Raw genomic sequence first — 230686 nt, forward strand, 5'->3', positions numbered from 1 at the left:
GACCAGTCCTCGATCCGGGCGATCGCGGGCGACGCCGGGGTCGATCCGGCGCTCGTGCACCACTACTTCGGCACCAAGGAAAAGCTCTTCCTGGCCGCCATGAACGCGCCGATCAACCCGGGCGAGCTGATCCCGCAGGCGCTGTCGGGGCCGCGCGAGCAGGCCGGCGAGCGGCTCGTCCGGATGGCGCTGACCGTGTGGGACTCGCCGGCCGGAAGCGCGGCGGTCGCGATGTTCCGGTCGGCGATGAGCAACGAGTGGACGGCCCGGCTGCTGCGCGAGTTCGTGGTCACCCAGATCCTCCGCCGGGCGGTCGCGTCGCTGGTCCTCGACCCCGCGGAGGCGCCGCTGCGGACGTCGCTGGTGGCGACCCAGATCGCCGGCATGATGATCGGCCGTTACGTGCTGCGGATCGAGCCGATGGCGAGCGCCGACCGGGAGGTCCTGGTGGCCGCGATCGCGCCGAACGTGCAGCGCTTCCTCGACGACCCGATGCCCGAGGTGTTCAGCTCGTACAACGGTGGCAGAGCACCGGGTGCAGCAGGTGCGCCAGATCCTGCCGGTCGGTGACCGGGCGCGGGAAGGCGAGCCGGGCCAGCTTGTCGTCGAGGCGGACCAGGAAGCCGTACCGGTCCATCCGGACGACCCGCGGCTCGCTCGCGGGCTGGACGGCCGGGCCGAGCTGGCGGCGCACGTAGGCGCTCATCTCGGCGAGGTGGTGCTCGGCCAGGTCGGCGATCAGGTCGAACTCGATCTGGCGCAGCGGGTCGGGGGTGGCGGCCGCGAAGTCGTCGGGGTCGATTTCCACGAGCTTGTCGTTGCGCTCGTAGCGGACCTCGGCCACGTCCAGCCGGTGCAGCACCTTGGACTCGCCCACGTCGAGCAGGTCGCCGGAGGCGTCGATCTCGGCGTAGTCGAGCGCGGCCCGCCGGGCCTCGTCGCCGTCGAGGCGGGTGACCCAGCCGGAGACCCAGACCCGGCCGAGCGCGGGTGAGCCGGCGACCGGCGGCACATCGGTGATGTCGAGCACCATCGCCGTGTCGCCGGTGCCGGGCTGCGACCGGAGCCCGGCCGCGACGGCGCCGCCGGCGGGAGAAAGCAGCAGCACCCGGCCCTGGGCGTCGATCACGTGGCGGACCGGGAGCGGGCCGGGTCGGCAGGCGATGTGTGCCACCGCGGGGAGGTGACCGGCGGCCAGCGTGCGCGCGACCTCGGCATGGGTGGGCTGCATGGGAAGTACCTCCGCGGGCCAGTTAGGCTTACCTTAGTAAGGGCAGGCTAACCTATAAATCGGCCTCAAGCGCAACTGACTCCCGGAGACTTCATGAACAACTCCCGGCCCAAGGCCAAGCTGTCCCGTGCCCTCGGCATCCCGCTGACCCCCAAGTGCGTGAAGTACTTCGAGAAGCGGCCGTTCCCGCCGGGCGTGCACGGGCGCGGCCGGCGCAAGGCCTCGGACTACCAGGTGCGGCTGCTGGAGAAGCAGCGGCTGCGCCATCAGTACAACATCAGCGAGGCCCAGATGCGCCGGGCGTACGACGACGCGCACCGGGCCGAGGGCAAGACCGGCGAGACCATGGTTTCGCTGCTCGAGCGCCGCCTCGACGCCACCGTGGTGCGCGCCGGCCTGGCCCGCACCATCTATCAGGCCCGTCAGCTCGTGGTGCACGGGCACTTCACGGTGGACGGCAAGAAGGTGGACCGGCCGAGCTACCGGCTCAGGCCGGGCCAGGTCGTCGAGGTCCGCGAGTCGAGCCGGCCGAAGCCGCCGTTCCAGATCGCCGCGACCGGCGCCCACCTCGACGGCCCCACCGCGCCCTACCTGTCGACTGCGCTGGAGGAGCTACGCACCACGGTCCTGCGCGTCCCCGAGCGCAAAGAGATCCCGGTGCTCTGCGACGAGCAGCTGGTGGTGGAGTTCTACGCGCGCTAACTAGATCGGGTCTGCTCCAGCCACGACGCGTAGAGCTTGGCGTAGATGGAGTCTTCTTCCTGGACGAGGACGGAGTGCGGGCCGCGTTGCACGACGCGGCCCGCGTCCACGACTATCACCTCGTCGGCGGCCTGGGCGGTGGACAGGCGGTGGGCGATCGCCACCGTGGTGCGGCCGCGGGTCACCAGGTCGAGGGCGTGCTGCAGGCGCACCTCGGTCGCCGGGTCGACGGCGCTGGTCGCCTCGTCGAGCACCAGCAGGTCGGGGTCGGCGACGTAGGCGCGCACCAGCGCCACCAGCTGGCGCTCCCCCACGCTGAGCGCCTCGCCGCGCTCGCCCACCGGGGTCTCGAGCCCGGCCGGCAACCCGGCCACCCAGTCGGCGAGGCCCAGTTCCTCGACCGCGACCTCCAGCTGCGCGTCGGTGAGCGACGGCTCGGCGAAGCGGATGTTCTCGGCGATCGTGGCGTCGAAGAGGAACCCGTCCTGCGGCACCATCACCACCCGCGACCGCAGCGACGAGAACTTCACGCTCGTCAGCGGCGTGTCCGACAGCAGCACCTCGCCCTCGGCCGGATCCATCAGCCGGGTGAGCAGCTTGGCGAACGTGGTCTTGCCGCTGCCGGTCTCGCCCACCACCGCGTACTTCCGGCGCGCCTCCAGCGTGAGATCCACATCGGCCAGCACGACCGGGCCGCCCGGGTAACGGAAGGAGACATCGCAGAATCGCACCGACAGCGGGCCGGGCGGCAGGTCAACGCCCTCATCGTCGGGGTCGGCAACGTCCGGATCAAGATCAAGGACATCGAGTACGCGGCGCCAGCCGGCCACCGCGTTCTGGGCCTCGTTCAGCATGTCGGTCGCGATCTGCACCGGCTGGATGAACAGCGTCACCAGGAACAGGAACGCGGTCAGCGCGCCCACGCTGAGGTCGCCGTCGACGCCGAGCAGCGTGCCCACCACCACGACCCCGGCCAGCGCCAGGCCGGCGCCGAGCTCGCCCGAGGAGAAGCTGGTGACGCTGGTGCGCAGCGCCTTCTGCTGGGCGGCCCGCAGGCTCTCGATCGAGGTGTCCAGGCGCTGCTCGGTGCGGCCGGCCACGCCGTACGCCCGGATGACCATCGCGCCCACCACGCTCTCGGCGATCGCGCCGAGCAGCACGCCGGTGCGCTCGCGGACCGCGCCGTAGACCGCGGCCAGCCGCTTCTGGAAGAGGCGGATCACGGCGACGGCCGGGCCGAACGCCAGCAGCACGACGATGGTGAGCTGCCACGAGTAGAAGAACATGACCAGCGTGGACACCAGCAGCTGGCCGGAGGAGAGCAGCAGCTGCACGCCGCCGAACTGCAGGAAGATCGAGATCTGATCGACGTCGCTGGTCACCCGGGAGACCATCGAGCCGCGCCGCTCGGACTGCTGGTGCAGCATCGACAGGTCGTGGATGTGCCGGAACGTGCGCGAGCGCAGGGCGCCGAGCGCGGTCTCGCTGACGGTGAACAGGCGGCGGGTCATCAGATACCCGGCGATGGTGGAGATCACCAGGGCCACCACGGTGAACGCGACGACCTCGGCGACGTACCCGAGGTCGGGACCGCCGGCGCCGCGGATGCCGTGGTCGATGCCCTGCTGCACGGCGATCGGGACGGCGACGCGGCCGGACATCTGCACGATGGCCAGCGCGATGGTGCCGGCCAGGCCGGGACGCAGCTCGGGCGAGAGGGCGAGGCCGCGCTTGACGGTGGCGAACGTTCCTTCGGCGGTGGTCATGCGTCGACCCGCTCCTGCTCGGCCTCGTCGTGCGCGGCCTTCTCGTGCGCGGCCTTCTCGTGCTCGGCCTTCTCGTACGCCGTCACCAGGTCGGCGTATCCCGGGTTGGCGGCCAGCAGCTCGGTGTGCGTGCCGGTGGCGACGACCTTGCCCTGCTCCAGGTAGACGACCTCGTCGGCGAGCGCGATCGTGGCGCGGCGATAGGCCACTACCAGGATCGAGGCGCCCGCGTCCCGTTCCCGCAGCGAGCCGAGGATCGCCGCCTCGACCCGGGGGTCGACGGCGCTGGTGGCGTCGTCGAGGACCAGCAGACGGGGACGGCCGGCCAGCGCGCGGGCCAGCGTGATGCGCTGGCGCTGACCGCCGGACAGCGAGGTGCCGCGCTCGCCGACCGGGGTGTCGAGGCCCTCCGGGAGCTTGGCGATGAAGCCGTCGGCCTGGGCGAGGCGCAGGGCCCGCCAGGCATCGTCGTCGGTGACGCCCGCGCGCTCGAGGGTGACGTTGCCGCGGACGGTGTCATCAAAGACAAAAGGGATTTGGGGTACGAGGGCGGCGGTGCTCGCCAGCGAGGCCTCGGTGAGTTCCCTGATCTCCCGGTCGTCCAGCGCGATCGTGCCGTCGGCCGGATCGACCAGGCGGACCGCGAGGGAGGCGATGGTCGACTTGCCGGAGCCGGTCGGACCGACCAGGGCCACTGTCTTGCCGGCCGGGACGGTGAAGGAGACCTCGTTGAGGACGAGCGGGCCGTCGCCGTACCGGAAATCGACGCGCTCGAAGCGCAAGCTGGCCGGCTGGCCGGATTTTTCCAGGTTTTCCGGGCCATAGCGCAGATCGCCGGTCGCGGTCAGGACCGATTGCACGCGCTCCCAGCCGGCCACTGAGCGGGGCAGCTCGGCCACCACCCAGCCGATCGCCCGGACCGGGAACGCCAGCACGGTGAACAGGAACGCCACCGTGACCAACTCACCCACGCTGATCGCGCCGGTCTCGAGCCGCCACGCGCCGAGCAGCAGCACGGCCAGGGTGCCGACGCTGGGCAGGCTGTCCATCACCGGGTCGAACAGGCCGCGCAGCCGGCCCACCGAGATCAGCGCGTCGCGCAGCTCGGTCACGAAGACCCCGAACCGGCGGGACTCGTCCTCCTCGCGGCCCATCGTCTTGACCACCAGCGCGCCGTCGAAGCTCTCGTGCGCCACGGCGCTCACCTTGGCCCGCATCTGCTGGGCGCGGATCTGCCGGGGCGACATGTAGCGGGAGTAGACGACGTTCAGCCCGAACAGGGCCGGGAACAGCGCGACGCCGACCATCGCGAGCACCCAGTCGGTGACGAACAGGGAGATCACCGCGGCGAGCACCATGACGATCGTGCCGACCGCGAACGGCAGCGGCGCGATCGGCACGAACGCGGCCTCGACGTCGGAGTTCGCGTTGGACAGCAGGGTGCCGGTGGCGTGGGTCTGGTGCCAGGAGGGCGGCAGCGACAGGTAGCGCCGGGTCACCGCGCGGCGGTAACGCGCCTGGAGGCGGAACTGCATGAACCCGGCGCCGAGGCGGCGGCCGAAGATGCTGGCCACCCGCAGGACGCTGATCCCGAGGAAGACCGCCGCGATCAGCGCCAGCGTGCCGCCCGAGGCGTGGTGGCCGGCGAAGGCCGGCACCACGACGTGCCCGACGACCGCGCCGACGACGTACGAGTTCGCGATGATCAGCAACCCGAAGAGGCTGCTGCCGACGACCCCGATGGTGAACAGGCGCGGCTCGTCCCGAATCGCTTGCCCGAGCACCCGCAGTCCCCGTCCCAGCACGTCCCGGCTGGCCCTGCTGCCGCTCAATGTCCCGCCCGACCTGTAAGCCTTCGCCGGTAACACCGGCCTTACCAACCATCCTGCCGTCGTTTGCGGCGGTGACAATGTGTCCACCATCACGTCGGCACGCGCCGGGCCCCGGGCGAGCGTCCACGGGCCCTCGATTGGGCCAATCCACTGGCCACGGATTGGCCCAGACGTCGAGCCAATCCGGGCCGTAGGTTCACGGTATGAAGCTCAACGTGGCACAGGGCACCGCGCTCAGCATAGGCGCCGTCCTCGGTACCGGCGTGATCTCGATGCCGGCCCTGGCCGCCGGCGTCGCCGGCCCGTCCTCGCTGGTCGCCTGGGCCGCCCTGATCCTGCTCTCCGCCCCGCTGGCCTGGACGTTCGCGGCGCTCGGCGCGCGGCACCCGGACGGCGGCGGCGTCTCCACGTACGTCCGGCTCGCATTCGGGCCCCGCGCCGCGGCGGCCGTCGGGTGGTGTTTCTACTTCGCCGTGCCGCTCGGCGCGCCGGCCGCGGCCGCGTTCGCCGGCAACTACGTGGCGGACGTCGTCGGCGGCGGACGGCGCACGGTGCTGCTCACGTTCCTCGGGATCGTCGGCCTGGTCTTCGTGATGAACTGGTTCGGCCTGCGCGTCTCGGGCCGGGTGCAGCTCTGGCTGACCGGGGCGCTCGCCATCCTGCTGCTGGTCACCGTGGCGACGGCGCTGCCGCACGCCCGCTGGGCCAACCTGCAGCCGTTCGCGCCGCACGGCTGGGCCGGCATCGGCGCCGCCGCCGCGGTGCTGGTCTGGGGCTTCGCGGGATGGGAGGCGGTCTCCTCGCTGTCGCCGGACTACCGCAATCCCCGGCGCGACGTGCCCCGGGCCACCGCCATCGCGGTCGCCGTCGTGGGCGTGCTCTACCTCGCGGTCGCCGCGACCAGCGTGCTGGTGCTCGGGCCGGGCCTCGGCGACAGCCCGGCGCCCCTGGCCGACCTGCTGGCGGTCGGGGTCGGCGGGCCGGTCCGGGCGGTCACGGCGGTCGTGGCGGTGCTGCTCACCATCGGGGCGGTGAACGCGTACCTGGCCGGGGCGTCCCGGCTCGGGGCGGCGCTGGCCCGCGACGGCGCGCTGCCGGCCAAGGTGTTCGGCACCCAGCGCCGGTCGCTGACGTTCGTGCTGGTCGCGAGCCTCGGCGCGGTGACCCTGCCGGTCGCGTTGCAGACCTCGATGCTGCTGGTCACCGGCTGCTTCACGCTGGTGTACGTGCTCGGGACGGCCGCGGCGCTGCGGCTGCTCCCGCCCGGAGCGTCCCGGCGGTGGGCGGGGGTGGCGTTCGTGGCGGTGCTCGGGCTGCTCCTGCTGACCGGGCCGCCGGCTCTGCTCAGCCTCGTGGTGGCGGCCGGCGCGGTGGCCTATCAGGCATGGCGGGCCAGGAGCTCGGCGAAGAGCGCCATTCCCTCGTCGATCAGCTCGGGGTCGACCGCGCCGAAGCCGAACACGAAGCCGGCCTGCGAGGTGGCGTAGCCGGTCAGGTCCTCGATGGCCAGGCCCTGGCGCCGGGCCGCGCCGACCACCGGCGGCGTCCGGCCGGCGGTGAGCAGGGCGGTGACGTGCAATCCCGCCGCCGACGGAAGGACCACCAGCTCGGGAATCCTCGACAAACCGGCGCAGATCGCGGCGTGGCGGCGGGCGTATTCCTTCCCCATCCGGCGCACGTGGCGGGCCAGCAGGCCGTCGTCGATGAACCGGGCCAGGGCGGCCTGCAGTGGCGGGGAGCCGTAGCCGTCGCTGAGCTGGCGCGCGGCGGCGACGGCGTCCCGCAGGCCCGGCGGCACGGCGAGGAAACCGCTCCGCAGCGCGGGGAGCATGCTCTTCGAGAAGGTTCCGGCGTAGAGCACGCGCCCGGCCTCGTCCAGGCTGAACAGCGGCTCGAGCGGCCGCGCCGAGAAGCGGAACTCGCTGTCGTAGTCGTCCTCGACGATCGCCGCCGGCCGGCGCCGGGCCCAGTCGAGCAACTCGCGCCGGCGCCCCAGCCCCATCGGCCGCCCGAGCGGGAACTGATGCGACGGCGTCGTGTAGACCAGCCGGCATCCGGCGGGCAGCGCCGCCACGACCAGGCCGTGCTCGTCGACCGGCACGCCCACCACGCGGCACCCCTGTGCCTCGAACAGCCGGCGGGCCGGCGGATACCCCGGCTCCTCCACGGCCACCACGTCCCCGGCCCGCAGCAGCACCTTTCCCACCAGGTCGAGCGCCTGCTGAGTGCCGTTCGTGACCACGATGTCGTCCGCCCCGACCCGCAGCGAGCGGGAGTACCCGAGGTAGCGGGCGATCGCCGCCCGCAGCGCCGGATGCCCGGCCGGCGACGCGTATGTTCCGGGGTTGTTCGCGCCCACCCGCATCTCGGCCGCGACCAGCCGCCGCCAGGCGTCGAACGGGAACAGCCGGGCGTCCGGGATCCCGGTGCGGAAGTCGTATCGCGGCGCCGGCCCGTCCCCGCTGGTCGGCGTCGGCTCGAACGCCCAGCCCTTGCGGGGCCGCAGCGGATCCGCGGCCGTCTTGCGCGACGGCGCCCGCGGCGCGATCGCGGCCACGAACGTGCCCGATCCGACCCGCGCCGACAGATAGCCCTCGGCGACCAGCCGCTCGTACGCCGTCGCCACGCTGCCCCGGGAGACGCCGAGATCCGCCGCCAGCACCCGGGTCGGCGGCAGCCGGTGCCCCGCCGGGAGCCGCCCGTCGACAACAGCCTCGCGCAGCGCGCGGTACACGGCCACGGTCTTCTCGCCCGTCCGGCCCGCCTCGATGACCAGGTCCACCGCCCCATTCTGTACAGAACCGTTGCGTAAATCGCGAGCAGTCAATAGCTTGCGCTAAGTGATCGGGCTGCCACTGAGAGGTGTGGTGTGAGCACCCTCTGGCGCAACCGGGAGTTCAACCTCCTCTGGACCAGCCAGTCGCTCTCCGACCTCGGCGGCGCGATCGCCCAGCTCGCCCTGCCCCTGCTCGTCCTCGAGCTGACCGGATCGCCGGTGCGAGCCGGCGTCGTCGGCACCATCGCGCTGGTCGTGGCGCACGCCACCCGCCTGCCCGCGGGCCTGCTCGCCGATCGGGTCGACCGCCGCCGGGCCATGCTCGCCTGCGACGTGGTCCGGCTGCTCGCCTTCCTCGCCCTCGCCGCGGCGGTCGCCGCCGGGCGCGCCACGCTCACCGTGATCATCGTGGTCGCGGTGCTCGACGCCGCCTGCGGCGCGCTGTTCAACACGACCGAGCACGCCGCATTGCGTAGCATCGTCCCCACCGCGCAACTGCCGGACGCGGTGGCCCGCAACGAGGTCCGCACCTACAGCGCGTCGCTGGCCGGCCCACCGCTCGGCGGCCTGCTCTTCGGCGTCACCCACGCGCTGCCGTTCCTCGGCAACGCGCTGTCCTACCTGATCTCGTTCGCCGGCGTGGCGCTGATCCGCCGACCACTCCAGGCCGAACGGGACGAGCCGTCGGCCGGCCACGCCGCCGCCCTGGCCGAGGGACTGCGGTTCGTCTTCGGCAACCCGTTCCTGCGGGCCGTCATGATCATCCTGGCGCCGCTGAACTTCGCGCTGAGCGGCGTCACCTTCACCATCATCGTGGCGCTGCAGCGCCACGGCGTGGAGCCGGGCGTGATCGGGCTGACCTCGACCATCGTCGGCGTGGGCGGGCTGGCCGGGGCGATCGCGGCGCCCCTTCTCCAGCGGTGGCTGCCGCTGCCCCGGCTGATCCGCTTCATCTGCTGGGCGGCCGCGGCCGTCCTGACGTGCAGCGCCTGGCTGACGACCAGCGTCGCCGCGGCGGTGCCGGTGGCCATGGCGGTCTTCCTCGGCCCGTCCTGCAACGCCGCACTGTTCGGCTATCAGGCGGCCATCACGCCGGACCGCCTGCAGGGCCGGGTGCTGAGCGTCATCCTGCTGGCGGCGATGTCGGCGGCGGCGACCGCGCCGGTGCTTTCCGGGGTGTTCGTGACCCTGTGGGGCCCGGGCCGGACGATCCTCGCCTTCGCCGTGACGGTGACGGTGGCGGCATTGACCGCGACGCTGGCCTCGGGAATCCGCACCGTGCGGATCGGCCCGTCCGCCCGCCTTTCCACCGAGCGAGGGGGGTCCGCGTCGTGACGAAGCGGCCGCGCCCGGTTCGTCGATAGACTTGTCCCAGGGGCTGGTACTAGCCCTGCGGCCGCACTTTCAATACCCTGCGGTAACAAACGCGTTACCCCGTCTCCCCCGGTCGATGTACATATAAGGCGGCACCGATGGCTCTCGAGGTTCCCTACCGGTCGATTCCCGACATGTTCTACAAGCGCGTGGCGGCGACTCCGAACGGCCAGGCGTTCGCGACGCCCAACGCCGACGACACCGCCATGGTCTGGCAGACCTGGTCCCAGGTGAGCGAGCGGGCCACCGCGATCGCCGCCGGCCTGCGCTCGCTGGGCGTGGCGACCGAGGACAGGGTGGCGATCCTGTCCGGCACGCGGTACGAGTGGGTCCTCGCCGACCTGGGCATCAACTGCGCCGGCGCGGCCACCACGACCGTCTACCCCACCACCGAGCCCGAGGACGCGAGCTACATCGTGTCCGACTCCGGATCGAAGGTGCTGATCGCCGAGAACCCCCAGCAGGCGCTCAAGATCTCGGGCGCCGAGACCAGCGTCACCCACGTGGTGCTGCTCGACGGCCAGGCCGACGCCGGGGCCACCCCGCCGCAGCTCACGCTGGCCGAGCTCGAGCAGCGCGGCGCCGCGGCCCTGCGCGACAACCCCAAGCTGATCGAGGAGGTCGTCGCGAGCCTCGTCCCCGACCACCTGGCCACGCTGATCTACACCTCCGGCACCACCGGTCGCCCCAAGGGCGTGCAGCTGCTGCATCGCGGCTGGACCTGGGAGGGCGTCGCCCAGGAGGACCTCGGCCTGTTCGAGTCGACGGACCTTCAGTACCTGTGGCTGCCGCTGTCGCACTCGTTCGGCAAGACGCTGCTCTGCGGCATCATCCACGTCGGCGTGCCGACGTACATCGACGGCCGGGTCGACAAGCTGGTCGAGATGCTGGCCGTGGTCCAGCCGACCCTGATGTGCGCGGCCCCGCGCATCTTCGAGAAGGTCTACAACAAGACCGTCACCACCGCGCTCGATGCCGGCGGCGCCAAGGCCAAGATCTTCGGCTGGGCGGTCGCCACCGGCAAGCAGAAGGTCGCGCTCGAGCAGGCCCGCAAGCCGCTGCCGGCCGGCCTCAAGCTCAAGTACGCGCTCGCCGAGAAGCTGGTCTTCTCGAAGCTGCAGACCCGGCTCGGCGGCCGGCTGCGGGTGCTGGTCAGCGGCTCGGCGCCGCTGAGCCGCGACATCGCCGAGTTCTTCGCGGCCGCGAACCTTCCGATCATGGAGGGGTACGGCATGACGGAGACCAGCGCGGGCAACTTCGTGAACCGGGCCGGCCAGCTCAAGATCGGCACGGTCGGGCAGGCGCTCGGCGACCTCGAGTGCAAGATCGACTCCGACGGCGAGGTGCTGCTGCGCGGCGCGCCGGTCATGCGGGGCTATCACAACCTGCCCCAGGAGACCGAGGAGGCGTTCACCGAGGACGGCTGGCTGCGCACCGGCGACATCGGCGAGCTCGACGACGAGGGCTACCTCAAGATCACCGATCGCAAGAAGGACCTGGTGAAGACGTCCGGCGGCAAGTACATCGCGCCGTCGGCGATCGAGGGCATGTTCAAGGCGGTGTGTCCGTACACGTCACAGGCGGTCATCGTCGGCCAGGCCCGCAACTACGTGACCATGCTGATCTCGCTCGACGAGGAGGCGATCCTGGGCTGGGCCAAGGGCGGGCCGCTCGACGGCAAGGCGTACGCGGAGATCGTCGCCGCCACCGAGACCGAACAGCTCATCGACGGGTACGTGAAGGAGCTGAACCTCAAGCTCAACCGCTGGGAGACGGTGAAGAAGTTCGCCATCCTCCCGCGCGACCTGAGCATCGAGGCCGGCGAGGTCACGCCGTCCATGAAGATCAAGCGGCGGAACGTGGAGACCAACTTCGCCACCCAGATCGACCAGATGTACGCGGGCTCCCTGGCCCAGATCTGATCCGACTCAGGAGAACTCGATCTCGAGGGCGGCCAGCGTGGCCTGGTCGGCGATCTGCTCGATCCCGGTCACGCGGCCGTCCTCGTCGTCGACAGTGAAGGCGAAGGCCACCTTCGGCTCGCCCTGCAGCGCCCAGACCAGGCCGGGCAGGCCGTCGATGAAGGCGTGCCGCAGGGCCTTGGCCCGCCCGCTGAAGACGCCGGCGACGGCCTCCGGACCCTCGGCGAGGGCGGTCGTGCCCATCGCCACCGCCGCCTCGTCGGCCCGCAGCGTCACCGAGGGGTCGAGCAGGTTGAGCAGGGCGGTGAAGTCGCCCCCGCGGGAGGCCGCGAGGAACGCATCCACGATCTCGCGCTTCCGGGCCATCTGCCCGGAGTCCTCCGGTTCGGACCCCTGCACCCGGCGGCGCGCCCGGCTGGCCAGCTGACGGGCCGAGGCCGGCGAGCACCCGACGATCTCGGCGATCTGCGGGAAGTCGACCGCGAACATGTCGTGCAGCACGAAGGCGAGCCGCTCGCGGGGGCTCAGCGTGTCGAGCACCAGCAGCAGCGCCGGCCCGAGCGCGTCGGCCATCACCGCCTCCTGCTCGGGGTCGGCGCCCTCGGCCGCCACCACCGGGAGCTCGGCCGGATCCTCCCGGCGGGCCTGGCGCGAGCGCAGCATGTCGAGGCAGACCCGGGAGACGACCGTCGTCAGCCAGCCGGTCAGGTTGCCGACCTCGCTGGTGTCCGAGCGGCTCAGGCGTACCCAGGCCTCCTGGACCGCGTCGTCGGCCTCGTGGGCCGAGCCCAGGATCCGCTGCGCCACCTGCCGCAGGTGCGGCCGGTCCGCCTCGAACCGGGCCGCCAGAATCTCGAGTTCGCTCATCGTCACACTCTCCGCTCGGCGTCCGTCATAGCCTTTGACGGACCGCTCGGGTCCGCTGTGACAGAGGGAGGATCCCATGGCCATTCGCACGATCACCGTCCCGGTCAAGGACCTGGAGGCCGCGACCGCGCTCTACAGCAAGCTGCTCGGCACCGAGCCCTACATGTCCTCGCCCTACTATGTCGGCTTCCGCCCCGAGGGCTCCCCCGAAGTGGGTCTCAACCCGCACGGCGACCTCGCCACCGGGCCGATCACGTACTACCACGTGGACGACATCAAGGCGACCGTCGCGTCGCTGACCGCGGCGGGCGCGACCGTCGAGCAGGAGCCGAAGGACGTCGGGGGCGGCGGGCTCACCGCGCACCTGCGCGACGGCGACGGCAACGTCATCGGCCTGTTCCAGGGCGCCGATGAGTGACCCGCGGCCGTTCGCCGAGCGCAAGGCCGACGTCCTGGCCCGGCTGGCCGCGCCGGTCGCCGACTGCTGGGTGGCGACCGCGGGCGGGGACGAGCCCTACCTGGTGCCGCTGACGCTGGCCTGGGTCGAGGAACGGATCATCCTGGCCACGGACCGGCGCTCGCCCACCGCGCGCAACATCGCCGCGAGTGGGCGGGCCCGGGTCGGGCTGGGCCCCACCCGCGACGTCGTGCTGATCGAGGCGGTCCTCGACGAGACCATCCCGGTCACCGAGTCCGGCGCGGTGGGCGAGACCTACGCGAAGCGGAACGACTGGGATCCGCGAACCGCCGGCGACTCGTACGTGTTCCTCGCGTTGAAGCCGGTGAAGATCCAGGCGTGGCGCGAGGTGAACGAGCTCCCCGGCCGCCTGCTGATGCGCGACGGCGCCTGGGTCACGCGATGACCGCGGGCGCACGCCACGTCGGCCGCGCTCCCCGGTCGAGGTCGTAGCGCACCGACGCGATCCGCTTCACCGCCTCGGTGAGCGTCTCCTCGTCGAGGGCGAACGGCAGCCGCAGGAAACGCTCGAGCGTGCCGTCGAGGCCGAAGCGGGGTCCCGGAGCGAGCCGGACCCCCACGTCCTCGGCGGCGCGGGAGAGCGCGCTGGAGATCGGCCCGTCCAGCTCGGCCCAGAGCATCACCCCGCCGGCCGGCACCGTGACGGTCCACTCGGGCAGGTGATCGCGGAGCGCGCCGAGCAGGGCGTCGCGCCGGCCGCGCAGCTGGGCCCGGCGGGCGGCGACGATCTGCGGGGCCTGGGCCAGCAGCCGGACGGCCACCAACTGCTCCAGCACCGGGCTGGCCATGTCGACGCCGACCCGGATCGCGGCCAGGCGCTGCACGAGCGGCGCCGACGCCCGCACCCAGCCGATCCGCAGGCCGCCCCAGTAGGCCTTGCTCATGCCGCCGATCGACACCACCCGGGAGTGCCGGTCGAAGACGGCCACCGGCGGCGGCATCTCGGCGCCGTCGAGCGAGAGATCCACGAAGGACTCGTCCACGATCAGCTCGGTTCCCGCCGTGTGCGCCGTCGCGACCAGGCGCTCCCGCAGCGCTGCGTCCATCAGATGGCCGGTCGGATTCTGAAATTCCGGGATCACGTACGCGACCCGCGGCCGGCCCTGCCGCAGCGCCCCGAGCAGCAGCTCGCCGTCCCAGCCGGTGGCCGCGTCGAGGCCGTGGGTGCTGATCCGGGCGCGGCGAGCCGAGAGCGCGGCGAGCGCGTTGGGATAGGTCGGCGACTCGACCAGTACCGGCGCGCCGGCCGGCACCGAGAGCCGCAGCACCAGGTCGAGTGCCTGCTGGGTGCCGGCGGTGATGAGGATCTGCTCCGCCGAGGTGGCCACCCCCCGCGCGGTGTAGTCGTCCGCGACCGCCTCGCGCAGCTCGACCAGCCCGGTCGGGTGATACCCGGCGCTGCCCAGGTATCGCGGCAGGTCGTCGGCGGCGGCGCGGGCCGCGCCGATCAGCTCGTCCGGGGCCGGCGAGGCGGCCACGCCGAGGTCGATGACGTCGCCGTCGTCGCCGGCCGCCCACAGGCCCGAGGTCGCCACCCGGTGGCCCTGCGGCAGGGTGGTCCAGCTGCCGGCGCCACGCCGGCTGGTGAGGTGGGCGGTCTCGCGGAGCGCCCGGTACGCCGCGCTGACCGTGGTGCGGCTGATCCCGAGGGCCTCGGCCAGTTCCCGCTCGGCGGGAAGCCGGACGCCGAGCGGCAGCCGGCCGTCGGAGAGCAACCCCCGGACGGCGGCGGCGAGGGCGGCGTAATCGGGCCGGCGATGGCGGCCCGGCAGCGCATGCCACTGACCGAGCAGGCGAGCCAGTTGGGCCCCTCGAACCGAGCTCGTCACAGCCACCTCCCGCGAATTGGCTCTACGTCATCGTCGAATTGGCCTTCAGAGTGGCACCCATGGCTATGCTGCGCAACGGAGACCGTCGTCTCATCCAGCTTTTCACAGGGCTGGCCCTGTACGGCGTCAGCATGGCGTTCATGGTCCAGTCCGACCTGGGTCTCAACCCCTGGGACGTGCTGCATCAGGGCCTGTCCGAGGTGACCGGGATCAGCTTCGGCTGGGTGGTGATCCTGCTCGGCATCCCGATCCTGTTGCTGTGGATCCCGCTGCGCCAGCGCCCCGGATTCGGCACGATCGCCAACCTCGTGGTGATCGGTTTCGTGGTCGACGGCGCCCTGGCCGTGCTGCCGCCGGGCGAGGGCATTCCCGCCCGGGCGGGTTACCTGATCGGCGGCATCCTGATCAACGGCCTGGCCACCGGCCTCTACATCGGCGCCCGGATGGGTCCCGGCCCGCGCGACGGCCTCATGACCGGGATCGTGCAGCGGTTCCCGCGGCTGTCGATCCGCCTCGTTCGCACCACTATCGAGCTGTCCGTCCTCGGCATCGGGTTCCTCCTGGGTGGCACCGTTGGTGTGGGAACGGTCGTTTATGCGCTCGCGATCGGACCGCTCGTCCACTTCTTCCTCCCGCTCTGCACGGTCCCCGAAACGCGCAACTTGCAGATGTCTCCTGTGGACTGACACAGGTTGGTGATCATCCGGCCACAATTGCTTCCCGGTGCGGCCCGCGACACGGCATCATTGCCGCATGGGGGCTGGCGGCTGGCAGTGGAACGACGCTTGGATCTTCGTGTCCGCGGTCATCGCCGAGCGCCTCGAGCGCGACCGGGCCGCCCACGCCGCCCTGCCGATCACCGGGGCGAGCCTCGCCGACGTGCTGGCCGCGGCCGACTTCCTGCATCACGCCGTGCCGTCGAGGCAAGAGCTCCAAGATTCGGTACGCCGGCTGGCGGGCGCCGGCCTGATCGTGGTCGAGGACGACCTCGTCGAGGTGGCGCCGGCCGGTGAGCAGCTCTGGCGCACCCGCCCGTTCAGCGGGCTGTCCTCCGCCGTGATGACGCTCCAGGCCCAACTGAACAGGGCCAGCACCCCCGGCGACTCCGGCTGGGTGCTCGACGAGCGGACCTACAACGCCGCCGTTCGCGAGTACGCCCTCCGCCTCGCCGACGGCCGCTGACGCTCCCCGGCCCGACGGCCGTGCCGACGCCCGGCCGATGTCGCGCCGGGCTCAGCGGACCGGGTTGCCGGCCGCTCGCAGGCTCTCCTTCACCTCGCCGATGCTGAGGTCTCCGAAGTGGAAGACGCTGGCCGCGAGCACCGCGTCGGCCCCGGCGGCCACGGCCGGCGGAAAGTGCTCGACCGCACCCGCTCCCCCGCTCGCGATGACCGGGATGTCGACCACGGCCCGCACCGCCCGGATCAGGTCGATGTCGAAGCCCGCCTTCGTCCCGTCCGCGTCCATCGAGTTGAGCAGGATCTCGCCCGCGCCCAGCGACGCCACCGTCCGGGCCCACTCGATCGCGTCGAGGCCCGCGCTGCGCCGCCCGCCGTGCGTGGTGACCTCCCACCCGCTCGGCTGGCCGGCCGACCGGCGCACGTCGAGCGAGAGCACCAGCACCTGGTTGCCGAACCGCTCGGCGATCTCGCTGATCAGCTCGGGCCGCGCGATGGCCGCCGTGTTGACCCCGACCTTGTCGGCGCCCGCTCGCAGCAGCACGTCCACGTCCTCGACCGACCGCACCCCGCCACCCACGGTGAGCGGGATGAACACGCTCTCGGCCGTGCGCCGCACCACGTCGAGCATCGTCCCGCGGTCGTCGGAGGAGGCGGTCACGTCGAGGAACGTCAGCTCGTCGGCCCCGGCGGCGTCGTAGGCGGCCGCCAGCTCGACCGGGTCGCCCGCGTCCCGCAGGTCGACGAAGTTGACCCCCTTGACCACGCGTCCCGCGTCGACGTCGAGACAGGGAATAACGCGCACCGCCACCGTCATGCGTCAAGCGTAGTTGCCGCCACGGCAGGGGCCCCGATCAGGATGCCGCCGGCCGGCCGGGCGCCGCCGGGCCAGGCCGATCAGGATGCCGCCGATCACCAGGACGCCGCCGATCACGTCGACGGCGTGGATCGGCTCGCCGCGGGCCAGGAACACCATGAAGCGCAGCGTGTCGGGCGGCGCGGCCTTGCGGGTGACGATGTTGGACAGCGCCCACGCCGCGGCGGCGCCGATGATCAGCAGGAACGCGCCGAGGTCGGCGCGCAAGGTCACGAGGTCTCACACCGTCGAGCCTGCGGCTTGCCTACGATTAAGCACCATCGAATAGTGCTACAGCGACAATGTAGGTTGGCTACATGATTGACCTGGGTCGGCTGCGGGCCCTGCACGCCGTGGCCAGCTACAAGACCGTTCTGGCCGCCGGCGAGGCGCTGCACTGCACGCCCTCGGCGGTGTCCCAGCAGCTCGCCAAGCTGGAGCGCGAGACCGGCGCCACACTGGTCGAGAAGGACGGGCGCGGCCTGCGGCTCACCGAGGCCGGCCGGGTCCTGGCCGAGCACGCCGAGCGGGTCCTGGCTGCGGTCGACGAGGCCGAGTCGGCGCTGGCCGCGCACCGCGACACGGTGACCGGCCGGCTCACCGTGGCGGCGTTCGCGACCGCCTGCCGGGCGCTGCTGCCGTGGGCGCTGCACCGGCTGGCCGCCGATCACCCGCAGCTCGCCACCGGGCTGGTCGAGGCGAATCCGCACGAGGGGCTCGAGGCGCTGCACCGCGGGCACGTCGACCTGGCGGTGCTCGACGACTGGCCCGAGGTGGCGCTGCGCTATCCGGCCGGCGTCACGCACGTCGAGCTGGGGTGGGACGTGGCCGATCTGATCGTGCCGAGCGGCCACCGGCTGACCGGGACGACGACGCTCGCCAAGTGCCGCGACGAGCGGTGGATCTCGGCGAAGGCCGGCGACATCTGCCACGAGTGGCTGCTCCGGGTGCAGCCGGGCGTGCAGCCCGACTTCCACGTCGGCGAGTTCGAGACCCAGCTGACCCTGATCGCGGCCGGGCTCGGGGTGGCGATCATCCCGCGGCTGGCCCGCCCGGCGGTCCTGCCGGCCGGCGTCCGGATCGTCCGCCTCAGCCCCGAGCCGAAAAGACGCGTCGTGGTCGCCTGGCGCGACGCCGCCGCGGCCCGCCCGGCGATCAAGGCCGCCGAGCGGGCGCTGCGGGAGTCCTGGCGTCAGGCCAGCGCGGCGAGGGCCTCGCGCACGGTGAACGCGCCGGCGTAAAGGGCCTTGCCGGCGATCACCCCTTCCACCCCGATCGGCTCGAGCGTGGCCAGCGCCCGCAGGTCGTCCAGCGTGGACACGCCGCCGCTGGCGATGATCGGCTTGTCGGTGGCCGCGCACACGTCGCGCAGCAGCTCCAGGTTCGGGCCCTTCATCATCCCGTCCTTGGTGATGTCGGTGACGACGTAGCGGGACGCGCCCGCCTTGTCGAGCCGGGCCAGCACCTCGTACAGGTCGCCGCCGTCGCGGGTCCACCCGCGTGCCGACAGCGTCCGCCCGCGCACGTCGAGCCCGATGGCGACCCGGTCGCCGTACTCGCCGCACACCCGGTCGCACCACTCGGGGTCCTCGAGCGCGGCGGTGCCGATGTTGACCCGGGCCGCGCCGGTCGCGAGGGCCCGAGTCAGCGACGCGTCGTCGCGGATGCCGCCGGAGAGCTCGACCTTCACGTCGAGCCGGCGCACCACGTCGGCGAGCAGCCCGGCGTTGGAGCCGCGCCCGAAGGCGGCGTCGAGGTCGACCAGATGCACCCACTCGGCCCCGTCGTTCTGCCAAGCGAGCGCGGCCTCCAGCGGATCGCCGTAGGAGGTCTCCGAACCGGCGGCGCCCTGCACGAGGCGGACGGCCTGGCCGTCGGCGACGTCGACGGCGGGCAACAGAGCGAGGGTCACGATCTCTCCTTCTAGGCTTTCTTACCCAGGATCACTACGACGAGGGCCGGCAGGGCCATGACGATCACGATGGTGAGCACGATGCGCAGCGCCAGGTCGGGCACGAACAGCCAGACCGCGGCCGCGGCGAGCACCGGCACCAGCACGATGCCGAACCGCTCGCCACGACTGCGCCGATAGATCCGCCCGGGCCGGCCGATCCGCGGGGTCAGCCGCCGGGCCAGGGCACGGCGACGCTGCCGGCGGGCCTGTTTGCGGGCGCGGGCCTCGCGTTCCCGCTCCTGCACGGCGAGCCGCTCGGCGCGCCTTCTCGCACGCTCCTTGGACACCGGCCGCTACAGCCCGGCGACCCAGTTGCGCAGCAGCGCGTAGCCCGCGTCCGCCGACTTCTCCGGGTGGAACTGCGCGACCGACAGGCAGCCGAGCTCGACCGCCGCCGCGAAGGGCTCGTCGTGGGTCGCGGTGGTCACCTTGGCGCCGGCCCGCTGCAACGCTTCAAGATCCGAGGCCGCGTACGAGTGGACGAAGTAGAACCGCGTCCCGGGCGGGACCCCCTGGAACAGGTCGGACGTCTCGGGAACGTCGACCGTGTTCCAGCCCATGTGCGGGATGCGCTCGGCGGTGAGCTTGGTGACCACGCCGGGGAGCAGGCCGAGCCCCTTGGTCTCCACGCCGTGCTCGACGCCGGAGTCGAAGAAGATCTGCATCCCCACGCAGACACCGAGCACCGGCTTGCCGTTGCGCACGCGCTCGGCGATCATCGGGCCGGCGCCCAGCTCCTCGATCCCGGCCATGCACGCCGCGTAGGCCCCCACGCCCGGCACGACCAGCCCGTCGGCGGCGGCCGCCGCGCCGAGATCGCTGGTCACCGTCACGTCCACGCCGGTGCGGGCCACCGCCCGCTCGGCCGATCGCAGATTGCCCGACCCGTAGTCGAGCACCACCACCGACGTCATCAGTCGCCCCCGGGCAGCAGCCAGGCGACCCCGCCGGCGGTCGCGAGCACGGAGAGCAGCGCGACCAGGCCCACGCTGAACTTGGAGGCGCCCGACCGCACCAGCTGGATCACGCCCCCGGCCAGGAAGCCGGCCACGATGAACAGCACGATCGCCATCAGAGGACACCCTTGGTGGAGGGCAGCGCGCCGGCGTTGCGCGGGTCGATCTCGACCGCCTCGCGCAGCGCCCGCGAGAACGCCTTGAACTGCGCCTCCACCACGTGGTGCGCGTCCGGCTTGCCGCCGTCGCGGGCCGCGCGGAGCACGCTCACGTGCAGGGTCACCTTGGCGGCGAAGCCGAACGACTCGAAGATGTGCCGCGTCATGCTGGTCGGGTAGACCGGGCCGATGTACGGCGCCAGCTCGGGCTCGTCGTGCACCACATAGGGCCGGCCGGACAGGTCGACGGCCGCCCGGCAGAGCACCTCGTCCATCGGGATCGTGGCCGACCCGTACCGCCGGATGCCCGCCTTGTCGCCCAGCGCCCGCGCGAACGCCTCGCCGAGCGCGATGGCGGTGTCCTCCATGGTGTGGTGCGCGTCGATCTCGAGGTCACCCTCGGTGCGCACGGTCAGGTCGAACCCGCCGTGCTTGGCGAGCTGGTTGAGCATGTGGTCGTAGAACCCGACCCCGGTGCTCAGGTCGCCCTGGCCGGTGCCGTCGAGATCGATCTCGACGAGGACCTTGGTCTCCTTGGTGACGCGCTCCACGCGCGCGGTGCGGCTCATCGCAGGGCCTCCGATGTCACTGCCTCGAGGAAGGCGTCGGTCTCCGAGGGGGTGCCGGCGGTCACCCGCAGCCAGCCCGGCAGGCCGACGTCGCGGATCAATACACCCCGGTCGAGCAGTCGCTGCCAAGCGGTTTTCTGATCGCCGCTCGCCTCGCCTGGTGACACAGCGAACAGCACGAAGTTGGCGTCGCTGTCGGCCACCCGGAAGCCGCGCGACCGCAGCGTGACCACGATGCGATCACGCTGCTCCTTGATCGCCTCGACCGTCGCCAGCAGGACGTCACGGTGGGCCAGCGCGGCGCGCGCGGCCGCCTGCGTCAAAGAGCTCAGGTGGTACGGCAGCCGCACCAGCTGGACGGCCTCCACGACCGCCGGGTGCGCCGCGAAATACCCGAGCCGGCCCCCGGCGAACCCGAACGCCTTGCTCATCGTCCGGGTCACCACCAGGCGGGGGTGGCCGGCGATCAGGCCGAGCGCGCTCGGCGTGCCCGCCCGCGCGAACTCCGCGTACGCCTCGTCGACGACCACCATGCCGCGCGCGCTCGCCAGCACCGCGGTGATCACCTCGGGGTCCAGCGCCGTGCCGGTCGGGTTGTTGGGCGAGCAGAGGAAAACGAGGTCGGGGTCGTGTCGCGCGAGCTGCTCGCGGGCCGCCGCCGGGGTGAGCCCGAAATCGGGGTCACGCAGCGCGCCGATCCACCGGGTGCCGGTGCCCTGGGCCAACAGCGGATGCATCGAGTACGACGGCCCGAAGCCCAGCGCCGTGCGACCCGGCCCGGCGAACGTCTGCAGCAACTGCTGCTGCACCTCGTTGGACCCGTTGGCGGCCCAGAGGTGGGCGGTGGTCAGGCCGTGCCCGAGGTAGTCGGCCAGGTCGGTGCGCAGCGCCACCGCGTCCCGGTCGGGGTAGCGGTTGAGGTCACGCAGCTCGGCCTGCAGCGCCTTGCCGATCGCCTCGGTCACCTCGTCGGGCAGCGGATAGGAATTCTCGTTGGTGTTCAGCCGCACCGCGACGTCGAGCTGCGGCGCCCCATACGGCGACTGCCCCCGCAAATCCTCCCGGATCGGCAGGTCATCGACCGTCAGCTCGTCGGTCACTGGGTGAACCTCCCGTCCAACCGCCCCGCCCGCCGCCCGTGATCGGACTGAAGGCGAACTTTCACCGCGTCGCCGTGCGCCGGCAGGTCCTCGGCGTTGGCCAGGGCCACCACGTGGCCGGCGACGTCGCGCAGCGCGGGCTCGTCGTACTCGACGACGTGAATGCCGCGCAGGAACGACTGCACCGACAGGCCGGACGAGTGCCGCGCGCAGCCCGCCGTGGGCAGCACGTGGTTGGAGCCGGCCGCGTAGTCACCCAGCGACACCGGCGACCAGGCGCCCACGAAGATCGCGCCGGCGTTGCGGACCCGCATGGCCCACTGCCGCGCGTCGCGCGTCTGGATTTCCAGATGCTCCGCCGCGTACGCGTCGACCACCCGCAACCCCTGCTCGAGGTCGTCGACCAGCACCACGCCGGACTGCTCGCCGGTGAGCGCGGTCAGCACCCGTTGCTCGTGCTTGGTCGATGCCACCTGCCGGGTCAGCTCGGCCTCGACCGCCGCCGCCAGCGCCTCGGAGTCGGTGACCAGCACGCTCGCCGCCATCGGGTCGTGCTCGGCCTGGCTGATCAGGTCGGCCGCCACGTGCCGCGGATCGGCCGTCTCGTCGGCCAGGATCGCGATCTCCGTCGGACCGGCCTCGGCGTCGATGCCGACAACCCCCTGCAGCAGCCGCTTGGCCGCCGTCACCCAGATGTTGCCCGGACCCGTGATGACGTCCACCGGCTCGCACCGGTCCTCGGCATCCACCCCGTCGGAGCCGTAGCCCAGCATCGCGATCGCCTGGGCGCCGCCGACGCCGTAGACCTCGTCGACGCCGAGCAGCGCGCACGCCGCCAGCACCCGCGCGTCGGGCAGTCCGCCGTTCTCCTTCTGCGGCGGGCTCGCCACGACCAGGCCCTCGACGCCCGCCTCCTGCGCGGGCACCACGTTCATCACCACGGTCGACGGATAAACGGCCAGGCCGCCCGGCACATACAGGCCGACCCGGCTCACCGGCACCCACCGCTCGGTGACCGTGCCGCCGTCCACCACCCGGGTGGTCACGTCGGACCGGCGCTGGTCGGCGTGCACCTTGCGGGCCCGCTTGATCGACTCGAGCAGCGCGGCCCGGACCTCGGGGTCGAGGCTCTCGGCCGCCGCCGCGATCGCCGCGCGCGGCACCCGCAACCGCTCGATCTCGACGCCATCGAACCTGGTCGTGGCCTCCTTGATCGCGCCGAAGCCATGCTGATGGACCGCCTCGACAGTGGGTCGAATCCGCTCGACGGCAGCGGAGACGTCGAGCCGGGCACGGGGCAGCAGTCCGCGCGGGTCCCTCTGGGACCCGCGCAGGTCAGTCCGATTCAGCACGCGCCAATTCTAGGCGGCGAACCGGTGATCTCCTCGTCGGCCACAGCCCGGCCCAGGCCTTGGGACGGTGATCACTTCCACCCGCGTCCGCCGCGCGCTCCCGGACGGGTTGACCATGGAGGGGGTGCCGATAGGCTGAGCTGGTGAGTGAGCGGCTACCGGTGTTCCCCCTGGGTACGGTGCTGTTTCCCGGGCTCGTGCTGCCCCTGCACATCTTCGAGGAGCGCTACCGGTCGCTGGTGCGTGAGCTCGTGGCCAGCCCCGAGGACGGCCCGCACGAGTTCGGCGTGGTCACCCTGCGCCGCGGCGTCGAGGCGCCGTCCCCCGAGGCCGAGGACGGCCCGGTCCCCGAGCCGCCGCCGGTCCGGCTCGACGACCTCTATCCGGTCGGCTGCACCGCCGAGTTGCGCCAGGTCACCGAGCTGCCCGACGGCCGCTTCGACATCATGACCGTCGGCCGCCGCCGCTTCACCCTGGTCGACGTCCGCCAGGGCGAGGAGCCCTACCTGACGGCGAAGGTCGAGTGGCTACCCGACGAGTCGCCCGACGAGACCGCGGCCCAGCTCGCGCCCAGGGCGCTGGCGGCCTTCCGTACGTACCTGGACCTGCTGCGTCCCGACTCCGAGGTCATCGACACCGTCCCCGGCGACCCGACGGTCCTGTCCCACCTGATCGCCGCCACGGCCCAGCTGACCACCGACGAGCGTCAGCTCCTCCTGGCCGCCCCCGACACGGCGACCCGGCTGCGGGCCGAGCTCAAGCTGCTCAACCGCGAGGCCGGCCTGCTGGCCCGGGTCCGCGCCGTCCCGGTCCCGCTCTCCGACCTGGCCCGCCCCGCCAGCCCCAACTGACCAAGCACCCGCCGCACCCTGACGCTGGGTGCCCTGTCGCCCGCGCCGTCTCGCCCGCACCGTCTCGCCCGCACCGTCTCGCCCGCACGCTCGCTCGCGGCCGCACCCAACGCCTGCACGCCCCGCGCCCGGCGACTTGCACCCCGCGCCCCGATGAGTTGCCGTTCGCGGCTGACAGCGGCTAATCAAGATCGCGGCTAGCCCGCCGAGCGAGGCCGCTCAGGCAGGCGCAACAATTCACCGTTGATGACTTCCCGCTCGTTCCGCGCGGCGGATCATCAAGATCGCGCGCGCGTCAAGAGCGCGGCCGCTCCGGCGCGGCCCCCCGGGCGGGCAGCTTGTCGCGATCGACAACGGCTCGTCCCGCGGGGACGCGGCCGGTCAAGCGCGCGGCGGCTCCGGTGCGGCGTGGGGATGGGCCGACGCGTGCTCGGACGGCCCCGGACCGGGCCGCCCGCGCCCAGCCGACGAATCGCCGGATACCTCCGCGCCGGGATGGCCGGACCCCTCCGCTGCGGGGTGCCCGAAGGCCGGGGGCGCGTGGCCGGGCACGGCCGGCGGGTGGCCGGGCGGCTCTGCCGCGGTGGTGCCGGGCCAAGGTGGTGGCGTGCCGTGGTGGGCGGCCGCGTTGGGACCGTAGCCGGGCTTGGCGCCGGGCTCGTCGAGGTCGGGGTCGTTGGACCAGCCGGCCAGCAGGGTGAGCACGATCGCGGCCGCGAACGCCGGCACCAGCATCGGGCCGATGGAGTGCACCTCGGGCGGCGCCAGGTACGTCGCTCCGCGGACCGCGGTCTCGCGCCACTGCTCGTACCCGCTCCGGCCGATCATCTCGCCGACCCAGGGCGCCACCAGATAGCCCGCGCCGAGCGTGCCGGCCACGACGCCGAGCAGCAGGTACGGCCCGCGGTCACGACGCAGCACCAGCCACGCGATCACCGCGACGAGCAGGCCGAAGCCGAGCCCGAGCAGCGTGTACCAGCCGTCGGCCGCGATGTACTCCTCCGGGGACGGGTCGTTAACCACGATCTCCTTCCCGGTGGCGACGACCGGGACGTGGGGCGCGATCCACGCCCACAGCAGGCCCAGCGGCCCGCCCAGCACCAAGATGGCGACCGCGCTCAGCACCGCCACCGACGCGGTCCGCTTCCACGGCCGGCGGGGCGCCGCGGCGATCCCCCACCACTTCGCCGCGAAGCCGGCCCCCGGCCCGGTGGGATGCGCGAGCTCATAGCCGCCGGCGGGGCTGTAGGCGCCGGGGTCCGCCGTCGGATCGGGTGACGGCGGGCCGGGCGGCTGCGCCGGCTCCGGGCTCCGGGCCGGCTCCTGACTCGGGTTCACCCTACGATCCTGCCAGCTTCGCTCGCGAAACGTCGTGCTCGCCCCGGCTCACCCGAACCCACCTGGCGAAACTCAGGCGACCGCGGACGGGCCGAGGATCGTCTTGAGGTCGGCGCGCAGGGCCGGCGTCGGCGCCACCCGGACGGCGCCGAGCCGCAGCACCGTGGTGCGGCTGCCGTTCTGCAGGTGGACGTGGACCTCGGAGTCGCCGGGGTGGCTGGTGAGGATCTCCTTGAGCTCGGAGACCAGCGGCGGCGTGCACCGGGTGATCGGCATCGTGAGCGTGACCGGCTTGCTGTCGGGGTTGTGGCTGATGTCCGGCAGGCTCATGTCCATCGCCATGATGCGCGGGGTGTCGTCGCGCCGGTCGACCCGGCCCTTGACGACCACGATCGCGTCCTCGGCGATGTACTGGCCGATCACCTCGTACGTGTTCGGGAAGAACAGCGTCTCGACCCCGCCGGCCAGGTCTTCGAGGGTCGCCGACGCCCACGCCCGGCCCTGCTTGGTGATCCGCCGCTGCACGCCGGTGAGGATGCCCGCGAGCGTGACCACCTGGCCGTCGGGGACCGATCCCTCCTCGTTGAGCGCCGCGATGGTCGTGTCGGCCGCGTTGGCGAGCAGCTGCTCGAGACCCGCGAGCGGATGGTCGGAGACGTACAGGCCGAGCATCTCGCGCTCGAAGGCCAGCTTGTCGCGCTTGTCCCACTCGCTGTCGCCGATCGTCGGCATCGCTACCGTGGCCGCGCTGCCCCCGCCTTGGGTGTCGCCGAACGCGCCGAAGAGATCGAACTGACCGGCCGCCTCGTTGCGCTTCACATCCGCGTACGCGTCGATGGCCTCCGCGTGCACGGCCAGCAGGCCCTTGCGGGTGTGCCCCATCGAGTCGAACGCCCCGGCCTTGATCAGGGATTCGATCGTCTTCTTGTTGCAGGCGACCGCGTCCACCTTGGACAGGAAGTCGTAGAAGTCCTGGTATTCGCCCTTTTCCTGGCGGCACCGGGCGATCGCCTCGACCACGTTGTGACCGACGTTGCGGACCGCGGCGAGGCCGAACCGGATGTCCTTACCGACCGGGGTGAACGGCCCGGCGGACTGGTTGACGTCGGGCGGCAGGACCTGGATGCCCATGCGCCGGCACTCGGCCAGATACATCGCCATCTTGTCCTTGTCGTCGCCGACGCTGGTGAGTAGACCGCCCATGTACTCGGCCGGATAGTGCGCCTTGAGGTACGCCGTCCAGTAGGACACCAGTCCGTACGCCGCCGAGTGCGCCTTGTTGAACGCGTACCCGGCGAACGGGACCAGCACGTCCCACACCGCCTGGATCGCCTCGTCGGAGTAGCCGCGCTCGCGGCAGCCGTCCCGGAACGGGATGAACTCCTTGTCGAGGATCTCCTTCTTCTTTTTGCCCATGGCGCGCCGGAGCAGGTCGGCCTGACCCAGGCTGTAGCCGGCCAGGATCTGCGCGGCCCGCTGCACCTGCTCCTGGTAGACGATCAGGCCGTAGGTCGGCTCGAGGATCTCGCGCAACGGCTCCTCGAGCTGCGGGTGGATCGGGGTGATCTCCTGGAGCTTGTTTTTCCGCAGGGCGTAGTTGGTGTGCGACTCGACGCCCATCGGGCCGGGCCGATACAGCGCCAGCACCGCGGAGATGTCCTCGAAGTTGTCGGGCTTCATCAGCCGCAGCAGCGACCGCATCGGCCCGCCGTCCAGCTGGAACACGCCCAGGGTGTCGCCGCGCGCGAGCAGTTCGTATGCCGCCGGGTCGTCCAGCGGCACCTGCAGCAGGTCGAGGTCGAGGTCGTGGTTGAGCTTGATGTTCTTGACCGCGTCGTCGAGGATCGTCAGGTTGCGCAGGCCCAGGAAGTCCATCTTGAGCAGGCCGAGCGTCTCGCACGTCGGATAGTCGAACTGCGTGATGATCACGCCGTCGGAGGCCCGGCGCATCAGCGGGATGTGGTCGATGATCGGCTCGGCCGACATGATCACGCCGGCCGCGTGCACGCCGGTCTGCCGGATCAGGCCCTCGATGCCCCGCGCGGTGTCGATCACCTTTTTGACGTCGGGGTCCTGCTCGTACATCGTGCGGATCTCGCCCGCCTCGCTGTACCGCTTGTGTTCCCGGTCGAAGATGCCGGACAGCGGGATGCCCTTGCCCATCACGTCCGGCGGCATCGCCTTGGTGATCCGGTCGCCGACCGCGAACGGGAAGCCGAGCACCCGGGCCGCGTCCTTGATCGCGGCCTTGGCCTTGATCGTGCCGAAGGTGGCGATCTGCGCGACCTTGTCCTCGCCCCACCGGTCGGTCACGTACTTGATCACCTCGCCGCGCCGGCGCTCGTCGAAGTCGATGTCGACGTCGGGCATCGAGATGCGCTCAGGGTTGAGGAACCGCTCGAAGATCAGGCCGTGCGGCAGCGGATCGAGGTCGGTGATGCCCATCGCGTACGCCACCAGCGAGCCGGCCGCCGAGCCACGACCCGGGCCGACCGCGATGCCGTTGCGCTTGGACCACTGGATGAAGTCGGCCACCACCAGGAAGTACGACGGGAAGCCCATCTGGATGATGACGCCCAGCTCGTATTCCGCCTGCTTGAGGTGCGTCTCGGGAATACCGTCCGGGAAGCGCCGCCGCAGGCCCTCGAACGCCACCTCGCGGAAGTATTCCTCCTCGGTGCGGCCCTCGGGGATCGGGAACCGGGGCATCAAATTCTTGAAGGTGAACATGCCGTCGGTGTCGACCTTCTCCGCCACCAGCAGCGTGGTGCGGCAACCCTCCTGCCAGGCCTCGGAGGAGTCGACGGCGCGCATCTGGTCGGCCGACTTGACGAAGTAGCCGTTGCCGTCGAAGCGGAACCGGTTGGGGTCGGCGACGTTGCTGCCGGTCTGCACGCAGAGCAGCACGTCGTGGGCCTCGGCCTGCGCTTCGTACGTGTAATGCGAGTCGTTGGTGACCAGCGGCCGGATGCCGAGCTTCTTGCCGATCTCGAGCAGGCCGTCGCGGACCCTCTTCTCGATCGAGAGGCCGTGATCCATGATCTCGAGGAAGTAGTTGTCCTTGCCCAGGGCCTCCTGATACATCGCCGCGGACTTGAGCGCCTCGTCGAACTGGCCGAGCCGCAGCCGGGTCTGCACCGCGCCGGACGGGCAGCCGGTGGTGCCCATGATGCCCTCGGCGTGCTCGGCGATGATGTCGAAGTCCATCCGCGGGTACTTGCCGAGCTGGCCCTCCATCGACGCCCGCGAGTTGAGCCGGAAGAGGTTTTTCAGGCCGACCGCGTTGCGCGCCCACATCGTCATGTGGGTGTAGGCGCCGTTACCCGAGACGTCGTCGCCCTTCTGCTCGGGGCGGCCCCACTTGATGCGGGCCTTGTCGAGGCGGGACTCGGGCGCCACATACGCCTCGACGCCGATGACCGGGGTGATCCCGGCGGCCGTGGCCTGGGTGTAGAAGTCATACGCCCCGTGCATGTTGCCGTGGTCGGTGATCGCCGCGCCGGGCATGCCCAGCCGGGACGCCTCGGCGAGCAGTTCCTTGACTCGGGCGGCCCCATCGAGCATCGAATACTCGGTGTGCACGTGGAGATGCACGAACGAGTCAGACACCCCAGGACCCCCTTGAGTTGTAGTGACCCCGCGACTCTAGTCCGCCGGTACGACAGATTCGAGCGTCACTCGGCGAAGGGTTCGATCATCATGGCGGCGGCCCGGAGCCACGCCTGCTTGGTCTCCGCCTGGAGGTCCTGGTACTCGATCGACGATCCCACCTCGAGCGACGGGTCATAGGGCACGATCGCCACGCCCCGGGTGCGGGTGGCGAAGTGCTTGGCGAAGTCGTTGAGCATCGGCAGCGGCCCCGGCGACGGGCACGAGATCAACGTCACGGCGCTGGAGACCAGGTCGCCCATGCCGCTCTCGTCGAGCACGTCGAGCATCCAGTCGGCGGTGAACGCGGCGTCCTCGCGCGGCACCGTGGTGATCACCAGCTGGTCGGCCTGGCGCATCACGGTCTGCCAGTTCACGCTCTCGACGTTGTTGCCGGTGTCGACGCAGATCACGTCGTGGGTGCGGCGCAGCAGGTCCATCACCCGGCGCACGGTGCCCTGGTCGAGCCGCTGGGCGAACCGCGGATTCTCCTCGCCGGCGAGCACGTCGTAGGAGCCGTCGGCGGCGTGCCGCAGGTAGCTGTCGAGCTCGGAGAGCAGCCCGTCGCCGTGCAGCGCCTCGATCTGCATGAGGTCGGCCAGCAGGTGCTTGATGGTGCGGGCGTGCCGGGCGCTGCCGGCCCGCAGGCCGAGCGTGCCGCGCAGTTCGTTGTCGTCCCAGGCCAGCACGCCACGGCCGCGGACGCTGCCGATGGTGGCGGCGGCCAGCACGGTCGCGGTGGTCTTGTGCACGCCGCCCTTGGGGTTGGCGAAGGCCAGCACGCGCGGCTTGCCGAGCTTGCGCCGCAGCACCGCCATGGCCCGCTCGAGCTCGTTGTCGGGCTGGGTCTGCCGCCACTCGATCCGGGCGCCGGCCGGCGAGGTGGGCGCGGGTGCCGGAGCGGGAGCCGGGGCAGGGGCCGGGGCGGGCGCCGGAGCCGGCGGGCGCACCGGCGCGGCGGACGCGCGGATCTGGGGGTAGTCGCGCTGCGGAGGCGGCGGGGCCACCGGCGCCGAGCGCGCCGGCGAGGGACTGAAATAACTGTGCGGCTGCTCGACCGGCGGCGCGGACGCGGGAGCCGGGGCGGCCGGCGGCGCGGCGGCGGCCGCGGCGCGCACCTGGTGCCGCGGGTCGAGCGGATTGATCGGCGGCCGCGGCGGCACCGGGCGCGGCTGCTCGTACGCCGGCTGCTCATAGGAGGGCGGCTCATACGACGGCGCATGCTGAGACGCACGGGAATCCAGCGGATTGTAGGGCCGTCGCGGCAACGGCTGCCCGAACTGCTGCTGCTGGGGCGGCGGCGGTGCCTCGCGCTCCGGCTCGGGCTGCTCGTCGGCGGCACGGCCGTGCCGGGCCCGGTCGAGCAGCGCCCGCCAACGCGGGGCTGGTTCCGCAGGCCGGCCCCAGCCGGTCTCGGTCCCATCCACGGCTCGTCCTCCCTGCCCAAACTCCCGGTGATGCCCACGGTGCCTCGTTGCCCATGACAGGCTACGGAGCGAACCCTATTCGGGCCACTGCCCGACCGACCATCCCCGGTCATTCTCCTTGATCGAACTTCGGCGCCACGGTCGTGATCGAGTGGCCATCCGTACGTTTCGCGGACGAGAGAACTAACGCGCGGAAGGGCCTCGAGGTGCTGCAGCAGCACTCGCCTCTATTGCGGACGGCGCCGCGGTAGAAGGATCGGTCAGGGCAACGGAACTCGCCGGTGAGTCCGACGTCACAGGGAGCCCGGACGAAGACAGTATCGGCGCGGGTGTCCGCGAGGCAATGGCTGAACCGGCGTTTGGCACAGGAATCGGAGATCCGCTCGGTTCCGCCGGGATCGTCCCGTCCTGTTCGGGCAGCAGCGGCCGGAACTCCGCGTGATCCAGCTGTCGCACCTCGGGCGCGGGATCGACCGCTCGCACGCCCGGCCTCTCCGCGACCGCTTGCAACCCGGCCGGGGCGGCGCGGATCACGGCCGCGAAGACACAGGCACACCCCGACCGGTACGCGTCGGCCTCGGCCCCCGCCTGAGCGGCCGCCGACTCGTACGCCCGGCGGGCCCGCGCCACGTTCGCGTCGTCCCCGATGAGCCGCCGCCCGAGCTGGAGGTACTCCGCCTTCTCCTGGTCGCGCTGCAGCGCCGCGTCGAGCATGCCGGACATGACGTCGGCGGGCAGCCGGAGGACCGGGATCCGCACCACCTGGGTGTGCTTCCCGGCCAGCGGCACCCGGGCGTAGACCTCGCCCACCGCCGCGGCCTCGAACAGGGCGGGCAGCGCGCCCGGCGTCACGTACTTGTCCAGGCTGACCAGCGCCCAGGTGTCGCCGGCCGCGGGCGCCGACGGGCCGGTCAGCGCCGACAGCTCCGCGCGCGAGTTGCGCAGGTATCCCGGCACCGACTGGCCCTGGACGACACCGACGCGCACCAGATCGCCGAGGGGCGAATCCGGTGGCGGGTCGTCACGCTGGCTGACCCAGAGCGCCGCGAGCAGCAGGGCGAAGGCCGACACGACGGCGAGTCCGATCGCTGCCCGCAGCAGCACGGCGCCGACCACCGGTCCCCGCACACCATCCGCGGGTCCCATGTGACAAAGCTCCCGAGGTCAGCTCGCGTCCTGAAGGACGTCGAGCGCGTACTTCAGGTCGTCAGGGTAATCGCTGATGAACCGAACCTCATCGTGCGTTCGGGGGTGGAGGAACCCCAATTCTCGGGCGTGCAGCCACTGCCGGCTCAGCTTCAACCGGGCCGCGAGCGTCGGGTCGGCGCCGTAGGTGAGGTCGCCGACGCACGGGTGACGCAGCGCCGAGAAGTGCACCCGGATCTGGTGGGTGCGGCCGGTCTCGAGCTTCACGTCGACCAGGCTGGCGGCGCGGAACGCCTCGATCGTGTCGTAGTGGGTGACGCTCGGCTTGCCGGTGTTCATCACCGCGTACCGGTAGTCGGCGGTCGGGTGCCGGTCGATCGGCGCGTCGATGGTGCCGCGCAGCGGGTCGAGGTGGCCCTGGACCACCGCGTGGTACCGCTTGTCGACCTCGCGCTCCTTGAACGCCCGCTTGAGCACGCTGTAGGCCAGCTCGCTCTTGGCCACCACCATGAGCCCGGTGGTGCCGACGTCGAGCCGGTGCACGACGCCCTGCCGCTCGGCCGCGCCGCTGGTCGCGACGTTCTGCCCCATCGCGGCCAGGCCGCCGACCACGGTCGGCCCGGTCCAGCCGGGGCTCGGGTGCGCGGCCACGCCGACCGGCTTGTCCACCACCACGATGTCGTCGTCGCTGTAGACGATGGTCAGCCCGGTGACGTGCTCGGCCACGACGGTGGGCGCGGACGCCGGCGCGGGCAGCGTGACCTCGAGCCAGGAGCCGGCGCTGACCTTGTCGGACTTGGGCCGCGGATAGCCGTCGACCAGCGCGTCACCGGCCTCGACCAGGCTCGCCGCGGCCGTGCGGGAGAGCCCGAACAACCGGGAGACGGCCTGGTCGAGCCGCATGCCGTCCAGCCCGTCGGGCACCGGCAGGGAGCGCTGGGTCACCGTGCTGTTCCACTGGGCGTGGACTCGTGGCCCTCGGTCGATTGGTCACGCGAGGCGGTCAACTCGCGCTCGGTGCGCTCGCTCACGCCACCTCCGGCTTTTTCCGTACGACCTGACGACCGTCCCGTTGCCGCCCGGTCAGCTCGAGGAGCACGGCCAGCACCACGCCCACGGTCAGGCAGCTGTCGGCGATGTTGAACACCGCGAACTTCTCCCCGTACGGCGCGAAGGCGCTGATCATGTCGACCACGTGGCCGCGGAACGGGCCGGGCGCGCGGAACAGCCGGTCGGCGAGGTTGCCGAACGCGCCGCCGAGCACCAGCCCCAGCGAGATCGCCCACGGGATCGAGCGCAGCCGGGTCGCCATGTAGGCGATCCAGCCGATGACGACCAAGGTGATCACCGGGAACACCCAGGTGTGGTCGCTGCCCAGGCTGAACGCCGCCCCGCTGTTGCGCAGCAGGGACAGATAGATCAAACCCCCGAGGATGCGTACGGGCTCGCCCTCGGTCAGATGCTCGGTGCTCAGCCACTTGACCCACTGGTCGAGCGCCACCGCGACGACGGCGGTGATCCCGAGCACCACGATGGCCCGGCCACTGAACCGCGGCCGGGTGCCCGGCTCCGGCGTCACCTCGGCCGATGTTGCCTCGTCGGCGTTCAGCGTCGTTCCTCCAGCTGCTTGCAGGACACACAGAGGGTAGCGGAGGGGAACGCCGCCAGTCGCTCGACCGGGATCGGGTTGCCGCACCGCTCGCACCAACCGTAGTTGCCCTCGCCGAGCCGGTCGATGGCGCGTTCCACCTGTGTGATCCGGTCCCGCAGATTGTTCGCGAGAGTGATCTCCTGCTCACGTTCGAACGTCTTGGTGCCGGTATCGGCCTGGTCGTCGCCGGCCGAATCGGCCAGCCGGTCGCGCTGCAGCTCGGTGAGCTCGCTGAGCGAGTTGTCGTACTCGCGCTGCAGCTCGTCGCGGCGCTCGACCAGCGCCGCGCGGATCTTCTCGGTCTCGGCCGCGGTGCGCGTCCGCTTCGTCGCGGCCTTGGCGGTCGTGGTCGTGCCGGTGTCGGTTGACTTGGCCATGGTCGCTCCCTCAGCCGCACCCCCCGGCGCGGCGATCAGCGGTCTTCGGACCCGGGGCAGGGTCCCCTTTGTCGTGCCGGCCGCGGCCCCCCGACCGCGACGGTGGTGCCGGGACCCGTAGATCGTGCCCCACCTGCACAAATGGCGCGGCTGAACCGACCGCCGCGCACTCCGGAGGGTGGCAAGGATACGGAACGTATCCGGCAGCGACAACAAGTGCTTCCGATCTTGTGGGAGTAAAGGTCATAAATCCCCCAGTCGGATACCTTACCGCTCGGCTCACCGGCCGGCCGGTTCCTCGCGGCCCTCCTCGCCGAACCAGCGGGCCAGCCGGCCCCGGCGGCTCACCGCGCGCAGCCGCCGCTCGGCGATGTCCCGCACGGCCGCCGTCGCCACGATGAGCAGGGCGTCGCCCGTACGCAAGCGGGTGTCCGGACCCGGCACGAAGCCGGCGCCGTCCCGCACGACCAGGGTGACCGACGCGCCGGCCGGCAGCCGCAGCTCGTCGATGTGCACGCCGGCCAGCCGGGAGCCGGGCGCCACGTCCAGCTGCAGCAGGTCCGCGGCGATGTTCTCGAGCGGCGCGGTCTCCACGTGGATCTCGGCCGGCTCGTGCGGCGCCGTGACCCGCAGCAGGCGCGACGCCGGCCCGAGCGTGCCGGTCTGCAGCAACGTGAAGATGATGACGAGCACGAAGACCGCGTCGAAGAGGCCGTCCGCGCCCGGCGTCCCCGCCGAGAGGGGAATGGTGGCCAGCACGATCGGCACCGCGCCGCGCAGCCCGGCCCAGGACAGGAACGCCGTGCCCCGCCAGCCCACCCGGAAGGTCCGCGGATCTCCGCGCCGCCCGAAGGACCAGGCGCCGGTGAGGGCATAGCGGCCGGGCCGGCGCGGGACGCGGAACGGGCGGGCCAGCACGGCCGACACGATCACCGACAGCGGCCGGGCGAGCAGCACCAGGGCCGCCCCGACGACGACCGCGGGCACCAGCGCGCCGCCCAGCCGGCCCGGCGAGGCGAGCAGTCCGAGCAGCACGAACAGGCCGATCTGCGCGACCCAGGCGAGGCCGTCGGCGAACCCGAGGATGGCCCGGCGATGCGGCAGCCGGCCGTTGCCGAGCATCACCCCGGCCACGTAGACGGCGAGGAAGCCGGAGGCGTGGGCCACCGCGCCGGCCGAGTAGGCGAAGACGGTGAGGGCGACCGCCGCGATCGGGTAGAGCCCGGCCGAGGGCAGGGCCGCGCGCCGCAGCGTCCACCGGCCGGCCGCGCCCACCGCCAGCCCGATCGCGGCGCCGGCGGCCAGCTCGTAGACGACGATCAGGGCCTCGTACCACCAGGGGTGCATGGCCACCCCGGTGGCGCTCAGCAGCACGACCAGCAGGACCGCCGGCGCGTCGTTGAGGCCGGACTCGGCCTCCAGGGTGGCCACGAGCCGCGACGGCAGCCGCATGCGGCGCAGGGTCGCGAAGACCGCGGCGGCGTCGGTCGAGGACAGCACGGCGCCGTACAACAGCGCCAATCGCCAATTCAGACCCAAGATCAGGTGTGCGCACACGCCGACCACCGCGATGCTCACCACCACGCCGACCGTCGCCAGCAACGCGCTGAGCCCCAGCACCGGCCGCAGCGTGCTCCACCGCGCGGTGAGGCCGCCCTCGGCGATGATCACGATGAGGGCGCAGAAGCCGAGCGTCCGGGTCAGCTCGGCGTCGTCGAAGCGGATGCCGAGGCCGCCCTCGCCGAGGACCATGCCGAGCGCCAGGTAGACGAGCAGGCTGGGTAGCCCCAGCCGGGTGGACAGGCGCACCGCCGCCACCGCCACCAGCAGCACCGCGGCCGCGATGAGCAGCGCGACGTCGAGATGCCCGGTCACGGAACAGAGCTAACTGGCTTCGCTTCGCTCCGCGGGCGATTGCCTGGTAACCGGTGAGATGGCAGGCGGCTTTCCGCCACCCGCAAACCCCGCGGGCGTCGGAAGACCACGTGCCATCTCACCGGCGGCAATCGCGATCACGGAGGGCAGTCAGCCTGGTGCGGACCTCTTCGCCGGCGGGGACGGTGAAGACCTTGTCGCGGCTGGTCTGTCCGAAGCGGAGCTCGACCTCGGCCGCGCGCAGCCCGAGCGAGTCGGCGAGCGCCCGCCGCACCGCCTCGGTGGCCTTCCCGTCGACCGCCGGCGCGCTCACCGCGACGATCAGCGCCGGCCCGTGCGGCCCGTCGTAGCGGCCGCCGACCCGGTTTCGCCCGGCGCCCGGCCGCACCCGGACGACGACGGAGAGACCTTCGGATTCGGGAGGGCGACGCGTGACCATGCCCCATTGTGCAGATCCGGCCGGCTCCCCTCCGCTCCGCGGCGGTTGTTTGTGATCAGACCCGTTCGGGGATCGGCTGCGCTCATGCCCGGTTGCGGCTGCACTCCTGCCCGGTTGCGGCCCCGCGTGGCCGGCGGTGAGGCGGCCCGTTCAGGATCAGCGCCGGGCGGCGGCGGCGACGAGGCGGTCGACCGGGCGGCACAGGCCGCACGGGCTGAAGCCGAGCTCGACCGCCTCGTTCACCGGGATCGGCTCGGTGAGGCGGCCGACCAGGTGCGGGCACTCCGGCAGGTGGTAACGCGGCCGGCCGTCGACCACCAGCACCTCGGTGTCGAGCCGGGCCACCCGCACGGCGTCGGTCGGGCTCACCTTCTGCGGCAGCGGCTCATCGGCCGGATCGTCGTCGTCGGCCTCGTCGAGCTCGAACGCGGCGTCGTGCTCGGCCACCGCGGACGCCTCGGCATGGGCGGCCGTCCCGCCGGCACCCGGCGCGCCGGCGGCGTGCGCGGCACCGCCCTGCCCAGCAGCGTGCGGGGCGCCCTGCCCGGCGGCTTGAGCGGCACCGCCCGGCCCAGCAGCGTGCGCGGCAGCGCCCAGCCCGCCGGCGGCCTCGGTGGGGGCACCCGGCCCGCCACCGGATGGAGCGGCATCGGCATGGGCGGCACCGGCGTCGGGCCGGCGCCAGCGGTGCTCGTCGGGGTGCTCGCTGCGTGCTGCCTGGATCGCCTCGGCGGCGAGGTCGCGGTCGGGCTCGGCGGCCGGCTCGTCGCGGCGCGCGCCCGAGGCGCCGGTCATGCCGGCGACGGCGTCGCGACGTCCGGCGTCGTAGGCCTCGTCGACGTAAGCGGGATCGGCATAGGCCTGATCCGGGTAGGCCTGATCCGTGTAGGCCTGATCCGGGTAGGCCTGATCGGCATAGCTTCGGTCGGCCGCCGGCGACGGCTCCTCGAGATCCAGGTCGTCGTAGGCGATCGGGTCGAGCCGGACAGTATCCCGCTTGTCCGACAAATCGGACTGGGCCGATTCGGCGGTGAAGGTCGCGTCTTGCGAGGCAAAATCCTCGGTGATGCGGTCCGCCGGCGCGGGCTCCGCGGCGTACTCGGGCGCGGCGGGGCCGGGCGCCGGCCTCTCGGCCGTCCGCTCGCCCGCGGCGCGGCGGGCGGCGCCGGACTGGCGCGCGCCGATCACCAGGGCGACCGCGGCCAGCAGGCTGGCCACGATCGAGCTGATCAGCAGGTTGCTCGATCCGCCGGTGAGACCCAGCACGAGCAGCGTCACCGCGACGAGGATGAGCAGCAGGCTAGCAACGATCATGGCTCATCCTCGTCGGGTTCCGGGGGGCGATTTACCCAGGGGAACGTGGTTACGGTCAGCGCCCGGACTCGATGGCGCCGGTGCGGGTGCCGCCGTACGAGCCGGCGAGGCCGGCCGCGGCGAGACCGCCGGAACCACCGACCGCGCGGCTCGAGTCGGCACGCGACAGCTCGGCGTCGAGGCCCTGGCCCCGGCCGTCGAGGTCGCGCAGCTGGCTCTCGAGGTACGCCTTCAACCGAGTGCGGTACTCGCGCTCGAACTGCTTGAGTTCCTCGATGTGCTTCTGCAGCGCGGAGCGCTTGGCGTCCAGGCCGCCCATGGCCTCCTGGTGCCGCTGACGCGCGTCCCGCTCGAGGGCGTCGGCCTTGGCGCGGGCCTCGCGGGTGACCTCCTCCGCCTTAGACCGGGCGTCGGAGAGAAGCTTGTCGGCCTCGCGGCGGGCGTCGGCGACGTGGTCGTCGGCGGTGCGCTGGGCCATCATCAGCACCCGGAGGGCCTGCTGCTCGCCGTCGCCACCACCGGCGCCGCTGGGCGCGCCAACCGGGCCGCCCTGCGCCCGCACCTGCTCCAGCTCGGCCTGCATCTGACGCGCGGCCTGCTCGGCCTGCGCCTTGTCCCGCTGCACGCGGTCGAGCTGCGCTTTCACATCGTTGAGCTCCGCCGCGAGGCGGGGGTCGGCACCCGAGACGGCTGGCGCGCCACCCCGGCCACCGCGCTCCACCTGAGCGCGCAGCTCGTTGTTCTCCTCGATCAGACGGGCGAGCTCACGCTCGACCTCGTCAAGGAAGGCGTCAACCTCCTCCTCGTCATACCCCCGCTTGCCGATCGGGGGCTTCTTGAAGGCGACGTTATGCACGTCGGCCGGGGTCAGCGGCATCGAAACTCCTCGGGTCAGTCGCGGCCGCGGTTGGGGCTGCTGTCTAGCTGTGCGTCTGTCTAGCTGTACGTCAGGATCAGATTTCTCAGCACGAACTCCATGAGCACGAACAGGATAACCAGCAGCACGATGAAAGCCAGGTCCAAGCTCACGTTACCAATGCGCAGCGGTGGGATCACACGCCTCAACGCCTTGAGAGGGGGATCAGTGACGGTCCACACCGACTCGAGTGCCGCCGACGCGCCTCGGCCGGGCTGCCACCGGCGTCCGTACTGGAGCACGGCGGACAGGATGAACCTGGCCAGCATCATCAGGAAGAAGACGTAGACGATGAGGTAGAGGATCTGGAAAAGGATCGACAGCACGTCTGAGGGTCCCTCGTTAGGGTCAACTCTGGTTGAAGAACCCACCCTCAGCGATCTTGGCCTTGTCCTCCGCGGTGACCTGGACATTTGCCGGCGAGAGCAGGAAAACCCGGTTGGTCACGCGCTCGATCGTACCCCTAAGGCCGAACGCCAGCCCGGCGGCGAAGTCGACGAGGCGCCGGGCGTCGCCCTCATCCATCTCGGTGAGATTGATGATGACCGGCACGCCGTCGCGGAAATGCTCGCCGATGGTGCGGGCCTCGCGGTACGTCGTCGGGTGCAGCGTCGTGATCTGGTAGCGCTGCTCCTCCTCGACCGGGCGCGGCTGCGGCTGCGGGGTGTGCACCTGCTGCGGCGCCAGGGCGAGGTTGTCGCGAGTGGCGTAGCTCGACGAGGTGGTGGGCTCGCTGAGCGTCGTCGACCGGGTGATGGAGCGTACGCGTGCCCGATCGCCGTTTTCCACCCGATCGTGGTCCTCGAGGTCGGCGCGGGACAGCCGCTCGGAGATCCGGGACCGGTCGGTACGGGCCCGCGGGACGGCCCGCTCCTCCTCGACGTCGTCGTCCTCGTCGCCGAAGTCCTCGGCGTACCGGTCGGACGAGTATCGGTCGCGATCGCGATCGCGGTTGCGGTGGTAGGAGGGCTCGCGGTACTCGCGGTCGTCGTACCGCTCGTCATCCTCCTCGACGAGGCCCAGCCAGACGCCCGCCTTCCGAAGCGCGCTCATGCCCCCACCTCACTCCGCACCCCGGCGTCAGTGCCGACCCGACCAGCCATGTCCCCCACCTTTGTCCGCTGAGCGGCCCGCGCCCCCTGGCGTACCGCATTCCCCCCTTGCACGGGCCCGAGTCCGAACCGGACGAGCGACCCGCGGTGAATGAGGACGATCCGGGGCCGGCTCGGTCCACCGCCCGGATGATCCTCACAGTGCTGTTCCCCGCGAAGCGATAAACAACACCTATGTAGTTTGCTGCCCGCCGCAAGGCTACCGCAGCGGGTTTCGCATTCCGAGCAAAGAACTGCCGATCCGGACGTGTGTCGCGCCGTGCCGGACCGCCGCCTCGAGGTCCGCGCTCATGCCCGCCGAGATCGCGGTCGCCGCCGGATGCGCCGCGACCAGACGCTCGTGCAGGGCGGCGAGCTGCTCGAACGCGCGGTCCGGCGGCCAGCCCAGCGGCGCGACCGCCATCAGCCCGCCCAGCCGCAGCGCCGGCGAGGCCGCCACCGCGTCGGATATCCGCCAGAGATCGTCGCCGGCCGCGCCCCCGCGCGACGGGTCGCCGTCGATGCTCACCTGCACGAGCGCCTCGAGCGGTTCCGCACGGTCGGCACAGGCCCGTTCGAGCGCCGCGACCAGGCGCAGCGAGTCGACCGACTCGACCACGTCCGCGTACCCGGCCACCGACTTGGCCTTGTTGCGCTGCAGCTGCCCGATGAAGTGCCAGCGGAGCTTCGCACCCGCGGCGCGCGCCTCGGCCGCCTTGGCGGCCGCCTCCTGGTCGCGGTTCTCCCCCACGTCGGTGACCCCGAGCCCGGCGAGCAGCACGACGTCGCTCGCCGGGTAGGTCTTGGTCACCGCGACCAGGGTGACGTCCTCCGCCGGCCGTCCCGCGCTCGCACAGGCGCGGGCGATCCGCTCCCGGACCCCGGCCAGCGAGGCGGCGAGCTGTTCCGGACGACCGGCGGTACCGGTCACGAGCCGTTCTTGAGGAAGTCCGGCACGTCCACATCGTCGAAGAGCACCCGGCGGGGCGTCTGCGCGGGCGCGGCCGGCGGCGTGGTGACCGCGGGCGCCGAAGTGGCGGCCGGCGTGACGGCCGGCTGGACCGGCGGCGCCTTGCGGGCCGGCTCGGCCGGCTTGTACGACGGCGCGCCGCCGTCGAACCCGGCCGCGATCACGGTCACCCGCACCTCGTCGCCGAGCGCGTCGTCGATGACCGCGCCGAAGATGATGTTCGCGTCCGGGTGGGCCGCGTCGGTGACCAGCTGCGCCGCGTCGTTGATCTCGAAGAGGCCCAGGTCGGAGCCGCCGGCGATGGACAGCAGCACGCCGCGCGCGCCGTCCATGCTCTGCTCGAGCAGCGGGCTGGAGATCGCCCGCTCGGCCGCCTCGACGGCCCGGTTGTCGCCGCGCGCGCTGCCGATGCCCATGAGCGCGCTGCCCGCGTTGCTCATGACGCTCTTGACGTCCGCGAAGTCCAGGTTGATCAGACCCGGCGTGGTGATCAGGTCGGTGATGCCCTGCACGCCGGAGAGCAGCACCTGGTCGGCCTGGCGGAACGCGTCCATCATGCTGATGCCGCGGTCGCCGAGCGCGAGCAGCCGGTCGTTCGGGATGACGATCAGCGTGTCGCACTGGTTGCGCAGCTCGTCGATGCCCGCCTCGGCCTGCACCTGGCGGCGCTTGCCCTCGAACGAGAACGGCCGGGTGACCACGCCGATGGTGAGCGCGCCGAGCTTGCGGGCGATGTTCGCCACCACGGGCGCGCCGCCGGTGCCGGTGCCGCCGCCCTCGCCGCACGTCACGAAGACCATGTCGGCGCCCTTGAGCACCTCCTCGATCTCGTCGCGGTGGTCCTCGGCGGCGTTCTTGCCGACCTCGGGCTGCGCGCCGGCGCCGAGGCCCCGGGTGAGCTCGCGGCCGACGTCGAGCTTGACGTCGGCGTCGCTCATCAGCAGCGCCTGCGCGTCGGTGTTGATCGCGATGAACTCGACTCCCTTGAGCCCCACCTCGATCATGCGGTTGACGGCGTTGACGCCGCCGCCACCGATCCCCACCACCTTGATGACCGCCAGGTAGTTGTGTGGAGGTGTCATCGGGCTCAGCCTTCCCTTCGGGGTTGGCGGATGTCGTGGGCCCCGTGCGGTCCGGCCAGGATCCGCGAGTCGACCATCCGCTGCCGTACAAGGGAGGGCGAGGTAACCCTCACCCTCTACTAGAGGCTTAGGGTTATGTCAACCATTCAGCCTCTGGAGGCAACGTAAGCGGACGGCAGGCATCAACCAAGGACCGGCGCGGCGTGTCGAGACCCGCTTACGTGGCCAATATCCGACGCGGCCGTAACCTCTCGCAAAATACGCCGTTCGCGCCGCTATGTCCGGCTTTTAGCGTATCGTCACGACCGTCGGCGCGCTGACATCGATCTCCGTCGAGGCCTTCTTGAGCAGGACCGTCGCGACCTGGCTCTTGGTGTCGCTCTGGGTGTCGTCGCCCCAGATCACGGTGCGGTCCTTGGTCAGCTCGAGCTTGATCTGCGCCGGCGCGGCCACCGAGATGGCGACCAGCTGCTCGCGCAGCTCGGGGCTGAGCGCGCCCAGCACGCTCAGCGCCGACCTGGTGTTCACGTCGGACGGCCCGGGCGCCGCGGTGCGCACCAGCGGCAGCCCGCCGGGCTTACGGGCCACCTCGCGGTACGGGACGCCGGTGGCGTCGATCAGGGTCAGCTTGCCGGGCGTGGTCGGCACGGCCGCGACCGGCGTGCGCTCCACCACCTCGACGACGAGCGTGGACGGCCAGCCGCGCCGCACGGTCACCCGGTCGACCGCGGGGATGGCGCGCACCCGGGCGCGCACCGCCTCCAGATCGACCCGGGCGAGCGGCTCCTTGCCGGGCACCGCCGCGGCCTCCTCGACCTGCAGCGGGGTGACCAGCTGGACGCCGACGACCTTGATGTCGCGCACCGCGAGCACGGACGTGCCGTAGACCACCCAGACGAGCGCGCCGGCCACGGCCACGACCCCGGCCGCGACCGCCCAGGGCAGGGCGGCTCGCATCCGGCGCCGGCGGGCGCGCGCCATGAACCGCCGGGCCGAGGACGGCACCGCGTCGGTGTTCGCCCGGACCAGCCGCCAGTTGCGCCCGCCTGCGCTCATCTGGTTATGCCCCGTTCTCTCCCGCGAGGGCGGCCAGCAGCTCGTCGCCCATCAGCGAGATCGGCGGCGCGCCCATGGTGACCACCACGTCGCCCGGCAGGCTGCGCCGCACCACCTCGGCCGGCACGTCCTCCCAGTCGGGCACGAAGACCTTCCGCTCGGCGGGCAGGCCGATCGCGGCGGTCAGCGCCACCCCGCCCTCGCCCGGCCCGCGGACCTCGCCCGGCCCGAAGACCTCCATCACGATCACCTGGTCGGCGATCGCCAGCGCCTCGGCCAGCTCGGCCTGCAGGTCGCGGGTGCGGTACACCCGGTACGGCTGGAAGACCACCAGCAGCCGCCCGTCGCCGGCCACCTCGCGAAGGGTCAGCAGCGCCGCCTTCACCGAGGTCGGGTGGTACGCGTACTCGTCGTAGACCCGCACGCCGGCCGCGATGCCCTTGCGCTCGAACCGGCGGCGGACGCCCGGGAACGACGCCAGCGCCTCGGTGATCTTGTCGAGCGGCAGGCCCAGGCGCAGGGCGGTGAGCACCGCGGCCGCGCTGTTGAGGCCCATGTGCCGGCCGGGCAGGGCCAGCTTGATCTCGCCGAGGTCGCGCCCCTCGAACGACGCGCGGTAGCGCACGCCGCTCACCGTCGAGACGACCTCGCTGATCCGCAGGTCGGCGGCCTCGCTCTCGCCGTACGTGAGAACGCTCTTGCCCTGGGCGCGAAGCGCCGCGATCAGATCCTGCGTGCCCGGATCGTCGGCGCACGTCACCACGAACCCGTCGGCGTCGGTGAGCTCGGCGAACTCGAGGAACCCCGCCTTGAGGCCGTCCAGGTCGCCCCAGTTGTTGAGGTGGTCCGGCTCGATGTTCGTGATGATCGCGACGTGTGGCCGGTAGATCAGGAACGATTTGTCGCTCTCGTCGGCCTCGGCCACGAAGTGCGGGCCGGTGCCGTGGTGGCCGTTGGAGCCCGCCTCGGAGATCTCCCCGCCGATCACGAACGACGGGTCCTGGCCGGCGTGCTGGAGGATCACCGTCATGATCGAGGTGGTGGTGGTCTTGCCGTGGGTGCCGGCCACCGCGATCGTGCGCCGGTTGGTCATCGCGGCGGCGAGCGCCTCGGAGCGGTGCATGATCCGCAGACCGCGGCGGCGCGCCTCGGCCAGCTCGAGGTGGTCGTACGGAATCGCGCTCGAATACACCACGGTGTCGACGCCGTCGAGGTTGTCCTCGACGTGCGCCATGTGGATGGTGCCGCCCAGCGCGCGCAGCGCCGCCAGCGCCGGCCACTCGCGCAGCTCGCTGCCCGACACCGGCACGCCCCGGGTGAGCAGCAGCCGGGCCAGGCCGGCCATGCCGACCCCGCCGATCCCGATCAGGTGCACGCTGCCCAGGTCCTCGGCGGTCAACTCGCCGGCCGGGGTGAGCTCGGAAGAAGAGATCATCGCGTCTTCGCCACCGCTTCCAACACAAACTCCAGGAGGGCCTCGTCACCGTCGCGGCGTCCGTACCGCGACGCGGCCGCGCCCATCATCGCGAGCCGCTGCCGGTCGCGTGCCAACGGGATGATGTGCTGCTCGATCCACTCGGGGGTGAGCTCGCTGTTGTCGACCAGGACGCCGCCGCCGGCCTCGACCACCGGCAGGGCGTTGCGCTTCTGCTCCTGGTTGCTGTGCGGGTACGGCACGTAGACCGCGGGCACGCCGAGCGCGGTCGTCTCGGCCACCGTGATCGCGCCGCCCCGGCAGAGCATGAGGTCGGCCGCCGCGTACCCGAGCTGCATGTCGGACAGGTACGGCAGCACGACGTACGGCACCGGGAGGTCGTGCGGCACCTCGAACGGGTCGTTGCGCCCGCCCTGCACGTGCAGCACCTGGATGCCGGAGTGGGCGAGCCGCTTGGCCGCCGCCGCCACCGCGAGGTTGATCGTGCGCGCGCCCGAGGAGCCGCCCGAGACGAACAGCACCGGCAGGTCGGGGCGCAGGCCGAACTGGTAGAGCGCCTGCGGGCGCAGCGCGGCCCGGTCGAGGTGGGTCAGCGTGGTGCGCAGCGGCACGCCGACCACCCGGGCGTCGCGCAGCGACTCGGCCTGCTGCGGCTGGCTGGGGAAGCCGACCGCCACGTTCTTGGTGAACTTCATGCCCATCCGGTTGGCCACGCCGGGCGGCACGTTCACCTCGTGGATCACGATCGGCAGCTCCCGGCGCCAGGCGGCCAGGTAGGCCGGCACCGAGACGTAACCGCCGAAGCCGACCACCACGTCCGCCTGCACCTCGTCGAGGATCTTGCCGGCCGCGTGCGCCGACTTGTACATCCGGTCCGGGGTGCGCAGCAGGTTCAGGTTGATCGAGCGCGGCAGCTGGAACGCCGGGATGATCCGCAGGTCGTACCCGGTCGGCGGGATCAGCTCGTTCTCCATGCCCTTGGGGCTGCCCAGGGCAGTGATGCGCACGTGCGGGAAGTGCCTTTTCACCGCGTCGGCGAAGGCGAGCAGCGGATAGATGTGCCCACCGGTGCCTCCTCCGGCGAGCACGACCGACTGCAGCGACATCACCGTCTCCTTCCGGCCCCCGCGGTGGGGGCGGGCACCCGGCCGGCGCCCGGCTGCCGTTGCGGGGGAAGCGGCGGCAGCGGGGCCCAGAGTAGCCGCACCCATCTCGCGGGCGGACGGGCGTTCAGGGCCTTGGCCGCGTCCGGCTCGGCGCGGGCGAACGAGGCGAGCATGCCGATCGCGGCCAGCGTCACGACCAGGGCGCTGCCGCCCGAGGAGATGAACGGCAGCGGGAGGCCGGTGATCGGCAGCATCCCGGTGACGCCGCCGATGTTGATCACCGCCTGGGAGACCAGCCAGGTGGTGATGGCGGTGGCGGCCAGCCGGCGGAACGGGTCGGCCGAGCGCCGGGCGATCCGGAAGCCGGTGTACGCGAGCACGGCGAACAGCGCCAGGACCACCCCGCACCCGACCACGCCCAGCTCCTCGGCCACCACGCCGAAGATGAAGTCGTTGGAGGCCTCCGGCAGCCAGTTCCACTTCAGCACGCCCTTGCCCAGCCCGACGCCGAACCAGCCGCCCTCGAAGATCGCCGAGCGGGCCTGGATGAGCTGGTAGCAGGCGTCGTTGAGGTTGCAGTTCTCGATCGGCTGGAGGAAGTTCGTGAGCCGGGCCAGGCGGTAGTTCTCGTCGTCGGCCGAGCCCGAGCCGGCGCCGCCGGAGGCCGCCGCGATCAGCAGGCCGATGCCGGCCAGGCCGAGCACGCCGAGCGCCGCGAAGACCCGCAGCCGCACGCCGGCCGCCCAGAGCAGGCCGACGATCAGCGCGAGCAGCACCAGCATGGTGCCCAGGTCGTTGTAGCCGACCAGGACGAACAGCAGGCCGACCATGGGGAACAGCGGGCGGGACAGCTCCCGCCAGTGGCCCAGCGCGGCGCCCTTGCGGGCGATCACGTCGGCGCCCCACAGCACCATGCCGAGCTTGGCGAGCTCGGCCGGCTGCAGGCCGATCGGGCCGAGGTAGAGCCAGAGCAGGTGGGCGTGCAGCGGGCCCAGCGTCACCGTGTCGGTCTGGTCCGGCTCGAGCACGCCGACCGAGGCCAGCGCGCCGAGCAGGTCGAGCACCGCCAGCAGCACGATGGCCAGGCCGAGGACGTACTTGCCGAGGTCGCGCAGGGTGCCGGCGGGCAGGCGCTGGCAGACCCAGAACATCACGAGGCCGAGCAGGGCGTAGACGGTCTGGTTGGCGATGGCCGAGAAGGCGTTCCCGTCCTCCGCGTACGCCTTCACGCTGGTCGCCGAGAAGACCATCGTCAGGCCGATGAGCAGCAGCAGGCCGGAGCTGGCGATCAGCAGGTAGTACGAGGAGAGGGGCCGGGCGAGCAGCCCGTGCACGGCCGGCAGGAGCTGGCGGCTGAGCGACGGCTTCGGTGTCCGGTTGTCCGCCATGGACACATCATCATGCGGGCGACACGCCAGCCCGCTTCATCCGGCTGGCGTGTCGCGAGAGACTTCTATCCCATCACGGCCAGGAAGTCGGAATAGAACAGGCCGAGGCCGATCGCCACGCAGATGCCGGCCACGATCCAGAACCGGACCACGATGTTGACCTCGCTCCACCCGGCCAGCTCGAAGTGGTGCTGCAGCGGCGACATCCGGAACACCCGTTTGCCGGTCGTCTTGAACGAGATGATCTGGATGACCACGGACATCGTGACGATCACGAAGAGGCCGCCGATGATGATCGACAGCAGCGTGGTGCGGGTGGCGACGGCCAGGCCGCCGATCAGGCCGCCCAGCCCGAGCGCGCCGGTGTCGCCCATGAAGATCCGGGCCGGGGAGGTGTTCCACCACAGGAAGCCCACGCAGGCCGCCGCGGCCGCCGCCGCGATCATCGCGATCTCCAGCGGGTCGCGCACCTGGTAGCAGTAGTCGTTGACCCGGGCGTAGTCGGTGTCGCCGCACCAGTGCCGGTACTGCCAGAAACCGATCAGCGCGTACGCCCCGAGCACCAGGATGGAGGCGCCGGTGGCCAGGCCGTCGAGGCCGTCGGTCAGGTTCACGCCGTTCGACATCGCCATGATCACGAACACGAAGACGATGACCGAGCCGACCTTGCCGACGTCGAGCCAGCTGATGTCGCGGATGAACGAGATGTGCTCGCTGGCCACGGTCTGGCCGTTGGTGCTGGCCACGTAGAGCGCCGCGATGCCGAACCCGGCGCCGACGATGAGCTGGCCGAGCAGCTTGCCCTTGGCGGACAGGCCGTCGGAGTTGCGCCGGCGCACCTTGAGGAAGTCGTCGAGGAAGCCGACCACGCCGCAGAACACGAACAGCCCGAGCAGCACCAGGGCCGTCATGGTCGGGCCCTCCTGCGCGATCTGCCGCTCGGGCAGCGTGGTCAGGGCGACGTGCCCCGCCACGTACGCGAAAACGGTGGCCACGATGAAGGCGACGCCGCCCATCGTGGGCGTGCCCTTCTTGCCCTGGTGGCTGGCCGGGCCGATGGAGCGGATCGGCTGCCCGGCCTTGAGCGCGGTGAAGACGCGGATGGCCACCGGCGTGCCGAACAGCGAGATGATGAACGCGACCGCGGCCGCGACTATGACTGCCCTCACGGGCGACCCTCCTCGGGACGCAGTCCATCGACCACGTCCCACGTGCGGTACCTGGACCCCTTCACGAGCACGACGTCGCCGGCCCGCAGATCCCCCCGGACGATCTCGAGCGCGGCGGCCTGATCCGCCGCGAAGATCGCCTCGCCGGTCCACCCCTGGACCGTTCGTGCCCCGTCCAGGATCGGACGGGCGTTCTCCGCGACCGCCACGAGCCGGTCGATCTGCAGCTCCGCCGCGAGCCGGCCGGCCTCTTCATGGCCGGAGCGCTCGTGCTCGCCCAGCTCGGCCATGTAGCCGAGCACCGCGACGCGGCGGTCCCCGGTCATCGCCGCGAGGGCGCGCAGGGCGGCCGCGGTCGACGACGGGTTCGCGTTGTACGAGTCGTCGATCACCGTGACGCCGTCCGGGCGGACGAAGACATCCATCCGCCGGCTCGACACGATGCCGATCTCCCCCAGCGCGGCGACGACGTCCTCGAACGGCATCCCCAGCGACAGCGCCACCCCCGCCGCCGCCAGCGTGTTGGCCACTTGGTGGCGTCCCGCCACCCGCAGCCGGACGTTCCCGGATTTATCGTCAAAATGCATCTGGTAGGAGGCTCGTCCGGCGGCGTCGAGTGCCACGTCCGTCGCACGGACATCGGCCTCGGCCGCTTCCCCGGTGCGCACGATGCGCGCGGCGGTCCTCGGCGCCATCCCGGCCACCAGCGGATCGTCGGCGTTGAGCACCGCGACCCCGGTGGCCGGCAGCGCCTCGACCAGCTCGCCCTTGGCCCGCGCCGTCCCCTCGACCGACCCGAACTCGCCGAGGTGCGCGGCTCCGATGTTGAGCACCACGCCCACCTCGGGCCGGGCGATCTCGCAGAGGTAGCGGATGTGCCCGATCCCCCGGGCGCCCATCTCGAGCACCAGGAACCGGGTCTGCTCGGTCGCCCGCAGCACCGTGTACGGGAAGCCCAGCTCGTTGTTGAGCGACCCGGCCGGCGCGATGGTCTCGCCCTGCCGCGCCAGCAGTTGCCCGATGTAGTCCTTCGTCGTCGTCTTTCCGGACGAGCCGGTCAGCCCGACGATGGTGAGCCGCGGCAGCCGCTCGACCACCGCCCGCGCCAGCGCGGCCAGCGCGGCCAGGGGCTCCTCGACGACCACGCCGGGCTGCCCGGTGTCCCGGGTGCTGAGCACGGCCGCCGCGCCGGCCGTCACGGCGCCCGCGGCGTACGCGTGGCCGTCGACCTTCTCGCCCTCGAATGCGACGAACAGCCCGCCCGGCCCGATCTTGCGAGAGTCGTACTCGACGCCGCCGGTCACGGCCACCGACGGCGCGGCATTGACGAGCCGCCCCCCGGTGACCTTGGCGATCTCGTCCAGAGTCATGCGGATCAAGAGCCACTCCCCAGCGCCGCGGCCAGCTCGACCCGGTCGTCGAACGGCAGCATCTGCCCGTCGACCTCCTGGCCCCGCTCGTGCCCCTTGCCGAGCAACGCGATCACGTCGCCCGAGCCGGCGAGCCGGACCGCCTCGTCGATGGCGGCACGCCGGCCGGCCACCTCGATGATCTTGGTGGCCGCAGCTCCGGCGACTGATAGTCCAGGCTTGGGTAGCGACACAGCTCCGCCGACTGATAGTCCAGGCTTGGGTAGCGACACAGCTTCTTCGGCTCCGGCCCGGACGGCCGCGCGGATCGCCGCCGGGTCCTCGGTGCGCGGGTTGTCGTCGGTGACGATCACCAGGTCGGCGCCGCGCGCCGCGGCCGCGCCCATCAGCGGCCGCTTGCCCTTGTCGCGATCGCCACCCGCCCCGATCAGGCAGATCACCCGCCCGCCGCGACCGGCCGCCAGCTCCCGCAGGGCGGCCAGCGCCGCCACGATCGCGTCCGGCTTGTGCGCGTAGTCGACCACGCCGAGCACCTCGCCCGGCGCGTCCACCCGCTCGAGCCGGCCCGGCACCCCCGGGCACGCCGCGATCCCGCGCGCCGCGACGTGCGCGTCCACCCCCACGGCCACCAGCGAGGCGAGCGCGAGCAACGCGTTCGCCACGTTGTGCCGACCGGGCAGCGATACGCCCGCCTCGACGGCGATCCCGCCCGGCCCGTGCGCCACGAACTGCTGCCCGAACGCCGCGGGCCGCACGTCGGAGGCCCACCAGGTGGCGTCCCGGGAGCCGGCCGCCGAGTACGACACCGTGGCCGGCCTGAACAGCGGCCGCAGCGCGGGGTCGTCGTGGTTGAGCACCTCGACCCGGCTGCGCCCGTCGAACAGCTTGGCCTTGGCCGCGAAATAGTCGTCGACGCCGGAGTGGAAGTCGAGGTGGTCGAGGCCGAAGTTGGTGTAGCCGCCGACCGCGAAGCCGATCCCGTTGACCCGGCCGATGGCGAGCGCGTGGCTGGACACCTCCATCACCACCGCGCCGACCTCGCGCTCGGCCGCGGCGGCCAGGATCGCCTGGAGGTCGGTCGCCTCGGGCGTGGTGCGCACGCTGGCCACCACCAGGTCGCCGAGCCGGGTCTCGACCGTGCCGATCAGCCCGGTCACCAGGCCGGCGGCGCGCAGCCCCGACTCCACCAGGTACGCCGTCGAGGTCTTGCCCGCCGTGCCGGTGATGCCGATCATGGTGAGCCGCGCGGACGGGTCGCCGTAGATCGCCGCGGCGGCCGCGCCGAGCACGGCCCGCGGGTCGTCGGCGACCAGGACCGGGAGCCCGGCCTGCCGGGCCGGCTCGGCGCCGGCGGCGTCGGTCAGCACGGCCACCGCCCCGGCCGCGGCGGCCGCCCGGATGAACTCGGCGCCGTGCCGGTTGGCCCCGGCGAGGGCGGCGTACAGGTCGCCGGGACGCACCTCGCGACTGCTGTGCGTGATGCCGGTGACCTGGACGTCCGCGCCGGTCAGCGAGGCCGGCAGCAGGGCCGCCAGGCGCTCCAGCCGCGTCGGCGCGACGGACTCGGGACGGGGAATGCCGGACACGGCGTCAGACCCTACCCGGTGCCCGCATACGAGACGAAAACGCCACGGCTCACGGATGGATGCGGAACTTGGGCGCCGGGGTGCTGGACGGCGGCACCCGGTAGTGGAGCAGCGCGAACGACATCATGTCGCGGAACGCCGGCGCCGCCACGTCGCCGCCGGTGCCGTGCGGCACCTCGGCCGAGACCGCGATGACGAACCGCGGGTTCTCCGCCGGCGCCATGCCGATGAACGACCCGTAGTTGCTGCTCGTGTACTTGCCGTCGACGAGCCGCTTGCCGGTGCCGGTCTTGCCCGCCACCCGGTAGCCGTTGACCCGGGCCTGCGTGCCGGTCGCGTCGTCCTCGTCGACGACCGCCTCCATCATCGTCCGCAACTGCCTGGCCACCTCCGGCCGGAGCACCCGGTGCGTCTCGGGCGCCGCGGCCGGCGTGGTCTTGCCGTCCTTGCCCGAGATGATGCTCTTGACGAGGTGCGGCTGGACGTACATGCCGTCGTTGGCGATCGCCGCGTATCCCGCCGCCATCTGCACCAGCGTCGCGTCGACGCTCATCCCGATCGGCACCGAGCCGGACGCCGACCCGCTCCACTCGTCGGGCGCGAGGATCTTGCCGGGCACCTCGCCCGCCACGCCCTCGTTGGTCGACTTGCCGAGGCCGAACTTCTGCTGGTACTCGTACACCTTCTGCTTGCCCAGCCGGTCGGCGATCAGGATGGTGCCGACGTTGGACGACAGGGCCAGGATGCCGGGAATCGTCATCTTGGTCCCCTTGGGCTGCAGGTGGCTGTCCTGGAAGACATATCCGCCCCGCTTCAGCGCCGGCCCGACGGTTATCGCCGAGTCGGGCGTGATCGCGCCTTCCTCCAGGGCCGCTCCGATCATGAACGCCTTGTGGATCGAGCCCGGGTCGGCGACGATGCCGCTCGGCACGTCGTCGCGGGTCGACGGCGGCACGTCCAGCGGTTTCGCGGCGTTGTACCCGGGGTAGCTGGCCTGCGCGAGCACCTCGCCGGTCCGGATGTCGATCACGATGGCGCCGCCGATCGACGCCTTCCACTTCTGCAGCTGGTCGCTGAGGATCTGCTGCACCCGGTACTGCAGGTCGCCGTCGATGGTCAGCTCGATCGAGTTGCCCGGCTGCGGCTCGGTGTAGCTCTGGTAGCCGCCCGGGATCGGCGCGTCCAGGTCGCCCTTGCCGATCTCGAACTCCTGCTTGCCCGGGGTGCCGCGCAGCAGCGAGTCGTAGCGCGCCTCCATGCCCTCGAGGCCGGCGTTGTCGGCGCTGGTGAAGCCGATCAGGTTGGACGCCAGGTCGGCGCCCGGCACGTCGCGGCGCTCGTCGTGGCCCACCACGATGCCGCTGAGCTGCTTCATCGCCGCGATCCGGTTGCCGATGGCGATGTCCACGCCCTGGGCCAGGAACTCGAAGCGGGACTGCCGCCCGTCCGCCCGGGTGTGCTTGGTCATCTTGGGGATCAGCTTGGACTGCGCGACGCCGAGCAGCGGGGCCAGGATGGCCGCGGTCTGCGACGGGTTCTTGACCAGCACCGGGTCGGCCGCCACGTAGCGCGCCTCCACGCTGTGCGCGAGCACGGTCCCGTCCCGGTCCAGGATGCTGCCCCGCGGGGCGGGCAGGGTGATCGCGCTGATCCGGTCCTCGCGCAGCTTGATGAGCCGGGCCGCGTCCGCGGGCGACGAGGCGACCTGCAGCACGACCAGCCGCACGCCGATCATGACGAACAGGGAGAGCGCCAGCACGGTGCCGAGCCGCAGCCGCCGGGCCGGGTTGGCCAGCTTCGGCGGCTCGGGCGCGATCGCCCGCACAGCGCGGCTCTTGGCCGCCGGGCTCCGGGTCGCCGTCGGCGACCCCTTGGCGAGGGTCCGGCCAGGAGGCTTTCCGGCTGCTTCTTTTCGCGTACGGGTGGGGAAGGGCGGCCTGGCGTCGCGGGCCGGCTTCGCCCCCGACCGCGCCGGCTCGCGCACCCGGACGCCACGTCCCGCGGAGCGCTCCCGGCGTCGGCGAAGTTCGTCGCCGTCGTCGTCCCGGTCGGCCTCCGGGCGGCGACTGCGCGGCGGCTCGCGCCGCGGGTCGCGCTGCGCGGCCCGCCCGGGCTTCCCGGTCTTGCCAGCCCCGGTCTTGCCAGCCCCGGTCTTGCCCGCGTCGGTCTTCCCTTTACCGGCCCCGGTCCGCCCGGCGGGGCCGTCGGCCGGCGGCTCGGTGTCGGCCGGTCGCCGCCCACGCTGCGGGCGGCCGCCGTCGAGCACCTGGAGCGCGGGCCGGAACGGGTCGGTGGTGCGGCCGGCTCGCGGCGAGCGGGTGCGCTGGTCGCGCTCGGCCATGGTGCGGCCGCGCGGGGTGTAGGCCCGCGCGTCACCGATCCCGCCGAAGCCGCGGCCCCGGCCGGTGTCGCGGGTCTCGTCGCCTTCGGCCGGAAGGTCGCGAGACGTACCGCGCCGGGGCGACTCGCCCCGGCGCGGTGTGTCGTCGTTGCGCGGCGACATGGTTACTGCCCGGCGCCAGTGCCGCTGGTCGTGCCGGTGCCGGTGCCGGTGCCGCCGGTCGCGCCGCTGGTCGCGCCGGTGCCGGTGCCGCTGGTCGTGCCGGTGGTCATCTGGCTCCCGTCCGCGGTGGTGCCGTTGTCCGCCGTGCCCGCGTCGCCGGCCGTGGCGGCGTCCTGGGCCGTCACGGACGCCTTGCCCTTGGCCGGCGTCGGCACCCCGATGATCTTGCCGTCGGGCAGCGTGAACAGGGCCGGGTGATCCTCCTTGACCAGGCCGAGACGGCGGGCCGCGGCGTCCAGGTTGCCGATGCTGGAGACCGCCACCAGCTGGTTGTCGAGGTCCTGCTCGGTGTTGTCCAGCGCGGTGTTCTGCTTCTTCAGGTCGTCGATCCGGAACGAGTTCTCGTTGGTCTTGGTGTTGATCAGCAGGATGCCGAGCACCCCGACGATCACCAGCCCGATGACCGACGCCACGAACGGCGCCCGCGGCGCGCTGACCGGCGCCGGCGGCGCGACCCGCAGCCGCGGCGCGCCCACCCCGCCGGTGTTCCGCGCCGGCGGCGTGACCCGCAGCGGCTCCGCCTGGGCCGTCTCGAGCGAGGCCACCTCGAGCGGGGTCGCCTCGGGCCGGGTCGCGCCGAGATCGATGACCGCCTCCGGCTTGAGCGCGGCGGTGCCGTCGACCGGAGCGTCCAGCACCGGACGCCGGCCACCGGCCCGCGCGTTCCGTTTGCGGGCGGCCTCCGACCGGCCCTTGCCGATCATGGGCTCCGGCCGGCGGCCCTTGCCGTGCGCCAGGTCCGCACCCGAGCGGCGGTCGGCGCGGCCGTCATCCGGCGCGCGGCGCTCCGCGCGTACCGGATCACCGTCCCGAAGCCGCGCCCGCGGCACGCCCGTCTCCCGGCTCGCACGCCGCGTCTGGTCGGAATCCCGCCCGATCCCGGACCGGCGCGTGTCGGAATCGTCGCCGCCGATGTGGCGCGCCCCCCGGGCGTCACTTCGCCGGCCATCCGCGTTGCGGCCCCCCAGCCGCGGCGAGTTGGCGCGCTCGCTCATTTCTTACCCTCCCCCTCGTCGCGTTCCCCCGGGCGTAACCGCCCTCGTCCCCCGTGCGTTGACATGCGGGGCCGCTCGCGACCCGATGCCTGGTCGTTCCGGCCGAGGCGCTCCACCGCGCGCAGCTTCACCGAAGCCGCTCGCGGGTTCGCCGCGACCTCCTCGTCGGTCGGCGGCTCCGACCCCCTGGTCAGCAGCCGCACGGTCGGACCGGTCCCGGGCAGCTCGACCGGCAGGTCGATCGGGCCCGTGCTGCGCGACCTCGCGGTGAGCTCGCGCTTGACGATCCGGTCCTCCAACGATTGGTAGCTCATCACCACAAGCCGGCCCTTTGGCGCGAGAGCGTCCAAAGCCGCCGGAAGCGCCGACTCGAGTGCGGTGAGCTCCCCATTTACCTCAATACGTAACGCCTGAAACGTTCTTTTTGCGGGATTTCCACCCGTTCGTCGCGCGGCGGCCGGGATCGCGTCCTTGACCAGCTCCGCCAGCCGGGCCGTCGACGTGATCCGCCCGTTCGCCCGCTCCCGCACGATCGCCGACACGATCCGCGGTGCGAACTTCTCCTCGCCGTACTGCCGCAGGATCCGCACCAGCTCGCCCGGCTCGTACTCGTTGACGACCTGCTCGGCGGTGATCCCCGCCGTCTGGTCCATCCGCATGTCGAGCGGGGCGTCCTGCGCGTACGCGAAACCGCGGTCCGCCTCGTCCAGCTGCAACGACGAGACACCCAGATCGAACAGGCCACTGTGGAACCGCTCGTACCCGAGATCGGCGAGCACCTGCGGGAGCTCGTCGTAGACCGCGTGCACCAGATGGGTCCGGGCGCGGAACCGGGCCAGCCGTTGCCGTGCGTGGGTGAGGGCCTCGGTGTCGCGGTCGAGTCCGATCAGGACGACCTCGGGGAAGCGCTCGAGAACCGCCTCGGCATGCCCGCCCAGCCCGAGCGTGAAGTCGACGTGGATCGCGCCCGGCATGTCGAGCGCGGGAGTGAGCAGCTCGAGACAACGCTCGAGCAGCACGGGCACATGCGTGCCCCGTGGCTCCCCCATGTCGACCCCCTTGCCCACCCGGCCGTTCCCAAGTCAACCGCCCGGTCCGGACGTCGTCCGTACCGCCAGATCCCCATCCGCTCGTGTCCCCGGTCTCGGACCGGCTTCGCCCGTTGCCGGCGGGCTGGGCCGATCCGTTCCGGTGCCTTGTCTCGGCTGCGCCTTGCGGGCTCGGCCCCTTCGGGCCGTGCCTCGCGGGCTGTGCCGTTCGGCTGGACACGCGCCTGGCGCCGGGGAAGAGGCGCCAGGAGCGGGAGCGGCTGGAGATCTCGCAGTACGGCGGCAGTGACGTCCGGAGCCGTGATCGGCCCGGCAGGGTGCCACGCCCTAGAGTCCGCCGGGCAGCACCCCCTCCTCGATGTCGGCGAACTCGTCTTCGCTCGCCGCGAGGTAGTCGTCCCAGGACTGCTTGTCCCAGATCTCGACGCGGGTGCTCGCCCCGATCACCACGAGATCGCGATCCAGCGCCGCGTATTCCCGCAGGTGTCCCGGGATGGTCACCCGTCCTTGCTTGTCGGGCACCTCGTCGTGCGCGCTGGCGAAGAACACCCGGCTGTACGCCCGGGCGGCCTTGTTGGTCACCGGCGCCTCCCGAAGCTGGCCCGCGATGCGCTGGAACTCCGGCATCGGGAACACGTACAAGCAGCGCTCCTGCCCCTTGGTGATCACGACACCTCCCGCCAGCTCATCTCGGAACTTGGCTGGAAGGATCAGCCGCCCCTTGTCATCGAGGCGCGGGGTATGGGTGCCGAGGAACATCGGCCGTCCACCCCCTGCCCCAGCGGTTCGCGGTCCGCTTGTCAACTCGGGCCGGCAGGCCTCCCAGGTCTAGCTCCCCCCTCAGCCCTGCCAATGCGCTCCACTCTACTCCACTTCCCTCCACCCGCAAGCCGATTGAGCACGGAGCCGAGACAGCTTCACGGACATAGCCGCAGCTCAGCACCGTGCGCTAGCCGTGGAGGGCCACACCCATGATCAACCCGGTCGCGTTCCCGACACCCCCGCCACCCCCGGCACATACCGCCGCAAAATGTCCCAAATCTCCCATCATCACGCCCTGTCAACCTTCCGAGTGGAGGAAAGTGGCGGCCCCTGGTGGAGCAACGTGGAGCCCTCAACCCCGCTCCCCCGCCTCGCCTCCTCCGCCCCGCTTCCCGCGCACCGCGTCCCGCGCACCGCCTCCCCGCACCGCCTCCCCCGCGCCGCCTCCCCGCACCGCCTCCCCCGCACCGCCTCCCCCGCGCCGCCTCCCCGCACCGCCTCCCGCACACCGCCGTCCCCGCACCGCCGCCGCGCCTCCCCGCACCGCCGCCGCGCCTCCCCGCCCCCCCGCCGCACCTCCCGCCCCTGCTGCGGCGGCACCCGGCGTCGCGATCTTGATAACTTGCCGCTTGCTCCGCACGGGAACTCATCAGCCCGGCGCTGCCCGTCGCCCCGACGTCGCGATCTTGATTAATCGGCGTGCGCCGCCCGCGCTAGCTCATCAGGACCCGGAGCGGCTGTTATCCACATGTCGGCCGCCGTCCACAGGAGTCGAGCGCGCCGGCCGCCGGCTGCGAGAGGGTCTCGGGATGCGAGCTCTCCCGGGTCCGGGCGCCGGCGACTTCGACTGGCTGACCTTCCGTCAGGCCGGCGTGATCACGACGGACCAGGCCGAACAGTTCCACACGCCCGGCATCGTCCGGGGCCGCGTGCGGCAAGGCCGATGGCGGCGCCTGTGCCGCGGCATCCTCCTCACCGAGAACGGCAGGCTCCACCGCGATCAGCAACTCTGGGTGGCCGTCCTGGTGTCCGGCCGAGATGCGCACCTGGCCGGCTGGACCGCGGCCACGGAAGGCGGCGTCCAGGGCGTCCGGGCCGATCCGATCAAGGTGCTCGTTCCGGCCGACCGTTGCCGCAGCATCCGACTGCCCCGGCTGCCTGAGGACATGCCGGCTGTGCAGACCCACCGGACGACCGTCTTCCCGCAACGCCATCGCCAGATCGGTTCCCCACCGCGCACCACCGTCGCGCGAGCGGTGATCGACGGCGCCGCCTGGGCTCCGAACGACAACGAGGCCCGGGAGTTGATCGTGCGATCCTGCCAGCAGGGCCGCACCACGGTCGCCAGTCTCCATGAGGTTCTCCGCCGCTTTCCCATGCTCCGACGCCGGCGACTGATCCTTCAGACGATTGCCGACGCCGAGGGCGGTGCGGCCGCGCTTTCCGAGATCGATCTCGTACGGCTGTGCCGGCGACACGGCCTGCCATTGCCCGACCTTCAGCGGATCCGCACCGACGCCACCGGCCGCCGGCGCTATGTCGATGCGCATTGGGCGAGTTCGCATCTTCTGGTCGAGATCGACGGCGGCCACCACATGGACGCGCAGTACTGGGCGGCCGACATGCTCCGCCAGAACCAGATCTGGATCGCCGGCGACCGCATCCTCCGCTTCCCGGCCTGGCTCGTCCGCTCCGACCCGGCGGCGGTGGCCGCTCAGCTCCGCGAGGCGCTGATCGCCGCCGGCCATCCCACGCTGGTAGGCAGCCAGGCGCAAACCACCGAGCGGTGGTGATTTTGCGCATGCCAGGCACGCCAACTCATCAAGATCGACGCTGAGCGACGGGTGCGCAACCTAGCAGCGATGAGTTGCTGCGCGCGACGCGCGGCAACTCATCAAGATCGCAGCGCAGAGAAGCGCAGCGCAGAAGGGGAGAGCGCAGCGCAAGGGAGAGCACAACGCAGCGGGGGGAGCGCAGCGCAGCGGGGAAGCGGGCAGCGCCGAGAAGCGCAGCGCCGACGGGGAAAGCGCGGCGCAGGAGGGGGAAACGCGGCGCAGGAGGGGGAAACGCGGCGCAGGAGGGGAAAGCGCAGCGCGAGGGAAAGCGCAGCGCAGAGGGAGCGCAGCGCACGGGAGAGCGCAGCGTGGAGGAGCGCAGCGCGAGGGGAAGCGCGGCGGGTGAAGCGGGATCGTGAGCGGAAGCGGGCTCAGGCGGGGGCGGCGGCGCGCCGGGCGGCACGCTTCCAGCGCCAGACAATCGTGGTGGTGAGGGTGAAGCCGACCAGGGCCGGCGCCAGGCTCAGCGGGTTCAGGCCGTGGGGGTTGGCCACCGCGGCGCCGATGACGGCGTAGCTGACCGCGGACGGGATGGAGGCCAGGAAGGTGCCGAAGAGGTACCGCTTGCGGCAGACACTCGTGGTGCCGTACGCGTAACCGATCAGACCGAAGGGAGCCAGCGGCAGGAACCGGACCAGCAGCACGGCGGCGAGGCCACGCCGGTTGAGCCAGCCGTCGAGGCGGGCGAGCCGGCCGTCGGCCCGGCCGCGCAGAGCGCCCCGGCCGGCCCAGCGGCCCGCGTAGTAGGTGGCGGTGGCGGCGATCACGGCGGCGGCCAGGGCGGTGACCGCGCCGGTGGCGGCGCCGAGGAGGGCGCCGCACGCGATGGTGATGGCGGTACGCGGGACGAGCACGGAGAGCAGGAGGCCGCCCACGACCGCGATGGCGAGCGGGGCGACGTGGCCGAGGGCCAGGATCGCGTCGCCGATCTCGCGAAGCGGAAGGGTGGCCGCGGCGGCGGCGAGGCCGCCGACGACGATGCCCAGGACACCGAACCGGACCAGGCGGCGCTTCCATCCCATCGAGGACGGCGTTGGCAACGCCGGCAGCGAGGGGGTGGCCAGGGCCAGGGAAGGTGCGATCAGGGTGTCAGTCATGCAGTCGTACCGCCCAAACTGGTTGTCCGTGTGCTGGTCATGCGCCCGCCGCGGCGAGTCTCTCGGCGCGGAGCCGTTCGGTCCAGGTGTCGTCGACCGGCGAAAGACTATCCGCGCCGATGGCCCAGCGCAGTAGCAGATCGGCTATAGCTGGGTTGCGAGCGAGTGCGGGCCCATGGGAGTACGTGCCCAGGATCTTGCCGTGCCATGCGCCCTCGGTCTGTCCGTCGTTGCCGATGCCGGCGGTGACCCGCGCCAGCGGCTGTGCGCCGGGGCCGAGGTGGGTGCGGCCGCCGTGGTTCTCGAAGCCGGTGAGCGGCGGCAGGCCGAGCCGGGGGTCGATGTCGCCGCGGATCTCGCCGACCGCCCGGGTCTCGCCGCGGTCGGAGTGCAGGTCGAGCAGCCCCAGCCCGGGGCATTTCGCGCCCTTCGCGAAGAACGAGTGGCCGAACAGCTGGTAACCGGCGCAGATCGCGAGCACGGCGGCGCCCTGGTTGACCGCCCGGTGCAGGCCGCCGTCGTTGATCAGGCGCTGCGCGGCCAGGGCCTGCGGCCCGTCCTCGCCGCCGCCGATCAGGTAGATGTCGGCGGTGGACGGCATGGGCTGGTCGGAGCGGACCTCGTACGTCTCGACCGGGATGCCCCGCATCGCGGCGCGCCGGGCCAGGATCAGCAGGTTGCCGCGGTCGCCGTACGTCGAGAGCAGGTCCGGATAGATCCAGACAATTCGCAAGATGCTCTCAGTCACGATTTTCCTTCTGTTTTCCGCCGCGGGCCAGCTCAGTTGACACGGTCCAACTCCGCTCGAATGTCCTGGAACGCCGTGTAGTTGGCGATCACTTCGAGGCGGCCGGGCGGTACTGCCTGGATCGCCTCGTCAAAACTCTTAACGTGCCGGAACGGCACACCGTTCACCTCGAGGCGAACCGCCAGGTCATAGGCCCGGTCACCGGTGATCAGCACCGGCCGGTCCCGCAACGGCGCGAAGTTCACGTCGTAGAGCCACGAGGTGTCGAGACCGTCGGGGTCCCGGGCGTTGACGGAGAGCAGGGTGGGTGCCTGCTCCGCCATGTCGAACGCCTCGAGCCAGCTTGCCGGGTTCTTCGCCAGCAGCAAACGGACGTTTCGTCCGTCCCGCTCGACCTGGGCGTAGCGGCCGGCCACCGAGGCGACCGTCGCGAGGTGCGGCAGGGCCTCGATCGGGCGGACCCCGAACTCGGCCGCGACCGCGAGGGCGGTGGCGGCGTTACCCAGGTTGACCTGCCCGGGGAGCTGGAGCTTGACGAGGTGCCAGTCGCCGCGCGGGTCGACCACGCCGTCGTCCTCGACGCGCCAGTGCGGTTGCGGGCGGCGCAGCGGGCAGCCGACGCACCACCAGTCGCCGCCGTTGCGCTCGATCGGGTGGCCGCTCTGCGGGCAGACGAACGAGTCGTCGAGCCAGCGCTGACCGGCGCTGAACCAGGTGACCTGCTGGCCGCTGCCCTCGGCTGCCCAGACGACCATCGGGTCGTCGGCGTTGGCGACCACGCGGACCTCGGGGTGGCCGGCGAGGGCGTCGCGCCACAGCTGCGCCATCATCGCCACCTCCTTGGCCCGGTCGAGCTGGTCGCGGGAGAGGTTGAGAAGGGCGACCACGCGCGGCCTGGTGGCGTCGATGACCCGGGCCAGGTAGTGCTCGTCGACCTCGAGGACCGCGAACGGGGTGACGCCGGCCTTGGCGAGCGCCGACGTGTGCCCGGTGGGCATGTTGGCGCCGAACGAGTTGGTGGCGACCCGGCCGATGTGCGAGACCGCGGCCGCGGCGAGCCGGGTCGTGGTGGTCTTGCCGTTGGTGCCCGAGATGAGGGCGACCGCGCGGCCCGAGGCGAGATGAGCCAGCAGGTCGGGGTCGATCTTGAGGCCGAGCCATCCGCCGATGACCGAGCCGTCGCCGCGTCCCGCGGCCCTGGAGAGCGCCGCCGCGGTCTTGGACACGCTGGTCGCAACCTTGGCCCGCAGGGGCATCTTGCCGTCCGTCACGGGAGCGAGGGTACCCGACCCGTTGGTTACATCCGGTTGCTGGCGGCCGGGAGTCTACTGAATGCCCTCTGGCCTGCGGACAAAGGGTTACAAGCACTTTTTGTGTGTCGTGTTTCACCCGTAACCTTCCACCGTTCGTGAGCGGCTCATGACGATGCGCGATGGCATTTGTCTCCGGGAGCTAACAAACTGGACAGTAACCCCTGTGCCAAACACGCTGCGTGATCAGACCAAGACCGACGATCAAGCGAGATTTCAGGTAGCAAGGTTGGGCCGGTCCGCCGTGGACCGGCTCGCGACGACCAGGCTCACGCCGAGCCCTGCCCCGGGCCGGGAGTCGCGACCACGCAGCACGCACGACCACAAAGGCATACGGGGGCAGGGACGGGGGACCCACAGCTTCTCGAGAGAGACAGCCGGTCCGCTCCGCCGCCACCCGCTCCGGTGGCGGGCAACGGGGCAACCTCGGGGTGAAGTCGGCCACCACGGCGACCGGGCATCCTTCCCGCCCGAACCCGACAGCTAACCTCGCAGGCGTGCCGGAGGGATTCCCTTACCGTGCACGAACAAAGTTCGAGCCGGCGTCGGCGGCTGTCCGTCGGCACCGGAACCGCCGCGCTGTCCCTGGGCCTCTGCCTCTGCGCGGGCCAGCTGATCTCGACGCCGGCGGCGAGTGCCGCCACCCCCGTCGTGACCGCTGCCCAGGCGGCGGCCGCCAAGCCCACTCCGCGAGTCGGCACCACGATCAGCTCGCGGACGATCAACAAGGGCCAGAAGATCCGGGTCACCGCCCGGTACTACAACCCCAAGACCGGCGCGGCGATCAAGCTCGGCTGGGTCAAGCTGCAGGGCTATCGCGGTGGCAAGTGGGTCGACCAGACCGCCACCAAGATCAACACTGCCGGTGCGGCCAACCTGTACTGGAAGCCGGCGTCAAGTGTCAGCGTCCGCGCCGTCTACATCGGCAACGGCGCGTACAACACCCACGTCGGGAAGTCGATCCGCGTCACGGTCCGGCAGAACAAGGGCGCGCGGATCCTGGCCGAGGCCAAGAAGCACACGGGCGCGCTGTACCTGTACGGCGCGGCGGGGCCGAAGCGGTTCGACTGCTCCGGTTTCACCAAGTACGTCTACAAGAAGGCGGCAGGCAAGTCGCTGCCGCACAAGGCCAACTCGCAGCAGAAGTACGGCAAGGCCGTCAGCAAGGGCAGCAAGAAGGTCGGTGACCTGATCATCTTCCGCTCGGGCTCGTACGGCTACCACGCGGGTATCTACGCCGGAAGCGGGTACATGTACGACTCCCCGCACACCGGCGCGCGGGTCGGCAAGCACAAGATGTACGGCAGCAACTACGTCGTACGCCGAATCGCCTGACGCACCAAGCGGAAAGGGCGCCCCGCGGTTCGCGGGGCGCCCCTTTCGTCCTCGACGTCACACCACGACGCTGACCAGACGTCCCGGCACGACGATGACCTTCCTGGGCTCGCGCCCGGCCAGCACCTCGCCGACCTCGGCCAGCGCGGCCGACCGGACGTCGGCCTCGCCGGTCTCCGGGGCGACCGAGATCCGGCCGCGCACCTTGCCGTTCACCTGCACCGGGTACGTGATCGACTCCGCCTTCAGCTGCGCCGGGTCCGCCACCGGGAAGTCGGCGTAGGCCAGCGTGTCCGGGTGGCCCAGCTTGCGCCACAGCTCCTCGGCCAGGTGCGGCGCGAACGGCGACACCATCAGCACCAGCGGCTCGACCGCCTCCCGCGAGACCACCGGCAGCGGGGTCAGCGCGTTGGTCAGCTCGATCAGCTTGGCGATCGCGGTGTTGAACCGCAGCTCGTCCATGTCCTCCCGGACACCGGCGATGGTCCGGTGCAGATGCTTGCGCACCGCCGGTTCCAGCGGCTGGTCGGTGACGCGTACGGCGCCGGTCTCCTCATCCACGACCAGGCGCCAGACCCGCTGCAGGAACCGCTGCGACCCGACCACGGCCCGGGTCTCCCACGGCCGCGAGACATCCAGCGGGCCCATCGCCATCTCGTACACCCGGAACGTGTCGGCGCCGTACTGCTCGCACATCTCGTCGGGCGTGACGACGTTCTTCAGCGACTTGCCCATCTTCCCGTACTCGCGGAAGACCTCGTTGCCGTCGTAGAAGTACTTGCCGTCGCGCTCGACCACCTCCTCGGCCGGCACGATCACGCCGCGCGCGTCCCGGTACGCGTACGCCTGGATGTAGCCCTGGTTGAACAGCTTCCGGAACGGCTCGAACGACGAGACGTGGCCCAGGTCGTACAGGACCTTGTGCCAGAAGCGGGAGTACAGCAGGTGCAGCACCGCGTGCTCGACGCCGCCGACATACAGGTCGACACCGCCGGAGTCGCCGTCGCGCTGCGGGCCCATCCAGTACGCCTCGTTGTCCGGGTCCACCAGCGCCTTGTCGTTGCGCGGGTCCAGGTAGCGCAGCTCGTACCAGCAGGAGCCGGCCCACTGCGGCATCGTGTTGGTCTCGCGGGTGTACTTCTTCGGACCGTCGCCCAGGTCCAGCTCGACCTCGACCCAGTCCTTCTTGCGCGACAGCGGCGTCTCGGGCTCGCTGTCGGCGTCGTCCGGGGCGAAGGTGCGCGGCGAGAAGTCGTCGACGTCGGGCAGCACGACCGGCAGCATCGAGTCGGGCAGCGCGACCGGCAGCCCGGACTCGTCGTACACGATCGGGAACGGCTCGCCCCAGTACCGCTGGCGGCTGAACAGCCAGTCGCGCAGGCGGTAGGTGGTGGCACCGCGGCCATGCCCGTGCTGCTCCAGCCACGCGATCATCGCGGCCTTGGCCTCGGCGACGCCCTTGCCGTCCAGCCAGTCGCTGTTGATGGCCGGGCCCTCCCCGGTGAAGGCGCCCACAAAATCATCAGGAGCTTTCACCGTACGGATGATCGGCAGTTCGAAGTTCTCGGCGAACTCCCAGTCGCGCTCGTCCTGGCCGGGCACCGCCATGATCGCCCCGGTGCCGTAGCCGGCCAGCACGTAGTCGGCGACGAAGACCGGGATCCGCTGCTGGTTGACCGGGTTCGTGGCGTACGCGCCGGTGAAGACGCCGGTCTTCTCCTTGGACTCGGTCCGCTCCTGGTCGGTCTTGGCCGCGGCTTCCGCCCGGTACGCGGCGATCGCCTCGCCGGGCGTGTCGAATCCGCCGGTCCACTTCCGATTCGTCCCGTCCGGCCACTCGGCGGGCGTGATCTTGTTGACCAGCTCGTGCTCGGGGGCCAGCACCATGTAGGTGGCGCCGAACAGCGTGTCGGGCCGGGTGGTGAACACGGTGATCTGGTCGGATCCGACCGGGAAGTCGACGTGCGCGCCGCGGGACCGGCCGATCCAGTTGCGCTGCATCAGCTTGACCGGCTCCGGCCAGTCCAGGGTGTCCAGGTCCTCGATCAGGCGGTCCCCGTACGCGGTGATCCGCATCATCCACTGCCGCAGGCTGCGCTGGAAGACCGGGAAGTTGCCGCGCTCGCTGCGTCCGTCCGGCGTGACCTCCTCGTTGGCCAGCACGGTGCCCAGGCCCGGGCACCAGTTGACCGGGGCCTCGCTGATGTAGGCCAGGCGGTGGCCGTCGACCAGCTTGCGCCGCTCGATCGGGGACAGCTCGGCCCACGGCTTGCCGGGCGTGGGCCGGGTGCCCGCCTCGAACTCGGCGATCAGCGCGGCGATCGGCCGGGCCTTGCGGATCTTCTCGTCGTACCAGGAGTTGAAGACCTGCAGGAAGATCCACTGCGTCCACCGGTAGTACTCCGGGTCGGTGGTCGCGAACGAGCGCCGGTCGTCGTACGCCAGCCCCAGCCGCCGCAGCTGAACCTTGTACCGCTCGACGTTGGCCGCCGTGGTGATCGCCGGGTGGGTGCCGGTCTGCACCGCGTACTGCTCGGCGGGCAGGCCGAACGCGTCGAAGCCCATCGGGTGCAGCACGTTGAAGCCGGCCATCCGCTTGTAGCGGGTGTAGCTGTCGGTGCCGATGTACCCGAGCGGGTGACCCACGTGCAGTCCCGCGCCCGAGGGGTACGGGAACATGTCCTGGACGTGCAGCTTGGGCGCGCCGGCCCGGGGGTGCGCCGGATCGGCCAGGTCACCGGCCGGGTTGGGGGCGTAGAACGTCCCGTGCTCGGCCCACCAGGCCTGCCAGCGCGGCTCGATCTCGTTGGCCAGCGCGGCCGTGTACCGGAACCGCGGGGTCTCTGACTCGCTCATGGTCGGCATCTCGCTTCTGCGGTTTTACGTTCTGTTTTCCGCTGCGGGTTGGCTCAGCAGTTGGGCACAAAAAAGCCCCTCACGCAGGAGGGGTTCGCCGTGCTGTGCCCGTCGTCAGCGGCTGCAGCACGGCCGGCTAAGGAGCAGGAACTGCCGGGCCATGCGTGCATGATACCGGTCGCCGCCCGAGGACGGCGACCGGTATCCGTGCTGACTGGCTCCGCTTCGCTGCGCTAGGCGGCCGAGCCGTAGACGGCGAGCTCGGTGGCGTCGAGGAACAGGCAACCGCTGACCGTCGGCGGCTGGCCGGCCGGGCAGAGGCCCGCGTCCTGACCTTGCGAGGTCAGCATCGTGAACCGGACGTACCCGATGCCGTCGCCCGTGCCCGCGGCCAGCGCGACCGGGGTCGGGGTGGTGGTGAACGCCGGGAACGAGCCGCTCGCGCCGAGCACCCAGGTGGTGCCGTCGACCGAGGTCTCGACCCGGTAGCCGCCGGTGCCCGCGCTGATGTCGTCACCACAGGTGGCGGACGGGTTGATCACCAGTTCGGAGACGTCCACCGCGCCGGAGAGCCGGATCGTGATGGTCTGCCCGCCGACGTCGGAACCCCAGCCGGAGATCTGCGACTGGTCGATCATCGCGCCCGGGCCACAGCCGTACGGCGTGTAGTCGGGACCGGTGAAGCTGACCACCGCGCCGCCGCCGGACGAGGCGGCCCAGTCCTTGCGGACCGACCAGTTCTCGACCTTGGTGCCCGAGTTGATCGACAGCGTCTTCACCACCATGTCGTAGCCGCCGCCCCGGGCGTACACCTTGGCGTAGGTCCCCGGGATGATCCCGGAGATCTGGTAGGAGCCGTCCGCGGCCGTGGTGGCCCGGTAGTCGCCGGCGAAGCCGGAGGCGTGCCCGCCGAACGCGACGGTCAGCCCGCTCACCGCGCCGCCGGTGTCCTGGTCGGTGACCTTGCCGGTCAGCGTGCCCCGCGGGGTGTTCGCCGACGGCGGCATCGAGAAGTCCTCGACCGGCTGGGCGTCGTCGCCGTCGATCGCCGCGGCGAAGTAACCCATGCCGCGGCCGGCGAAGACCTTCCAGATCTTCTTCTGGTCCTTGCCCTTGCCGACCACGAGGTCCGCGGCCAGGATCGAGTTGCGCATGTCCAGGAAGGACGGGTTGCCCGGGGAGAGCTCCATGGCCCGGGTCACCAGCGCCTGCGCCTTCTTGCTGCCGACCGCGCCGCGCAGGTCCCAGAGGGTCTGCGCCCAGATCTCACCGTCCGCGTGCACCTCGGGGCCGCGGGACGAGATCTTGCCGTAGTCGCCGTAGGTGTAGCCGCCGGAGCCGGCCCGGGAGGTGCCGGGGCAGACGGTGGCGGAAGCGCCCACGGTGCAGTCGAGGGCCTCGGACCGGATCGTGCCGCCGGCCTGCCAGTACTTGCCGACCAGCACCTCGCCGGGCTTGGCGGTGTCCTTCTCCAGGCCCTTGGCGACCAGGTAGTCCCAGCCGTACCAGTCGCCCCACGCCTCACCCATGGCGCCGCCCTGGACGTCGCTGAGCGTGGAGTTGCCGGCGGCGTCCACCACCAGGCGGTTGGACAGGCCGTGGGTGTACTCGTGGAACACCACGTCCGCCTCGTCGCCGGTGTTGCCCGCGATCGACCCCGGGCCGGGGCTGAGCAGGTACATCTGCATCGTCGGCGGGATGCCGTCGGGCGGGGTGTTCATGTTGGCGTTGTCGATGTGGTCGTCGTCGGGCAGGCCGTCCGCGGTGTTCGCGCCGTCCATGGCCTGGCCCTGCACCGCGTCGCCGTCGCGCGCCTCGAAGTTGCCCGCGGCGCGGGTGAAACCGATCGGCGCGGCCTCGAGGTGGTCGTGCCAGGTGCCGAGCAGGGTGTACAGCTGAACCGCGTTCTGCTTGCGGTTCACCTGCCAGGAGTTCGGCGTCGCCGGATCCCACGAGCACGGGTAGGCCGCCGAGCAGAGCCCGCCCACCTCGTCGTTGAAATCGACGAACGGGTACGACCACTTGTGCAGGCCGGACGGGCCGACCTCCTCGGCGGCGTCGGCGCGGTTGTTGTCGTTGACGTCCGAGTAGACGTGCGCGACGTTGCCGGACAGCATCCGCGCGTTGTTCGGCAGCCACTTGGTGATGTCGACCTTGTGCTGCTTGCCGCCGCGCGGGGCGCCCGGGTAGTTCTCCCAGACGTCGGCGGTGTCGCTGGCGATCGTGCTGTGCCGGTAGAGCACCTCGCCGGTGGCCGCGTCGATCACGTGCACGTAGCCCTCGTCCACGACGACCGTCTGCCAGGCCAGGCGCGGGCCCGAGGCGGTCTGGAACCAGACCTGCTTGGCGGTGCCCTTGTCGCTGAACGTCGTGGTGCCCGCCGCGCTCTTGGTGACGGTCGCGGCGGACGTACCGAAGACGTCCTTCACGGCGGCGGCGCGCGCGCCGGCCGCGGTGAGCTTCGCGGCGCCGGCGGCCGACGGCAGCGACGGAAGGGGCGCGCCGTCCACCTGGATCAGGCGGCCGTCCTTGGCGACGTGCGCCTTCAGCCCGTTGCCGAACACCGGCACCCCGTCGGCCACCTGTACCCAGCTCAGGTGGTGGGTGCCCGCGATGTCGACGTAGTCCTGGCGCAGTTCGAGGCTGTCCAGGTCGGCCCGGCTCAGCCCGAAGACGTCGGGGTGGGCGGCGATGTAGTCGAGCGCGATCCTGGCCGGCTTCTTGCGGCTCGGGCCGGTCAGGAAGCCGTCGAGCTTCGCCACCCGGCGCGGGGTGCCGGTGGCGCGGTCGATGTCGATGATGCCCTGCACGCCCAGCTGGTTGCGCAACGACTGCACCGCGGTGGCACTGGGCGCGGCGACCAGCGCCCGGCTCAGGGCCGCGGTCGGCTGCGCCGCGGCTTTTGCGGTGATGTTCTGGCGACTGTCGTAATCGGCACGACGCTTCTGGTGGAGGTCGTCGGCGCCGGTCGCGCCTCTCGCCGGGTCCGGTGCGGCCTGCGCGGCGGCCGGCAGCAAGCCGGCCAGCAACACCACGCCGGCGGCCGCCGTCCCCACCCGCCGGGTCACGGACGGTACGGATAACGGATTCAATTCAGCCCCTCTCGGCCGGGCTCGGTGCAGCCCGGCCGGGAGTGAGCGCCCATGCCGGCCGCACCCCACTTGTGTGGCCCGTCGATGGCTGACTCTGGTGGAAGATCGGAAAATATAACTAGAGCGATGTCCGATTCTTTACCTATCCGATATCGGGGTCCCGTTGACGGTCTCCGAAAAGCGCCACTGGCCGGACTCGGCGGTTTGGTGTGATCGGGCTAACCTGTGGGGACGGGCGGCACGCCGCCCTATTTCGCGGCGCCGATGTGGCGGGAACGACTTTGGGAGGAAGCCCCGTGACAACCCCGACCTGGGACGAGCCCGGTGGACCGATGGCCGGCGAGGACTTCCGCACCGCGACGCAGGCCATCATGGCCAACATCGAGCAGGTCATCGAGGGCAAGAGCGCGACCGTCCGGCTGGCGCTGGCCGTCCTGCTGGCCGAGGGCCACCTGTTGATCGAGGACGTGCCGGGCGTCGGCAAGACCAAGCTGGCCAAGGCGCTGGCCCGGTCCATCGACTGTTCGGTACGGCGCATCCAGTTCACGCCCGACCTGCTGCCCAGCGACGTGACCGGCGTCAGCGTCTACAACCAGGAGACCCGCGACTTCGAGTTCAAGCCGGGCGCGGTCTTCGCCAACCTGGTGGTCGGCGACGAGATCAACCGCGCGTCGCCCAAGACGCAGTCCGCCCTGCTCGAGTGCATGGAGGAGCGGCAGGTCACCGTCGACGGCACGACCTACGAGCTGCAGGCGCCGTTCATGGTCATCGCCACCCAGAACCCGATCGAGATGGAGGGCACCTATCCCCTCCCCGAGGCGCAGCGCGACCGGTTCACCGCCCGCATCGCGATGGGCTACCCCGACCCCCGGGCCGAGCTCGCCATGCTCAACGGCCACGGCGCCCACGATCCGCTGAACGACCTGCGGGCCGTCACCGACGCCGCGACGGTCCGCCGGCTGATCGCCACGGCCCGCGGCGTGCACGCCGCCGAGGCCGTCCAGCAGTACGCGATCGCCCTGGTCACCGCGACCCGTGAGGCCCCCGAGGTCCGCCTCGGCGCCTCTCCGCGGTCCACCCTGCAGCTGGTGCGCACCGCCAAGGCCGTGGCCGCGCTCGAGGGCCGCGACTACGTGCTCCCCGACGACCTGCAGGCCCTCGCGGTGCCGGTGCTGGCGCACCGCATCATCCCGACCGCCGACGCGCAGCTCAACCGCCGTACGACGGACGCCATCGTGGCCGAGATCGTGCACCGGCTGCCGCTGCCGCACGAGCGCAACCGCTCGCCGTACGACACCCGGCCCTCGACCGGCAGCGCCCAGTACGAGCCGCGGGGGCGCTGACCATGCGAGAGGCCTTGCGGGGACTCACCACGCGCGGCCGATCCTTCCTGGCCGCCGCGGCCGCGGCCGGCATCTCGGCGATCGTCCTGGGCGAGCGCGACCTGCTGCGGGTGGCCGTGCTGCTCGCGGCGCTGCCGCTGCTCGCCGCCGCGTACGTCGGGCGCAGCCGCTACAAGCTGGCCTGCACCCGGTCCCTGGAGCCCGGCCGGGCCCCGGTCGGCTCGACCGCGCGGGTCATCCTGCGCCTGCAGAACATGTCCCGCCTGCCCACCGGCACCCTGCTGCTGGAGGACAAGCTTCCGTACGCGCTGGGCAGCCGGCCCCGCGTGGTGCTCGAGCGGCTCGGCTCGCACCAGGCCAGCTCGGTCGCGTACACGGTGCGCGCCGACGTCCGCGGCCGGTATCCGATCGGCCCGCTGGTGATCCGGCTGACCGACCCGTTCGGCCTGTGCGAGCTCACCCGCTCGTTCCCGAGCGTCGACCGGCTCACCGTCATCCCGCAGGTGATCGCGCTGCCCGCGGTGCGCATCGGCGGCGAGTACGCGGGCACCGGCGACAGCCGCGCCCGGTCGGTGGCCGTGCACGGCGAGGACGACGCCGCCACCCGAGAGTATCGCCGCGGCGACGACCTGCGCCGGGTGCACTGGCGCTCGACCGCCCGCACCGGCGAGCTGATGGTCCGGCGCGAGGAGCAGCCCTGGGAGAGCCGGGCCACCGTGGTGCTCGACACCCGGGTGTACGCCCACCGCGGCGAGGGGCCGACGGCCAGCTTCGAGTGGGCCGTCTCGGCCACCGCCAGCATCGCCACGCACCTGCGCCAGGCCGGCTACAAGCTGCGCCTGGTCACCGGCTCGGGCATCGACATCGACGCGGCGGAGGGCGGCGAGGGCCTCATCCTCGACACGCTCGCCGACGTCCAGCTCGCCCAGAACGGCGACGTCTCGATCCTCGTCGAGCAGGTCCGCCGCCGCTCCGACGGCGGCCTCGTGGTCGGCATCTTCGGCTCGCTCACGGTGGCCGAGGCCGAGCTGCTCACCGGCCTGCGCGGCAACGGCGCCACCTGCATCGGCTTCGCCATCGACAGCTCCACCTGGGTGTCGATGACGCCCGGCGAACGGCAGGCGGCCGACCGCGAGCACGCGGCCGCGGCGCTCGCGCTGGTGCACGCCGGCTGGCGCTCGGTGCCGGTCGCGCACGGCGCCACGCTGCCCAACCTGTGGCCGGCCGCGGCCCGCGGCTCCAGCGGCTTCGCCTGGCGGGCCGCGATGGCCGAGACCGTCGGAGGGGTGATCCGATGACCGGCAGGCGACGCCTCGGAATGGTCGCGGCGGGCGCCACGCTGCTCGCCGCCGCGCCGATCACGTCGATCTTCGACACCTGGACCTGGCTGGTCCGCTGCATCCTGGCCGTCGGGCTGATCGCCGGCGCCGCCCTGCTCGCCCGCACGGTGCGGTTCCCGACCTGGGCCCAGGCGCTGAGCATGGTCGTGGTGCTGCTGGTGTCGCTGACCTGGATGTTCCCGAGCGGCCACGAACTGCTCATCCCGACGCCGGCCACCTTCGGCCACTTCGCCGACCTGTTCACCCAGGCCGGGCAGGACACCAGATCGTACGGCGTGCCCGTGCCCGACCGGGACGGGCTGCTCTTCGTCACGGTGCTCGGCATCGGCTCGGTCGCGATCGCGGTCGACCTGCTCACCGTCGTGGCACGGCGCCCGGCGCTGGCCGGTCTCCCGATGCTGGCGATCTACTCGGTGCCCGTCGCGGTCTATGTGGACAGTGTCCCGGTCGTCCCGTTCATCATCGGGGCGGCCGGCTTCCTCTGGCTCCTGGTTTCGGACAACATCGATCGCGTACGCCGTTTCGGCCGCCGGTTCACCGGTGACGGCCGGGACGTCGACGTGTGGGAGCCGTCGCCGCTCGCCGCGGCCGGACGGCGCCTCGGCGTGGTCGGCGTGGTCGCGGCCGTGCTGCTGCCGCTGCTCGTCCCGACCGTCACCGGCGGTCTGCTCTCCCAGATCACGCAGAGCGGCAACGGAATTGGCACCGGCGGGGCCGGCACCGGCACGGGCGGGCGGATCAGCCTGTTCGCCTCGCTCAACGGCCGCCTCACCCAGGGCGACACAGTGCCGGTCATCAAGCTGACGACGAACGAGCGGCAGCCGTACTACCTGCGCTTCGGCGTCGCCGACCAGCTCACCAACCAGGGCTTCGGCAACCGCTCGCCGGTCGGCAACCCGGTCAACCGCGGCATGCCCGACCCGCGTGGCAGCACCGCCGGCGGCGAGTTCCAGCAGTACCACGCGCGGATCGAGATCAGCGACGACCTCCAGCAGAGCATGCTGCCGATCTACTCGAACACGATCCGCACCGCCGACCTCGGCGGGGGCTGGTCCTTCGACCCCAACCAGCAGGTGATCTTCTCCAACCGGCAGACGACCAAGGGGAAGAAGTACGACATCGACTACGTGCGGGCGAACTACAGCGAGGCCGAGCTGCGCCGGGCCGAGCCGCTGAACAAGGACAACCCGCTTCGCACGCAGTACACGAACACTCCGCCCGACGCCGAGGTCGACACCCTGGTGGCCGGTCTGATCAAGGGCAAGACGACCGAGTACGACAAGATGCGCGCGCTCTACGACTACTTCTCCAAGGAGAACAAGTTCACCTACAGCCTGTCGACCGAGCCGGCCGGCAGCAGCACCCAGATCGCCGCGTTCCTGAAGAACAAGGTCGGCTACTGCCAGCAGTACGCGGCGGCGCTGGCCTGGATGGCCCGGGTGGCCGGGATCCCGGCACGGGTCGCGTTCGGCTTCACCCTGGGGGCCCAGCAGGGCAACTCGTGGATCATCACGAACCGCAACGCGCACGCGTGGACCGAGGTCTACTTCCAGGACTTCGGCTGGCTCCCGTTCGACGCGACCCCCGCGTCGAGCGTCGCCGGCTCGACCCGCTCGGAGTGGGCGCCCGACCCGGATTCGACGAGCCCCGAGGCCACCACCCCGGCCGGCGCGAACGCCGGAGGCCCGGAGTCGTCGGTCGCTCCCGGTAACCCCGACCGGCTCGACCGCGGCTTGGACGACCCGACCGGCGCGGGCACGTTCGACACGACCACGCCCACGTCGTACACGGCACTGTGGATCGCCGCGGCAGCGGCGCTGCTGCTCGCCCTGCTGCTGGTGCCGGCGCTGCGGCGCAAGCTGCTCCGTCGCCGGCGGCACGCCGCGACGGCTCCGAAGGCGCCCAAGGTCCTGTCGGCGTCGGGCGCCGGACCGCCGGGCGACTACGACATCGTGGTGACACCCGAGGCGGTACGCGCCCGCGAGGACGCGCACGCCGCCTGGGACGAGCTCCTCGACACCATGATCGACTTCCGGATCCCGGTCGACCCGACCGAGACCCCGCGGGTCACCGCCCAACGCCTGATCAAGGACGCGATCCTGCTCGAGGAGCCGGCCACCGCCGCGACGCTGCTGGGCTCGGCCGAGGAGCGCGCCCGGTACGCCCGCAGGCCGCTGCAGGGCGGCGAGCTGACCGTGGCCTTGGGCCGGGTGCGCAAGGGCCTGGCCCGCTCGGCGACCCGCCGCACCCGCATCACCGCGGCCCTGTTCCCGCCGTCGGTGCTGCTCCGCTGGCGCCTGGCGACCGCCGAGGGCTCCGCCCGCACGGTCGCCGCCGGCGCCCGCTTGCGGGATTCCCTGGCGCGCTTCAGCCCACGCCGCCTGCTGACCAGCAGGAGTCGATGACGCCGCCGAGCGTCACAAGGGCCGCGGATGCCGATGGCGTCCGCGGCCCTTCGCATGGGTTGGCCGGAAAGGGCCCTTCCCGCCCATTTCGTGAACCGCATATCGACCGCCACCGAACATCCGAAAATGTCATAGGCGGCGTCTAGTGTCCTTCGCGTGACGATGGTTATCGAGTTCGCCCGTTTCACCGTCCGCGAGGGCTCCTAGGCGCAAATGATCGCCGACCGTCCCGCGATGCTCGCCGCCCTGCGCGCACGTTTCCCGGCCTGTTTGGCGGCCTATCTGACAAAGGAGGACGACGGCGCCTGGCTCGACATCATCCTGTGGCGCTCCCGGGCCGACGCCGAGCAGTCCGCCCGCGAAATCCTCACCATCCCCGAGTGCGCGGCCTGGCTGTCCCACATCGCCACCGCCGGCGGCCTGCGCCACGCCGAGGTCCTCGACGCCTGGCCGGCGCCATGACCTAACTCGAAAATCGACCGTACCGGGACGTGCGGCAGCATCCCGCGTCGCGGAGCGGCGTGGGATGGGTCTTGATGGCAGCGGTGAGTTATGCGGCGAGGTCGAGGGTGACGCGGTAGCCGAGGGCTTCGAGCTGGCGGATGTGGTTGCGTTTGCGGCGTTCGGTGTCGGTGCGGCTGAGGTAGAAACCGGCGCCGAGATCGTGGAAGCCGGTCTCGGGATCGGACAGCAGGTGCCAGATGATCGTCAGGACCGACCGGCCGACCGCGACGATCGCGCGTTTAGCACCGCGTCGTCGCGCGATGCGCCGGTAGCGTTCACCGAGGAACGTGTCAGTGCGGGCGGCGGACACCGCGATCTGCCCGAGTACGCGGGCCAGGTAACGGTTGCCGTGCCCGCTGGACCCGTTGCCTTTGCGACGGCCGGCGGACTCCTTGACGCCGGGCGCGAACTTGGCCCAGCCGGCCAGATGCGCCGGGGTCGGGAACCGGGTCATGTCCACGCCGATCTCGGCGATGATCGTCGCGGCGGCGGCCGGGCCGATCCCGGGGATCTCAAGCAGCCGGGCCGCCGCCACCACGAAAGGGGCAAGTTGCGCCTCGATCCGGGCGTCGACCTCACGGATGTCGGCCTCGATCGCCTCCACCCGGGCGATCATCTTGCCCAGCAGGAACGCATGATGATCGGAGAACCGGCCGGTCAGGGATTCCTGCAACGCGGGGATCTTGCGGCGCAGACTGGATCGGGCCAGTTCGGCGAGGGCGTGGGGGTCGCGCTGCCCGCCGATCAGCGCGTTCATCATCGCTCGCCCGGAGGCGCCGAACAGGTCGCTGACCACGACTGACAACTTGATCTGTGCGTCCTCGAGGAGCTTCTCTGCGCGTTGGCGTTCCGCGCCGGCCTCGGCGATCAGGTCGACCCGGTAGCGGGTCAGGTCGCGCAGCATCCGGATCGGTGCGGGTGGCACGAAACTGGGCCGGATCATCTGCCGTTCGGCGACCTTGCACAACCACACCGCGTCCAGCTTGTCGGTCTTCGGCCGCCCGGGTAGATGCTTGACGTCACGCGCGTTGACCAGCCACACCTCGAAGCCATGCGCTTCCAGCAGGTAGAACACCGGCTTCCAGTAGTCGCTGGTCGCTTCCATCACGACCCGGGTCACGCCCAGCACGGCAAGGCGGTCAGCCAGGGTGATCAGGGAACGCGTCATCGTGGCGTAGGTACGTACCTCTTGCAGACGCCGACCGGGTTTCGTCTCGTCCGGTACTCGTGCGCAGCACACCAACGATGCCTTGCCGATGTCGAGCCCGGCAACATGCGTGATGATCTCGTCTTCGTCCTGAGCCTGCTCCAGCACCAACACCCTCCCGACCAGCACGAATACATGGGGAAGATCGCCCGCGGCAGCCACAGGATGGGTGAATCTAACTCGCGTGCTCGCAGCAACAGTGAAGGGCCCATAAACGCGGCTGCCCGCGTCCGACTAACCCACGACCTCGTACGGATCAAGGAGACACGACGTCAGCGGGCGACCAGCACCGATTTTCAGCCCGGAACGGGCCGCCACGCCAGAGGCGACAGTGACTAACCCCACATCCGCCAACCAGGCGCGCCGCCCAGCCGAGGTGCGCTGCCAGCCGAGGTGCGCTGCCAGCCGGGCCGCGCCGCCCAGGGTCACGATCAGCGAGGCGTGGCGGAAGGAATGGGGCTTCATGCCCGGGAGACATCGAAAGCGCGGCACGACATGCCGGCCGAGCTACGCACACGACCGTGCCGGCCGGGCTACGCACATGGCCAGAGGCCGGGGCACGCTCCGAGTAAGCCAGGCTCCGGGCACGGCGGCGCATCGAGGGGAGCGACAGCGCATCGAGAAACGGCGATGGCGGCCGTGGGCCGCCATCTGCCGGTCGCTGAGCCTGGCCTGGGCGGTGCGCCCGGGCCGAGCAGCCAGCGGGATCAGGTTGTGCGCGCTCGCCGGCGAGCGCGCCGGGTCAGCGGTGTCCCTCCGGACGCTGACGCCAACGGTCCTCCAGCCGATCGATGAAGCCCGCCTTGCGCGTCTGGCGCGTGCGACGGCTCGCGGTGCCGCCGACCGCGTGGAGATCGGCCGGGGCGTTGCCCTTGCGACGGGACTGCATCGCGAAAGCGGCCGAGCCGAGCATCACCACGAAACCGGCAACGCCGAGCGGCGTGTTGCTGCTCACCGTGCCGAAGACGACGAGGGCAAGACCAACAAGGATCACGAAGGCGGCGACGAGGAGCCGGCGCCGTGCGTGGAAACGCGGGTCGCTGGCCCGCACAGCCGAGGCGAACTTGGGGTCCTCGGCAAGCGACCGCTCGATCTGATCGAACAGCCGCTGCTCGTGCTCCGAGAGCGGCACGGCATTCCTCCCCGGGCGCATATCCCAATCCCGAAGCGGGGTCGGGGTGAAACAAAGGTAGGTGGCGCGGGACAGCCGTCGGCTGCCTTACCGAGCAAGTCTACGAGGGGGTTGGCGGCTCGGAAAGCGGGACGACCGTCCGCTGCGGGTGATTTTCGGTCCGCCGAAGATCACTTCGTCCCAAAAGACTGGCTGGGCGGACGCTCGCACGCCCGAACCGGGCCGCGACAGCGTCGGCAGCGGCCTCCGCCTCGCGCCAACCGCGCTCGGGCTCACCGAGGCTGAGCTGCCGCGATGTGGTGGCCGCGGGGGTGAGGCCCTCGACCCGCACGCCGATCAGGCGGATCTGCTCGCTCGGCCCGAGCGCCTCGAACAGGGCCCACGAGATCTCGAAGATCTCGCGTGCCACATCGGTGCTCGCGGGCACCGTACGCGATCGATTGACCGTGCGGAAGTCGGCCAGCCGGACCTTGATCGCCACCGTGCGCCCCACCTGGCCGGCCGCGCGCAGCCGGGCGCCGGTTTTCTCGGAGAGCGCGAGAAGGCTGCGCCGCAGCACCTCACGGTCGGCGACGTCGACGTCGAAGGTCATCTCGGCGCCGATCGACTTCTCCTCGCGCTCGGGGCTGACCTTGCGCGGGTCGCGGCCCCAGGACAGCTCGTGCAGGTGAGCCGCGGCGGCCTCGCCGACGGCCCGCCGCAACATCCCGTACGGCGCGTTCGCCAGCTCGCCCACGGTCGTCAGCCCGAGCCGGCGCAGCGTCTCGGCGGCCCGCTCCCCCACGCCCCAGAGCGCCTCGACCGGCAGCGGATGCAGGAAATCGAGCACGAGGCCGGCGGGCACCACGACCATGCCGTCGGGTTTGGCCCGGGTCGAGCCGAGCTTGGCCACGAATTTCGTCGGCGCCACCCCCACCGAGCAGGTCAGCCGCTGCTCGGCGAACATGCGCTCGCGGATCTGCCGCGCGATCTCGGCCGGCCGCCCGAGCAGCCGCTGCGCGCCCGCGACGTCGAGGAACGCCTCGTCGGAGGAGAGCGGCTCGACCAGCGGGGTCACGTCCCGGAAGATCGCCATGACCGCCTCGGACGCCTGCGAGATCGCCGGGCCGTCGACCGGCAGGAAGATCGCCTGCGGGCAGAGCGCCCGGGCCCGCGCCGTCGGCATGGCGCTGCGCACCCCGAACCGCCGCGCCTCATAGCTGGCCGAGCTCACCACGCCGCGCGGACCTATCCCGCCCACGACCACGGGCTTTCCGCGCAGGGACGGCTGGGCGCGAATCGCGACGGAGGCGAAGAACGCATCCATGTCGACATGCAGGATGGTGCAACCCGCGTCATCGGCGTCCGGCCCGAAACGCGGGTCGCGCCCTCGCGGCACTGCCTGGCTGCGTCCCACGTCAGCGACCCTAGCCCGACCCTCTGACACTTTTCCGCGCCCGGCGCAGCAGGAGCGACAGACGCGACAAAACAGGCAGATGTCAGCGAGCGATCAAGAGCGGCACCGTCATCTCGGCCGCGGTCACCGAGCCGTGATACGCGATCAGCCGCCCCACCGTCGGCGGCTCCCACCCACCGGCCAGCGCGACCACCCGATCCAGGCAGATGACCACGATCTCGCCGATGCGGTCGAGGTGGGCGGGCGCCACCGGACCGAACAGGCCACGCGCAACCGCCTCCTCGCGGGGCAGCACCCACGCCTGCGGCCCGAAGACCCCGCGCCAGGCCGCGAGAACGTCGTCGCGGGCGCCGGGAGCGGTGTAGAGGTAGCGAACGCGCGGTTCCCCGGCCACCCCCACCACCCCGTCCGACAAGTCGGAATTCTCGGCCAGGTCGAAACGGCCGGCGGCGGGGACGTTCAGCTGGCCATGATCGGCCACGACCAGCAGCGCCGACCGCGGCGGCAGGCCGTGCACCAGGCGGTCCAGCAGGTCGTTCACCCCGGCGGCCGCCTCCCGCCAGCGGTCCGAGTCGACCCCGTCGCCGTGCCCGTGATGATCGAGGTCCGGATGGTAGCCGTAGACGATCCCCGGCCCGGCCGCCAGCGCCGCCAGCATCCCGGTGGCCAGCTCGCCGATGGTCGAGGCGCCGACATAGGTCGCGCCCCGGGTCGACGAGACGCTGAGCCCGCTTCCCTCGAATTCGGGACGATTCACCACGGTGACGCCCAGCCCGGCCGCCGCCGCGGCCTCGAACCGCGTGGCCACCGGCTGCCACAGCCGCGGGTCCGGATCGTCTTTCCAGTGGATGTGGTTGAGGACCCGCCCGTCCGGCCGGCGCGTCGTGAAGCCCAGCACCCCGTGGGCGCCCGGCACCGCGCCCGTGCCCACGGTGACCAGGCTGACCGGCGTCGTCGAGGGAAAACCCGCGGTCAAGCTGCGGCTTCCGGCCGCGAGATCTTTCAAGATCGGCGCGTACGGCTCCGCCACCGGCACCTGGTAGGCGCCGAGCCCGTCCACGAGCAGCACCGCCACCCGGTCGACCCCGTCCAGCGACGGCCCCAGCCCCAGCACGTCCGCCGAGCCCGGCACCCCGAGCACCGCGCACACGCTGGGCAGCAGGTCGGCCAGGCTGCCGCTGCCGTAGGCCGGCATCACCGGCACCAGCGCGTCGGTGCGCAGGTGATCGGCCGGGACCTCGGTGATCACGGCCGCCGCGCAAACAGATGCAGCTGGGAAGCGATGTCCCGGAACGGCGGCTTGGCGGACAGCTCCAGCTCGAGCTCGAGCAACGCCTGCGGGTCCTCCTCGACGACCGCCGCCGGCAGGAGATCGGCCAGGACGCGTACGCCATGGGTCTCCTCCACCTCGAGACCCGCCGACCGCAACAGATCCGCGGCGCTCGCCACGTCATAGCGCCGGCGCAGCGTGTCGCGCGCGCCCGCGCGCCCCTCCGGATCGCTGACCAGCGCGGACGCCGAACGCAGGTGCCCGTTGACCGCCCGCCCGAGGATCGCCGCGGCCCGGCTCGCCACCAGCACGCTGACCGCGCCTCCCGGCCGCAACGCCGCCGCGACCGCCGCCACCACGTCGGACGGCTGGTCGACCACCTCGAGCACCGCGTGGCAGAGGATCAGGTCGACGCTGGCCGGCTCGATCAGCCCCGCCAGCGCGTCGCCGTCGCCCTGCACCGCCCGCACCCGATCGGCCACGCCCGCGTCGGCGGCCCGCCGGGTGAGCGCGGCGAGTGCGTCCGGGCTCGCGTCGACCACGGTGACGGTGTGTCCCGACTGCGCGAGCGGCACAGCGAACCCACCGGTGCCGCCGCCCACGTCCACGACCGTGAGCTGCCGCCCGGCGTGCCGGTCGAGCTCACGCCGGAGCACGGCCCACACGGCCGCCGTGCGCGCGCTGACAATCGGCCGCCCAGTTCGCGTCGATGCGGTGTCCACGCGGCCAGCGTATCGGCCCACCACACCGATCAGTCGACGCGGCATCCGGACGTGCAGGACTTATATGTCCTCCAGGCGCGCCAGGAGCTCTTCGGCGAGAGACTTGAAATCCTGGTAACACCGCTGCACGAGCGCTTGGGTGCTGCCTAGCGCTCCGTCGGCGGATCGCAGATCGAACATCGGTTTGCGGGCATCGTGGGCCAGCGGCATCAGGCTCTGGTAGTTGCGCAAGGTCGCGATCTCGTACCTGTCGCCGATGTCGACTTCGTCCTGGTCGAGGACGGCCGTGGCGAACACCGTGGGAATTCGCTCCAGCCAGCGCCGATAAGCTTGAACGGGCCGGTCCAAGCGCATCGTCGGCTGCATGATGACGTATCCCAGCGGCGTCATCCTTCCCTCGGGGGCGGAAATTGCCGACGGCATTTTCGGCAGCACCGTTTCGCGCCAGACCGACCGCCACTCCCGAAGCGTCGGGCCCAGGTTCTTCAGGCCGCGGAGCGAGAAGAGATCGGCCGCCAATGGCATCAGCACCGCGTCGGCCGCCAGAAGGGCTGCCCGGTTGATCGCGCCCAGATTGGGACCAACGTCGATGAGGATGATTTCGGCACCGACTTCCTCGGCGGCTTGCCGGATGATCCGGTGGAACGCTGTCGTCACCCGCAGCGCGGCCTGATCTTTGCCGGTGTACCCGCGCGGCCAAGCATCGGAGAGCCGGTCCTCGAATCTGCTGAGATCCAGATCGCCGGGAAAGAGGGAAAGGTCCGGAGCGATCGATATAGGGGACACCTTCTCGATGTCGCCGACGCCGTCCATGATGGGCTGGATCGCCGTCACCACCGTCCCCGGGGCTCCGTGCGCGGGCGTCCAGAGGCGCGACTGATAGGGGCCGCCCCACGCCGGAGTTGCGGTTTCCTTCCACAGCACACCGAGAGCGTCTTCGTCCAGGAACGCGGCGGTCAGGTTGGACTGGGGATCGAGGTCGACCGCGAGGACGCTGTGCCCCAGCCGCTGCAGCATGTGCGCAAGGTGATAGGTCAGGGTCGTCTTGCCCACTCCGCCTTTGTTGTTGAACATCGCGACAGAGATCATGACGTACTCCTGATCAGTACCGTCCACGACGAGTCGTCAATGATGAACTCCGGGCTCGGATTGCCGTTGCGAATCAGCGAGCTCCTGATCCGACCGATTCCCCGGCCGAACTGGTTGACATATCCGAGTGACTTCATCGCTGCAGCCAACGACGGGTTCCGGTAGTCGTTCACACGGTCGAAGTTGTCCGCCCGTACCTGGCCATAAGGGCCGCCTGGATTCGTCACCTCGATCCTGTCGTCGAACCAGGCGATCCGCACAGGCGCGTTCGACGACTCGTAGTTCCGGTGCATGATGGCATTCATGCAAACCTCACGCAGCGCGTCGAACGGATAGTTCGGACGCTGCTCCTCACGGAATCCATCCACCGCGACCAGCCGGGTCCGAAGGTGACCTTTGAGGACGATCTCCAGACGTTCAGCAGTGGTAATGATGTTCGCCCCGATGTCCTGGTCGTCGAGAATCGCACCGCCGACGTCGCAGCCCTCGTACCGGATGAACTGGACGTGCGCTCCGGACAGCACCGTCGTCGGGTCAATTCCCAGCAGAAGCACTCCGAGTACGGTCGGCGTGCCGTCCAGGTCTGCCAGCCTGAGTGAGGCCAGTTGTTGTTCGATCGGACGGTGGTTCTCGTCCAGCACCGTTTGGTCCACGGCTTGGCGCAGATACTCGGATCGGAAGAGGTCGAGGTCCAGGTCCTGCAATCCGCCGGCTGGAAGCGATCGGACATCGAACGGGGTCTCGAACGATCGCCGCCGCTCGGACAGGACACGCTCGTCGTCGCGGTTGGCCCGCCGCGTGGACGGTCCCGGCCGAACGTAGACGACGTTGTCGAATCGGACCGGTGGCGTCCGCGAAGCATTGACCCGCACGCGGATGACATCATGCCCTTGATATTTCTCTGCCGTGACGACCATCGAGGGCCGGTCCAGAATCAAGCCCTGGTCGCGGTATTCGGTGATCTTGAGCAACGCAGAATCGGAAACGTCCACACCGCCAACCGGCTGACCTTTGTCATCAACCCCGATGATCAGGTCGCCACCACCCGCGTTCGCCAGGTCGTTGGCCAGCGCGCAGATGGCTTTACGGATGGCGTTACGGTCGGTCACCTCACGCTTGAACTCCAGGGTGGCGGATTCCCGGGTTCCCAGATTCAGCGCAAGGTCAGTGCTCATGAGGCGATTCTTCCCCATCCCCCGCACTCGCCGGTCATCCGCCGGCGTGGCGCGCCCATCGAAGTTCGCCCGGGGCTCAGAACCGGACAAGCACCCCGAGCGCCCGCCGCATCTCGCAACTGTTCCCGTATTCATGCCGCCAGTCGACCCGTGTGCCGTGCCAGTTGCCGGTGACCTCGGCGATGATCGGCGCGTAGATGAGGAAGCAGGCGTGGTGGGCGGGCTCGATCGCGAGCGGATCGCCACCGGCGGCCGCCAGCATGGCGCAAGCCGCGGCGGCCTTCGGATGGGTTCCGCCGGGCGGGTCGCACTCGAGCCGGACCGACGTCGCGGCGCCGCCGGCCGCCTTGTAATTCACCGTGAGCGTCGCGCCGGGCTTCAGCCGGCCGCCGCGGGTGTAACCGGGATCGGGCGTGGCGGCCGCTGCCGGGTTCGCAGTGAGGAGCACGGTCGCTGCTGCGACGAGACTCATCATCGTACGGATCATCGCCTCTTCCGATCTGAAGGAGCAAAACGGATAAATCCGAAGAATAGCCCTACCGGAAGTCGCGGGAAGCCGGGGTGACCGGTGGGGTCGCCGCCTCCAGTCGATCCGCCACCAGGTTGAGCACGCCCTCCGCCTTCTCCAGCCGCCCTCGCACGATCAACGCCGAGCTGGTCTTCGCCACCCGTCGGTATCGCTGCCACAGCCCCGGCGAGCAGGTCACATTCAGCATGCCGGTCTCGTCCTCGAGGTTCACGAACGTCACCCCGCCCGCGGTCGCCGGCCGCTGCCGGTGGGTGACGATCCCGCCGACCCGGATGCGGGTGCCCGCCTCGACCCGGCCGAGCTGCGAGATCCGCAGCGCGCCCACTCGGTCGAGCTCGCCCCGGATGAACTGCGCCGGGTGCGCCTCGGGCGAGAGCCCGGTCGCCCACACGTCCGCGACCAGCTTGTCCACCTCGCTCATCCCGGGCAGCATCGGCGCGTCGGCCCCGCTCACCGTGCCCGGCAACTTGTCCGGCTTGTCCTGCGCGGCCGCACCCGCCGCCCAGAGCGCCTCCCGGCGCGAGAGCCCGAACCCCGCGAAGGCGTCGGCCGTGGCGAGCGCCTCCAGGTGGGTGGTGGTGCATCCGGTACGCCGGGCCAGGTCGGTCATGCTGCGATACGGACCATGGGCGCGGCGCTCGTCCTCGATCGCCTGGGCGAGCTCCTCCCCCACCGTACGGATGCTAGAAAGCCCTTGCCGGACGGCCGGCCCGCCCAATCCCCACGCGTGCGGCGGCTCCCCGGGCAGGGCCACCGGCCTGGTCTCGGGTGTCCGCTCCAGGGTGGCCGCCGCGTCGCTGAGGTTGATGTCCGGGCGCCGCACCTCGACGCCGTGCCGCCGCGCGTCGTCGACCAGCGTCTGCGGCGAGTAGAAGCCCATCGGCTGCGCGTTGAGCAGCGCCGCGCAGAACGCCGCGGGGTGGTAGCGCTTGAGCCAGGCGCTGACATACACCAGGTACGCGAAGCTGATCGCGTGGCTCTCGGGGAAGCCGTAGTTCGCGAACGCGCACAGCTTGACGTACAGGTCGTCGGCCAGCTCGCCGGAGATGCCGTTGGCGGCCATGCCCTGGTAGAGCCGCTCGCGCATCTCCTCCATCCGGCGCACCGAGCGCTTCGAGCCCATGGCCCGGCGCAGCTTGTCGGCCTCCAGCGGGCTGAAGCCGGCCGAGTCCATGGCGAGCTGCATCAGCTGCTCCTGGAAGAGCGGCACGCCCAGCGTCTTCTCCAGCGCCCGGGCCATCGTCGGATGCGGCATCGTCCACTTCTCGATGCCGTTCTTGCGCCGGATGTAGGGGTGCACCGAGCCGCCCTGGATCGGCCCGGGCCGGATCAGCGCCACCTCGACCACCAGGTCATAGAAGACCTGCGGCTTGAGCCGGGGCAGGGTCGCCATCTGCGCGCGGCTCTCCACCTGGAACACCCCGACCGAGTCGGCCTGGCACAGCATCTCGTAGACCTCGGGGTCCGACGGCCGGATGTTCGAGAAGTCGAGCTTGCTGTCGATCATGTCGAACGCGTAGTGCAGCGCCGACAGCATGCCCAGGCCCAGCAGGTCGAACTTGACCAGGTTGATCGCGGCGCAGTCGTCCTTGTCCCACTGCAGCACGGTGCGGCCCGGCATCCGCCCCCACTCGACCGGGCACACCTCGCTCACCGGCCGGTCGCAGATCACCATCCCTCCGGAGTGGATGCCGAGGTGCCGCGGGAAGGTCTGCAACTCGTTGGCGAACGACACGACCTGTTCCGGGATGTCGTCGACGTCCACGGTCGCGACGTCACCCCAGCGGTCGATCTGCTTGCTCCACGCATCCTGCTGACCGGGTGAAAAACCAAAGGCTTTGGCGATATCGCGTACGGCGGAGCGCGGCCGGTACGAGATCACGTTGGCGACCTGCGCGGTGTGCCGGCGACCATGCTTCTCGTACACGTGCTGGATGACCTCCTCGCGGCGGTCGGACTCGATGTCGACGTCGATGTCGGGCGGGCCGTCCCGCTCGGGGGCCAGGAACCGCTCGAAGACCAGGTCGTACTCGAAGGCGTCCACATTGGTGATGCCGAGCGCGTAGCAGACGATGGAGTTCGCGGCCGAGCCCCGGCCCTGGCAGTAGATGTCGTTGTCCTTGCAGAACTTGACGATGTCGTAGACGACGAGGAAGTACCCCGGGAAGTCCAGCTCCTCGATCATCGCGAGCTCGTACTCGAGCTTGGCGTAGACCTCGGGCACCTCCTCGGGCAGGCCGTACCGCTGCAGGGCGCCACGCATCGCCAGCTCGCGCAGCCAGCCCATCTCGGTGTAGCCCGGCTCGGGGATCGGGAAGGCCGGCAGCTGCGGCGCCACCAGCTGCAGGTCGAAGGCGAGCGCGAGGCCCAGCTCGGCGGCGCGCTCGACGGCGCCGGGATAGGCGGCGAACCGGCGGGCCATCTCGGCGCCGCTGCGCAGGTGGGCGGTGCCGGCCGCGGGCAGCCAGCCGTCCAGCTCGTCGAGGCTGCGCCGGGCCCGCACGGCGGCGACCGCGGTGGCGAGCTTCCTCCGGGCCGGGATGGCGTAGTGGACGTTGTTGGTGGCGACCGTCTGCAGCTTTCTCCGTCGCGCCAGCTCGTACAGCACGTCGTTGCGATCGCCGTCATAGGGGTCGCCGTGGTCGGTCAGCTCGACCACGACGTGCTCCCGGCCGAAGAGCGCGACCAGCCGGTCGAGCTCCCGGTCGGCCTCCTCGATCCCGCCGGTGGCGAGCGCCCGCGGCACCGGTCCCTTGCGGCAGCCGGTCAGCACCATGACGCGGTCCCGCAGGTGTCCGGCGATCTTTTCCAGGCCGCCGTACTCGGGCTTGCCTTTCTCGCCGCCGGCCAGCTGACCCTCGCCGATCAGGCTGCCCAGCGCGGCGTACCCGGCCGCGTCCTTGGCCAGCACCAGCAGATGCCGCCCCTCGGGATCGGGCTCGCCGTTCTGCGGCTTGGTCAGCCCCAGCGACAGCTCGGCGCCGAAGATCGTGGGAAGGTCGAGATCGCGGGCCGCCTCGGAGAACCGGACCACGCCGTAGAAGCCGTCGTGGTCGGTGACGGCCAGGCCCGTGAGGCCCAGGCGGGCGGCCTCCTCGGCCAGCTCCTCCGGATGGCTCGCGCCGTCGAGGAAGCTGAAGTTGGTGTGACAGTGCAGCTCCGCGTACGGAATGGTCTTTTCCTGGTTTTTGACCAGCGGCGGCGCGTGATAGGGCTGGCGCTTCCGGCTCCAGACCGGCGAATCGCCGCCGTCGGCGTCGATGGCGAGCGGATCCACCGCGTACGGCTTCTGCCGGTCCTCGCCGATCTGGCGAATGCCCTCGCCCTGGGGCGGCTTGACCGGACGCCCGGTCAGCGCGGCCTCCAGCTCCGACCACGGCTTCTTAGGATTGTCGAAGCCCATCGCTACCGCCGCCGCTCAGTCATAGATGGCCTCCACCGCCCAGTGGCCGCCGGCCAGGGAGAGCAGGAGGGCACGGCCGTCCTCCAGGACCACCTGGAAGCGGGCCCGGCGGCGGCTCTCCTCGCCGGCCCACCAGCGCTCGTCGATCGGCCACGGTCCGGCCCAGCCGGTGATCGTGATCGGATCGCCGCGCTCGACGATCAGGGCGGCGGGATCGCCGGTCAGATCGAGGCGGGCGCTGACGCCGACCGGCGTGCCGGTGTCGTCGAGGACCACCGCCGCCGGGGGCTGCAGGGGTACCACGGCGGGCGCGGGCTTGGGCAGTCGGCCCGGCCACGGCGGCAGCGCCACCAGCGGGGGAACGCGGCGCCCCCCACCCTTGCGGCGCCCGGCCGGCACGCCCACCACCGTCACGCCGCCTGCCGGCCCGCCCGACGTCTTCGCTCCCCACCCGGCCGCTGTTTCCGCCCTCCGCCCGGCCGGCGTTTCATTCGGTGGCGCTTCATTCGGGGGCGGCTCATTCGGGGGCGGCTCATTCGGTGCGGGGCCGACCACTCGGAGCCTGGCCTTCACGGGCTCGGGCTGCTCCTCCGGCGCCGGCGGGCCGGCGGCGCGGGCCGCCCGGCGGGACTCCAGGTGGATCACCTCGGCTCCTTCCGTCGGCGTTCGCGATTCGGTCGGCGTTCGCGATTCAGTGTCCTCTGTGGGCTGCTCGTCCGGGGGTTCCTCTGCCGTCGGCAGAATCAGTTGCAGCGAGAGCGCCGGGGCCTCCGAGCGGGCCAGCAGGGGGGCGGTGCCGATCTCCGGGACCGGCTCGACGTGCGGGGCCGCCGGGCGAGCTGGCTCGCGCTCGTCGCCCCACGGGACCAGGCGGATCTGGTCGTCGGCCGAGCGGCCGCCCCCGAGGACCGGCGTGACCAGCGCCTCCGGGCCGAGCAGGCCCTGCACCCGGCTGAAGGCGCGGTGTGCCCGCTCGCGGTCGGCGCCGGCGTCGCCCCAGAGGCCCGGCTGAAGTCCGAGGTGGACGAGTACGCCGTCGGGGATGAGCCGCAGCCGCACCAGGCCCGCGGTGGGCCGGGTGGCCGTCCCGCGCCGGGCGCCGGTGAGCCAGCCGTCCAGCTGCCAGCGGACCCGCTCGGCGATCGCCGCCGCGGTCAGCGTGCCGTCGTGCCGCCACACCCGGTGCAGCTCCTGCCCGTCCGCGGTGACCGCCTCGATGCCCAGCCGGGTGCAGGCCAGGCCGTGCGCCGCGAGCCTCTCGTGGAGGCGCTCGGCCAGCACCTTGCCCGCGAACGCCGCCACGTCCACCCGCGCGAGCGGCTCGTCGTAGGTGTCGGCGACATCCAGGTCGGGCGGCGGCTGCCGCACCGCGAGCGGCCGATGATCGCGTCCCGAGGCGAGCCGATGCGCCAGCGCCCCGTCGAACCCGAACCGGCTCAGCACGTCCGCGGCCGGCAACCCCGCGAAATCGCCCAGCGTCTTGACTCCCAGCCGTTTGAGCAGGTCGGCCAGCTCGGGTCGCTCCAGCGCGTCGATCGGCATCCCCGCGAGGAAGGCCGCGGTCTCGCCCGGCGCCACTACCCGCCCGTCCCGCGCCGCCAGTCCCGCCGCGAACACTCCGTCGGCGATTCCCACCTGGCTCTCCACCGCGCAGGCCTCGGCGATCTGCTCCACGATCCGCTCGGCCGCCGCCTCTTCGCCTCCGAAGTACCGGGCGGGCCCGCGCGCCGCGAGCGCACAGGACCCCGGCCGGATCACCTCCACCCCCACCGCCGCCTCCTCGACGGCGGCGACGACGGGCTCGAACGCCCGGGCATCCCGCCCCGGGTCGTGCTCGACCACAACCAGCCGGGGACACCGGCTCTGCGCCTCCCGGCGGCGCAGACCTTGCCGTACGCCCTCCCGCCGCGCCGCCTCCGAGCAGGCAACCACCCTGTTCTCCCGCAGCACGACAACCGGCCCGCTCGCGTCCACTCCGTCCACGATCTCGGCCGCCACCACGGCCCAGTCCGGGCACCAGACAAGAAGCGTCCGCACCTCACCACCCACGTCACACCGCCGCCAGCCGGTGCTGATGACTTACCGTCCGCCGCGCACGCCAACTCATCAAGATCTCCGCCGATGCGGCGGGAGCGGGCGAGGTAGCACCGGCGGCGGGGGAAAGCGTGGGCGGGGCGGAGCCGGCGACGGGCGGGAGCGTGGGCGGGCGGACCGTGACGCCCGGCATCCACATGGTCAGCTCCTTGGGACGGGCGGCGGCGCCGCGGCCCCGGGCCAGGACGGTCACCTCGCGGCGGCGCAGGCGGCCGCGGCCGGCGCCCAGGCCTTCCCAGCGGCCCGCGGTCACCTGGAGGGTGACGTCGGCGCCGTCCCAGTGGCCGAACGGGACCAGCACGCAGCCGCGCTGACGGGCCCGCGCCACCAGGCGGCCGGCGATCGCCGGGGCGATGGCGCCGGGGACGGCGGCGACCACCACGTCGACGCCGTCGATCAGGGCGGCCACCACGGTGGCCCACTCGGGTCCGGGGTTGGGCACCAGCGCCAGCCGGCCCAGGGCGATGCCGCTCTCGGCGGCGGCCACGGCGCCCAGCGCGGGCACCCCGACGACCGCGCACCACGATCCGGTGCGCGAGGCCTCGGACAGCAACGCGAGCAGCAACGACGTCCCGCCACTGGCCGGCTGCGAACGCCCGGTGGCGACCGCGATGGTGCTGCCTCGCCGCAGCCCGCGCCCGGGCAGCAGCCCGCTCAGCTCGGGCGCCACCGGAAGCATCCGATGCACACCCGGCTCGGCGGTCTCCCCTGCCGTCCGAACCAGTTCCGCAAGGGCGGCCGCACCGCTGATCATGCGTCCCGCCATCGTTGCCTCGCTCCGTGTTGCCGTGCTTGCCAAAATCCCCCGAAACCGGACGAAACGAACCGGGGCGAACCGCGCGCCACCCGCCATGCCGTTCCCGGCGGCCCAACCCAGGGCGAATGGGTCGCCGGCAGACGGGGGTTCATCGCCGTCACGCCGGGAGAGGCCTCACCGGGAGGGGGCGCGGAGGCCGATATCAGGCTCAGGTCGACAAAGCGCCAGGTGGTGAATGGCGCCAGACGAAGGCCCGGGACTGCGTCGAAAGGTCAGGCGGCCAGCGGAGGTTGGTAGGCCACGCCCAGAGAGGACTCGACCACCGCCACGAACTGCTCGGCCGCCCGCAGGAGGTCGTCGGCCTCCCGGGAGGTCACGACGCGCGGGATGCCGGCCTCGGCCGCGGCTCGCTTGGTGGCGCCCAGGGCGAAATAGCTCGCCCAGTCGCCGAACTCGGGGGCCACCAGGACCAGCAGGGACCAGACGCTCGTCACCCGGCTGCGGCGGGTGGGCGCGGCCGGGCGGGCCCGCGCGGCCAGCACAGCGGCGGCGGCTCGCAGGGCGGCCAGGTGGGCCGCCGCGTAACGCAGGCCGTCGGGGCGGGTCAGTGCCGCCTCGGCGAGGCCCTGCCGGGCGATGGCCAGCAGTTGGGCGGGAGTGCGGTGCGGCAGCATGTGCGCCGGGACCGTGGGCGCCTCCGCCTGGACGGCCGCTGTCGGCGCGTGTGCCAAGCCGGGAGCCCGTAGGAGGGCCGGCGCCGTGTTGCTCGCCATAGGTCGTGTCTCCTCGCGTGTGTCGCATCCGACGTGCTGTGGTGCCGACCGGCCGTGATGCCGAACCGATCGCCGTGTCGAACCGATCGCTGCGGAGGAAGGCGCAGCGCCCGTGTGGGCGAGCCGGCCGGGCGTGAAGCTTCCCCACACCACACCCGGCCGGACCTTGCCGGCGGGTCCGTCGCCCACCACCCGGGGGTCGGGGGGCGGCGGGCGACGGTCCTGCCTTGTCTGAGAGCGCCGGACCCGCGAATGCCCGGAGCCTCTCGTGCGGCACTTCGCGGGTGCCGCACCCGGGAGCCACGCCGCGAAACATCGCTCCCGGAGTCAGGACGAACCCCGAAGCTCCGAAGGGAGGCTTCGAACATCCGTTCTAACTATCCGAGAGACTAGCACGCCTGTACGACAAAATCCGCTCGTGGGCGCGACCCGGCTACGACAAAACCTTTTCGAAGTTGAGCTCGTTGTACTCCGCGTCGCCATAGGGCGGGATCTCGCGGTATCCGCTGCTCCGATACAGCGCCGCGGCCTCGGGCAACGCCCGGCTGGTGCCGAGACGCAGCGTGCGATACCCCTGCGCGCCGGCCCGGCTCTCCAGCGCCGAGAGTAGCCGCCGCCCCAGCCCGAACCCCCGGCAGTCCGGATCGATCCAGACGTGGCGGATCTCGGCCACCCCCGGGGAGAGCACCTGCCAGATCCCGCACCCGACCGCCGCCGACGGCTCCTCCGCGGCCACCAGGAACTCGCCGCCCGTGGTGGCCAGCTCGCCCGGCCGCAGCAGCGCGCTCGACGAATATCCCGACACGAAGCGGGCGTCGAGCTCGGCCGCATACCGCGCGAGGCACCACCGGGCCAGCGCGGATGAATCCGCGATCTCGGAGATCGACACGGAGGCCAGCCGCAGCAGCCCCCGCACCTGCTCCTGAGCGGCGACCAGCCGATCCCGCTGAGCCGGCGTGAGCTGCCCGAGCAGGGAACCCACGCTCTCCCGGGCCCGGGCATCCAGCTCCGCCCGCGCCGCCATCCCGGCCGGCGTCAGCGAGGCGACCCGCACCCGCCCGTCGCCGGGATGCGGCCGCACCTCGACCAGCCCCTGCCCCTCGAGCGATCGCAGCAGCCGGCTCAGGAAGCCCGAGTCGAGCCCGAGCGACGACCGCAGGGCGCGCAGATCGGCGCCCTCCCCGATCTCGAACAGCAGCCGCGACTCGCTCCACGGCCGGTCCAGCCCGAGGTAGTGGTCACCCAGCACGCCGAGACGGCGCGTGTAGTAGCGGTTGAAGTCGCGTACGAGCTCGATCTGGTCCACGCCTCATAATCTCTGACTCAGGTCAGATATTTCTAGTGACAGGATGACGGCAACTCGAAAATGAAGGGATCCGGAGATGGATCGGACCGTCGTGATCACGGGCGCGAGCTCCGGCGTCGGCCTCGCCGCCGCCGAGCAGCTGGCCGCCGAGGGCGACGAAGTCGTGGTGGTCGGTCGCAACCCCGAGCGCCTCGCCGCCGCCGTGCGGCGGGTGGAAAACGCCGCGAAGGGCCCCAAGCCCGGCCAGTTCCGCGCCGACTTCGAGTCCTTCGACGACGTACGCCGGCTGGCCGATCACCTGCTCACCACGTACCCGAAGATCGACGTCCTGGCGAACAACGCCGGCGGCATCGTCGGCGGCTATCGCCGGACCCCGGACGGCTACGAGGCCACCATCCAGGGCAACCACCTCGCCCCCTTCCTGCTGACCCACCTGCTGCGGGAGCGGCTCGCCGGCAAGCGCGTGGTGAACACCGCCTCGGAGGCGCACCGCGAGGGCGCGCCCGACCCGGAGGACTTCGTCGGCGATCCCGGCAAGTACCGGGCCTACCGCACCTACGGCGCGTCCAAGTCGGCCAACATCCTGTTCGCCGCGGAGGCGCACCGCCGCTGGCCCGAGATCCTCAGCGTCTCGTTCCACCCCGGGGTCGTGCGCACCAACTTCGGCACCGGCCGGGCGATGCGGCTGTTCTACAAGTACGCCCCGGGCCTGGTCCCGCCGGAGAAGGCGGGCGCCCTGCTGGGCTGGCTGGCCACCGCCCCGGCCGAGGAACTGGTCGGCGGCGCGTACTACGTCGGCCACCGGACGAAGGAGCCCCGGCCGCACGCCGCCGACGCGGCACTGGCGAGCCGGCTCTGGGACGCGAGCGCCAAAGCTGTCGGACTGCAGGAGTAGAAAGGCAGCATGAGATACCGGACCCTCGGCGCCAGCGGCTTGCGCGTGTCCGAGCTGATCCTCGGGGCCATGACCTTCGGCGAGCAGGGCGGCGTGGGCGCGCCGATCGAGGAGTGCCGCAAGATCGTCGATGCGTATGCGGAGGCCGGCGGCAACACGATCGACACCGCGATCAACTATCGCGGCGGGCAGAGCGAGGAGATCCTCGGCGAGCTGCTCCAGGGCCGCCGCGAGTCGTTCGTGCTGTCCACCAAGTACACGGCCAGCCGCGACCCCGGCGACGCGAACGCCGGCGGCAACGCCCGCAAGAACCTGCGGCACTCGCTGGAGACCAGCCTGCGCCGGCTGCGCACCGACTATCTCGACCTCTACTGGGTGCATGTCTGGGACAAATCCACCCCGATCGACGAGACGATGCGGGCGCTCGACGAGGCCGTACGATCGGGAAAGTCCTTTATATCGGCATCTCGGACGCGCCGGCCTGGGTGGTCGCGCGCGGCCAGACGCTCGCGGAGTGGCACGGGTGGAACCCGCTGACCGCTCTCCAGGTTCCCTACAACGTGCTCGACCGCGACATCGAGCGCGAGCTGCTCCCGATGGCCGAGTCCCTCGGCCTCGGCGTGACCGCGTGGAGCCCGCTCGCCGGTGGCATCCTGTCCGGAAAATACAGTAGAAATCCGACCGGGCGGACACGCCTCGACCCGGCCAAGATCGACGACCGCCAGCAGCGGGCCGCCGACGAGGTGCAGGCGGTGGCCGACGAGATCGGCGCCACCCCCTCCCAGGTGGCCATCGCCTGGACCGTCGCCAGATCGAAGGCGATCGTCCCGATCATCGGCGCCCGGTCCCTCGATCAGCTCACCGACAACCTCGGCGCCAAGGACGTCACCCTGACGACCGAGCAGGTGGACCGGCTGACCGGCGCGACCGGCTTCGAGCGCGGCTTCCCGCACGACTTCATCGACGGGATAGCCCCGTGGGTGTTCGGCAAAGCCCTGATCACAGAATGACCTGATCACAGAATGAGTGGTATGGAACAGCATCCCAACGTGGTCGCCGTCCGCGAGGCCCTGGAAGCGGCCGGCGCGCGCACCTCCGAGGTCGTCGTGCTCGACGACGCCGTGCACACCGCGGTGGCCGCGGCCGAGGCGCTGGGCGTCGAGGTCGGCCAGATCGCCAACTCGCTGATCTTCGACGCCGAGGGCGAGCCGCTGCTCGTGCTGACCTCCGGCGCGCATCGGGTCGACACGACCAAGGTCGCGGCCGGGCTGGGCATCGCCAAGTTGCGCCGGGCCTCCCCCGAGTTCGTGCGCGAGCACACCGGCCAGGCGATCGGCGGGGTCGCGCCGCTGGGCCACCCCAAGCCGGTGCGCACGCTGGTCGACGTCGACCTGGCGAAACACGACGTGATCTGGGCGGCGGGCGGGGTGCCGCGCGCGGTCTTCCCGATCACCTACGCCGAGCTCGTCCGGGTCACCGACGGCACGCCCGCCGAGGTGGCCTGAGGCCGCATGCCGGTCACGCTGCACGTCTGGCGGGTGCCCCGCCACCGCATCCCCGCGGCCATGCTGCAACTCGCCCTGGCGCGGCGGCATCGCGGCCGCTTTGTCAAATTTCTGGGTACGAGCAACGGCTTCCAGCCCCAAGATGCCGACTTGACGCGATACGCGGCGGTGACCGTCGCCGACGAGCCGGTCGAGTACCCCGCCTGGGATCGCCTCGCGGACGAACGAGCCGTCGTCGATCTCGAGCCGCTCAGCAGCCGGGGAAGCTGGTCGGGCCGCCGGCCGTTCGGGGCGCCGGCCAAGCGGGCGGACGGCACGACGCTGGTCCTCACCCGCGCCCGCCTGCGCCCCACCAGGGCACTGACCTTCTGGCGAGCGATACCGCCGGTGGTCCGCGAGCTCGGCACGGCGCCGGGGCTGCTGGCCAGCTTCGGCATCGGCGAGGCGCCGATCGGCTGGCAGGGCACGGTGAGCGTGTGGCGTGATGCGGCGGACCTGACGCGGTTCGCGTACCGTCAGCCGGAGCACCGTGCGGTGATCGCACGCACCCCCACCGATCGGTGGTACGCCGAGGAGTTGTTCGCCCGGTTCGCCGTCCGCGGGATCACGGGCGACCGGTCGGTGCTGGGGTGGCTGGAGGAGGGGCAGACTTAGGTATGAGGCTCGTTGCGTGGCAGCCGGACGACCTGCTGCGGCGGCTGGACGACGTGGTCGCCGTCTACGGCGAGGCGATGGGCTACCGCCAGGAGCTGCTGCAGACCCGCCGGGGCTACATCGGCGCCCACGTCCGGCGGCCCGGCTTCCGCGCGGTCGCCACCCTCACCACCGACGGACGGCTCGCCGGCTTCGGGTACGGCTACACCTCCGGCCCCGGCCAGTGGTGGCACGACCAGGTACGCTCGACGCTCGACGAGCCCGCCCGGCAGCACTGGCTCGGCGACTGCTTCGAGGTGGTCGAGCTGCACGTCCGGCCGGCCGCCCAGGGCCACGGCATCGGGGCGCGCCAGCTGCGGGCGCTGCTGGCGATGGCCGACGGCAAGACGGTGCTGCTGTCGACCCCGGAGGCCGACGAGCAGAAGTCGCGGGCGTGGCGGCTCTACCGCCGCTTCGACTTCGTCGACGTGCTGCGCGACTTCTACTTCCCGGGCGACGAGCGGGCGTTCGCGATCCTCGGCCGCGAGCTGCCGGTGGCCGACCGCCCCGCCGAGGACGCACCGGGCATCGTCGGCATTTGAGAAAGCATCCGTTCTGGGCGCTGCTCGCCGCCCTGATCCTGACCCAGATCTGCTATCCCCTCGCGGGCGGCGGCACTCGGGCGGCATTGACCGTTTCGACCGTCCTGATCGGATACGTCTTCTCGGTCACCCACGCCGCGGCAACCCGCGGTCCCCGCGCCGCGCTCGCCCTCGTCGGCACGGCCACCCTGGGCGGATTCGCGGTGGAGGCGATCGGCGTGGCCACCGGCTTCCCGTTCGGCACCTACGACTATTCCGGCGAACTCGGCCCCAAACTCCTCGACGTCCCGCTGATCATCCCGCTGGCCTGGACCTGGATGGCCTGGCCGGCCTGGCTGGCCGCGATCCGCCTGGCACGATCCGCGCCGATGCGGGTGGCCATCGCCGCGTTCGGCCTCGCCACGTGGGACGTCTTCCTCGATCCACAGATGGTCGCCGAGGGCTATTGGCGCTGGCAGGACCCCACTCCCGCGCTCCCCGGCGTCGACGGCGTTCCGCTCGGCAACTACCTGGGCTGGCTGGGCTTCGCGCTGCTGCTGATGTCCAGTCTTTCTGCCGTTGGCGGAAGACATATCAAAACCCCAGGTCACGCGGATGCGCCGATCATCGCGCTCTGGTTCTGGACGTACGCTTCCTCCGTGCTTGCCCACGCGGTGTTCCTGAGCCTCCCCGCCTCCGCGGTCTGGGGGGCCGTCCTGATGGGCATCGTCGTGCTTCCGCTCGCCGTCCAGCAGGTGAAACGCCGATGATCTGGCTCATCCTGCTGCCCTTGGCGGCGCTCACCGCGCTCACCGTGCACACCGCGATCAACGCCGCTCTGCTCCGGCGCCTCGGCCCCGGGGAGCCCGCCGAGGTCACCGAACGGGTCGCCGTCCTGCTGCCCCTGCGCAACGAGGCCGATCGCGTCACCCCCTGTCTCGAGGCGCTGCTGGCCCAGCGAAAAGTTCGCCACCTGACCATCCACGTCCTCGACGACGGCTCCACCGACGGCACGGCCGAGCTGGTCCGATCCCTCGCCGGCGACAAGGTCGAGCTGATCGCCGGCGCCCCGCTTCCCGAGGGCTGGCTGGGCAAACCGCACGCCTGTCACCAGCTGGCCGAGGCGGCGGCGGAGGCCGACATTCTGTCCTTCGTGGACGCCGACGTGATCCTCGGGCCGCATGCGCTCGCCCGGGCCGCGACCATGCTGCGCGAGACCGGAACGACCTTGCTTTCGCCGTACCCCAAAATCACCGGAACCGGCCGCCTGCTGCAACCGATGCTCCAATGGTCTTGGCTCACCTTCCTGCCCCTGCGCCTGATGGAGCGCTCCGCGCGCCCGTCGCTGGCCGCGGCCGGCGGCCAATGGCTGGTCGCCGACCGGGCCGGCTATGCGAGATCGGGCGGCCATGCCGCGGTGCGCACCGAGATCCTCGAGGACATCGCGCTCGCCCGGCAGATCAAGCGCACCGGCGGCCGCATCGCCCTCGCCGACGCGTCGCGGCACGCGACCTGCCACATGTACTCGTCGTGGCGCGGCCTCACGGCCGGATACACCAAGTCGCTCTGGGCATCTTTCGGCTCCGGTCCGGCGGCGGCTCTCGTCGTGGTCCTTCTTCTTTTTCTGTACGTGTTGCCGGCCGCGGCCGCGCCGATTCTGGCCGTCACCGGGTTCTCGCGTGCGTCGTTGGTCGCGCTCTGCGCGTATGTCCTGGCCGTGACCGGCCGCGCCATCACCGCGTACGCGACCGGCGGACGCGCCTGGCCCGACGCCCTGGCCCACCCGGTTTCGGTGATCCTGTTCGGCTGGCTGACCGCTCGCAGCTTCGCCCTGCGCCGTCGCGGCGCCCTCACCTGGCGGGGCCGGTCGCTGTGAGCCGCATCGTGGTGATCGGCGCGGGCGTCGGCGGCCTGGCCGCCGCGATCGGCCTGGCCGAGGCCGGCCACGACGTCGAGGTCCACGAGCGCGCCGGCGCCCCCGGCGGCAAGCTGGGCAGCTACCAGCGGGACGGCTTCCGCTTCGACACCGGCCCGAGCCTGCTGACGCTCCCCCAGGTCTTCGCCGACCTCGGCCTCGGCCTGCCGCTGCGGCCGCTCGATCCGGTGGTCCGCCACTTCTTCCCCGACGGCACGGTCCTCGACTCCTCGTCCACGCACGAGACCTTCCTCGATCGCATCGCCACCGGGCTCGGTCCCGAGGCCGCCGACGACTGGCATCGCTTCTGGCGCCGGGCCGAGCGCATCTGGCGGGCCTCCTGGCGTTCCGTCCTGCGCCACCCGGTCACCCCAGCCACCCTGGCCGCGCTCTCCTGGCGCCTGCCCGACCTGGCCGCGATCGCCCCCGGCCGCACCCTGCGCGACCTGGGGTGGCGTTACCTCCGCGACCCCCGCCTGCGCATGCTGCTCGACCGTTACGCCACCTACACCGGCGCCGACCCCCGGCGCGCGCCCGCCGCCCTGGCCGCGATCCCCTACGCCGAGCTGGCCTTCGGCGGCTGGTATCTGCCGGGCGGCCTGACCACCCTGGCCGACGCGATGGTCGCCCGCTGCGCGGCCCTCGGCGTCCGCCTGATCCTCAACTCGGAGGTGACCGCCGTCGAGCCCTTTGGCGTCCGCGCCGCCGACACCAACGGTCCCGCCGGCGTCCGCACCGCCGAGACCTTCGTGCCCGCCGACGTCATCGTGTCCGATGTGGATGCGCTGACCCTCTATCGCGATCTGCTGCCGACCCCGGGCCGCCTGCCGTCGCTGACCGATCGCAGCCTCGCCGGTTTCGTGCTGCTCCTGGCCGTCCGCGGCGAAACCCCGAAGCTCGCCCACCACAACGTCTTCTTCCCGAGCTACTACGACGCCGAGTTCGACGCGATCTTCGGCTCCCCGGCCCGCCGCGCCCGCCCCGCCGACGACCCCACCGTCTTCGTCACCCGGGCCGACGACCCCGCGGTGCACCCGCCCGGCACCGAGGCCTGGTTCGTCCTGGTCAACGCCCCGCGCCACGGCACGTCCTGGTCGGCGACCGACTGGCGGCGTCCCGGCCTCGCCGACGCCTACGCCGACCACGTCCTCGAGCTGCTGGCCCGCCGTGGCCTCGACGTCCGCGACCGCCTGCTCTTCCGCGAGACCCGCACCCCCGCCGACCTGGCCGTCGCGACCGGCGCCCCGGGCGGCGCCATCTACGGCACCACCGGCGGCCTGCTGCGCCCGGCCAACCGCGGGCCGCTCGGCAACCTCTTCCTGGTCGGCGGGTCCGTCCATCCCGGCGGCGGGCTCCCGATGGTCACGCTTTCCGCCCGGATAGCGGTGGACCAGATCGGCCCGGCCTGATCGATACTTGTGGCTCCGACGGCAGGGGGTGGCAGTGGACGCGGCGAGCAGCGTCGTCAGATTCGTGCAGGGCGACGACCTGCACACCAACCGGCCCGATCCCGGCTATCGAATCGTCCCGCTCGACCTGCCCGCCGCAGCGGCCCCGCAGAGCTTCCGCGGCCGGCCGAGCCGGTTGCTCGCCGACGCGCACCGGTTCATCGCCTTCCACGGCCGCGCCGAGGAGCTCGATCGTCTTCGCGCCTGGCGGGACGGGCGCGAGCAGTTCGGCGTGATGCTCGTGCACGGCGCCGGCGGCCAGGGCAAAACGCGGCTGGCCCGCGAGCTCGCCGGCCGGTCCGCGGCCTCGGGCTGGACGCTGCTCACCCCCCGCTCCGGCCCGGCCCTCGGCCCGGCCCGCCTCCCCGCCGACGGCCGCAACCGGCTGGTGGTCGTGGACCACGCCGAGCGCATGCCGGCCCCGCTGATCAGGTCGGTGCTCGCGGACGCCCGCCTGCACGACCGCCGCACCCGGATCCTGCTGCTGGCCCGCCCGGCCGGCGGCTGGTGGCAGCGGATCGGCCGGCACGTGCGCGACCGGTTCGCCGTCGAGCCGGCCACGCTGGCCCTCAATCCCCTGCCGGCCGGCTCGGGCCAGCGCGAGCGGCTCTTCGAGGCGGCCCGGGACGGCTTCGCGAAAGCCCTGGAGATCCCCGAGGCGCTGACCGTCGCGCCGCCCGGGGACTGGTCGCCCGCCGCCACCGCGCTGGAGATCCAGATGCGGGCGCTGGCCGAGGTGTACGGCGCCGAGCGCCGCGATCACGTGCCCGCCGAACCCGGCGCGATCTCGGCCTACCTGCTCGGGCGCGAGCTCGAGCACTGGGCCGGGCCGCCGACGGCTGGGGCGCAGACGGCTGAGGAGCAGACGGCTGGGCCGCAAACGGCTGGGGAGACGGCCGGGCCGCAGACGGCCGGGCGGCACAGCAACGCCCGCACGGTCTATCTCGCCTGTCTGGCCGGCCCGCTGTCGCACGGCGAGGCGACGGCGCTGGTCGCCGCGACCGGCCTCGCCGCGACCGCCGCCGAGGCCGGCAGCCTGCTCGACGCGCACCGGGCAAGCTACCCCGCCGGCGAGGCCGGCTTCCTCGCGCCGATCCAGCCCGATCGCCTGGCGGAGGACTACATCGCGTTGTGGGCGACCGGCCTGCACGGTTTCGACGCCGACCGGTGGACCGCGAACAAGCTGCCCGTCGTGCTCTCCGCGCTGGCGCCGCACCGGGTGTCCTCGTTTCTCGCCACCGCGGTCGCCGTGGCGCAGCGGTGGGCCGCGTTCGGCCACGATCACCTCGGCGTGCTGCTGCGAAGCCATCCCGAGGCAGTGCTCGCGGCGGGCGGGCCGCTGCTCGACGCCCTGGCCCGGCTGACCGGCCTGGACGCGGCCACGCTGACGGCGCTGGAGGCGGTGATGCCGCTCGAGGGGCCACCGGACGTGATGGCACCGCTGGCGACCCTGACCCTGCGCCTGTACCGCCGGCTCCGCGAGACGGGCGCGCCGGAGACGGCGTACGCGCCGCTCGGATATCGCCTGGCGCGCCGCCTCGTCGAGGCCGGGGCCGCCCGCCGCGCGCTCGAGCCGATCGACACGGCGATCGGCTTCTGGCAGCTCCGGCCCCGATATCCGGCGTTCTCCCTGGCCCGGGCGTACGGCTGCCGGGCCGAGGCCCTGGCCGGCCTGGACCGGCACGCCGAGGCCGTCGCGGACGCGCGGACCTCGCTGCGGCACTGGGAGGCGGCGGGCAGCGCCAGCGGCCTCGCCGCCCAGCTCGAGTCGCTCGCCGGCCTGCTCGGCCAGGCCGGCGACCCGGGCGCGGCCGCCGCCCACCAGGCCGAGGCGACCGCCCTCTGGGAGGCGCTCGCCGAGCAGGACGCCGACGTGCAGGTACGCCTCGCCCGATCGCTGTCGGCCGAGGCGCGCTACCGCCGGGCGACCGGCGAGCACGAGGCGTCGGCCACCGCCGCCCGCAAGGCCGCCGTCGCCTGGCAGCGCATCGACCGGGCCATCCCGGACGGCCGTCATCGGCCGGATCTCCTCGACGCCTGGAGCGCGCTGACGGCGGCCCGCGCCGCGCCCGCGCCGCTGCGTCTCAAGGCTGCCGGGGGCGCGGCCCTCGGTCTCGGCCGGCTGGCGGCGCGGGACATCACGGTGCTGCCCCGAGCCGCCCAGGCGATGGCGATCTGGGCGATCCTGCTCACCCGGGCCGGCCGGCGCGACGAGGCGATGGACCGCGCGGAGGAGGCCTGCCGGATGTCGGTCTGGCTGGTCGAGCGGTACGAGGAGCGCTATGTGTCGCTGCACGCCGCCGTCCGGCTCGCCCGGGCGCGCGCGGACGGGAGCCGGTCCGTGGTGGACGGCGCCGAGCGCTTCTACCGGGTCACCCGGGCGAAACACGGGACGACGGCCGAGGACGAGCTGGTCACGGCCCTGCTGCGCGAGGAGCCGACGGGCTGATCGGCCCGGGCGGCTCGGATGCGGCGGTTCAGGCGGGCGCGGCCGTTCAGGCGGGCGCGGCCGTTCAGGCGGGCGCGGCGTGCGCGGCGAGGAAGGCCTTGGCCATGGCCGAGGACAGGTCGGCCGGGTTCTTCGCGGCGATCGCCTTGCCGTCGGTGGCCTTGGCGATGTCGTTGAGCGTCGCCATGTCGGCGTCCGGGCCGAAGCCGACGCCGATCACCGGGACCGGGCTCGTCCCGCCCTGGACCTTGCCGAGCTTGGCCAGGAACGTCTTCTTCGGCATCGCATACGACGACTCGGCGTCGGCGCCGTCGCTCAGGACGATCAGCAGCGTGATCGTGTTGGGCTTGACCTTGGGCCGCATGACGGCCTGGGCGTCCAGGATGGTCTGGAACAGCGGGGTGCCGGCGTTGTTGGGCGCCTTGTAGCCGCCCATGGCCCCGGCCAGCGCCTGCCGGCGGGTGGCCGTGCCGACCTTGTCGTTGATCGGGCCGAACGGCACGACCTCGGTGTGCGGCGGGCTCTTCGGATTCGGGGTGTTGAAGAACCACATCCCCACGCTGGTCTCGTCGCCGAGGACCTGGGTCGCGGCCAGGCCGGACTCGCGCAGCAGCGCCGCCTTGGTCGTGGGCCGGCCGGACTTGTCGGTGGCCGGCTTGTTCATCGAGCCCGAGGCGTCGATCAGCAGCAGCACCTGGAACGCCAGGGTGCGGTACTGCGCCCACTGCACGGCCGGCGCCAGCAGCTTGTCGGAGCGCTCGGGCACCGCGACGGTGTGCTGCATCGCGTACGTCCGGAAACCCGCCTCGGTCAGCTGCGGCTTGCCGATCGCCGCCCGCAGCTTCGCGGCGAGGTCGGCGTGTTTGGTCGAGGTGGAGACCGCGTACGGGTAGTCGGCCTCGATCAGCCCGTCGGCGGGGAACGAGCCGCTCAGCGGGATCCCGTTGCCGGCGCGCTGATAGGTGGTCAGTTGCTGCTCGGTGATCGGGAAGACGCCGATCTCCTGGGCGGCCGCGTTCGCGTCCGTCTGCGCGGCCACCTTGCGCAGCAGCTCGGCCGGGTCGGCGGAGGCGTCCTTGAGCCGGCTGCGCAGGGTGAGCGCGCGCAGCTGGGCGATGCCGGCGTCGGGCGTGCTGCTCGCCATGGCGGTCTGGATGGCGTAGACGGCCAGCATGCCGACGCTCGAGTGCAGCGGGTCGGGCATGGTCACCGCGGGGATCTGGTGTCCGGCGACGCCGGCCAGCAGCTGCATCCAGGAGGTCCGGTCGCCGTGCGCGTAGCGACCGGCGATGGTGGTGGGCCCGGCCAGGACGATCGGGCTACGGGCGATCGGGTCACCGTCCACGCGGTACGCCTCGACGCCGCCCACCAGAGAGATCCGCAGCCACGCGCTGGAGGAGGGAATCCAGACGTCGGGCTGGTCGGGGGCGGTGGCCGTGACGGCCGGTTCCTGGGCGGTGACACCGATCGCCCCACAGTCCGCACCGTTGTTCACGGTGCGCGCCGCGTCCCGGACCACGGGGGCGATCTCCGGGGCGGCGACGACGTGCAGGAGCGTGTCGGGGCACGGTCCCGCGGGGCGGGCGAGCTGTTCGCCGGGCTTCTGCGAGTACAGCCACCAGGCCGTGCCGCCGGCCACGACGACGAGCACGACCACGATCATCGCGGCCAGGAGAAATCGGACGGCCGGGCTGGCGGGCTGTTCGGGGTCCGGCTCAAGGTCCGACACTGCCCACCGATCCTTCCCGTCCGATTACTCCTGGTCGATTTCGAACGAGGCCGAATAGTAGCCAGGCGCGCGCCGAAAGCAATAGGGAATCTGACGAAATTCCGGCGGATAAAAATATCGGCCGCCAATACGGAGAGTGAGCCCGAAAAACGGGCTGCGAGCAGGTAAAACGCCGTGAACTGCAGCCTCTTCGGTCAAGATCGAAATGTCGCGACCGCGTGCCGTGATGTCAGTCGAAAAAAGTCATTTCTAGAGCGGTCGCACGCCGTACGGCAGATCCCCCGCCGCGACGTGCCCGAGCAACGTCGTACGCAAGGCCTCCGCGGCATGGGGAAGCACGGACCGCTTGCGATGCGCCAGGGCGATGGTCCGTCTCATCCCGGGCGGCGCCAGCGGCGTCGCCCGCAGCATCGGCCGGTTGGCCAGCACCATGCTCGGCACCAGCGCCGCCCCCAGCCCGGCCTCCACGAAGGCGAGCACCGCGTCCATCTCGCCGCCCTCGACGGCGAACTTCGGGGTGAAGCCGGCCTGACGGCAGGCCTCGAGGGTGACGCCGCGGATGTCGTAACCGGCCCGGAACATGACCAGCGGGATGTGCTCGAGCTCGGAAAGGGCGATCTGGTCGGACGGCGTGGGCGGCGGCCGGTCGAAGGCCGAGGCCACCACGAGGCTCTCGCGCAGGACCGGCACGCTGGCGAGCGCGGGGTCGACGCCCTGGTCGGGCTGGACGATCAGGGCCAGGTCGAGGGTGTGCGCCAGCAGGTTCTCGATGAGATCCTGGGAGCTGCCCTCGTCGACGTACAGCTGGATGTCGGGATGTTCGGCGCGGAAGGTGCGCAGCACCTCGGGGACCAGGGACGAGCAGAGGCTGGGGGTGGCGCCGAGCCGCACGTCGCCCCGGCGCAGGCCGACGATGTCCTGGACGGCCTCGCGGGCGGCGTCGGCGTCGGCGACCATGCGCTGGGCCATCGGCAGCAGCGTCTCGCCCGCGACGGTGAGTGTCACGGCGCCCCGGATGCGTTCGAGGAGCGGCGCGCCGAGGCTCTGCTCGAGGGTGTGAATTTGTTTACTGAGCGTCGGCTGCGAGACGCCCAGATTGTCCGCTGCTTGGGTGAAATGTCGAGTTTCCACCACGGCCAGAAAGTAGCGAAGCTGTTGCAGCTGCATGTCCATAGCCTATCGCTATGGATACCTACCCGATCATGCATTAGACGAATCGCATAGGGCCTAAATACCGTTCTTCTCGTGGCGGTAGACACGAGAGTCCCCAAGGCGGCGCCGGCACCGGCGAAGAAGCGGGCGTCGTCGGTGGCGCTGAAGATCTTCATGGCGGTGACCGGCATCCTGCTGGTCCTGTTCCTGTACCTGCACATGATCGGCAACCTGAAGATCTTCTTCGGCGCGACGACCTTCGACCACTACGCGCACTGGCTGCGCACGATCGGCACACCGTTGCTGCCGAACGAGTGGTACCTCTGGATCCAGCGCGCCGGCCTCACGATCGCCGTCGTCGGGCACATCTGGGCCGCGACGGTCCTGGCCCGCCGGGCCCGCAAGGCCCGCCCGGTCAAGTACGCCCACCGGCCGAAGGTGCAGGGCAGCTATGCCGCGCGCACGATGCGCTGGGGCGGCGTGATCATCCTGCTCTTCGTGATCTACCACATCCTGGACCTCACGACGCTCACCGTGAACCCGAACGCCGAGGCCGGGAAGCCGTACGCGAACGTGGTCGCCGACTTCGCGCCGGGCCGCTGGTACGTGACGCTCTTCTACACGCTGGCGATCGTGGCCGTCGGGTTCCACCTGCGGCACGGCCTGTTCAGCGCGGTCCGCACGCTCGGCCAGCAGACTCCGCGCGGCGAGGTGATCGCCCGTACGACCGCTCTGGTCCTGTCTTTGATCTTGGTTGTCGGTTACCTGTCGGTGCCGTTCGCGGTCCTGACCGGATTGGTGGATTGATCCCATGACATCGCACGAGTACTGGCACGACGGCGACCCGATCGCCGACACCGCCGCCCCGGACGGCCCGATCGAGACCCGCTGGGAACGCCGCAAGTTCTCCGTCAAGCTGGTCAACCCGGCCAACCGCCGCAAGCTGACGGTGATCGTGGTCGGCACCGGCCTGGCCGGCGGCTCGGCCGCGGCCACGCTGGCCGAGGCCGGGTACCACGTCAAGTCGTACTGCTATCAGGACAGCCCGCGGCGGGCGCACTCGATCGCCGCGCAGGGCGGCATCAACGCCGCCAAGAACTACCGCAACGACGGCGACTCGATCTACCGGCTGTTCTACGAGACCGTGAAGGGCGGCGACTTCCGCGCCCGCGAGTCGAACGTCTACCGGCTCGCCACGGTGTCGGTGAACATCATCGACCAGGCGGTGGCGCAGGGCGTCCCGTTCGCCCGCGAGTACGGCGGCCTGCTCGACAACCGCTCGTTCGGCGGCACCCAGGTGTCGCGCACCTTCTACGCCCGCGGCCAGACGGGTCAGCAGCTGCTGCTGGGCGCCTACCAGGCGATGGAGCGGCAGATCGGCCTCGGCAACATCGAGATGAACGCCCGGCACGAGATGCTGGAGCTGATCGTGGTCGACGGCAGGGCCCGCGGCATCGTCGTGCGGGACATGGTCACCGGCGAGATCACCACCGAGATGGCCGACGCGGTCGTGCTCGCCTCCGGCGGTTACGGCAACGTCTTCTTCCTCTCCACCAACGCCAAGGGCTGCAACGTCACCGCGTCGTGGCGGGCGCACCGCAAGGGCGCGCTGTTCGGCAACCCCTGCTACACGCAGATCCACCCGACCTGCATCCCGGAGTCCGGCACGCACCAGTCGAAGCTCACCCTGATGAGCGAGTCGCTGCGCAACGACGGCCGGGTCTGGGTCCCGCTGGCCCGGGACGACAAGCGCGCTCCCGGCGACATCCCCGAGGACGAGCGGGACTACTACCTCGAGCGGATCTACCCCTCGTTCGGCAACCTCGTGCCCCGGGACATCGCCTCCCGGGCCGCCAAGAACGTCTGCGACGAGGGTCGCGGCGTCGGCCCCGGCGGCCTCGGCGTGTACCTGGACTTCGCGGACGCGATCAGCCGGCTGGGCCGCAAGGCGGTCGAGGCCAAGTACGGCAACCTCTTCGAGATGTACCAGCGGATCACCGGCGAGGACCCGTACGAGGTGCCGATGCGGATCTATCCCGCGGTGCACTACACGATGGGCGGGCTCTGGGTCGACTACGACCTGCAGTCGACGATCCCGGGCCTGTTCGTGGTGGGCGAGGCCAACTTCTCCGACCACGGCGCCAACCGGCTCGGCGCGTCCGCGCTGATGCAGGGCCTGGGCGACGGCTACTTCGTGCTGCCGACGACGCTGGGCAACTACCTGGCGTCCGGCCCCTTCGAGAAGATCGCTGCCGACCACGAAGCCGTCGTCTCCGCGAAAGCCGCTGTCGAGGACCGCATCGCGAAGCTGCTGTCGGTCGACGGGGACCGCACCGTCGACTCGTTCCACCGCGAGCTCGGCCACATCATGTGGGAGTACTGCGGGATGGAGCGCACCGAGGAGGGCCTGACCAAGGCGATCGGCCTGATCCGGTCGCTGCGCGAGGAGTTCTGGCAGCGGGTCAAGGTGCCCGGCACCGGCGAGCAGCTCAACCAGAACCTGGAGAAGGCCGGCCGGGTCGCCGACTTCTTCGAGCTGGCCGAGCTGATGTGCATCGACGCTCTGCACCGCCGGGAGTCGTGCGGCGGCCACTTCCGCGCCGAGTCGCAGACCCCCGACGGCGAGGCGCTGCGCCACGACGACGAGTTCAGCTACGTCGCGGCCTGGGAGTACGCCGGCGCCGCCGCCGATGGGAAGCCCACCCTGCACAAGGAACAGCTCGAATTCGAGTACGTCCACCCGAGCACCCGCAGCTACAAGTAGTGAGGGTTGTTCACGACGGTGGAGACGCCGCCGGCGGCCTCACTCTCACTGCAACTCACGGAAGGTCGTGAATAACCCTCAATGGACATCCAGGTACGCGTCTGGCGCCAGTCTTCTTCGAAAGACAAAGGTCGCATGGTGACGTACGACGTGAAGGACATCTCTCCGGACGCCTCCTTCCTGGAGATGCTCGACGTCCTGAACGAGAAGCTGATCCTCGACGGGGACGACCCGATCGCGTTCGACCACGACTGCCGCGAGGGCATCTGCGGCATGTGCAGCATGGTCATCGACGGCGTGGCGCACGGCCCCGAGCGGGCCACCACGACATGCCAGCTGCACATGCGCCACTTCTCCGACGGCGACGTGATCGACGTCGAGCCGTGGCGGGCGGCGGCCTTCCCGGTCATCAAGGACCTGGTCGTCGACCGCTCGGCGTTCGACCAGATCATCCAGGCCGGCGGCTACATCACCGCCCCGACCGGCGCGGCCCCCGAGGCGCACGCCACCCCGGTGCCCAAGAAGGACGCCGACCTGGCGTTCGAGGCGGCGACCTGCATCGGCTGCGGGGCGTGCGTGGCGGCCTGCCCGAACGGCTCGGCGATGCTGTTCACCGCGGCGAAGGTGGCCCACCTCGGGCTGCTGCCGCAGGGCCAGCCCGAGCGCGACACCCGCGTCATCGACATGCTCCAGGCGCACGACGACGCCGGCTTCGGCGGCTGCACCAACGCCGGCGAGTGCACCACGGTCTGCCCCAAGGGCATCCCGCTGACGCTGATCGGCCGGCTCAACAGCGACTACCGCAAGGCGCTGCGCAACAAGTCTTGAACGGCGGGGCGGCCGGATGACTCCGGGCCGGGCACAACGGCGTGCCCGGCACGGCATCAACCGTTGATCCCCCCGTACACAAAGCTGGTCAATGTCTCTATCGCCACGTCGTCGGGAATCTTGTCGATCCAGGTCGCGGCGAACGTGGACACCAGCAGGCTGAAGATCGACGCGAGCAGGCCGGGGTCGCCGGACGGGGCGGCCTTGGCCATGTGCCGCGACAGGTGCACGATGTCGGGCCTGGTCATCTCCTGCTGCACCTGATCGAACTGCGGGTCGACGATCGCCGCCTGGCGCAACGCCTCGATCACCGTGCGATGCCGGCGGTAGACCGCCCAGTACTGCTCGATGTGGAAGCGGATCGCCGACCGGTCGGAGAAGTCGTCCGAGTGGCCGGCCAGCAGCGCGCCCGCGTCGCCCTCGGCCAGCAGGTCGGCCAGCAGCGCCTCGAGCAGCTGCTCCTTGCCGGCGAAGTGCTGATAGAACGAGCCGGTCGCGCGCCCGGCCTCGGCCGTGATGTCAGTGATCTTGGTGTTGAGGTAACCCACCCGCGCGAAGACCCGGATCGCCGCCGCCTTGAGCTCCGCCTCGGTCTGCGCCGCGCGCTGCTTGCGCACACCGGTTTCCGCCATTGACGCAGGATATCAACGCACCGTATGGTGAATCCATGTTCAGTGAATCTGAGTTCATAATGATCGTCGGCGCCGGCCCGACCGGCCTCACCCTCGCCCGCGAGCTGCAGCGCCACGGCGTCCCCTTCCGCATCGTGGAGAAATCGGCCGCGCCGTTCACCGGCTCCCGCGGCAAGGGCATCCAGCCGCGCACCCAGGAGGTGCTCGACGACCTCGGCCTGATCGGCGCGTTCCGTGCGACCGGCAGCGACTACCCCGAGTTGCTGATCCACCTGCCCGACGGCTCCGCGATGCGCCGCCGCATGGATCCGGTGGTCGAGCCGACCCCGCAGGCGCCGTATCCGAACATCCTGATGGTCCCCCAGTGGCAGACCTGCGCCCTTCTCGCCGAGGGTGTGCCGGTCGAGCTCGGGGTCGGCCTCACCGGCCTCGCTCAGCTCGACGAGGGCGTCCGGGTCACGCTCGACACCGGCGAGGTCGTGGTGGCGCGCTATGTCGTCGGCGCCGACGGCGGCCAGAGCACGGTTCGCAAGCTGCTCGGTGTGCCGTTCGAGGGGTCGACCCACGAGACCGAGCGCCTCATGATCGCCGACGTGCGCATCGACGGCCTCGACCGGGCGAACTGGCATGTCTGGCCCTCGGAAAACTCTTTCCGGCTCGGTCTGTGCCCGCTGCCCGGCACCGACGATTTCCAGCTCACCGCGCCGCCGTCCGATTTGCCTATTCCCGAGCTCGTGTCGTCGGTGGACCCGGCGCTCCGCGTGACCCACGTCGGGTGGACGTCCCACTTCCGGGCGAACATCCGGATGGTCTCGCGCTACCGGGTGGGTGACGTCTTCCTCGCCGGTGACGCGGCGCATGTGCACTCACCGGCCGGCGGTCAGGGCCTCAACACCGGCATCCAGGACGCCTACAACCTGGGATGGAAACTGTCCACCGGAATCGACGCGCTGCTCGACACCTACGAGGCGGAGCGCCTGCCGGTCGCGGCCGACGTCCTCGGCATCTCGACGCGCCTTCACCGCCGGCACGTCGACGGCGATGAGGACGCGATGACCCGGGACGATCCGGCGCTGCGCCAGTTGTCGCTGAACTACCGCGGCGGTCCTCTGGCCTGCGAGCATCGGCCCGAACCGGGCGCGGTGCGGGCGGGCGACCGGGCGCCCGGCGCGCCCTGCGGCGACGCCACCATCTTCGATCTGCTGCGAGGTCCGCACGCCACGCTGCTTGCCTTCGACTGGGCCGGCGACCTGCCGGCCGCCACCGACCGGCTGGCGGTCCATCGCGTCGTGGATCCGGCGGCTCTTGACGCGTACGGGGTAAGCACGCCGACCCTCATGCTGGTGCGACCGGACAACTACGTAGGGTGCGCCACCACGGATATGGCGGACATTTCGGCCTACTGCAAGGAGCTCGGTTTATAGCCCAAGGGTCGAGTGTGGATGTCCCCAAGATCTGATCAACTTGATCGGCGCCGCCGAATCGGTACCATCACCTGGCGCCGCATTCGTCAGACCCCGGGGACAGTCCGTGACAGAGAAGCGCTTTGCGGTAGTCGTCGGTGTCGACGACTCGGGCATCGGCGCGTCCCTGCCCGCTTTGCGGTACGCGGTCCGCGACGCCGAGGCGATCCGTGACCTGCTGTGCGACCCCGAGATCGGCACGTACGACCCGGCCGACGTCGAGATGTTCACGGGCCCGCGGACCAGCGCCGCCGAGATCAAGACCGCGCTGCGCCGCATCGCTCTGGACTCCGACCCGACCGACTCGCTGCTGGTCTACTTCGCCGGTCACACGCTGACCCCGGCGTGGAGCCTCGGCACCGACGTCTACCTGGTCACTCCCGACCTCGACGAGGCGGCGCTCGGCTACGACCCCGACGCCGGGCTGCGCATGTCGTACCTGCAGCAGGACGTGTTCGAGCTGTTCGCCGGCACGGCCACGCTGATCCTCGACTGCTGCCGCGCCGGAAGCCTGATGGCGGCCCCCGGCCGTCCGGTCGACCTGATCGGCGTCACCGGTCGCGACGACGCCCGGTACTGCGCGCTCGCCACCTGCGCCCGGGACGGCGCGACCCGCGAGGACCCAGCGCACGGGCACGGCGTGCTCACCCACCACGTGCTCGACGCGCTGCACGGCGCGGCGGCCGACGCCGACGGGCGGGTGACGTTCTCGGCGCTGAGCAGCTACGTGCTGGCCAAGGGCCTCGAGCCGCTGCCGTCGGCGGTCGTGCAGTCCTGGGGCGCGACGGCGGCGCTCACCGTCTTCGGTCCCGGCTCGACGCCCCTGGTGATCGACCCCGATCCGGTCGTCGGCGCGCCGCAGCCCCGTCCGGTCATCACGCTCGAGCCGATCCCCGCGCCCGCCTCGGCCGAGTTCGCCCCCGCGATACTCGACCCTGCGGCGCCCGGCTCCGCGGCGCGCGACTACGGCTCCTTGGCGCCCGAATCCGACACGTCGGCGCCCGAATCCGATTCCTTGGCGTCCGACTCCGGGTCCTTGCCGTCCGGCTCCTCCGCCCCGTCGGTGCCCGCGCCGGCGGGCTCGGCGACGGTCGAGACCATGCCGCTGGAGAACCCGATCGACCGGCACGCCGCCGCGATCGCCGGGCTCATCGACCGCCTGTCCCGCGCCGCCCGCGAGCCCCGCCTCTCCGGCGCCATCCTGCGGGCCGACCGCGTGCACTACCTCAAGGCGGCGACCGGCGCCGAGTCGGTCGCGCTGCTGGAGTACACGCCCACCGGCATCACCACGATCGACGCCACCGCGCGTTTCGACCAGAACAGCGTGCAGACGCTGCTACACTTCGCCGACGACCCGGTGCGCCCGCCGAGCCTCGAGTGGTTCGGGCGCATCTCGCGCGACGCGACCCGTACGGTGCTGTGCGTGCCGGTCAGCCGCAGCGACGACACGGTCCTGATGCTGGCCGTGGTCGACCCGCCGCCCGCCCTGGTCGCGATCGGCCAGCCGATGGCCAAGGTGATCGAGACCATCTGGCGCACCGACTTCGCGGCGTCGCCGGCCGAGGCCGAGATCCAGGTGCTGACCGCGCTGCGCGAGACGTTCGGGCGCCTGCCGAACCCGCTGTACGAACGCTGCTTCCGCCTCTACCACGAGGTGCTCGAGTCGTTCCGCATCGTGTTCCAGCCGGTCATCACGATCGGGCCCGCCGTCGCGAACGTGAGCGTGCACAGCTACGAGGCCCTGGCCCGGCGCTCGCTCGACGAGTCCCGGGCGCCGTTCGCGATGCTGCAGATCGCCCGCACCTGGGGCGACCGCTTCGTGGTCGAGCGCGACAAGGTCATCCTGCGGTCGGCGCTGCGGGCGTACGCGGTGGCCCATGCCGAAGGGCCCTGGGACGAGCCGAAGCCGGTGTCGGTCAACGTCTCGGTGCGGGCGCTGCTGGACGACACGTACGTCGAAACCCTGCGCGAGGCGATCGCCGAGGCGTCGCTGCGGGCCGCCGCGGTGACGCTGGAGATCTCCGAGCAGGACCCGATCGAGCCCCGCGACGGCGAGCAGTGGCCCGACGAGCCGCACGCGTACTTCCACAAGCGACTCGCGGCAATCGCCCGGGACGTCGGGGTCGCCTTCGCCGTGGACGACTTCGGCACCGGCTACGCCTCGCTGTCCCGGATGTCCGAGCTGCCGCTGACCCAGATCAAGGTGGACCGCGCGATCCTGCATCACCCGCAGGCGCTGCAGGAGCTGTCGCTGGTGGTGTCGGTCGCCCGCGACACCAGCCACGGCCAGCGCGTAGTCATCGTCGAGGGCGTGGACGACGAGTCCCCGCTCACCCTCCGCCAGATCTTCGAGCGCCGCATCAAGCACGTCCAGGGCTACATCACCCGGGAGCCGGCCGGCCCGCGCCTGCGCCGGCTGCGGCACGAGGCCCGCAAGGAGATCGCCGCCCTGGTCCGCGGCGACGACGGCAACCGCCCGTCCCGCCTGGCCGCCGAGGACGGCGAATTCCGCCTGCGCCGAGGCGCCTGACCGGCCGAAGCCTGCGCCGGCCCACCAACGGCGAGATATTGTCAATGTTTCGTTGACAACTGATAGGCTCAGAGCATGGCCGACCTCACCGCGCTACGCGAGATCCCCGCGGCGCGGGCGCGGCTCGACGCCGCCGAGTTGGAGCTCATCGACCAGGCCCGCCGCGACGGCGCGACCTGGGCAGACATCGCCTCCGCGCTGGGCCTCGGCAGCCGCCAGGCCGCCGAGCAGCGCCGCCTGCGCCTGGCATCCGCCGTGCACCCGGTCCGACCCGATGTCCCCTACGGCCCCGAGATCGCCGCCCTGCGCGCGGCCGCCGTCGATCTGTATCGGCGAGTCGGCGCCGATCGCCGCTGGGACACCCGGTTCCGGCGCGCGCCCCTCGTGCGCCAGACCCTCTCCTTCGCCGCCGACGCCCCGCTCTCCGGCCTGTATTCGCTGGTCGCCGACGTGATGGCCGACCTCGCCGAGGCCGGCCTCCACGGGGCCGGCCTCTCCCGCGCCGACCTGTCCGAGGCCCGCGTCACCCTGCCCCGCCCCACCCGGTCCTGCGTCGAACGGCTCGCCGCCGCGCTGGAGGCCGCCACGCCCCGTTGACAGATCATCGCTCAACTCTCGAAGATATGAGCCTTACCGACTCAACTCTCGGGAGGTCGACGCCGTGCGCCGCAACGCGACCCTGTTCGTCCTGATCTCGCTGCTGTCCGGCTTCGGCAGCACCGCCATGACCCTCTCGGCCGGCATCTGGGTGCTCGACCTGACCGGCTCGGTGAGCCTGGCCGCCCTGACCGGCCTGTGCATCTACGCACCCACCCTGGCGGCGCCCTGGCTCGGCGCGCTGGTCGACCGCCTCCCCCGGCGCCCGTTGCTGATCTGGGTGGATGTCGTCCTGGGCGCCCTGCTCCTGACCTTGCTGACGGTCTCGTCCGCCGGCGACGCCTGGCTGATCTACGCGACCCTGCTGGCCCGCGGCCTGAGCTATGTGCTCCTCGATGCCGGCGAGACCGCGATCCTCCCCGCCGCCCTGCCGACCGACCGGCTGGGCGACGTGAACGGCTGGCGCTCGAGCGCCCAGGAGGGCATGAAACTGCTGGCCCCGCTGGCCGGAGCCGGCCTGTACGCCTGGCGCGGCCCGGTCCCGGTGGTGCTGATCTGCGCCACGATGCCGCTGCTGACCGCCGCCTGCTACGCCCTGCTCACGCTCCGCCCGGCCACCCCAGCCCAATCCACCCCAGCCCAATCCACCCCAGCCCGATCCACCCCAGCCCGATCCACCACCGCGTCGGACCGTCGCCGACCCGAGCGGGGTGAGATCCGCGCCGGCCTCGCCGCTCTCTTCGGCAACCCGGCCGTCCGCACCCCCGTCCTGGTGGCCGCCGCCGCGATCGGATCGTCGGGCCTGGCCAACGCCGCGGTCATCGGCCAGGTGGTGCACGGACTGCACCTTCCCGCCACCCGCCTGGGCTTCCTCTCCACCGCGCAGGGCGCCGGCTCCATCCTCAGTGGCCTGCTGGTGGGCCGCGTGCTGGCCCGCCTCTCCCCGCTCCCGGTGGCCGCCCTGGGCGCCGCCGTCTTCGCCGTCGGCTGCGTCAGCTCGTCGATCCCGTGGTGGCCCGCGATGATCGCCGGCAGCGCCCTGGCCGGCCTGGGCCTGGTGTGGTCGCTGATCGCCGGCGTCACCGCGGTCCAGACCCGCACCCCCGACCACCTGCTGGGCCGGGTGGCCGCCACGTCCAACACCGTCATGTTCGGCCCGGTCGCCCTGGCCATCCCGCTGGGCTCGGCCGCCGTCCACTTCGGCCCCACCCCGTTGTTCCTGGTCACCGCCCTCTTGACCCTCACGGCGGCCGCGGCCGCCATCCGCGGCTACGGCGCCCGTCAGGACGCCGAACTACAAGCGGGCTGACCCCGCACCGACCCGCCGGCCTCCAAGGCCGCCGACACCCCGGGCGCACCCGGCGCCGTCGGGCCCCCGGCCGTCGAAACGCCCCCAACCGGCGGCCGTCGCAGCAAGACCACCGCCACCAGCAGCGCCACCACCACAAACCCCGCCGCCACCAGAAACGCCCGCGCGTACCCGTCCCGCAGCGCCTCCACCGCCGACACCCCCGCCTCCGCACGCCCCGACGTCCGAGCGGCCGCCACCGCCGCCAGCACCGACAACCCCAGCGCCCCGCCGGCCTGCTGCGCCGTGTTGCCGAACCCCGACACCATCCCGGTGTCCGCGGGCGCCGCCCCCGCCATGGCCAGCATGATCATCGCCGGCACGGTGATGCCCACGCCCAGCCCCATCACCAGCAGCGGCGGCAGCAGATCCACCACATAGGACACCGTGACCGGCACCCGGGACAGCAGCAACAGCCCGGCCAGCAGCAGCGAGAGCCCGACGATCAGCACCGCCCGGGGCCCGAACCGCCCGCGGCGCCACCAACAGCGACACCAGCCCGATCACGATCGGCGTGGGCAGGAAGGCCAGCCCGGTCCCCAGCGCGTCGTAGCCCATCACCCGCTGCACGAACAGCGCGTTCAGGAACTGGAACCCCATTCCGGTCGCGAACACCAGCAGCACCGCCGCGTTGGCGGTGAGCAGCCATCGCCGGAAGAGCACCCGCAACTCGATCAGCGGCCGCCGGGCCAGGCGCTGCCGCACCAGGAACCCGAGGATCAACAGCACCGCGACGGTCGCGCTCAGCGCGGCGGGCACGGTCGCGTCCGGCGATCCGGTACGGACGATGGCGTAGACCCCGAGCGACAGCCCCGCGGTGATCAGCAACGCCCCGGGCAGGTCGAGCCCGCCGGCCAGCCCCGGCCCGGCCTCGCGGGGCAGCAGCCGCCGCCCGAACACCCACACGGCCACCCCGATCGGCACGTTGACCAGGAAGATCGCCGGCCAGCCGACCGCATCGGTGAGCACCCCGCCGACCACGAACCCGACCGCGGCCCCGCCGGCCTGGGTGAAGCTGTAGATGCCCATGGCCCGCGCCTGCTCGGCCGGCCCGGGGAAGAGTCGCACGATCATGCCGATCACCACGGCGGCGGCCAGCGCGCCCCCGGCGCCCTGCACGAACCGGCCGGCCACCAGCAGACCGGCGCTGCCGGCGAACCCGCACAGCAGGCTGGCGACCGTGAACAGCCCCAGCCCGGCCAGGAACACCCGCCACGCGCCGACGAGGTCGCCGAGGCGCCCGGCCAGCAGGAGGAGGCCGGCGAACGCGACCAGATAGGCGTTGACGACCCAGGCGACCCCGGCGGCGGAGAAGCCGAGATCGCGCTGAATGTCGGGAACGGCGACGGCGACGATCGTGCTGTCCAGAACGATCATCAGCGACATGGCGCAGAGCACGGCGAGTGCGGCCGCGCGTCGGCTCACGGTAAGGCTCATGAGCCAGACCGTAACAGATAATCCGCTAGCGGACTATCTGTTTGTCACCTACCTCTCGCCCGCCGGATCGGCTGCGGACCCGGGTCGCGGGTGACCCCGGCCAGGGCGCCGAGCGCCTCGACGAACGCGGCCCGCGACTCGCCGGGTAGCCCGCCGAGCGCCGACGCGTGCACCCGGTCGACGATGCGCTGGCCCTCCTCGGCCGCGAGCCGGCCCTTCTCGGTGACGGCGATGATCCGCGCGCGGCGATCGGTGGCGGACGGGCGCCGCTCGGCCAGGCCGCGCCGCTCGAGCTCGTCAACCGTGCTGACCATGGTGGTCTTGTCGAGGTCGGCGAGCGCCGCCAGCTGGATCTGGGTGCGCTCCTCCTCGAGCGCGTGCACCAGCACGCACTGCATGCGCGGCGTCAGGCCGACATCGGCGAGAGCCGCGCTCAGCCGGTTGGAGAGCACGTGGCCGGCCATGTTGAGCAGGCCGGTAATGTCGCGCTCGGTGCGCTCGGGTGCTGCCATGTCCGTCATCCTAGCCCCGGATTATCCGTAACGGGATTATCCAGTTGATGGACGACCGGCGGACCCGCCCCCGTGCCCGGCCCACCGGTCGTCGTCTGGATGCGGCCTCCGGAAGGGCCATTTATCCGGCAAGATCCGCCCAGGTCGGCGCGAACGGCCGGACCCGCAGCGGCATCCGCGCCTCGCCCGGCGTCCGGTCGCCCTTGCGGTTGTTGCACCGGCCGCACGCGGCCACGGTGTTGGCCCACTCGTTGCGGCCGCCGCGCGAGCGCGGCAGCACGTGGTCGATCGTGGAGGCCGCGCCGCCGCAGTACGCGCACGCCCGCCGATCGCGCGTCAGCACGCCCGCCCGCGACCAGGCCGGCCCGCGGCTGTGCCGCCAGCGCGTGACCACGTAGCTGACCAGCCGCACGACGGTCGGCATCGGGAAGACGCCGATCTGCCGGTCGGGCTCGGCCTCGTGCACCACAGCCACCTCGCGGAACAGCATCCGGATGGCGTGCCGGAGGCTGACCCGGTGCAGCGGTCCGAAATCGGCGTTCAGCACCAGCACCGCGCTCATCATGGCCACCTCCCCCATGGATCAACTAGAGTTTGCGCCGTCACCCACCGCGACGAGAAGGGTGGGCTGTGTCACGCACCACGGTAGAAGCGCGGTCCACCTCGGACAACCGATTAACGATCACCACCGGCGGCCTCAGCGGGGCGCAGAGAAGGGCGCAGCTCAGGACGCCAGTTCGCGACGAATGGCGACCGCCAGCTGCACCCCGCCCACCACCGCGAGCACGAGCCACAAACCGGCGGCCACCGTGATCACCAGGCCGGCGACCACGCTCAGCAACAGCCCGAAGATGGCGACCAGCACCCGGGTCGGCCGCTCGGCGACGGTCACCGCCCCGATCTCGGTCATCCCGGCCGCCGTGGCACGCGCCCGCGCGTACTCGTGCAGCCAGCTCGCCGCGCCCGCCGCCACCACCAGCCAGCCCGGCGCCCCGGCCAGCCAGAAGGCCAGCAGCCAGGCCGCCTCCCCGACCCGGTCGGCCACCGAGTCGTAGACGTAGCCGAGCCGGCTCGCCCGCCCGGTCACCACCGCCACCGCGCCGTCGAGCCCGTCGGCCAGCGCCGACATCAGCACCAGCACCCCGGCGAGCACCAGGCCCGGGCGCCCCACGAGCACCGCAAGCGGCACACACCAGCAGAGAATCAACCCCGCGGTGGTCACGGCCGTCGGCCCGACACGCTTGCCGCCGAGCCAGGAGCCCATCCGGTACGCGAGGAGCACCCATCCCCGCACCAGCGGCGACGCCCCGCTCGGATCGAACCCGCCGTGCAGCCGCGCCCACGCCACGCAGTACTGCTCCCAGGTCACGGCGACCCCCGGCTCACGAGGCGCCGAACGTCAGGCGGCCGCGGCGGCGACCTCGGACGGCGCCAGGAGCTGCCACACCTCGCGCGTGGCCGTCGAGCGGTTGAGCGTGATGAAGTGGATGCCCGGAACACCCTCGTCGACCAGCTTGGCGCACATCTCGGCGCACATCTCGACGCCCAGCGCCCGCACCGCGGCCTCGTCCTCGGCGACCCGCTCGAACCGCGCGAGCAGGTGCGGCGGGAACGGCGCCCCGGACAGCTGGCTCGACCGCTCGATCGTCGCCATCCGGGTCACCGGCATCACGCCGGGCACGATGGGCGTCTCGCCACCGGCCGCGGCCACCCGGTCGCGCAACCGGAGGTACTCGTCGGCGTCGAAGAACATCTGGGTGATGGCGAAATCGGCGCCGGCACGGCATTTGCGGACGAAATTCTCGGTGTCGCTCTCGATGTCGGCCGACCGCGGGTGCTTGTACGGGAACGCGGCGACACCCACCGAGAAGTCGCCGGACTCCTTGACCAGGCGCACCAGCTCTTCGGCGTAGAGGACGCCCTCGGGGTGCCGCACCCACTCGCCCATCGGGTCGCCCGGCGGGTCGCCGCGCACGGCCAGCACGTTGCGGATGCCGGCGCCGGCCAGGCGGCCGATCACGTTGCGCAGCTCGGCGACCGAGTGGTTGACCGCGGTCAGGTGGGCCATCGGCAGCAGCGTAGTCTCGCCGGCGACGCGCTCGGTGACCGCGACCGTCGTGTCCCGCGTGGTGCCGCCCGCGCCGTACGTGATCGACACGAAGCTGGGTCGCAGCGGCTCGAGCTCGCGGATGGCCCGCCAGAGCAACCTCTCGCCCTCGGGTGTCTTGGGCGGAAAGAACTCGAACGAGAACGTCGGCGCGGCCTCCCGGATCAGCTCACCGATCGCCGGTGTGCCGGGCAGGCGCGAAGGAAGTCCGAGAGCCACGCGGACGACTCTACCGGCAGCGACCGCCATCCCGTCAGCTAGCGTCTGGGACGTGACTTCCCCCGTTGAGCTGGCCGGGCTGCGCCCCCGGGTCGACAAGGCCCTGGCCGCGTTCCTGGCCGAGCAGCGCACCCGCCTCACCGGCATCGACCCGGCGCTCGCGGAGGTCTCCGACGCGCTCGAGGACTTCGTGCTCGGCGGCGGCAAGCGGCTGCGCCCGGCGTTCGCGTACTGGGGGTATCGAGGGGCGTTCGGCGCCGACTCCGACGCCGTGGTGGCCGCGCTGTCGGCGCTCGAGCTGGTGCAGGCCAGCGCGCTGATCCACGACGACCTGATGGACCGGTCCGACACCCGGCGCGGCGAGCCGTCGGTGCACCGGCGGTTCGAGCACCGGCACCGGGAGGCGTCCTGGCGCGGGGCGCCGTCCGCCTTCGGCGACAGCGCGGCCGTCCTGCTCGGCGATCTGGCCCTGGTCTGGTCGGACGAGCTGCTGCACGTCTCGGGGCTGGGCCCGGCCGAGCTGGCCCGCGCGCGCCCGGTTTTCGACGAGATGCGCACCGAGCTGACGGTCGGGCAGTATCTGGACGTGCTGACCCAGGCGACCGCGGACACGTCGCTGGAGCGGGCCGGCAAGGTGGCCCGGTTCAAGTCGGCGAAGTACACGGTCGAGCGCCCGCTGCTGCTGGGTGCGGCGATCGCGGGCGCGCCGGCCGAGCTGGCGGCGTCCTACACCGCGTTCGGGCTGCCGCTGGGCGAGGCGTTCCAGCTGCGCGACGACATCCTCGGCGTCTTCGGCGACCCGGCGCAGACCGGCAAACCGGCCGGCGACGACCTGCGCGAGGGCAAGCGGACGTACCTGATCGCCGCCGCGTTCGGCGCTCTCTCCCCCGCCGACCGGGCGGAGCTCGACGCCGGGCTCGGCCGGGCCGATCTCGACGTGGAGCGGCTGCGGTCGCTGGTCCGCGACTGCGGCGCGCTGACGGCGACCGAGCGGCGGATCGACGAGCTGATGTCGGCCGCACTGGCCGCGCTGGAGGCGGCCCCGATCGACGAGGACGCGCGCACGGTGCTGCACGCCCTGGCCGACGCGGCCACCCGGCGGTCAGTTTGAGCGGCGCCCCCACCACACCCACAGGTCGAGGGTGAGCAGCACCATCGCGAAACCGAAGACCAGATCTTCGACCGGGGCGTAGACCAGGCGCCACCCGATGATCGCGTCCGGGTCGTACATGACGATGTTCCGGCCGGTCAAGATACCGTTGGATAAAAGCTGAAAAAACACGACAATCGGGTACGTCGCCCAGAAGACCACCCGCTTCAGCAGCCCGACGCGGAACACGAAGAGGTCGAGCACCGCCGCCACGACAACTCCGAGCGCGGCCGCCGCCGTGTAAGTCACGCGTCCGGCTTTCGCAGGACCTTGCGGACCGCCTCGTAGCCGAGGATCGCGCAGACCGGCACCACCAGGAAGAACAGCACCTCGTCGAGCGGCAGGCCGCCGGGGAACACCACGCCGGTCATCTGGGACGCGTCGAAGTGCCAGTGCCCGGCGGCGATGGCGGCCAGGTCCCACAGCACGAACACCACCATCACCGGCAGGACGGTCAGCAGCAGGCGCCGCCAACGACGGAGCACGCCGACCTTCAGCACCGGCTCCAGCCACAGGGCCGCGAACAGGCAGCCGGCGAGCACCGACACGTACGCCAAATGGCGCATCAGAAACCGAGCGCCTGCGCCCGCCGCTTCACCTCGCGCGCGCGATGGCCGCCCAGGCCGAGCGCGGCGCTGCCGTCGAGATCCGGGTCCGGCTCGTAGAGCCACCGGAGGGCCTCTTCGTCGTTATACCCGGCGTCGCGCAGCAAGGTCAGCACGCCCGGGAGGTGTTTGAGCACGGTGCTGTTGGCCAGCAGCTCGGCCGGGATCTGCCGGATCCCGTCGTGCTTGACCGCGAGCAACTGCCCCTCGCGGATCATCTGGTGCACCTTGCTGATCGACACGCCGAGCCTCTCGGCGGCATCCGGCAGGTTGACCCAGGCGGCCGGCCCGGCGGTTACGGAATCGCTCACTCCTACAGCGTGCCAGATCGGAGAACGAACGCGATGAGCCTGTTGCGGAGAGTCCGTGCCGAGGTGTCCGGCGCCCTGCGGTCGGTGCGCTACGACATGGGCCGGCGGCCGGTCGAGCCGCCGGCCGGCGGACCGGACGTGACGTCAACGGGGATGAACACCTTCGGCGGGCCGCTGCGCCTCGACGACGATCCGTCGATGCCGTCGACGGGGCCGGCGACGCATCGCCGACCGCGGGCGCCACGACAGGCGGCGGCGGTGAGCGCGCTGGCGGCGCTGACCGTGCTGGGCGCGGCCGGCGTCTACCTGGCCGTGGTGAACGGGCTGGGCTCGCTGCTGACCGAGACGCCGGCGTCGGCCGACACCTTCCCGCCGCGGCCGGCCGTGACCTCGCCGTACACCCCGAACGCGGGAATCGGCGGAGGGCCGGCGGCGGCCGCACGCCGGCCTGCGCTCGCGCCGACCGCCGCGGCCGGCGCGACGATTGCCCCCGCTCCGCCGGCTCCGGGCGGACCAGCGCCGGTGGCGGTCCCGGACGATCCCGGAAACGCGAGTCCGATTCGGACCGTAAGCCCGACAGACCCGGAATGCCCCTGCGGCTTCCCGCCGGTGCCGACGCCGACCGCCCCGAGCGCCACGTCACCGTCGCCGTCGCTCTCGGGCCGGCCCAGCGACTCGCCGCAGCCGAGCGACTCGGCCGGGCCATCGCCGAGCGAGACCTCCGCCACACCGAGCGATTCGGCCGAGCCCCGCCATACCCGGCAAGCCCGGCATCGCCGACGACACGGCTAAATCATTCTTTGTCCGGGCAGACGGCCAGCTCAGGGCCGGGGTCGCGCCGCCGGGCGTACCCGTTTGGACTCAGCTATGACATCCTGGTCTGCCCGCACGCGAAAGACACATACACTTCACGCCGATGGACACCACAGTCGCCGACACGTTGATCGGCACGACGATTGACGGCCGCTACCGGATCACCGGTCGCGTGGCCCGTGGTGGCATGGCGACCGTCTACACGGCCACCGACCAGCGACTCGAGCGCACCGTGGCATTGAAGATCATTCATCCCTCGCAGGCGACGAACGTCCACTTCGTGGACCGGTTCACCGACGAGGCCAAGACGATCGCCCGGCTCACCCACCCCAACGTCGTGGCCGTGTACGACCAGGGCCGCCACCTCGGCCTGCCCTACCTGGTGATGGAGTACGTGCAGGGCAGCACCCTGCGCGACCTGCTCACCCAGCGCCGCCGGCTCAACCCGGTCGAGGCCTGCGCGATCGGAGAGCAGATGCTCTCGGCCATCGCCGCCGCCCACCGGGCCGGCCTGGTGCACCGCGACGTCAAGCCGGAGAACGTGCTGGTCGCCGAGGCGCCCAGCGGCGGCAAGGCCAACCTGGTCGACGCGGTCGTCAAGGTCGCCGACTTCGGCCTGGCCCGCGCGGTCGAGGCGAGCAGCGTCGACGAGTCCGGCCAGCTGATGGCCACGGTGGCGTACGTCGCGCCCGAGCTGGTCACCGACGGCCACGCCGACGCCCGCACCGACGTCTACTCGGCCGGCATCGTGCTCTACGAGATGCTCACCGGCCGGGTTCCGTTCGACGGCGACGACCCGGTCGCGGTGGCCTGGCAGCACGTCGACAACGACGTCCCGCCCCCGTCGCAGACCGTCAAGGGCTCACCCCAGGCGCTCGACGCCCTGGTGGCCCGCGCCACCCGCCGCGACCCGGGCGCCCGCCCGACCGACGCCGGCGCGATGCTGGCCGAGGTGCAGACGGTCCGCGACCAGCTGGGGGCGGCGAGCGTCGAGACCGCGCTGCTGCGCCAGGTGCCGGGCTCCCGGCATGCCGCCGCCGACGCGACCGCCATGGTCCCCGCGGTCTCGGCCGCCGTCGCCGACCGGCCGAGCTGGGCCCGGCTGCCCGAGCAGAGCCGCAACGCCCAGACCTACCGCCGCGGCGATCCCGAGCTGCGCTCGTCCACCGGGCCCGACCGCCGGCGCATCCTGCTCTCGGCGGCGGTCGCCGTGATGGTGCTGGTCGTCATCGGCAGCACCTGGTGGGTGACCCTGGGCCGCTACACCGACGCCCCGTCCATGGTCAACATGACCAAGGACCAGGCCGAGCTGTACGCGCGGCAGCACAACTTCGAGCTGTTCTACGCCGACGGCGCGTACAGCGAGAACGTCCCCAAGGACACGGTGGTCAGCCAGAGCCCCGCCGCACAGGAAAAGATCGTCAAGGGCGGCACCATCACGCTCACCCTGTCGCTCGGCAAGGAGCGCTTCGAGGTGCCCGACCTGACCGGTCTCGAGCTGGCCGCGGCCAAGACCGAGCTGGCCCAGGCCAACCTGAAATACAAGGAGGGCACCGGGCAGTACAGCGACACGGTGCCCGAGGGCGCCGTGCTGTCCACCAACCCGGCCAAGGGCACCGAGCTCAAGCGCGGCGACACCGTCACCGTCGTCACCAGCAAGGGCCGCGCCCCGATCTCCGTGCCCAACCTGGTGGGCAAGAACGTCAACGTCGCCCGCAACGAACTGCAGCAGCTCGGGCTGACCGCGGTCGAGCGCTACAAGGACAGCGACAAGCCGGCCGACGAGGTCATCGCGCAGTCGCCCAAGGCGGGGACCGGCGCGGCCAACGACGCCGAGGTCACCCTCGACGTCAGCAAGGGCCCGCCGCTGATCACCATCCCCGACGTCAACAACCAGCAGTGCCAGCAGGCGCAGGGCACGCTGCAGCAGCAGGGTCTGCAGGTGCAGATCACCGGCTTCAACCCGCAGGGCTTCGTCCGCGGGATGAACCCGCCGGCCAACACCCAGGTGCCGCCGCAGTCCCAGGTGATCCTGCAATGCTTCTAGACCGCCGCGTCGGGTCGCACACCAAGACGTCGGGCGGGCTGGCCAAGGCCGCCCTCCCGTACGTCGACGCCGCCGGGTCCGAGACGCTGCAGGTGTACGTCTCCAACTCGCGCGGCTGGGCGCTGCCGCCCGGCGACCCCCAGCAGGACGCCCTGTTCCGGGAGGGGATCGGCGAGCGCGGCCTGCCCGCGTACATCCACGCGTCGCTGCTGGTCAATCTCGGCTCGCCGACCGAGCTCACGGTCGAGCGCTCGATCGCGACCCTGGCCCACTCGCTCGAGCGCGGCCGGGCGATCGGCGCCACCGCCGTGGTCTTCCACGCCGGGAGCTCGGTCGACGCCGAGCACGAGGCCAAGGCGATGCATCAGCTGCACGAGGCGCTGCTGCCGCTGCTCGACGACGCCGCGGCCCGGGGCCTGCCCAAGCTGCTGGTCGAGCCGAGCGCGGGCGGCGGGCGCAGCCTGGCGTCCAAGGTGCAGGATCTCGGTCCGTACCTGGCGGCCGTCGAGCACCACCCGTGGCTGGGCGTCTGCTTCGACACCTGCCACGCCTGGGCGGCCGGTCACGACCTGGCCACTCCCGGCGGCATGACCGCGACCCTGGACGCGCTGATCGAGACCGTCGGCCCGGACCGCCTCATGCTGATCCACGCCAACGACTCGAAGGACGACTGCGGCTCCACCCGCGACCGCCACGAGACGATCGGCCAGGGTCGCATCGGCACGGCCGCGTTCGCCGAGCTGATGACCCACCCCACCACCGCCGGCATCCCGGTGATCGTCGAGACTCCGACGGTCGAGCACGAGGGCCACGCCGCCGACATCGCCCTCCTCAAATCGCTTCGCTGACCATCAAGATCAAGATCCTTTTCGGTACGATTTCGCGCCAAGTCCCCGCCGAGCCGCCCGGCATCGTCGTGGTCACCCTCCGCGCGCGGCCGCCGGGCTGTCCCGCTCGGCACACCGGCCTTACGGCCGTTCATGACGCATGGCGCAGGCAGCCGCCACCCGCTCACGTCCCCCGCCGCTCGCTCACGCCCCCGCCGCTCGCTCACGCCCTCGCCATCCGCCCACGCCCCCGCTGACCGCTCACGCGGCTGCTCGCTCACGTCGGGGCGGTCAGCAAGTGCGCGAGGCGCTCGGCCGGCTCGTCGGGAGCGACCGCGGGCAGCCGCAGCAGCTCTACCCGGTGCACCAGCCGCGGGGTGCCGACCGGCACGCCGGTCAGGCCCGGGTGCGCCGACACCAGCGGCAGCGGCAGCACCGCCAAGCCGTGGCCGCCGGCGACCAGGCCGGCCAGGACGGCCGCGTCGGTGCCGTCGTAGCGCACGCCCGCGCGCAGGCCATCGACCGGCAGCCGGGCGAACGGCGCGACGTCAGGGGCGTCGATCCAGTAAGCGTCGGCCAGGTCGGCCAGGTCGACCGCGCGGCGGCGGGCCAGCGGGTGCGCCGACGGCACGGCCACCACGGCGGGGCTCTCCCCCACGCCGACCGACCGCGGGCCGCCGGCGCCGGGCTCGGGCAGGCGCAGCGGGTCGCTCGGCGCCGTGAAGCCGTCGACCAGGCCGAGGTCGACCTCGCCGGTCGCGACCGCCTCGACGATGCGGTCGCGGGCGGCGACGCGGACCCTGGTGCGCAGCCGCGCCGACTCGGCCCGGATCGTGGCGAGCGCGGCGGCGACCGGCACCGCCCAGGCGAGCGGGGTGAGGCCGAGGACGAGGCGGCCGGGCGGGGCGACGGCGCGGGTCACGTCGGCGCGGGCGGCCTCGAGGCGTACGAGAAGAAGCTCCGCATGTCGCCGCAACCTCTCGCCGGCCGGAGTCAGAGCCACCGGGCGCCGGGTGAACAGCGGGGTGCCCAGATCGGCCTCGAGGGCGGCGACGTGCTGCGAGACCGCGGACTGCGTGTATTGGAGGCGCTGGGCGGCCGCGGAGAACGAGCCGGTCTCGGCGACCGCCAGGAACGTGCGCAGCAGGTGCGGATCCACATCAGGGATGCTAATGCCGCCCGTACGCATCATCGTTGGACGTGATCCGGGGACGGGCCCCAGCATGGGGGCATGATATCGATTGCTCTTGTGGGAGATCGCTCCCCCGCCGTGCGCGCGCATTCGCGCGTCCCCGCCATCCTCGACGCCCTCCGCGAGGAACAGCAGATCGACCTGGACGCCTACTGGGTCCCGACGCCCGATGCCACCGATCCGGCGGCGCTGGCGCGCTTCGGCGGGATCTGGCTGGTGCCGGGGAGCCCGTATCGCAGCGAGGAGGGCGCGATCACCGCCGTCCGCACCGCCCGCACCGAGGGAATCCCCTTCCTCGGCACCTGCGGCGGCTTCCAGCACGCGATGCTCGAGTTCGCGCGCGACGTCTGCGGGTTCGCCGAGGCCCGCCACGCGGAGAACTCCGCCGGCGCCGGCGCCCTGATCACGGAGTTGTCCTGCTCGCTCGTCGGGCACGAGGGCGCGATCAACCTGACGCCCGGCTCCCGCATCGAGCGGCTGCTGGGCACCGCGCGCACGGTGGAGCGGTACCACTGCGCCTACGGCGTCTCGCCGGCCTACATCGACCTGCTGGCCGCGCACGGCATGCTGTTCTCTGGGCACGACGACAGCGGCGACGTGCGGGTGGCCGAACTGCCGGAGCATCCGTTCTTCCTGGCCACGCTCTTCCAGCCGGAGCTGCACCCGGACGGCGTCCACCCGGTGATCCGCGGCTTCGCTCAGGCGGTGCTCAGCGCTCGCGAGGCTCAGCCGGCTTCTCGATAGCCGGACGGCCGGCGTCGCGATAGTCGGACGGGCCGGCTTCGCGATAGTCGGACGGCCCGGTGAAGAACCCGACGACCGTCGCCGCCGGGATGTCGAAGCCCAGCGTGAGGAAGCGACCGGGGCTGACCTCGGCGCTGGAGGGATTGGCCTGGTCGCGGTTCCCCGAGTCGTAGAGAAGGACGTCGGGATAGCCATCCCAATCCCCGGCCGGAGCACCCACGAGACGACCGGCGGTCACGCGGCGTTCGGCGAAACGGCGCGAGATGTCACCGTACGTCACCAGCACGGTCCCGTCGCTCAGCGCCAGCGCGTGGTGGGACGAGGCGGGCAGGTCGGTGCGCTTCGGCCCGCTCCAGGTGCGGCCGCCGTCGGTGGAGCGAGACAGGTAGGCGCGCTCCACATCCGTACGGATCAATGACACCACCTCGCCGCCGGGCAGCACCGTGAGCGTCGGCTCCTGGAAGTTGACCCCGTCGGCCGCCGCGATCTCGACCTCGTCCTCGGCCGGCCAGGTGCGTCCGCCGTCGACGCTGCGCATGACGCCCGCCCGCCACCACTTCTCGTCGGCGCGGTGCCCGTAGACCGGATACAGCAGGTCGCCCCCGGGCAGCTCGGCCACCGCGCCGTGCGACGCATGCCAGGCCCGGATGCCGCCGCCGCTCATGCCCATCCCCGCCGAAGCGGGCTCGCTCCAGGTGCGCCCGCCGTCCGTGCTGCGCCGCACGAACGTGCCGTGCGTGGTGTGCCGCGGCTTGCTGCTCCAGTCGATGACGAAGTAGCTGAGCAGGATGGTCCCGTCGGCGAGCCGGGCCAGCTTGGGATCGCGGTCGTCGAAGGGCCCGTCGACCGCGACCCACGGCGTCCCCCAGGTCCGGCCGCCGTCCTCGCTGCCGACCAGGCTGATCCGGCCCTCCGGGCTGAGGTGCCCGGTGCCCTCCCGGAAGGCGGCGAGCAGCCGGCCGTCGCCGAGGCTCACGACGTCGGGAAAGTGCGCAACCAGCCCGTCCCCGGCCCGGGCCACCACAAATGAGTCCGGCACCCGGCCGACGCTACCCGCTCGCGGTGTGTCCTGCCGCGCACGCTCCCGCGCGTCCGGCCAGCCCAGGCGAACCTTGTCCACCGGTCCGTATTTCCGCCGGATGCCGCCCGGTGGTCCGGCCGGAAGTAGATGCTGGAAATGCTTCGGCGCTCGCCGAAACCCGTTTGCACCAGCGGAGCACTCACGCCGGCCGCCGCGCCGCCGAGCTGTCTGCTGAAACCTCAGACAAGAACGGTGGCCAAGGATGACGTTGCGGCGGGTGCTGACCGACCGGCGGGTCGGCACGAAAATCATGATCGCGGTGGGCATCGTGTCGGCCTTCGGCGTCGGCGACGGCCTGTTCGCGCTGAGCAGCCTGAGCGCGACGAACGACGAGGTCAAGGTCGGCTACGTGCACCAGCAGGAGCTCGAGGCCATCGCCGACCTGCGGGCCGCGGTCAACCGGGTCTGGCTGAGCATCGACGACTACCAGCTCTCCGGCGACGCCGCCGAGCGCGCCGCCGACCGGGCCGCGGTCACCGACTACCGGTCCAAGGTCGACGGCTATGCCGAGGCGTACCGGGCGTTCCCGATCGGCGCCGAGGCCACCGCGGCGATCGACGAGTTCGAGACCCACTGGGCCGCCTACGACAAGGTGCTCGAGACCGAGGCGCTGCCGGCGATCGCCGGCGGCGCCGGCAAGATCGACGATGCCGCCCTCACCGCGCCGATGAACGCCGTCCGCGACGACCTCACGTCGCTGACCGGCATCACCGTCCGGGCCGGCGCCGACCAGGAGACCTCCGCCGAGAACCGCTACCAGCACACCAAGTGGCTGGTGAGCGGGCTGCTCGTGGTCGCGCTGCTGCTCGGCCTCGCGCTCGCGGCCGGCGTCGCCCGGCTCATCGTGCGGCCGCTGTCGCGCTGTGTCGCCGCGCTGCGCCGGATCGGCGACGGCGACCTGACCGCCCGGGTCGAGGTGACCGGCGCCGACGAGGTGGGCCAGATGGCCGCCGCGCTCAACGCGACCGCCGACGCGATGGCCGGCATGGTCGGCCGCATCCACACCAGCTCCGACCTGCTGGCCGAGGCGTCCGACGAGCTTTCGGCGGTGTCGGCGCAGCTGTCCGCGTCGGCCGAGGAGACCGCGGTCCAGGTCAGCTCGGTGTCCGAGTCGGCCGAGCGGGTCTCCGACGGCGTACGGGCGGTCGCGGCCGGCACCGACGAGATGGGCGTCTCGATCCGGGAGATCTCGAACAACGCCAACGAGGCGGCCACCGTCGCCGCCGACGCGGCCCGCGCCGCCGAGTCGAGCAACGCCAGCGTGGCCCGGCTCGGCGACGCGTCGACGCAGATCGGCACGGTCGTCCAGCTGATCACGTCGATCGCCGAGCAGACCAACCTGCTGGCGCTGAACGCCACGATCGAGGCGGCCCGGGCGGGCGAGGCCGGCAAGGGCTTCGCCGTGGTCGCCTCCGAGGTCAAGGACCTGGCCATGGAGACGGCCCGGGCCACCCAGCAGATCACCGATCAGGTCGGCGCGATCCAGGCGGAGAGCGGCGTGGCGGTGCACGCGATCCGGGAGATCGGCCGGGTCATCGCGACGATCAACGACTACACCACGACGATCGCGGCGGCCGTCGAGGAGCAGACCGCCACGACCGGCGAGATCTCGCGCAGCGTGGGTCAGGCGGCTGAGGGGTCGTCCACCATCGCGGAGACGATCGCCGGCGTCGCCGACGCGGCCCGCCACGTCACCGCCGGCGCGACGGAGACCCAGCAGACCGCGGGCGAGCTGGCCCGCACGGCGGCCGAGCTGCAGGCGACGGTGGCTACCTACCGCCTCTGAGGATCTCGCTCAGCACCTTGATCGTCCGGTCCAGACCGTCGTCGTCGACGTCCAGGTGGAAGATGATCCGGGCCAGGTGCGGCAGCATCGCCGAGATGTGGACGTCCCGCTTCGCGGCCTCCGCGACCAGGCTCGGCGCGTCGATCGACATTTCGCTGAGGTCGAGCAGGACCAGATTGGTCGGCACCCTGTCCGGATTTACCACCTTAAATTCGGACAGGGCCTCGGCCAGCCGCCTCGCCCGGGCATGGTCGTCGGCCAGCCGGGCGACGTGGTGGGTCAGGGCGTAGTCGCCGGCCGCGGCGAGGATGCCCACCTGCCGCATGCCGCCGCCCATCCGCTTGCGGATCACCCGGGCCCGCGCGATCCGCTCGGCGCTCCCGACGACCAGCGAGCCGACCGGCGCGCCCAGGCCCTTCGACAGGCAGACCGACAGCGTGTCGAAGAGCGCGCCGTACTCGTTCAGGGGCACGCCGTCGGCGACATGCGCATGCCAGATCCGCGCGCCGTCGCAGTGCAGGGAGATGTCCGCGTTGTCGGCCAGGTCGCGCAGCTCCCGGAGCGTCGCCAGCGGGATCACGGTTCCGCCGCCGAGGTTGTGCGTCTGCTCGACGGCGATGGCGCTGGTCGGCAGCGACGGATAGCCCCGCGGCCGGATCATGGCGGCGATCTGCCCGACGTCGAGGGACGCCCCGACCGCCGGCCAGGTGCGGGTCGAGATGCCGCCGATCGCGGCGGCGGCGCCCAATTCGTAGGTGACGACATGCGCGTCGGCGCCGGCCAGCAACTCGCCGGCCGGGGGGACGACCAGCTGCAACGCGATCTGGTTGGCCATCGACCCGGACGGCGCGAAGAGCGCCGCCTCGTGCCCGAACATCGCCGCGACCCGGGCCTCGAGCGCGTTCACGGTCGGGTCGTCGCCGAAGACGTCGTCGCCGACCGGGGCGGAAGCCATCGCCTCCCGCATCGCGGTCGACGGCCGGGTCACGGTGTCGGATCGAAGATCAACCACGGAGCATCTCCGCCACCAGGAAGGCGAGCTCGAGGCTCTGCTGGGTGTTCAGCCGCGGGTCGCAGGCCGTTTCGTACCGGCCCGGCAGGTCGAGGTCTTCGATGCCCTGGGCACCGCCCAGGCACTCGGTGACGTCCTCGCCGGTCAGTTCGATGTGGATGCCGCCGGGGTGGGTGCCCAGGCCGCGGTGCACCTCGAAGTAGCCCAGCACCTCGTCGACGATGCGGTCGAAGTGACGGGTCTTGTAGCCGTTGGACGACTCGTGGGTGTTGCCGTGCATCGGGTCGCACTGCCAGACGACCTTGGCGCCGGCCGCGGTCACCTTTTCCACGATCGGGGGCAGCGCGTCGCGGACCTTGCCGTTGCCCATCCGGCTGATCAGCGTGAGGCGGCCGGGGACGTTGCCGGGGTTCAGCTTCTCGCACAGCTCGATCGCGGTCTCGGGCGCGGTGCCGGGGCCGAGCTTGACGCCGATCGGGTTGGCTATCCGGCTGATGAAGTCGATGTGCGCGTGGTCGAGCTGCCGGGTGCGCTCGCCCACCCAGAGGAAGTGGCCGCTGAGACCGTACGCCTTGCCGTCGCTCACCCGGGTCAGCGCCCGGTCGTACTCGAGCGCCAGCGCCTCGTGCGAGCAGTACAGGCTGACCGTGCGCAGCGCCTCGTTGTCGGTCATGCCGCAGGCCCGGATGAAGTCGAGCGCCCGGTCGATCTCGCGCGCGATCGCCTCGTAGCGCTCGCCGGCCGGCGAGGCGCGGACGAAGTCCTTGTTCCAGTCGTGCAGGCCGTGCAGGTCGGCCAGGCCCCCGGCGAGATAGGCACGCAGCATGTTCATCGCGGCCGCCGAGTTCGCGTACGCCCGGATCATGCGCTGCGGGTCGGCCACCCGCGCCTCCGCGGCGGCCTCCAGCGAGTTGATCAGATCGCCGCGGTAGGCCGGCAGGCCCAGCGAGTCGGTCGCCGACGAGCGCGGCTTGGTGTACTGCCCGGCGACCCGCGCGACCTTCACCACCGGCATCGACGCGCCGTACGTCAGCACGACCGCCATCTGCAGCAGCGTGCGGGCGTTGGCCAGCAGGTGGCTCTCGGTGTTGTTGTCGAACGTCTCGGCGCAGTCGCCGCCCTGCAGCAGGAACGCGCGGCCCTCGCACACATCGGCGAGCTTGACGCGCAGCTGATCGACCTCGTACGGCGCGACGATCGACGGGACGTTGTCGAGAACCTTGCAGACCGAGGCCACCTCGCCCATGTCCGCCCACGGCGGCATCTGCACGCGCGGCAGGGACCGCCACCGGTCGAGGCCGAGCGCCTCGTCCTCGGCGGAGTCGGTGGACGGGCGGGACGTCTGGAAGGCCGGGTTGCCGACCCCCGGGTAGCTCAGCTGATGCCACTCTCGGCGCATGGGGAAAGCCTACGAGTGCGGGGCACCGGGCCTGCGCCCGGTGCCCCGCTTCTCACCTGAGGAGATGAGTAACGTGGGATGCCTTACAGGTTGTTCTTGATCGCGGTGATCAGCTCACCGTTGCTGGTGTCACCGGAGAACTCCCAGAAGAAGGCGCCGGCGAGACCCTGGTTCTTCACGTACGTCATCTTCCCGGCGATCGTCGACGGGGTGTCGTAGCCCCACCAGTTGCTGCCGCACTTGGCGTACGCGGTGCCGCCGGCCGTTCCGGTGGCCGGGCAGCTGTTCTTGAGGACCTTGTAGTCCTCGATGCCGGCCTCGTAGGTGCCGGGCGCCGCGCCGCTCGCGCTGCCGCCCGGTCCGGCCTGGGTGACCCCGGTCCAGCCCCGGCCGTAGAAGCCGATGCCGAGCAGCATCTTGCTGGCCGGCACGCCCTTGCTCTTGAGCTTCTGGATCGCCGCGTCCGAGTAGAAGCCGGCGGTCGGGATGCCCGCGTACGAGGTCAGCGGCGAGTGCGGGGCGGTCGGGCCCTGCGGGCTGAACGCGCCGTAGTAGTCGTACGTCATCGGGAAGACCAGGTTGAGCTTCTGGATGCCCGAGGCGTAGTCGGCCACGTCGAGCTTGCCGCCGTTGGAGCCGTCGGCCGAGATCGCCGAGGTGATCAGGAAGCTGGAGCCGAACTTGTTGCGCAGCGCGCTGATCACGTTGTTGTACGCGGCCGGGCCGGACGAGTCGCAGGACAGGCCGCAGGCGTTCGGGTACTCCCAGTCGATGTCGATGCCGTCGAAGACGTCCGACCAGCGGGAGTCCTTGACCAGGTTGTAGCAGGAGTTGGCGAACGCGGCCGGGTTCGCGGCGGCCTGGGTGAAGCCGCCCGACCATGTCCAGCCGCCGAACGACCAGATCACCTTGATGTTCGGGTAGAGCCTCTTGAGCTTGCGCAGCTGGTTGAACGAGCCACGCAGCGCGCCCGCGTCCCAGGTGTCGGCGACGCCGTCCACGCTGTTGGCGGTGGTGTACGCCATGTCGTAGTCGGCGTACGAGTCACCGATCGAGCACTGGCCGCCGGAGGTGTTGCCGAAGGCGTACAGGATGTGCGTCAGCTTGGCCGCCGAGCCGGACGTGACCAGGTTCTTCACGAAGTACTGGCGGGCGTAGACGCCCCACTCGGCGAAGTAGCCGACGACGTTCTTGCCGCTGGGTCCGGAAGTCGGCGACGTGGTGGGCGGCGTCGTCGGCTTCGTGGTGGGGGGTGTGGTCGGGGCGGTGGTCGGGGGTGTCGTGGGGGGCGTAGTGGTTCCGCCACAGGCGCCGCCGTCGATCCAGACGTCCCACTGCCCGCTGTGCGTGGCGGGCGACTCGTTCTGAGTCCACCACTTGGCGGTGTAGTTGTGGCCGTTCTGGGAGGCGACGTTGTCCTTGACGTACACGGCGGTTGAGGACCACGCGGGGGCACAGGCCACCGCGGCTGACGCCTGGGTCACCGGCACCAGCGCGGTGGACGCCACCACGAAGGCCCCGGCCCAGAGAGCGCGGCGGAGGGATTTCTGCACTTGGTCTCCTCGTGAACAGTTAGGAAAGTTTCCAAAAAGTTCGTAGAAGAGACGGTAGTCACAGCCATTCACAATCGTCAAGATGTCGAGCTGGGATTAAGCGTCGGTCTCAACTTCGCGGGAGCGATAAGTACGGGGTGCACATGAACGGACACTGCGCGTAGTCTCTCCGTCATGACCATCCGCGACGCCATCCCCGGTGGCCCATGAGCATTCACGTCATCGGCGTCGACGCGTACGCGCTCGGCTGGGTCGGAGTGGAACTGCGTGACGGGGCGTTCGGCCGGGCGGTGCTCGCCGCTTCGCTCTACGAGATAGTCACCAGCAGCTCCGGCGCCGCCGTGATCGGCGTGGACATCCCGCTCGGCATGCTCCCCGACCGCTGGCGCGCGGCCGACACCCTCGCCGCCGACCAGCTCGGGCCCCGGCGCGGCAGCATCTTCCGGGTGCCGCCGCGCGCGGTCTGGATGGAGGCCGACTTCGCGGCGGCCAACCGGCTCTGCCGGGAGCTGACCGGCGCCGGCCTCAGCCGCCAGTCGTGGGCCCTGCGGCCCAAGCTGCTCGAGGCCAACGCGATCTGGGAAAGGCATCCCGGCCTGCTCTTCGAGGCGCATCCGGAGGTCTCGTTCCGCACGATGGCGGGCGAGCCCCTCCAGCACGCCAAGAAGACATGGTCCGGGCAGACCCGCCGGCGCGAGCTGCTGGCCCGCAACGGCATCGTGCTGCCCGACCAGATCGGACCGGCCGGTCAGGCCCCGCCCGACGACATCCTGGACGCCGCCGCCGTGGCCTGGTCGGCGCACCGGATGGCCACCGGCACGGCGCTGAGCCACCCCTCGCCGCCCGAGGAGTGCAACGGCTCGAAGATCGCCATCTGGTACTGACGGTCAGACCGGCAGGTGACCGGGCACGTAGTCGCCGCCCGGCTGGCGGGTCATGACGTTCATCCGGTTGAACGCGTTGATCAGCGCGATCTGGCAGACCAGCGCCATCAGCTGGTCGTCGTCGTAGTGCTTGGACGCGTTCGCCCACGCGTCGTCGGGAACGCCGCCGCCGTCGGCCAGGCGGGAGCCCAGCTCGGCGAGCTCCAGCGCCGCCTTCTCCGCCTCGGTGTAGACGGTCGCCTCCCGCCAGCCGGCCACCAGGTTGATCCGCAGCGGGGTCTCCCCCGCTCGCATGGCGTCCTTGGTGTGCATGTCGAGGCAGCCCGCGCAGCCGTTGATCTGGCTGGCACGGATGTTCACCAGCTCCAGCGTCGCCGCCGGGATCCCGGCCTCGGCCACGACCCGGGCGGCCGCGACGATGGGCTTGACGAACTTCGGGCCGATCCGGGTGCCGAAGGGGTTGATCCGGGCTTCCATGGCAAAGCCTCCTCGTCGATGTGGACTCTCACTCCTTCGACGAGGGCGGCGGCGCGGAGGTAACACCGGTCAGCCGCTTCGGGTCGCTCACCGACAGGATCTCGACGATCCGGCCGTCCACCACGGTGCAGGCCATCACGCCGAGCAGCCGCCCGGTCGAGCCCCACGTGATGATTCCGGGCTCGCCGTTGACCATCGCCGGGCGCAGCGTCACCGCCGCGCGGGCGCCGCGCTGGGCCTGAGCGGCGATCTCGGCCGCGCCGACCCGCACGACCAGGCCGCGACCGCCGTACGAACGCCACGTCACCTCCGGATCGAGCAACCGCAGCAGGCCCTCGAAATCGCCGGCCCGGGCCGCCGCGATGAACGCGTCGACCACCGCACGCTGCCGGTGCCGTTCCGCATCGGGGCGGCGTGTCCCCTGCACCTTGCGCCGGGCCCGGCTGGCCAGCATCTTGCTCGCGTCCGCCGACCGGCCGAGGATCTCGCCGATCTCGTCGAACGGCACCGCGAACATGTCGTGCAGCACGAACGCCAGCCGCTCGGCCGGGCCCAGATTGTCGAGCACCACGAGCAGCGCCAGCCCGACCGAGTCGGCGAGCACCGCGTCGTCCTCGGGCGACGCGTCGTCCTCGACCACCACGATCTCCGACAGCCCGTCGTCGTAGGACGCCTCGGGCCGCGCCCGGCGGGCCCGCAGCACGTCGAGGCAGACCCGCCCGACCACGGTCGTCAGCCAGCCGGCGAGGTTGTCGATGGCCGCCGCGTCCTGGCGGGCCAGCCGCAGCCACGCCTCCTGCACCGCGTCCTCGGCGTCCGCCCGCGAGCCCAGCATCCGCTGCGCCACCGCGACCAGCCGGCCGCGTTGCGCCTCGAAGGCCTCCGCCAGTGCTTCGCTCATGGTGTTACCTTCCCCGAGCCGTTCCCGTCATCGAGATGACGGCGGCGGACCCGCCGAGGTAACAGCTCAGGACTTCGGCGCCGTCATCTGGGCGGCGATCTCGGCGGCGCGGTCGCGGGCGGCCGCGAGGGCGTCGAGCATGGCCGCGCGTACGCCGTGGTTCTCCAGCTCCCGGATCGCGCTGATCGTCGTGCCGGCCGGGGAGGTCACCGCCTCGCGGAGCTGGACCGGGTGCTCGCCGGAGTCGCGCAGCATCACGGCCGAGCCGATCGCGGTCTGCACGATCAGCTCGTGCGCGACCGGGCGGGGCAGGCCGAGCAGGACGCCGGCGTCGATCATCGCCTCGACCAGCAGATAGAAGTAGGCCGGGCCGGAGCCGGAGAGCGCGGTCACCGCGTCCTGCTGGTACTCGGGCACCCGCACGGTCCGGCCGATCGGCCGGAAGACCTCCTCGACGACGGCCAGGTGCTCGTCGGTCGCGTACGGACCCGCGGAGATCGCCGTCATCGCCTCGTCGACCCGGGCCGGCGTGTTGGTCATCACCCGCACGATCGGGATGCCGCCGGGCAGCCGCTCGGCGAAGAAGCTCGTCGGCAGGCCGGCGCAGAGCGAGACGACCAGCTTGCCCGGCGGGACCTCGGCGCCCCACTCGTCGAGCAGCTTGCCCGCGTCCTGCGGCTTCACCGCGATCAGCAGCACGTCGGCCTCGGCGACCGCAGCCGGGTTGGGCACCGTGCGGATGCCATAGCGCTCGGCCAGCTCGGCCGCCCGCTCCGCGCGCCGGGTCGTCACCAGCAATCGCTCGGCCGGCCAGCCGGCGCGCAGCAGTCCGGAGAGGACCACCTCGCCAAGCTTGCCCGCGCCGATCACCGCGACACTCTGCTTGGTCATCTCGTCCTCTCGTGCAAGGAAGCCCGCCTTCTTGTACGAAGAACAGCCAGCCGCGATCGCCCCGCCGATGAGGAGACGGGCGATTCTCCGTCGCCGCGGGGTTTGCGGCGCCGGAGAATCGGTCGGCTCCTCATCGGCCCCGAAGGGGCGATCGCCCGCGGAGCGAAGCGGAGCCAGCCAGCTCAGCTCAGCTTCCGAAGAAGACCTCGGCCTCCTCGTAGCGGGAGAGCGGGACGGTCTTGAGCTCGCCGGTGCCCTCGATCAGCGGCACCCGGACGATGTCGGTGCCCCGCAGCGCCATCATCTTACCGAAGTCGCCCTCGTGGACGGCGTCGATCGCCTGCAGGCCGAAGCGGGTCGCGAGCACCCGGTCGAACGCGGTCGGGGTGCCACCGCGCTGGATGTGACCGAGGACGACCGTGCGGGCCTCCTTGCCGGTCCGCTCCTCGAGCTGCTCGGCCAGCCACTGGCCGATGCCGCCGAGGCGGACGTGGCCGAAGGAGTCGAGCTCCTGGCTGGCCAGCTGCATCTGGCCCTCGAGCGGCTGCGCGCCCTCGGCGACCACGACGATCGGCGCGTACTCGACCTGGAAGCGCTTGGTCACGTAAGTGGCGACCTGCTCCACGTCGAAGTTGCGCTCGGGCAGCAGGATCACGTTCGCCCCGCCGGCCAGGCCGGCGTGCAGCGCGATCCAGCCGGCGTGCCGGCCCATGACCTCGACGACCAGCGTGCGGTGGTGCGACTCGGCGGTGGTGTGCAGCCGGTCGATCGCCTCCATCGCGATGTTGACCGCGGTGTCGAAGCCGAAGGTGTAGTCGGTGGCGTTCAGGTCGTTGTCGATCGTCTTGGGCACGCCGACCACGTTGACGCCGAGGTCGCTGAGCTTGGTGGCCACGCCCAGGGTGTCCTCGCCGCCGATCGCCACCAGCGCGTCGACGCCCTGCTCGGCCAGGTTGGCCTTGATCTTCTCGACGCCGCCCTCGATCTTGAAGGGGTTGGTGCGCGAGGAGCCCAGGATGGTGCCGCCGCGCGGCAGGATGCCGCGGACCTCCGCGATGCCGAGCGGCTTCGTCAGGCCCTCGAGCGGGCCCTTCCAGCCGTCGCGGAATCCGACGAACTCGTGACCGTACGCGGCGACGCCCTTGCGGACCACCGCCCGGATCACCGCGTTGAGACCGGGGCAGTCGCCGCCGCCGGTGAGCACGCCGATGCGCATGATTGCTCGTCCTCCCTGATCGGGTTGCGAGAAGCAGATAGCCCGTCTTGCCCCAGGGAGCGTCTCTCGGCAGCGTTGCCGGCCCGGGGCGGGCCGCAAGCGCACTCTAGCGGCCCGCGAAAACTCGGGCGAAAGCGCCCCGAGTCCCAGCCTAGACCTTCATCGCGTGCCAGCGCGCGAGGTTGTGCTTGGCATCGACCAGGGCGTCGTGCCGACCGGACATGGTGGGCAGCGGTGGCCGGCCGCGGTCGTCCCAGAGCTGGCGCAGGTCCTTGGTGAACCGGGGAATCTCGCGGGGCAGCGCCGGCATCGCACCCCACAGCTGGGCCAGCGCGACGTGGTCGTACGCGGCGAACCAGGCCCACAGTTCCATCTGCTCGTCCCGGCCGCGCAGCGGCTCCATGAGGAACGCGTACAGGTCGTCGCGGATGCGCTCGCGGGAGCGCCAGGCCTTGTCGGACGGGGACGGGAGCTTGTCGAGGACGTTGCGGCGCACCCAGGGAATCGCCTTGGTGTCGTCGAACTCGGTGCTGACCGCGTAGAACTCGCGGCCGAACTCGTCGACGACGCCGATCGAGACCAGGTCGACCGTCCGGCCGTCCTCGATGAACTCGCAGTCGTAGAAGTAGCGATACGTCCCCATCCGACCTCCCCGCCACCGCCCCTGACCGGACTGAAGACTCTCCTTGCCCATCCTGACGCATGGTCAGCTTGCCGCCGTCTCCAGGGCCTCCCTCGCCCGTTCGAGCGTCGTGCGGTCACCCCGGCGGGCGGCCCGGTCGGCGCGCACCGCCCAGCGCAGCCGCTGCAGCACCGGCAGGGCGACCTCGAGCTCGTCGCGTCCCACCGGGCCGGCCGCCAGGTAGCCGTCGAGGAACTCGGTGGCGTGCGCCGTGCCGCCCGCGTACCCGATTGCCGCCGCCACGTCGTAGACCAGCGGCCCGACGCCGCCGGCGCCGCAGTCGAGCAGTCCGGCGCGCCCGGTGCCGGCATCGACGACGAAGCTCGAGGGGGCCGGGTCGCCGTGCAGCACGCCGTAGGTGAGCCGGTCGGTGACGGTGAGCCGGGTGGCCGCGCCGAGCGCGTCGGCGACGGCGCCGCGGAGCCAGGGCTCCGCGGTCAGATGCGGCGCGTGCGGGTCGAGCGGCTGCCACGGGCGCAGGCCGGGGTGGTCGAAGTGCTGAAGAGCCTTGTGTACGACGCCCAGACGGTCGCCCCACCACTGCTGGTCGACGGGATCGCGCCCCTCCAGCGGGCGGCCGGGCACGCGGCGCAGCAGCGACAGCGCGCCGGCCGGAGTCTCCGCGGTGAGGCCGCCGCCGAGGGTGCGCACCGGCTCGCCCGCCTCGATGTCGCGCAGCCGCAGGTGCTCGGCCGCGATGAGCCCGGCCTCCACCGGCTGCCGGGCGCCCGGCTCGGCGAGGCGGCACACGTACCGCTCGGCGCCGGCGGTGATCTCCCAGCCGTGCGAGATCACCTCCGCGGGGAGGGCGATGATCTCGCCGGGGGTCAGATGCCACTGGTCCCGCAGGGTCGATCGCACGAGGTCGTCATCCGGCACCGCGGGAGTATCGCGGGGCGGCCCGAAGATCCGACGGACAGGATGGGCGATCGTGGTCCGCACCCGCCGATCACGCCTTGCTATCGAGAGGTTTACAGATAGCGACGCGCGCGACATGATCGTACGGTGCCTGCACGGCACGCCCGCTCGTAAATGGCGCGGGGGCAGTGGTTCGTGCTATTAGTGATCGTTCGCGTCGAGGGGCCGGCGCCGGCCGGGTTCGTCGACGCGGTCCCCACCTGGGGGAGGGATAGACGCCGTGGACCATCGCATGCCGGATTCCGGTGACGCGCTGACCGGCGTGGAGATGTTCGCTGGCCTGGAGCCGGACGTCCGGCAACGGGTCATCGCCACCGCGGTTCCACGCACCTATCGCAAGGGTCAGATCATCTTCGTCGAGCACGACCCCGGCGAGTCCCTGATCATCCTGAAGCGCGGCGCCGTCGCGATCTTCCGCACCGCGCCCACGGGGGAGCGCGCGGTGCTGACGGTCGTGCGCCCGCCGGACGTGCTCGGCGAGGTGTCCCTTCTGGACGCCGCCACCCGCAGCGCGTCGGCCGAGGCGATCGAGGACTGCCAGGCGCTCACCCTGTCGCGGGCCGCGTTCATCGACCTCGTGCACTCCAACCCGCGCATCCTGGACGCGGTGATGCGCTCGGTCGGCGCGCTGATCCGCCGGCTGACCGAGCAGAACACCGATCACGTCTTCCTCGACCTGCCGGGCCGCGTCGCCAAGACGCTGGTGCGGCTGGCCGGCGAGAGCCAGGCGCCGATGATCACGATCGAGCTCAACCAGAGCCAGCTCGCCGAGATGGCCGGCGGCTCGCGGCAGAGCGTCAATCAGGCGATCGGCAGCTTCGCCAGTCGCGGCTGGCTGCGCACCGAGGGCCGCCGCATCGTGGTCACCGATCTGCAGGCGTTGAGGCGTCGCGCCGGAATGGCTGTTGCCTGATGGCCTCGCTCCGCTCGGCGGGCACTGCGCCCGGCATTTCGATGCTCGTTTTGAGCTTGCTGGCGTAGACGTCGACGTAGGGGCGGCCGGAAAGCACCATCAGCTCGTACATGATCTCGTCGGTGATGGCGCGCTCGACGAACCGGTCGCCGCGCGCCGCGTCGTAGCGGGAGAAGTCGAGCGGGGCGCCGAACGCCATGCGTACCCGTCGGATCTTGGGAATGAGAGTGCCGGTCGGCTGGATCTCGTCGGTGTTCAGGAGCGCGACCGGCACCACCCGCGCGCCGCTTTCCAGCGCGAGCCGGGCCACCCCGGTCTTGCCCCGGTAGAGGCGGCCGTCCGGTGACCGTGTCCCCTCGGGATAGATGCCCGCGACGCCACCCTCGCGCAGCACCCTCAGCAGGGTGTCCAGGGCCGCCTGGGCGGCCTGGCCACCCGAACGGTCCACCGGGATGGTCCCGGTGCCCAGGAAGAACTGCCGCATCAGCTTTCCTTTGATCCCCTTGCCGGTGAAGTACTCCGCCTTCGCGACGAACGTCACCCTGCGCTTCACCATCAGGGGTGTGAAGATCGAGTCGGAGAAGGAAAGGTGGTTGCAGGCCAGGATCACCGGACCGTCCGCGGGCACATTGCCCAGGCCACGCACGTCCGGCCGGAAGACGAGCCGGAGCAGCGGGCCGAGAAGCACATACTTCAGGAGCCAATAGAACACGAGTGTCCTTTCCCGGGCAGACGGCGTGGCCGTCGCAGAGGGAAGCCTAAAGCCTTTGGTCCGATTCCGGCGCTACCGCCGGGACGGTTGGATGGGGAGCGGGACGGCGCGCCACAACGCACTCCCGCAACCGGTGCTCGGCGTGTCACCATTCAAGGCACGGTCGGCGAGGGAGTGTGCAGGGTGACAGCGGGTGGCGCCCGCCGCGGGCGGCGGGACAACGGGCTCGACGCGGCCGACTACGCGGTGGCCGGCGACGTCGATCCGCGCGTCGGCGAGCGTCTGCTCGACGTGCTCCAGGCCGCGGGGATCGCGGCCTATCTTCAGCCCACGGCCGATCTCAATCCGATCCTGCGGGCCACCACGCTGCCGTCCCGCCCGACCGACCGGCTCTACGTCGACCGCACCTACCTGGACGACGCGAAGGCCCACCTGCTGCGGGAGACCGGCGGCCAGTCGCCGTTCCCGGTCGCCCCGCCGCCGGCCGATCCGACCGCCGAGCCCGACATCGAGGCCGAGTGGGCCAAGATCGTGGCGGGCTTCCACACCACCGTCGACCCGACCGCCGCGCCCTGGCCGTCCGCCGAGGAGCTGCCGCCGGCCCCGGAGCCGCCGCCCGCTCCCTCGCCGGCCGAGACGGGCGCGGCCGAGACCGGGCCGGTCGAGAGTGGGCCGGCCGAGAGTGGACCGGCCGAGATCGGGCCGGTCCGGCACAACCGCCGCCGCACCGACCGGCCGGCCGAGCCGACCCTGATCGACGGGCTCGACACCTTCGGCGCCGACCTCGAGGACGATGACGACGAGCGCTACGTCCCGCCGCCGCCCCCGCCCCTGCCGCGCATCTCGAAGTACGCGGTGATGGGCATCCTCGGCGTGGTGCTGGGCTTCGTGCTGTTCCTCTTCCCCGGCATGCTGCCGATCGCCCGCGACTACGTGACGCTGATCGGCTTCGCGGCGATCGTCTCCGGCGCGGTGATGCTGGTCTGGCGGCTGCGCTCGGGCGACGACGACGAGGACGACTTCGACGACGGGGCCGTCGTCTGAGTTGGATTGACCACCGTCTGTGTAGCTCTTGGGCATCGTCCGGTAACCTTCGGTGATGCGCCAGAGCTCCTTGGTCGTGGTCGCCAACCGTCTCCCGCTCGACGACAACGCCGCCCCCGATGGCGCTTGCGAATGGCGACGCAGCCCCGGCGGGCTCGCCAGCGCACTGCACGCCATCCTCGAGCAGACCCCGGCCACCTGGGTCGGCTGGGGTGGCGGGATCGGCCCGGCGCCCACCCTGCCCGACATCGGCACGCTGCGGCTGCGCCCGGTGTCGCTCACCGAGGACGAGCTGCGCGGCTACTACGAGGGTTTCGCCAACTCGACGCTGTGGCCGCTCTACCACGACGCCGTCGAGCAGCCCGTCTTCGACCGCGGCTGGTGGGAGACGTACCGCGAGGTCAACCGCCGCTTCGCCGAGGCCGCCGCCGAGGTGGCCGAGCCCGGCGCCGCGGTCTGGGTGCAGGACTACCACCTCCAGCTCGTCCCGCACCTGCTGCGCGAGCTGCGGCCGGACGTGCTGATCGGCTTCTTCATGCACGTGCCGTTCCCGCCGCCCGAGCTGTTCATGCAGCTCCCCCGCCGGGTCGAGCTGGTGCGCGGGATGCTCGGCGCCGACCTGGTCGGGTTCCAGCGCGAGCAGGCGGCGCACAACCTGGCCCAGCTGGCGACCAAGCTGCTGGGCGCGGCCGGGGCCGACGAGAAGATCCTGGTCGAGGGCCGGGTGGTGCGCACCGGCGCGTTCCCGGTCTCGATCGACGTGGCCGAGATGGAGTCGCTGTCCGCCCGGCCGTACGTGCACAACCAGGCCCGCCAGCTGCGGCACGACCTCGGCGCGCACAAGAAGGTGCTGCTGAGCGTCGACCGGCTCGACTACACCAAGGGCATCGAGCACCGGCTGACCGCGTACAGCGAGCTGCTGCGCGACGGCCGGGTCAAGGTGCGCGACGCGGTGATGGTGCAGGTGGCGGTGCCCAGCCGGGAGCGGGTGGAGAGCTACCGCGGGTTGCGCGACCGCATCGAGCGCGAGGTCGGACGCATCAACGGCGAGTACGGCCGGGTCGGCGAGCCGGCGATCCACTACCTCAACCAGCCGTTCGACCGGGCCGACCTGGCGGCGCTCTACCAGACCGCCGACGTCATGGTGGTGACGCCGCTGCGCGACGGGATGAACCTGGTGGCCAAGGAGTTCGTGGCGGCCCGCCGGGACGGCGCGGGGGCGCTGGTGCTCAGCGAGTTCGCCGGCGCGGCGGCCGAGCTCGGCGACGCGTTCCTGGTCAACCCGCACGACGTGGATGGGCTCAAGGAGACGCTGCTGCAGGCGCTGGCCGCCGAGCCGGCCGACCTGGCGCGGCGGATGGCGGCGATGCGGGCGCACATCACCGCGCACGACATCCACGCCTGGGCCCGGGCGTATCTGACCGCCCTGGACCAGACCGGGCAGCTGGCCGAGCACCTGCCGCGACAGCGCCGGACGCTAGCGCGCCGATAGCTCCTTGGTGAGCCAGTCGAGGATCGCGTCGATCGGCTCGGCCCAGCCGGCGTCGAGCATCATGTCGTGGCCCATGCCCGGGAAGAGCAGCGGCGCTCCGCCGTAGGCCGCCGCCGTCGCGTCGAGCGCCTTGCGGGACACCACGCGATCGTCCGGCGACCCGACGACGAGGATCGGCGGCTCCCCCACCGCTCTGCCGGGACTTACCGTGGCGAAGGGGCGCGCGGGTTCGATGCGGGTCAGATAGCCCTCGGCCTCCTCGGCCGGGAGCGCGGAGCTGAACAGCTGCCGTCGACTGAGCCGAAGGCGGCCGCCGAAGACAGCCGGAATCGTACCGATCGGATTGGTCTTGAAGGCCGTGCCGATGACGCCCCACTTGGCCAGGGCGGGCGCCACCAGCACCGCGGCCCGCGCCGGATAGCGACCCAGCGCCCGCGCCACCACCGCGGCGCCGGAGCCGTGGCCGATCAGCACCGCCTGACGCGGCAGCGACGCCGCCGTCTGCCGCACGTCGTGCACGTGGGCGCGCAGGTCACCGCCCTCGCGCGGGGTCAGCGCGTGGGCCGGGAAGCCCCGGTTGGCCGCGTGACCCAGCCAGCGCTCGGCGAACGCCCACGCGCCCTGGCCGGGGCCGGGCACGAACAGCAGCGGCGGCTGCTCGGTGTCCCCCTCGACCAGGCGGGACACGACCTCGCGCTCGGCCGGGGTCACCGGCGACGTCCAGTCCGCCCAGCGGAGAATCTCGTCGCTCACTTGGCCGGCTCCATCTCGCGCAGCAAACCCCCGACGGCCTTCAGGTAGTCGAGGTGGTCGACCTCGAACCAGTGCCGGCGGCTCGGCACCACCTGGCGCTTGGACCAGCTGCGGATCGGGCGGGCCGACTCCTTCTGCTGCACCGCCGCCGCGCGTACCGGATCGTCATGGCGCAGGCGCAGCCAGCGCGCCACCGCGACGCTCTGCCAGTGGGCCAGCGGCAGCAGCCCGGCGTCCGGCTGGAGCAGGCCGACCACAGCGAGCGTCGGATGCTTGCGGGCGAACGCGTGCAGGTGCAGATCGGGACGGCCGTCCGGCCCGCTGTCGAGGAGCTCGGGCGCGAGGAACTCGAAGCGCGGGACGTAGCCGGTCGCCATGATCACGAGCTCGGGGTCGATCCGGCGGCCGTCGGCCAGCTCCACCTTGCCGTCGGCGAAGCGGGCCACATCCGGGACCGGCTTGATCCGGCCGTGCCCCAGGAAGTACGGCAGCTGCGAGTTGACCACCGGGTGGCTCTCGTACGGCCGGTGGTCGGGCGCCGGCAGCCCGAAGCGGGTCAGGTCGCCGGTCGTCAGGGCCAGCGTGCGGCGGTAGAGCCACTGGCGCAGGCGCAGCGGCGTTCGGAACCGCAGCAATCGGTCGTTGATCTGGTCGGCGGGCCGGCCCACGACGTACTTGGGGGCGTACCAGTAGCCGCGCCGGGTCGAGTGCCAGACCGTGCCGGCCTGCTGAGCGGCCTCGACCGCGATGTCGCAGCCGGTGTTACCGCCGCCGATCACCAGCACCTTGCGGCCACGCAGCTGGGCCGGGTCCTTGTACTGCGCCGAGTGGATCACCTGGCCGCGGAACTCGCCCGGGATCTCGGGCCGGGCCGGCGACCAGTTGTGCCCGTTCGCGACGACCACCGCGGCGTAGCGCTGCACGCGGGACGAGCCGCCGCCGGTCGACCGGGTGGTCACGTCCCAGCGGCCGTCGCCGGCCGGCGCCGCCGAGACGACCTCGGTGCCGAACCAGATGTGCTCGCCCAGGCCGAAGTGCTTGGCGTAGCGCTCCAGATAGGACAGCACCTGGCTGTGGTGCGGGTAGTCGGGCCAGCTGTCCGGCATCGGGAAGTCCGGGAACTCGGTCAGCGGGCGGGACGAGATCAGGTGGGTGCTCGCGTACACCGGGCTGCGGTCGTGCCGCCAGTTCCACGCGCCGCCGACCGACGTCTCCCTCTCGTAGCAGTCGACGGCGAAGCCGTGCTCACGCAGGTTTTTGACGGCGGCGAGGCCGCTGGCGCCGGCCCCGATGACGCACACCGCGTCCCGACGGTCGGCGATGTCCGGAGTGTCGTGCACGCGGCGATCCTGCCAGACGGCCGGGCCCGGCGGAAGCGCGCATTTCAGGGCAGCCGCAAGTCGGCCAGCACCGGCAGATGATCACTCGCCCGCCGGGCCAGGTCGGACTCCACCACCTCATACTTCTCGATGGTGATGTCGGGGGTGACGAACAGGCCGTCGATGAGCCGGGCGGGCAGCGTCGCCGGAAACGTGAAGTGCCCCGCCGCGGAGGACAGCAGGCCATCCTCGACCGTCCGCCACGCTCCCCCGCCCGGTCCCTCGTTCAGGTCGGCGGCGGCGATCACCGGGCCCTCGATGCCGTCGAGGGCCTGCTTCCACAGGGCGGCCTGCGCCGGGCGCTCGGCCGGGTCGGTGGCCAGGTGCGAGCCCGAGACGGTGAACCGGCCGCCACGCACCGAGCCGCGCACGAACGCCGCGCCGCGCAGATGCCGCCCCGGCGTCAGCGGAAACCGCATGCACCACGTCTCGTGCACCTTGACCCGCATGCTGACCAGCACGAGGTTGCCCAGGGCGGGCAGCCCGCCGGCCGCCACCACCAGGCCGGCGTCGTCGGCGAGCGCCGCGCACTTGTGCCGCCACCGGAACCGCCGCGGCGACTCCTGCACGACCAGCACGTCCGGGTCCGCCTCGCGGATCAGCGAGATCAGGGCCGCCCGGTCGTCCCTGAGGCCGTGGACGTTGTAGCTCATCACCCGCAGCGGCACCCCGGACACGGTTCTCCCTCTCTCGCCCTCAGATCCGCGTGGCCAGGTCGGCGGCGCCGACCACCCCGGCGGTGTTGCCCATCTGGGCGGCCACCAGGTCGGCGACCGGGAACCGGCCGCGCTGCGCGAGCTGGTCGCGGTAGGTGGTGCGGGTGGGCGTCATCAGCAGGTCGCCGGCGTCGACCACACCGCCGCCGACCACGAGGACCTGCGGGTCGAGGGCCTGCGCCAGGTCGGCCATCGCCACGCCGAGCCAGTAGCCGATCTGCGCGAACGCGTCCCGGGCCACGCCGTCGCCGGCCCGCGCCGCCTCGGTGATCTGCCGCCCGGTGATCGCCAGCGGATCGCCGCCGGCCAGCTCGAGCAGCCGCGCGGCCCGCTCCGGCTCCTGCCGCGCGCCGGCCCGGGCGAACCGGACCAGGGCGTTGCCGCTGGCGTACTGCTCCAGGCAGCCGAGCCGGCCGCAGCCGCACGGGTGGCCGTCCGGCACCGACTGGATGTGGCCGAGCTCGCCGGCGATGCCGTTCGCCCCGCGCCACAGCTTGCCGCCGAGCACGATGCCGCCGCCGATCCCGGTGCCCACGGTGATCATCACCATCGAGTCGTCGGCGTGCTTGGCGACCCCGAACCGGAACTCGGCCCAGGCCGCGACGTTCGCGTCGTTCTCGAGCACGGTGGGCAGCCCGACGGCCTTGCTCACGTAGTCGCGCAGCGGCTCGTCCCGCCAGGCGAGGTTGGGCGCGAACAGCACGGTCGCCCCCGGCGCGTCGATCCATGCGGCCGCGCCGATGCCGATCGCGGTGGCCTGCGGAAACTGCCTGGCCAGCTCGGCCGCCACCTCGACGATCGTGTCCCGGGTGCCGGCCGGGTCCTCGGCCGGGGTGTCACGACGGTTGGACGCCAGCACCGTGCCGTGCTCGTCGACCACCCCTCCGGCCACCTTGGTGCCGCCGACGTCGACTCCGATGGTCAGCGTCACGCTGTCTCCTCTGTTTACCGCTCACACCGCGTCGTCGCCGGGGGCCGCGTCGCCCGCCTCGTCGCCGCGTTCCGCGGGCGCCTCGGCGCCCGGCACATCATGATCCACCGTCGTGGGTCGCGCCACGTCGCCAACACCCGCTTCGGCGGTGGCCGCGGCCCATACATCAAACCTTCGAGGGGTACGCCCGGAGCCCCCGCCCCCGGCCTCGGTGTCCCGGATCTCCGTGGCCTTCGCCGCCTTCGCCTGCGCGGCCGACTCGGCCACCCGCTCGGCCGCCTCCGCCGCGGCCGCACGCGCCTCCTCGGCCGCCTTGCGCAGGGCTTCCTGAGCGGCCACCCGCTTCTCCTCGGCCGCCTTGCGCGCGGCCTCCCGAGCGGCCACCCGCTCCTGTTCGGCCTCGGCCGCGGAGGCCGCCGAAGCCGCCGCCCACGGGTCGAGACCCGCCGCAGCCGCCTCGTCGGGACTCATCGGCGCTGTCTTGGCCGGCTGGGCACTGGCGGGCTCTTGACTGGCTCGCTCGGCATCGGCGGGCTCTTCACTGGCTCGCTCGACATCGGCGGGCTCTTCACTGGCTCGCTCGACATCGGCGGGCTCGGGACCGGAGGGCTGGGCGACTCGGGTGGCGGCCGACCAAGCCTCGTCCGGGCTCGGCGGCGCGGGCTGGGCCGGCCTGGCGGGGCGCTTCCGGCCGTCACCGGCGATCGACGAAAGCCCGCGCATCAGGCTCGCCACTCCCGAGGCCACATCCCCGGCGCCGGTGGCCAGGCGCACCGCTGTCTGGGGGCTCGGGTCGCGCACGGCCGCGATCGCCCGGCAGATCGGGCAGACGCAGCACTCGGCGCTGCCCGTGGCCCATTTGTGGCCACCCTGGGCGGCACCTTGGACGCCGCCGCCCCCGCCGGCACCCTGCGCGCCGCCCGCGGGCTGCCCGGGGTCCCGACCGACACTCGCCAGGCGATCGACCGCTCCGGCGACCGTTTTGGCCAGGCCGCTCAAACCGTTAGCGAGCGCGTCGCGCGTACCGGAAGAATCGCTTGCGGCGGCACCGCCCGCCGCCATCGCGATCAGCGTGGCGACCAGCCGCTCGGCCTCCTCGCGCGCCGACTCTGGCATCGCACCCACCCGCTCAGCTCGCCGGAAGGCTCTCGACGCGGCGCTTGAGCTGTTTCAGCGCCGTGTCCATGATGATTTTCTCCGCTTTGCGGCGGAACATGCCGAGCATCCCGATCGAGAGCTCGACCTCGAGCGAATAGGTCACCGTGGTGGTGCCGTCGCCGGCGTCGGCCAGGTCGTACGAGCCCTGCTGCGACTTCTGGGTCTTGGACGGCTCGACCAGGTGCCACTCGATGCGGGTCAGGTCGTCGGCGTAGGCATACTCGAGGGTGTAGTCGTCGGCCATCACGCCGGCGTCGATCACGAAGCGCACGCGGGCCGCATAACCGTCCTCGTACTCCTCGAGGACCTCGATCTGCTCGATCGCGTCGACCCACTCGGGGTAACGCGGGAAGTCGCAGATCACCGCGGCCACGCGGTCGACGGGCGCATGAACCTGGATCGACTGCGTCGAGGTATCCGCCATGCACGGAGGCTACCCCGTCGCCGCGACGATCCCGACGACCGGGCCGAGCCGCATCTTGCAGCGGCGACTACCATCCGTCAGGTGCCGGTGCTTGCCAGTGTCTCCTCGCGCGTCCAGCCGCTCGCGGTGGCCGCGCGCCTCATCATGCTGGTGCTGGTCGCGGCGCTCACGCTGATCGCCACCCAGGACCTGGCGCAGCTGCGCTGGATCGCCCTGTTGGTGGTGGCCGCCCTGCCCGCGTTCCTCGCGCCCGAGCATCGCGTCCTCGCGCCGCTCGGCCGCTTCGCCGAGGTGGTGGTCGTCGGGCTCGCGGCCGGCTCGGTCGCGGCCGCGGCCGACCAGTCCGGCACTGTGGACGCCGGCTTCGGCGCCGAGGCGGTGCTGCCCTATCTGGCGGTCCCGCTGCTCTCCGCGGCGCTGCGCCGGCGGCCCACCGAGGGCGCCGCGCTGCTCGGCGTCGCGGCCGTCTCGATGGTGGCCGGCGGCGTGTGGCTCGGCGAGGTCAGCCCGATCTCCCAGCCGGGCTTCCTGGCGGCGTGCGGCCAGTGGCTGGTGCTCGGCGCCATCGTCACGTTCGCCGCCGACACGATGCGCCAGCTGATGCAGCCGCCCGAGCCGACCCCCCAGCCGTACGCGGAGGCCACCCGCCTGCTCACCCAGCTCCGCAGCGTGGCCCGCTCGCTGCCCGGCGCCACCCTCGACCCGGGCGGCATCTCCGAGCACCTGCTCGAGGAGCTGCGCCTGGTCGCGCCGGGCGACCGGGCGGCGGTGCTGTCGACCAGCGGCGGCGGCCGGCTCGTGGTGCTCGCCCAGACCGGCGCCGACCGGGTCGACTGGGAGACGACGCTGGACGCCGACTCGGCCATCGCCGACGCCTGGGCCACCCAGCAGCCGCAGGTGGCCAACCGCTCGCAGGGCCGGTCCAGCCGCCGCGGCGAGGTCTCCTCGCTCGTCGTCCCGCTGGTCGCCGGGGTGCGCACGATCGGCCTCGTCATCCTCGAGACGGACGTCCCGAACGCGTACCCTTCATCTGTGGTCTTCGATATAACGGGCGTGACCGAGCCGGCCGCCATCCGGCTCGAGGCCGCCCTGCTCTTCGACGACGTCCGCTCGCTCGCCACCAACGAGGAGCGCCAGCGCCTGGCCCGCGAGATCCACGACGGCGTCGCCCAGGAGCTGGTGATGGTGGGCTACGGCATCGACAACGCCCAGGCGACCCTGCCCGAGGGCGCCGAGGAGACCGCCGAGGAGCTGCGCACCCTGCGCAACGAGGTCACCCGGGTCATCACCGAGCTGCGGCTCAGCCTGTTCGAGCTGCGCTCCGAGGTGGACCGCAACGGCGGCCTGGCCGCCGCGATCGCCGAGTACGCCCGCACCCTGGGCACCTCGGCGGGCCTGCGCGTCCACTTCACCTTCGACGAGTCCACCGCCCGGCTGCCCGCCGCGACCGAGGCCGAGCTGCTGCGCATCGCCCAGGAGGCGATCACCAACGCACGCAAGCACGCCGGCGCCTCCAACCTGTGGGTCACCTGCACCGTGGACCCGCCGTACGCGGAGATCGAGGTCTCCGACGACGGCAAGGGCTTCGCCGACGACCGCCCGGACGGTCGTTACGGCCTGACCATCATGGCCGAGCGCGCGGAACGGATCCGCGGCCGGCTGAAAATCACGCCGCGACACCCCAGCGGGACAACCGTGGCCGTAGTGCTCGGTTCGCCGGGTAAGCGCGATAGCGTGCGGGATAGCGTTTCCGCTCCAGCTCCAGAAGGGGAGTAACTCAGGCATGTCGACCAGTCCTGCGCCCACCACGCGCACCAAGGTCCTTCTCGTCGACGATCACGACCTGATTCGTAAGGGGCTGCGACACGCATTCGAGCGCGACCGCCAGTTCGAGGTGGTCGGCGAGGCCGCCACGGCGGCCGAGGCGGTGCGCCAGGCCGGCGCCCTGCAGCCCGACGTTGTGATCATGGATCTCCGCCTGCCCGACGGCAGCGGCCTGGAGGCCACCAAGGCCCTCCGCAAGAACAATGCCAACATGGGCATCGTCGTCCTCACCATGTACGCGGGCGACGACCAGCTCTTCGGCGCGCTGGAGGCCGGGGCGAGCGCCTTCGTGCCCAAGACCGCGCCCGCCGACGAGGTGGTCGCGGCCGCCCGGCACGCCGCCTCGGCGCCGAGCGCGTTCACCGCGGCCGACCTGGCCGAGGCGATGAAGCGGCGGCTGGCCCCCTCGGGTCCGCAGCTGTCGCCGCGCGAGGGTCAGGTGCTGCGCCTGCTGGCCGACGGGATGAGCGTCGCCGGCATCGCCAAGCAGCTGTTCGTCTCGGAGTCGACAGCCAAGACCCACATCTCCAAGCTGTACGAGAAGCTGGGCGCGGCCAACCGGGCGCAGGCGCTGATGACGGCGCTGCGGCTGGGCCTGCTCGAGGCGCCGGACGCCCCGAAGTTCTAAGCCCGCTGGGCGGCGAGGCGGCGCAGCGCCAGATACGCCTCGCAGCCCAGGCAGAGCCCGAAGGCCGCGTTCAGGAACGCCGCGAGCAGCCCGAACGCGGCGAACACCACGCCCAGCGCGGTCAGTCCGGTGAGATAGCCGACCGTGGCCACGGCCAGGAACGTGAAACCGACGGTCTGGGCGAAACGCACCGGCGCGGCGGGCTCGCGCTCGGCGGGCGGGCCCAGGCGCGGCCGGATCAGTGTGCGGTAGACGTACGCGTAAGGGCCTTGCTTGGGGTTCATGGCGGTGATCGCGAAGACGATGGTCTGGGCGAGCGCCAGCCAGCCCCAGCCGGTGGCCAGCACCGCGACGAGCACGGCGCTGGTCAGGGTCGCGGCGAAGCGCTGGCCACGGGGGTCGAGTTCCATGTCTGACAGTAAAGTCCAGCGCGCCCCGAATCTCTACGGGTCCGATTAGTGTTCTAGGGAACGCAGGACCTTGCGCAGCAGCGCGTTGAGCCGCACCAGCTCCTCGTAGGTGAGCGCGCCCAGCAACTTCCGCTCGCGTGCCATGCCCTCGAAGATGTGCTTGTCCCACTCCTCGCGGCCCTTGCCCGTCGGGCGCACCAGCACCCGGCGCCGGTCGGTGGGGTCGACCTCGCGGGTCACCAGCCCGGCCGCGACGAGACGGTCGAGCCGGCTGGTCATGGCGGCCCGGGTCACGTGGGTGGCCTCGGCGAGCTGCGCCGGCGTGGCCTCGGTCGGATACGGCTGCACCATCAGCGCGTGGAGGGTCTTGAAGTCCTCCAGCGTGAAGTCCTCGTTGCCGGCGAACGCGGCCGCGTCCTGGCGGCGGGCCCACTTGGCGATGTCGTTCATCCGCACCAGGGCGCCCTCGATCTCGGGCGCGAACCGCGGATCGTCCTTCCAGAACGTCGCCCACCGCGCCACGTGATCGTCTACCCCGTCCCGCTCCTCCGCCGTGCGCTCAGTCATGTGTCCATTGTTCCATGCCCGATATTTAGATTGCGAATAGTTAGACTCCGAACCACCGTCGCCGTCATGCTGTCCGACTTCCGCCTGCTCGCCACCGGCCAGACCCTGTCCTGGATCGGCAACGGCTTCCAGACCGTCGCCCTCGCCGTCGCGATCGTCCGGGCCGGCGGCGGCGCCGGTGACCTCGGCATCGTCATGGCCTGCTCGTTCACCGCGCTGCTCGCCTGCTCCCTGCTCGGCGGGGTCTGGGCCGACCGGCTCCAGCCGCGGCGCGTCATGGTGGCCTCCGACCTCGTCCGCCTGCTGTGCGCGGCCGCGATCGCGGTGATGTTCCTCGGCGGCGGCTATCACCTGGTCCTGCTGTCCGGGCTCACCGCGATCTCGTCCGGCGCGGGCAGCTTCTTCAACCCCGCGATGACCGCGCTGCGCCCGCTGCTGGTGCCGATCGAGCGCCGGCAGGCGGCGAACGCGACGCTCAGCATGCTGCAGACCGGCAGCTCGGTGGCCGGTCCCGCGATCGGCGGCCTCACCGTGGCGGCGTTCGGCGCGCCGGCCGGCTTCGCGGTGAACGCGGTCAGCTTCCTCGGGTCGATGGCCGCCTGCCTGCTGCTGCGCGCCCGCGCCACTCGCGGCCCGCGCACGTCGATGCTGCGCGAGCTGGGCGCCGGCTGGCGCGAGATCAGCGGCCGGGACTGGCTGCTCGGCGGCCTTCTCGGCGCCTCGGTCTACCACGTCGCCAACGGCGTGATCCTCGTGCTGGTCCAGGTGATCGCCATTCAGCGCCTGGGCGGCGCGTCCGCCGCCGGCTTCATCGCCGCCGCGGAGGGCCTGGGCGGCATGATCGGCGCGGCGGTCGCCTTGCGCTTCAAACCGCGTCGCTTGCTGCGAGCCGGTTGGCTCACGCTGATGTTGATGCCGCTCTGGGCTTTCGCGTACGTCTGGCCGGCCACCCTGACAGCCGTCCTGGCGGGCGCGATCATCGGCTGGTCCGGGCTGATCTTCTTCGATGTGGCATGGCAGACCGCGCTCCAGGACCGGATCCCGCAGAGCGCCCTGGGCCGGGTCGCGTCGTGGGACACCCTCACGTCGTTCATGGCCATGCCGATCGGCAACGTCCTGGCGGGTCCGCTGTCGGACCGCTTCGGGCTGAACCCGGTCCTCACCGTCTGCGCCGGCGTCCTATTTGTGTCGGCGGCGTCGCAGCTGTTGATCCCCGGCTCGCGCACCCTGACCAGGGTTACCGCCCCCGCCGCTCCCCGGTGCCGGAATCGGCGCTGGTCTGATCTACCGGTCGGGGATCAGCTCGCCGATGGCCGCGATCAGCTGCGGCTTGCTGGGGACGCCGGTGGCGCGCTTCGCCACGCGGCCCTCGGCGTCCAGGATCAGCAGCGTCGGGGTGCGCCAGACAGCCAGCTCGCGCACCTCGTCCAGGTGGCTCTCGGCGTCGACCTCGACGTGCTGGACGCCGGGCACCAGCTCGGCTACCTCGGAGCTGATCCGCCGCACCGCCCGGCAGGGCGCGCAGAACGCCGACGAGAACTGCAGCAAGGTGACCTGCGCCGGCCCGACGCCGAGGCGTTCCAGCAGGCCGGGCGCGAGACGCTCGGCCTCGGCGCTCAGAACGCCCGGCTCCTCTTCCCGATCCGGAACGACGACCGGTGCGTGCACCGCCGCGGCCGCCGCCGTCGACGCCGCCTTGGCCGCCGCCGCGGCGACCGCCGTCGGCGACGAATGATCCGGAATCTCGACGACCTCGAGCCCCGCCGCCTCGAGGATGTTGCGACGCCGCTTCTTCTCCGCCGCCTCGTCGCGGATGATGCCGTCCGTGCGGCGCCGCCACAGACCGAACGTCGTGGCCACGATCAGCACGGCAACGATGACTGCCACACCCAGCGGGTCCATGAGACGACTCTGCCACGCGAAAGTTGCCACGCGGCCCGGTGCGACGGGACTCACGCCGATTGATAAGCGCTGGCCTGGAGCGTGAACAACTGGGCGTAGATCCCGCCCACGGCCATCAGCGAATCGTGGTCGCCCTCCTCGACGACCGCGCCGTGATCGAGGACGTAGATCCGGTCCGCGTCGCGCACCGACGCCATCCGGTGGGTGATCAGCACGACGGTCCGCCCGGCCGCGAGCGTCCGCAACCGCTCGTACACGTCATGCTCCGCCCTGGCGTCGAGGTTCGCCGTCGGCTCGTCGCAGATCAGCAGCGGCGCGTCCCGATAGAACGCCCGGCTCACCGCGAGCCGCTGCCACTGGCCGCCGGACAGGTCGGCGCCCTCCTTGAAGTGCCGCGAGAGCATCGTGTCGTACTGCTTGGTCAGCTCCATGACGAACTCGTGGGCGTCCGCGGCTCGCGCCGCCTCGTGCACGTTCTCGATCTTCACGACGCGGTCGTGCCGGCCGATCGTGATGTTGAGGCGGGCCGACAGTGGCCAGCGGGTGGGCTCCTGCATGACCACCGCCACCCGCTCCCGCAGGCTTTCCGGGTCGAACGTCGCCACGTCGGCGCCGTCCCAGGTGACGGTGCCCTCCTGCGGCCGGTACAGGCCCGCGATCAACGCGGCCAGCGTCGATTTGCCGGAGCCGTTCTCACCGACCAGGGCGATCACCTCGCCCCGGTGGACGGTCATGCTGAGATCGCGTACGGCCGGCTGGTCGGCGTCCGGATAGCGGAACGTGACCCGATCCAGCTTGATCTCCCGGAAGCCCGGCGGAGCGACGCCGTCGGGCGTCGGCTCCGCGCGCAGGCGCGAGAGCTCGCAGAAGCCCCGGAAGTCGTCGAAGTAGAGGCCCTGCTCGAAGACCCGGTTCGCGGTGAAGGCCAGCTCCCGCAGCTTCCCGATGCCGATGTTGATCGCGTACGCCGCCGCGCCGCCGGCCGCGAGCTCCATCCGGCCGGTCCAGAGCAGCCAGAACAACACCGCGTACGTGAGGCCGGTCGCCATCGCGCTGAGCACGGTGCCGACCAGCGAGGTGCGCACCCGCTTGGTGTTGACCCGGACCTCCTCGTCGGTCGACACCTGGATCAGCCGGCGTACCTCGCCCAGCATGAACTCGCGCAACGTGAACGCCCGCAGCTCCGGCGCGGGTTCGCGCGCCGCCAACAGCTCGAAGAGCATCCGCTGCCGCCGCCACACCGTGATCAGCCGCAGCACCCGCTGCCGGTCGAGCCGCGCCGACCGCAGAGCCGACCAGGCGACCGGCATCACCGCCAGCACGAGCAGCGGCAGCAGAATCGGATGCAGCACCGCGAGCACACCGGCCGCGGCGGCCAGCCCGACGACGTTGGTGGCCAGCTCGATGGCCCGATCGACAAGCATCTCGGCGGCGGCGATGCCCCGGTCGCGCGCCCGTTCCAGGGCGTCCCGCCACGAGGGGTCGTCGAAGGTGGTCAGGTCGACCCGGGTGGTGAGCGTGAGCAACCGCATCTCGGCCGACTGATAGACCTTGGGCGACAGCCGCCCGTTGGCGGCCGCGGCGGCCGCGGTGAGGGCTCCCCGCAGGGTCGCCGCACCGACAAGCAAGAGCAGCGAGGGTACGGCCGCGCGCACCCGCTCCGGGGTCGGTCCCGCCCGAAGCAGCCCGTCGAACACACCGACCACGCTGATCAGGCCCACCGCGCTGGCCGCGCCGGCAGCCACCTGAAAGAACGCGACCGCGGCGGCGGTGCGGGGGTCGGCGCGCCAGGCGAGCAGCCAGGCCTCGCGGAGCAGCGAGGGCAGTCGCCGGAGCGCGCGCAGGAACGGGGTTCCGGCCACCTCCTGGTAGGTCACGAGCCAGTGCGAGACATCCAGCTCGCCGTCCTCGAGCTCCTGCTGAACCTCCCGGTCCGCGGTGCCGGCCGGGCCGGCCCGGCCATCCGCCGCGCCGGCGCTGCTGTCGGCCGGGGCCGGCTCGGGTGGCCGCCGGTCGCGCCGGAGAGCCGCAAGCAGGCGGGTGGTGAGCCCAGGTGGGCGGGCGGCGACAGGCTGGGCGGCGGTCTCGGGGGTGGCGGCGGTCTCGGGGGCGGTATTTCCAGGGATGGCGGTTACGGGGGTGGCGGCGGTTTCGGGATTCGCGTCCGGCATCGGAGGCTCCGTCTCGGGGGTCCCTCAGCGCGAGCTCCGCGCCGGCATTCAGGCACGCGCGGCGCACGGACGGCCCGCCGGACGGAGCGGCACCGGAAGCTCTTCGCCTTTCCTACGCCGCCTCGTCACCGCCGTCTATCAAGTTCCGTCTCCCGCCAGTTCATTCACGCCAGGACTCATCCCCGCGAACCAGCCCGCCGCTCACCCCACGCCCGAGCCTCGCGGCCAGCCCATGGCTCGTTCCGCGGCCTCCGCCCCGCGCCCGGGCCGCGCGCCCAGCCCACGAGCCCGCGAGCCCAGTCCCGCGGCTCAGCCCACCGCCGGGTCGAGAAGGCGGGCCATCCGTGCTGCCTGCGTCTCCCAGCGCCACTCCCGCTCGACCCAGGCCCGCCCCGCGTCGCCCATCGCCTTGGCCCGCGCCGGGTCGCTGAGCAGCTCGATCAGGCGGGACGTCAGTGCCTCCAGGTCGCGGCCGCCCACCACGTAACCCGTCTCGCCCGCGCGGACGGCGTCGGGCGCGCCGCCGGAGTCGCCGCCCACGACCGGCAGGCCGGTGGCGGACGCCTCCAGGTAGACGATGCCGAGCCCCTCGACGTCGAGGCCCGCGGCCCGGGTGCGGCACGGCATCGCGTACACGTCGCCGGCCGCGTAATGCGCCGGCAGCTCGCCCCACGGGACCGAACCGGTGAAGACCACGGCGGACTCGACGCCCTGCTCGCGGGCCAGACGCTCGAGCTTTGCCCGATAGGGGCCGCCGCTGACCAGCAGCAGCGCGGCGTCGGGCACCCGGTGGCGCACCGCGGGCAGGGCCCGGATCAGCGTGTCCTGCCCCTTGCGCGGCACCAGCCGCGACACGCAGACGATCACCGGGCGGTCGGTGAGGCCGTGGCGCTCGCGGACCTCCGCGCCGTCGACCCCGGGGTGGAAGGCGTCCACGTCGACGCCGGGCGCCAGCCGCTCCAGGTCGGTCAGGCCGTGCAGCGCCCGATCGAGCCGGCTGCGCTGGTATTCGCCCAGGTAGGTCACCACGTCGTTGCCCCGGGCGATGCGCCGCAGCAACTGGCGGGCGCCGGGCAGCGCCGCCCAGCCGATCTCGTGGCCGTGGGTGATCGCGACGGCGCGGGTCACGCCGGCATTGCGCCGGAGGCCGTCGGCGAGCAGCCCGAGCGGCGCCGCCGCCCCGAACCACACCCGATCGCAGTCGTGTGCGCGCGCGAGCGCGGCGGCCCGCTTGGCGACCGCCGGCGTGGGCAGCAACACCCCGGTCTGCTCGCGCACCACCTCGAACGGCTGCTCCGCGTCGAACTTCTCGGCGCCCCGCCAGGTCGACGCGTAGACAACCACCGAATCGGCCGGCTGCCGCACCGCCAGGTTGTGCACGAACTGCTGGATCCCACCCGGCCGCGGCGGAAAGTCGTTGGTGACAAGCAGCGTCCGCCCCATCAGCGCTCACCCCGGGCGTAGGCGCGGGCGGCGGCCATCCGTTCCACCGTGGACGGGTGCGAGGCGGAGATCACGTACTCCCAGGCGGGCGGGTCGGGGTCGGCGAGGTTGACCGTGCCGAGGCGGCGCTGCATCGCCTCGAACGTGGCCGGGTCGCCGGTCAGCGCCAGCGCGTGCGCGTCGGCGCGGACCTCGATGCGGCGCGAGACGAACGACTGGGCGGGGCCGGCCAGCAGCCCGGCGACCGTGACCACGGCCAGCACCAGGCCGATGCCGCCGGGCGCGCCGATCGAGTCGATGCCGGCCAGGCGCAGCAGGCCGCCCCACGAGCCGAGCAGGAACAGCGCGATCACCGCGACGGCCGCCCCGAACGCGCCGAGGACCGTGCCGATCAGCACGTCGTTGTCCTTGGCGTGGCCCAGCTCGTGCGCCACCACCGAGACCACCTCGTCGGGCGTCGCCTCGGTGAGCATGGTGTCGTAGACGACGATGCGCCGGGTCGGGCCGAGGCCCGAGACGTACGCGTTGACCGCCCGCGTCCGCCGGGACGCGTCGGCCACCAGCACGTCGCGCACCGGCACGCCGTCGCGCTCGGCCAACTCGAGAAGCGCGACCCGCAGCGAGCCGTCGGCCATCGGGGTGAACTTGTTGAACACCGGCTCGACCAGCACCGGCAGCACGAACGAGAGCAGCACCACCAGCGCGGCCGCCCCGGCCGCCCCGAACGCCCACCACCACCGCGGCGCGAAGTGGGTGATGGTGTAGAAGCCGAGCAGCGCCACCGCCCCGATGACCGCGCCGACCGCGAACGACTTCAGCAGGTCGACCGTCCACGGCCCCCACGACTGGGTGGAGATGCCGTACCGCACCACGATGACGTGCCGCCACGCCGCGAACGGCAGGGTCACGATCTCGCCCACCAGCACCACGACGAGGCCGCCGAGCACGGCCTGCGCGACCCAGTTGCCGCCGAACGGCCGCCCGGCCTGGGTGACCAGCCACGCGCCGAGCGGCGTGAGTCCGAGCACCAGGGCGACGAGCAGGCCGATCGCCATCGCGCCGTACGACCCCGGGCGGAGCTCGGAGCGGAACTGCCGGGCCCGCTCGACCTTGTCGGCCGGCAGCGAGCCGAGCGCGGCGATCTGGTCGGCCCGGGGCGCGGGCGGCCGATGCCACGGAATGGACACGGCGGCGAAGACGGCGAGCACCACGAGCAACACAACGAGAGTGCCCACGGCCCAGGCCCGCGACGTCATCATCCGCAACATCCTAGAGAAATCACGCGACGTGACGGCGCGGGAACATGGGCACCACGACGGGGGGCTCGGGCGTCTCCAGGATCTCGACGTCGAAGCCCGCCAGCTCGAACGTCTCGATCGCCCGGAGCTCGCCGGGGGTCAGGTCGGCAAGGCCGTCAGGCGTGTCCAGCAGCGCGCTGACCAGGCAACCCCGGCACGCGTCGGACGCACCGGCGCAGCGACCGCAGTCGACGATCACCACTACCTCCTCACCCGGGTGGTTCCGCGACCACCATCGGTAACGGTCACGCTAGGCGAGGGGTACGACAAAATTTCCGCGGTGCTCCCGAGGTCGGGACTCCCGCGATCGCCCCGCGGAGCGAAGCGGAGCCGGCCAGCTCAGCTCAGCTCAAGAGCGGGCGAGCCGCCTGAGCAGCGAATCGGCGCCCATCGGGTACGCGCCGTGCCGCCGCACGCCGTCCGCCACCTCGCGGTCGGACGAGATCACCACGATCGGCCGGCCGGCGGGCTCCGCCCGCACCAACTGACGGATCAGCTCGTCGGCCGTGTCACCCTTCCGGGAGAAGAGCACGCGTACGCCGCGGGGCGCCGGCGGCAGCCCGTGCACCCGCTCAGCCCCGTCGAAGACCACGGTGACCTCGTCGCCGGTCTGGGCCGCTATCCCGCCCAGCCCGGTGATCAGCCGCTTGCGCTGCTGCTCGAGGGACATCTCGGCGAAGCCGCGCTTGGTCACGTTGTACCCGTCGACGACCAGGTGGGCCCGCGGCAGCGCGAGCAGCTGGTCGAGCCGGCCGGGGTCGTCGGTGTCCTGGGCGCGGGCCCGCGACCGCTCGGGCGACCCGGGCCGGTCGGCCGCGGCGTCGGCCACGAAGTCGGCCGGCATCTTTTCCGACGGGCCCAGCGCAAGCTCGCGGCGCAGCCCCGACGCCGCCTGCCCGATGGTCTCGATCAGCAGCCAGAGCCGGGCGTCGTCGGCGGCCCGGGCCTCCTTGGCGCTCTGCTTGCCGGTGGCGGCCTGAGCCTCCGCCTCGGCGAGGCGCGTCTTCAGCCGGCGTACCTCTGCATCATGATCGGCCGCAATGCGCGACGCGCGTCCCTTTTCGGTGGCCAGCAGGTCGCTCGCGCGTTTCTGCGCGGCCTGCGCCTCGCGCAGCGCCTTGGCCGTCGTCCGGGCCTCCTCGCGCACCTGGCCCAGCTCTTCGCGGACCCGGGCCAGCTCGTCGCGCAGCTTGTCGGCCTCCACCTTGGCGACCGTGCGGTCGTGCTCGGCCCGCACCGCCCGCTGCTCGGCCTCGCGGATCTGCGAGGCGATCGCGGCGTTGTCGGCCTCGGCCCGGACCGCGTCGCCGGCGCCCTCGATCAGCTCTCGCCAGCCCTCCGGCCGCGCCAGGTATGCCAGCGCCGCCACCTCGACCGGGTCGGCGGCCGCCGGCGCCATCCCGGCGGCCACGGCGGCGCCCAGGTCACCCGCCTCGGTGATGACCCGCCCGCTGATCCGCTGACGGAAGAGCGGGTCGCTGGTGAGCTGCGCGGCGATCTCCCGGCCGCCGAGCCGGGCCCGGCGGTTCGGGGCGAACCGGGCGACCCGCCGCAGCGCGACCGGGATCTCGTCGGCGGGCAGGGCGGGCAGGGCGGCGGCGGCCAGCGTGGTGATCCGCTGGCGGACCGGCTCGGGAAGGATCGGTTCCGGGACAAACTCCGCATCTCGGGCAGTGGCCGCCTCCTCCTCGGGGCGGTCGCCGGGAAACGAAGGCTCGGACATCTACCCATTCTCACACCGTGGACGGCAGAAAAGCTTGTCGAAGCAAGTGATCTTTTCAAACGGCCGCCTGCCGGGAAATGTCGTACCCCCGCTCTAATCTCCCCGCCGTGGCACAACCCGCATATGTCCAGGGCACTCTGGACACGCTCCTCAGCGATCCGGCCGCGCTCTCCCTGGCCGAGACCACGTTCGTGGTTCTCGACCTCGAGACGACCGGCGGCGCGGCCGACGGGGCCGGCGTCACCGAGATCGGGGCGGTCAAGGTCCGCGGCGGCGAGGAGCTGGGCGTCTTCGCGACCCTGGTCAACCCGGGCGAGCGCATCCCGGCGTTCATCACCGTCCTGACCGGCATCACCGACGCCATGCTGGCCCCGGCCCCGCCGATCGAGTCGGTGCTGCCCAGCCTGCTCGAGTTCCTGCGCGGCGCGGTCCTGGTCGCGCACAACGCGCCGTACGACGTCGGTTTCCTCAAGGCGGCCTGCGCCCGGCACGGCTATCCGTGGCCCAGTCCCCGGGTCCTCGACACCGCCGCGGTGGCCCGCCGGGCGCTGACCCGCGACGAGGTGCCCAATCGCAAGCTGGCCACGCTCGCCCACTTCTTCCACGCCGCGGTCCAGCCCACCCACCGCGCGCTCGACGACGCCCGGGCCACCGTCGACGTGCTGCACGGCCTGATCGAGCGGCTGGGCAGCTTCAAGGTGCACACGCTCGGCGACGCCATCGAGTTCGTCAAGGCGGTCACGCCCACCCAGCGCCGCAAGCGCCACCTCGCCGAGGGCCTGCCGCACGTGCCGGGGGTCTACGTCTTCCGGGCCGCCGACGACCGCGCGCTCTATGTCGGCACGTCCAAGGACATCGGCACCCGGGTCCGCAGTTACTTCACGGCCAGCGAAAAGCGGGCGCGCATCTCCGAGATGCTGGCGGCCGCCACCCGGGTCGAGGCGGTGGAGTGCGCCCACTCGCTCGAGGCCGAGGTCCGCGAGCTGCGGCTGATCGCGGCGCACTCGCCGCCGTACAACCGCCGGTCCAAATACCCCGAGCGGGTGGTCTGGCTCAAACTGACGACCGAGGCGTATCCGCGCTTGTCCGTGGTGCGCAAGCTGGCCGACGACGACGCGGCCTACCTGGGTCCGTTCTCGTCGCGGCGCACCGCCGAGCTGGCCGCCGCCGGGGTCTACGACGCGCTTCCCCTGCGCCAGTGCGGCCACGCCCTCTCGATCCGCACGCCGATGCCCGCGTGCGCGCTGGCCGAGCTGGGCAAATGTCCGGCGCCGTGCGAACACAAGATCACCCCTGAGGCGTACGCGTCGACCGCCGCCGCCCCGTTCCGCACGGCCATCCACGGCGACCCCGGGATCGTGGTCGCCGCCCTGATGGGCCGCATCGAGGCCCTGTCCGAGCACCAGCGCTACGAGGAGGCCGCGGTCCTGCGCTCCCGCATGATCGCGCTGCTCCGGGCCACCGTCCGCATGCAGCGCCTGGCCGCCCTCACCCGGCTCGCCGAGGTGGTGGCCGCCCGCCGCGACGGCATCGGCGGGTGGGAGATCGTCGTGGTGCGGCACGGCCGGCTCGCCGCCGCGGCCACCTCCCCGCCCCGCGAGCACCCCCGCCCGACGCTCGACGCGGTCCGGATGACCGCCGAGACGGTCCTACCCGGACCGGGTCCGGTGCCGGCCGCGAGTGCCGAGGAGACCGAGCGGATCCTCGCGTGGCTCGAGCGGCCCGACACCCGCTTGGTGGAAACGTCCGGCGACTGGGTGTCACCGGTTCGTGGCGCGGCGCGCTTCACCGCCCTGCTCAACCGGGCAGAAGCCGCAGCTTCGGGCAAAGACTCGGCCGTTCGCTCATCCGTAACTGACCGTTCGGATGACGCTCGCTCGCTTAGGCTGTAGGGCAAGTGGATTACCCGGAGTTGGTTCGGGGAGGTTCACGCCGATTTGCCAGGCGGCTCGCCGCGGGACCGACGGGTTCCCGGCGACCGAGCGGTGAGGGGGTGTCCAGTGGACGTCGACGCCGGCCACGGCGCCGCCCTTGGACGTGCCCTCCCCACACAAGCGCCCGCCATCGCCTCTGATGCCAAAGACGGCTCCATCACCGCCAAGCTCCGCTCGTTCCTGAGCTTTCCGGGCAACGACGACGACCCGGTCGTCAAGCTCACCAAGACTCACCGCGGCATCCACCCCTCGGCCGACGCCGGCGTCCTGCGCCGCAGCTACGCGATCGCCGAGAACATGCACCGCGGGCAGATGCGCAAGTCCGGCGACCCGTACATCACGCACCCGCTGGCCGTCGCGCAGATCTGCGCCGAGCTGGGCATGGACACGACGACCCTGGTCGCCGCGCTGCTGCACGACACGGTGGAGGACACGAGCTACACGCTCGAGGCGCTGCACAGCGACTTCGGCCCCGAGGTGACCCACCTCGTCGACGGCGTGACGAAGTTCGACAAGGCGTTCTACGGCAAGGCGGCCGAGGGCGAGACCATCCGCAAGATGATCGTCGCGGCCGGCAAGGACGTACGCGTCCTGGTGATCAAGCTCGCCGACCGGCTGCACAACATGCGTACGCTCGATGCCCGCTCCCCCGCGAGCCGCGCCCGCATCGCCACCGCGACCCTCGACGTGCTCGTGCCCCTCTGCGACCGGCTCGGCATCCAGGCCCTCAAGCGCGACCTCGACGACGTCGTGCTCTACCACCTCGAGCCGGAGTCCTACGCCCGCATCGACGAGCACGTCCGCAACCGCCCCGGGTGGAACGAATACCTGACCGAGGTCACCGCGAAGGCCCGCACCGCGCTGCGCCGCCAGCGGGTGTCCGCCGAGGTCCGGCCCCGCCCCCGGCACTACTACTCGATCTGGAAGGACACGGTCGCCGGCAATCATCCGGTCCCGTTCGACCTGCCCCGCATCGCGGTGATCGTCGACGGGCCGCCGACCGACTGTTATGCCGCGCTCGGCGCGATCCACGGCCAGTGGCGCCCGGTGGCCGGCCGTTTCAAAGACTTCATCGCCTCCCCCAAGAACAACCTCTACCGCTCGCTGCACACCACTGTGACCGGCCCCGACGGCCGCCTGGTCGAGGTGCTGATCCGCACCGAGTCGATGCATCGATACAGCGAGTACGGCGTCGCCACCAGCTATCGCTATCCCAAGGCCGCCGAGACCTCCGATCCGTCCGGCGCCGACCAGCTCGCCTGGCTCAAGCGGGTGCTCGACTGGCAGCAGGACGCCACCGACGCCGCCCAGTTCCTCGCCTCGCTGCGCTGCGACCTCGCCGAGGCCCAGATCACCGTCTTCGCCCACGGTCGGGCGTTCGAGCTGCCCAGCGGCTCCACCCCGGTCGACCTGGCGTACGAGCTCGGCCCCGAGACCGGCGACCAGTGCCTCGCCGCCACGATCAACGGCCGCCTGGCCCCGCTGAGCTCCCAGCTACGCGACGGCGACGTCGTCGAGATCTTCTCGGAGACCGACGGCCCGGTCGAGGTCGAGCCCAAGGCGCGCGGCCCCCGCAAGGAGTGGCTCGGCTTCGTCAAGTCCAGCCAGGCCCAGCTGAAGATCAACCGGTACTTCGACGACAAGAACGAACCCGGCATGAGCATCGCCGACAAGGTGCGGCTCGGCCGGGCGACGATCGGGCTCACGCTGCGCAAGCACGACCGGGGCCTGGCCAGCGAGGTGCCCCTGCGCCGGCTGGCCGAGGAGCTGGGATATCCCGACCTCGAGACGATGCTCGTCGCCGTGTGCGAGCGCAATCTCGAGCCCGACGCGGTCGTCGAGCAGCTCATCGCCCTTGTCGACCACCCCGACTGATCCGCGCGCCGAGCACGGCTAGCCTTGCGGACGTGAGTCTTCCTCGGCGAGTGCGCGGCATTGCGTACATCACCTTCTATCGCATGCCGTTGCCCGTCCGCCGGATGCTCGCCCGCATGGTCGCGCCCAAATACCTGGTCGGCGCGGTCACCATCCTGCGCGACTCGGACGCCGCCGAGGGCGACGGCCCGGACCGCCTGCTGCTCCTGCGCCAGCCGCACCGCGGCGGCTGGGGCCTGCCGGCCGGCCTGCTCAAGAAGCGCGAGCAGCCGATCGTGGGCGCGGCTCGCGAGCTGTTCGAGGAGACCGGGGTACGGGTCCATCCCGACGACATGACGGCCGGCTCGCCGAACGCGATCGTCCACGTGGTCGGCGTGGTCGACACGGTGTTCTTCGCGTCGGTGCCGGCCTCCACGACGCCGCTGGTCGTCGACGGCGCCGAGGTCCTCGAGGCGGCCTGGTTCCCGGTCGACGACCTGCCCCGGCTCAGCGCGAACACCGCGCTCGTGCTGGGCCACTACGGCATCGGCCCCGACGCTCGATGACCCCGCCGGTCTGCGGGCTGATCCTGGCGGCCGGCGAGGGCCAGCGCCTCCGCCCGCTCACCGAGCAGCTCCCCAAGGCGCTCTGCCCGGTCGGCAACGTCCCGCTGCTCGACCGCGTCCTCGCCCGCATGCACGGCCTCGGCCTCACCAACGTCGCCGTGAACGCCGCCTACCTGGCCGGCCAGATCGTCCGCCACGTCGGCGACCGCGCGCACCTGTCCGTCGAGCCCGACGGTCCACTCGGCACCGCCGGCGGCGTGGCCCGGCTCCGACCCTGGATCGATGGCCGCGGCGTCGTCATCGGCAACGCCGACGGCTACCTCGCCGACCCGGCCCGCGACCCCGGCAGCGACATCGCCGCCCTGCTGGAGGGCTGGTCCGGCGAGACCGTCCGGATGCTCGCCCAGCCCCTCGCCCCCGGCGAGGCCGGCGGCTTCGCCAACCACAAGTTCGCCGGCTTCTCGCTGCTCCCCTGGCGTTACGTCCAGGCGATCCCCGAGGGCCACGGCGACCTGGTCCGCACGGCGTGGCGCCCCGCCGAGGCCGCCGGCGAGCTGGAGCTCATCACGTTCGACGGTGTCTACATCGACACCGGCACCCCCGCCGACTACTTGAGAGCCAATCTGCACGCCGCGAACGGCCGTACCCTGATCGACCCCACCGCCGAGATCGCCGGACCCGTCTCCGCGGCCGTGATCGGCTCGCACGCCCGCGTGCTCGGCAGCGTCACCCGCGCCGTCGTCTGGCCGGGCGCCCTCGTCGAGCCCGGCGAGTCCCTGCGCGACGCCATCCGGGCCCCCGGCGGCGTCACCGTCCACATCCCGCGCCGGCGCGGACCGGGCGCCGATAGCATGGTCGCGACCCTTCCGCCGACACCGCCGAGGAGCCCCGGGTGAACACCGCGATCGTGCACATCGACTGCGCCACCGACTCGATCCCCGAGGTCGCCGAGGCCCTGGCCGCCCTCGACGGCGTGAGCGAGGTCTACTCGGTGGCCGGCAACGTCGACCTGATCGCCATAGTCCGTGTAGCCCACTTCGAAGACATCGCCGAGGTCATCGCCGGCAAGATCTCCAAGACTCCCGGCGTCCTCAACACGGAATCCCACATAGCCTTCCGCGCCTACTCGAAGCACGACTTGGAAGACGCTTTCGCCATCGGCCTCCCCGCCGCCGACTAAACCCGCGCACCCGCGCACCCGCGCACCCGCGCACCCGCGCACCCGCAGAGATCTTGATGACGTGCCGCGCGCACCCCACCCCAACTCATCAAGGTCGCCGAACAATGCCGAGCCGCCGAGAGCGACTTGGGGAATTGCCGCACGCGGCGCACGCCAACTCATCAAGGCTGCGCCCACACGCAGCGCGCGCCCACACGCAGCCGAGCCGCGCCGCGCTGCGCACATCCCGATCTTGATAACGTGCCGCGCGCACCCCACCCCAACTCATCAAGATCGCCGAACATTGCCGAGCCGCCGAGAGCGACTTGGGGAATTACCGCACGCGGCGCACGCCAACTCATCACGGCTGCGCCCACACGCAGCGCGCGCCCACAGGCGGCCGAGCCGCGCCGCGCTGCGCACATCCCGATCTTGATAACGTGCCGCGCGCACCCCACCCCAACTCATCAAGATGGCCGAACAATGCCGAGCCGCCGAGAGCGACTTGGGGAATTACCGCACGCGGCGCACGCCAACTCATCACGGCTGCGCCCACACGCAGCGCGCGCCCGCAGGCGGCCGAGCCGCGCCGCGCTGCGCACATCCCGATCTTGATAACGTGCCGCGCGCGCCGCACCCCCACTCATCAAGATCGCCGAACAATCCCCAGCCGCCGAGAGCGACTTGGGGAATTACCGCACGCGGCGCACGCCAACTCATCACGGCTGCGCCTACACGCAGCGCACCCACAGGCGGCGGGCGCCCACACGCAGCGCGCGCCCACACACGGCGGGCGCCCACAGGCGGCGGGCGCCCACACGCAGCGCGCGCCCACACACGGCGGGCGCCCACACACGGCGGGCGCCCACACACGGCGGGCGCCCAAAACGCGGCGCGCAACGGGCCGGTGCGAGCGCGCGTGGGACGGGTGGGAAGTTATTGACGTTGCCTGTGGGGCGGCAAGGGAAAGGGCCCGCCGAAGCGGGCCCTTTCGTGCTGCTGTGGTCAGCGGCCGGAGGTGATCTCCTCGCGCTCCTCCTCGGCGGTGACCGGCGGCATGCCCGGGGAGACCGGGGCCTCGGCCGGCTTCTCGACCGGGAAGAAGAAGCCCTTGATCGCGGGGGCGAGCGCGCCCACGCGGTTCATCTTCTTCGGGACCACCCAGCCGCCGTACTCCAGCGGGATCGGGTGGCCGTGGTCGTCGACCGGGCCCAGAGGCTGGTGCACCTCGATGAACTGGCCGTTCGGCAGGCGGCGGATGATGCCCGTCTCCACGCCGTGTGCCAGCACCTCGCGGTCGTGCTGCTGCAGGCCCAGGCAGATGCGGACCGCCAGGAAGTACGCCAGCGGCGGCAGGATCAGCAGGCCGATGCGGCCGGCCCAGGTCATCGCGTTCAGGCTGATGTGGAACTTGTCGGCGATGATGTCGTTGCCGCCGGAGATCGTCGCCACAAAGAAGAACGTGAAGGCCATCGCGCCGATGCCGGTGCGCTCAGGGTTGTCCCGCGGGCGCTGCAGCAGGTTGTGGATCGACTTGTCCTTGGTGCGCCGCGCCTCGATCTGCGGATAGAACATCGGGACCGTGGTGAGCGCGCCGAGGCCGACCACCGCGGGCCAGAACAGCGGCGGGATGCTGTACCCGTTGCCGATCGGGATGTAGATCTGCCAGTTCGGCATGAGACGGACCAGGCCGTCCATGAACATGACGTACCAGTCGGGCTGCGACCCCGAGGACACCTCGGAGGCCCGGTACGGGCCGAACAGCCAGATCGGGTTGATCTGGAACAGGCCGGCCATCAGCGACACCGTGCCGAAGACGGCCATGAAGAAGCCGCCCTGCTTGAGCGTGTACCGCGGCACGAACCGCTCGCCGACCACGTTGGTGTTCGTCCGCCCGGGACCGGGCCACTGGGTGTGCTTCTGCTTGAACACCAGCGCCAGGTGGATGGTGATCAGCGCAAGCAGGGCGGCCGGGATCAGCAGCACGTGCAAGATGTAGAACCGGCCGATGATCAGGTGGCCCGGGAACTCGCCGCCGAAGACGGAAGCGGAGATCCAGGTGCCGGCCACCGGGATCGACAGCATGATCGCCGAGGCGATGCGCAGGCCGGTGCCGGAGAGGCCGTCGTCCGGCAGCGAGTAGCCGGTGAAGCCGGCCAGGAAGCCGAGCAGGAACAGCAGGATGCCGATCGCCCAGTTGGCCTCGCGCGGCTTCCGGAATGCGCCGGTGAAGAAGATGCGCGCCATGTGCACGACGATCGCCGCCACGAACAGCAGCGCCGCCCAGTGGTGCATCTGCCGCAGGAACAGGCCGCCGCGCACCTCGAAGGAGAGGCGCAGCGTCGACTCGAACGCCGCCGACATCTCCGTGCCGCGCAGGGCCGGGTATGCGCCCTGGTACGACACCTCCTTCATCGACGGGTCGAAGAAGAGCGTCAGGAACGTGCCCGTGAGCAGCAGAATGATGAAGGAGAAGAGCGCGATCTCACCCAGCAGGAACGACCAGTGGTCGGGGAAGACCTTGTTGAGCACCGCGCGCAGCGGGGTGGCCGCTTGGTAGCGCTCGTCAGCGCCCCTGGCCAGATTGCCAGGAACCTGCGCTATGTCGACTTTCCGGCGTTTCATGGCCGCTCCCAGAAATCGGGTCCGACGGTGTCCTTGTAGTCGCCCACCGCCACGAAGAAGCCTTCGTCGTCCACGGTAAGCGGCAACATGGGCAGTCGACGAGTCGCAGGCCCGAAAATCGGCTGCGCGTTACGGGTGATCAGGAACTGGGACTGGTGGCACGGGCAGAGCAGGCGGTTGGTCTGCTGCTCGTACAGGCTCGCCGGGCAGCCGGCGTGCGTGCAGATCTTCGAGTACGCGACGTAGTTGCCCCACATCGACCCCTTGTTGCGCGGGTCGGCGTCGGCGTTGGCCCGGGTCAGCTCGGCGTCGTCCGGCCGGAGGTGGATCAGCAGGGTGGGCGAGTCGGCCCACTCGTTGGTGGCGCCGCCGGGGATGCCGGGGAACACGGTCATCTGACCGCCGGTGCTGACGTCCTCGGGACGGATCGGCGTGCCGTCGCCGCGGGTCAACCGCACCTGCTTGCCGTCGTTGAACGCCGGGTTGAAGCCCGTCGAGAACATCATCGGCGGGTCGTCCTTGTGCGGGTTCTCGATCAGGCCGCCGATCAGCGGGCCACGGCGGCCAGGCCGATCGGCGCCAGGCCGACGGCGATCGCGCCCTTGAGCAGCGGCCGGCGCTGCACGCCCTGGCCCAGCTCCTCGGCCACGAACAGCATCGTCTGGCCGGTGATGATCTGCTCCGAGGTCGGCGAGCCGCCGTCGTGCCGCCGCTGGATCGAGACCTCGTGCGGCAGCAGCTTCTTGGCCCAGGCCAGGATGCCGAAACCGACTCCGAACAGGGCGATCGCCAGCGAGATGCCGAGCAGCGGCGTGTAGTAGTCGCTCAACGCGTCGCCGAGCTCGAACGCCCACGGCCACCAGATGTAGAAGCCGAGGAAGGCCAGACCGCCAAGACCGGCGATCAGGAACAGCAGGCTGATGTTGCGGACGACCCGCTTCTCGGCCTTGGAGTCGGTGCCGTGGAACTGCGACTCGTACGTGACGATCTCGATATCGTCGCGCCGGGCGCCTTCCTTGACGATGTCGAACCGGCTCAGGCGCGGATCGCTGACGTCGACCGCCTCCGGCTCGTCGTGCACAGTCGTCATGACTTCCCCGCAATCCACAGCGCCGTGAAGACCAGGATCGTGATGCCCACCGCGAAGATCGCCAGACCCTCGGTGACCGGGCCGTAGCGACCGAGGTTGAACAGGCCGCCCGGGTCCTTGTCCTGCTGGAGCTGCATCGTGACGTACGTGATGATCTGGCGCTTCTCCTCCGGCGTGAGCTCGTTGTCGCCGAACACCGGCATGTTCTGCGGGCCGGTCAGCATGGCCGCGTAGATGTGCTCGGGGCTGACGTCGTGCAGGCTCGGCGCGTACTTGCCCGAGGACAGCGCGCCGCCCGCTCCACCATAGCTGTGGCAGGAGGTGCAGTTGACGCGGAACAGCTCACCACCGCGCGCGAGCGCGTCCGGGTTCTCGTCGAGATCCTCGGTGAACTTGCCGTCGGTCGGCAGCTCGGGGCCTCCACCGAGCTCCTGGATGTACTGACCCAGCTGCTTGGTCTGGGTCTTGTCGAACATCGGCTTCTTTTTCTCGGCCTGGGCCTCCTGGCGGGTCATCGGCATGCGGCCGGTGCCCACCTGGAACTCCACCGCGGCGGAGCCGACGCCGATCAGGCTCGGACCCCGGCCCGGCACGCCCTGCGCGTCGCGCCCGTGGCAGGTGATGCAGCTGTTGTCGAACAGCTGCTTGCCCTCCTGGGCGGTCGCCGAGAGCTGGACGTTGTCCTCGGCGAAGGCGCCCGGGGCGAACGCGGTGTACACGCCGCCGGCCAGCGCGAGCGCGGCGAGCATGCGAACCGCCGCGCCGAGACGCCGGCGCGCCCGGCTCGGCGCGCCACGCCGCCGGGCGAACACACCCCTACCGAGCCTCCTCGACCGGGGCCGTCGCCCGGCGGGGGATCCTGAAGTCATCAGCTGTGTCCCTCTAAAATTCGACCTGAAACTCATGGACGGGCGTGATCACTGAAGCCAATAGATCATGGCGAACAGCGCGATCCACACGATGTCCACGAAGTGCCAGTAGTACGACACGACGATCGCCGACGTGGCCTGCGCCGGCGTGAACCGGCCCATGGTCGTACGGATCATGTAGACGATGAAGGCGATCAAACCACCCGTGACGTGCAGGCCGTGGAAGCCGGTCGTCAGGTAGAACATCGAGCCGTACCCGTCGCCGTTGATCTTGATGCCCTCGTGCACCAGGTTGCGATACTCGTTCGCCTGGCCCAGCACGAAGGCGAGGCCCATCACGAAGGTGATCGTGAACCAGCGCCGCAGCCCGTACACGTCGCCCTTCTCCGCCGCGAAGACGCCGAGCTGGCACGTGACCGACGAGAGCACCAAGATCACCGTGAAGGTGGTCGCGTACGGAAGCTTGAGCTCCGGCGTGTGCTCGCGCCACATGTCGTAGTCCGCCGCGCGGATGGCGAAGTACATGGCGAACAACGCCGCGAAGAACATGAGTTCGCTGGAGAGCCACACGATCGTCCCGACGCTGACCATGTTGGGTCGGGTCAGCGAGTGGATCCGGCTCTTGTCGATGGCTGAGGCCGCTGTCACGGGCTCATTATTGCCCCGCGATCAGTCGAACGTGCCGCGGGGGGCGGAATCCGCCATGTGTCGCGGCCCGGAGTAACGTGCACGGACCGGTTGGGCCTAGCCTCGAGTGGTGCAGCTAGTCGAAACAACCACGCCGCTCGCGGCCGGCGGGGATACTGTCCTTCCGCCGTTCACGCCTGCGACGATCTTCACACAGATCCACCTGACCAGCGTGGTCGCGCTCTTCCTGCTGGTCGCCGCCGCCGTGTACGGATACGGCGTCTACCGGCTCAGACTCCGCGGCGACCACTGGCCGCCCGGACGCACGGTGGCCTTCGTCGTCGGTGGACTCGGCTCGATCGCGGCGGTCACGGTGACCGGCATCGAGGCGTACGACGACACGCTCCTGTCCGTGCACATGGTCCAGCACATGGTCCTGTCGATGGTCGGACCCATCTTCCTGGCGCTCGGGGCGCCGGTGACCCTCGCGCTGCGCACGCTGCACGGCACCAGCCGCAAGACCCTGCTCTCGGTGGTGCACAGCCGGGTGGCCCGGGTCCTGACGTTCCCGCTGGTGGCGTTCGGCATCTTCGTGGCCAACCCGTTCGTGCTCTACTTCACCGGCCTGTACCGGCTGACCCTCGAGCACGAGTGGCTGCACGAGCTCACCCACGTGCATTTCATCGTCACCGGCTGCCTGTTCTTCTGGCCGCTGCTCGGGCTCGACCCGCTGCCCAACCGCTGGCCCTACCCGGGCCGGGCGCTGCTGATGGTGCTGTCGGTGCCGTTCCACACCGTGCTCGGCCTGACGATCATGCAGAGCCGGACACTGCTGGCCGGCGACTACTACCCCAGCCTGCATCTGGCCTGGTCGAACCCGTGGGACGACCAGGTCACCGCGGGCGGCATCCTCTGGGCCGGCGGCGAGATCGTCAGCGTCACGATGCTCGGCATCCTGGTGCTGCAGTGGATCAAGCAGTCCGAACGGGAAGCCCGCCGGATCGACCGCGCGCTCGACCGGCAGGAGGCCGAGGAGGCCCGCGCGGCGGCCGCGGCCGCGGCGTCCGGCGCGGCGACCAAGATCACAAACCCCCCGGACGCCGGGTAATCACGTTCGGTACGATCAGGCCGCACCCACGACGTGGGCCGGGGCCGCCCCATCCCACCACCCTTGACCTGACCAGAGGCGCAATTCATGAGCGACGCACAGGCGACTCCGCAGCCGGACCTGTACACAGTCCTGCTGTACAGCGACGACATCGCGGTCCGGGACAAGATCCGGCTGGCGATCGGCACCCGCCCCGCCGCCGATCTCGCGGTCGAGTTCGTGGACGCGTCCACCTGGGAGGAGTGCCGCATCCTCCTGGACAAGTACGAGATCGACCTGATGGTGCTGGACGGCGAGGCCGCCCCCGCCGGCGGCCTGGGCATCGCCCGGCAGACCAAGGACGAGTACGCGACTCCCCCGCCGGTCTGCGTGGTGCTGGCCCGCGCCGCCGACCGCTGGCTCGCGGCGTACGCGCAGGTCGACCAGACCCTGACCTACCCGCTCGACCCGGTCACCACCGGCCAGACGGTCGCCGCCATGCTGCGCGCTCGCCGCGCCGGCGCGATCCCGCTGGGCACGCTGGGCCACCTCGGATAAAAGCGCCCGCGGGCGATGCGCCACCTGGGAAAGAGCTCGAACCGTAGACCCCGTACCCCCGACGGAGGCCCCGCCATGGGCGCACGCACCTGGCCGAACCTGACGAGCGCCCTGCTGCGCGGCGACGAGCTGGAAACCGCCGACACCGCCTGGGCGATGGGCGAGATCATGGCCGGCAACGCCACGCCGGTCCAGATCGCCGGGTTCGCGATGGCGCTGCGCGCCAAGGGCGAGACGCCGGGCGAGCTGGCCGGCCTGGTCGAGGCCATGCTGGCCAACGCCACCCTGGTCGAGCTGCCGGAAAAGGTGCGCACCGACGCGGTCGACATCGTCGGCACCGGCGGCGACCGGGCCAACACGGTGAACATCTCCACGATGGCCGCGATCATCACGGCCGCCGCCGGGGTCACCGTGGTCAAGCACGGCAACCGCTCGGCCTCCTCGACCACCGGCACGGCCGACCTGCTCGAGCACTTCGGCATCCCGCTCGACCTGGGCCCCGAGGGGGTGGCGCAGACGGTCGCCGAGGCGGGGATCGGCTTCTGCTTCGCGGCCCGCTACCACCCCGGCATGCGGCACGCCGCGGTCACCCGGCGCGAGCTGGGCGTCCCCACGTTCTTCAACGTGCTGGGCCCGCTGACCAACCCGGCCCGGCCGACCGCCGCCATGGTCGGCTGCTTCGACTCGCGGATGGCGCCGGTGATGGCGGCGGTCTTCGCCCGCCGCGGTGACTCGGCGCTGGTGGTGCGCGGCGAGGACGGCCTGGACGAGTTCACCACCGCCGCGCCGACCCGGGTCTGGATGGCCCGCGACGGCGCCGTCGAGGAGCTCGTGGTGGACGCCGAGGAGCTCGGCCTGCCCCGCAGCAAACCGGCCGACCTGCGCGGCGACAACGCGGCGTTCAACGCCGACGTGGCCCACCGGGTCTTCGCCGGCGAGCCGGGCCCGGTGCGCGACGCCGTGGTGGTCAACGTGGCGGCCGCGCTCGCCGCGCACAATGGCTTCTCCGGCGACTTCAGAGACACGCTGCGGGCCGGAATAGCCCGGGCCCAGGAGACGATCGACTCCGGGGCCGCCACCGCGCTCTTGACCCGTTGGGTGGCCTCCGCGCAAGCGGCAAAGACTGCCGAATAGCGAAACACGAGGGACACGCCGCCGGTAATGCTCAGCGATGCCGGCATTCCGTGGCAGCGTCTGAATGGAATTCGGGTAATTCCGACCCCAAGGAGCCACCCGTGTCCGAACGTGAACTGCGCTGCGTCATCTGCGACGGCGACATGATGTTCGAGGCGCCGCCCTGCGCCGACGGCCACGACGACTGCCCCGAGCTGGTCTGCACCCGCTGCGGCGCCGCCGAGGTGGTCGCCCCGATCGTCGTCCACCTCTGGTGGACCCCCCAGACCCCACGCAAGCGCATAGCCCCCCAGCAACGCCGCGCCGCCGCATAGCCGAGCCACCGCAGGACAAGCAGGCAGCACCGAGGCCGCCCTGCTCTTACCCGCAATTTCCGGTTCACGCGGTACTAGGTAACTCCCGCGCGGTGCCGGAGGCGACGCCAGCCAGCTCAGCGCCGCCATTTAACTCAGTGCTCGGCAGTATGCCGGGTGCCGGTGTAGTACTCGAAGATCATCGCCGACGCCGCGAAGATCACCATGATCAGCCCGGCGGCGATCAGCCACCACATCCAGAACACCAGGCCGAGGCCGGCGATGGACGCGGCCAGGGCGATCCCGAACGGCCAGTAGCTGCCCGGGCTGAAGAAGCCGATCTCCCCCGCGCCCTCGGCGATCTCGCCGTCCTCGCGGTCCTCCGGGCGCAGCTCGATGCGCCGCGACACGAACCAGAAGAACGTGCCGCACATCGAGCAGAGCAGGCCGGACAGGATCAGCGCGACGGTGCCGATCCACTCGACCCCGCCGTACTGCCCGTTGGTCCAGAAGCCGTAGAGGGCGGCCACCGCGAACAGGAAGCCGGCCACCCCGGCGAAGATCTTGTATTCGGTCTTCACGGCGCGTCCCCTACTTTCCCGCTGCCACGGCGTTGCTCTGGTTCCAGCTGCTCGCCTGGCGGCGCGTGTTCAGCGGCTCGGTGGTCGTCGCGTACGAGTCCTTGCCGGTGAAGCCGATCGCCGCCATGCCCTCCTGGGTGGTGGCGCCGTTCTTGCGGGCGGCCAGGTACTGGTCGAACTTCTCGGGGGACACCACCACGAGCTCGAACTGCATGAACGCGTGGTACGTGCCGCAGAGCTCGGCGCACCGGCCGACGTAGCGGCCCTCCCGGTCGAGGGTGACCTCGAACTTGTTGCGCACGTTGCCCGGGAAGACGTCGCGCTTGAACAGCAGCTCCGGCACCCAGAAGGAGTGGATGACGTCCTTCGACGTCTCCTCGAAGCGGATCTTTTCCCCGGTGGGGAGCACCAGCAGCGGGATCACGTCGGCCGAGCCGACGGTCGAGGCGACCGTGTTGGCGTCCTCGCCGACGCCGTCGCGGTAGTTGAACTGCCACTGCCACTTGAACGCCACGACCTCGACGACCTGGTCGGGGTTCTTCGACAGCTTGTCCACGTTGGTCTGCACGATCGCGGTGTAGTAGAAGAGCACCGCCACCACGAGGATCGGCGTGACCGTGTAGAGGACCTCCATCGGCATGTTGAACCGGGTCTGCACGGGCAGCTCGTCGCCGCGCTTGCGGTACCGGATGATGCACCAGAAGATCAGGCCCCACACGAAGATGCCGACGACCAGCGCCGCGATGACCGAGCCGATCCACAGGTCGTACATCTTGTGCGCCTGCAGGCTGATGCCGTTGCTGGGCCAGCCGAAGTTGCCGAACGCACTCCCGAAGTCCTGGAGCGAACAACCCGAGAGCACCATCAGCAGCCCCGCGCCGCTGAGGGCGAGCCCGGCTGCCCGGACCAGCGCTCGCGACCGTGTGGCCGAACTCTTTGCGCCCACCTGCTTCTGCCTCCCTTAGCAGCGTCGCCCAGCCCGAAAACGGACACGGGCGGCAAGGCGTCACCGACGGTCGCACACTACTCGACCAGGCCCTACCGTCCGGTTCCGGGGGTCGGATCTTCAACGTCCCGGAAACCGGCCAACATTCGGACGATACCGTTCGCGGGGTGGAATACATGGGCGTTCCCGCCGGTGCGGCGGCCTACATGGACGCGGCCACCGCCGTTCCCCTCCATCCGGTGGCCGCCGAAGCGCTGGTGGCGGCGCTGGCGGACGGCTGGGCCGACCCGGCGCGGCTCTATTCCGCGAGCCGGCGGGCCCAACAGCTCAGTGACGCGGCGCGTGCCGCGTTCGCCGAGGCATTGGCGGTACGCCCCGACGAGGTGTCCTTCTGGTCCTCGGGCACGCAGGCGGCGCAGGCGGCCGTTCTCGGTGGACTCCTCGGGCGCCGCCGCCAGGGCCAGACCCTGGTCCACTCCGCCATCGAGCACTCCGCGGTCCTGCACGCGGCCCACCAAGGTCAGAGCGTTGAGGTGGGCGTCGATCGCCTCGGCCGCCTCGACCTGGCCGCCTGGGACGACGCCGTCTCGGCCCCGGGAGTCGCCCTGGCCGGCCTGATCAGCGCGAGCCACGAGGTGGGGACCGTGCAACCGGTGGCCGCGGCGGCCGAGTGCTGCGCCGAGTCCGGCGTGCCCCTCTACGTCGACGCGGCCCAGTCGGTCGGCCGCGTGCCCGTCCCGCCGGGCTGGTCCTTGCTCAGCGCCAGCGCGCACAAGTGGGGCGGCCCGCCGGGCGTCGGGGTGCTGGTGGTGCGCAAGGGTGTGCGGTGGATCTCACCGTACCCCCAGGATGATCTTTATCGCCCCGGCGCCATCGGCGCCCTCGACCTGCCGGCGGTGGTCGCGGCCGCGGCGAGCCTGCGCGCCGTCCTGGCCGAGGCCCAGACCGAGGGGGTACGGCTGAGCGCGCTGGTCGACCGCATCCGGGAGCGGGTCGCGGCCACCGTGCCCGACATCGAGGTGGTCGGCGACCCGGACGACCGGCTGCCGCACCTGGTGACGTTCTCCTGTCTCTACGTCGACGGCGAGGCCCTGCTGCACGCGCTCGACCGGGCCGGCTTCGCGGTCTCGTCCGGCTCGTCGTGCACCGCCTCGACGCTCAGGCCGAGTCACGTGCTGGAGGCGATGGGCGTGCTCAGCCACGGCAACGTGCGGGTCTCGCTGCACCGCGGCACGACCGAGGCGGAAGTCGACCGCTTCCTCGCCGTCCTCCCCGAGATAGTCGCGAACATCCGGAAAGAGGCGGGTATGTGATCACGCTCGACTGCCTGGGCCAGAAGTGCCCGCTCCCCGTCATCGCTCTCGCCCGACAAATCAGAAATGTCGATGTTGGCGGCGCTGTCCGCGTGCTGGCCGACGACCCGGCCGCCGCCAACGACATCCCCGCCTGGTGCCGGATGAAGGAACAGGAGTATCTGGGCTCCCCCGAGCCGAACGCCTTCGACGTGCGAAGGCTCAGCTGAGGTACTCGACGACCGGCCCGACCGGCTCCTTCGCCAGGAAGGTGTCGACGACCAGGCGCGGCCCGAGGTACGGCTCGTACTCCTTCTGCCGTTCCAGCACCCGCACCCAGTCAGGTATATCGCCTTTAGTCCGGTTTTGGGCGGCGGGCGGGGCGGTCGGATGGGCCTCGTGGTCGCGGGTTGCGTAACGCGCCTCGACCCGCCGCCGGTGCTCGGCGTCGTCGCCGCACACCACCTCGACCACGCGCAGCGGCACGCCGAGCCGCTCCGCGAGGTCGACCCAGAGCTGGCGGGCCGCCTTCACCGGGTTGACCGCGTCGATGATCACGTGGTGGCCGATGGTGAGCTGCACCTCGGCCAGCGCGGCGACCACCCCGTACGCGGCATAGCCGGGCCGGGGCTCGGTGACCTCGTAGCGCTGCAACGTGAAGTCGACCGTGTCGACCGCGAGCACGGTCGCGGGCAGCTCGGCGGCCACCCGCGCGGCCAGCGTGCTCTTACCGACCCCCGGCAGCCCGGCGAAGACGGCGAGCACCATTACTTCGGAAGGTGCTGCTTGATCTCGGCGGCCGCCTCGTCGCCGTACGAGTCGGCGAACCGCTTCGCGAAGTCCTCGGTGCGAATGTCGTACTCCTGCGGGCCGACCGACTCGAGCACCAGCGCCGCCACCAGCGAGCCCACCTGGGCCGCCCGCTCGAGCCCCGCTCCCCACGAGACGGCGGTGAAGAAGCCGGCCCGGAAGCCGTCGCCCACCCCGGTCGGGTCCTCGGGGATCACGTCGCGGGCCACCGGCACGTGGATGCGGTCGATGTCGCGGCCGGTGATCTCCACGCCGTCCTTGCCGAGCGTGGTCACCCGGATCTTGACCTGCTCGAGGACCTGCTCGCTGGTGAGGCCGGCCTTGGTCTCCAGCAGCGAGCGCTCGTAGTCGTTGGTCAGCAGGTAGTCCGCCCCGCTGATCAGGGTGAGCACGTCGCTGCCGTCCATGCGGGCGAGCTGCTGCGACGGGTCGGCCGCGAACTTGAAGCCGCGGGTGCGGCACTCCTGCGAGTGGCGGATCATCGCGGCCGGGTCGTTCGCGCTGATCAGCACCAGGTCGAGGCCGCCGGCCCGGGCGTCGACCGGGGCGAGCTCGATGTTGCGGGCCTCGGCCATGGCGCCCGCGTAGAACGAGGCGATCTGGTTGAGGTCGTCGTCGGTGGTGCAGACGAAACGGGCCGTGTGCGCGACCTCGCTGACGTGCACCGAGTCGCAGTCCACGCCGTGCCGCTCGAGCCACGACCGGTAGTCGGCGAAGTCGGCGCCGACCGCGCCCACCAGGATCGGGTTCAGGCCGAGCTTGCCCATGCCGTACGCGATGTTGCTGGCCACCCCGCCGCGCCGCACGACCAGGTCGTCGACGAGGAAGGAGAGCGAGACCTTGTGCAGCTGGTCGGCGATGAGCTGGTCGGCGAACCGGCCGGGGAAATGCATCAGATGGTCGGTCGCGATCGAGCCGGTAACGGCGATCTTCATGTCGGCCCTCGAGGGTCTGGGGAAACAGGGGGCTTGCCTACGCAGCCTACCGGCACGTTACGCGACGCAGGCCGCCCCGTTAACGGGACGGCCTGCGCGGATGTATCGGTTTGTCGACCGCCGGTGAGGATTTTTCGGGGCGGTGGAGATCACGCGGTCAACTCACGGCACGGCGCAACTCACGGTAGGCCCCGAAAAACCCTCATCAGTGGAACGAGTCGCCGCAGGCGCAGGAGTTCTGCGCGTTCGGGTTGTCGATGGTGAAGCCCTGGGCGTCGATCCGGTCGGCGAAATCGATCGTCGCGCCCGCCAGGTACGGCGCGCTCATCCGGTCGACCACGACCTCGACACCGCCGAAGTCGTTGACGATGTCGCCGTCGAGCGAGCGCTCGTCGAAGAAGAGCTGGTAGCGCAGGCCGGAGCAGCCACCAGGCTGCACGGCGATACGCAGGCGCAGGTCGTCACGGCCTTCCTGCTCGATCAGGGACTTGACCTTCACCGCGGCGACGTCCGTAAGAACGACGCCGGTGGGCGCGGCGGCCTCGGTCGACGGGGTGTGCGCTTCAGTGGTCACTGCGTATCTCCCTGCAACGGTGAACTCATGCAGTACCAGCCAACGCTAGCCCTCTTTTCCCGGATTCCCAATCCGGGTGGCTTTCCTCACCTCCCCCACTGGCGGGCCAAGCGCTCGGCGAGCTCGCGCAGGCCGCGGGCGGGCTCGGCCAGGGCGGTTTTTTCCGACCCGAAGTGATCGGTCAGCGAGAGGGTTTCGGTCACGCCGGCCGCGGCTGCCTCGCGGTAGCCGGTCTCGTTCCGCCCGCAGACGACGATGCAGGGCAGGCCGCGGTCGCGGGCGCCGCCGGCGATCCCGGCCACAACCTTGCCGCGCAGCGACTGGTGGTCGAACGAGCCCTCCCCGGTGATCACCAGGTCGGCCGCGTCCAGCTCCCGCTCGAGGCCGATCAGCGTGCCGACCAGGCCGATGCCCGAGGTCACCCGGCCGCCGAGCGCGATCAGCGCGGCGCCGATGCCGCCGGCCGCGCCGCCGCCGGGCGCCACCTCCAGGTCGGTCACGCCGAACGCCCGCTCGAGGACGCCGGCGAACTGCTCGAGCGCGGCGTCCAGCCGGAAGATGTCCTCCTCGGTGGCGCCCTTCTGCGGGCCGTAGACCTTGCTGGCGCCGTGCAGGCCGGTCAGCGGGTTGTCGACGTCGGTGGCGGCGACCAGGCGCACCTGGCGCAACCGGGGCGCGCCGCCGAGCGCGACCGCCGAGCTCAGCGCGGCCCCGCCGTACGGAAGCGCGTAGCCGGCGACGTCGACCGGCGCGGCGCCCAGCGCGGCGAGCATGCCCGCCCCGCCGTCGTTCACCGCCGAGCCGCCCAGCCCGATCACCAGCTCGGCCGCCCCGGCCTCGACCGCCGCCATCATCAGCATGCCCAGGCCGTACGAGGTGGTGGTGTTGGGGTTTCGCTCCTCGGCCGTCAGCAGGTGCAGTCCGCAGGCCTGGGCGCTCTCGATGTAGGCCGTGTGGCCGGCCAGCAGGACCGAGCCGCGCGCCGGGCGCCCGAGCGGGTCGACCGTCTCCACCGGGAGCAGGGTGCCGCTCAGCGCGCCGGCGAGCACCTCGACGAAGCCAGGCCCGCCGTCCGAGAGGGGACGCTCGATCAACTCGGCGGAGCCCTGCCAGCCGGAAGCCACGGCCGAGGCGACCTCGGGGGCGGACAGAGTGCCGGCGAACTTGTCCGGACAGATCAGCACGCGCACGCCCATGAGTGTGGCAGGCCACTCCGCGCGGCACCGATGGGCGTCTCGCGCTGTGCGACGATGACCAACGTGACCTCTACCTGGAGCGAACCCGCCAACACCGCGACCGCGTTGCTTCTGCTCGGCCGCGGCAGCGATCCCGCTTCCGAGCGCGGCGTCGACTGCCCCGGCGACCTGCCCGCGCCCAGCGACCCCGGCCTGGTCGCCCGGGCCACCGCCGCCAAGGCCGCGCTCGGCGACCGCGTCTTCGTGCTCGGCCATCACTACCAGCGCGACGAGGTCATCCAGTTCGCCGACGTCACCGGCGACTCGTTCAAGCTGGCCCAGCAGGCCGCGGCCCGGCCGGACGCGGAGTTCATCGTCTTCTGCGGCGTGCACTTCATGGCCGAGAGCGCCGACATCCTGACCACCCCCGCGCAAAAGGTGGTGCTCCCCGACCTGGCGGCCGGCTGCTCGATGGCCGACATGGCCGTGCTCGGGCAGGTCGAGACCGCCTGGGAGCGCTTCGCGGACCTCGGCATCGCTGCGCCAACCCGCGGCGGAAAACCCCAGAACAAAAGCCTCGGAAACGAGGTGATCCCCGTGACGTACATGAACTCCTCCGCCGACATCAAGGGCTTCGTCGGCCGCAACAAGGGTGTGGTCTGCACCTCGTCGAACGCGAAGCGGGCGCTGACCTGGTCGTTCGAGCAGGGCTCGAAGGTGTTCTTCCTGCCCGACCAGCACTTGGGGCGCAACACCGCCGTACTCGAAATGGGTTTTGATCTTGATGATTGCGTGCTCTACGACCCGCACAAGCCAGGCGGCGGGCTGACCGACGAGCAGCTGCGGAACGCCCGGATGATCCTCTGGCGCGGGCATTGCTCGGTGCACGGCCGATTCACCCTCGACAGCGTGCGTGAGGTGCGCGAGCGGGTGCCGGGGGTGAACGTGCTGGTCCACCCGGAGTGCCGGCACGAGGTGGTGCGGGCGGCCGACTACGTCGGCTCGACCGAATACATCATCAAGGCCCTGGAGGCCGCGCCGTCCGGTTCCGCTTGGGCGGTGGGGACCGAGCTCAATCTGGTACGCCGGCTGGCGCTGGCCCACCCGGACAAGCAGATCATGTTCCTCGACCGGACCGTCTGCTACTGCTCGACGATGAACCGCATCGACCTGCCGCACCTGGTGTGGGCGCTGGAGGAACTGGTCGCCGGCCGGGTGCCCAACCAGATCACGGTCGACGAGGACACCGCGCACCACGCCCGCGTGGCGCTCGACCAGATGCTCGCGCTGCCGTAACTCTCCGTAGCGACAGAGGCGCGGTCCGAGTGGCCGCGCCTTAAGGTTGTCTCAATAATGAGCATTTTCGGCCCGCTGAGCGCTGTGCCGACTTCCCTCCTTGTCACTCAACGCTATGCTTCCCCGGTTGCAGAATCGGGTGCCCCCGCCCGGACACTGCCCCCCTCGATCATCTTCGGGCGGCCTCGACCCGCCCGCCGGCTGGAGGTTACGTTGACCGACGATGTCCTGGTCGTGCACGGCGGTACGCCGTTGCAGGGTCAGATCCGGGTCCGTGGCGCCAAGAACCTCGTCTCCAAGGCGATGGTCGCCGCCCTGCTGGGCGAGACACCGAGCACCTTGTTCGACGTGCCGCGCATCCGCGACGTCGAGGTCGTCCGCGGCCTGCTCGAGCTGCACGGCGTCAAGGTCACCGACGGCGCGGACGACGGCGAGATCGTCATGGACCCGACGAACGTCGAGTCCGCCAGCACCGACGAGATCAACGTGCACGCCGGCTCGAGCCGCATCCCGATCCTGCTGTGCGGCCCGCTGCTGCACCGGCTCGGCCGCGCGTTCATCCCGGACCTCGGCGGCTGCCACATCGGCCCGCGCCCGATCGACTTCCACATCCAGGCGCTGCGCGAGTTCGGCGCCGTGGTCGACAAGGCGCCCGAGGGCATGCACCTGAGCGCGCCCAACGGCCTCAAGGGCGCCAAGCTCGAGCTGCCCTACCCCAGCGTCGGCGCCACCGAGCAGGTGCTGCTGACCGCCGTGCGCGCCGAGGGCGTCACCGAGCTGCGCAACGCCGCCATCGAGCCCGAGATCATGGATCTGATCTGCGTGCTGCAGAAGATGGGCGGCATCATCACGGTGCACACCGACCGGGTCATCGAGATCCAGGGCGTGCCCCGGCTGCACGGGTACGCGCACAAGCCGATCCCGGACCGCATCGAGGCCGCCAGCTGGGCCGCCGCCGCGCTCGCCACCAAGGGCGAGATCGAGGTGCTCGGCGCCCGGCAGGCCGACATGATGACGTTCCTGAACGTGTTCCGCTCGATCGGCGGCGAGTTCAAGATCACTGACGATCGGGTCTCCCGCACGGGCGTCACCGGGGTCGAGGGCGGCATCAAGTTCTGGCACCCGGGCGGCGACCTGCAGCCGGTGGCCCTCGAGACGGACGTGCACCCCGGTTTCATGACCGACTGGCAGCAGCCGCTGGTGGTCGCGCTGACCCAGGCCCGCGGTCTTTCGATCATGCACGAGACCGTGTACGAGCAGCGGCTCGGTTACACCGACGCGCTCAACCAGATGGGCGCGACGATCCAGGTCTACCGCGACTGCCTCGGCGGCACCCCCTGCCGCTTCGGCCGGCGCAACTTCAAGCACTCGGCGGTCATCGCCGGGCCGTCCAAGCTGCACGCCGCCGACCTGGTCATCCCCGACCTGCGGGCCGGCTTCGCCCACCTGATCGCGGCCCTGGCCGCCGAGGGCACCTCCCGGGTGTACGGCGTCGACCTGATCAACCGCGGCTACGAGGACTTCGAGAACAAGCTCTCGGCCCTGGGCGCGCACGCCGAACGCCTCTGATTCGTTTCGTATTTGTCAGAATGAGCGGCGCGGTGTGAACGACACCGCGCCGCTTGGCTACTCTCCTAGCGTGTCCTCGCTTTTTCGCCGCAAGTCCGCCGACGTCGCCACCCCCGCGCCCGCGGAGGAGGTGACCGAGTCGACACCCCGCCCCAAGGGCTACACGCCCAGCAAGCGTGAGCTCGGCCAGGTGACGCCCAAGCGGCAGAGCACCGGCCGCAAGGTCAACGCCGAGGCGCCGGCCAACCGTCGCGAGGCCATGAAGCAGATGCGCGAAAGGCAGCGGCAGGAGCGCGCCGAGGCCTCCGAGGGCATGCGCGCCGGCGACGAGCGCTTCCTGCTCGCCCGCGACCGCGGCCCCGAGCGCAAGCTGGTCCGTGACCTGATCGACTCCCGCCGCACCGTCGGCACGTGGTTCTTCGGCGGCGCGCTGATCGTGCTGATCGGCTCGACCGTCCGGGAGCCGGTGATCCAGCTCGCCAGCAACCTGCTGTGGGCGCTGCTCGCGCTCGCCGTGATCGTCGACAGCGTGCTGATCGCCCGCAAGATCAAGCGGACGGTCCGGGAGCGCTTCCCCAAGACCGGCCAGCGGATCGGCTCGCTCCAGCTGTACGGCGTGATGCGCGGCCTCACCTTCCGCCGCATGCGCGTCCCGAAGCCACAGGTCGAGCTCGGCGACAAGATCTGACCAGCCAGTCCGGCTGTGGACAACCGCGTCTTGTTGTCGTACCCGGGTGGTCTACTCGGCCCCACCCAGTGCCGGGGCGGGGGCGGCCTGTGGGCGGCTGCGAAGATCGATTAGCTTGCTTGATTTCGGAGGTCGAAGTTCGCAGGGCTCCGCCCCGCACCCCGGCCATCGCTGCGGAGATCTCTCTGGCGATGGTTGCGGTGGGGGCGTGGGTGATCTCCTTGCGCCGACACCGGAAGGCGATCGCGCCGGGGGTGCCGTCGCAAGGAGATCACCCACTTGGCTGGGGTGCGGGCGGCTTTGCAAGCCGAGAAGGACACGTGCGGGCGGCGGTGGGTGCGGCAGGTCGCGCGCACTTAAGGTGCAAAAGCCGCGAATAGGTGGGTGGTCGGGGCGACCTTGATAAGTTTCGGCTCGGGGCGGGCCGCAACTCATCAGCCTTCGGCTGGGGCACGAGGTGCCGCCCGGGAAATCCGGATATTTCGGTCGTCGGCGTGGCGGGATCCCGCGATGTGGATACCGCGTCCGGGCACACGGGACAGGTCGCCGGCATGCGGGATGCGGTCCCGTCATCCAAGAGCGCCGGCCCACAAGGCGGGAAGCCAGGCGCTGCCCAACACCCGATGCAACCGGTGCAACCGGTGCAACCGGTGCAACGCCGGATATAAAGCCGAGCGGCGACTGGCCACGCGGCTACGGCAGGCCGGCCAGGCGCAGCAGGGCGGCCGTCGCGGCGGCGGCCAGCACCACCACGACGAAGGGCGCCCTGCGCCAGGCCAGGATCCCGCCGACCAGCACACCGGCCGGGCGGGCGACGCCGGCGAAGTGGGTGTCGGCCATCAGCGCGGCCGTTCCGGCCAGGGCCGCGAGCAGCGCGGCGGCCGCCATCGCGAGCGTGCGCTGCACGGTCTCGGAGAGGCTGAGGCGGCCGCGCAGCAGCACACCGCCGAGCCGCATGGCGTAGGTGCCGACCCCGAGGGTGACGATCGCGGCGATCAGCATGAGGGCTCCGGCGTGCCGGCACGGCGGCGCGGCCGCACCAACGTCAACAGGCCCACGAGCGCGCACAGCACCGGCAGCCCGGCCGGCAGGACGGGGGTGAGCAGGACTGCCACCGCCGCGCCCGTCAGTGCGACCGTGCGGGTGGTGCGGTCGCGCAGCGAGGGCATGATCAGGGCGATCAGCGCGGCCGGGAACGCGGCGTCCAGGCCGAGCGCGTCCGGGTCGCCGGTCGCGCCGCCGAGCAGGACACCGACGGCGGTGCCGATGTTCCACGAGGTGAACAGGGTCGCGCCGATGATCAGGTACACCCGGCGGCGGCGTGCCGGGTCGGCCTCGGCCAGGGTGAAGGCGGCGACCTCGTCGGTCAGCACGTGGCTGCCGATCACCTTGTCGCGCAGGCGCGAGCCCAGCGCGTCCCCGACCGCCAGGCCGAACGGCAGGTGCCGGGCGTTCAGCAGCAGACCGGCGAAGACCGCCGCGAGCGGGTTGCCCGCGGCCAGCAGGCCGACCGCGAGGAACTGGGACCCGCCCGCGAAGACCACCGTGGACATCAGGAACGGAACCCAGGCCGGCAGCCCGTACGCGATCGCGATGGCGCCGAACGACGCACCCACCGCGACCATCGCCGCGGCGATCGTCACCGCGTCCCTCAGCAGGGCGCGGTCGGCATCCGTTCGCTGAACCGTACGCATGGTATGAAATACTGAACGCCGCCGCAGCGTTCGTCAAATCGAACGGAAGGACCGACACAGCGAACATGCCCGAGCCCACGCCCCCACTCGCCACCATCGCGGCGGCCCTGCGCCGCGAACGGGAGCGGGTCGGCATCTCGCTCGCCGAGCTGGCCCGCCGCGCCGGCCTGGCCAAGTCGACCCTTTCCCAGCTCGAGGCCGGCACCGGCAACCCCAGCATCGAGACGCTCTGGTCGCTCGGGGTGGCGCTCGGCGTGCCCTTCAGCCGGCTGGTCGAGCCGCCGCCGGCGCAGGTGCGGGTGATCCGGGCCGGCGAGGGGCCGCGACTGCAGGCCGACCAGGCCGACTTCGTGGCGACGCTGCTCGCGGCCGGGTCACCGCACGCCCGGCGCGACATCTATCTGATGGAACTCGAGCCGGGCAAGCCACGGGAGGCCGCCGCGCACATCCCCGGCAGCACCGAGCACATCGTGGTCGCGGCCGGGCGGATCAAGGCCGGGCCGGTGGGCGCGGAGGTCGAGATCGGCCCGGGCGACTATCTGGCTTTTCCGGGCGACGTCGCGCACTACTACGAAGCGCTGGAGAACTCCTGGGCGGTGCTGGTCATGGAGCATCGGTGACGCCAGGGCTACCGAGAGGTAACACTTGTCGGTAACCTGGCCGTCAAGGAGGTCGGCGATGACCGCAACGCAGCGCAACGTCTCCGAACAGCAGGCACGACAGGTCGCCGAGGCCGCTCGCGAGGCCGAGTGGCGCAAACCGAGCTTCGGCAAGGAGCTGTTCCTCGGCCGGTTCCGCCTCGACCTGATCGACCCATGGCCCACCGAGCAACCGCGGCCCGACGCCGACGAGTTCCTTCGCAAGCTCGAGAAGTTCGCGCGCGACGAGATGGACGGCCCGCGCATCGAGCGCGAGGACCGGATCCCCGACGAGGTCTTCCAGGGCCTCGCCCGGCTCGGCGCCTTCGGCATGAAGATCCCCCGGGAGTACGGCGGCCTCGGCCTGTCCAACCTGCACTACTGCCGGGCGCTCACGCTGGTCGGCTCGGCCAACGCCTCGGTCGGCGCGCTGCTCTCCGCGCACCAGTCGATCGGCGTGCCGCAGCCCCTCAAGCTCTTCGGCACCGACGAGCAGAAAAAGGCGTTCCTCCCCCGGCTCGCGGCCGGCGAGGTGTCCGCGTTCCTGCTCACCGAGCCCGACGTCGGCTCCGACCCGGCGCGCCTGGGCACGGTCGCCAAGCCGGTCGAGGGCGGCTTCAAGCTCAACGGCGTGAAGCTGTGGGCGACCAACGGCACGGTCGCCACCCTGCTGGTCGTGATGGCGCGGGTGCCCGGCAAGGGGATCACCGCGTTCGTGGTCGAGGGCGACTCCGAGGGCATCACGATCGAGCGGCGCAACTCGTTCCTCGGGCTGCGCGGCCTGGAAAACAGCGTGACCCGGTTCCACGACGTGTTCGTGCCGGACGCGAACGTCATCGGCGGGCTCGGCAAGGGCCTCAAGATCGCGCTGACCACGCTGAACACCGGCCGGCTCTCGCTGCCGGCGATGTGCGTGAGCGCCGGCAAGCGGTCGGTCGCGATCGCCCGCGAGTGGTCGGCGGAGCGGGTGCAGTGGGGACGGCCGGTCGGCCACCACGAGGCCGTGGCCAAGAAGATCGCGTTCATCGCCGCCACCACGTACGCGATGGAGTCCATGCTCGATCTCTGCTGCATGATCGCCGACGACGACCGCAACGACATCCGCATCGAGGCCGCGCTGGTGAAGCTGTTCGCCAGCGAGATGGCCTGGCAGGTCGCCGACGAGCTGGTGCAGATCCGCGGCGGCCGCGGCTACGAGCGGGCCGACTCGATCGTGGCTCGCGGCGAGCGCGGCGCCGAGGCCGAGCAGATGCTGCGCGACCTGCGGATCAACCGGATCTTCGAGGGCTCCACCGAGATCATGCATCTGCTGATCGCGCGCGAGGCGGTCGACGCGCACCTCTCGGTGGCCGGGGACATCATCGACCCGTCCGTCTCGCTGGCGGGCAAGGGCAAGGCCGCGGCGCGGGCCGGCGGGTTCTACGCGCGCTGGCTGCCGACGCTCGCGGTGGGCAAGGGCCAGGCGCCCCACGCGTACGCCGAGTTCGGGCCGCTCGCGGGTCACCTGCGCTACGTGGAGCGCGCCTCCCGCAAGCTGGCCCGGTCGACGTTCTACGCGATGTCCCGCTGGCAGGGAAAGCTCGAGCGCAAGCAGGGGTTCCTGGGCCGGATCGTGGACATCGGCGCCGAGTTGTTCGCGATGTCGGCGGTGTGCGGGCGGGCCCGGGCCGAGCGGGAGCACCGCCCCGAGGGCCTCGAGCTGGGCGACCTCTTCTGCCGGCAGGCCCGGCTGCGGGTCGATGCGCTGTTCGCCGCGCTGTGGGACAACACCGACTCGCTGGACGTGCGCGCGGCGAAGAGGGTGCTGGACGGCCGCTACACGTTCCTCGAGGAGGGCGTCATCGGCGACACCGGCGGCGAGGCGTGGGTGGCCGCCTGGCAGCCCGGCCCCAGCACGGTGGAGGACGTACGCCGGCGCATCCCTCAGGCCGAGGCGTAAAGGCGCGCCACCACATCCTCGATGTCCGGCTCCACCACCGACAGGTCGCGCACCGAGGCGGCCGCCACCAGGCCCGCGACGGCCGCCCCCGCCGACGCCGAGTCCAGCGCGAACGTCACCCGGTGGCCGTCCGCCCCGACCCCGGTCAGCGTCGTGCCCGGCAGCTCGAAGCCGGCCGGTAGCGGCGCGTCGAGGTCGACGACGAGGCTGCGCCGCGAGCCGTAGCGGGCGTGCAGCGCCTCGATGGTGCCGTCGTGCACCACCCGGCCGTGGTCGATCACGACCAGGCGGCCGCAGAGCCGTTCGATGTCGGCCAGATCGTGGGTGGTGAGCACGAGCGTCACGTCGCCGGATGCGCCCAGCTCGGCGAGGAACGAGCGGACCGCCTGCTTGCTCACCACGTCCAGGCCGATCGTCGGCTCGTCGAGGAAGAGCACTCCGGGGCCGTGCAGCAGGGCGGCGGTGAGCTCGCCACGCATCCGCTGGCCGAGCGACAGCTGCCGCACCGGCGTGTCCAGGAACTCGTCGAGGTCGAGCAGGTCGCGGCAGCGGCGCAGCCGGGACTCGTGGTCGGCCGGCGGCACCCGGTAGATGTGCCGGAGCAGCCGGAACGACTCGCGCAGCGGCAGGTCCCACCACAGCTGGGAGCGCTGCCCGAAGACGACGCCGATGCGCAGCGCCAGGCGGGTGCGCTGGGGCACCGGGGTCAGCCCGAAGACGCTCACCTCGCCGGACGTCGGCGAGAGGACGCCGGTCAGCATCTTGAGGGTGGTCGACTTGCCGGCGCCGTTCGGGCCGATGTATCCGACCATCTCGCCCTGCTCGATGGTCAGGCTCACCCCGTCCACGGCCGCCACCGTGCGTTTCGCGCGCCGTAGCCGGCCGGCCTTCACCCGTACGGTGAAATCTTTGCGCAGATCTTGCATCTTGATCATGAACCAGTGCTCCGATAGTGACGGACCCCGATGCCCCACATCAGCGCTGCGACCGCGACCGCGGGCAGCGCGACCAGCGGCGCCGCGTAGCCGGCCCAGGCCGGCAGGCCCAGGGGATCGGTGCGGCCGAGGAGCGCCAGCGCCGGCTGATAGGCCACGAAGCCAAAGCCGAGGGTGTACGCGAACAGGTCGCGGAACCAATCGCTGTAAACCGTGATCGGGTACGAGGTGAAGTCGCGCCCGCCGTACGTGAAGCCGTTGCCGATCTCCCCCGACTCCACCCACCAGAACGCCAGGCTCGCGGTGAGCACGAAGATCGCCCCGAAGAAGATCGCCGCGCCGATCGGGGCCAGCGCCGCCAGCGCCACCCGCGCGGGCGTCCAGTGGATGTGGTTGGCGACGAGCGCCCCGGCGTACACGAAAATGCCGAACGCGAGCCGCAGCAGCTTGCGCAGCGGGAGATCCATGAGGACCAGCTGGGGCAGCACGCGCAACGGCCGGATCAGCACCGTGTCGAGAGTGCCCATGCGGACGTAGCGCTTCAGATCGTCGATGTTGCCGACGGTCATGTCGGCCAGCACGAAGCCGGCCGCGGTCAGCCCGGTCATCAGGATCGACTCGCTCAGCGTGAAGCCGCCCACCACCGCGGTCGCCCGGAAGAGCACGAACACGGTGACCACGTCGAGCACGGTGGCGCCCAGGTTGCTGAGCAGCTCGATCGCGAACGATGTGCGGTACGCGGTCATCGAGCGCACCTTGCCGCCCAGAAGAGCCTGGTACGCCCTTATCTCACCCACCCTGCACCACCAGCTTGCGCTCGGCCCGGCGCTGGACCGTCTGCGCGATTGTCAGGAGGGCCAGCCCCCAGCCCGCCTGCAGCAGCACCAGGCCGAGCTGCATGCCCGGCGGATCGCGCTCGACCAGCACGTCGAGCGGGGTCTGCAGCAGGCCCGGGAACGGGGTGGCCACCCAGAGCGTCACGGCCAGCCACTCCGGCAGCAGACGCAAGGGGAAGTAGAGGCCGGCCAGCACGCCCGAGCCGAGCGTCCAGAGCACCAGCGGGCCGCGCGCGTCCTGCAGCCAGTAGGCGGTCGCGTTGACCAGGAAACGGCAGCCGTAGCTGCCGACGACCGCCAGGAACACCGAGACCGCGAACAAGGGGATGGTTTGCCACCGGTGCGGGGCCGCCAGCGTGAAGAAGATCGCCCCGACGATCGTCGGCGGCAGGAACCGGGTGAGCATGGCGTGCGCGGCCCGGCCCAGGTCGGCGGCCAGATAAGCGGTCACCGGCGGCACCGGTCGTAACAGATCGGACGCGACATCGCCGGAGCGGATCCGGTCGGCGAGGTCGGTCCAACCCCAGATGCCAACCACGCTCAGTAGCCCCTGACCCACCCAGACGAACGTGGCGAGCTGCGCCGGGTGGTAACCGCCCGGGCGGCCGCCGACCGCGCCGGCCGCCACGGCCAAGAGCACGTAGCAGCGAAGGAAGCCGAAGACTATGTTGGTGAACGATCCGGCTATGGTGGCTTGCCGATAGGTCGCGTACCGCCGGAAACCCGACCACACGAGTGCACCGAAAGTAGTGATGGAGGCGCGCAACGGACGACCGGGAGAGATCGTCAGCACGCTGGCGTCAATCCCGCTCACGCCGTTAATCTCCTTCCAAACCCCGCAGTGGAGCCGGGAGACTCTACCCGGGTCTCCGGACGGCCACCGCACATTTTTGACGGAGAAGTGGACACAGCCGTGACGGAGCGTTGCCAGCCGCCGGGCCTTTGGGCTGCCCGATGAACGGCTGGAGCTCGCAGATCGGCGACGAGCGCTGGGGCGACGAGCCCGCCTGGGTCTACGAAATCACCTGGGAGTGGGAGCCGCAGAGCCCCGGCCAGCGCTATCCCGGCGACCCGGTACGGCGCAAGGCGGTCCACACGCCGGTGTACGAGGCGTCGGGTTCTGCCTCTGCCGGATCTGACTCCAGTTCCGGGGACGCGGGCGCTGCGGGACCGGCGCCGGCCCGGTACGGGCACACGCCGGTGCAGCGGGAAGAGCCGCGGACCTACGACCCGCGGCTGCCGCAGGGCCGGGAGAATCAGCATCGGGACAACATCGGGTACGCAGCGCGCAGCGCCCCCGTCCCGCCCCAGCGCGACGAGCCGTCGTGGAACCGCCCCGCCGGCATGACCGATCGCCCCCCGCAGGGTGGCCGGCCGGGCGGTCCCGCCGGCGCGCCCGCGGGCGCCGCTCCGGATCACGGCCGCGCCGGCGCTCCCGATCAGCGGCGGGGTGCGGCGCCGGGCTATGGGCGGCAGCAGCCCGGGCCGGGGAATCCGCCGGGCGGGCCGGGGAATCAACAGGGTGGACGGGCGGCGCCGCCGGGCGGCTGGCAGCAACCTCAATCCGGCGCGCCGCAGGGTGGCCGGACGCCATATCAGCCCGGCCCGCCGGGCGGACGACCGCAGCCCGGCTCGCCGCCGGGCGGACGCTCCCAGCCCGGCACGCCGCCGGGCGGACGTCCCCAGCCCGGCTCACCGCAGCAGGGGCGCCCGCAACCCGGCTCGCCGCAGCAGGGACGCCCGCAGCCCGGCTTGCCGCAGCAGGGACGCCCGCAGCCCGGCTCGCCGCAGCAGGGTGGACGTCCGCAACCCGGCTCACCGCAGCATGTGCAGGGGTCGCCGTACCCGCAGCCGGGACAGCCCCAGGGCCCTCGCCCGCCGGCCGGGCGTGCGCCCGGTCCGGGTGTCACCCCGACCTCGCCCGCCCACGGCGGCGTCTACGGCGCCGCGCGTCCCCACTACGGCGAGACGCCCGACCGTGAGGCCCGCCCGCCCGCCGACACGCGCCCCCCTGGCGAGATGCGGCCGGCCGCCGGGCCGAGGCCCGTGTCGCCCGCTTCGGAATCGCATGTCTATGGCAGCGCGCGACCCGCACCCGCCGATGCCTTCCCGGCCTACCCCGACGCCCAGCGCGGCGGCCGGCGCGCGGACGCGCCCTTCGACCTGCGTCCGGCACCCGAGATCGGCACGCCGGCGCCGTCCCGGCCCGCGCCGCAGCCGACCCGGGTAACGCCGTCGCAGCCGGCCACCCCGCCGGCTCCGCTGTACCCGCCGGTGCCCGGCCAGGCCCGCCCGGTCTCCGGCCCCGCCCAGCATGGGCCGGAGTACCCACGCCCGGTCTCCGCACCCGCTCAACACGGGCCGGAGTACCCACGCCCGGTCTCGGCACCCGCTCAACACGGGCCCGAACACCCGCGGCCCGTCTCGGCGCCCGCCCAGCACGGGCCGGAATACCCACGCCCGGTCTCGGCACCCGCTCAACACGGGCCCGAACACCCGCGGCCCGTCTCGGCGCCCGCCCAGCACGGGCCGGAATACCCACGTCCGGTCTCGGCGCCCACCCATGCGGGGCCGCCCGAGCAGCCGCGGCCGTTTTCCGCGCCGGCCCAGCCCGGACCGGCCGGCTATGCGCGGCCGGCGTCGGCGCAGCCCGGGCCCGGGTATTCGCAGCCCGTGCCGGGGCCGGTGTCGTCCGGGTCCACGCCGCCGACCTCCATGGCGGCGGGGGCCTACCCGGATGCGGAACATCCCTACGCGCCCTGGGCCGCGCGCGCGACCCAGCACGAGGCTCCGGCGGAGGCGGGCGCGCCGGTGGGCGGCGAAGGCTTCGCGCTGCCGGACGGGCCCACGACGGGGTCGGGGGTCGAGCCGGTCACGGCGCCACCCGTGTCACCGGAGGCCAACTGGGCCGAAGCCGCGTGGGAACGGACCGCCGTGCCGGAGGCGCACGTCCAGCCGGAGGCGCAGGGTCAGCCGGAGGCACACGTCCAGCCGGAGGCACACGTCCAGCCGGAGGCGCAGGGTCAGCCGGAGGCGCAGGGTCAGCCGGAGGCGCAGGACGTCGCGGGGGCGGAGCCGCATGGGCTCGGGTGGTTGCTGTCGCAGAGTGGGCTGGGGGCTACTTCGCCGGTGCCGATCGAGCCGCCGGCGGACGAGGCCGAGCCCGAGCCCGAGGCCGAGCCCCTACCCGAACCGGAGCCGGAGCCGGAGCCGGAAGCGGAAGTCGTCCAGGAAGACCCGGCGCCGGTCAGTGGGGGCGGCGAGAAGCAGAACTGGTTCGTGCCGGTCACCGGGTCGCAGCCGATCATCACTCCGGGTGGGCAGGCTGCCGACGAACCTGTCGTGGAAGAGCCTGTCACCGCGGAAACAGAGCCGAACGACGTCGAGCCGGTCAGCGCCACACCGGTCAGCGCCGCGCCCGTCAGTGCCACACCGGTCAGCGCCGCACCCGTCAGCGCGACGCCCGTCAGCGCGACGCCGGTCAGCCCGACGCCGGTCAGCGCCACACCGGTCAGCGCCGCACCCGTCAGCGCGACGCCCGTCAGCGCTGCGCCCGTCAGCGCCGAGCCGGTCAGTGCCGCTCCGGTTGCGGAGGAGCGGGCTGCGGGGACCGACCTCGTTGTCGAGGAGGCGGTTGAAGCCGAACTGGTCGATGTCGAGCCGGTTGATGCGATGTGGGTTGAGGCCGAGCTTCCGCCCAGCGTTCGGGAGAATGTCGAAGAGGTCGGCGGCGAGTCGGCTGTCATCGAGGCGTCCGGGCCGGATGAGGCGGAGCCGGAGGAGTTCGCCGACCTGGTGGACGAGGGCGAGCCGGCGGACGAAGCCGAGGCGGGCGATGACGTCAAGGCCGAGGTCGCGGACGCGTCGGCTGAGGACGTCGAAGTCGATGACGACGCAGAGCTGGTCGACGAACCGGAGGCTGTTGTCGACGCCGAGCCGGTTGCCGAAGCCGAGGCCGAGCCGGTCGACGAACCCGAGGCTGTCGTCGACGCCGAGCTGGTTGCCGAAGCTGCGCCCGTTGCCGAAGCTGAGCCGGTCGAAGAGGGCGAGGCTGACGGTGAGGCTGACGCGGACGCGGACGCCGGCACCTCGGCCGAGGACGAGCGACTGGGGGATTCCGCGCGGGACTCTGTGGCCGTACGGGAAAATGCGCCTGGCCTGAGGGACGCCCAGCGGAAGGTTATCCGGCAGCGTGCCGATGGCAATGCCGTTGGTCGCAATCGGCGGGCGGATCCGGAGGAGGTGCTCGCGGCCTACCCGTGGGCCTTCGACGCGGAGACGTTGCGGGAGCAGATCGACGACCCGGAGCAGATGTGGGTCGTGGTGGATCGGCTGACCGACAAGCTGGAGTACGCCGAGCGGGATGCCGTGCGGGCGCGTCTGCTGAGCCTGCGGGCCGTCGCCGAGCGGCTGGTGGGTGACCTGGACGCGGCGCTGGCGGACGCGCGGGCGGCGCTGACGCACGCCGAGGCGACCGGTGAGTTGCGGCGGACCGCGATCGTGCAGGCGCGGCTGGCGCACGTGCTGCAGTGGCGCGGCGAGTATGCCGAGGCCGACCGGCTGTACGCGGAGGCCGGCTCGCCGGAGTTGCCGTCGCGGCTGCGGGCCGAGATCCACGAGCTGGCGGGGCGGTCGGCGTTCGATCAGGGGCGCTATCTGGAGGCGATGAACCACTTCGAGACCGCGCTGGACCTGCGCAAGGGCGCGGATCCGGAGCTGGTGGAGCGGATCGAGGCGGCGCTCGACACGATCACGCGCAAGACCACGGCGGACGGCGGCTGGGGGCCCTACCCGCGCACCAGCGACGAGATCCTGGGGCGCACCGAGCCGCCGCGGCCGCTGCGCGACCAGCGGTCGGGGCTGTGGGGCTACGTGGGCGCGGTGCCGCCCCGCTACGCGCAGGCCCAGCCGTTCGCGGACGGACTGGCCTGGGTCCGGCGGCCGGAGTCGCCGGCCTGGGAGCTGATCGACCTCGCGGGCGAGACGGTGATCGACGCCTCGTCCGGTTATCTCGCGGCCGAACGGTTCGCCGAGGGGCTGGCGTGGGTGTCGCGGGACGAGGCCGGCGGCTGGTACGCGATCGACCAGCACAACCGGCTGATCGTGCCGGGCGGCTTCGACGACGCGAAGGCCTTCCACCGTGGGCTGGCGCTGGTCAAGCGGGGCGGCTGGGGCGTGATCGACCGGCACGGGCGGATGATCGTGCCGCCGCGGTTCCGGGGGTTCGTGACGCCGCTGGTGTCGGGCGGGCCGATCGAGGGCTTCACCGACGAGGGGCTGGCCGTGGTCGACGCCGGGGACGACCACGTCGGCGTGGTCGACCGCGCGGGGCAGCTGGTCGTGGCGCCCGAGCACGCGGCCGTGGTGATCCACCCGGTGGCCTTCCTGGTCGCCGACCGGTTCGGGCTGTGGGGCGCGCTCGATCGCCAGGGCGGGCCGCTGGTCGAGCTGAAGTACAAGGAGCAGGCCGACGTGCTCGAGGAGCTTGATCGACTGGTGATCGATGGGCGGCCGGTGCTCTGAGTAGGGTCGGAGCATGGAGTTCCGTCATCTCGGCCGTTCCGGCCTGCTCATCAGCGAGATCGCCTACGGCAACTGGATCACCCACGGTTCCCAGGTCGAGGAGGAAGCCGCGCTCGCCTGCGTGCGCGCCGCCCTCGACGAGGGGATCACCACGTTCGACACCGCCGACGCGTACGCGGGCGGCCGCGCCGAGGAAGTGCTGGGCCGGGCGCTCAAGGGGGAACGCCGCCAGGGCCTGGAGATCTTCACCAAGGTCTTCTGGCCGACCGGGCCGGGTCCGAACGACCGCAGCCTGTCCCGCAAGCACATCATGGAGTCGATCGACGCCTCGCTGGGCCGGCTGCAGACCGACTACGTGGACGTCTACCAGGCGCACCGCTACGACTACTCGACGCCGCTCGAGGAGACCATGCAGGCGTTCGCCGACGTGGTCCGCCAGGGCAAGGCGCTCTACATCGGCGTGTCCGAGTGGACCGCCTCCGAGCTCCGGGCGGGCTGGGAGATGGCACAGGATCTGAAGATCCCGTTCGTGTCCAACCAGCCGCAGTACTCGGCGTTGTGGCGGGTCATCGAGGCCGAGGTCGTGCCGGCCTCGATCGAGCTGGGGATCGGCCAGGTGGTCTTCTCGCCGATCGCGCAGGGCGTGCTGACCGGGAAGTACGCGGTGGGCCAGGACCACCCGGCCGGGTCGCGGGCGACCGACGAGAAGAGCGGGGCGAACTTCATCTCGCGGCTGCTCAACGACGAGGTGCTGACGGCGGTGGCCGGGCTCAAGCCGCTGGCCGAGCAGGCGGGGCTGTCGATGGCGCAGCTCGCGGTGGCGTGGGTGCTGCAGAATGCCAACGTCTCGGCCGCCATCATCGGCGCGTCGCGGCCCGAGCAGGTGCGTGACAACGTCAAAGCATCAGGGGTACGCCTCGACGCGGACCTGATGAAGGCGATCGACGCGGTGCTCGACCCGGTCGCCGAGCGCGACCCCGCGAAGACGGTGTCTCCCGCCCGGCGTCCGTAATCGTGGCTCTGGAGTGGGGGGCTTCTAGCTCCCCCTCCAGAACCTCATCAGCTCCAAGCCCACCTGGATCATGCCCTCGGACAGGTTGAGCTTTTCGGCGATCCAGAAGACGGCGTCGAAGAAGTAGCTGCCCAGCTTGGTCTGCCACAGGGCCAGGAACAGCAGAATGAAGCCGTACGGCGCGAACAGCGACCACGCGCGCTGGTAGGCCGGGCTCATCCACGGCGCGATGATGCTGCCGCCGTCGAGGCCGGGGATCGGCAGGAAGTTGAGCACGCTCGCCGTGATCTGCAGGAAGCCCAGCGCGGCGAGCGCGCTCCAGAACTCCAGGTGACTGGTCGGGCCGGCCAGCGCGAACTGGCCCGAGGAGAGCTGGACCAGCTTGGGGCCCAGGCCGAGCCAGAACGGGACGGCCAGCACCAGCGCGAGGATCACGTTGGTGAGCGGGCCGGCCGCGCTGATCAGCGAGTCCTTGACCTTGCTGCGGATGTACGTGTGGTCGATCCAGACCGCGCCGCCGGGCAGGCCGATGCCGCCGAGGATCACCACGACGACCGGCAGCACGATCGACAGCAGCGGGCTGGTGTATTTGAGCGGGTTGAGCCGCAGGTAGCCCCGGTCGGCCACGGACTTGTCGCCGCTGAAGAAGCCGGCCAGCGCGTGGGCGTACTCGTGCAGGCAGAGCGACACCAGCCAGCCGGTGACGATGAACAGGAAGACGTCGACCCGGACGTTGCCGAACCGGGCCCAGGTCATCCAGCCGCTGACCAGGAAGACCGCGACGATCCCGACGAAGACCGGGCTCGGGATGAAGGCGTTGCGCGGGGTCCGTGTGTACACGGGCTCGTAAGTCATCTTCTCAGTCCGCGGGGAGCAGGCTCATCCGGTAGTCGACCCGGTCGTCCTCGACCAGGACGACCTGGGCCACGCCGGAGTCGGCCAGCTCCCGCCACTCCTGACCGATCCACGACTCGGCGTCGGCCTGGCTGCTGAACGTCTCGGCCGGGCCGGAGACCGGCAGTCCATCGACGTTCTCGTACCGCCAACTCCACGGCATCCGCCGTTCCCCCTCACCTCTGTGCTCGTGCGCTCCACCCTACGGCGTCCGCCGGCGCGGCCCGGCTCGAGTGCCGGTGTCGGAGCGGGGGCGGGGACCGGCGGCCCGTCTCCCGCTTCGGCGCAGGCACTAAGGTACGGGCATGTCCGATGATCGGTGGAACACCGTCCTGGTGCTCGGCGGGATCCGCTCCGGCAAGTCCGCGTTCGCCGAGGGGCTGGTCGCGGACGCGCCCTCGGTGCGGTACGTGGCCACGGCCGTGGGCGGCGAGGACGACCCGGAGTGGCTGGCCCGGATCGAGGCCCACCAGCGGCGGCGGCCGCAGTCCTGGTCGACCGAGGAGACCGGCGCCGACCCGGCCCGGCTGGCGGTGCTGCTCACCGAGGCGAAGCCGGACGACACGCTGCTCGTCGACGACCTCGGCGGGTGGGTCGCGGCGGTGCTCGACCCGGCCCGGCAGCCCAACGACGACGAGGCCGACGTGGCCGCGCTGGCGGCGGCGGTGCGCGGGACGGCGGCACGGGTGGTGCTGGTCAGCCCGGAGGTGGGGCTGGCGCTGGTGCCGGCCACGCCGGTGGGGCGGGCGTTCGCGGACGCGCTCGGGGCGACCAACCAGGCGCTGGCCGAGGCCTGTGACCGGGTCGCGCTGGTGGTGGCCGGCCAGCACGTCTGGCTCAAGACCGAGAAATCGGATTTGCCGGATACAGCAAGCGAGACGGCTCCGGCAGGCGGAGCAGGCACGGCCGCCGACTCGGACGCGGCTGCCGGTTCCGATACGGCTGCCGGTTCGGTTGCGCTTGTCGCCGACGCGGCCGACGCCCAGCTGGTCGAGCCCCACCTGGTGGCTCCCAGCCCGGCAGCGGAGCCGGTCGCCACGGCGGCGGCCGTCCTGACCGAGCCCACCCAGCAACTCCCGGTGGTCGGCGACGGGACGGCCATCGAGCCCGGCATGTCGCTCCCGATGCCGGACAGCGACGCCGGCCCGGACGCGCGCGATCGGCTGCTCGGCGTCGACTTCGCCGGGATCGGGCTGGGCGACCTGGTCGAGGCGGTGGAGTTCGCGGCCGCCACCCAGGGAACCGCGATCCCGCGCCCGTGGGAGTCGGCGCGGGTGCTGCTGATCTCCGGCGCCCACGACGGTGGCGCCTCGGCCGGCGAGGACCCCGCGGACGCCGATCGACGCGTCGCACAGGTGGAGAACGGCGAGGGCGTGCTCAGCCGCCTCGCCGGGCAGGCCGGGGCGGACGTCGCCGTGCTGCGGGTGGCGCGCTCCGGCGCGATGGAGGACGGCCCGGTGACCGACGAGGCCGCCGTCGAGGTGGCACTGCGGCAGGGCTGGCGGCTCGCCGAGGCCGCCGCCGACGCCGGCCGCGACCTGCTGGTGATCGCCTCGATCGGGGTGGGCACCGACGCGGTGGCCGCCACCCTCTCGTCGGCCATCACCGGGGCCGAGGCGGTCGAGATCCTGCCACGGGTGCTGCTGCCGGGCGGCCGCTACGACGACGAGGCCTGGATGGTCCGCTGTGCGGCCGTGCGGGACGCCCTTCGTCGCATCCGGCAGGAGCCGCGCGGCGCCAAGGACATGCTGCGGCAGATCGGCGGCGCCGATTTCGCGGTGGCCGTCGGCGCGCTGCTGGGCGCGGCGGCGCGGCGGCTGCCGGTGCTGCTGGACGGTCCGCTCGGCATCGCGGCCGGCCTGGTCGCGCGCGACCTGGGCAGCCAGACCCGGCACTGGTGCCTGCTGCCCGACGCGGGCCGGCTCACGCTGGTCGGCAAGGGCGCCGACGTGCTCGGCCTCAACCCGGTGCTCGACCTCGGCCTCGGCCTCGGCGAGGGCGCGAACGCGCTGGCCGCCCTGCCGCTGCTGCGCACCGCGGTCGGCCTGGCCGCGGCGGCCCCGGTGCACCCGGCCATGCTGGCCGAGCCGGGCGACGGTGGCGCCTCCGAGCTGATCGTGCCGAACGACGACGCGGAGGTGGACTTCGCCGAGCCCGAGCCGGAGGGCCCCGGCCCGGCGACCACCGAGCCAAGCGAGGAGTGAACGCGGGGGCCGGACTGCGGCTGGCCGTCACGACGCTGACCGTGCTGCCCCTCAAGGGTGGCCGGGTGGATCGGCCGGCGGCGGCGTGGGCGATGAGCCTGGCGCCGGCGGTGGGCGCGATCCTCGGTGCCGTGCTGGCGGTGCTGCTCTGGGCGCTGCGGTGGGCGGGCGCCGCCGATCTGGTGGCGGCCGCGGTCACGGTCGCGGCCGCGGCTCTGCTCACTCGCGGCATGCATCTGGACGGCCTGGCCGACACGACCGACGCGCTCGGCTCCTATCGGCGTGGCGCCGAAGCCCTGGCAATCATGAAGAAGTCCGACATCGGGCCATTCGGGGTGGCGGCGATCGCGCTGGCGCTGCTGATCCAGACCTCGGCGCTGGCGTCGGTGACGGGCGGCGCGGTCGTGGTGGCCTGGGCCGCCGGCCGGCTGGCGATCACGGTGGCCTGCCGCCGCGGCGTCCCGCCGGCCCGCCCCGAAGGGCTGGGCGCGCTGGTCGCCGGGACGGTCCCGGTTCCGGCCGCGGCGCTGATCGCGGCCGTCGTGGTGGCTTCCGCGGCCGCGGCGACCCCGGGCCGTCCGTGGCAGGGCCCGCTCGCCGTCGTCGCGTCGCTGGCCGTCGTGCTTGCGCTGCTGCGTCATTGCGTACGCCGGTTCGGCGGCATCACCGGCGACGTCCTCGGCGCGTCGGTGGAGGTGGGCACCGCCGTCGCCCTGGTCGGCCTAGCCCTGGGCTGAGTCGTACGCCTTGACGACCCGCTTCGGCGCCGTCCGCCGCCACGCCTCGGCCACCACCCCATTCCCCTCGCAGTGCGGCGAAGCCGCCTCGGACAGCTCAGCAATCACCGCACCGACGGCTGCACGAACGGCGGCTTGACCACCCTTGCCTCGGTCCTGCGGCCGCGGATGTCGATCTGGACCAGGTCGCCGTCGTTCACCCCGGCCGCGGTGTCGATGAGGGCCAGCGCGATCCCGACCTTCTTGGTCGGCGAGAACGTGCCGCTGGTGGTCTCGCCGATCACCTGCTCCCCGCCGTACACGTGCATGTGACCGCGGGGAATCCCGCGGCCCGTCAGTTCCAGTCCGCGCAGCAGCCGGCGCGGACCCTGGGATTTTTCCGCGAGCAGCGCGTCGCGGCCCCAGAACGCCGGCTTGGACCAGCCGACCGCCCAGCCCGACCGGGCCTGCACCGGGGTGATCTCCAGCGACAGGTCCTGGCCGTGCAGCGGGTAGCCCATCTCGGTGCGCAGCGTGTCGCGGGCGCCGAGTCCGCAGGGCTGCACGCCGGCGCCGACGATCGCGTCCCAGACCGCGCCGGCATCGTCCCACGGCACCACCAGCTCGTAGCCGTGCTCGCCGGTGTACCCGGTGCGGCAGACGATCAGCTCGACTCCGCCGAGACTCGCCTTCGCGAACGACATGTAGTCGTGGTCGGTGGGCAGGCTCAGCTTGCTGAGCACGTCGGCCGAGGTCGGGCCCTGCACGGCGAGGATGGCGAACTTGCGGTGCTCGTTCGTCACCGTGACGCCCCGGGGGGCCTCGGCCTGCAGCCGGCGGACCACCTCGGCGGTGTTCGCCGCGTTCGGGATCAGGAAGACGTCGTCGTCCGAGAACAGGTAGGCGATCAGGTCGTCGACCACTCCCCCGCTCTGGTCGCAGCAGAGCGTGTACTGCGCCTTGCCGGGCGCGATGCGGCCCAGGTCATTGGTGAGGCAGGAGTTCACGTACGCGGCCGCGCCCGGCCCGGCCACCCCGGCCTTGCCCAGGTGGGAGACGTCGAAGACGCCGGCCGCCGCGCGCACCGCCGCGTGCTCGCGCAGCACCCCGCCGCCCGCGTACTCCACCGGCATCTCCCAGCCGCCGAAGGCGGCGAGCTTGGCGCCGAGCGCGACGTGCCGCTCGTGCAGCGGGGACCGAAAAAGCTCAACAGCGTCGGCAGACATGAGAGTGAACTTACCCGTGACCTTGGTTGTGGTTATTGTCGCGGGGACAACCCTTCCCCCGGCGCGATCGCGCCGAGGCATCACCAACGCGTCCGGCGTGCCCAAGAGGCCGCCGGCCCGAAAAGTCCGCGGAGAGCCCGAGTGAGCCAGCCCAGCCTGAGCCTGGTCGATACCGACCCGGCCGAATTGGCCGTCGATGCCATCGTCATCGGCCTGCACAGCCAGCCCGACGACGACGGCGCCCTGCTGCCGGCCGCCGGCGCCGAGAGCATCGCCGCCGCGTTCGACGGCAGGCTGACCTCGACGCTGGCGCTGCTCGGCGCGAGCGGCGCCCCCGGCGAGGTGGTCAAGCTGGCCACGCTCGGCACGATCGCAGCGCCGCTGGTGATCGCGGTCGGCCTGGGCGACGAGCCCTCCGGGTCCGCCCCCGAGCTCGAGAAGCTGCGCCGGGGCGCCGGCGCGGCGGTGCGCGCGCTGGCCGGCAGCGCCACGGTGGCGCTGGCCCTGCCGGTGCCCGACGACGAGGACGCGCCCGGCGTGCTGCGGGCCATCCTGGAGGGCGCGCTGCTGGGCGGCTACCGCTTCGCCGGATACAAGACCAAGCCGCAGCCCGGCCGCCGCGAGCCGGTGTCGGCGCTGCAGGTGCACGTGCCGGACGCGGCCGACGCGGCGGCCCGCGCCGAGGTGACCCGGGCCGAGGCGGTCGGCCGCGCGGTGCGCCTGACCCGCGACTGGGTCAACATGGCGCCCAACGAGCTGCGCCCGCCGCAGTTCGCCGACGCCGTGGTGGCCGCGGCCCAGGGCACCGGCCTGGCGGTCGAGGTGCTCGACTTCGACGAGCTCAAGTCGGGCGGCTACGGCGGCATCGTGGCGGTCGGGCAGGGCTCCGAGGCGCCGCCGCGGCTGGTGAAGGTCAGCTACGTGCCCGAGGGCGTCGAGTCGCCCCGGCAGGTCGCGCTGGTCGGCAAGGGCATCACCTTCGACACCGGCGGCATCAGCATCAAGCCGACGGCCGGCATGTGGGAGATGAAGTCGGACATGGCCGGCGCGGCCGCGGTCGGCGCGGCGATGCTGGCGGTGGCGGCGCTCAAGCCGCCGGTGGCGGTCAGCGGCTACCTGGCGATGGCCGAGAACATGCCGTCCGGCTCGGCGTACCGGCCCGGCGACGTGATCACGATGTTCAACGGCAAGCGGGTCGAGGTCTTCAACACCGACGCCGAGGGCCGCATGGTGCTCGGCGACGCGATCGCCCGGGCCTGCGCCGACGGCGCCGAGTACGTGCTGGAGGCGTCCACGCTGACCGGCGGCCAGGTGATCGCGCTGGGCAAGCGGATCGCCGGCCTGATGGGCTCCGAGGCCGCGACCGAGCTGGTGCGCACGGCCGGCGACAAGGTCGGCGAGCCGGCCTGGCCGATGCCGCTGCCCGAGGAGGTCCGCAAGGGCATGGAGTCGGACATCGCCGACATCTGCCAGACCAACAACGCCCTCGACCGGGCCGGCCACATGCTGCAGGGCGGCGTGTTCCTGCGCGAGTTCGTGGCCGACGGCGTCGAGTGGGCACACATAGACATCGCCGGCCCGGGTTACCACGCAGCCGAGCCCACGGGCTACTGGACAAAGGGCGGCACAGGAGTCCCCGTCCGAACCCTCCTACAGGCCATAGAAGACTTGTCCTGACCCGCACCCTTCCGGGCACTCCCACCCAGGGGACCGCGCGCACCCCGCACCTTCTTCGGGTGCCCCCACTCAGCGGACCGCGCGCACCCCGCACCTTTCCGGGTGCCCCCACTCAGGGGACTGCGCGCACCCCGCACCTTTCCGGGTGCCCCCCACTCAGGGGACTGCGCGCACCCCGCACCTTTCCGGGTGCCCCCACTCAGGGGACTGCGCGCACCCCGCACCTTTTTCGGGTGCCCCCCACTCAGGGGACTGCGCGCGATCGCCCCGCTGATGAGGAGACAGACGGTTTGGTGTCGCCGCGGGGTTTGCGGCGCCACCAAACCGGCTGGCTCCTCATCAGCCCGAAAGGGGCGATCGCCCGCCGAGCCGAAGGCGAGGCCAGCCAGCTCAGCGAGTTTGCGAAGGCGGGCACGGCCAGATCAACGAGTTTGCGCAAGGCGGGCACGGCCAGATCAACGAGTTTGCGCAAGGCGGGCACGGCCAGATCAACGAGTTTGCGCAAGGCGGGCACGGCCAGATCACCAAGCTTGCGCGGGGCGCCCACGGCCAGCGCACCGACCTTGCGCGATGCGGGCCAGCGCACCGAGCTCGCGCAAGGCGGCCAGTTCGGCGAGCTCGCGCAAGGCGGGCGGGGCCAGTTGAGCTACGCAGGCCGGCGCTTCTGGCGGGCGTTGTAGTCGCGGTAGCGCTGCGGATACCCCATCAGCCGGACGTCGTAGATCGGGACCGACAACTCATGGGCCCACCGCCGGGCGATCTCGGGCGACTCGATCCGGCGGCGGGTCCACTCGCCGTCGTGTGCCACGAGCAACACCGTGGTCTCGGTCACGGTCGTACGCGGCTCGATGAATGCCTCGACCCCCCGGCGGGAGCGGACGAACTCCGCAAGATACTCAAGATCGGCACGATCGACCGGCCGTCCGGCCGCCCGCCGCGGCTCCGTTCGCCGCCTGAACCAGGCCACTGCCCGCTCCTCACGCTCAATTGCCGCAAGGGTACGACGATCGGGCGCGCCGATGGGCACCTGGCTGCATCGATCGGTTCTACAAGTGACAAGATGGCCTGGACATACTGTGACCGTTTCCATTGTGTGACCCACATGGCGACGATGCGACCACTGGAGTCAACGTGAGCCAGCCGAACGGCGGAACCTTCGACATCGTCATCCTCGGCGCCGGCAGTGGTGGTTACGCGGCCGCTCTGCGCGCTGCCGAGCTCAACCTCTCCGTAGCGCTGATCGACAAGGCCGAGCTGGGCGGCACCTGCCTGCACCGCGGCTGCATCCCGACCAAGGCGCTGCTGCACGCCGCCGAGATCGCCGAGCAGACGCGCGAGGCCGAGCAGTTCGGCATCAAGGCCGAGCTGCTGTCGATCGACATGACCGGGGTGAACGCGTACAAGGACGGGGTCGTCTCCCGGCTGTACAAGGGCCTGACCGGCCTGCTCACGCACAACAAGAACATCACCGTGGTGGCCGGCGAAGGCAAGCTCGTCGGCAAGGACACGGTCGAGGTCGCCGGCCAGCGGTACACCGGTCGCAACATCATCCTGGCCAGCGGCTCGTACTCCCGCTCGCTGCCCGGCCTCGAGATCGACGGCAAGCGGGTCATCACCAGCGAGCACGCGCTGGAGCTCGACCGCGTGCCGGCCTCCGCGATCGTGCTCGGCGGCGGCGTGATCGGCGTCGAGTTCGCCAGCGTGTGGAAGTCGTTCGGCGCCGACGTGACCATCCTCGAGGCCCTGCCCCGGCTGGTGGCGGCGGAGGACGAGGACGTCTCGAAGCAGCTGGAGCGCGCCTTCCGCAAGCGCAAGATCAACTTCAAGGTCGGCAAGCCGTTCGAGAAGGCCGAGCACACCGACAACGGCGTGCGCGCGACCATCCAGGGCGGCGAGACGGTCGAGGCCGAGGTGCTGCTGGTCGCGGTCGGCCGCGGCCCGACGACCCAGGGCCTCGGCTACGAGGAGCAGGGCGTCACGCTCGACCGCGGCTTCGTGATCACCAACGAGCGGCTGCACACCGGCGTCGGCAACATCTACGCCGTCGGCGACATCGTCCCGGGCCTCCAGCTCGCGCACCGCGGCTTCGCCCAGGGCATCTTCGTGGCGGAGGAGATCGCGGGCCTGCGCCCGGCGGTCATCGACGAGGCCGGCATCCCCCGGGTGACGTACTGCGACCCCGAGATCGCCTCGATGGGCCTGACCGAGGGCAAGGCCAAGGAGAAGTACGGCGCCGACAAGGTCTCGACGTACAGCTACAACCTCGGCGGCAACGGTAAGAGCCAGATCCTCAAGACCCAGGGCTTCGTCAAGCTGGTCCGCCTCAACGACGGCCCGGTCCTCGGCGTGCACATGATCGGCGCGCGGATGAGCGAGCAGGTCGGCGAGGCTCAGCTGATCTACAACTGGGAGGCCTTCCCGGAGGAGGTCGCCCAGCTGGTACACGCCCACCCGACGCAGAACGAGGCGATGGGCGAGGCCTTCCTCGCGCTGGCCGGCAAGCCCCTGCACGCGCACAGCTGATCTTGAGTCGTTGTGATAAACGAAGACGTATACGCGGTTAAGGAGTTCTGAGAATGCCGGTATCGGTCACCATGCCGCGGCTGGGCGAGAGCGTCACCGAGGGCACCGTCACTCGCTGGCTGAAGCAGGAGGGCGAGCGGGTGGAGGCCGACGAGCCGCTGCTCGAGGTCTCCACCGACAAGGTCGACACCGAGATCCCGTCGCCGGCCGCGGGCGTGCTCACCCGCATCGTCGTCGGCGAGGACGAGACGGCCGACGTCGGCAGCGAGCTCGCGGTCATCTCGGGCGACGGCGAGGACGCCGGCGAGGACGCGCCGGCCCCCGCCGCCCAGCAGGACGCCCCCGAGCAGCCCGCCCAGCAGCCCGCCCCGCAGCAGGAGCAGGCGGCCGAGCCGGAGCCGCCGGCGCCCACCACGCCGTCGACCGAGAAGCCGGTCGAGGAGGAAGCGCCCGCGCCGCAGCAGGCCACCGCTCCCGCCCCGGCGGGCGAGGGCACCGAGGTCAAGATGCCGGCGCTCGGCGAGAGCGTCACCGAGGGCACCGTGACCCGCTGGCTCAAGCAGGTGGGCGACACCATCGAGGTCGACGAGCCGCTGCTCGAGGTCTCCACCGACAAGGTCGACACCGAGATCCCGTCGCCGGTGGCCGGCACCGTGCTCGACATCAAGGTGCCCGAGGACGAGACGGCCGACGTCGGCGCCGTCCTCGCGGTCATCGGCGCCGCGGGTGCCGCCCCGGCCGCCGCCGCGCCGCAGCAGGCGCCCGCGCCGCAGCAGGCCCCCGCACCGCAGCAGGAGCAGGCCCCCGCTCCCAAGCAGGAGCAGGCGCCCCAGTCGCAGCAGCAGGAGGCGCCGAAGATCGAGTCGGCGCCCGCGCCGTCGTTCGCTCCCGGCGACTCGTACGCGGAGCCGTCGGCCGAGGCCGAGGTGGCCAAGGACCCGTCGGCCGCGGAGCGCAACGCCGAGCCGCCGGCCGCGGTGGCCACCCCCACCCGGGAGGCGACCCAGGGCAACGGCGCCGGCGACGCCGGTTACCTGACCCCGCTGGTCCGCAAGCTCGCCGCCGAGAAGGGCGTCGACCTGTCCGGCCTGCGCGGCACCGGCGTCGGCGGGCGCATCCGCAAGCAGGACGTGCTCGACGCGGCCGCCGCGGCCGAGAAGGCCAAGGCGGCGCCCGCCCCCGCGGCCCAGCCCGCCGCGGCCGCCAAGCCGGCCGCCGCTCCCGCCGCCAAGCCGGCCCCGAGCCCGCTGCGCGGCCGTACCGAGAAGCTGACCCGCACCCGGGCCACGATCGCCCGCCGCATGGTGGAGTCGCTGCAGATCTCGGCGCAGCTCACCACGGTCGTCGAGGTCGACCTCACCCGCGTGGCCCAGATGCGCAACCGGGCCAAGGCCGATTTCCAGGCCAAGCACGGCGTAAAGCTGACCTACCTGCCGTTCCTCGCGCTGGCCACGGTCGAGGCGCTCCAGCAGCACCCGGTGGTCAACTCGTCGATCGACGTGGAGGCCGGCACGGTCACCTACCACGACGGCGAGCACCTGGGCATCGCGGTCGACACGCCGAAGGGCCTGATCGTCCCGGTGATCCGCGACGCCGGCGACCTCAACCTGGCCGGCCTGGCCAAGCGGATCGCCGACGTGGCCGACCGCACCCGCAACAACAAGATCAGCCCGGACGAGCTCTCCGGCGGCACGTTCACGCTGACCAACACCGGCAGCCGGGGCGCGCTGTTCGACACGCCGATCATCAACCAGCCGCAGGTCGGCATCCTCGGCACCGGCGCGCTCGTCAAGCGGGCGGTCGTCATCGACGACCCCGAGCTGGGCGAGATCATCGTGCCGCGCTCGATGATGTACCTGGCGCTCAGCTACGACCACCGGATCGTGGACGGCGCCGACGCGGCCCGCTTCCTGGTGACCCTGAAGGAGCGCCTGGAGGGCGGCAACTTCGAGGCCGAGCTCGGCCTCTGACGCGATCGCCCCGCTGATGAGGAGGCAGTCGTTTTGGTGTCGCCGCGGGGTTTGCGGCGCCACCAAAATGGCTGGCTCCTCATCAGCCTGAAGGGGGCGATCGCCCGCCGAGCCGAAGGCGAGGCCAGCCAGCTCAGTTTTGAACAGGTTCGAGTAAGGGCATCATGGGTCCCATGCGGATCCTGATGGCCGGCGCGTCCGGCTTCCTCGGCACGCGCCTGGCCGACCGGCTCGCCGGGGCCGGACACGAGATCACCCGCCTGGTCCGGCGGCCCGCCGCGAACTCTGGCGAGTCACAATGGCAGCCGTCGCAGGGCCAGATCGACCCTGCCGCGGTCGCCGCCGCCGACGTGGTGGTCAACCTGTCCGGGGCGAACATCGGGACGCACCGCTGGACCGCCCACTACCGCCGGGCGCTGCGCTCGAGCCGCCTCGACACCACCGGCACCCTGGCCCGCGCCGTCAAGCAGTTGCCCGCCGCCGACCGGCCGCGCGTCATGCTCCAGGCCTCCGGCGTCGGCCGCTACGGCGACACCGGCGATCGGCCCGCCACCGAGGAGACGCCGGCCGGCAAGACGTTCCTGGCCGACCTGTGCCGGGTCTGGGAGGCCGCCGCCCGCCCGGCCGAGGACGCCGGCACCCGGGTCGTGCTGCTGCGCACCGCACCCCTGCTGGACGGCGCCGGCGGCATGCTCAAGCCGCTGCTGATCCCGTTCCGGCTGGGCGCCGGCGCCAAGCTCGGCGGCGGCCGGCAGTGGATGGCGTGGATGGCGCTGGCCGACTGGCTCGGCGCCGCCGAGTTCCTGCTCGACCGCGACGACATCGCCGGCCCGGTCAACCTGGTCAGCGCGGTGCAGTGCACCAACGCCGAGTTCACCAGGGCGCTCGGCCGGGCGCTGCGCCGGCCGGCCGTGCTGTCCGTGCCCGGCTTCGCGCTCGACCTCGCGCTGGGCGGCCTGGCCGAGGAGCTGCAGATCAGCCAGCGCGTCGTCCCCGCGGTCCTGGAGAAGGCCGGTTTCCACTGGTCGTACCCGGACATCGACGCGGCGTTGCGCGTCGCCGTCGACAGTTCGCGGTAGCCGGCCTGCGGTCGCTTGCTAACCTGCCGCTGATGTCTGTCGCCGCGCCCGCCCCCCAAGCCACCGAGGACCGTCCGGCCCCGCCGCCCGTCGTCCCGCTGCTCCGCCGTTGGCGGCCGCACCTCGTCGTCGCGGTGATCGCGCTCGGCCTCGCGCTGTACGTGACCCACGGGCTGTGGCGGCAGCCGTACACGCGGACGCTCGGCGAGAACGTGGGCGACCAGGCGTTCTTCGAGTGGGTGCTGGCGTACGGCGTGCACCTCCTGCGCGCCGGCGGCGACCCGTTCTTCACGACCATGATGAACGCGCCGCTCGGGGTGAACCTGGCGGCCAACACGTCGATCACCGTGGACGCGATCCTGTTCGCCCCGCTCACGATCCTGGCCGGCCCGCAGGTCACCTTCGCGACGATCCTCACGCTGAATCTGGCCGGCTCGGCCTTCGCGTGGTACCTGTTCCTCAACCGCTGGGTCACCCGCAACCGGGCCGCGGCCGCGATCGGCGGGCTGTTCTGCGGCTTCGCGCCCGGCTTCGTCTCGCACGCCAACGGCCACCTCAACTGGACCTCCGGCTGGATCGCCCCGCTGGTGCTGTGGTGGCTGCTGAAGCTGACCGAGGACGGCCGGTGGCTGCGCAACGGCGTGGTCCTGGGCGTGATCCTCGGCTGCGGGTTCACCATCGCCGCCGAGGGGCTGTTCTTCACCGCGCTGGCCGGCGGCGTCTTCGTCATCGCCTGGTCGGTGCCGCGGGCGCACCGGGCGCAGGCGCGGCGGGCGCTGCCGACCATGCTGGCCGGGCTCGGCGTCGCCGCCCTGGTGGCCTTCGCGCTGCTGGCGTACCCGCTGTACATGCACTTCGCCGGGCCGCAGACGTTCGCCGGCACCGGCTTCAACCAGCGGCACTACGCCGAGGACGTGGCGGCGTACTTCTCGTATTCCGACCGCACGCTCGCGGCCAAGGTCGGGCTGGGCAACAACCTCGCGGCCAACTCCACCGAGCAGACCTCGTTCTTCGGGATGCCGCTGATGATCCTCATCGTCGCGGCGTTCGTGCTGCTGTGGCGGCGGGCCGACCCGGGGCGCCGGGCGACGCTGCTGGCGCTCGCGATCACCGGCGGCCTGTTCATGGTGATCTCCTACGGCCCGCGGCTGCGGATCCTCGGCCACGAGACCGACGTCCCGCTGCCGTACGCGCTGCTCCAGCGCCTACCGCTGTTCGACGCCGCGCTGCCGCTGCGGTTCTCGCTCGTGCTCGTCGGCGTCTTCGGCGTGGTCCTCGCGATGCTCGCCGACCTGCTGCTCGACCGGGCGGACGGGCCGAACCCGGCACACACCCCGGTCGCCGCCGCGCTGGCGTTCTCGCTGCTGCCGCTGTTCCCGCTGCCGCTGCTCACCACCGAGCGCGCGCCCGAGCCCGAGTTCATCTCCAGCGGCCACTGGAAGCAGTACGTGCCCGAGGGCGGCACCCTCACCGCGCTGCCGTTCGCGACCAACGTGGCGGCCGATGCGCAGCGCTGGCAGGCGTACACGATGGCACGTGGGGGACGGCAGTTCCGGATCCCGGACGGCTATTTCCTCGGTCCCGATGTCGGCGGAGCCGGCGAGAAGGGCCGCATCGGCGCGGTGCCGCGCCCCACCGACTGGCTGTTCCTGCGCGCTTCCCTGTACGGCTACGTCCCGCAGCTGACGAACTGGGATCGGGCGACGTCGCGAGCGGACTTCGAGTATTGGGGCATCGACGCGGTGTTCCTGCCCGCCGAGATCACCGGGTCGCACGGGATGCTGCGGCACACGGCGGTCGAGCTCACCGCGACGGAACTGCTCGGCGCGCCGGAACGGGTGGACGACGTGCTGGTGTGGCGCATCCGGCCGGGCGTGGACCCGATCGACAGGTAAGTCGGGGCTATCTTGGGGGACGTGACAACCTCCACGCTCACCGTGCTGCGTCCCGGCCTGGTCGACTACCGCGAGGCCTGGACCGAGCAGCGCCGCCTGCACGACGCCGTGGTGGCGGGCGACCAGCCCGACACCATCCTGCTGCTGGAACACCCCAGCGTCTTCACCGCGGGCAAACGCACCGAGCCCGCCGACCGCCCGATGGACGGCACCCCGGTCGTCGACGTCGACCGCGGTGGCAAGATCACCTGGCACGGCCCGGGTCAGCTGGTCGGCTATCCGATCCTCCGCCTGCCCGACCCCGTCGACGTGGTGGCCTACGTGCGCCGGGTCGAGCAACTGCTGATCGACGTGTGCGCCGAGCTCGGCGTCGCCACCGGCCGGGTCGAGGGGCGCAGCGGCGCCTGGGTCCGCGCCGACGACCGCGGCCCCGACCGCAAGATCGCGGCGATCGGCATCCGGGTGGCGCGCGGCGTGACCCAGCACGGCTTCGCGCTCAACTGCGACTGCGACCTTTCGGCGTACGACCGGTTCGTGCCCTGCGGGATCCGCGACGCGGGGGTGACCTCGCTGAGCGCCGAGCTCGGCCGGGACGTCACCGTGGCCGAGGTGCTGCCCGTGGTCGAGAAGCACCTGCCTACCCTGCTTTGATGGCTCTCCACCGCGATCCGCGCGACCGCCGGGTCTTCGTGCCCAAGAAGGGCGGCGGGGTGGTGCTGAATTTCGGCCACCCCATCGCCTGGGCCATCCTGATCGCCACCACGATCGTGCCGCTGGCGATCGTCGCCGTCGTGACCATCGCCGTCCTCATCTGATCTCCCAGACGGTCACCCTCGGCGCGCCGGTCAGGCAGGCCAGCCACGCCCCGGCCGTGGTGCAATCCCCCGGCGCGCCCACCGGCAGCACCCCGAGCGACCCGGCGTCCGCGAGCCGGGTCACCACGGTCCGGTCGCCGTCGAAGCGCAGCAGCAGCTCACCCGCCGGCACGCCGCGCCCCAGCTCCGATCGCACCGCGCCGGTCGCGGGGTCGATCCGGGCCACCCGCGAGTCCATGCCGAGCGCCAGCCCGTCCGCACCGATCGAGCGCCACCGCGGACTGGTCCAGCGCACCTGCCCATCGGCCGGATCGAGGGCGCTCGCCCCGCGCTCGCCGGTCACGCAGATCAGCGGCCCGCACGGGCCGAGATACTGCGGCGCGAGGATCCGGGCCCGCCAGCGAGGGGTGAGCTCCGGCATCGCGTACGCGGCGACGAAGGTCTGCGAATGCAGATAGAGCGCGTCCCCCACGATCTCGGCCGAGCTCTGGTCGAGGGCGTTGCCGATACCCCACGCGTACGGGTCCACGCCGAGATCCCGTCCGGCCGAGACCGGCGTGCCGTCGGCGGCCGAGTAGACCGTGCCCCGGCCCTGCCGGTCGACGGCGAGCACGTACCGGTGCGCCGGGTCCACCTCCAGCGCCAGCACCGTGGCCGCCCGTTCCCACCGGACCCGCCCGTCCGCGAGGTCGGCCATCCGGAGCAGCCCGTCGTCCAGCTGCCAGAGGACGACCCGGTCGCCGAACACCCGGGCCACGCTGAAGTTGCTGGTCCGCCAGCGCTCCCGGCCCGTCCGCGCGTCCAGGAACGTCACCCCGCCCTGCGCGCCCCGCCAGACGGCCAGCGTCGAGCCGTCGCCCTCGAACCGGAGTCCCGGCCGCTGCACCGCGAGCGCCGTCCGCCACCGGGGACCGCCGGCCGTGAGCGGGACGGCCTGCACCCCGGTCGCGTCCACCGTGTAGAGCGCCTCCGCCGTGAGCAGGTGGGCGGTGACGGCGCGGGTGCCGGTGTCGGCCGCCGTGCCGATCCGCGCCCGCTCCGACGGCGCCGCCCCGCCGACCACCAGCAGGAACAGCACCACCGGAACGAACTTGAGCACCCCGAGCCGCGGCCGCGACGATGGCGGCTCCGCATCGAGGTCGATCAGCACGGATTCAATCTACGGCGCGATGCGGTGCAGGTCGCGGGGGAAGGCGGTCACCTCCCGCACGTTCGCCACCCCGAGCAGCCGGGCCACCAGCCGTTCCAGGCCGATCGCCCAGCCGCCGTGCGGCGGCATGCCGTACCGGAATCCGTCGAGATATCCCGCATACGGCTCGAGCGGCTCGCCGGCCGCGGTCAGCGCCGCCACGTAGTCCTCGTACCGGTGCAGCCGCTGCCCGCCGGTCACGATCTCGAGGCCGCGGAAGAGCAGGTCGAACCCGTTGGAGTACGCGGGGTCGGCCGGGTCCGGATGCGTGTAGAACGGCCGCTTGCGCATCGGATAGCCGGTCACGTACACGAACTCGGAGCCGTGCTCGCGCACCGCCCATTCGCCCACCGCCCGCTCGTACGCCGGGGTCATGTCACCCTCGCCCGCGGGCGCTCCGGCGATGCGCAGCGCCTCCGCGAACGACACCGACGGGATCTCCGACGGCACCTTGGGCGTCTCGACGCGGGCCCGCTCCGCGACGGTCGCCATCATCACGTCCAGGGTGCGGGTCAGCGTCGCCATCACGTCGCGGTGGTCGGTCACGAAGCCCATCTCGGCGTCGAGCGACGTGTACTGGGCCAGGTGACGGGCGGTGTCGCTGGGCTCGGCGCGGAACACCGGGCCGACCTCGAAGACGCGCTCGAAGACGCCGACCATCAACTGCTTGTAGAACTGCGGCGACTGCGCCAGGTAACCGGGCCGCCCGAAGTAGTCGATCCGGAACACGTCGGCGCCCGACTCGGTGGACGATCCCACGATCTTGGGCGTGTGGATCTCGACGAACCGTTGCGCTTCCAGGGCCGTACGGAATCCGGCGGACGCCGCGGCCGCGACCCGCAACGCCCGGCGCCGCGCCGGATGCCGCAGCGAAAGCGCGGCATGGTCGAGCTGGGTGGGCAGACTCGCGCTGAGCGCGGGGCGATGTGTCTCAAACGGCAGCGGTACGTCCACCGCGGACAGCACCCGGATGCTCGGGGAGGTCAGCTCGACCCCGCTCGGCGCCTGCTCGCTGGGCGTGACCGTGGCGACGATCTCGACCACGCTCTCCTCGGCAAGCTCCCGCGCCTGACGTTCGGATACGACAACCTGGCATAGGCCCTCGGCGTCCCGCAGGATCAGGAACGACACCGTCTTGAGCATGCGCAGGCGATGAATCCAACCGGCGACCGTCACCGTCTCGTGCTCATGGGCGACCAGTTGGGTGGAGAGGATGCGTTGCATTGCGCTTTACCTCCTCGGGATCTGCAACGCGGCCCCAGGGAGGTGTGGGCGAGCGGGATCCTCGCGGTGCCACCACACCTTCGCGCCTTGTCTCGGCGCCTCTTGTCGTGCTCGGCTCAGGAGTGTCTTCACGCCCCGGCGCACGGGCCGCCATCACAGCGAAAGGCGGCTCTCTCGGCCGGCGATACGGGGGTTACTTGGTTCCGTCACAGCCGTTCCGCCGGACGTTAACAGCAGGCGACCTGCGGGGAAACCGAATTACCAGGATGTGGAGTGACCGCGGTCACATCGCGGGCCGAGTGAGCCTCGTCGCCCCTGTCTAGGCAGGGGCCTGTTCAGGCGTAATCTCGGGGCTGTGACTATTGCTCCCGAGGGCCGCCGCATGCTGCGCATCGAAGCGCGCAACGCCGAAACTCCGATCGAGCGGAAGCCGCCGTGGATCAAGGTCAAGGCCAAGATGGGCCCGGAGTACACGCAGATGCGCGGCCTGGTGCAAAAGGAAGGCCTGCACACCGTCTGCCAGGAGGCAGGCTGTCCCAACATCTACGAGTGCTGGGAGGATCGCGAGGCGACCTTCCTGATCGGCGGCGATCAGTGCACCCGTCGATGCGACTTCTGCCAGATCGACACGGGTAAGCCGGCCGAGTTCGACGCCGACGAGCCGCGCCGGGTCGGCGAGTCCGTCGCCACCATGGGCCTGCGCTACGCGACGGTCACCGGCGTGGCCCGCGACGACCTGCCCGACGGCGGCGCATGGCTCTACGCCGAGACCGTCCGCCAGATCCACCAGCTCCAGCCCGGCTGCGGCGTCGAGCTGCTGATCCCCGACTTCAACGCCGAACCGGCCCAGCTGGCCGAGGTGTTCGGCAGCGCGCCCGAGGTGCTCGCGCACAACGTCGAGACGGTCCCGCGCATCTTCAAGCGCATCCGCCCCGGCTTCCGGTACGAACGCTCCCTCGACGTGATCACCCAGGCCCGGGCGGCCGGCCTGGTGACCAAGAGCAACCTGATCCTCGGCATGGGCGAGGAGCGCGCCGAGATCTCCCAGGCGCTGCGCGACCTGCACGCGGCCGGCTGCGAGCTGGTGACCATCACGCAATACTTGCGCCCCACGCCCCGGCACCACCCCGTCGAGCGCTGGGTCAAGCCGGAGGAGTTCGTCGAGCTCCGCGAGGAGGCCGAGCAGATCGGCTTCGCCGGCGTGATGAGCGGCCCGCTGGTCCGCTCGTCCTACCGCGCCGGCCGCCTCTACAAGCAGGCCCTCGAGGCCCGCGGCTGAGACCGCTGCTTTCCGACGCCCCGGCCCTTGTGGCCGGGGCGTCGTCGTTCCGGCCCTTGTGGCCGGGGCGTCGTCGTTCCGGCCGGCCTTCGCCCTTCCATGCCCCTTTTGCCCGACCCTTCGTCCTTCCGGTCCTTCGGTCCTTCGCCGGCCGGGCCGTGGCCGTTTCCGGCCGACCGGACCATTGGCGATGCCCACTAACCGGGCCTAACCTTGACCAGTCGGGACAAATTGGTCCCGCACGGGGAGATGCAGACCCGGGCCGAGCTTTCTCGGTCACCGTTCGACGGCCCGGTGAGTCAGTGGTGAGACCGGCCCCAGCCGATCGAGTTGGGGGTCCCTTTCCGTGCGCCGGTTGCTGCTCGTCCTCGCCGCCCTGGCGTCCGTCCTGGCCCTGACCGCCCTGCCGGCCGCGGCCTCCCCTTCGGCTTCCTGCGTCGCCGGCTATCGGCACTCCTTCGACGGCGCGGCCGGCACCCTGACGATCACCGGCTCGCCCTGCGCCGGTCAATCCCAGCCGGTCACGCTGGTCTCCTACACCGCCGGCGACGCCCAGTTCGTCTACGACTCCGCCACCGGCACCCTCACCCCGGCCCGCCGGAGCCTGACCCTCAAGGTCGCCGTCCCCCGCTGCTCCGCCCAGGTCGGCGCCTTCTTCGGCGCCGCCGCCCCGACCGAGACCACCAGCGCGGCGCTCCCTGACGGCACCGCCGTCCTCGGCTTGAAGTCCGGCGCCGGCGCCCGCTCCACCGGCCCCTTGGCCTGGCACACCGGCGGCGCCGCCGCGTGCGCGCCCGCCCCCACCGTCACCTACGCCATGGGCTGCGACGGCACCTTCATCGCCACCCTGGCCAACGGCGCCGACGCCAACGTCACGGCCGTCTTCCTGACCGGGAACCGCCGCATCCGGCTCTCCCCCGGCCGCTCCACCACCGTCAAGGTCGCCAAGTCCCGGACCCTGACGGTCCGCGACAGCAGCTTCACCACCCACGTGGCGGTGTGGCGCGCCCCGACCACCTGCACCGCCGCGCCACCCGTTGCTCCTCCCACCCCGCAGGCCCCCGTCGCCCGGCCGACGGCCACGTCGCCGTCGCCCTCCGCTTCGGCCTCGGCCTCGACTTCGAGTTCTCCCGCCGTCACCTACGCCAACGACACCGCCGCCTATCCGCAGATCCCGGACCACACGACCGGCGCGACAGCCCTGGCCAAGACCGGACTCGGCACGGGCAGCATCGTCGCCATCCTCATCGGCCTGCTGATGATCGGCGCCGGCGTGGCCGCCATCACCTGGCTGATCCGCATGAACCGCGGCCTAGCCTGACCCATTGCCCGGCCGCAGCACCGTGCCCGCCCGCGCAGGCCTGCGCAGGCCCGCCAGCCCGCCCGCGCAGGCCCGCCAGCCCGCCAGGCCGCCCGCGCAGGCCCGCCAGCCCGCCAGGCCGCCCGCGCAGGCCCGCCAGCACGCCGGTCCGCCGCCTCGCCGTCTCCCCGTCTCGCCCGAGCTGACGCCTTCGGCATGGAGGTCCAGTTATGCCCGCCTGCAGCTCACGCCCGAACCGCTGTCCGCCGCGGCAGGACGGCGTCCAGCTGCAGTCGGGGTAGTGTGCGGCCCGTTGCGCTTTGCGGTTGGCCGGGCTGGGTTGCCATGGCCCCGGTCGTGCGTGGTCACGGCGGCTGGGGCCCGTCGCGCTGAGGGCTGATCCCGCGATGTGGCGCCGCGTCCCGCTAACTGGGCGAGCCCGTCAATACATGGGACGAGAATCCGAAATATCACCCTAAGTCTGTCCGATGTTGATCAGCGCCAGCCAAGGATGATGAATCACCGTTCGCTGCGAACGCCAGGTCATCAAGATCCGCCGTGCCGCACGCCACGCCTCGCCCTGCCGCACCGCCACGCCGCCTCACCCCGCCGCGCCGCCCTGCCGCACCGCCACGCCGCACCGTCTCACCCCGCCGCACCGCCGCGCCGCCCCACGCCCCGCGGCGGACCGCGACTGGCCGCACTAGCCGCAACGCCGTTCAGTTAGGTGATCGTGGCGTTCGTCAAGGTTCGTCGGTGACGATGTTGATGCTGATGGTGGCCTGGTAGCTGCGGCGGTCGATGTTCGGGCCGCGGGCCTGGTATTTGGAGTTCGATCGTTTGATCACGCGGGCTTTCACCCGGATCCGGCGGTCGGGCAGCAGGTGGTTCAAGACCGCCTGGCCGATCGCGCCGACGAGGTCGATGACCGTGTCGGTGATGACGCCGGCGGCCTGGATGACTTGGTTGCGGGCGGTGGTCAAGGCGGTGGTGAAGCTGGCCCGGTCCGGGTCGAGGCCGGGCCGGGTGTCGGTGGCGTCGACCATCGCGGTGCGCAACAGCTGGTAGACGATCAGCAGGGCGTGGATTTCCTGGTCGATGCCGTCCGGGGTCCGCGCCCGCAGGACCCGGCCGCCGAGGATGCTGGACTTCAGTTCCAAATATGCGGTCTCGATCTCCCAGCGCTGGTGATACAGGGTGATCAACTCGCCTGCCGGGTGACGGCGCGGGTCGAGCAGGGTGGTGATCAGCCGGTAGTCGCCGGTGCTGGTGCCGGTGCTGGTTTTGACGGCGATCCGCGCGTCGATGACCCGGACCCGCACGGTGCCGATCACCGACAGCCAGGACCCGTCTGTCGGGGTACGCGTGAATGTGCCCAGCCACGTACGGATGAACGTGCCCAGGTCCGGGCGTTCAGAGGCTGCGGGTCGGGTGAGACTTCGTCCTGTTTGAGGTGATTCGGGGACGGGGGCTGCGGTGTGGTGCTGGACGCGGAGCGGTGGCTGGAACTGCGCCGGTTCCGGGCGCTGCGGGATGCGGGGTTGAGCATCTCCGAGATCGCCCGGGAGACCGGGCTGCACCGGCGGACTGTGCGCAAGTACCTGAACGCCGAGCTGAGGAAGGCCCCGCAGCGGGCCCCGCGTCCGCGGCGGCCGCTGGCGGTGGACGCGTTCGCGCACGTGATCGACGCGTGGCTGCGGGCGGAGTTGCTGCTCAAAGGCACCGTGATCCACGAACGCCTGGTCGAGCAGTACGGGTTCGCCGGCAACTACCAGCGGGTCAAGCTGTATCTGCAGGAGGCCCGGCCGCGGATCGCCGCCGAACTCGGGATCGCCCCGGACCAGCTGGCCGGGCTGCACCGCCGGTTCGAGGTCGTTCCCGGCGCGCAGGCCCAGGTGGACTGGGGCGACGAGGGCGGCATCCTGGCCCATGTCGGGGTCGCGAAGGTCTACTCGTTCCACATGGTGCTGTCGTACTCGCGGGATCCGTTCTGCTGTTTCACCACCAGCCAGGACCTGGCCGCGTTCTGGGACTGCCACCGGCGGGCGTTCGCGCACTTCGGCGGGGTACCGGGCTCGATCGTCTACGACCGGACCAAGACCGTGGTCCGCCGGCACGTCGCCCCCGGGCTGGCGGTCCCGTTGCATCCCAGCCCCTGGAACGCGCCGAGGCCAACCTGGTCTTCCAGGTCATCTCGAAGCGGTATGAGAAGGGCTCGACCTTGCTGACCTCGAACAAAAGCTTCGGCGAATGGGGCCAGGTCTTCGGCGACGAGGTCCTCGCCACCGCCATCCTCGACCGGCTGCTGCACCACTGCGACGTCGTCGCGATCAACGGACCCAGCTACCGCCTCAAGAACCGCCTCACCGCCCTCGAGAACGTCGCCTAACACCCGACCGGCGACGAGGAACCATGAGCAGCCGCCGCGCCCAGCACAACCAAGACCTCGAGCAACTCCTCGAGATCTGCGAGCAGTTCTTCGGTCACACCAGCCCGGCAACCTGCCGCGAGATCGACATGCTCCTACGAGCCCACGGCATCTACGGCGGACCGGGCTGGCTCATCGACATGCTCGCCTTCGCCCGCTACCGCCTCCAACACCCCCACCTCAACGACCTCGACCTGGGCATCCCCACCGACGACTGAGACCCCAACCCCAAGATCAACATCTGGGCACGTTCACGCGTACTTGCCTGGGCACATTCACCAGTACGCCGACACCCGTCCGGGTAGCGGGTCAGCGCCGGCAGGCGGCGGCCGCTCTTGCAGCGGATCAGCAGTTCGGCTCCGGTGGCGGCGAGGGTGGTGATCAGGTCGGCAGCGGCGTAGTTGCGGTCGGCCAAAAGCAGCATCCCGGCTTTCAGGCTGCGGGCCAGGACGCGGGCCTGGTCGAGTTCGCCGGTGCCGATCGGGTCGAACACGGCGTCGATCACCGAGCGGGTACCGCAGGTCAGCAGGGCGCTCAGCCGCAGCGACGGATAGCCGGCGCCGCCATGGTTACCGCGCTGTTTCGGATATCGGACGCTCACCGCGGCGGCGTCGGCGACCGACAGCACCGTCCCGTCGATCGCGGTCAGCAGCAGACCCTGCCAGCGCACCGCCGCGTCCGCGGACGTGACGGCCGGGCCACGCAGCAGATCGAACAACGCCCGCAACGGCGCCGGCCCCACACGCTGCCGGGCCTGCCGCAACGCGCTGGACGACGGCTCGAGAAGGCTTAGCCCGGCCAGCCCCGCGGTCAGTTGCTGCCACACCTGCTGGTAGCCGTGCTCGGCGAACAACACCCCGGCCAGCAGCAAATACACCACCACCCGGGCCGGCAGCAGCCGGACCCGCTGCTGCACCCTGCGGGTCACGGCGAGAACATCATCGACCATCTCGAACGGGACCAGCCGGGTCAACTCCCCCAGATGCCCCGGCGCGAACACCCCCGCGGCTACCGTCACCGTCCGGGGTATGGCAATCTGATCAGCCAGCGGAGCTCCAGGTTCAAGGGCGTCTTAGAGTGACCACCCTCTATACCGGAGCTCCGCTGCTTCGTCTCCACGACACGCCTTGACGCCCCGCTTCAACGCCTAACTGAACGGCGTTGGCACTAGCCGTGGCCACGCACGGCCCGGGCCATGGCACGCCCAGCTTGAGCACCGGTGACCGCGACGGGCCGCGCAAATCGGGACCGCCCACGGACCGCGGCCATGGCACGCCCACCTTGAACACCGGTAACCGCGACGGGCAACACAAAACTGCGGACAGCCGCCAGGGCACGCCCACCCTGAACACCGGCAACCGCGACGGGCCGCACAACCCCGCAACCGCCCACGGACCGGCGTAGCTCAGTCCAGCAAGCCCAGCCGATGCGCGACCGCCGCCGCCTCCACCCGGTTGGCAACCTCGAGCTTCGCGATGATCCGGGACACGTGCACGGAGGCCGTCTTGGGCGATATGTAGAGGCTCGCGGCAATCTGGCTGTTGCTCTGCCCCTCGGCCACCAGCCGCAGCACTTCCCGCTCGCGGGCCGTCAAGATCTCAGTCCCCGCGGCCACCGCCACGGCGGCGCCCGGCGAACGCAGCCCGAGCCGCCGGGCCAGCGTGTCGGCCGCCTCCAGCAGCGGCCCGGCCCCCAGCTCATCGGCGATCGAGTTGACCTCGCTCAACGTCTCGGCCGCCACCGCGCGCGATGCCGCCTGCGCCTCCGCGAGCCCGAGCAGCGCCGCCGCGAGCTCGTACCGGTGTCCGTCGGCTCGCCACGCCTCGACGGCCGCCCGCCACCGCTCCTCGCCGCCGGCCAGCACGGCGGCGACCTGAGCCGCATACGCCTTCTCGGCCGGATAGACGCACGGCAGCCGCGACGCGACGTCGGCCACCTTCCGAGCCAGGTCTTGCCCGTCCGGCGCCGCCATCGCGGCCCGCGCCGACGACAGCAACATCGGCCACCCATATCGGGGCCGCTCGAAGACACACGGCTCGATCACCGCCGCCCGCGCCGCCTCGGCCGCGGCGACCGGATCTCCGGACTCCAGCGCGAGCAGAATGCGCAGATCCAGCAGATAGAGGCGATTCTCCGACTGCAGGTACCGCTTGCCCAGCCACATCGCGGCGCGGTCGATCAGCGTCTCGGCCCCGTCGCTCCCCCGCGCGAGCCGGAGCCAGCCCCGCAGCCGCAGCCACGGCAGCGCCAGCCGCCCCGGCGGGTCGTGCCGGGCGGCCTCGGCCAGCCGCGCGTCGGCTTCGTTCCACCGGCCCAGCGCGATCAGGGCCTCGGCGTGGTTGGCGAGCAGGAACACCCCGGTCGTCCGGCTGACCCCGACCCGGTCGGCGTCCGGCACCCCCTCGGCGGCGGTCGCCGCGGACTCCTCGTATCGCCCGATCTCGTAGAGCGAGTCGGAGATGTTGACCAGCGAGTGCGACAGGCTGGACAGGTCGCCGGCCGCCCGGGCGCGCTCGGCCGCCGCGTACATCGTCGACAGCGCCTCCTCGGGCGGCATCCGCCCCGCGCACACCTCGCCGAAGACCACCTCGGCCGCGACCAGCGTGGCCAGGTCGCCCTCGTCGGCGGCGGCCGCCTTGGCCTCCTCCGCGATCTCGGTCGCCCGGTCCCCGTCGATGCCCGAGTAGACGTGCGCCACCTCGGCCATCAGCCGCACCCGGTCGGGACCTTGCGGTGCGAGGCCGAGCAGCCGATACGCCTCGTCGCTCTCGGCCGCGCCGTCGCTCTTGCCGGCGTTGCGCAGCAGCTTGGCCCGGCGCAGCAGCAACCGGGCGGCGCGCATCGGCTCGGCCGCAGCGTCGAGATCGCCGAGGGCGACGCGGGTCAGTGTCAGCGCCCGCATGTGGTCGCCGGAGTCGATGGCGACCAGGGCCGCCTCCTCCAGCAGGTCGAGGTGCTCGATCCCGAGCAGCGACCCGGCCTCGGGCACGTCCTCCCACAGCTCCAGCACGCGGTCGAGGAGGCCGGCCTGCTCGCCGTACGCGAAGCTGCGCCCCGCCTCGTCGGCCGCCCGCTTGGCCGAGACCAGCGCCCGCGGGTGATCGCGGGCGGCGTGCCAGTGGTGGGCGATCTCGGCCGGGGCCCGCCCCGCGGAGACCAGCGACGGATCCTGCTCGACCGCCTCGGCGTAGCGCGCGTGCATCCGGGCGTGCTCGCCGGGCAGCAGGTCGTCGTGCACGGCCTCGCGCACCAGCGCGTGCCGGAACTCGTAGCCCCCGTCGGGGTCGAAGACGATCAGCTGGGCCGCGACGATCGCCCGCAGCGCCGACTCGAGCGCGGCCTCCTCCATCCCGGCGACCCGGAAGAGCAGCTCGTGCCCGAACTTCGTGCCGCCGACCGCGGCCACCCGCAGCACCCGCTGGGCCGGCTCGGGCAGCAGGTCGACCCGCGACAGCAGCAGGTCGCGCAGGCTGTTGGGGATGTCGCCGCAGGCCGGGTCGGCGGCCGCCGCGAACTGCTCGATGAAGAACGGAATGCCCTGGGCGCGCTCGTTGACCGCGTCGACCGTGGCGTCGCGCGGCTCGACGCCGAGGATCTGGGTGAGCATCTCGGCGGTGCCCTCGCGGTCGAGCCGGCCCAGCTCGTGCCGCTGCACGCCGCGCACCCGGTCGAGCTCGGCCAGGAACGGCCGCAGCGGATGCCCGCGGTGCAGCTCGTCGGTGCGGTAGGTGCCGATCAGCAGCAGCTGCGGCACCCGGGCCGAGCGCACCAGGAACGCGATGAGGTCGCGGGTGGCCCGGTCGGCCCAGTGCAGGTCCTCGATGATCAGCACGACGGGCTGCTCGCCCCCGACTCGCTCGAGCAGAGCGCCGACCGACTCGAAGAGCAGGCCGCGCCGGGCGTCGCCGGGCTCCGGCGGCGGCCCGAGCTCGGGCAGCAGCCGGGCGAACTCCCGCTCGCGCCCGTCGAGCACCGCCATGCCCTCGGAGCGCACCAGCTCGCGCACGGCCGCCGCGAACGGCGCGAAGGGCAGGCCCTCCTCGCCGAGCTCGAGGCACTGGCCGGTCAGCACGCGCAGCGGCTCGCCCGCCAGGCCACGGCGGAACTCCTCCACCAGACGCGTCTTGCCCACCCCGGCCTCGCCGCCCACCAGCACGGTGGACGGCTCGGCGGAGCGGGCCCTTTTCAGCGCGTCGCGCAGCGCTGCCAGGTCGGCCTCCCGGCCGACCAGGACCTCGCTGTGCGCGTGCGCTGTCATGAGGTCGAGCATGCCACGGGGGTACGACAAGAATCGCGTCCCTTTTCCGGCGCTCATACCGTGGCGGTGACGTGGCTGCCCCGCCCCCGTTGCACCTTGCCCCGCCACCTTCCGAAGCGGCGCGGCCGGTTGCCGTCGGCGGACCGGGCGCGCTCGTGGTCGGCGGCCACGCGGATCAGCTCGGCCACCTTCTGGTGGTGCAGGTCGAGGGTGGTGTTCGGGTCGCTGTAGGGAAACATCTCGGTGCCTTTCGCGGAGGTCCTTCGCTGATGTCATCGACTCTTCGCGCGAAGGCACCCCGCACACATGGGGCAGCCGCCTCATTTGCGCCCGCGCACCCTCCTTACTAGGGCTCCGGGCCGTGCCCGCCCCGCGTAAGACATCGCCGCACCACTACACTTCCGGGTATGGCACAAGCGCAGGAGAAGGTGTCGTTCGGCGAACGCCTGAAGCAGATCGGTCAGGTGTTCACGTTCACGGCAAAGCAGGACAAGTGGTTCGTTCCACTGCTGGTCGCGGCGGTCCTGATCCCGGTCGCGCTCACCGTGCTCGTCGTTCTCCTGACGGGTGGGTACATCTGGATCCCGGTCGGCGTCATGGTCGCGCTGCTGGCCGCCGTGATCGTGCTCAACCTGCGCTCCAACGCCGCGATGATGAATGTCGCCGAGGGCCAGCCCGGCGCCGCCGCCCAGCTGGTGGAGAACATGCGCGGCGACTGGCGCGTCCGCCCCGCCGCCAGCTCCACGACCAGCTTCGACATGGTGCACGTGGTGATCGGCCGGCCCGGCGTGATCCTGCTCGCCGAGGGCAACCCGCAGCGCGTCCGCGGCCTGCTCGGCCAGGAAAAGAAGCGCCTGTCCAAGGTGATCGGCAACGCCCCGCTCTACGACTACGTCGTGGGCACCGAGGAGGGCCAGCTCTCGGTCCGCAAGCTGCGTTCCACCCTGATGCGCCTCCCGCGCAACATGACCGGCAAGGACGTCAACGCTCTCGACAAGCGGCTCGGCGCCCTCATGGCCCGCCCCCAGATGCCCAAGGGCGCGATCCCCAAGAACATGCGGCCGGCCAAGGGCGCGTTCCGCCAGCAACGGCAAAGATAACGACAAAGCCCGATATCGTACGGCGGGGCCCAGCCCCGCGCCGAGCAGCCGCCCGGCCGCGGTCCGGAGCGGCGGGTGGTCGCGCCGCGCCGTTCAGTCGCGCTGGCGTCGCGGCATGACCATCACCGAGCCCGCGGCCCGGTCGTGCAGCCCCCGACCGTCCCCATCGGAGATCATCGCCGGGATGAGCAGCCCCAGCAGCACCGCGCGCAGCAGCGCCCGCGGGATGCCGATCGCCCCGCCGTCGGCGAACGACACGCACCGGATCCGGGCCAGCGCCATCCCGAGCGTCTGTCCGAAGAGGCCGACGAAGAGCGCGTGCGCCAGCACGAAGACGGCCAGCTGCGGCCACGGGTTACGGCTCAGGCTCTCGACCAGGAAGCTGGCCACCAGCGTGGCCGCCGCCCAGTCGATCAGCAGCCCGATCAGCCGCCGGCCGAACGACGCCACCTCGATGGTGGTCAGGTCGAGCGCGGGCGCCTTGGGGTCGCTGGTGGTGGCCATGAGGCCAGCGTAACCGGGGCGCTTTGGGCGACCGGCCGCGCGGGCGCGACGACCGCGATAGCGTCGACATGATCGCGGCTCCCCGGCGACGCCGTAACACGACGGAAACAATAGGGATACGCCCGGGCAACTCCCGCACCATAGCGTCGCGACCAGCCTAGCCCCGCGGCGGAACCACGCCGCCCGGTATCGAATTCATGTGCCAGGAGGACGTGTTGTTCGCCAATCCCGAGGAACTCCTGCGATACCTCAAGGACGAGGACGTCAAGTTCGTCGACGTACGCTTCTGCGACCTGCCCGGTGTGATGCAGCACTTCAACACCCCGGTCGAGTCGTTCGACGACAGCGTGATCACCGACGGTCTCGCCTTCGACGGTTCGTCCATCCGAGGGTTCCAGGCCATCCACGAGTCCGACATGATGCTGCTGCCGGACGTCAGCACCGCGTTCATCGACCCGTTCCGCCGGCAGAAGACGCTGGCGCTGAACTTCTTCATCCACGACCCGTTCACCCGCGAGCCCTACTCGCGTGACCCGCGGAACGTGGCGAAGAAGGCGGAGACCTACCTGGCCTCCAGCGGCATCGCCGACACCGCGTACTTCGGCGCCGAGGCGGAGTTCTACATCTTCGACTCGATCCGTCACTCCACCTCGGCCAACGAGGCGTTCTACTACATCGACTCGATCGAGGGCGCCTGGAACTCCGGCAAGGACGAGGAGGGCGGCAACCGCGGCTACAAGACCGCGTACAAGGGCGGCTACTTCCCCGTCTCCCCGCTCGACCACTACTCCGATCTGCGCGACTCCATGGTCCGCCGCCTGCTCGACGCCGGCTTCACCGTCGAGCGCTCGCACCACGAGGTCGGCACCGCCGGCCAGGCCGAGATCAACTACAAGTTCTCCACCCTGCTGCACGCCGGCGACCAGCTGCAGCTGTTCAAGTACATCATCAAGAACACGGCGTGGGAGAACGGCAAGACCGCGACCTTCATGCCCAAGCCGCTCTTCGGCGACAACGGCTCCGGCATGCACACCCACCAGAGCCTCTGGCTGGGCGGCGAGCCGCTGTTCTACGACGAGACCGGCTACGCGGGCCTGTCCGACACGGCCCGCTGGTACATCGGCGGCCTGCTCCACCACGCGCCCAGCCTGCTTGCGTTCACCAACCCCACGGTCAACTCGTACCGGCGCCTGGTGCCCGGCTACGAGGCTCCGGTCAACCTGGTGTACTCGCAGCGCAACCGCTCCGCCTGCACCCGCATCCCGGTGACCGGCAGCAACCCGAAGGCCAAGCGCGTCGAGTTCCGCGTCCCCGACCCGTCGAGCAACCCGTACCTGGCCTTCTCGGCCATGATGATGGCCGGCCTCGACGGCATCAAGAACAAGACCGAGCCACCGGCCCCGATCGACAAGGACCTGTACGACCTCCCGCCGGAGGAGTGGGGCAACGTCAAGCAGGTCCCCGGCTCCCTCGACGCGGTGCTCACGTCGCTCGAGTCCGACCATGAGTACCTCACCGCCGGCGGCGTCTTCACCGACGACCTGATCTCCACCTGGATCGACTGGAAGCGGGCGAACGAGATCGACCCCGTCCGCCTCCGCCCGACCCCCCACGAGTTCGAGATGTACTACAACGTCTGACCCGCTGCACCTAGCTGGCCAGCGGAAACACTCGCTGATCTGATCTTGGGCACAACACGGGCACAACTCGAGGGACGGCGGTCACGATCGGCTCGCAGCCGACGTGGCCGCCGTTTCGCCTGTCCCGAGCGCCAGTTGCACCGTTTTGACGCGCGCTCCCGCATGGATGAGCAACGTCGCGTGGTAGTGCCGCAGGCCGTTGAAACTTCAGCGCATCGGCAACCCCACCTTGGCCCGGCCCTGCGGGCGCCCGGGAGCAGCCAGACGGCGGCGAGCTTGAAGTTGGCGAGGAGTCCCAGGGAATGCGCCACAGAGATCGAACGGGTGGCAAATACGAAAACGCCGCGGAGAATAGACCACCGTCGCTAATGTGAGCCCTATTCGGAACTTTCCGGCTCCAACGTGCTTGTCCGCTATCTGACCGGCTGTGCGGCTCTCGCAGCCGATAGTGTCGGCCTCTCGTTCCGGCTGCGGCAAGAAGGCGACCATGGAAGAACCGGCGAGCGAGCTCTCCGATCGTGACAAGCTGCAGAAGGATCTGCTCTGGAGCCACTACGCGGAATTCCGGGCGACAGCGCGCCAGGTCGAGGTGACACGGTCGAACGCGACAAACTACGCCATGCTGGTGGCGTCCGCCCTGATCGCGGTCATCTCGCTCGACAAGACCGTCAACCGCGGCGATCGGCCGCTGTGCGTGGTGCTTGTCGTGGTCAGCCTCTTCGCGACGATCTACTCGTTCGCGTACGGCGAGCGTTACCTCAAGAACAAGCGACGCGCGCAGTTCGTGCTGGCGGAGATCGATCGACGCTTCTTCGACGACCAGGCCGAGGACGGCCGCTTGCGCGGCTTGAAGCGAGCGGCCGACCGGGCCGAGATCCGCTACAGCGGTCTCTTCCGATGGGTCAATCGGATCGCGTTCTCGACCCATCTCTTCTGGGTGATCGTGCCGGCCGTCATATTCGTTCTCGGATGCCTGCTTCTGACCCAGACATTTCTGGCTTGACGAGAGCCGCACCTAGGAAACGCGGGCGATGGCCTCGGCGCTCACCGGGGTGAAGAGGTTGACCAGGGTGCCGTCGGGGTCGCGGAGCAGCAGGGACCGGTTGCCCCACGGCATCGTCGCGGGCTCCTGCACGACGTCGCCGACCGCGTCGCGCAGGCGCGCCCACTCGGCGTCCACATCGTCCACCCGGAACTCCACGATGGCGGCGCGGTTGGCACCCCCGGGGAACGGAACGGCGGCGGTGCTGCCGATCGCCAGGGTGGCGCCGGGCGTGACGATCTCGGCGAAATCCGGGGTCCAGCGGCGCGCCGGCAGGCCGGTGACGAGCGCGTAGAAGTCGGTGAGGCGGGCGACGTCGTCGGTGATGAGGCGGATCGAGGTGAGGTTCATGGGTGGCACGCTAAGACCGATACCGGGCAGGATCCGCCCGGTATTGTCGGCGGTGTGACCCGGCCGACAGCACGGGTGCTCGCCCTGCTGGAGATCCTGCAGGGCGGAGGCACCCACACCGCCGGCGAGCTGGCCGAGCGGCTCGGCGTCGACGAGCGGACAGTGCGGCGATACGCCGAGCACCTGGTCGACCTCGAGGTGCCGGTCGTGGCGGTGCGGGGGCGGTACGGCGGCTACCGGCTGATGCCGGGCTTCCGGATGCCGCCGCTCATGCTGACCGACGAGGAAGCGCTCGCCGTGCTGCTCGGGCTGGCGACGATCGACCAGGCGGCCGCCGAGGCCGCTTCGGCGAAGGTGCGCCGGGTGCTGCCGACAGCCCTCGCCGCCCGGCTCGGCGAGATATTGGCGAACAGCGAGCCCGCGCGGAAGACTCCCGAGGCTTCCGAGGCGGCGACCATGCTGCGGCTGGCGGAGGCGACCCAGCAGCGACGGCCGGCCGTGATCGGCTATGTCGACCGCAACGGGCGGCGCACCGAGCGGACCGTGCATCCCTACGGTCTGATCGCGAGGCGCGGGCACTGGTATGTGACCGGCGCGGCCGGCGGCGGGATGCGCACCTTCCGGCTCGACCGGATCGATCACGTGCGGCTGGTGGCGGGCACCTTCACGGTGCCGGCGGGGGTCACGGCGGAGCCGACGATGGACGTGCCGTGGCGATACCAGGTCGGTGTCCGGGTGCGGGGCGCCGCGGACGACGTGCGCGGCCGGCTTCCGCGGGGGCTCGCGACTGTGGAGCCGGAGGGCGCGGAGTGGGTGCGGGTGCGCCTGCGGGCCGAGCGGCTCGACTGGCTTCCCGGCGTTCTGGTGGGGCTCGGCATGCCCTTCGAGATTGCCGAACCCGCCGAGTTGCGGGAGCTCTGGGCCGACCGTCTCGCGGGCTGGGTGGCGCAGCGCGATCACGGATTGCGGGGCCAGGCAGAATCGTAGGCGTGGACATCGCGGTGCTCGGGCCGGTCGAGCTGCGCGGCGGGGGCGGTCAGGCCGTGCCGGTCGCCGGCGCGCGCCTGCGTACGCTGCTGCTTCTGCTCGCCCTGGACGCCAACCGCAACGTCTCCGCGGACCGCTTGATCGACGGGGTCTGGGGTGAGGAGCCGCCGCAGGCGGCCGGCAACGCGCTGCAGGCGCTGGTGTCGCGGCTGCGCCGGGCCGCGCCCGAGCTGACCATCGAGTCCGCGGCGAACGGGTACCGGCTGGTCATTCACCCGGATCGCATCGACGCCGTCCGGTTCGCCCGGCTGGCCGAGGAGGCGCCGGGCGAGGCGCTCGGGCTCTGGCGCGGCGAGCTCGACTTCCCCGAGGTGGCGCGGGCCGACGCGCGGCGGCTGGAGGAGCTGCGGCTGGCCGCCCAGCGCCGGAAGCTCGCCGCCGAGATGCGAAGCCGCGATGTCGTGCCGGAGCTGGAGGGCCTGCGCGCCGCCCACCCGCTCGACGAGCCGCTGACCGGCCTGCTCATGCGGGCCCTGCAGGCGCAGGGCAACACCGGCCGGGCGCTGGAGATCTTCGAGGAGATGCGCCAGCGGCTCGCCGACGAGCTGGGCGTCGACCCGTCCGCCGAGCTGGCCGCGATCCACCTCGAGCTGCTGCGCACCCCCGACCGGCCCCGGGGCAATCTGCCGGCCGAGGTCAGCAGCTTCGTCGGCCGCGACTCCGACGTGCGCGCGGTGCATGCCCTGATCGACAGCAATCGGCTGGTCACGCTGACCGGGCCGGGCGGCAGCGGCAAGACCCGGCTGTCGGTCGAGGTCGGCGCGCGCGAGGCGAAAGAGGTCTGGCGGGTCGAGCTCGCGCCGGTGAGCGATCCGGCCGAGGTGCCGCAGGCGATCCTGAGCGCGCTGCGGCTGCGGGCGCAGGTGCTGATCACCCGGCCGGCCGTGACCGAGCAGGCGCCGCCGCTCACCCGGCTGAGCGAAGCCCTGGCCGGCCGCGAGATGCTGCTCATCCTCGACAACTGCGAGCATCTGATCGCGGCGGCCGCCGAGGTCGCCGACGCGCTTCTGCGGGCGGCGCCGCGGCTGCGGCTGCTCGCGACGAGCCGCGAGCCGCTGGGCATTCCGGGGGAGCGCATCTATGCGGTCGAGCCGCTGGCTCTCCCGCCGGTGGGTGCGGAGGCTGCGATTGCTTCCGCATTTCCGGCCGTACGCCTTCTGCTCGACCGCGCCGCGGCGTTCATCATCGACGACGGCAACGCCGAGGCCGTGGTGCGGATCTGCCGGGCTCTCGACGGGATGCCGCTGGCGATCGAGCTGGCCGCCGCCCGCCTCCGTACGCTGCCGGTCGCGGTGCTCGCCGACCGCCTGGCCGACCGGTTCCGCCTGCTCACCGGCGGCAGCCGGACGGCGCTGCCCCGGCACCAGACGTTGCGGGCGGTGGTCGACTGGAGCTGGGATCTGATCGGCGAGGACGAGCGGCGGCTGTGGCGCCGGTTCGCGGTCTTCCACGGCGGCGCCGACGTCGACGCGGTCGAGCAGGTCTGCGAGGTTGGCCTCGAGCTGGTGGGCGCCCTGGTCGACAAGTCGCTGCTGGTGCTGGGCCCGGACGGGCGTTACCGGATGCTGGAGACGATCCGGGAGTACGGGCTGGAGCGGCTGGCCGAGGCCGGCGAGTCCGAGTCCCACCGGCTGACCCTGTCCCGCTACCTGCTGGCGCTCGCCGAGATGGCGGAGCCACGGCTGCGCGCCGCCGAGCAGCTGCCGTGGCTGCGACGGCTGGGCGTGGAGCACGACAACATGCACGCCGCGATCCGGGCGGCGATCGAGGCCGGTGACAAGGCGACCGCGACCGCGTTCGTGGCCCGGCTGGGCTGGTACTGGTGGCTGCGCGGGCACCGGATGGTGGGCGCCGTGCTGGCGGCCGACGTGGCCGCGATGCCGGGCGACGCCGACGCCGAGGATCTCGCGCTGACGCACACCTTCGCCGCGATCAACGGGCTCGAGGGCGCTCTGCCGATCTCCGCGGTGGAGGATCACTTCCTCCAGGCGGAGGCCCACGGGGCCGGCCCCGACGCGAAGCACCCGGCGCTGCGCCTCCTCAAGCCGATGGCGTTGATCTTCATGAACCCCGACCCCGAGGCGGGCTTCCACGCGGTCGAGCCCCTCTTCGAGGATCCCGACGCCTGGCTGCGCGCCACGGCCAGGCTGATCGTCGCGCACCTGCGGCTGAACTTCGGGCAGAGCAGCGAGGCGGCGCTCGCCGACATGCGGGACGCATTGGCCGGGTTCCGCGCGATCGGCGAGCGCTGGGGCATGGGGTTCACGCTGAGCGCGCTGGCCGACCTGGCCGCGGCCGAGGGCGACTTCGCGCAGGCGGTGCGCTGGCAGCGGGAGGCGGCGGCGCTCATCCGCGAGGTCGGCATTCGCGAGGACCTGCCGCAGCTGGAGGCCAAGATGGCACACCAGCTCTGGCTGGCCGGCGAGCACGACGAGGCGCGCCGGGCGCTCAAGCAGGCCAAGGAGACGGCCGAGGAGATCGGCCTGCCCGAGGTGCTGGCCTCCGTCCAGTACGGGTACGCCACGCTGGCCCGGCTGAACGGCGAGCTCGACGAGGCTCGCGATCTGATCGCCCGGTCGGCCGGGATGATGTCGAATCCGGCGTTCGCCCCGCAGTTCGGCGCGATGACCCGCAACACGCAGGGCCTGATCGAGGCGGCGGCGGGCGATCTGGATCGGGCGCGGCAGTATCACGAGGAAGCACTGCGCATCGCCGTGCGGTCACGGGACGCGCCGGTGGTGGCGATGGCGCTGGTCGGCTGGGCCGACCTGGCGGCGCGCTCCGGCGACCCGGCGCAGGCGGCCTATCTGCTGGGCGCGGCGGACGCGGTGCGCGGATCGCGGGACGCGACGGTGCCGGACACCGAGCGGGTGGCCCTCGACGCCCGCGCCGCGCTGGGCGACGCGGGCTTCGAGGCGGCCTACCATCGCGGCGCCCTGGTGACCGTGCCGACCGCGCTGGACGCGGCCGGCCTCGCAACGACCCCGGACGCTCCGTAGGGCTTAGACGCGGCGGCGGAAGGCCCACACCGAGAGCGGGGCGAAGACCGCCAGCAGGATGGCCGCCCAGATCAGCGACTGGGTGACCGGGGTGGCGAGCGGGCCGCCGTTCAGCAGGGCGCGCACGGCGTCGGCGAGGATCGA

202 protein-coding genes, 6 pseudogenes and 1 riboswitch (2 of these 209 only partly in view) are annotated in these 230686 nt (G+C 71.8%); of the genes and pseudogenes, 83 read left to right on the plus strand and 125 right to left on the minus strand.

The genetic code is table 11. The features are described 5' to 3' along the window. On the plus strand, positions 1-570 hold the 3' portion of the coding sequence (locus tag ACFQS1_RS04440) for a TetR/AcrR family transcriptional regulator (RefSeq protein WP_378964749.1). Its footprint begins 93 nt before the window's first position; only the last 570 of its 663 coding nucleotides appear in the window; the start codon falls outside the window, past its left edge; the stop codon is at positions 568-570. On the opposite strand, the gene ACFQS1_RS04445 is transcribed toward ACFQS1_RS04440, so the two are convergent. Next, positions 506-1231: a DUF2470 domain-containing protein gene (locus ACFQS1_RS04445; RefSeq protein WP_378964750.1), complete on the minus strand. Its 726-nt coding sequence runs from the start codon at positions 1229-1231 to the stop codon at positions 506-508. The genes ACFQS1_RS04440 and ACFQS1_RS04445 overlap by 65 nt on opposite strands. A 93-nt stretch (positions 1232-1324) precedes the next feature. Between ACFQS1_RS04445 and rpsD the strand changes: the two genes are divergently transcribed. Further along, positions 1325-1933 (plus strand): 30S ribosomal protein S4, encoded by a 609-nt coding sequence (rpsD, locus tag ACFQS1_RS04450; protein WP_378964751.1) that lies wholly within the window; start codon positions 1325-1327, stop codon positions 1931-1933. On the opposite strand, the gene ACFQS1_RS04455 is transcribed toward rpsD, so the two are convergent. Together ACFQS1_RS04455 and ACFQS1_RS04460 are read right to left on the minus strand one after the other, a co-directional pair. Next, a complete protein-coding gene (locus ACFQS1_RS04455) occupies positions 1930-3699 on the minus strand; it encodes an ABC transporter ATP-binding protein (protein ID WP_378964752.1) in 1770 nt (589 codons plus the stop codon). The genes rpsD and ACFQS1_RS04455 overlap by 4 nt on opposite strands. After that, positions 3696-5531 carry an ABC transporter ATP-binding protein gene (locus tag ACFQS1_RS04460; RefSeq protein ID WP_378964753.1) on the minus strand — a complete coding sequence of 612 codons (1836 nt, stop codon included), beginning with the start codon at positions 5529-5531 and terminating at the stop codon, positions 3696-3698. Before ACFQS1_RS04460 ends, ACFQS1_RS04455 begins: the two co-directional genes overlap by 4 nt. 203 nt (positions 5532-5734) lie before the next feature. Here ACFQS1_RS04460 and ACFQS1_RS04465 point away from each other — a divergent pair, with 203 nt between their 5' ends. Beyond that, a complete protein-coding gene (locus ACFQS1_RS04465) occupies positions 5735-7018 on the plus strand; it encodes an APC family permease (protein ID WP_378964754.1) in 1284 nt (427 codons plus the stop codon). Here the strand turns inward: ACFQS1_RS04465 and pdxR are convergent. Beyond that, positions 6910-8313, minus strand: a complete 1404-nt coding sequence (gene pdxR / locus ACFQS1_RS04470; protein WP_378964755.1) for a MocR-like pyridoxine biosynthesis transcription factor PdxR — start codon at positions 8311-8313, stop codon at positions 6910-6912. The genes ACFQS1_RS04465 and pdxR overlap by 109 nt on opposite strands. A gap of 87 nt (positions 8314-8400) precedes the next feature. Between pdxR and ACFQS1_RS04475 the strand changes: the two genes are divergently transcribed. Both ACFQS1_RS04475 and ACFQS1_RS04480 read left to right on the plus strand, forming a co-directional pair. Continuing rightward, positions 8401-9642: an MFS transporter gene (locus ACFQS1_RS04475; protein WP_378964756.1), complete on the plus strand. Its 1242-nt coding sequence runs from the start codon at positions 8401-8403 to the stop codon at positions 9640-9642. Positions 9643-9779: 137 nt separating this feature from the next. Beyond that, on the plus strand, positions 9780-11603 hold the full coding sequence (locus ACFQS1_RS04480; protein ID WP_378964757.1) for an AMP-dependent synthetase/ligase: 1824 nt from the start codon (positions 9780-9782) through the stop codon (positions 11601-11603). A gap of 6 nt (positions 11604-11609) precedes the next feature. Here ACFQS1_RS04480 and ACFQS1_RS04485 read toward each other — a convergent pair whose 3' ends face one another. After that, positions 11610-12470: a sigma-70 family RNA polymerase sigma factor gene (locus tag ACFQS1_RS04485; protein WP_378964758.1), complete on the minus strand. Its 861-nt coding sequence runs from the start codon at positions 12468-12470 to the stop codon at positions 11610-11612. Between the two features lie 76 nt (positions 12471-12546). Between ACFQS1_RS04485 and ACFQS1_RS04490 the strand changes: the two genes are divergently transcribed. Both ACFQS1_RS04490 and ACFQS1_RS04495 read left to right on the plus strand, forming a co-directional pair. Next, positions 12547-12888, plus strand: a complete 342-nt coding sequence (locus ACFQS1_RS04490) for a VOC family protein (RefSeq protein WP_378964759.1) — start codon at positions 12547-12549, stop codon at positions 12886-12888. Next, positions 12881-13333 (plus strand): pyridoxamine 5'-phosphate oxidase family protein, encoded by a 453-nt coding sequence (locus tag ACFQS1_RS04495; protein ID WP_378964760.1) that lies wholly within the window; start codon positions 12881-12883, stop codon positions 13331-13333. The genes ACFQS1_RS04490 and ACFQS1_RS04495 overlap by 8 nt, the downstream gene beginning before the upstream one ends. Here the strand turns inward: ACFQS1_RS04495 and yczR are convergent. Then, entirely contained in the window at positions 13323-14777 is a 1455-nt protein-coding gene (gene yczR / locus ACFQS1_RS04500) for a MocR-like transcription factor YczR (protein ID WP_378964761.1), read from the minus strand. The genes ACFQS1_RS04495 and yczR overlap by 11 nt on opposite strands. A 59-nt stretch (positions 14778-14836) precedes the next feature. Between yczR and yczE the strand changes: the two genes are divergently transcribed. Together yczE and ACFQS1_RS04510 are read left to right on the plus strand one after the other, a co-directional pair. Beyond that, complete coding sequence (gene yczE, locus ACFQS1_RS04505; protein ID WP_378964762.1) at positions 14837-15463, plus strand: membrane protein YczE; 627 nt, start codon at positions 14837-14839, stop codon at positions 15461-15463. 67 nt (positions 15464-15530) lie between these two features. Continuing rightward, entirely contained in the window at positions 15531-15959 is a 429-nt protein-coding gene (locus tag ACFQS1_RS04510; RefSeq protein ID WP_378964763.1) for a hypothetical protein, read from the plus strand. A 51-nt stretch (positions 15960-16010) separates the two neighbouring features. Here the strand turns inward: ACFQS1_RS04510 and hisF are convergent, their stop codons facing one another. Both hisF and ACFQS1_RS04520 read right to left on the minus strand, forming a co-directional pair. Continuing rightward, positions 16011-16772, minus strand: a complete 762-nt coding sequence (gene hisF / locus ACFQS1_RS04515; protein WP_378964764.1) for an imidazole glycerol phosphate synthase subunit HisF — start codon at positions 16770-16772, stop codon at positions 16011-16013. Positions 16773-16775: 3 nt separating this feature from the next. Beyond that, positions 16776-17045, minus strand: a complete 270-nt coding sequence (locus tag ACFQS1_RS04520) for a hypothetical protein (RefSeq protein WP_378964765.1) — start codon at positions 17043-17045, stop codon at positions 16776-16778. Between the two features lie 83 nt (positions 17046-17128). Between ACFQS1_RS04520 and ACFQS1_RS04525 the strand changes: the two genes are divergently transcribed. Further along, the gene (locus ACFQS1_RS04525) at positions 17129-18052 is read left to right on the plus strand and encodes a LysR family transcriptional regulator (RefSeq protein ID WP_378964766.1); all 924 of its coding nucleotides are present in this window, start codon (positions 17129-17131) and stop codon (positions 18050-18052) included. Here ACFQS1_RS04525 and priA read toward each other — a convergent pair. Genes priA through hisD form a run of 7 tightly spaced genes read right to left on the minus strand, consistent with a single transcriptional unit; the run spans position 18004 to position 22900 of the window. Then, positions 18004-18723 (minus strand): bifunctional 1-(5-phosphoribosyl)-5-((5-phosphoribosylamino)methylideneamino)imidazole-4-carboxamide isomerase/phosphoribosylanthranilate isomerase PriA, encoded by a 720-nt coding sequence (gene priA / locus ACFQS1_RS04530; RefSeq protein ID WP_378964767.1) that lies wholly within the window; start codon positions 18721-18723, stop codon positions 18004-18006. The two genes, ACFQS1_RS04525 and priA, sit on opposite strands and share 49 nt — an antisense overlap. 11 nt (positions 18724-18734) lie before the next feature. Further along, on the minus strand, positions 18735-19052 hold the full coding sequence (locus tag ACFQS1_RS04535; RefSeq protein WP_378964768.1) for a hypothetical protein: 318 nt from the start codon (positions 19050-19052) through the stop codon (positions 18735-18737). Between the two features lie 6 nt (positions 19053-19058). Continuing rightward, the gene (gene hisH, locus ACFQS1_RS04540) at positions 19059-19679 is read right to left on the minus strand and encodes an imidazole glycerol phosphate synthase subunit HisH (protein WP_378964769.1); all 621 of its coding nucleotides are present in this window, start codon (positions 19677-19679) and stop codon (positions 19059-19061) included. After that, a complete protein-coding gene (locus tag ACFQS1_RS04545; protein ID WP_378964770.1) occupies positions 19679-19837 on the minus strand; it encodes a hypothetical protein in 159 nt (52 codons plus the stop codon). Before ACFQS1_RS04545 ends, hisH begins: the two co-directional genes overlap by 1 nt. Then, positions 19837-20448: an imidazoleglycerol-phosphate dehydratase HisB gene (gene hisB, locus ACFQS1_RS04550; protein ID WP_378964771.1), complete on the minus strand. Its 612-nt coding sequence runs from the start codon at positions 20446-20448 to the stop codon at positions 19837-19839. Before hisB ends, ACFQS1_RS04545 begins: the two co-directional genes overlap by 1 nt. Then, the gene (locus ACFQS1_RS04555) at positions 20445-21536 is read right to left on the minus strand and encodes a histidinol-phosphate transaminase (RefSeq protein WP_378965021.1); all 1092 of its coding nucleotides are present in this window, start codon (positions 21534-21536) and stop codon (positions 20445-20447) included. The genes hisB and ACFQS1_RS04555 overlap by 4 nt, the downstream gene beginning before the upstream one ends. An 8-nt stretch (positions 21537-21544) precedes the next feature. Further along, positions 21545-22900: a histidinol dehydrogenase gene (gene hisD, locus ACFQS1_RS04560; protein WP_378964772.1), complete on the minus strand. Its 1356-nt coding sequence runs from the start codon at positions 22898-22900 to the stop codon at positions 21545-21547. Between the two features lie 143 nt (positions 22901-23043). Between hisD and ACFQS1_RS04565 the strand changes: the two genes are divergently transcribed. Then, positions 23044-23751: an LON peptidase substrate-binding domain-containing protein gene (locus ACFQS1_RS04565; protein WP_378964773.1), complete on the plus strand. Its 708-nt coding sequence runs from the start codon at positions 23044-23046 to the stop codon at positions 23749-23751. A 381-nt stretch (positions 23752-24132) separates the two neighbouring features. Here the strand turns inward: ACFQS1_RS04565 and ACFQS1_RS04570 are convergent, their stop codons facing one another. The 26 genes and pseudogenes from ACFQS1_RS04570 to mraZ form a co-directional block, all read right to left on the minus strand. Further along, entirely contained in the window at positions 24133-25089 is a 957-nt protein-coding gene (locus ACFQS1_RS04570) for a hypothetical protein (protein ID WP_378964774.1), read from the minus strand. Positions 25090-25161: 72 nt separating this feature from the next. After that, positions 25162-28698, minus strand: a complete 3537-nt coding sequence (dnaE, locus tag ACFQS1_RS04575) for a DNA polymerase III subunit alpha (RefSeq protein ID WP_378964775.1) — start codon at positions 28696-28698, stop codon at positions 25162-25164. Between the two features lie 65 nt (positions 28699-28763). Beyond that, complete coding sequence (locus tag ACFQS1_RS04580; RefSeq protein WP_378964776.1) at positions 28764-30164, minus strand: MinD/ParA family ATP-binding protein; 1401 nt, start codon at positions 30162-30164, stop codon at positions 28764-28766. A 183-nt stretch (positions 30165-30347) separates the two neighbouring features. Continuing rightward, on the minus strand, positions 30348-31310 hold the full coding sequence (locus ACFQS1_RS04585; protein WP_378964777.1) for a hypothetical protein: 963 nt from the start codon (positions 31308-31310) through the stop codon (positions 30348-30350). A gap of 18 nt (positions 31311-31328) precedes the next feature. Beyond that, positions 31329-32213, minus strand: coding sequence for an RluA family pseudouridine synthase (locus ACFQS1_RS04590; protein ID WP_378965022.1), 885 nt, complete (start codon positions 32211-32213; stop codon positions 31329-31331). A 124-nt stretch (positions 32214-32337) separates the two neighbouring features. Beyond that, positions 32338-32889: a signal peptidase II gene (gene lspA, locus ACFQS1_RS04595; protein WP_378964778.1), complete on the minus strand. Its 552-nt coding sequence runs from the start codon at positions 32887-32889 to the stop codon at positions 32338-32340. 26 nt (positions 32890-32915) lie between these two features. Continuing rightward, positions 32916-33338 (minus strand): TraR/DksA family transcriptional regulator, encoded by a 423-nt coding sequence (locus tag ACFQS1_RS04600; protein ID WP_378964779.1) that lies wholly within the window; start codon positions 33336-33338, stop codon positions 32916-32918. Between the two features lie 279 nt (positions 33339-33617). Beyond that, positions 33618-35213 carry a potassium/proton antiporter gene (locus ACFQS1_RS04605; RefSeq protein ID WP_378964780.1) on the minus strand — a complete coding sequence of 532 codons (1596 nt, stop codon included), beginning with the start codon at positions 35211-35213 and terminating at the stop codon, positions 33618-33620. A gap of 118 nt (positions 35214-35331) precedes the next feature. Further along, a complete protein-coding gene (locus tag ACFQS1_RS04610; RefSeq protein WP_378964781.1) occupies positions 35332-35652 on the minus strand; it encodes a DUF167 domain-containing protein in 321 nt (106 codons plus the stop codon). A 1104-nt stretch (positions 35653-36756) separates the two neighbouring features. Beyond that, positions 36757-36966: pseudogene (locus tag ACFQS1_RS04615) on the minus strand (hypothetical protein); the annotation flags it as partial. A 55-nt stretch (positions 36967-37021) separates the two neighbouring features. Beyond that, entirely contained in the window at positions 37022-37843 is an 822-nt protein-coding gene (locus ACFQS1_RS04620) for a DivIVA domain-containing protein (protein WP_378964782.1), read from the minus strand. Positions 37844-37902: 59 nt separating this feature from the next. Further along, positions 37903-38208, minus strand: coding sequence for a YggT family protein (locus ACFQS1_RS04625; protein ID WP_378964783.1), 306 nt, complete (start codon positions 38206-38208; stop codon positions 37903-37905). A 22-nt stretch (positions 38209-38230) separates the two neighbouring features. Further along, positions 38231-38935: a cell division protein SepF gene (locus ACFQS1_RS04630; RefSeq protein WP_378964784.1), complete on the minus strand. Its 705-nt coding sequence runs from the start codon at positions 38933-38935 to the stop codon at positions 38231-38233. A gap of 258 nt (positions 38936-39193) precedes the next feature. Further along, entirely contained in the window at positions 39194-39904 is a 711-nt protein-coding gene (locus ACFQS1_RS04635) for a YggS family pyridoxal phosphate-dependent enzyme (protein ID WP_378964785.1), read from the minus strand. Continuing rightward, positions 39901-41025 (minus strand): cell division protein FtsZ, encoded by a 1125-nt coding sequence (gene ftsZ, locus ACFQS1_RS04640; RefSeq protein WP_378964786.1) that lies wholly within the window; start codon positions 41023-41025, stop codon positions 39901-39903. The genes ACFQS1_RS04635 and ftsZ overlap by 4 nt, the downstream gene beginning before the upstream one ends. Positions 41026-41313: 288 nt before the next feature. Next, positions 41314-42081 (minus strand): cell division protein FtsQ/DivIB, encoded by a 768-nt coding sequence (locus tag ACFQS1_RS04645; RefSeq protein WP_378964787.1) that lies wholly within the window; start codon positions 42079-42081, stop codon positions 41314-41316. A gap of 4 nt (positions 42082-42085) precedes the next feature. Continuing rightward, positions 42086-43516, minus strand: coding sequence for a UDP-N-acetylmuramate--L-alanine ligase (gene murC / locus ACFQS1_RS04650; RefSeq protein WP_378964788.1), 1431 nt, complete (start codon positions 43514-43516; stop codon positions 42086-42088). Then, on the minus strand, positions 43513-44625 hold the full coding sequence (murG, locus tag ACFQS1_RS04655; protein ID WP_378964789.1) for an undecaprenyldiphospho-muramoylpentapeptide beta-N-acetylglucosaminyltransferase: 1113 nt from the start codon (positions 44623-44625) through the stop codon (positions 43513-43515). Before murG ends, murC begins: the two co-directional genes overlap by 4 nt. After that, positions 44546-46010 (minus strand): annotated as a pseudogene (locus tag ACFQS1_RS04660) (FtsW/RodA/SpoVE family cell cycle protein); the annotation flags it as partial. The gene murG and the pseudogene ACFQS1_RS04660, both read right to left, overlap by 80 nt. Before the next feature lie 65 nt (positions 46011-46075). After that, on the minus strand, positions 46076-47179 hold the full coding sequence (gene mraY, locus ACFQS1_RS04665) for a phospho-N-acetylmuramoyl-pentapeptide-transferase (RefSeq protein WP_378964790.1): 1104 nt from the start codon (positions 47177-47179) through the stop codon (positions 46076-46078). Then, positions 47176-48558 (minus strand): UDP-N-acetylmuramoyl-tripeptide--D-alanyl-D-alanine ligase, encoded by a 1383-nt coding sequence (locus ACFQS1_RS04670; RefSeq protein WP_378964791.1) that lies wholly within the window; start codon positions 48556-48558, stop codon positions 47176-47178. The genes mraY and ACFQS1_RS04670 overlap by 4 nt, the downstream gene beginning before the upstream one ends. Next, a complete protein-coding gene (locus ACFQS1_RS04675; RefSeq protein ID WP_378964792.1) occupies positions 48555-50135 on the minus strand; it encodes a UDP-N-acetylmuramoyl-L-alanyl-D-glutamate--2,6-diaminopimelate ligase in 1581 nt (526 codons plus the stop codon). The genes ACFQS1_RS04670 and ACFQS1_RS04675 overlap by 4 nt, the downstream gene beginning before the upstream one ends. A 49-nt stretch (positions 50136-50184) precedes the next feature. Beyond that, the gene (locus tag ACFQS1_RS04680) at positions 50185-52476 is read right to left on the minus strand and encodes a peptidoglycan D,D-transpeptidase FtsI family protein (protein WP_378965023.1); all 2292 of its coding nucleotides are present in this window, start codon (positions 52474-52476) and stop codon (positions 50185-50187) included. Positions 52477-52640: 164 nt separating this feature from the next. Next, entirely contained in the window at positions 52641-53528 is an 888-nt protein-coding gene (gene ftsL, locus ACFQS1_RS04685; protein ID WP_378964793.1) for a cell division protein FtsL, read from the minus strand. A 161-nt stretch (positions 53529-53689) separates the two neighbouring features. Continuing rightward, a complete protein-coding gene (gene rsmH, locus ACFQS1_RS04690; RefSeq protein WP_378964795.1) occupies positions 53690-54742 on the minus strand; it encodes a 16S rRNA (cytosine(1402)-N(4))-methyltransferase RsmH in 1053 nt (350 codons plus the stop codon). Between the two features lie 327 nt (positions 54743-55069). Next, complete coding sequence (mraZ, locus tag ACFQS1_RS04695; RefSeq protein WP_378964796.1) at positions 55070-55501, minus strand: division/cell wall cluster transcriptional repressor MraZ; 432 nt, start codon at positions 55499-55501, stop codon at positions 55070-55072. Positions 55502-56376: 875 nt separating this feature from the next. Between mraZ and ACFQS1_RS04700 the strand changes: the two genes are divergently transcribed. After that, positions 56377-57297, plus strand: coding sequence for a hypothetical protein (locus ACFQS1_RS04700; RefSeq protein ID WP_378964797.1), 921 nt, complete (start codon positions 56377-56379; stop codon positions 57295-57297). A gap of 413 nt (positions 57298-57710) precedes the next feature. Here the strand turns inward: ACFQS1_RS04700 and ACFQS1_RS04705 are convergent, their stop codons facing one another. Genes ACFQS1_RS04705 through ACFQS1_RS04715 form a run of 3 tightly spaced genes read right to left on the minus strand, consistent with a single transcriptional unit; the run spans position 57711 to position 60440 of the window. Further along, positions 57711-58436: a TVP38/TMEM64 family protein gene (locus tag ACFQS1_RS04705; RefSeq protein WP_378964798.1), complete on the minus strand. Its 726-nt coding sequence runs from the start codon at positions 58434-58436 to the stop codon at positions 57711-57713. Between the two features lie 37 nt (positions 58437-58473). Beyond that, positions 58474-59187, minus strand: a complete 714-nt coding sequence (locus ACFQS1_RS04710; protein WP_378965025.1) for a type 1 glutamine amidotransferase — start codon at positions 59185-59187, stop codon at positions 58474-58476. Positions 59188-59216: 29 nt separating this feature from the next. Continuing rightward, a complete protein-coding gene (locus ACFQS1_RS04715; protein WP_378965026.1) occupies positions 59217-60440 on the minus strand; it encodes a Mur ligase family protein in 1224 nt (407 codons plus the stop codon). A gap of 435 nt (positions 60441-60875) precedes the next feature. Continuing rightward, a riboswitch (cyclic di-AMP (ydaO/yuaA leader) is annotated at positions 60876-61007 on the plus strand. Positions 61008-61013: 6 nt separating this feature from the next. On the opposite strand from ACFQS1_RS04715, the gene ACFQS1_RS04720 reads away from it, so the two are divergent. Then, positions 61014-61829 (plus strand): C40 family peptidase, encoded by an 816-nt coding sequence (locus tag ACFQS1_RS04720; RefSeq protein WP_378964799.1) that lies wholly within the window; start codon positions 61014-61016, stop codon positions 61827-61829. 57 nt (positions 61830-61886) lie between these two features. Here ACFQS1_RS04720 and leuS read toward each other — a convergent pair whose 3' ends face one another. Next, positions 61887-64694: a leucine--tRNA ligase gene (gene leuS / locus ACFQS1_RS04725; RefSeq protein ID WP_378964800.1), complete on the minus strand. Its 2808-nt coding sequence runs from the start codon at positions 64692-64694 to the stop codon at positions 61887-61889. A gap of 224 nt (positions 64695-64918) precedes the next feature. After that, positions 64919-67753 (minus strand): M36 family metallopeptidase, encoded by a 2835-nt coding sequence (locus ACFQS1_RS04730; protein ID WP_378964801.1) that lies wholly within the window; start codon positions 67751-67753, stop codon positions 64919-64921. A 320-nt stretch (positions 67754-68073) separates the two neighbouring features. Here ACFQS1_RS04730 and ACFQS1_RS04735 point away from each other — a divergent pair, with 320 nt between their 5' ends. From ACFQS1_RS04735 to ACFQS1_RS04750, 4 genes are all read left to right on the plus strand, one after another. Next, the gene (locus ACFQS1_RS04735; RefSeq protein ID WP_378964802.1) at positions 68074-69120 is read left to right on the plus strand and encodes an AAA family ATPase; all 1047 of its coding nucleotides are present in this window, start codon (positions 68074-68076) and stop codon (positions 69118-69120) included. A gap of 2 nt (positions 69121-69122) precedes the next feature. Then, positions 69123-70418 (plus strand): DUF58 domain-containing protein, encoded by a 1296-nt coding sequence (locus tag ACFQS1_RS04740; protein WP_378964803.1) that lies wholly within the window; start codon positions 69123-69125, stop codon positions 70416-70418. Next, positions 70415-72865, plus strand: coding sequence for a transglutaminase TgpA family protein (locus ACFQS1_RS04745; RefSeq protein ID WP_378964804.1), 2451 nt, complete (start codon positions 70415-70417; stop codon positions 72863-72865). The genes ACFQS1_RS04740 and ACFQS1_RS04745 overlap by 4 nt, the downstream gene beginning before the upstream one ends. Positions 72866-73078: 213 nt before the next feature. Next, on the plus strand, positions 73079-73327 hold the full coding sequence (locus ACFQS1_RS04750; protein WP_378964805.1) for a hypothetical protein: 249 nt from the start codon (positions 73079-73081) through the stop codon (positions 73325-73327). A gap of 88 nt (positions 73328-73415) precedes the next feature. Here ACFQS1_RS04750 and ACFQS1_RS04755 read toward each other — a convergent pair whose 3' ends face one another. The 13 genes from ACFQS1_RS04755 to ACFQS1_RS04815 all read right to left on the minus strand — a co-directional run bounded on the left by ACFQS1_RS04755 (position 73416) and on the right by ACFQS1_RS04815 (position 90222). Further along, positions 73416-74738: an IS110 family RNA-guided transposase gene (locus ACFQS1_RS04755; RefSeq protein WP_378964806.1), complete on the minus strand. Its 1323-nt coding sequence runs from the start codon at positions 74736-74738 to the stop codon at positions 73416-73418. Positions 74739-75318: 580 nt separating this feature from the next. Further along, positions 75319-75708, minus strand: a complete 390-nt coding sequence (locus ACFQS1_RS04760; protein WP_378964807.1) for a DUF3040 domain-containing protein — start codon at positions 75706-75708, stop codon at positions 75319-75321. A gap of 100 nt (positions 75709-75808) precedes the next feature. Beyond that, positions 75809-77104: a DNA polymerase IV gene (gene dinB / locus ACFQS1_RS04765; protein WP_378964808.1), complete on the minus strand. Its 1296-nt coding sequence runs from the start codon at positions 77102-77104 to the stop codon at positions 75809-75811. A gap of 82 nt (positions 77105-77186) precedes the next feature. Then, positions 77187-78353: an alkaline phosphatase family protein gene (locus ACFQS1_RS04770; RefSeq protein WP_378964809.1), complete on the minus strand. Its 1167-nt coding sequence runs from the start codon at positions 78351-78353 to the stop codon at positions 77187-77189. Next, complete coding sequence (locus ACFQS1_RS04775; protein ID WP_378964810.1) at positions 78350-79096, minus strand: methyltransferase domain-containing protein; 747 nt, start codon at positions 79094-79096, stop codon at positions 78350-78352. The genes ACFQS1_RS04770 and ACFQS1_RS04775 overlap by 4 nt, the downstream gene beginning before the upstream one ends. Before the next feature lie 60 nt (positions 79097-79156). Beyond that, on the minus strand, positions 79157-80185 hold the full coding sequence (locus ACFQS1_RS04780; protein ID WP_378964811.1) for a ParA family protein: 1029 nt from the start codon (positions 80183-80185) through the stop codon (positions 79157-79159). Beyond that, positions 80182-81360, minus strand: a complete 1179-nt coding sequence (locus tag ACFQS1_RS04785; RefSeq protein ID WP_378964812.1) for an ATP-binding protein — start codon at positions 81358-81360, stop codon at positions 80182-80184. Before ACFQS1_RS04785 ends, ACFQS1_RS04780 begins: the two co-directional genes overlap by 4 nt. A 76-nt stretch (positions 81361-81436) precedes the next feature. After that, complete coding sequence (locus tag ACFQS1_RS04790) at positions 81437-81835, minus strand: SSI family serine proteinase inhibitor (protein ID WP_378964813.1); 399 nt, start codon at positions 81833-81835, stop codon at positions 81437-81439. Positions 81836-81896: 61 nt separating this feature from the next. Then, positions 81897-85292: an error-prone DNA polymerase gene (locus ACFQS1_RS04795; RefSeq protein WP_378964814.1), complete on the minus strand. Its 3396-nt coding sequence runs from the start codon at positions 85290-85292 to the stop codon at positions 81897-81899. A 15-nt stretch (positions 85293-85307) separates the two neighbouring features. Further along, positions 85308-87329: a DNA polymerase Y family protein gene (locus ACFQS1_RS04800; protein ID WP_378964815.1), complete on the minus strand. Its 2022-nt coding sequence runs from the start codon at positions 87327-87329 to the stop codon at positions 85308-85310. A gap of 13 nt (positions 87330-87342) precedes the next feature. Next, positions 87343-88152: a hypothetical protein gene (locus ACFQS1_RS04805; protein ID WP_378964816.1), complete on the minus strand. Its 810-nt coding sequence runs from the start codon at positions 88150-88152 to the stop codon at positions 87343-87345. Between the two features lie 263 nt (positions 88153-88415). Continuing rightward, positions 88416-88817: an SAV_6107 family HEPN domain-containing protein gene (locus ACFQS1_RS04810; RefSeq protein WP_378965027.1), complete on the minus strand. Its 402-nt coding sequence runs from the start codon at positions 88815-88817 to the stop codon at positions 88416-88418. 532 nt (positions 88818-89349) lie between these two features. Continuing rightward, the gene (locus ACFQS1_RS04815) at positions 89350-90222 is read right to left on the minus strand and encodes a bifunctional helix-turn-helix transcriptional regulator/GNAT family N-acetyltransferase (protein ID WP_378964817.1); all 873 of its coding nucleotides are present in this window, start codon (positions 90220-90222) and stop codon (positions 89350-89352) included. Between the two features lie 76 nt (positions 90223-90298). On the opposite strand from ACFQS1_RS04815, the gene ACFQS1_RS04820 reads away from it, so the two are divergent. The 9 genes and pseudogenes from ACFQS1_RS04820 (at position 90299) to ACFQS1_RS04860 (ending at position 99648) form a co-directional block, all read left to right on the plus strand. Further along, the gene (locus ACFQS1_RS04820) at positions 90299-91117 is read left to right on the plus strand and encodes an SDR family NAD(P)-dependent oxidoreductase (protein ID WP_378964818.1); all 819 of its coding nucleotides are present in this window, start codon (positions 90299-90301) and stop codon (positions 91115-91117) included. A 69-nt stretch (positions 91118-91186) separates the two neighbouring features. Further along, positions 91187-92127 (plus strand): annotated as a pseudogene (locus ACFQS1_RS04825) (aldo/keto reductase). A 21-nt stretch (positions 92128-92148) separates the two neighbouring features. After that, positions 92149-92622, plus strand: a complete 474-nt coding sequence (locus ACFQS1_RS04830) for a YbaK/EbsC family protein (RefSeq protein WP_378964819.1) — start codon at positions 92149-92151, stop codon at positions 92620-92622. Positions 92623-92628: 6 nt separating this feature from the next. After that, a complete protein-coding gene (locus ACFQS1_RS04835; RefSeq protein ID WP_378964820.1) occupies positions 92629-93276 on the plus strand; it encodes a monooxygenase in 648 nt (215 codons plus the stop codon). Positions 93277-93278: 2 nt separating this feature from the next. Next, positions 93279-93857: a GNAT family N-acetyltransferase gene (locus ACFQS1_RS04840; RefSeq protein WP_378964821.1), complete on the plus strand. Its 579-nt coding sequence runs from the start codon at positions 93279-93281 to the stop codon at positions 93855-93857. Next, entirely contained in the window at positions 93854-94606 is a 753-nt protein-coding gene (locus ACFQS1_RS04845) for a carotenoid biosynthesis protein (protein WP_378964822.1), read from the plus strand. Before ACFQS1_RS04840 ends, ACFQS1_RS04845 begins: the two co-directional genes overlap by 4 nt. Then, on the plus strand, positions 94606-95712 hold the full coding sequence (locus ACFQS1_RS04850) for a glycosyltransferase family 2 protein (protein WP_378965028.1): 1107 nt from the start codon (positions 94606-94608) through the stop codon (positions 95710-95712). Before ACFQS1_RS04845 ends, ACFQS1_RS04850 begins: the two co-directional genes overlap by 1 nt. Further along, positions 95709-97160: a phytoene desaturase family protein gene (locus ACFQS1_RS04855; RefSeq protein WP_378964823.1), complete on the plus strand. Its 1452-nt coding sequence runs from the start codon at positions 95709-95711 to the stop codon at positions 97158-97160. The genes ACFQS1_RS04850 and ACFQS1_RS04855 overlap by 4 nt, the downstream gene beginning before the upstream one ends. A 34-nt stretch (positions 97161-97194) precedes the next feature. After that, positions 97195-99648 carry a P-loop NTPase family protein gene (locus tag ACFQS1_RS04860; protein WP_378964824.1) on the plus strand — a complete coding sequence of 818 codons (2454 nt, stop codon included), beginning with the start codon at positions 97195-97197 and terminating at the stop codon, positions 99646-99648. Between the two features lie 64 nt (positions 99649-99712). Here ACFQS1_RS04860 and ACFQS1_RS04865 read toward each other — a convergent pair whose 3' ends face one another. Both ACFQS1_RS04865 and ACFQS1_RS04870 read right to left on the minus strand, forming a co-directional pair. Then, complete coding sequence (locus ACFQS1_RS04865; protein ID WP_378964826.1) at positions 99713-101377, minus strand: hypothetical protein; 1665 nt, start codon at positions 101375-101377, stop codon at positions 99713-99715. A gap of 249 nt (positions 101378-101626) precedes the next feature. Beyond that, a complete protein-coding gene (locus ACFQS1_RS04870; protein WP_378964827.1) occupies positions 101627-102550 on the minus strand; it encodes a LysR family transcriptional regulator in 924 nt (307 codons plus the stop codon). Between the two features lie 141 nt (positions 102551-102691). On the opposite strand from ACFQS1_RS04870, the gene ACFQS1_RS04875 reads away from it, so the two are divergent. The 3 genes from ACFQS1_RS04875 to ACFQS1_RS04885 all read left to right on the plus strand — a co-directional run bounded on the left by ACFQS1_RS04875 (position 102692) and on the right by ACFQS1_RS04885 (position 106121). Beyond that, positions 102692-103336, plus strand: a complete 645-nt coding sequence (locus tag ACFQS1_RS04875) for a succinate dehydrogenase cytochrome b subunit (RefSeq protein ID WP_378965029.1) — start codon at positions 102692-102694, stop codon at positions 103334-103336. Between the two features lie 4 nt (positions 103337-103340). Beyond that, a complete protein-coding gene (locus ACFQS1_RS04880) occupies positions 103341-105293 on the plus strand; it encodes a fumarate reductase/succinate dehydrogenase flavoprotein subunit (RefSeq protein ID WP_378964828.1) in 1953 nt (650 codons plus the stop codon). Positions 105294-105374: 81 nt separating this feature from the next. After that, entirely contained in the window at positions 105375-106121 is a 747-nt protein-coding gene (locus ACFQS1_RS04885) for a succinate dehydrogenase/fumarate reductase iron-sulfur subunit (RefSeq protein ID WP_378964829.1), read from the plus strand. A gap of 56 nt (positions 106122-106177) precedes the next feature. Here the strand turns inward: ACFQS1_RS04885 and ACFQS1_RS04890 are convergent, their stop codons facing one another. Next, positions 106178-106753, minus strand: coding sequence for a TetR/AcrR family transcriptional regulator (locus ACFQS1_RS04890; RefSeq protein WP_378964830.1), 576 nt, complete (start codon positions 106751-106753; stop codon positions 106178-106180). A 35-nt stretch (positions 106754-106788) separates the two neighbouring features. Between ACFQS1_RS04890 and ACFQS1_RS04895 the strand changes: the two genes are divergently transcribed. From ACFQS1_RS04895 to ACFQS1_RS04910, 4 genes are all read left to right on the plus strand, one after another. After that, positions 106789-108177, plus strand: coding sequence for an FAD-dependent monooxygenase (locus ACFQS1_RS04895; protein ID WP_378964831.1), 1389 nt, complete (start codon positions 106789-106791; stop codon positions 108175-108177). 106 nt (positions 108178-108283) lie between these two features. Further along, positions 108284-110746 (plus strand): EAL domain-containing protein, encoded by a 2463-nt coding sequence (locus ACFQS1_RS04900; protein ID WP_378964832.1) that lies wholly within the window; start codon positions 108284-108286, stop codon positions 110744-110746. A gap of 75 nt (positions 110747-110821) precedes the next feature. Next, positions 110822-111343 carry a hypothetical protein gene (locus ACFQS1_RS04905; RefSeq protein ID WP_378964833.1) on the plus strand — a complete coding sequence of 174 codons (522 nt, stop codon included), beginning with the start codon at positions 110822-110824 and terminating at the stop codon, positions 111341-111343. Between the two features lie 64 nt (positions 111344-111407). Next, the gene (locus ACFQS1_RS04910; protein ID WP_378964834.1) at positions 111408-112652 is read left to right on the plus strand and encodes an MFS transporter; all 1245 of its coding nucleotides are present in this window, start codon (positions 111408-111410) and stop codon (positions 112650-112652) included. On the opposite strand, the pseudogene ACFQS1_RS04915 reads toward ACFQS1_RS04910, so the two are convergent. The 5 genes and pseudogenes from ACFQS1_RS04915 to metF all read right to left on the minus strand — a co-directional run bounded on the left by ACFQS1_RS04915 (position 112625) and on the right by metF (position 116966). Next, a pseudogene (locus ACFQS1_RS04915) lies at positions 112625-114128 on the minus strand (MFS transporter). The gene ACFQS1_RS04910 and the pseudogene ACFQS1_RS04915 overlap by 28 nt on opposite strands. A gap of 44 nt (positions 114129-114172) precedes the next feature. Next, positions 114173-114640 (minus strand): MarR family winged helix-turn-helix transcriptional regulator, encoded by a 468-nt coding sequence (locus tag ACFQS1_RS04920; RefSeq protein ID WP_378964835.1) that lies wholly within the window; start codon positions 114638-114640, stop codon positions 114173-114175. A gap of 121 nt (positions 114641-114761) precedes the next feature. Further along, on the minus strand, positions 114762-115202 hold the full coding sequence (locus ACFQS1_RS04925) for an HNH endonuclease (RefSeq protein ID WP_378965030.1): 441 nt from the start codon (positions 115200-115202) through the stop codon (positions 114762-114764). 162 nt (positions 115203-115364) lie between these two features. Continuing rightward, positions 115365-116009 carry a CDP-alcohol phosphatidyltransferase family protein gene (locus tag ACFQS1_RS04930; RefSeq protein ID WP_378964836.1) on the minus strand — a complete coding sequence of 215 codons (645 nt, stop codon included), beginning with the start codon at positions 116007-116009 and terminating at the stop codon, positions 115365-115367. A 30-nt stretch (positions 116010-116039) separates the two neighbouring features. Beyond that, positions 116040-116966, minus strand: a complete 927-nt coding sequence (gene metF / locus ACFQS1_RS04935; protein WP_378964837.1) for a methylenetetrahydrofolate reductase [NAD(P)H] — start codon at positions 116964-116966, stop codon at positions 116040-116042. A 52-nt stretch (positions 116967-117018) separates the two neighbouring features. Here metF and ACFQS1_RS04940 point away from each other — a divergent pair, with 52 nt between their 5' ends. Continuing rightward, entirely contained in the window at positions 117019-118077 is a 1059-nt protein-coding gene (locus ACFQS1_RS04940) for a polyprenyl synthetase family protein (RefSeq protein WP_378964838.1), read from the plus strand. Here ACFQS1_RS04940 and ACFQS1_RS04945 read toward each other — a convergent pair. From ACFQS1_RS04945 to ACFQS1_RS04955, 3 genes are read right to left on the minus strand one after another with little or no spacing between them, the layout of a single operon-like run. Then, entirely contained in the window at positions 118069-118365 is a 297-nt protein-coding gene (locus tag ACFQS1_RS04945; protein WP_378964839.1) for a lycopene cyclase domain-containing protein, read from the minus strand. The genes ACFQS1_RS04940 and ACFQS1_RS04945 overlap by 9 nt on opposite strands. Next, positions 118362-118682, minus strand: a complete 321-nt coding sequence (locus tag ACFQS1_RS04950) for a lycopene cyclase domain-containing protein (RefSeq protein WP_378964840.1) — start codon at positions 118680-118682, stop codon at positions 118362-118364. Before ACFQS1_RS04950 ends, ACFQS1_RS04945 begins: the two co-directional genes overlap by 4 nt. Continuing rightward, the gene (locus ACFQS1_RS04955) at positions 118682-119032 is read right to left on the minus strand and encodes an Rv2175c family DNA-binding protein (protein ID WP_378964841.1); all 351 of its coding nucleotides are present in this window, start codon (positions 119030-119032) and stop codon (positions 118682-118684) included. The genes ACFQS1_RS04950 and ACFQS1_RS04955 overlap by 1 nt, the downstream gene beginning before the upstream one ends. Before the next feature lie 33 nt (positions 119033-119065). On the opposite strand from ACFQS1_RS04955, the gene ACFQS1_RS04960 reads away from it, so the two are divergent. From ACFQS1_RS04960 to ACFQS1_RS04970, 3 genes are all read left to right on the plus strand, one after another. Further along, complete coding sequence (locus tag ACFQS1_RS04960; RefSeq protein WP_378964842.1) at positions 119066-119824, plus strand: hypothetical protein; 759 nt, start codon at positions 119066-119068, stop codon at positions 119822-119824. A gap of 124 nt (positions 119825-119948) precedes the next feature. Beyond that, positions 119949-121892: a Stk1 family PASTA domain-containing Ser/Thr kinase gene (gene pknB, locus ACFQS1_RS04965; RefSeq protein ID WP_378964843.1), complete on the plus strand. Its 1944-nt coding sequence runs from the start codon at positions 119949-119951 to the stop codon at positions 121890-121892. Next, entirely contained in the window at positions 121883-122740 is an 858-nt protein-coding gene (locus ACFQS1_RS04970) for a deoxyribonuclease IV (protein ID WP_378964844.1), read from the plus strand. The genes pknB and ACFQS1_RS04970 overlap by 10 nt, the downstream gene beginning before the upstream one ends. Before the next feature lie 256 nt (positions 122741-122996). Here ACFQS1_RS04970 and ACFQS1_RS04975 read toward each other — a convergent pair whose 3' ends face one another. Further along, entirely contained in the window at positions 122997-123878 is an 882-nt protein-coding gene (locus ACFQS1_RS04975) for a LysR family transcriptional regulator (RefSeq protein WP_378964845.1), read from the minus strand. 72 nt (positions 123879-123950) lie between these two features. On the opposite strand from ACFQS1_RS04975, the gene ACFQS1_RS04980 reads away from it, so the two are divergent. After that, a complete protein-coding gene (locus tag ACFQS1_RS04980) occupies positions 123951-124655 on the plus strand; it encodes a CTP synthase C-terminal region-related (seleno)protein (RefSeq protein WP_465263193.1) in 705 nt (234 codons plus the stop codon). Here ACFQS1_RS04980 and ACFQS1_RS04985 read toward each other — a convergent pair. Then, entirely contained in the window at positions 124621-125694 is a 1074-nt protein-coding gene (locus ACFQS1_RS04985) for a sialidase family protein (protein WP_378964847.1), read from the minus strand. The genes ACFQS1_RS04980 and ACFQS1_RS04985 overlap by 35 nt on opposite strands. Positions 125695-125938: 244 nt before the next feature. On the opposite strand from ACFQS1_RS04985, the gene ACFQS1_RS04990 reads away from it, so the two are divergent. Next, on the plus strand, positions 125939-127522 hold the full coding sequence (locus ACFQS1_RS04990) for a methyl-accepting chemotaxis protein (RefSeq protein WP_378964848.1): 1584 nt from the start codon (positions 125939-125941) through the stop codon (positions 127520-127522). Here ACFQS1_RS04990 and ACFQS1_RS04995 read toward each other — a convergent pair. The 3 genes from ACFQS1_RS04995 to ACFQS1_RS05005 form a co-directional block, all read right to left on the minus strand. Next, positions 127506-128534, minus strand: a complete 1029-nt coding sequence (locus tag ACFQS1_RS04995; protein ID WP_378964849.1) for a threonine aldolase family protein — start codon at positions 128532-128534, stop codon at positions 127506-127508. The two genes, ACFQS1_RS04990 and ACFQS1_RS04995, sit on opposite strands and share 17 nt — an antisense overlap. Continuing rightward, a complete protein-coding gene (locus ACFQS1_RS05000) occupies positions 128527-129933 on the minus strand; it encodes a class II 3-deoxy-7-phosphoheptulonate synthase (RefSeq protein WP_378964850.1) in 1407 nt (468 codons plus the stop codon). Before ACFQS1_RS05000 ends, ACFQS1_RS04995 begins: the two co-directional genes overlap by 8 nt. Positions 129934-130016: 83 nt before the next feature. Next, positions 130017-131486: a glycosyl hydrolase family 18 protein gene (locus tag ACFQS1_RS05005; protein ID WP_378964851.1), complete on the minus strand. Its 1470-nt coding sequence runs from the start codon at positions 131484-131486 to the stop codon at positions 130017-130019. Between the two features lie 206 nt (positions 131487-131692). On the opposite strand from ACFQS1_RS05005, the gene ACFQS1_RS05010 reads away from it, so the two are divergent. Continuing rightward, the gene (locus tag ACFQS1_RS05010; protein ID WP_378964852.1) at positions 131693-132370 is read left to right on the plus strand and encodes a DUF429 domain-containing protein; all 678 of its coding nucleotides are present in this window, start codon (positions 131693-131695) and stop codon (positions 132368-132370) included. A 3-nt stretch (positions 132371-132373) separates the two neighbouring features. Here ACFQS1_RS05010 and ACFQS1_RS05015 read toward each other — a convergent pair whose 3' ends face one another. The 6 genes from ACFQS1_RS05015 to ACFQS1_RS05040 all read right to left on the minus strand — a co-directional run bounded on the left by ACFQS1_RS05015 (position 132374) and on the right by ACFQS1_RS05040 (position 137416). After that, positions 132374-132847 carry a carboxymuconolactone decarboxylase family protein gene (locus ACFQS1_RS05015; RefSeq protein ID WP_378964853.1) on the minus strand — a complete coding sequence of 158 codons (474 nt, stop codon included), beginning with the start codon at positions 132845-132847 and terminating at the stop codon, positions 132374-132376. Between the two features lie 28 nt (positions 132848-132875). Next, positions 132876-133748: a sigma-70 family RNA polymerase sigma factor gene (locus ACFQS1_RS05020; RefSeq protein WP_378964854.1), complete on the minus strand. Its 873-nt coding sequence runs from the start codon at positions 133746-133748 to the stop codon at positions 132876-132878. A gap of 66 nt (positions 133749-133814) precedes the next feature. Beyond that, complete coding sequence (gene proC, locus ACFQS1_RS05025; protein ID WP_378964855.1) at positions 133815-134639, minus strand: pyrroline-5-carboxylate reductase; 825 nt, start codon at positions 134637-134639, stop codon at positions 133815-133817. 187 nt (positions 134640-134826) lie between these two features. Further along, positions 134827-135855 (minus strand): 6-phosphofructokinase, encoded by a 1029-nt coding sequence (locus ACFQS1_RS05030; RefSeq protein WP_378964856.1) that lies wholly within the window; start codon positions 135853-135855, stop codon positions 134827-134829. Between the two features lie 151 nt (positions 135856-136006). After that, the gene (locus tag ACFQS1_RS05035; RefSeq protein WP_378964857.1) at positions 136007-136498 is read right to left on the minus strand and encodes a polyadenylate-specific 3'-exoribonuclease AS; all 492 of its coding nucleotides are present in this window, start codon (positions 136496-136498) and stop codon (positions 136007-136009) included. Between the two features lie 63 nt (positions 136499-136561). Then, positions 136562-137416, minus strand: coding sequence for a phosphotransferase enzyme family protein (locus ACFQS1_RS05040; RefSeq protein ID WP_378964858.1), 855 nt, complete (start codon positions 137414-137416; stop codon positions 136562-136564). A 271-nt stretch (positions 137417-137687) separates the two neighbouring features. On the opposite strand from ACFQS1_RS05040, the gene ACFQS1_RS05045 reads away from it, so the two are divergent. Next, positions 137688-138368, plus strand: coding sequence for a Crp/Fnr family transcriptional regulator (locus ACFQS1_RS05045; protein WP_378964859.1), 681 nt, complete (start codon positions 137688-137690; stop codon positions 138366-138368). Here the strand turns inward: ACFQS1_RS05045 and ACFQS1_RS05050 are convergent. Continuing rightward, positions 138319-139080: a lysophospholipid acyltransferase family protein gene (locus ACFQS1_RS05050; protein WP_378964860.1), complete on the minus strand. Its 762-nt coding sequence runs from the start codon at positions 139078-139080 to the stop codon at positions 138319-138321. The genes ACFQS1_RS05045 and ACFQS1_RS05050 overlap by 50 nt on opposite strands. A 183-nt stretch (positions 139081-139263) precedes the next feature. Between ACFQS1_RS05050 and ACFQS1_RS05055 the strand changes: the two genes are divergently transcribed. Next, the gene (locus tag ACFQS1_RS05055) at positions 139264-140124 is read left to right on the plus strand and encodes a DUF308 domain-containing protein (RefSeq protein WP_378964861.1); all 861 of its coding nucleotides are present in this window, start codon (positions 139264-139266) and stop codon (positions 140122-140124) included. A 55-nt stretch (positions 140125-140179) separates the two neighbouring features. Continuing rightward, the gene (locus ACFQS1_RS05060) at positions 140180-141616 is read left to right on the plus strand and encodes an alpha,alpha-trehalose-phosphate synthase (UDP-forming) (RefSeq protein WP_378964862.1); all 1437 of its coding nucleotides are present in this window, start codon (positions 140180-140182) and stop codon (positions 141614-141616) included. Here ACFQS1_RS05060 and ACFQS1_RS05065 read toward each other — a convergent pair. From ACFQS1_RS05065 to ACFQS1_RS05090, 6 genes are read right to left on the minus strand one after another with little or no spacing between them, the layout of a single operon-like run. Further along, positions 141602-142369: an alpha/beta hydrolase gene (locus tag ACFQS1_RS05065; RefSeq protein ID WP_378964863.1), complete on the minus strand. Its 768-nt coding sequence runs from the start codon at positions 142367-142369 to the stop codon at positions 141602-141604. The genes ACFQS1_RS05060 and ACFQS1_RS05065 overlap by 15 nt on opposite strands. Further along, positions 142366-143709, minus strand: a complete 1344-nt coding sequence (locus ACFQS1_RS05070; protein ID WP_378964864.1) for a flavin-containing monooxygenase — start codon at positions 143707-143709, stop codon at positions 142366-142368. Before ACFQS1_RS05070 ends, ACFQS1_RS05065 begins: the two co-directional genes overlap by 4 nt. A 44-nt stretch (positions 143710-143753) precedes the next feature. Beyond that, positions 143754-144401: an endonuclease/exonuclease/phosphatase family protein gene (locus ACFQS1_RS05075; protein WP_378965031.1), complete on the minus strand. Its 648-nt coding sequence runs from the start codon at positions 144399-144401 to the stop codon at positions 143754-143756. 43 nt (positions 144402-144444) lie between these two features. Further along, a complete protein-coding gene (locus ACFQS1_RS05080; protein ID WP_378964865.1) occupies positions 144445-145395 on the minus strand; it encodes an ROK family glucokinase in 951 nt (316 codons plus the stop codon). Between the two features lie 21 nt (positions 145396-145416). Next, the gene (locus ACFQS1_RS05085; RefSeq protein WP_378964866.1) at positions 145417-146511 is read right to left on the minus strand and encodes a hypothetical protein; all 1095 of its coding nucleotides are present in this window, start codon (positions 146509-146511) and stop codon (positions 145417-145419) included. A gap of 13 nt (positions 146512-146524) precedes the next feature. Further along, entirely contained in the window at positions 146525-146977 is a 453-nt protein-coding gene (locus ACFQS1_RS05090) for an SRPBCC family protein (RefSeq protein ID WP_378964867.1), read from the minus strand. A gap of 81 nt (positions 146978-147058) precedes the next feature. On the opposite strand from ACFQS1_RS05090, the gene ACFQS1_RS05095 reads away from it, so the two are divergent. Together ACFQS1_RS05095 and ACFQS1_RS05100 are read left to right on the plus strand one after the other, a co-directional pair. Beyond that, the gene (locus tag ACFQS1_RS05095) at positions 147059-148753 is read left to right on the plus strand and encodes a GAF domain-containing sensor histidine kinase (RefSeq protein ID WP_378964868.1); all 1695 of its coding nucleotides are present in this window, start codon (positions 147059-147061) and stop codon (positions 148751-148753) included. Between the two features lie 7 nt (positions 148754-148760). Then, the gene (locus ACFQS1_RS05100; protein ID WP_020512124.1) at positions 148761-149429 is read left to right on the plus strand and encodes a response regulator transcription factor; all 669 of its coding nucleotides are present in this window, start codon (positions 148761-148763) and stop codon (positions 149427-149429) included. On the opposite strand, the gene ACFQS1_RS05105 is transcribed toward ACFQS1_RS05100, so the two are convergent. Next, complete coding sequence (locus tag ACFQS1_RS05105) at positions 149426-149839, minus strand: DUF4395 domain-containing protein (protein ID WP_378964869.1); 414 nt, start codon at positions 149837-149839, stop codon at positions 149426-149428. The two genes, ACFQS1_RS05100 and ACFQS1_RS05105, sit on opposite strands and share 4 nt — an antisense overlap. A 45-nt stretch (positions 149840-149884) precedes the next feature. Beyond that, a complete protein-coding gene (locus ACFQS1_RS05110) occupies positions 149885-150406 on the minus strand; it encodes a MarR family winged helix-turn-helix transcriptional regulator (protein WP_378964870.1) in 522 nt (173 codons plus the stop codon). A gap of 66 nt (positions 150407-150472) precedes the next feature. Here ACFQS1_RS05110 and ACFQS1_RS05115 point away from each other — a divergent pair. Next, positions 150473-151600, plus strand: a pseudogene (locus tag ACFQS1_RS05115) (MFS transporter); the annotation flags it as partial. Positions 151601-151690: 90 nt separating this feature from the next. Here ACFQS1_RS05115 and ACFQS1_RS05120 read toward each other — a convergent pair. From ACFQS1_RS05120 to ACFQS1_RS05145, 6 genes are all read right to left on the minus strand, one after another. Next, entirely contained in the window at positions 151691-152308 is a 618-nt protein-coding gene (locus ACFQS1_RS05120; RefSeq protein WP_378965032.1) for a TlpA family protein disulfide reductase, read from the minus strand. A 50-nt stretch (positions 152309-152358) separates the two neighbouring features. Beyond that, positions 152359-154479, minus strand: a complete 2121-nt coding sequence (locus ACFQS1_RS05125) for an ABC transporter ATP-binding protein (RefSeq protein ID WP_378964871.1) — start codon at positions 154477-154479, stop codon at positions 152359-152361. 309 nt (positions 154480-154788) lie between these two features. Further along, the gene (locus ACFQS1_RS05130) at positions 154789-155922 is read right to left on the minus strand and encodes a glycosyltransferase family 4 protein (RefSeq protein ID WP_378964872.1); all 1134 of its coding nucleotides are present in this window, start codon (positions 155920-155922) and stop codon (positions 154789-154791) included. After that, complete coding sequence (locus tag ACFQS1_RS05135) at positions 155922-157178, minus strand: M48 family metallopeptidase (protein ID WP_378965033.1); 1257 nt, start codon at positions 157176-157178, stop codon at positions 155922-155924. The genes ACFQS1_RS05130 and ACFQS1_RS05135 overlap by 1 nt, the downstream gene beginning before the upstream one ends. 22 nt (positions 157179-157200) lie before the next feature. Further along, positions 157201-157422, minus strand: a complete 222-nt coding sequence (locus tag ACFQS1_RS05140; protein ID WP_378964873.1) for a hypothetical protein — start codon at positions 157420-157422, stop codon at positions 157201-157203. A gap of 147 nt (positions 157423-157569) precedes the next feature. Then, on the minus strand, positions 157570-158943 hold the full coding sequence (locus ACFQS1_RS05145; RefSeq protein WP_378964874.1) for an NYN domain-containing protein: 1374 nt from the start codon (positions 158941-158943) through the stop codon (positions 157570-157572). A 107-nt stretch (positions 158944-159050) separates the two neighbouring features. On the opposite strand from ACFQS1_RS05145, the gene ACFQS1_RS05150 reads away from it, so the two are divergent. The 5 genes from ACFQS1_RS05150 (at position 159051) to ACFQS1_RS05170 (ending at position 164477) form a co-directional block, all read left to right on the plus strand. Beyond that, positions 159051-160835 (plus strand): DEDD exonuclease domain-containing protein, encoded by a 1785-nt coding sequence (locus ACFQS1_RS05150; protein ID WP_378964875.1) that lies wholly within the window; start codon positions 159051-159053, stop codon positions 160833-160835. 108 nt (positions 160836-160943) lie between these two features. Beyond that, positions 160944-162752 (plus strand): RelA/SpoT family protein, encoded by a 1809-nt coding sequence (locus ACFQS1_RS05155; protein ID WP_378964876.1) that lies wholly within the window; start codon positions 160944-160946, stop codon positions 162750-162752. Positions 162753-162835: 83 nt separating this feature from the next. Beyond that, positions 162836-163297 (plus strand): NUDIX hydrolase, encoded by a 462-nt coding sequence (locus ACFQS1_RS05160; RefSeq protein WP_378965035.1) that lies wholly within the window; start codon positions 162836-162838, stop codon positions 163295-163297. Then, on the plus strand, positions 163294-164193 hold the full coding sequence (locus ACFQS1_RS05165; protein ID WP_378964877.1) for a nucleotidyltransferase family protein: 900 nt from the start codon (positions 163294-163296) through the stop codon (positions 164191-164193). Before ACFQS1_RS05160 ends, ACFQS1_RS05165 begins: the two co-directional genes overlap by 4 nt. Next, entirely contained in the window at positions 164190-164477 is a 288-nt protein-coding gene (locus tag ACFQS1_RS05170; RefSeq protein WP_378964878.1) for an Lrp/AsnC family transcriptional regulator, read from the plus strand. The genes ACFQS1_RS05165 and ACFQS1_RS05170 overlap by 4 nt, the downstream gene beginning before the upstream one ends. A gap of 984 nt (positions 164478-165461) precedes the next feature. Here the strand turns inward: ACFQS1_RS05170 and qcrB are convergent. The 4 genes and pseudogenes from qcrB to ctaE all read right to left on the minus strand — a co-directional run bounded on the left by qcrB (position 165462) and on the right by ctaE (position 169688). After that, complete coding sequence (gene qcrB / locus ACFQS1_RS05175; RefSeq protein ID WP_378964879.1) at positions 165462-167081, minus strand: cytochrome bc1 complex cytochrome b subunit; 1620 nt, start codon at positions 167079-167081, stop codon at positions 165462-165464. Then, a pseudogene (gene qcrA, locus ACFQS1_RS05180) lies at positions 167078-168171 on the minus strand (cytochrome bc1 complex Rieske iron-sulfur subunit). Before qcrA ends, qcrB begins: the two are co-directional and overlap by 4 nt. Further along, on the minus strand, positions 168168-169040 hold the full coding sequence (gene qcrC / locus ACFQS1_RS05185; protein WP_378964880.1) for a cytochrome bc1 complex diheme cytochrome c subunit: 873 nt from the start codon (positions 169038-169040) through the stop codon (positions 168168-168170). The pseudogene qcrA and the gene qcrC overlap by 4 nt, the downstream one beginning before the upstream one ends. A 48-nt stretch (positions 169041-169088) precedes the next feature. After that, positions 169089-169688, minus strand: a complete 600-nt coding sequence (gene ctaE / locus ACFQS1_RS05190) for an aa3-type cytochrome oxidase subunit III (RefSeq protein ID WP_378964881.1) — start codon at positions 169686-169688, stop codon at positions 169089-169091. 109 nt (positions 169689-169797) lie between these two features. Between ctaE and ACFQS1_RS05195 the strand changes: the two genes are divergently transcribed. The 4 genes from ACFQS1_RS05195 to ACFQS1_RS05210 all read left to right on the plus strand — a co-directional run bounded on the left by ACFQS1_RS05195 (position 169798) and on the right by ACFQS1_RS05210 (position 172760). Continuing rightward, a complete protein-coding gene (locus ACFQS1_RS05195; RefSeq protein WP_378964882.1) occupies positions 169798-170775 on the plus strand; it encodes a cytochrome c oxidase assembly protein in 978 nt (325 codons plus the stop codon). An 87-nt stretch (positions 170776-170862) separates the two neighbouring features. Further along, positions 170863-171312, plus strand: coding sequence for a hypothetical protein (locus ACFQS1_RS05200; protein ID WP_378964884.1), 450 nt, complete (start codon positions 170863-170865; stop codon positions 171310-171312). Between the two features lie 75 nt (positions 171313-171387). Beyond that, positions 171388-172446 (plus strand): anthranilate phosphoribosyltransferase, encoded by a 1059-nt coding sequence (trpD, locus tag ACFQS1_RS05205; protein WP_378964885.1) that lies wholly within the window; start codon positions 171388-171390, stop codon positions 172444-172446. Between the two features lie 101 nt (positions 172447-172547). Then, entirely contained in the window at positions 172548-172760 is a 213-nt protein-coding gene (locus ACFQS1_RS05210; RefSeq protein WP_378964886.1) for a hypothetical protein, read from the plus strand. Between the two features lie 134 nt (positions 172761-172894). Here ACFQS1_RS05210 and ACFQS1_RS05215 read toward each other — a convergent pair whose 3' ends face one another. Further along, positions 172895-173320 carry a cytochrome c oxidase subunit 4 gene (locus ACFQS1_RS05215; RefSeq protein WP_378964887.1) on the minus strand — a complete coding sequence of 142 codons (426 nt, stop codon included), beginning with the start codon at positions 173318-173320 and terminating at the stop codon, positions 172895-172897. A 10-nt stretch (positions 173321-173330) separates the two neighbouring features. Next, positions 173331-174185, minus strand: coding sequence for an aa3-type cytochrome oxidase subunit II (gene ctaC, locus ACFQS1_RS05220; RefSeq protein WP_378965036.1), 855 nt, complete (start codon positions 174183-174185; stop codon positions 173331-173333). 257 nt (positions 174186-174442) lie between these two features. Between ctaC and ACFQS1_RS05225 the strand changes: the two genes are divergently transcribed. Together ACFQS1_RS05225 and ACFQS1_RS05230 are read left to right on the plus strand one after the other, a co-directional pair. After that, positions 174443-175579 carry a cysteine desulfurase family protein gene (locus ACFQS1_RS05225; RefSeq protein WP_378964888.1) on the plus strand — a complete coding sequence of 379 codons (1137 nt, stop codon included), beginning with the start codon at positions 174443-174445 and terminating at the stop codon, positions 175577-175579. Continuing rightward, positions 175576-175788 (plus strand): sulfurtransferase TusA family protein, encoded by a 213-nt coding sequence (locus ACFQS1_RS05230; protein ID WP_378964889.1) that lies wholly within the window; start codon positions 175576-175578, stop codon positions 175786-175788. Before ACFQS1_RS05225 ends, ACFQS1_RS05230 begins: the two co-directional genes overlap by 4 nt. On the opposite strand, the gene ACFQS1_RS05235 is transcribed toward ACFQS1_RS05230, so the two are convergent. From ACFQS1_RS05235 to ACFQS1_RS05250, 4 genes are all read right to left on the minus strand, one after another. Then, on the minus strand, positions 175781-176326 hold the full coding sequence (locus ACFQS1_RS05235; protein ID WP_378964890.1) for a P-loop nucleotide/nucleoside kinase family protein: 546 nt from the start codon (positions 176324-176326) through the stop codon (positions 175781-175783). The two genes, ACFQS1_RS05230 and ACFQS1_RS05235, sit on opposite strands and share 8 nt — an antisense overlap. Continuing rightward, on the minus strand, positions 176326-177303 hold the full coding sequence (locus ACFQS1_RS05240; protein WP_378964891.1) for a carbohydrate kinase family protein: 978 nt from the start codon (positions 177301-177303) through the stop codon (positions 176326-176328). Before ACFQS1_RS05240 ends, ACFQS1_RS05235 begins: the two co-directional genes overlap by 1 nt. A gap of 205 nt (positions 177304-177508) precedes the next feature. After that, entirely contained in the window at positions 177509-177877 is a 369-nt protein-coding gene (gene erpA / locus ACFQS1_RS05245) for an iron-sulfur cluster insertion protein ErpA (RefSeq protein WP_378964892.1), read from the minus strand. Positions 177878-177963: 86 nt separating this feature from the next. Beyond that, positions 177964-179073 (minus strand): glycerate kinase family protein, encoded by a 1110-nt coding sequence (locus ACFQS1_RS05250; RefSeq protein ID WP_378964893.1) that lies wholly within the window; start codon positions 179071-179073, stop codon positions 177964-177966. A 63-nt stretch (positions 179074-179136) separates the two neighbouring features. On the opposite strand from ACFQS1_RS05250, the gene nadA reads away from it, so the two are divergent. The 3 genes from nadA to ACFQS1_RS05265 all read left to right on the plus strand — a co-directional run bounded on the left by nadA (position 179137) and on the right by ACFQS1_RS05265 (position 182605). Then, entirely contained in the window at positions 179137-180348 is a 1212-nt protein-coding gene (nadA, locus tag ACFQS1_RS05255) for a quinolinate synthase NadA (RefSeq protein WP_378964894.1), read from the plus strand. Positions 180349-180561: 213 nt separating this feature from the next. Continuing rightward, the gene (gene murA / locus ACFQS1_RS05260) at positions 180562-181917 is read left to right on the plus strand and encodes a UDP-N-acetylglucosamine 1-carboxyvinyltransferase (protein WP_378964895.1); all 1356 of its coding nucleotides are present in this window, start codon (positions 180562-180564) and stop codon (positions 181915-181917) included. A 70-nt stretch (positions 181918-181987) separates the two neighbouring features. After that, positions 181988-182605 carry a DUF3043 domain-containing protein gene (locus ACFQS1_RS05265; protein ID WP_378964896.1) on the plus strand — a complete coding sequence of 206 codons (618 nt, stop codon included), beginning with the start codon at positions 181988-181990 and terminating at the stop codon, positions 182603-182605. Between the two features lie 693 nt (positions 182606-183298). Here the strand turns inward: ACFQS1_RS05265 and ACFQS1_RS05270 are convergent. Further along, positions 183299-183607 carry an AzlD domain-containing protein gene (locus ACFQS1_RS05270; protein ID WP_378964897.1) on the minus strand — a complete coding sequence of 103 codons (309 nt, stop codon included), beginning with the start codon at positions 183605-183607 and terminating at the stop codon, positions 183299-183301. Continuing rightward, positions 183601-184299 carry an AzlC family ABC transporter permease gene (locus ACFQS1_RS05275; RefSeq protein ID WP_378964898.1) on the minus strand — a complete coding sequence of 233 codons (699 nt, stop codon included), beginning with the start codon at positions 184297-184299 and terminating at the stop codon, positions 183601-183603. The genes ACFQS1_RS05270 and ACFQS1_RS05275 overlap by 7 nt, the downstream gene beginning before the upstream one ends. A 65-nt stretch (positions 184300-184364) precedes the next feature. Here ACFQS1_RS05275 and ACFQS1_RS05280 point away from each other — a divergent pair, with 65 nt between their 5' ends. Together ACFQS1_RS05280 and ACFQS1_RS05285 are read left to right on the plus strand one after the other, a co-directional pair. Then, a complete protein-coding gene (locus ACFQS1_RS05280; RefSeq protein WP_378964899.1) occupies positions 184365-184919 on the plus strand; it encodes a helix-turn-helix domain-containing protein in 555 nt (184 codons plus the stop codon). Positions 184920-184977: 58 nt separating this feature from the next. Next, positions 184978-186876 (plus strand): acyl-CoA dehydrogenase family protein, encoded by a 1899-nt coding sequence (locus tag ACFQS1_RS05285; protein ID WP_378964900.1) that lies wholly within the window; start codon positions 184978-184980, stop codon positions 186874-186876. Here the strand turns inward: ACFQS1_RS05285 and ACFQS1_RS05290 are convergent. The 4 genes from ACFQS1_RS05290 to ACFQS1_RS05305 all read right to left on the minus strand — a co-directional run bounded on the left by ACFQS1_RS05290 (position 186861) and on the right by ACFQS1_RS05305 (position 192393). Continuing rightward, the gene (locus ACFQS1_RS05290) at positions 186861-187811 is read right to left on the minus strand and encodes an ABC transporter ATP-binding protein (RefSeq protein WP_378964902.1); all 951 of its coding nucleotides are present in this window, start codon (positions 187809-187811) and stop codon (positions 186861-186863) included. The two genes, ACFQS1_RS05285 and ACFQS1_RS05290, sit on opposite strands and share 16 nt — an antisense overlap. Beyond that, entirely contained in the window at positions 187808-188608 is an 801-nt protein-coding gene (locus ACFQS1_RS05295; RefSeq protein WP_378964903.1) for an ABC transporter permease, read from the minus strand. The genes ACFQS1_RS05290 and ACFQS1_RS05295 overlap by 4 nt, the downstream gene beginning before the upstream one ends. Next, on the minus strand, positions 188601-189452 hold the full coding sequence (locus ACFQS1_RS05300; protein WP_378965037.1) for an ABC transporter permease: 852 nt from the start codon (positions 189450-189452) through the stop codon (positions 188601-188603). Before ACFQS1_RS05300 ends, ACFQS1_RS05295 begins: the two co-directional genes overlap by 8 nt. 2236 nt (positions 189453-191688) lie before the next feature. Further along, on the minus strand, positions 191689-192393 hold the full coding sequence (locus tag ACFQS1_RS05305) for a pentapeptide repeat-containing protein (protein WP_378964904.1): 705 nt from the start codon (positions 192391-192393) through the stop codon (positions 191689-191691). Between the two features lie 919 nt (positions 192394-193312). Between ACFQS1_RS05305 and ACFQS1_RS05310 the strand changes: the two genes are divergently transcribed. Both ACFQS1_RS05310 and ACFQS1_RS05315 read left to right on the plus strand, forming a co-directional pair. Further along, complete coding sequence (locus ACFQS1_RS05310) at positions 193313-194170, plus strand: WG repeat-containing protein (RefSeq protein ID WP_378965038.1); 858 nt, start codon at positions 193313-193315, stop codon at positions 194168-194170. A gap of 13 nt (positions 194171-194183) precedes the next feature. Then, positions 194184-195182 (plus strand): aldo/keto reductase family protein, encoded by a 999-nt coding sequence (locus ACFQS1_RS05315; protein ID WP_378964905.1) that lies wholly within the window; start codon positions 194184-194186, stop codon positions 195180-195182. A 24-nt stretch (positions 195183-195206) separates the two neighbouring features. Here the strand turns inward: ACFQS1_RS05315 and ACFQS1_RS05320 are convergent, their stop codons facing one another. Together ACFQS1_RS05320 and ACFQS1_RS05325 are read right to left on the minus strand one after the other, a co-directional pair. After that, positions 195207-196037 carry a site-2 protease family protein gene (locus tag ACFQS1_RS05320; RefSeq protein ID WP_378964906.1) on the minus strand — a complete coding sequence of 277 codons (831 nt, stop codon included), beginning with the start codon at positions 196035-196037 and terminating at the stop codon, positions 195207-195209. Positions 196038-196041: 4 nt separating this feature from the next. Further along, the gene (locus tag ACFQS1_RS05325) at positions 196042-196239 is read right to left on the minus strand and encodes a hypothetical protein (RefSeq protein ID WP_378964907.1); all 198 of its coding nucleotides are present in this window, start codon (positions 196237-196239) and stop codon (positions 196042-196044) included. 142 nt (positions 196240-196381) lie between these two features. On the opposite strand from ACFQS1_RS05325, the gene ACFQS1_RS05330 reads away from it, so the two are divergent. Beyond that, a complete protein-coding gene (locus ACFQS1_RS05330) occupies positions 196382-198280 on the plus strand; it encodes a bifunctional adenosylcobinamide kinase/adenosylcobinamide-phosphate guanylyltransferase (RefSeq protein ID WP_378964909.1) in 1899 nt (632 codons plus the stop codon). Further along, entirely contained in the window at positions 198277-199017 is a 741-nt protein-coding gene (locus ACFQS1_RS05335) for an adenosylcobinamide-GDP ribazoletransferase (RefSeq protein WP_378964910.1), read from the plus strand. Before ACFQS1_RS05330 ends, ACFQS1_RS05335 begins: the two co-directional genes overlap by 4 nt. Positions 199018-199121: 104 nt before the next feature. On the opposite strand, the gene gcvT is transcribed toward ACFQS1_RS05335, so the two are convergent. Further along, positions 199122-200222: a glycine cleavage system aminomethyltransferase GcvT gene (gene gcvT / locus ACFQS1_RS05340; protein WP_378964911.1), complete on the minus strand. Its 1101-nt coding sequence runs from the start codon at positions 200220-200222 to the stop codon at positions 199122-199124. Positions 200223-200363: 141 nt separating this feature from the next. On the opposite strand from gcvT, the gene ACFQS1_RS05345 reads away from it, so the two are divergent. Then, positions 200364-201899 carry a leucyl aminopeptidase gene (locus ACFQS1_RS05345; protein WP_378964912.1) on the plus strand — a complete coding sequence of 512 codons (1536 nt, stop codon included), beginning with the start codon at positions 200364-200366 and terminating at the stop codon, positions 201897-201899. A 646-nt stretch (positions 201900-202545) separates the two neighbouring features. Here the strand turns inward: ACFQS1_RS05345 and ACFQS1_RS05350 are convergent. Beyond that, positions 202546-202866 (minus strand): hypothetical protein, encoded by a 321-nt coding sequence (locus tag ACFQS1_RS05350; RefSeq protein ID WP_378964913.1) that lies wholly within the window; start codon positions 202864-202866, stop codon positions 202546-202548. Positions 202867-203030: 164 nt separating this feature from the next. On the opposite strand from ACFQS1_RS05350, the gene lpdA reads away from it, so the two are divergent. The 6 genes from lpdA (at position 203031) to ACFQS1_RS05380 (ending at position 210181) form a co-directional block, all read left to right on the plus strand. Next, complete coding sequence (gene lpdA / locus ACFQS1_RS05355) at positions 203031-204422, plus strand: dihydrolipoyl dehydrogenase (protein WP_378964914.1); 1392 nt, start codon at positions 203031-203033, stop codon at positions 204420-204422. 53 nt (positions 204423-204475) lie between these two features. Then, on the plus strand, positions 204476-206392 hold the full coding sequence (gene sucB / locus ACFQS1_RS05360; RefSeq protein ID WP_378964917.1) for a 2-oxoglutarate dehydrogenase, E2 component, dihydrolipoamide succinyltransferase: 1917 nt from the start codon (positions 204476-204478) through the stop codon (positions 206390-206392). Between the two features lie 173 nt (positions 206393-206565). Then, the gene (locus tag ACFQS1_RS05365) at positions 206566-207471 is read left to right on the plus strand and encodes a TIGR01777 family oxidoreductase (RefSeq protein ID WP_378964919.1); all 906 of its coding nucleotides are present in this window, start codon (positions 206566-206568) and stop codon (positions 207469-207471) included. A gap of 32 nt (positions 207472-207503) precedes the next feature. Next, the gene (locus tag ACFQS1_RS05370; protein ID WP_378964920.1) at positions 207504-209366 is read left to right on the plus strand and encodes a DUF6311 domain-containing protein; all 1863 of its coding nucleotides are present in this window, start codon (positions 207504-207506) and stop codon (positions 209364-209366) included. Between the two features lie 21 nt (positions 209367-209387). Then, positions 209388-210017 carry a lipoyl(octanoyl) transferase LipB gene (lipB, locus tag ACFQS1_RS05375; protein ID WP_378964923.1) on the plus strand — a complete coding sequence of 210 codons (630 nt, stop codon included), beginning with the start codon at positions 209388-209390 and terminating at the stop codon, positions 210015-210017. After that, the gene (locus ACFQS1_RS05380; protein WP_378964924.1) at positions 210017-210181 is read left to right on the plus strand and encodes a peptide ABC transporter substrate-binding protein; all 165 of its coding nucleotides are present in this window, start codon (positions 210017-210019) and stop codon (positions 210179-210181) included. Before lipB ends, ACFQS1_RS05380 begins: the two co-directional genes overlap by 1 nt. Here the strand turns inward: ACFQS1_RS05380 and ACFQS1_RS05385 are convergent. Beyond that, positions 210174-211331: an outer membrane protein assembly factor BamB family protein gene (locus ACFQS1_RS05385; protein ID WP_378964925.1), complete on the minus strand. Its 1158-nt coding sequence runs from the start codon at positions 211329-211331 to the stop codon at positions 210174-210176. The genes ACFQS1_RS05380 and ACFQS1_RS05385 overlap by 8 nt on opposite strands. A gap of 9 nt (positions 211332-211340) precedes the next feature. Then, a complete protein-coding gene (gene aspS, locus ACFQS1_RS05390) occupies positions 211341-212594 on the minus strand; it encodes an aspartate--tRNA(Asn) ligase (protein ID WP_378964927.1) in 1254 nt (417 codons plus the stop codon). Between the two features lie 382 nt (positions 212595-212976). On the opposite strand from aspS, the gene lipA reads away from it, so the two are divergent. Beyond that, complete coding sequence (gene lipA / locus ACFQS1_RS05395) at positions 212977-213873, plus strand: lipoyl synthase (RefSeq protein WP_378965040.1); 897 nt, start codon at positions 212977-212979, stop codon at positions 213871-213873. 346 nt (positions 213874-214219) lie between these two features. Then, a complete protein-coding gene (locus tag ACFQS1_RS05400) occupies positions 214220-215194 on the plus strand; it encodes a hypothetical protein (RefSeq protein WP_378964929.1) in 975 nt (324 codons plus the stop codon). Between the two features lie 722 nt (positions 215195-215916). Here the strand turns inward: ACFQS1_RS05400 and ACFQS1_RS05405 are convergent. Further along, positions 215917-216753, minus strand: coding sequence for a transposase (locus ACFQS1_RS05405; RefSeq protein ID WP_378964930.1), 837 nt, complete (start codon positions 216751-216753; stop codon positions 215917-215919). Between ACFQS1_RS05405 and istA the strand changes: the two genes are divergently transcribed. The 3 genes from istA to ACFQS1_RS05420 are packed head-to-tail and all read left to right on the plus strand — an operon-like array spanning position 216652 to position 217819. Then, positions 216652-217401, plus strand: a complete 750-nt coding sequence (gene istA, locus ACFQS1_RS05410) for an IS21 family transposase (protein ID WP_378964931.1) — start codon at positions 216652-216654, stop codon at positions 217399-217401. The two genes, ACFQS1_RS05405 and istA, sit on opposite strands and share 102 nt — an antisense overlap. After that, positions 217365-217562 carry an ATP-binding protein gene (locus ACFQS1_RS05415; protein WP_378965042.1) on the plus strand — a complete coding sequence of 66 codons (198 nt, stop codon included), beginning with the start codon at positions 217365-217367 and terminating at the stop codon, positions 217560-217562. The genes istA and ACFQS1_RS05415 overlap by 37 nt, the downstream gene beginning before the upstream one ends. 23 nt (positions 217563-217585) lie before the next feature. Beyond that, positions 217586-217819 carry a hypothetical protein gene (locus ACFQS1_RS05420; RefSeq protein WP_378964933.1) on the plus strand — a complete coding sequence of 78 codons (234 nt, stop codon included), beginning with the start codon at positions 217586-217588 and terminating at the stop codon, positions 217817-217819. On the opposite strand, the gene ACFQS1_RS05425 is transcribed toward ACFQS1_RS05420, so the two are convergent. The 3 genes from ACFQS1_RS05425 to ACFQS1_RS05435 form a co-directional block, all read right to left on the minus strand. Beyond that, the gene (locus tag ACFQS1_RS05425; RefSeq protein ID WP_378964934.1) at positions 217759-218619 is read right to left on the minus strand and encodes an IS4 family transposase; all 861 of its coding nucleotides are present in this window, start codon (positions 218617-218619) and stop codon (positions 217759-217761) included. The genes ACFQS1_RS05420 and ACFQS1_RS05425 overlap by 61 nt on opposite strands. A gap of 387 nt (positions 218620-219006) precedes the next feature. Next, a complete protein-coding gene (locus ACFQS1_RS05430; RefSeq protein ID WP_378964935.1) occupies positions 219007-221859 on the minus strand; it encodes a helix-turn-helix transcriptional regulator in 2853 nt (950 codons plus the stop codon). A 53-nt stretch (positions 221860-221912) separates the two neighbouring features. After that, complete coding sequence (locus tag ACFQS1_RS05435; RefSeq protein WP_378964936.1) at positions 221913-222098, minus strand: hypothetical protein; 186 nt, start codon at positions 222096-222098, stop codon at positions 221913-221915. Positions 222099-222266: 168 nt separating this feature from the next. Here ACFQS1_RS05435 and ACFQS1_RS05440 point away from each other — a divergent pair, with 168 nt between their 5' ends. After that, positions 222267-222959, plus strand: coding sequence for a DUF4191 domain-containing protein (locus ACFQS1_RS05440; RefSeq protein ID WP_378964937.1), 693 nt, complete (start codon positions 222267-222269; stop codon positions 222957-222959). A 93-nt stretch (positions 222960-223052) separates the two neighbouring features. Here ACFQS1_RS05440 and ACFQS1_RS05445 read toward each other — a convergent pair whose 3' ends face one another. Next, complete coding sequence (locus ACFQS1_RS05445; RefSeq protein WP_378964939.1) at positions 223053-223463, minus strand: RDD family protein; 411 nt, start codon at positions 223461-223463, stop codon at positions 223053-223055. Positions 223464-223678: 215 nt separating this feature from the next. On the opposite strand from ACFQS1_RS05445, the gene glnA reads away from it, so the two are divergent. Further along, entirely contained in the window at positions 223679-225103 is a 1425-nt protein-coding gene (gene glnA / locus ACFQS1_RS05450) for a type I glutamate--ammonia ligase (RefSeq protein WP_378965043.1), read from the plus strand. A gap of 487 nt (positions 225104-225590) precedes the next feature. Next, positions 225591-226106 (plus strand): hypothetical protein, encoded by a 516-nt coding sequence (locus ACFQS1_RS05455; protein WP_378964940.1) that lies wholly within the window; start codon positions 225591-225593, stop codon positions 226104-226106. A gap of 12 nt (positions 226107-226118) precedes the next feature. Here ACFQS1_RS05455 and ACFQS1_RS05460 read toward each other — a convergent pair whose 3' ends face one another. Beyond that, complete coding sequence (locus ACFQS1_RS05460) at positions 226119-226496, minus strand: VOC family protein (RefSeq protein WP_378964941.1); 378 nt, start codon at positions 226494-226496, stop codon at positions 226119-226121. Positions 226497-226550: 54 nt separating this feature from the next. Between ACFQS1_RS05460 and ACFQS1_RS05465 the strand changes: the two genes are divergently transcribed. Together ACFQS1_RS05465 and ACFQS1_RS05470 are read left to right on the plus strand one after the other, a co-directional pair. Further along, positions 226551-227483 carry a helix-turn-helix transcriptional regulator gene (locus ACFQS1_RS05465; RefSeq protein WP_378964943.1) on the plus strand — a complete coding sequence of 311 codons (933 nt, stop codon included), beginning with the start codon at positions 226551-226553 and terminating at the stop codon, positions 227481-227483. A 2-nt stretch (positions 227484-227485) separates the two neighbouring features. Beyond that, complete coding sequence (locus ACFQS1_RS05470) at positions 227486-230542, plus strand: AfsR/SARP family transcriptional regulator (protein WP_378964944.1); 3057 nt, start codon at positions 227486-227488, stop codon at positions 230540-230542. Positions 230543-230545: 3 nt separating this feature from the next. Here ACFQS1_RS05470 and ACFQS1_RS05475 read toward each other — a convergent pair whose 3' ends face one another. Then, positions 230546-230686, minus strand: the final stretch of a protein-coding gene (locus ACFQS1_RS05475; protein ID WP_378964945.1) for an ABC transporter permease. 651 nt of this gene lie beyond the right edge of the window; only the last 141 of its 792 coding nucleotides appear in the window; the start codon falls outside the window, past its right edge; it ends in the stop codon at positions 230546-230548.

The sequence above is a fragment of the Paractinoplanes rhizophilus genome (assembly GCF_042664765.1).
GTDB lineage: Bacteria > Actinomycetota > Actinomycetes > Mycobacteriales > Micromonosporaceae > Actinoplanes > Actinoplanes rhizophilus.

What these genes read in the sequence shown, in the direction of transcription:
- ACFQS1_RS04445 (WP_378964750.1), bottom strand. Translation starts at nt 1,231, where the DNA reads ATGCAGCCCACCCATGCCGAGGTCGCGCGCACGCTGGCCGCCGGTCAC.
- rpsD (WP_378964751.1), top strand. Translation starts at nt 1,325, where the DNA reads ATGAACAACTCCCGGCCCAAGGCCAAGCTGTCCCGTGCCCTCGGCATC.
- ACFQS1_RS04455 (WP_378964752.1), bottom strand. Translation starts at nt 3,699, where the DNA reads ATGACCACCGCCGAAGGAACGTTCGCCACCGTCAAGCGCGGCCTCGCC.
- ACFQS1_RS04465 (WP_378964754.1), top strand. Translation starts at nt 5,735, where the DNA reads ATGAAGCTCAACGTGGCACAGGGCACCGCGCTCAGCATAGGCGCCGTC.
- ACFQS1_RS04480 (WP_378964757.1), top strand. Translation starts at nt 9,780, where the DNA reads ATGGCTCTCGAGGTTCCCTACCGGTCGATTCCCGACATGTTCTACAAG.
- ACFQS1_RS04485 (WP_378964758.1), bottom strand. Translation starts at nt 12,470, where the DNA reads ATGAGCGAACTCGAGATTCTGGCGGCCCGGTTCGAGGCGGACCGGCCG.
- ACFQS1_RS04490 (WP_378964759.1), top strand. Translation starts at nt 12,547, where the DNA reads ATGGCCATTCGCACGATCACCGTCCCGGTCAAGGACCTGGAGGCCGCG.
- ACFQS1_RS04495 (WP_378964760.1), top strand. Translation starts at nt 12,881, where the DNA reads ATGAGTGACCCGCGGCCGTTCGCCGAGCGCAAGGCCGACGTCCTGGCC.
- yczE (WP_378964762.1), top strand. Translation starts at nt 14,837, where the DNA reads ATGGCTATGCTGCGCAACGGAGACCGTCGTCTCATCCAGCTTTTCACA.
- ACFQS1_RS04510 (WP_378964763.1), top strand. Translation starts at nt 15,531, where the DNA reads ATGGGGGCTGGCGGCTGGCAGTGGAACGACGCTTGGATCTTCGTGTCC.
- hisF (WP_378964764.1), bottom strand. Translation starts at nt 16,772, where the DNA reads ATGACGGTGGCGGTGCGCGTTATTCCCTGTCTCGACGTCGACGCGGGA.
- ACFQS1_RS04525 (WP_378964766.1), top strand. Translation starts at nt 17,129, where the DNA reads ATGATTGACCTGGGTCGGCTGCGGGCCCTGCACGCCGTGGCCAGCTAC.
- hisH (WP_378964769.1), bottom strand. Translation starts at nt 19,679, where the DNA reads ATGACGTCGGTGGTGGTGCTCGACTACGGGTCGGGCAATCTGCGATCG.
- ACFQS1_RS04545 (WP_378964770.1), bottom strand. Translation starts at nt 19,837, where the DNA reads ATGGCGATCGTGCTGTTCATCGTGGCCGGCTTCCTGGCCGGGGGCGTG.
- hisB (WP_378964771.1), bottom strand. Translation starts at nt 20,448, where the DNA reads ATGAGCCGCACCGCGCGCGTGGAGCGCGTCACCAAGGAGACCAAGGTC.
- ACFQS1_RS04585 (WP_378964777.1), bottom strand. Translation starts at nt 31,310, where the DNA reads ATGGGACCCGCGGATGGTGTGCGGGGACCGGTGGTCGGCGCCGTGCTG.
- ACFQS1_RS04590 (WP_378965022.1), bottom strand. Translation starts at nt 32,213, where the DNA reads ATGCGGCTCGACCAGGCCGTCTCCCGGTTGTTCGGGCTCTCCCGCACG.
- ACFQS1_RS04600 (WP_378964779.1), bottom strand. Translation starts at nt 33,338, where the DNA reads ATGGCCAAGTCAACCGACACCGGCACGACCACGACCGCCAAGGCCGCG.
- ACFQS1_RS04610 (WP_378964781.1), bottom strand. Translation starts at nt 35,652, where the DNA reads ATGGTCACGCGTCGCCCTCCCGAATCCGAAGGTCTCTCCGTCGTCGTC.
- ACFQS1_RS04620 (WP_378964782.1), bottom strand. Translation starts at nt 37,843, where the DNA reads ATGCCGCTGACCCCGGCCGACGTGCATAACGTCGCCTTCAAGAAGCCC.
- ACFQS1_RS04630 (WP_378964784.1), bottom strand. Translation starts at nt 38,935, where the DNA reads ATGAGCGCGCTTCGGAAGGCGGGCGTCTGGCTGGGCCTCGTCGAGGAG.
- ftsZ (WP_378964786.1), bottom strand. Translation starts at nt 41,025, where the DNA reads ATGACACCTCCACACAACTACCTGGCGGTCATCAAGGTGGTGGGGATC.
- ACFQS1_RS04645 (WP_378964787.1), bottom strand. Translation starts at nt 42,081, where the DNA reads ATGAGCGCAGGCGGGCGCAACTGGCGGCTGGTCCGGGCGAACACCGAC.
- murC (WP_378964788.1), bottom strand. Translation starts at nt 43,516, where the DNA reads ATGATCTCTTCTTCCGAGCTCACCCCGGCCGGCGAGTTGACCGCCGAG.
- ACFQS1_RS04680 (WP_378965023.1), bottom strand. Translation starts at nt 52,476, where the DNA reads ATGGCCGAGCGCGACCAGCGCACCCGCTCGCCGCGAGCCGGCCGCACC.
- rsmH (WP_378964795.1), bottom strand. Translation starts at nt 54,742, where the DNA reads ATGGGGGAGCCACGGGGCACGCATGTGCCCGTGCTGCTCGAGCGTTGT.
- mraZ (WP_378964796.1), bottom strand. Translation starts at nt 55,501, where the DNA reads ATGTTCCTCGGCACCCATACCCCGCGCCTCGATGACAAGGGGCGGCTG.
- ACFQS1_RS04705 (WP_378964798.1), bottom strand. Translation starts at nt 58,436, where the DNA reads ATGACTGACACCCTGATCGCACCTTCCCTGGCCCTGGCCACCCCCTCG.
- ACFQS1_RS04715 (WP_378965026.1), bottom strand. Translation starts at nt 60,440, where the DNA reads ATGCCCCTGCGGGCCAAGGTTGCGACCAGCGTGTCCAAGACCGCGGCG.
- leuS (WP_378964800.1), bottom strand. Translation starts at nt 64,694, where the DNA reads ATGCCGACCATGAGCGAGTCAGAGACCCCGCGGTTCCGGTACACGGCC.
- ACFQS1_RS04740 (WP_378964803.1), top strand. Translation starts at nt 69,123, where the DNA reads ATGCGAGAGGCCTTGCGGGGACTCACCACGCGCGGCCGATCCTTCCTG.
- ACFQS1_RS04745 (WP_378964804.1), top strand. Translation starts at nt 70,415, where the DNA reads ATGACCGGCAGGCGACGCCTCGGAATGGTCGCGGCGGGCGCCACGCTG.
- ACFQS1_RS04750 (WP_378964805.1), top strand. Translation starts at nt 73,079, where the DNA reads ATGATCGCCGACCGTCCCGCGATGCTCGCCGCCCTGCGCGCACGTTTC.
- ACFQS1_RS04780 (WP_378964811.1), bottom strand. Translation starts at nt 80,185, where the DNA reads ATGATCTCTGTCGCGATGTTCAACAACAAAGGCGGAGTGGGCAAGACG.
- ACFQS1_RS04785 (WP_378964812.1), bottom strand. Translation starts at nt 81,360, where the DNA reads ATGAGCACTGACCTTGCGCTGAATCTGGGAACCCGGGAATCCGCCACC.
- ACFQS1_RS04790 (WP_378964813.1), bottom strand. Translation starts at nt 81,835, where the DNA reads ATGATGAGTCTCGTCGCAGCAGCGACCGTGCTCCTCACTGCGAACCCG.
- ACFQS1_RS04795 (WP_378964814.1), bottom strand. Translation starts at nt 85,292, where the DNA reads ATGGGCTTCGACAATCCTAAGAAGCCGTGGTCGGAGCTGGAGGCCGCG.
- ACFQS1_RS04805 (WP_378964816.1), bottom strand. Translation starts at nt 88,152, where the DNA reads ATGGCGGGACGCATGATCAGCGGTGCGGCCGCCCTTGCGGAACTGGTT.
- ACFQS1_RS04810 (WP_378965027.1), bottom strand. Translation starts at nt 88,817, where the DNA reads ATGCTGCCGCACCGCACTCCCGCCCAACTGCTGGCCATCGCCCGGCAG.
- ACFQS1_RS04820 (WP_378964818.1), top strand. Translation starts at nt 90,299, where the DNA reads ATGGATCGGACCGTCGTGATCACGGGCGCGAGCTCCGGCGTCGGCCTC.
- ACFQS1_RS04830 (WP_378964819.1), top strand. Translation starts at nt 92,149, where the DNA reads ATGGAACAGCATCCCAACGTGGTCGCCGTCCGCGAGGCCCTGGAAGCG.
- ACFQS1_RS04835 (WP_378964820.1), top strand. Translation starts at nt 92,629, where the DNA reads ATGCCGGTCACGCTGCACGTCTGGCGGGTGCCCCGCCACCGCATCCCC.
- ACFQS1_RS04840 (WP_378964821.1), top strand. Translation starts at nt 93,279, where the DNA reads ATGAGGCTCGTTGCGTGGCAGCCGGACGACCTGCTGCGGCGGCTGGAC.
- ACFQS1_RS04870 (WP_378964827.1), bottom strand. Translation starts at nt 102,550, where the DNA reads ATGGACATGCAGCTGCAACAGCTTCGCTACTTTCTGGCCGTGGTGGAA.
- ACFQS1_RS04880 (WP_378964828.1), top strand. Translation starts at nt 103,341, where the DNA reads ATGACATCGCACGAGTACTGGCACGACGGCGACCCGATCGCCGACACC.
- ACFQS1_RS04885 (WP_378964829.1), top strand. Translation starts at nt 105,375, where the DNA reads ATGGACATCCAGGTACGCGTCTGGCGCCAGTCTTCTTCGAAAGACAAA.
- ACFQS1_RS04890 (WP_378964830.1), bottom strand. Translation starts at nt 106,753, where the DNA reads ATGGCGGAAACCGGTGTGCGCAAGCAGCGCGCGGCGCAGACCGAGGCG.
- ACFQS1_RS04895 (WP_378964831.1), top strand. Translation starts at nt 106,789, where the DNA reads ATGTTCAGTGAATCTGAGTTCATAATGATCGTCGGCGCCGGCCCGACC.
- ACFQS1_RS04905 (WP_378964833.1), top strand. Translation starts at nt 110,822, where the DNA reads ATGGCCGACCTCACCGCGCTACGCGAGATCCCCGCGGCGCGGGCGCGG.
- ACFQS1_RS04920 (WP_378964835.1), bottom strand. Translation starts at nt 114,640, where the DNA reads ATGGCAGCACCCGAGCGCACCGAGCGCGACATTACCGGCCTGCTCAAC.
- ACFQS1_RS04925 (WP_378965030.1), bottom strand. Translation starts at nt 115,202, where the DNA reads ATGAGCGCGGTGCTGGTGCTGAACGCCGATTTCGGACCGCTGCACCGG.
- ACFQS1_RS04950 (WP_378964840.1), bottom strand. Translation starts at nt 118,682, where the DNA reads ATGCGCCATTTGGCGTACGTGTCGGTGCTCGCCGGCTGCCTGTTCGCG.
- ACFQS1_RS04960 (WP_378964842.1), top strand. Translation starts at nt 119,066, where the DNA reads ATGAGCCTGTTGCGGAGAGTCCGTGCCGAGGTGTCCGGCGCCCTGCGG.
- pknB (WP_378964843.1), top strand. Translation starts at nt 119,949, where the DNA reads ATGGACACCACAGTCGCCGACACGTTGATCGGCACGACGATTGACGGC.
- ACFQS1_RS04970 (WP_378964844.1), top strand. Translation starts at nt 121,883, where the DNA reads ATGCTTCTAGACCGCCGCGTCGGGTCGCACACCAAGACGTCGGGCGGG.
- ACFQS1_RS04980 (WP_465263193.1), top strand. Translation starts at nt 123,951, where the DNA reads ATGATATCGATTGCTCTTGTGGGAGATCGCTCCCCCGCCGTGCGCGCG.
- ACFQS1_RS04990 (WP_378964848.1), top strand. Translation starts at nt 125,939, where the DNA reads ATGACGTTGCGGCGGGTGCTGACCGACCGGCGGGTCGGCACGAAAATC.
- ACFQS1_RS05000 (WP_378964850.1), bottom strand. Translation starts at nt 129,933, where the DNA reads ATGCGCCGAGAGTGGCATCAGCTGAGCTACCCGGGGGTCGGCAACCCG.
- ACFQS1_RS05010 (WP_378964852.1), top strand. Translation starts at nt 131,693, where the DNA reads ATGAGCATTCACGTCATCGGCGTCGACGCGTACGCGCTCGGCTGGGTC.
- ACFQS1_RS05015 (WP_378964853.1), bottom strand. Translation starts at nt 132,847, where the DNA reads ATGGAAGCCCGGATCAACCCCTTCGGCACCCGGATCGGCCCGAAGTTC.
- ACFQS1_RS05020 (WP_378964854.1), bottom strand. Translation starts at nt 133,748, where the DNA reads ATGAGCGAAGCACTGGCGGAGGCCTTCGAGGCGCAACGCGGCCGGCTG.
- proC (WP_378964855.1), bottom strand. Translation starts at nt 134,639, where the DNA reads ATGACCAAGCAGAGTGTCGCGGTGATCGGCGCGGGCAAGCTTGGCGAG.
- ACFQS1_RS05030 (WP_378964856.1), bottom strand. Translation starts at nt 135,855, where the DNA reads ATGCGCATCGGCGTGCTCACCGGCGGCGGCGACTGCCCCGGTCTCAAC.
- ACFQS1_RS05035 (WP_378964857.1), bottom strand. Translation starts at nt 136,498, where the DNA reads ATGGGGACGTATCGCTACTTCTACGACTGCGAGTTCATCGAGGACGGC.
- ACFQS1_RS05045 (WP_378964859.1), top strand. Translation starts at nt 137,688, where the DNA reads ATGCCGGATTCCGGTGACGCGCTGACCGGCGTGGAGATGTTCGCTGGC.
- ACFQS1_RS05060 (WP_378964862.1), top strand. Translation starts at nt 140,180, where the DNA reads ATGCGCCAGAGCTCCTTGGTCGTGGTCGCCAACCGTCTCCCGCTCGAC.
- ACFQS1_RS05075 (WP_378965031.1), bottom strand. Translation starts at nt 144,401, where the DNA reads ATGAGCTACAACGTCCACGGCCTCAGGGACGACCGGGCGGCCCTGATC.
- ACFQS1_RS05085 (WP_378964866.1), bottom strand. Translation starts at nt 146,511, where the DNA reads ATGCCAGAGTCGGCGCGCGAGGAGGCCGAGCGGCTGGTCGCCACGCTG.
- ACFQS1_RS05090 (WP_378964867.1), bottom strand. Translation starts at nt 146,977, where the DNA reads ATGGCGGATACCTCGACGCAGTCGATCCAGGTTCATGCGCCCGTCGAC.
- ACFQS1_RS05100 (WP_020512124.1), top strand. Translation starts at nt 148,761, where the DNA reads ATGTCGACCAGTCCTGCGCCCACCACGCGCACCAAGGTCCTTCTCGTC.
- ACFQS1_RS05105 (WP_378964869.1), bottom strand. Translation starts at nt 149,839, where the DNA reads ATGGAACTCGACCCCCGTGGCCAGCGCTTCGCCGCGACCCTGACCAGC.
- ACFQS1_RS05110 (WP_378964870.1), bottom strand. Translation starts at nt 150,406, where the DNA reads ATGACTGAGCGCACGGCGGAGGAGCGGGACGGGGTAGACGATCACGTG.
- ACFQS1_RS05120 (WP_378965032.1), bottom strand. Translation starts at nt 152,308, where the DNA reads ATGGACCCGCTGGGTGTGGCAGTCATCGTTGCCGTGCTGATCGTGGCC.
- ACFQS1_RS05125 (WP_378964871.1), bottom strand. Translation starts at nt 154,479, where the DNA reads ATGCCGGACGCGAATCCCGAAACCGCCGCCACCCCCGTAACCGCCATC.
- ACFQS1_RS05130 (WP_378964872.1), bottom strand. Translation starts at nt 155,922, where the DNA reads ATGGGGCGGACGCTGCTTGTCACCAACGACTTTCCGCCGCGGCCGGGT.
- ACFQS1_RS05135 (WP_378965033.1), bottom strand. Translation starts at nt 157,178, where the DNA reads ATGACGTCGCGGGCCTGGGCCGTGGGCACTCTCGTTGTGTTGCTCGTG.
- ACFQS1_RS05145 (WP_378964874.1), bottom strand. Translation starts at nt 158,943, where the DNA reads ATGTCCGAGCCTTCGTTTCCCGGCGACCGCCCCGAGGAGGAGGCGGCC.
- ACFQS1_RS05160 (WP_378965035.1), top strand. Translation starts at nt 162,836, where the DNA reads ATGCCGTTGCCCGTCCGCCGGATGCTCGCCCGCATGGTCGCGCCCAAA.
- ACFQS1_RS05165 (WP_378964877.1), top strand. Translation starts at nt 163,294, where the DNA reads ATGACCCCGCCGGTCTGCGGGCTGATCCTGGCGGCCGGCGAGGGCCAG.
- qcrB (WP_378964879.1), bottom strand. Translation starts at nt 167,081, where the DNA reads ATGAAACGCCGGAAAGTCGACATAGCGCAGGTTCCTGGCAATCTGGCC.
- qcrC (WP_378964880.1), bottom strand. Translation starts at nt 169,040, where the DNA reads ATGACTTCAGGATCCCCCGCCGGGCGACGGCCCCGGTCGAGGAGGCTC.
- ACFQS1_RS05200 (WP_378964884.1), top strand. Translation starts at nt 170,863, where the DNA reads ATGAGCGACGCACAGGCGACTCCGCAGCCGGACCTGTACACAGTCCTG.
- trpD (WP_378964885.1), top strand. Translation starts at nt 171,388, where the DNA reads ATGGGCGCACGCACCTGGCCGAACCTGACGAGCGCCCTGCTGCGCGGC.
- ctaC (WP_378965036.1), bottom strand. Translation starts at nt 174,185, where the DNA reads ATGGTGCTCTCGGGTTGTTCGCTCCAGGACTTCGGGAGTGCGTTCGGC.
- ACFQS1_RS05225 (WP_378964888.1), top strand. Translation starts at nt 174,443, where the DNA reads ATGGGCGTTCCCGCCGGTGCGGCGGCCTACATGGACGCGGCCACCGCC.
- ACFQS1_RS05235 (WP_378964890.1), bottom strand. Translation starts at nt 176,326, where the DNA reads ATGGTGCTCGCCGTCTTCGCCGGGCTGCCGGGGGTCGGTAAGAGCACG.
- ACFQS1_RS05240 (WP_378964891.1), bottom strand. Translation starts at nt 177,303, where the DNA reads ATGAAGATCGCCGTTACCGGCTCGATCGCGACCGACCATCTGATGCAT.
- ACFQS1_RS05250 (WP_378964893.1), bottom strand. Translation starts at nt 179,073, where the DNA reads ATGGGCGTGCGCGTGCTGATCTGTCCGGACAAGTTCGCCGGCACTCTG.
- ACFQS1_RS05270 (WP_378964897.1), bottom strand. Translation starts at nt 183,607, where the DNA reads ATGCTGATCGCCGCGATCGTCACCCTCGGGGTCGGCACCTACGCCATG.
- ACFQS1_RS05275 (WP_378964898.1), bottom strand. Translation starts at nt 184,299, where the DNA reads ATGCGTACGGTTCAGCGAACGGATGCCGACCGCGCCCTGCTGAGGGAC.
- ACFQS1_RS05280 (WP_378964899.1), top strand. Translation starts at nt 184,365, where the DNA reads ATGCCCGAGCCCACGCCCCCACTCGCCACCATCGCGGCGGCCCTGCGC.
- ACFQS1_RS05285 (WP_378964900.1), top strand. Translation starts at nt 184,978, where the DNA reads ATGACCGCAACGCAGCGCAACGTCTCCGAACAGCAGGCACGACAGGTC.
- ACFQS1_RS05290 (WP_378964902.1), bottom strand. Translation starts at nt 187,811, where the DNA reads ATGATCAAGATGCAAGATCTGCGCAAAGATTTCACCGTACGGGTGAAG.
- ACFQS1_RS05305 (WP_378964904.1), bottom strand. Translation starts at nt 192,393, where the DNA reads ATGACAGCCGACTCGCCGCCGACCTCTTCGACATTCTCCCGAACGCTG.
- ACFQS1_RS05310 (WP_378965038.1), top strand. Translation starts at nt 193,313, where the DNA reads ATGAACCACTTCGAGACCGCGCTGGACCTGCGCAAGGGCGCGGATCCG.
- ACFQS1_RS05315 (WP_378964905.1), top strand. Translation starts at nt 194,184, where the DNA reads ATGGAGTTCCGTCATCTCGGCCGTTCCGGCCTGCTCATCAGCGAGATC.
- ACFQS1_RS05320 (WP_378964906.1), bottom strand. Translation starts at nt 196,037, where the DNA reads ATGACTTACGAGCCCGTGTACACACGGACCCCGCGCAACGCCTTCATC.
- ACFQS1_RS05325 (WP_378964907.1), bottom strand. Translation starts at nt 196,239, where the DNA reads ATGCCGTGGAGTTGGCGGTACGAGAACGTCGATGGACTGCCGGTCTCC.
- ACFQS1_RS05330 (WP_378964909.1), top strand. Translation starts at nt 196,382, where the DNA reads ATGTCCGATGATCGGTGGAACACCGTCCTGGTGCTCGGCGGGATCCGC.
- gcvT (WP_378964911.1), bottom strand. Translation starts at nt 200,222, where the DNA reads ATGTCTGCCGACGCTGTTGAGCTTTTTCGGTCCCCGCTGCACGAGCGG.
- sucB (WP_378964917.1), top strand. Translation starts at nt 204,476, where the DNA reads ATGCCGGTATCGGTCACCATGCCGCGGCTGGGCGAGAGCGTCACCGAG.
- ACFQS1_RS05365 (WP_378964919.1), top strand. Translation starts at nt 206,566, where the DNA reads ATGCGGATCCTGATGGCCGGCGCGTCCGGCTTCCTCGGCACGCGCCTG.
- ACFQS1_RS05370 (WP_378964920.1), top strand. Translation starts at nt 207,504, where the DNA reads ATGTCTGTCGCCGCGCCCGCCCCCCAAGCCACCGAGGACCGTCCGGCC.
- ACFQS1_RS05380 (WP_378964924.1), top strand. Translation starts at nt 210,017, where the DNA reads ATGGCTCTCCACCGCGATCCGCGCGACCGCCGGGTCTTCGTGCCCAAG.
- aspS (WP_378964927.1), bottom strand. Translation starts at nt 212,594, where the DNA reads ATGCAACGCATCCTCTCCACCCAACTGGTCGCCCATGAGCACGAGACG.
- lipA (WP_378965040.1), top strand. Translation starts at nt 212,977, where the DNA reads ATGCTGCGCATCGAAGCGCGCAACGCCGAAACTCCGATCGAGCGGAAG.
- ACFQS1_RS05420 (WP_378964933.1), top strand. Translation starts at nt 217,586, where the DNA reads ATGAGCAGCCGCCGCGCCCAGCACAACCAAGACCTCGAGCAACTCCTC.
- ACFQS1_RS05430 (WP_378964935.1), bottom strand. Translation starts at nt 221,859, where the DNA reads ATGACAGCGCACGCGCACAGCGAGGTCCTGGTCGGCCGGGAGGCCGAC.
- ACFQS1_RS05435 (WP_378964936.1), bottom strand. Translation starts at nt 222,098, where the DNA reads ATGTTTCCCTACAGCGACCCGAACACCACCCTCGACCTGCACCACCAG.
- ACFQS1_RS05440 (WP_378964937.1), top strand. Translation starts at nt 222,267, where the DNA reads ATGGCACAAGCGCAGGAGAAGGTGTCGTTCGGCGAACGCCTGAAGCAG.
- ACFQS1_RS05445 (WP_378964939.1), bottom strand. Translation starts at nt 223,463, where the DNA reads ATGGCCACCACCAGCGACCCCAAGGCGCCCGCGCTCGACCTGACCACC.
- ACFQS1_RS05455 (WP_378964940.1), top strand. Translation starts at nt 225,591, where the DNA reads ATGGAAGAACCGGCGAGCGAGCTCTCCGATCGTGACAAGCTGCAGAAG.
- ACFQS1_RS05460 (WP_378964941.1), bottom strand. Translation starts at nt 226,496, where the DNA reads ATGAACCTCACCTCGATCCGCCTCATCACCGACGACGTCGCCCGCCTC.